Source organism: Streptococcus timonensis (assembly GCF_900095845.1).
In the GTDB taxonomy this organism is placed as follows: Bacteria; Bacillota; Bacilli; order Lactobacillales; family Streptococcaceae; genus Streptococcus; species Streptococcus timonensis.
The window spans coordinates 173,015-403,700 of record NZ_FMIX01000003.1; the positions used below are offsets into that span (position 1 = coordinate 173,015).

229 protein-coding genes, 1 tRNA gene and 11 pseudogenes (2 of these 241 cut by a window edge) are annotated in these 230,686 nt (G+C 37.1%); 175 read left to right on the plus strand and 66 right to left on the minus strand.

Annotated features, from left to right (window positions below; genetic code table 11):
• On the plus strand, positions 1-329 hold the 3' portion of the coding sequence (locus BQ2679_RS01880) for a MarR family winged helix-turn-helix transcriptional regulator (RefSeq protein ID WP_075565629.1). It extends 97 nt beyond the left edge of the window; the window shows 329 of its 426 coding nt (coding positions 98-426); the start codon falls outside the window, past its left edge; its stop codon occupies positions 327-329.
• Positions 330-339: 10 nt separating this feature from the next.
• Positions 340-702 (plus strand): DUF1304 domain-containing protein, encoded by a 363-nt coding sequence (locus BQ2679_RS01885; protein WP_075565631.1) that lies wholly within the window; start codon positions 340-342, stop codon positions 700-702.
• Between the two features lie 47 nt (positions 703-749).
• Here the strand turns inward: BQ2679_RS01885 and BQ2679_RS01890 are convergent, their stop codons facing one another.
• Positions 750-1,607 carry a DUF975 family protein gene (locus BQ2679_RS01890; RefSeq protein WP_075565633.1) on the minus strand — a complete coding sequence of 286 codons (858 nt, stop codon included), beginning with the start codon at positions 1,605-1,607 and terminating at the stop codon, positions 750-752.
• Between the two features lie 116 nt (positions 1,608-1,723).
• Here BQ2679_RS01890 and tgt point away from each other — a divergent pair, with 116 nt between their 5' ends.
• From tgt to BQ2679_RS01920, 6 genes are all read left to right on the plus strand, one after another.
• The gene (gene tgt, locus BQ2679_RS01895; protein ID WP_075565635.1) at positions 1,724-2,866 is read left to right on the plus strand and encodes a tRNA guanosine(34) transglycosylase Tgt; all 1,143 of its coding nucleotides are present in this window, start codon (positions 1,724-1,726) and stop codon (positions 2,864-2,866) included.
• A 132-nt stretch (positions 2,867-2,998) separates the two neighbouring features.
• Positions 2,999-4,816, plus strand: coding sequence for an acyltransferase family protein (locus BQ2679_RS01900; protein ID WP_075565637.1), 1,818 nt, complete (start codon positions 2,999-3,001; stop codon positions 4,814-4,816).
• Between the two features lie 142 nt (positions 4,817-4,958).
• Positions 4,959-5,300, plus strand: coding sequence for a metal-sulfur cluster assembly factor (locus tag BQ2679_RS01905; RefSeq protein ID WP_075565639.1), 342 nt, complete (start codon positions 4,959-4,961; stop codon positions 5,298-5,300).
• Between the two features lie 181 nt (positions 5,301-5,481).
• Positions 5,482-6,432 carry a glycosyltransferase PgfS gene (pgfS, locus tag BQ2679_RS01910; RefSeq protein WP_075565641.1) on the plus strand — a complete coding sequence of 317 codons (951 nt, stop codon included), beginning with the start codon at positions 5,482-5,484 and terminating at the stop codon, positions 6,430-6,432.
• A complete protein-coding gene (locus tag BQ2679_RS01915; protein WP_075565644.1) occupies positions 6,422-9,049 on the plus strand; it encodes a YfhO family protein in 2,628 nt (875 codons plus the stop codon). Before pgfS ends, BQ2679_RS01915 begins: the two co-directional genes overlap by 11 nt.
• Before the next feature lie 20 nt (positions 9,050-9,069).
• Positions 9,070-11,667 (plus strand): YfhO family protein, encoded by a 2,598-nt coding sequence (locus tag BQ2679_RS01920; protein ID WP_075565648.1) that lies wholly within the window; start codon positions 9,070-9,072, stop codon positions 11,665-11,667.
• A 121-nt stretch (positions 11,668-11,788) separates the two neighbouring features.
• Here BQ2679_RS01920 and ilvD read toward each other — a convergent pair whose 3' ends face one another.
• Positions 11,789-13,492 carry a dihydroxy-acid dehydratase gene (gene ilvD / locus BQ2679_RS01925; RefSeq protein ID WP_075565650.1) on the minus strand — a complete coding sequence of 568 codons (1,704 nt, stop codon included), beginning with the start codon at positions 13,490-13,492 and terminating at the stop codon, positions 11,789-11,791.
• Between the two features lie 220 nt (positions 13,493-13,712).
• Here ilvD and rpmF point away from each other — a divergent pair, with 220 nt between their 5' ends.
• Complete coding sequence (gene rpmF, locus BQ2679_RS01930) at positions 13,713-13,895, plus strand: 50S ribosomal protein L32 (RefSeq protein ID WP_000290417.1); 183 nt, start codon at positions 13,713-13,715, stop codon at positions 13,893-13,895.
• 15 nt (positions 13,896-13,910) lie between these two features.
• Positions 13,911-14,060 (plus strand): 50S ribosomal protein L33, encoded by a 150-nt coding sequence (rpmG, locus tag BQ2679_RS01935; RefSeq protein WP_001265622.1) that lies wholly within the window; start codon positions 13,911-13,913, stop codon positions 14,058-14,060.
• A 430-nt stretch (positions 14,061-14,490) separates the two neighbouring features.
• On the opposite strand, the gene BQ2679_RS01940 is transcribed toward rpmG, so the two are convergent.
• Complete coding sequence (locus BQ2679_RS01940; protein WP_244491692.1) at positions 14,491-15,933, minus strand: serine/threonine-protein kinase; 1,443 nt, start codon at positions 15,931-15,933, stop codon at positions 14,491-14,493.
• 413 nt (positions 15,934-16,346) lie between these two features.
• On the opposite strand from BQ2679_RS01940, the gene BQ2679_RS01945 reads away from it, so the two are divergent.
• The 4 genes from BQ2679_RS01945 (at position 16,347) to BQ2679_RS01960 (ending at position 18,472) form a co-directional block, all read left to right on the plus strand.
• Positions 16,347-16,712, plus strand: a complete 366-nt coding sequence (locus BQ2679_RS01945) for a type II toxin-antitoxin system RelE/ParE family toxin (protein WP_061597416.1) — start codon at positions 16,347-16,349, stop codon at positions 16,710-16,712.
• The gene (locus BQ2679_RS01950) at positions 16,699-16,974 is read left to right on the plus strand and encodes a helix-turn-helix domain-containing protein (RefSeq protein WP_075565654.1); all 276 of its coding nucleotides are present in this window, start codon (positions 16,699-16,701) and stop codon (positions 16,972-16,974) included. Before BQ2679_RS01945 ends, BQ2679_RS01950 begins: the two co-directional genes overlap by 14 nt.
• 221 nt (positions 16,975-17,195) lie before the next feature.
• Positions 17,196-17,750 carry a histidine phosphatase family protein gene (locus tag BQ2679_RS01955; protein ID WP_075565656.1) on the plus strand — a complete coding sequence of 185 codons (555 nt, stop codon included), beginning with the start codon at positions 17,196-17,198 and terminating at the stop codon, positions 17,748-17,750.
• A gap of 359 nt (positions 17,751-18,109) precedes the next feature.
• Positions 18,110-18,472, plus strand: a complete 363-nt coding sequence (locus tag BQ2679_RS01960; protein ID WP_075565658.1) for a hypothetical protein — start codon at positions 18,110-18,112, stop codon at positions 18,470-18,472.
• A 346-nt stretch (positions 18,473-18,818) separates the two neighbouring features.
• Here BQ2679_RS01960 and BQ2679_RS01965 read toward each other — a convergent pair whose 3' ends face one another.
• A complete protein-coding gene (locus BQ2679_RS01965; protein ID WP_075565660.1) occupies positions 18,819-19,124 on the minus strand; it encodes a YciI family protein in 306 nt (101 codons plus the stop codon).
• A gap of 89 nt (positions 19,125-19,213) precedes the next feature.
• Here BQ2679_RS01965 and BQ2679_RS01970 point away from each other — a divergent pair, with 89 nt between their 5' ends.
• Complete coding sequence (locus BQ2679_RS01970; protein WP_083237571.1) at positions 19,214-19,528, plus strand: winged helix-turn-helix transcriptional regulator; 315 nt, start codon at positions 19,214-19,216, stop codon at positions 19,526-19,528.
• 357 nt (positions 19,529-19,885) lie between these two features.
• Here BQ2679_RS01970 and BQ2679_RS01975 read toward each other — a convergent pair whose 3' ends face one another.
• The 3 genes from BQ2679_RS01975 to BQ2679_RS01985 form a co-directional block, all read right to left on the minus strand.
• A complete protein-coding gene (locus BQ2679_RS01975) occupies positions 19,886-20,419 on the minus strand; it encodes a hypothetical protein (protein WP_262362236.1) in 534 nt (177 codons plus the stop codon).
• A 204-nt stretch (positions 20,420-20,623) separates the two neighbouring features.
• The gene (locus BQ2679_RS01980; protein ID WP_075565662.1) at positions 20,624-21,310 is read right to left on the minus strand and encodes a helix-turn-helix domain-containing protein; all 687 of its coding nucleotides are present in this window, start codon (positions 21,308-21,310) and stop codon (positions 20,624-20,626) included.
• 8 nt (positions 21,311-21,318) lie between these two features.
• Positions 21,319-22,179 (minus strand): ImmA/IrrE family metallo-endopeptidase, encoded by an 861-nt coding sequence (locus BQ2679_RS01985; protein WP_075565664.1) that lies wholly within the window; start codon positions 22,177-22,179, stop codon positions 21,319-21,321.
• A gap of 381 nt (positions 22,180-22,560) precedes the next feature.
• Between BQ2679_RS01985 and BQ2679_RS01990 the strand changes: the two genes are divergently transcribed.
• On the plus strand, positions 22,561-23,592 hold the full coding sequence (locus BQ2679_RS01990; RefSeq protein ID WP_075565667.1) for a S66 family peptidase: 1,032 nt from the start codon (positions 22,561-22,563) through the stop codon (positions 23,590-23,592).
• A 227-nt stretch (positions 23,593-23,819) separates the two neighbouring features.
• Here the strand turns inward: BQ2679_RS01990 and BQ2679_RS01995 are convergent, their stop codons facing one another.
• Positions 23,820-24,155 (minus strand): helix-turn-helix domain-containing protein, encoded by a 336-nt coding sequence (locus BQ2679_RS01995; RefSeq protein ID WP_049526020.1) that lies wholly within the window; start codon positions 24,153-24,155, stop codon positions 23,820-23,822.
• 658 nt (positions 24,156-24,813) lie between these two features.
• Between BQ2679_RS01995 and BQ2679_RS02000 the strand changes: the two genes are divergently transcribed.
• The 4 genes from BQ2679_RS02000 to BQ2679_RS02015 are packed head-to-tail and all read left to right on the plus strand — an operon-like array spanning position 24,814 to position 27,512.
• Positions 24,814-24,996 carry a hypothetical protein gene (locus BQ2679_RS02000; protein WP_075565669.1) on the plus strand — a complete coding sequence of 61 codons (183 nt, stop codon included), beginning with the start codon at positions 24,814-24,816 and terminating at the stop codon, positions 24,994-24,996.
• A gap of 34 nt (positions 24,997-25,030) precedes the next feature.
• A complete protein-coding gene (locus BQ2679_RS02005) occupies positions 25,031-25,327 on the plus strand; it encodes a hypothetical protein (protein ID WP_000622652.1) in 297 nt (98 codons plus the stop codon).
• A gap of 21 nt (positions 25,328-25,348) precedes the next feature.
• On the plus strand, positions 25,349-25,810 hold the full coding sequence (locus BQ2679_RS02010) for a conjugal transfer protein (protein ID WP_075565671.1): 462 nt from the start codon (positions 25,349-25,351) through the stop codon (positions 25,808-25,810).
• Positions 25,811-25,823: 13 nt separating this feature from the next.
• Positions 25,824-27,512 (plus strand): FtsK/SpoIIIE domain-containing protein, encoded by a 1,689-nt coding sequence (locus BQ2679_RS02015; protein ID WP_075565674.1) that lies wholly within the window; start codon positions 25,824-25,826, stop codon positions 27,510-27,512.
• Positions 27,513-27,700: 188 nt separating this feature from the next.
• Here BQ2679_RS02015 and BQ2679_RS10565 read toward each other — a convergent pair.
• The 3 genes and pseudogenes from BQ2679_RS10565 to BQ2679_RS02030 form a co-directional block, all read right to left on the minus strand.
• Positions 27,701-27,799: pseudogene (locus BQ2679_RS10565) on the minus strand (ClbS/DfsB family four-helix bundle protein); the annotation flags it as partial.
• Positions 27,800-27,863: 64 nt separating this feature from the next.
• Positions 27,864-28,376: a GNAT family N-acetyltransferase gene (locus BQ2679_RS02025; protein WP_075565676.1), complete on the minus strand. Its 513-nt coding sequence runs from the start codon at positions 28,374-28,376 to the stop codon at positions 27,864-27,866.
• Between the two features lie 61 nt (positions 28,377-28,437).
• On the minus strand, positions 28,438-28,779 hold the full coding sequence (locus tag BQ2679_RS02030; RefSeq protein WP_075565679.1) for a helix-turn-helix transcriptional regulator: 342 nt from the start codon (positions 28,777-28,779) through the stop codon (positions 28,438-28,440).
• Between the two features lie 248 nt (positions 28,780-29,027).
• Between BQ2679_RS02030 and BQ2679_RS02035 the strand changes: the two genes are divergently transcribed.
• The 16 genes from BQ2679_RS02035 to BQ2679_RS02110 all read left to right on the plus strand — a co-directional run bounded on the left by BQ2679_RS02035 (position 29,028) and on the right by BQ2679_RS02110 (position 43,098).
• Positions 29,028-29,210 (plus strand): hypothetical protein, encoded by a 183-nt coding sequence (locus BQ2679_RS02035; protein WP_000204837.1) that lies wholly within the window; start codon positions 29,028-29,030, stop codon positions 29,208-29,210.
• A 225-nt stretch (positions 29,211-29,435) separates the two neighbouring features.
• Positions 29,436-30,428 carry a replication initiation protein gene (locus BQ2679_RS02040; protein ID WP_075565682.1) on the plus strand — a complete coding sequence of 331 codons (993 nt, stop codon included), beginning with the start codon at positions 29,436-29,438 and terminating at the stop codon, positions 30,426-30,428.
• The gene (locus tag BQ2679_RS02045; protein ID WP_000998327.1) at positions 30,425-30,628 is read left to right on the plus strand and encodes a DUF3173 family protein; all 204 of its coding nucleotides are present in this window, start codon (positions 30,425-30,427) and stop codon (positions 30,626-30,628) included. Before BQ2679_RS02040 ends, BQ2679_RS02045 begins: the two co-directional genes overlap by 4 nt.
• Positions 30,615-31,754, plus strand: coding sequence for a tyrosine-type recombinase/integrase (locus BQ2679_RS02050; RefSeq protein ID WP_045593954.1), 1,140 nt, complete (start codon positions 30,615-30,617; stop codon positions 31,752-31,754). Before BQ2679_RS02045 ends, BQ2679_RS02050 begins: the two co-directional genes overlap by 14 nt.
• 234 nt (positions 31,755-31,988) lie before the next feature.
• Complete coding sequence (locus BQ2679_RS02055) at positions 31,989-33,221, plus strand: replication initiation factor domain-containing protein (RefSeq protein ID WP_075565684.1); 1,233 nt, start codon at positions 31,989-31,991, stop codon at positions 33,219-33,221.
• A 14-nt stretch (positions 33,222-33,235) separates the two neighbouring features.
• Complete coding sequence (locus tag BQ2679_RS02060; RefSeq protein ID WP_000456042.1) at positions 33,236-33,469, plus strand: hypothetical protein; 234 nt, start codon at positions 33,236-33,238, stop codon at positions 33,467-33,469.
• A 1-nt stretch (position 33,470) separates the two neighbouring features.
• A complete protein-coding gene (locus tag BQ2679_RS02065; RefSeq protein WP_049522778.1) occupies positions 33,471-34,028 on the plus strand; it encodes a conjugal transfer protein in 558 nt (185 codons plus the stop codon).
• An 11-nt stretch (positions 34,029-34,039) separates the two neighbouring features.
• Entirely contained in the window at positions 34,040-35,035 is a 996-nt protein-coding gene (locus BQ2679_RS02070; RefSeq protein ID WP_049522777.1) for a conjugal transfer protein, read from the plus strand.
• A 9-nt stretch (positions 35,036-35,044) separates the two neighbouring features.
• Entirely contained in the window at positions 35,045-35,269 is a 225-nt protein-coding gene (locus tag BQ2679_RS02075; protein WP_003005585.1) for a TcpD family membrane protein, read from the plus strand.
• 2 nt (positions 35,270-35,271) lie between these two features.
• Entirely contained in the window at positions 35,272-35,682 is a 411-nt protein-coding gene (locus BQ2679_RS02080) for a conjugal transfer protein (RefSeq protein WP_049503699.1), read from the plus strand.
• Positions 35,683-35,695: 13 nt separating this feature from the next.
• Positions 35,696-38,200, plus strand: coding sequence for an ATP-binding protein (locus BQ2679_RS02085; protein WP_075565686.1), 2,505 nt, complete (start codon positions 35,696-35,698; stop codon positions 38,198-38,200).
• Positions 38,201-38,211: 11 nt separating this feature from the next.
• Positions 38,212-40,095, plus strand: a complete 1,884-nt coding sequence (locus BQ2679_RS02090) for a conjugal transfer protein (RefSeq protein WP_075565688.1) — start codon at positions 38,212-38,214, stop codon at positions 40,093-40,095.
• 1 nt (position 40,096) lies between these two features.
• Entirely contained in the window at positions 40,097-40,321 is a 225-nt protein-coding gene (locus BQ2679_RS02095) for a hypothetical protein (RefSeq protein WP_003005653.1), read from the plus strand.
• A gap of 16 nt (positions 40,322-40,337) precedes the next feature.
• On the plus strand, positions 40,338-41,450 hold the full coding sequence (locus BQ2679_RS02100; RefSeq protein WP_075565691.1) for a CHAP domain-containing protein: 1,113 nt from the start codon (positions 40,338-40,340) through the stop codon (positions 41,448-41,450).
• Positions 41,451-41,463: 13 nt separating this feature from the next.
• Entirely contained in the window at positions 41,464-41,721 is a 258-nt protein-coding gene (locus tag BQ2679_RS02105) for a MerR family transcriptional regulator (RefSeq protein ID WP_049503689.1), read from the plus strand.
• A 111-nt stretch (positions 41,722-41,832) separates the two neighbouring features.
• Entirely contained in the window at positions 41,833-43,098 is a 1,266-nt protein-coding gene (locus BQ2679_RS02110; protein ID WP_075565693.1) for a tyrosine-type recombinase/integrase, read from the plus strand.
• A gap of 181 nt (positions 43,099-43,279) precedes the next feature.
• On the opposite strand, the gene BQ2679_RS11025 is transcribed toward BQ2679_RS02110, so the two are convergent.
• Positions 43,280-43,465, minus strand: coding sequence for a FanG protein (locus BQ2679_RS11025; RefSeq protein WP_075565695.1), 186 nt, complete (start codon positions 43,463-43,465; stop codon positions 43,280-43,282).
• A gap of 28 nt (positions 43,466-43,493) precedes the next feature.
• Here BQ2679_RS11025 and BQ2679_RS02120 point away from each other — a divergent pair, with 28 nt between their 5' ends.
• The 7 genes from BQ2679_RS02120 (at position 43,494) to BQ2679_RS02150 (ending at position 46,803) form a co-directional block, all read left to right on the plus strand.
• Entirely contained in the window at positions 43,494-44,108 is a 615-nt protein-coding gene (locus tag BQ2679_RS02120) for a CadD family cadmium resistance transporter (protein ID WP_021002064.1), read from the plus strand.
• Positions 44,109-44,119: 11 nt separating this feature from the next.
• Positions 44,120-44,458, plus strand: a complete 339-nt coding sequence (gene cadX, locus BQ2679_RS02125) for a Cd(II)/Zn(II)-sensing metalloregulatory transcriptional regulator CadX (RefSeq protein WP_075565697.1) — start codon at positions 44,120-44,122, stop codon at positions 44,456-44,458.
• Between the two features lie 400 nt (positions 44,459-44,858).
• Entirely contained in the window at positions 44,859-45,098 is a 240-nt protein-coding gene (locus BQ2679_RS02130) for a GlsB/YeaQ/YmgE family stress response membrane protein (protein WP_075565699.1), read from the plus strand.
• 86 nt (positions 45,099-45,184) lie between these two features.
• Positions 45,185-45,748, plus strand: coding sequence for an alkaline shock response membrane anchor protein AmaP (gene amaP / locus BQ2679_RS02135; RefSeq protein WP_075565701.1), 564 nt, complete (start codon positions 45,185-45,187; stop codon positions 45,746-45,748).
• 11 nt (positions 45,749-45,759) lie between these two features.
• Positions 45,760-45,930, plus strand: coding sequence for a DUF2273 domain-containing protein (locus BQ2679_RS02140; protein ID WP_075565703.1), 171 nt, complete (start codon positions 45,760-45,762; stop codon positions 45,928-45,930).
• Positions 45,931-45,941: 11 nt separating this feature from the next.
• Entirely contained in the window at positions 45,942-46,559 is a 618-nt protein-coding gene (locus BQ2679_RS02145; RefSeq protein ID WP_075565705.1) for an Asp23/Gls24 family envelope stress response protein, read from the plus strand.
• A gap of 37 nt (positions 46,560-46,596) precedes the next feature.
• Complete coding sequence (locus BQ2679_RS02150; RefSeq protein ID WP_075565707.1) at positions 46,597-46,803, plus strand: CsbD family protein; 207 nt, start codon at positions 46,597-46,599, stop codon at positions 46,801-46,803.
• A 210-nt stretch (positions 46,804-47,013) separates the two neighbouring features.
• On the opposite strand, the gene BQ2679_RS02155 is transcribed toward BQ2679_RS02150, so the two are convergent.
• From BQ2679_RS02155 to BQ2679_RS02165, 3 genes are read right to left on the minus strand one after another with little or no spacing between them, the layout of a single operon-like run.
• Positions 47,014-47,826, minus strand: coding sequence for an ABC transporter permease (locus BQ2679_RS02155; RefSeq protein ID WP_075565709.1), 813 nt, complete (start codon positions 47,824-47,826; stop codon positions 47,014-47,016).
• Position 47,827: 1 nt separating this feature from the next.
• Positions 47,828-49,420, minus strand: coding sequence for an ATP-binding cassette domain-containing protein (locus BQ2679_RS02160; protein ID WP_075565711.1), 1,593 nt, complete (start codon positions 49,418-49,420; stop codon positions 47,828-47,830).
• A gap of 7 nt (positions 49,421-49,427) precedes the next feature.
• Positions 49,428-49,799, minus strand: coding sequence for a zinc ribbon domain-containing protein (locus tag BQ2679_RS02165; RefSeq protein ID WP_075565713.1), 372 nt, complete (start codon positions 49,797-49,799; stop codon positions 49,428-49,430).
• A 203-nt stretch (positions 49,800-50,002) separates the two neighbouring features.
• On the opposite strand from BQ2679_RS02165, the gene BQ2679_RS02170 reads away from it, so the two are divergent.
• The 6 genes from BQ2679_RS02170 (at position 50,003) to BQ2679_RS02195 (ending at position 54,965) form a co-directional block, all read left to right on the plus strand.
• Positions 50,003-50,617 (plus strand): YesL family protein, encoded by a 615-nt coding sequence (locus BQ2679_RS02170; protein WP_075565715.1) that lies wholly within the window; start codon positions 50,003-50,005, stop codon positions 50,615-50,617.
• Positions 50,595-52,268, plus strand: coding sequence for a sensor histidine kinase (locus tag BQ2679_RS02175; RefSeq protein WP_075566084.1), 1,674 nt, complete (start codon positions 50,595-50,597; stop codon positions 52,266-52,268). The genes BQ2679_RS02170 and BQ2679_RS02175 overlap by 23 nt, the downstream gene beginning before the upstream one ends.
• Positions 52,269-52,270: 2 nt before the next feature.
• The gene (locus BQ2679_RS02180) at positions 52,271-53,557 is read left to right on the plus strand and encodes a response regulator transcription factor (RefSeq protein WP_075565717.1); all 1,287 of its coding nucleotides are present in this window, start codon (positions 52,271-52,273) and stop codon (positions 53,555-53,557) included.
• Positions 53,558-53,618: 61 nt separating this feature from the next.
• Entirely contained in the window at positions 53,619-54,143 is a 525-nt protein-coding gene (locus BQ2679_RS02185; RefSeq protein ID WP_075565719.1) for an ABC transporter permease, read from the plus strand.
• Positions 54,144-54,217: 74 nt separating this feature from the next.
• Positions 54,218-54,685 (plus strand): class Ib ribonucleoside-diphosphate reductase assembly flavoprotein NrdI, encoded by a 468-nt coding sequence (gene nrdI / locus BQ2679_RS02190; RefSeq protein WP_075565721.1) that lies wholly within the window; start codon positions 54,218-54,220, stop codon positions 54,683-54,685.
• 70 nt (positions 54,686-54,755) lie between these two features.
• Positions 54,756-54,965: a hypothetical protein gene (locus BQ2679_RS02195; RefSeq protein WP_075565723.1), complete on the plus strand. Its 210-nt coding sequence runs from the start codon at positions 54,756-54,758 to the stop codon at positions 54,963-54,965.
• 34 nt (positions 54,966-54,999) lie between these two features.
• On the opposite strand, the gene BQ2679_RS02200 is transcribed toward BQ2679_RS02195, so the two are convergent.
• Complete coding sequence (locus BQ2679_RS02200) at positions 55,000-55,248, minus strand: MarR family transcriptional regulator (protein WP_075565725.1); 249 nt, start codon at positions 55,246-55,248, stop codon at positions 55,000-55,002.
• Between the two features lie 261 nt (positions 55,249-55,509).
• On the minus strand, positions 55,510-57,201 hold the full coding sequence (argS, locus tag BQ2679_RS02205) for an arginine--tRNA ligase (protein ID WP_075565727.1): 1,692 nt from the start codon (positions 57,199-57,201) through the stop codon (positions 55,510-55,512).
• A 144-nt stretch (positions 57,202-57,345) separates the two neighbouring features.
• Between argS and argR the strand changes: the two genes are divergently transcribed.
• On the plus strand, positions 57,346-57,792 hold the full coding sequence (gene argR / locus BQ2679_RS02210) for an arginine repressor (RefSeq protein WP_075565729.1): 447 nt from the start codon (positions 57,346-57,348) through the stop codon (positions 57,790-57,792).
• Between the two features lie 46 nt (positions 57,793-57,838).
• The gene (gene mutS, locus BQ2679_RS02215; protein WP_075565732.1) at positions 57,839-60,373 is read left to right on the plus strand and encodes a DNA mismatch repair protein MutS; all 2,535 of its coding nucleotides are present in this window, start codon (positions 57,839-57,841) and stop codon (positions 60,371-60,373) included.
• Positions 60,374-60,412: 39 nt separating this feature from the next.
• Here mutS and BQ2679_RS02220 read toward each other — a convergent pair whose 3' ends face one another.
• On the minus strand, positions 60,413-60,871 hold the full coding sequence (locus BQ2679_RS02220; RefSeq protein WP_075565734.1) for a DUF3021 domain-containing protein: 459 nt from the start codon (positions 60,869-60,871) through the stop codon (positions 60,413-60,415).
• Positions 60,868-61,308 carry a LytTR family DNA-binding domain-containing protein gene (locus tag BQ2679_RS02225; protein WP_075565736.1) on the minus strand — a complete coding sequence of 147 codons (441 nt, stop codon included), beginning with the start codon at positions 61,306-61,308 and terminating at the stop codon, positions 60,868-60,870. Before BQ2679_RS02225 ends, BQ2679_RS02220 begins: the two co-directional genes overlap by 4 nt.
• 342 nt (positions 61,309-61,650) lie before the next feature.
• On the opposite strand from BQ2679_RS02225, the gene rpsL reads away from it, so the two are divergent.
• The 15 genes and pseudogenes from rpsL (at position 61,651) to BQ2679_RS02295 (ending at position 77,079) form a co-directional block, all read left to right on the plus strand.
• Complete coding sequence (rpsL, locus tag BQ2679_RS02235) at positions 61,651-62,067, plus strand: 30S ribosomal protein S12 (RefSeq protein WP_001142333.1); 417 nt, start codon at positions 61,651-61,653, stop codon at positions 62,065-62,067.
• Positions 62,068-62,086: 19 nt separating this feature from the next.
• Positions 62,087-62,557: a 30S ribosomal protein S7 gene (rpsG, locus tag BQ2679_RS02240; protein ID WP_075565738.1), complete on the plus strand. Its 471-nt coding sequence runs from the start codon at positions 62,087-62,089 to the stop codon at positions 62,555-62,557.
• A 278-nt stretch (positions 62,558-62,835) separates the two neighbouring features.
• Complete coding sequence (fusA, locus tag BQ2679_RS02245; RefSeq protein ID WP_075565740.1) at positions 62,836-64,917, plus strand: elongation factor G; 2,082 nt, start codon at positions 62,836-62,838, stop codon at positions 64,915-64,917.
• A 113-nt stretch (positions 64,918-65,030) separates the two neighbouring features.
• Complete coding sequence (locus BQ2679_RS02250) at positions 65,031-69,425, plus strand: PolC-type DNA polymerase III (RefSeq protein WP_075565742.1); 4,395 nt, start codon at positions 65,031-65,033, stop codon at positions 69,423-69,425.
• Positions 69,426-69,447: 22 nt separating this feature from the next.
• Positions 69,448-69,600, plus strand: a complete 153-nt coding sequence (locus BQ2679_RS10570) for a hypothetical protein (RefSeq protein ID WP_033687279.1) — start codon at positions 69,448-69,450, stop codon at positions 69,598-69,600.
• 20 nt (positions 69,601-69,620) lie between these two features.
• On the plus strand, positions 69,621-70,862 hold the full coding sequence (locus BQ2679_RS02255) for an aminopeptidase (RefSeq protein WP_075565744.1): 1,242 nt from the start codon (positions 69,621-69,623) through the stop codon (positions 70,860-70,862).
• A 9-nt stretch (positions 70,863-70,871) separates the two neighbouring features.
• On the plus strand, positions 70,872-71,102 hold the full coding sequence (locus BQ2679_RS02260) for a GlsB/YeaQ/YmgE family stress response membrane protein (protein ID WP_006154630.1): 231 nt from the start codon (positions 70,872-70,874) through the stop codon (positions 71,100-71,102).
• 140 nt (positions 71,103-71,242) lie between these two features.
• Positions 71,243-72,151: a LysR family transcriptional regulator gene (locus BQ2679_RS02265; protein WP_004250738.1), complete on the plus strand. Its 909-nt coding sequence runs from the start codon at positions 71,243-71,245 to the stop codon at positions 72,149-72,151.
• Between the two features lie 28 nt (positions 72,152-72,179).
• The gene (gene queA / locus BQ2679_RS02270; RefSeq protein ID WP_075565746.1) at positions 72,180-73,217 is read left to right on the plus strand and encodes a tRNA preQ1(34) S-adenosylmethionine ribosyltransferase-isomerase QueA; all 1,038 of its coding nucleotides are present in this window, start codon (positions 72,180-72,182) and stop codon (positions 73,215-73,217) included.
• A gap of 184 nt (positions 73,218-73,401) precedes the next feature.
• Positions 73,402-73,965 (plus strand): ABC transporter substrate-binding protein, encoded by a 564-nt coding sequence (locus BQ2679_RS02275; RefSeq protein WP_075565748.1) that lies wholly within the window; start codon positions 73,402-73,404, stop codon positions 73,963-73,965.
• 71 nt (positions 73,966-74,036) lie between these two features.
• Positions 74,037-74,591 carry a hypothetical protein gene (locus tag BQ2679_RS02280; protein WP_075566088.1) on the plus strand — a complete coding sequence of 185 codons (555 nt, stop codon included), beginning with the start codon at positions 74,037-74,039 and terminating at the stop codon, positions 74,589-74,591.
• A 133-nt stretch (positions 74,592-74,724) separates the two neighbouring features.
• Complete coding sequence (locus BQ2679_RS02285) at positions 74,725-75,378, plus strand: hypothetical protein (RefSeq protein WP_075565754.1); 654 nt, start codon at positions 74,725-74,727, stop codon at positions 75,376-75,378.
• 54 nt (positions 75,379-75,432) lie between these two features.
• A pseudogene (locus BQ2679_RS10575) lies at positions 75,433-75,528 on the plus strand (beta-carotene 15,15'-monooxygenase); the annotation flags it as partial.
• A 6-nt stretch (positions 75,529-75,534) separates the two neighbouring features.
• Positions 75,535-76,488 carry a hypothetical protein gene (locus tag BQ2679_RS02290; RefSeq protein WP_075565757.1) on the plus strand — a complete coding sequence of 318 codons (954 nt, stop codon included), beginning with the start codon at positions 75,535-75,537 and terminating at the stop codon, positions 76,486-76,488.
• Between the two features lie 57 nt (positions 76,489-76,545).
• Positions 76,546-77,079: a thiol-disulfide isomerase gene (locus BQ2679_RS02295; RefSeq protein WP_075565760.1), complete on the plus strand. Its 534-nt coding sequence runs from the start codon at positions 76,546-76,548 to the stop codon at positions 77,077-77,079.
• Between the two features lie 272 nt (positions 77,080-77,351).
• Here BQ2679_RS02295 and BQ2679_RS02300 read toward each other — a convergent pair whose 3' ends face one another.
• From BQ2679_RS02300 to BQ2679_RS02310, 3 genes are all read right to left on the minus strand, one after another.
• Entirely contained in the window at positions 77,352-78,188 is an 837-nt protein-coding gene (locus BQ2679_RS02300) for an alpha/beta fold hydrolase (protein WP_060955223.1), read from the minus strand.
• 13 nt (positions 78,189-78,201) lie between these two features.
• On the minus strand, positions 78,202-79,206 hold the full coding sequence (locus BQ2679_RS02305) for an NADP-dependent oxidoreductase (RefSeq protein WP_060955224.1): 1,005 nt from the start codon (positions 79,204-79,206) through the stop codon (positions 78,202-78,204).
• 77 nt (positions 79,207-79,283) lie between these two features.
• On the minus strand, positions 79,284-79,715 hold the full coding sequence (locus BQ2679_RS02310; protein ID WP_060955225.1) for an Rrf2 family transcriptional regulator: 432 nt from the start codon (positions 79,713-79,715) through the stop codon (positions 79,284-79,286).
• Between the two features lie 649 nt (positions 79,716-80,364).
• Between BQ2679_RS02310 and BQ2679_RS02315 the strand changes: the two genes are divergently transcribed.
• The gene (locus BQ2679_RS02315) at positions 80,365-81,654 is read left to right on the plus strand and encodes a hypothetical protein (RefSeq protein ID WP_075565762.1); all 1,290 of its coding nucleotides are present in this window, start codon (positions 80,365-80,367) and stop codon (positions 81,652-81,654) included.
• 9 nt (positions 81,655-81,663) lie between these two features.
• The gene (locus BQ2679_RS02320) at positions 81,664-82,752 is read left to right on the plus strand and encodes an AI-2E family transporter (RefSeq protein ID WP_075565764.1); all 1,089 of its coding nucleotides are present in this window, start codon (positions 81,664-81,666) and stop codon (positions 82,750-82,752) included.
• A gap of 271 nt (positions 82,753-83,023) precedes the next feature.
• On the opposite strand, the gene BQ2679_RS02325 is transcribed toward BQ2679_RS02320, so the two are convergent.
• From BQ2679_RS02325 to BQ2679_RS02335, 3 genes are all read right to left on the minus strand, one after another.
• On the minus strand, positions 83,024-83,539 hold the full coding sequence (locus BQ2679_RS02325) for a DUF308 domain-containing protein (RefSeq protein WP_075565766.1): 516 nt from the start codon (positions 83,537-83,539) through the stop codon (positions 83,024-83,026).
• Between the two features lie 350 nt (positions 83,540-83,889).
• Positions 83,890-83,962: transfer RNA gene (locus BQ2679_RS02330), tRNA-Lys, on the minus strand.
• A 262-nt stretch (positions 83,963-84,224) separates the two neighbouring features.
• Positions 84,225-85,496, minus strand: coding sequence for a replication-associated recombination protein A (locus BQ2679_RS02335; protein ID WP_075565769.1), 1,272 nt, complete (start codon positions 85,494-85,496; stop codon positions 84,225-84,227).
• Between the two features lie 115 nt (positions 85,497-85,611).
• Here BQ2679_RS02335 and BQ2679_RS02340 point away from each other — a divergent pair, with 115 nt between their 5' ends.
• The 10 genes and pseudogenes from BQ2679_RS02340 to BQ2679_RS02390 all read left to right on the plus strand — a co-directional run bounded on the left by BQ2679_RS02340 (position 85,612) and on the right by BQ2679_RS02390 (position 94,262).
• Entirely contained in the window at positions 85,612-86,082 is a 471-nt protein-coding gene (locus BQ2679_RS02340; protein WP_075565771.1) for a DUF3013 family protein, read from the plus strand.
• Positions 86,083-86,091: 9 nt separating this feature from the next.
• On the plus strand, positions 86,092-86,535 hold the full coding sequence (locus BQ2679_RS02345; protein ID WP_075565773.1) for an NUDIX hydrolase: 444 nt from the start codon (positions 86,092-86,094) through the stop codon (positions 86,533-86,535).
• Entirely contained in the window at positions 86,522-87,421 is a 900-nt protein-coding gene (locus BQ2679_RS02350; protein WP_075565775.1) for a GIY-YIG nuclease family protein, read from the plus strand. Before BQ2679_RS02345 ends, BQ2679_RS02350 begins: the two co-directional genes overlap by 14 nt.
• Before the next feature lie 10 nt (positions 87,422-87,431).
• Positions 87,432-88,382: a 50S ribosomal protein L11 methyltransferase gene (gene prmA / locus BQ2679_RS02355; RefSeq protein WP_075565778.1), complete on the plus strand. Its 951-nt coding sequence runs from the start codon at positions 87,432-87,434 to the stop codon at positions 88,380-88,382.
• Between the two features lies 1 nt (position 88,383).
• The gene (locus tag BQ2679_RS02360) at positions 88,384-89,127 is read left to right on the plus strand and encodes a 16S rRNA (uracil(1498)-N(3))-methyltransferase (RefSeq protein ID WP_075565780.1); all 744 of its coding nucleotides are present in this window, start codon (positions 88,384-88,386) and stop codon (positions 89,125-89,127) included.
• A gap of 10 nt (positions 89,128-89,137) precedes the next feature.
• Positions 89,138-90,934, plus strand: a complete 1,797-nt coding sequence (pepF, locus tag BQ2679_RS02365; RefSeq protein WP_075565782.1) for an oligoendopeptidase F — start codon at positions 89,138-89,140, stop codon at positions 90,932-90,934.
• Between the two features lie 28 nt (positions 90,935-90,962).
• Positions 90,963-91,817, plus strand: a complete 855-nt coding sequence (locus BQ2679_RS02370; RefSeq protein WP_083237572.1) for an excalibur calcium-binding domain-containing protein — start codon at positions 90,963-90,965, stop codon at positions 91,815-91,817.
• A complete protein-coding gene (locus BQ2679_RS02380) occupies positions 91,810-92,253 on the plus strand; it encodes a DUF6568 family protein (RefSeq protein WP_244491694.1) in 444 nt (147 codons plus the stop codon). Before BQ2679_RS02370 ends, BQ2679_RS02380 begins: the two co-directional genes overlap by 8 nt.
• A gap of 438 nt (positions 92,254-92,691) precedes the next feature.
• Positions 92,692-93,483 (plus strand): annotated as a pseudogene (locus BQ2679_RS02385) (DUF2785 domain-containing protein).
• A gap of 110 nt (positions 93,484-93,593) precedes the next feature.
• The gene (locus BQ2679_RS02390) at positions 93,594-94,262 is read left to right on the plus strand and encodes an MIP/aquaporin family protein (RefSeq protein WP_075565787.1); all 669 of its coding nucleotides are present in this window, start codon (positions 93,594-93,596) and stop codon (positions 94,260-94,262) included.
• 97 nt (positions 94,263-94,359) lie between these two features.
• Here BQ2679_RS02390 and trxA read toward each other — a convergent pair whose 3' ends face one another.
• From trxA to BQ2679_RS02405, 3 genes are all read right to left on the minus strand, one after another.
• Positions 94,360-94,674: a thioredoxin gene (gene trxA / locus BQ2679_RS02395; RefSeq protein WP_001029581.1), complete on the minus strand. Its 315-nt coding sequence runs from the start codon at positions 94,672-94,674 to the stop codon at positions 94,360-94,362.
• A 14-nt stretch (positions 94,675-94,688) separates the two neighbouring features.
• A complete protein-coding gene (locus BQ2679_RS02400) occupies positions 94,689-94,910 on the minus strand; it encodes a DUF4649 family protein (RefSeq protein ID WP_075565789.1) in 222 nt (73 codons plus the stop codon).
• Positions 94,911-95,005: 95 nt separating this feature from the next.
• Entirely contained in the window at positions 95,006-95,386 is a 381-nt protein-coding gene (locus tag BQ2679_RS02405) for a MarR family winged helix-turn-helix transcriptional regulator (RefSeq protein ID WP_075565791.1), read from the minus strand.
• A gap of 180 nt (positions 95,387-95,566) precedes the next feature.
• Here BQ2679_RS02405 and BQ2679_RS02410 point away from each other — a divergent pair, with 180 nt between their 5' ends.
• Positions 95,567-95,941, plus strand: a complete 375-nt coding sequence (locus tag BQ2679_RS02410) for a CidA/LrgA family protein (protein ID WP_004250774.1) — start codon at positions 95,567-95,569, stop codon at positions 95,939-95,941.
• Positions 95,938-96,633 carry an LrgB family protein gene (locus tag BQ2679_RS02415; RefSeq protein WP_075565793.1) on the plus strand — a complete coding sequence of 232 codons (696 nt, stop codon included), beginning with the start codon at positions 95,938-95,940 and terminating at the stop codon, positions 96,631-96,633. The genes BQ2679_RS02410 and BQ2679_RS02415 overlap by 4 nt, the downstream gene beginning before the upstream one ends.
• Before the next feature lie 220 nt (positions 96,634-96,853).
• Here the strand turns inward: BQ2679_RS02415 and BQ2679_RS02420 are convergent.
• The 3 genes and pseudogenes from BQ2679_RS02420 to BQ2679_RS02430 form a co-directional block, all read right to left on the minus strand.
• Positions 96,854-97,433: pseudogene (locus BQ2679_RS02420) on the minus strand (hypothetical protein); the annotation flags it as partial.
• 15 nt (positions 97,434-97,448) lie between these two features.
• A complete protein-coding gene (locus BQ2679_RS02425) occupies positions 97,449-98,144 on the minus strand; it encodes an ABC transporter ATP-binding protein (protein WP_075565798.1) in 696 nt (231 codons plus the stop codon).
• Between the two features lie 3 nt (positions 98,145-98,147).
• Complete coding sequence (locus tag BQ2679_RS02430) at positions 98,148-98,513, minus strand: GntR family transcriptional regulator (RefSeq protein WP_075565800.1); 366 nt, start codon at positions 98,511-98,513, stop codon at positions 98,148-98,150.
• A gap of 139 nt (positions 98,514-98,652) precedes the next feature.
• On the opposite strand from BQ2679_RS02430, the gene nrdR reads away from it, so the two are divergent.
• The 24 genes and pseudogenes from nrdR to BQ2679_RS02550 form a co-directional block, all read left to right on the plus strand.
• The gene (gene nrdR, locus BQ2679_RS02435) at positions 98,653-99,126 is read left to right on the plus strand and encodes a transcriptional regulator NrdR (RefSeq protein WP_004250782.1); all 474 of its coding nucleotides are present in this window, start codon (positions 98,653-98,655) and stop codon (positions 99,124-99,126) included.
• Positions 99,127-100,296 (plus strand): replication initiation and membrane attachment family protein, encoded by a 1,170-nt coding sequence (locus BQ2679_RS02440; RefSeq protein ID WP_075565802.1) that lies wholly within the window; start codon positions 99,127-99,129, stop codon positions 100,294-100,296.
• Entirely contained in the window at positions 100,297-101,193 is an 897-nt protein-coding gene (gene dnaI, locus BQ2679_RS02445; protein ID WP_075565804.1) for a primosomal protein DnaI, read from the plus strand. It begins immediately after the preceding gene.
• The gene (locus BQ2679_RS02450) at positions 101,190-101,903 is read left to right on the plus strand and encodes an NADPH-dependent oxidoreductase (RefSeq protein ID WP_075565807.1); all 714 of its coding nucleotides are present in this window, start codon (positions 101,190-101,192) and stop codon (positions 101,901-101,903) included. The genes dnaI and BQ2679_RS02450 overlap by 4 nt, the downstream gene beginning before the upstream one ends.
• A 13-nt stretch (positions 101,904-101,916) precedes the next feature.
• A complete protein-coding gene (gene der, locus BQ2679_RS02455; RefSeq protein ID WP_075565809.1) occupies positions 101,917-103,227 on the plus strand; it encodes a ribosome biogenesis GTPase Der in 1,311 nt (436 codons plus the stop codon).
• 193 nt (positions 103,228-103,420) lie between these two features.
• A complete protein-coding gene (locus tag BQ2679_RS02460) occupies positions 103,421-104,257 on the plus strand; it encodes a TPM domain-containing protein (RefSeq protein WP_075565811.1) in 837 nt (278 codons plus the stop codon).
• Between the two features lie 47 nt (positions 104,258-104,304).
• Positions 104,305-104,895, plus strand: a complete 591-nt coding sequence (locus BQ2679_RS02465; RefSeq protein WP_075565818.1) for a LemA family protein — start codon at positions 104,305-104,307, stop codon at positions 104,893-104,895.
• 275 nt (positions 104,896-105,170) lie between these two features.
• Complete coding sequence (gene secA, locus BQ2679_RS02470) at positions 105,171-107,681, plus strand: preprotein translocase subunit SecA (RefSeq protein ID WP_075565821.1); 2,511 nt, start codon at positions 105,171-105,173, stop codon at positions 107,679-107,681.
• A gap of 83 nt (positions 107,682-107,764) precedes the next feature.
• On the plus strand, positions 107,765-108,796 hold the full coding sequence (locus BQ2679_RS02475) for a 3-deoxy-7-phosphoheptulonate synthase (RefSeq protein WP_075565829.1): 1,032 nt from the start codon (positions 107,765-107,767) through the stop codon (positions 108,794-108,796).
• Between the two features lies 1 nt (position 108,797).
• A complete protein-coding gene (locus BQ2679_RS02480; protein ID WP_075565831.1) occupies positions 108,798-109,829 on the plus strand; it encodes a 3-deoxy-7-phosphoheptulonate synthase in 1,032 nt (343 codons plus the stop codon).
• A 45-nt stretch (positions 109,830-109,874) separates the two neighbouring features.
• Positions 109,875-110,237 carry a holo-ACP synthase gene (acpS, locus tag BQ2679_RS02485; RefSeq protein WP_142324039.1) on the plus strand — a complete coding sequence of 121 codons (363 nt, stop codon included), beginning with the start codon at positions 109,875-109,877 and terminating at the stop codon, positions 110,235-110,237.
• A complete protein-coding gene (alr, locus tag BQ2679_RS02490) occupies positions 110,227-111,330 on the plus strand; it encodes an alanine racemase (RefSeq protein ID WP_075565835.1) in 1,104 nt (367 codons plus the stop codon). Before acpS ends, alr begins: the two co-directional genes overlap by 11 nt.
• A gap of 23 nt (positions 111,331-111,353) precedes the next feature.
• Complete coding sequence (gene recG, locus BQ2679_RS02495) at positions 111,354-113,369, plus strand: ATP-dependent DNA helicase RecG (RefSeq protein WP_075565837.1); 2,016 nt, start codon at positions 111,354-111,356, stop codon at positions 113,367-113,369.
• Between the two features lie 289 nt (positions 113,370-113,658).
• Positions 113,659-114,144: an acyl-CoA thioesterase gene (locus tag BQ2679_RS02500; protein WP_006154562.1), complete on the plus strand. Its 486-nt coding sequence runs from the start codon at positions 113,659-113,661 to the stop codon at positions 114,142-114,144.
• Positions 114,145-114,373: 229 nt separating this feature from the next.
• The gene (locus BQ2679_RS02505; RefSeq protein ID WP_075565839.1) at positions 114,374-115,357 is read left to right on the plus strand and encodes an acetylxylan esterase; all 984 of its coding nucleotides are present in this window, start codon (positions 114,374-114,376) and stop codon (positions 115,355-115,357) included.
• Positions 115,358-115,613: 256 nt separating this feature from the next.
• The gene (locus tag BQ2679_RS02510; protein ID WP_075565841.1) at positions 115,614-116,312 is read left to right on the plus strand and encodes an N-acetylmannosamine-6-phosphate 2-epimerase; all 699 of its coding nucleotides are present in this window, start codon (positions 115,614-115,616) and stop codon (positions 116,310-116,312) included.
• A 125-nt stretch (positions 116,313-116,437) separates the two neighbouring features.
• Positions 116,438-117,772 carry an ABC transporter substrate-binding protein gene (locus BQ2679_RS02515; RefSeq protein ID WP_075565847.1) on the plus strand — a complete coding sequence of 445 codons (1,335 nt, stop codon included), beginning with the start codon at positions 116,438-116,440 and terminating at the stop codon, positions 117,770-117,772.
• A 231-nt stretch (positions 117,773-118,003) separates the two neighbouring features.
• Positions 118,004-118,870 (plus strand): carbohydrate ABC transporter permease, encoded by an 867-nt coding sequence (locus BQ2679_RS02520; protein ID WP_075566090.1) that lies wholly within the window; start codon positions 118,004-118,006, stop codon positions 118,868-118,870.
• A 16-nt stretch (positions 118,871-118,886) separates the two neighbouring features.
• Positions 118,887-119,726, plus strand: coding sequence for a carbohydrate ABC transporter permease (locus BQ2679_RS02525; RefSeq protein WP_075565849.1), 840 nt, complete (start codon positions 118,887-118,889; stop codon positions 119,724-119,726).
• Between the two features lie 68 nt (positions 119,727-119,794).
• Positions 119,795-120,247 (plus strand): NanQ anomerase/TabA/YiaL family protein, encoded by a 453-nt coding sequence (locus BQ2679_RS02530; protein WP_075565851.1) that lies wholly within the window; start codon positions 119,795-119,797, stop codon positions 120,245-120,247.
• A 20-nt stretch (positions 120,248-120,267) separates the two neighbouring features.
• The gene (locus BQ2679_RS02535) at positions 120,268-120,918 is read left to right on the plus strand and encodes a YesL family protein (RefSeq protein ID WP_075565853.1); all 651 of its coding nucleotides are present in this window, start codon (positions 120,268-120,270) and stop codon (positions 120,916-120,918) included.
• A 164-nt stretch (positions 120,919-121,082) separates the two neighbouring features.
• Positions 121,083-122,000 carry a dihydrodipicolinate synthase family protein gene (locus BQ2679_RS02540; RefSeq protein ID WP_006149428.1) on the plus strand — a complete coding sequence of 306 codons (918 nt, stop codon included), beginning with the start codon at positions 121,083-121,085 and terminating at the stop codon, positions 121,998-122,000.
• 15 nt (positions 122,001-122,015) lie between these two features.
• Entirely contained in the window at positions 122,016-122,900 is an 885-nt protein-coding gene (locus BQ2679_RS02545; protein ID WP_075565855.1) for an ROK family protein, read from the plus strand.
• A gap of 209 nt (positions 122,901-123,109) precedes the next feature.
• Positions 123,110-125,227: pseudogene (locus tag BQ2679_RS02550) on the plus strand (alpha-L-fucosidase); the annotation flags it as partial.
• 64 nt (positions 125,228-125,291) lie between these two features.
• Here the strand turns inward: BQ2679_RS02550 and BQ2679_RS02555 are convergent.
• Complete coding sequence (locus tag BQ2679_RS02555) at positions 125,292-126,143, minus strand: MurR/RpiR family transcriptional regulator (protein ID WP_075565861.1); 852 nt, start codon at positions 126,141-126,143, stop codon at positions 125,292-125,294.
• Positions 126,144-126,334: 191 nt separating this feature from the next.
• Here BQ2679_RS02555 and pbp2b point away from each other — a divergent pair, with 191 nt between their 5' ends.
• The 12 genes from pbp2b (at position 126,335) to BQ2679_RS02615 (ending at position 136,370) form a co-directional block, all read left to right on the plus strand.
• Positions 126,335-128,377, plus strand: coding sequence for a penicillin-binding protein PBP2B (pbp2b, locus tag BQ2679_RS02560; RefSeq protein ID WP_075565863.1), 2,043 nt, complete (start codon positions 126,335-126,337; stop codon positions 128,375-128,377).
• A gap of 10 nt (positions 128,378-128,387) precedes the next feature.
• Positions 128,388-128,984, plus strand: coding sequence for a recombination mediator RecR (gene recR, locus BQ2679_RS02565; protein WP_075565869.1), 597 nt, complete (start codon positions 128,388-128,390; stop codon positions 128,982-128,984).
• A 165-nt stretch (positions 128,985-129,149) separates the two neighbouring features.
• Positions 129,150-130,193, plus strand: a complete 1,044-nt coding sequence (locus BQ2679_RS02570) for a D-alanine--D-alanine ligase (protein WP_075565871.1) — start codon at positions 129,150-129,152, stop codon at positions 130,191-130,193.
• Positions 130,194-130,246: 53 nt separating this feature from the next.
• A complete protein-coding gene (locus BQ2679_RS02575) occupies positions 130,247-131,620 on the plus strand; it encodes a UDP-N-acetylmuramoyl-tripeptide--D-alanyl-D-alanine ligase (protein WP_075565874.1) in 1,374 nt (457 codons plus the stop codon).
• Positions 131,607-132,218, plus strand: coding sequence for an NUDIX hydrolase (locus BQ2679_RS02580; RefSeq protein WP_075565877.1), 612 nt, complete (start codon positions 131,607-131,609; stop codon positions 132,216-132,218). Before BQ2679_RS02575 ends, BQ2679_RS02580 begins: the two co-directional genes overlap by 14 nt.
• Before the next feature lie 122 nt (positions 132,219-132,340).
• A complete protein-coding gene (locus tag BQ2679_RS02585; RefSeq protein ID WP_075565879.1) occupies positions 132,341-133,048 on the plus strand; it encodes a YwaF family protein in 708 nt (235 codons plus the stop codon).
• A gap of 158 nt (positions 133,049-133,206) precedes the next feature.
• Positions 133,207-133,653 carry a 50S ribosomal protein L13 gene (gene rplM, locus BQ2679_RS02590; RefSeq protein ID WP_001044624.1) on the plus strand — a complete coding sequence of 149 codons (447 nt, stop codon included), beginning with the start codon at positions 133,207-133,209 and terminating at the stop codon, positions 133,651-133,653.
• An 18-nt stretch (positions 133,654-133,671) separates the two neighbouring features.
• Positions 133,672-134,064 carry a 30S ribosomal protein S9 gene (rpsI, locus tag BQ2679_RS02595; RefSeq protein WP_002893764.1) on the plus strand — a complete coding sequence of 131 codons (393 nt, stop codon included), beginning with the start codon at positions 133,672-133,674 and terminating at the stop codon, positions 134,062-134,064.
• A 353-nt stretch (positions 134,065-134,417) separates the two neighbouring features.
• Positions 134,418-134,720: a TMEM175 family protein gene (locus tag BQ2679_RS02600; RefSeq protein ID WP_006151097.1), complete on the plus strand. Its 303-nt coding sequence runs from the start codon at positions 134,418-134,420 to the stop codon at positions 134,718-134,720.
• Positions 134,645-135,004 (plus strand): hypothetical protein, encoded by a 360-nt coding sequence (locus BQ2679_RS02605; protein ID WP_000397555.1) that lies wholly within the window; start codon positions 134,645-134,647, stop codon positions 135,002-135,004. The genes BQ2679_RS02600 and BQ2679_RS02605 overlap by 76 nt, the downstream gene beginning before the upstream one ends.
• Positions 135,001-135,324 (plus strand): potassium channel family protein, encoded by a 324-nt coding sequence (locus tag BQ2679_RS02610; RefSeq protein ID WP_000825751.1) that lies wholly within the window; start codon positions 135,001-135,003, stop codon positions 135,322-135,324. Before BQ2679_RS02605 ends, BQ2679_RS02610 begins: the two co-directional genes overlap by 4 nt.
• On the plus strand, positions 135,321-136,370 hold the full coding sequence (locus BQ2679_RS02615; RefSeq protein WP_000126416.1) for a DUF389 domain-containing protein: 1,050 nt from the start codon (positions 135,321-135,323) through the stop codon (positions 136,368-136,370). Before BQ2679_RS02610 ends, BQ2679_RS02615 begins: the two co-directional genes overlap by 4 nt.
• Positions 136,371-136,941: 571 nt before the next feature.
• Here BQ2679_RS02615 and BQ2679_RS02625 read toward each other — a convergent pair.
• Positions 136,942-137,553 (minus strand): Fic/DOC family protein, encoded by a 612-nt coding sequence (locus BQ2679_RS02625; protein ID WP_000240415.1) that lies wholly within the window; start codon positions 137,551-137,553, stop codon positions 136,942-136,944.
• Positions 137,546-137,734 (minus strand): hypothetical protein, encoded by a 189-nt coding sequence (locus BQ2679_RS02630; protein ID WP_000171300.1) that lies wholly within the window; start codon positions 137,732-137,734, stop codon positions 137,546-137,548. The genes BQ2679_RS02625 and BQ2679_RS02630 overlap by 8 nt, the downstream gene beginning before the upstream one ends.
• A 147-nt stretch (positions 137,735-137,881) precedes the next feature.
• Here BQ2679_RS02630 and BQ2679_RS02635 point away from each other — a divergent pair, with 147 nt between their 5' ends.
• Both BQ2679_RS02635 and rpsI (BQ2679_RS11190) read left to right on the plus strand, forming a co-directional pair.
• The gene (locus BQ2679_RS02635) at positions 137,882-138,382 is read left to right on the plus strand and encodes a hypothetical protein (protein ID WP_048775675.1); all 501 of its coding nucleotides are present in this window, start codon (positions 137,882-137,884) and stop codon (positions 138,380-138,382) included.
• Between the two features lie 141 nt (positions 138,383-138,523).
• Positions 138,524-138,610 (plus strand): annotated as a pseudogene (gene rpsI, locus BQ2679_RS11190) (30S ribosomal protein S9); the annotation flags it as partial.
• A gap of 98 nt (positions 138,611-138,708) precedes the next feature.
• Here rpsI (BQ2679_RS11190) and BQ2679_RS02640 read toward each other — a convergent pair.
• Positions 138,709-138,999, minus strand: a pseudogene (locus BQ2679_RS02640) (tyrosine-type recombinase/integrase); the annotation flags it as partial.
• Between the two features lie 185 nt (positions 139,000-139,184).
• Here BQ2679_RS02640 and BQ2679_RS02645 point away from each other — a divergent pair.
• The gene (locus BQ2679_RS02645; protein WP_075565884.1) at positions 139,185-139,874 is read left to right on the plus strand and encodes a DUF3800 domain-containing protein; all 690 of its coding nucleotides are present in this window, start codon (positions 139,185-139,187) and stop codon (positions 139,872-139,874) included.
• A gap of 9 nt (positions 139,875-139,883) precedes the next feature.
• Positions 139,884-140,324 carry a hypothetical protein gene (locus BQ2679_RS02650; protein ID WP_075565889.1) on the plus strand — a complete coding sequence of 147 codons (441 nt, stop codon included), beginning with the start codon at positions 139,884-139,886 and terminating at the stop codon, positions 140,322-140,324.
• A gap of 575 nt (positions 140,325-140,899) precedes the next feature.
• Here BQ2679_RS02650 and BQ2679_RS10845 read toward each other — a convergent pair.
• The 18 genes from BQ2679_RS10845 to BQ2679_RS02735 form a co-directional block, all read right to left on the minus strand.
• The gene (locus tag BQ2679_RS10845) at positions 140,900-142,117 is read right to left on the minus strand and encodes a tyrosine-type recombinase/integrase (protein ID WP_075565890.1); all 1,218 of its coding nucleotides are present in this window, start codon (positions 142,115-142,117) and stop codon (positions 140,900-140,902) included.
• Between the two features lie 11 nt (positions 142,118-142,128).
• Positions 142,129-142,401, minus strand: coding sequence for a helix-turn-helix domain-containing protein (locus BQ2679_RS02660; protein ID WP_075565893.1), 273 nt, complete (start codon positions 142,399-142,401; stop codon positions 142,129-142,131).
• 66 nt (positions 142,402-142,467) lie between these two features.
• Positions 142,468-142,644 (minus strand): hypothetical protein, encoded by a 177-nt coding sequence (locus tag BQ2679_RS10815; RefSeq protein ID WP_159427230.1) that lies wholly within the window; start codon positions 142,642-142,644, stop codon positions 142,468-142,470.
• Positions 142,634-143,800: a hypothetical protein gene (locus BQ2679_RS02665; RefSeq protein ID WP_244491695.1), complete on the minus strand. Its 1,167-nt coding sequence runs from the start codon at positions 143,798-143,800 to the stop codon at positions 142,634-142,636. Before BQ2679_RS02665 ends, BQ2679_RS10815 begins: the two co-directional genes overlap by 11 nt.
• Before the next feature lie 94 nt (positions 143,801-143,894).
• A complete protein-coding gene (locus tag BQ2679_RS02670; RefSeq protein WP_075565895.1) occupies positions 143,895-144,995 on the minus strand; it encodes a CHAP domain-containing protein in 1,101 nt (366 codons plus the stop codon).
• Positions 144,996-145,013: 18 nt separating this feature from the next.
• The gene (locus BQ2679_RS02675; RefSeq protein WP_075565897.1) at positions 145,014-145,238 is read right to left on the minus strand and encodes a hypothetical protein; all 225 of its coding nucleotides are present in this window, start codon (positions 145,236-145,238) and stop codon (positions 145,014-145,016) included.
• Between the two features lies 1 nt (position 145,239).
• Positions 145,240-147,099: a conjugal transfer protein gene (locus tag BQ2679_RS02680; RefSeq protein WP_075565899.1), complete on the minus strand. Its 1,860-nt coding sequence runs from the start codon at positions 147,097-147,099 to the stop codon at positions 145,240-145,242.
• 11 nt (positions 147,100-147,110) lie between these two features.
• A complete protein-coding gene (locus tag BQ2679_RS02685; protein WP_075565901.1) occupies positions 147,111-149,615 on the minus strand; it encodes an ATP-binding protein in 2,505 nt (834 codons plus the stop codon).
• Positions 149,616-149,628: 13 nt separating this feature from the next.
• Positions 149,629-150,039 carry a conjugal transfer protein gene (locus tag BQ2679_RS02690; RefSeq protein ID WP_049496147.1) on the minus strand — a complete coding sequence of 137 codons (411 nt, stop codon included), beginning with the start codon at positions 150,037-150,039 and terminating at the stop codon, positions 149,629-149,631.
• Positions 150,040-150,041: 2 nt separating this feature from the next.
• Positions 150,042-150,266 (minus strand): TcpD family membrane protein, encoded by a 225-nt coding sequence (locus tag BQ2679_RS02695; RefSeq protein WP_001091687.1) that lies wholly within the window; start codon positions 150,264-150,266, stop codon positions 150,042-150,044.
• A 9-nt stretch (positions 150,267-150,275) separates the two neighbouring features.
• Positions 150,276-151,262 (minus strand): conjugal transfer protein, encoded by a 987-nt coding sequence (locus tag BQ2679_RS02700; protein WP_075565903.1) that lies wholly within the window; start codon positions 151,260-151,262, stop codon positions 150,276-150,278.
• 11 nt (positions 151,263-151,273) lie between these two features.
• Positions 151,274-151,831 (minus strand): conjugal transfer protein, encoded by a 558-nt coding sequence (locus BQ2679_RS02705; RefSeq protein WP_075565909.1) that lies wholly within the window; start codon positions 151,829-151,831, stop codon positions 151,274-151,276.
• Positions 151,831-152,061, minus strand: coding sequence for a hypothetical protein (locus BQ2679_RS02710; protein ID WP_075565912.1), 231 nt, complete (start codon positions 152,059-152,061; stop codon positions 151,831-151,833). Before BQ2679_RS02710 ends, BQ2679_RS02705 begins: the two co-directional genes overlap by 1 nt.
• Before the next feature lie 13 nt (positions 152,062-152,074).
• Positions 152,075-153,307: a replication initiation factor domain-containing protein gene (locus tag BQ2679_RS02715; RefSeq protein WP_075565914.1), complete on the minus strand. Its 1,233-nt coding sequence runs from the start codon at positions 153,305-153,307 to the stop codon at positions 152,075-152,077.
• A gap of 233 nt (positions 153,308-153,540) precedes the next feature.
• Positions 153,541-154,680 carry a tyrosine-type recombinase/integrase gene (locus BQ2679_RS02720; protein ID WP_045593954.1) on the minus strand — a complete coding sequence of 380 codons (1,140 nt, stop codon included), beginning with the start codon at positions 154,678-154,680 and terminating at the stop codon, positions 153,541-153,543.
• Positions 154,667-154,870 (minus strand): DUF3173 family protein, encoded by a 204-nt coding sequence (locus BQ2679_RS02725; RefSeq protein WP_000998327.1) that lies wholly within the window; start codon positions 154,868-154,870, stop codon positions 154,667-154,669. The genes BQ2679_RS02720 and BQ2679_RS02725 overlap by 14 nt, the downstream gene beginning before the upstream one ends.
• Positions 154,867-155,859, minus strand: coding sequence for a replication initiation protein (locus tag BQ2679_RS02730; protein ID WP_075565682.1), 993 nt, complete (start codon positions 155,857-155,859; stop codon positions 154,867-154,869). The genes BQ2679_RS02725 and BQ2679_RS02730 overlap by 4 nt, the downstream gene beginning before the upstream one ends.
• Before the next feature lie 225 nt (positions 155,860-156,084).
• Positions 156,085-156,267 carry a hypothetical protein gene (locus BQ2679_RS02735; protein ID WP_000204837.1) on the minus strand — a complete coding sequence of 61 codons (183 nt, stop codon included), beginning with the start codon at positions 156,265-156,267 and terminating at the stop codon, positions 156,085-156,087.
• Positions 156,268-156,515: 248 nt separating this feature from the next.
• Here BQ2679_RS02735 and BQ2679_RS02740 point away from each other — a divergent pair, with 248 nt between their 5' ends.
• The 3 genes and pseudogenes from BQ2679_RS02740 to BQ2679_RS10585 form a co-directional block, all read left to right on the plus strand.
• Complete coding sequence (locus BQ2679_RS02740; RefSeq protein ID WP_075565679.1) at positions 156,516-156,857, plus strand: helix-turn-helix transcriptional regulator; 342 nt, start codon at positions 156,516-156,518, stop codon at positions 156,855-156,857.
• Positions 156,858-156,918: 61 nt separating this feature from the next.
• A complete protein-coding gene (locus tag BQ2679_RS02745; RefSeq protein WP_075565676.1) occupies positions 156,919-157,431 on the plus strand; it encodes a GNAT family N-acetyltransferase in 513 nt (170 codons plus the stop codon).
• Between the two features lie 64 nt (positions 157,432-157,495).
• Positions 157,496-157,594 (plus strand): annotated as a pseudogene (locus BQ2679_RS10585) (ClbS/DfsB family four-helix bundle protein); the annotation flags it as partial.
• Between the two features lie 188 nt (positions 157,595-157,782).
• Here BQ2679_RS10585 and BQ2679_RS02755 read toward each other — a convergent pair.
• From BQ2679_RS02755 to BQ2679_RS02765, 3 genes are read right to left on the minus strand one after another with little or no spacing between them, the layout of a single operon-like run.
• Positions 157,783-159,468, minus strand: a complete 1,686-nt coding sequence (locus tag BQ2679_RS02755; protein WP_075565915.1) for an FtsK/SpoIIIE domain-containing protein — start codon at positions 159,466-159,468, stop codon at positions 157,783-157,785.
• A 13-nt stretch (positions 159,469-159,481) separates the two neighbouring features.
• Positions 159,482-159,943, minus strand: coding sequence for a conjugal transfer protein (locus tag BQ2679_RS02760; protein ID WP_075565922.1), 462 nt, complete (start codon positions 159,941-159,943; stop codon positions 159,482-159,484).
• A gap of 21 nt (positions 159,944-159,964) precedes the next feature.
• Positions 159,965-160,261 (minus strand): cytoplasmic protein, encoded by a 297-nt coding sequence (locus BQ2679_RS02765; protein WP_075565924.1) that lies wholly within the window; start codon positions 160,259-160,261, stop codon positions 159,965-159,967.
• A gap of 861 nt (positions 160,262-161,122) precedes the next feature.
• Here BQ2679_RS02765 and BQ2679_RS02775 point away from each other — a divergent pair.
• The 6 genes from BQ2679_RS02775 (at position 161,123) to BQ2679_RS02800 (ending at position 171,309) form a co-directional block, all read left to right on the plus strand.
• Complete coding sequence (locus BQ2679_RS02775) at positions 161,123-161,458, plus strand: helix-turn-helix domain-containing protein (RefSeq protein ID WP_075565928.1); 336 nt, start codon at positions 161,123-161,125, stop codon at positions 161,456-161,458.
• Positions 161,459-161,530: 72 nt separating this feature from the next.
• Complete coding sequence (locus BQ2679_RS02780) at positions 161,531-163,873, plus strand: hypothetical protein (RefSeq protein WP_244491696.1); 2,343 nt, start codon at positions 161,531-161,533, stop codon at positions 163,871-163,873.
• Between the two features lie 96 nt (positions 163,874-163,969).
• On the plus strand, positions 163,970-164,830 hold the full coding sequence (locus BQ2679_RS02785; RefSeq protein WP_075565930.1) for an ImmA/IrrE family metallo-endopeptidase: 861 nt from the start codon (positions 163,970-163,972) through the stop codon (positions 164,828-164,830).
• A gap of 190 nt (positions 164,831-165,020) precedes the next feature.
• A complete protein-coding gene (locus BQ2679_RS02790; protein ID WP_075565932.1) occupies positions 165,021-167,552 on the plus strand; it encodes a sigma factor-like helix-turn-helix DNA-binding protein in 2,532 nt (843 codons plus the stop codon).
• Positions 167,549-168,748: a ParB/RepB/Spo0J family partition protein gene (locus BQ2679_RS02795; RefSeq protein ID WP_075565934.1), complete on the plus strand. Its 1,200-nt coding sequence runs from the start codon at positions 167,549-167,551 to the stop codon at positions 168,746-168,748. Before BQ2679_RS02790 ends, BQ2679_RS02795 begins: the two co-directional genes overlap by 4 nt.
• Positions 168,748-171,309: an SNF2-related protein gene (locus BQ2679_RS02800; protein WP_075565937.1), complete on the plus strand. Its 2,562-nt coding sequence runs from the start codon at positions 168,748-168,750 to the stop codon at positions 171,307-171,309. The genes BQ2679_RS02795 and BQ2679_RS02800 overlap by 1 nt, the downstream gene beginning before the upstream one ends.
• Positions 171,310-171,328: 19 nt before the next feature.
• On the opposite strand, the gene dcm is transcribed toward BQ2679_RS02800, so the two are convergent.
• The gene (dcm, locus tag BQ2679_RS02805) at positions 171,329-172,597 is read right to left on the minus strand and encodes a DNA (cytosine-5-)-methyltransferase (protein WP_075565944.1); all 1,269 of its coding nucleotides are present in this window, start codon (positions 172,595-172,597) and stop codon (positions 171,329-171,331) included.
• 109 nt (positions 172,598-172,706) lie between these two features.
• Between dcm and BQ2679_RS02810 the strand changes: the two genes are divergently transcribed.
• Positions 172,707-174,185 carry a MutH/Sau3AI family endonuclease gene (locus BQ2679_RS02810; protein WP_075565946.1) on the plus strand — a complete coding sequence of 493 codons (1,479 nt, stop codon included), beginning with the start codon at positions 172,707-172,709 and terminating at the stop codon, positions 174,183-174,185.
• Positions 174,186-174,272: 87 nt separating this feature from the next.
• Here BQ2679_RS02810 and BQ2679_RS02815 read toward each other — a convergent pair whose 3' ends face one another.
• Both BQ2679_RS02815 and BQ2679_RS02820 read right to left on the minus strand, forming a co-directional pair.
• Positions 174,273-174,470, minus strand: coding sequence for a hypothetical protein (locus BQ2679_RS02815; RefSeq protein ID WP_075565948.1), 198 nt, complete (start codon positions 174,468-174,470; stop codon positions 174,273-174,275).
• Positions 174,471-174,654: 184 nt separating this feature from the next.
• On the minus strand, positions 174,655-175,017 hold the full coding sequence (locus BQ2679_RS02820) for a hypothetical protein (RefSeq protein ID WP_075565950.1): 363 nt from the start codon (positions 175,015-175,017) through the stop codon (positions 174,655-174,657).
• Between the two features lie 264 nt (positions 175,018-175,281).
• Between BQ2679_RS02820 and BQ2679_RS02825 the strand changes: the two genes are divergently transcribed.
• From BQ2679_RS02825 to BQ2679_RS02840, 4 genes are all read left to right on the plus strand, one after another.
• Entirely contained in the window at positions 175,282-176,598 is a 1,317-nt protein-coding gene (locus BQ2679_RS02825) for an ISL3 family transposase (protein ID WP_001059646.1), read from the plus strand.
• Positions 176,599-176,859: 261 nt separating this feature from the next.
• Positions 176,860-177,438 carry a DUF4230 domain-containing protein gene (locus BQ2679_RS02830; RefSeq protein WP_000493216.1) on the plus strand — a complete coding sequence of 193 codons (579 nt, stop codon included), beginning with the start codon at positions 176,860-176,862 and terminating at the stop codon, positions 177,436-177,438.
• Between the two features lie 257 nt (positions 177,439-177,695).
• Positions 177,696-177,851: a hypothetical protein gene (locus tag BQ2679_RS02835; protein WP_244491697.1), complete on the plus strand. Its 156-nt coding sequence runs from the start codon at positions 177,696-177,698 to the stop codon at positions 177,849-177,851.
• Between the two features lie 362 nt (positions 177,852-178,213).
• The gene (locus BQ2679_RS02840; RefSeq protein WP_075230488.1) at positions 178,214-178,609 is read left to right on the plus strand and encodes a leucine-rich repeat domain-containing protein; all 396 of its coding nucleotides are present in this window, start codon (positions 178,214-178,216) and stop codon (positions 178,607-178,609) included.
• A gap of 261 nt (positions 178,610-178,870) precedes the next feature.
• Here the strand turns inward: BQ2679_RS02840 and BQ2679_RS02845 are convergent, their stop codons facing one another.
• From BQ2679_RS02845 to BQ2679_RS02870, 4 genes and pseudogenes are all read right to left on the minus strand, one after another.
• Complete coding sequence (locus tag BQ2679_RS02845; RefSeq protein WP_075565954.1) at positions 178,871-179,278, minus strand: DUF6680 family protein; 408 nt, start codon at positions 179,276-179,278, stop codon at positions 178,871-178,873.
• 44 nt (positions 179,279-179,322) lie between these two features.
• Positions 179,323-180,360: a hypothetical protein gene (locus BQ2679_RS02850; protein ID WP_075565958.1), complete on the minus strand. Its 1,038-nt coding sequence runs from the start codon at positions 180,358-180,360 to the stop codon at positions 179,323-179,325.
• A 649-nt stretch (positions 180,361-181,009) separates the two neighbouring features.
• Positions 181,010-181,906, minus strand: coding sequence for a hypothetical protein (locus tag BQ2679_RS02855; RefSeq protein WP_075565960.1), 897 nt, complete (start codon positions 181,904-181,906; stop codon positions 181,010-181,012).
• Between the two features lie 790 nt (positions 181,907-182,696).
• A pseudogene (locus BQ2679_RS02870) lies at positions 182,697-183,350 on the minus strand (LysR substrate-binding domain-containing protein); the annotation flags it as partial.
• Here BQ2679_RS02870 and BQ2679_RS02875 point away from each other — a divergent pair.
• The 3 genes and pseudogenes from BQ2679_RS02875 to BQ2679_RS02885 form a co-directional block, all read left to right on the plus strand.
• Positions 183,347-184,873: pseudogene (locus BQ2679_RS02875) on the plus strand (malolactic enzyme); the annotation flags it as partial. The pseudogenes BQ2679_RS02870 and BQ2679_RS02875 overlap by 4 nt on opposite strands.
• Before the next feature lie 77 nt (positions 184,874-184,950).
• Positions 184,951-185,898 carry an AEC family transporter gene (locus BQ2679_RS02880; RefSeq protein ID WP_075565964.1) on the plus strand — a complete coding sequence of 316 codons (948 nt, stop codon included), beginning with the start codon at positions 184,951-184,953 and terminating at the stop codon, positions 185,896-185,898.
• Between the two features lie 570 nt (positions 185,899-186,468).
• Positions 186,469-187,041, plus strand: coding sequence for a DUF6287 domain-containing protein (locus BQ2679_RS02885; protein ID WP_075565966.1), 573 nt, complete (start codon positions 186,469-186,471; stop codon positions 187,039-187,041).
• A 41-nt stretch (positions 187,042-187,082) separates the two neighbouring features.
• Here the strand turns inward: BQ2679_RS02885 and BQ2679_RS11135 are convergent, their stop codons facing one another.
• Positions 187,083-187,214, minus strand: coding sequence for a hypothetical protein (locus tag BQ2679_RS11135; RefSeq protein WP_262362239.1), 132 nt, complete (start codon positions 187,212-187,214; stop codon positions 187,083-187,085).
• A gap of 125 nt (positions 187,215-187,339) precedes the next feature.
• On the opposite strand from BQ2679_RS11135, the gene BQ2679_RS02895 reads away from it, so the two are divergent.
• The 7 genes from BQ2679_RS02895 (at position 187,340) to BQ2679_RS02925 (ending at position 193,435) form a co-directional block, all read left to right on the plus strand.
• Positions 187,340-187,852, plus strand: a complete 513-nt coding sequence (locus tag BQ2679_RS02895) for a GNAT family N-acetyltransferase (protein WP_075565971.1) — start codon at positions 187,340-187,342, stop codon at positions 187,850-187,852.
• Between the two features lie 146 nt (positions 187,853-187,998).
• The gene (locus tag BQ2679_RS02900) at positions 187,999-188,685 is read left to right on the plus strand and encodes an XRE family transcriptional regulator (RefSeq protein WP_075565973.1); all 687 of its coding nucleotides are present in this window, start codon (positions 187,999-188,001) and stop codon (positions 188,683-188,685) included.
• A 3-nt stretch (positions 188,686-188,688) separates the two neighbouring features.
• The gene (locus BQ2679_RS02905) at positions 188,689-190,104 is read left to right on the plus strand and encodes a Y-family DNA polymerase (RefSeq protein ID WP_075565975.1); all 1,416 of its coding nucleotides are present in this window, start codon (positions 188,689-188,691) and stop codon (positions 190,102-190,104) included.
• Positions 190,101-190,463, plus strand: a complete 363-nt coding sequence (locus tag BQ2679_RS02910; RefSeq protein WP_075565982.1) for a hypothetical protein — start codon at positions 190,101-190,103, stop codon at positions 190,461-190,463. The genes BQ2679_RS02905 and BQ2679_RS02910 overlap by 4 nt, the downstream gene beginning before the upstream one ends.
• Positions 190,456-190,746 (plus strand): DUF5960 family protein, encoded by a 291-nt coding sequence (locus tag BQ2679_RS02915; protein ID WP_075565986.1) that lies wholly within the window; start codon positions 190,456-190,458, stop codon positions 190,744-190,746. The genes BQ2679_RS02910 and BQ2679_RS02915 overlap by 8 nt, the downstream gene beginning before the upstream one ends.
• A gap of 248 nt (positions 190,747-190,994) precedes the next feature.
• Positions 190,995-192,803: a glutamine--fructose-6-phosphate transaminase (isomerizing) gene (gene glmS, locus BQ2679_RS02920; RefSeq protein ID WP_075565987.1), complete on the plus strand. Its 1,809-nt coding sequence runs from the start codon at positions 190,995-190,997 to the stop codon at positions 192,801-192,803.
• A gap of 104 nt (positions 192,804-192,907) precedes the next feature.
• Complete coding sequence (locus tag BQ2679_RS02925; protein WP_075565989.1) at positions 192,908-193,435, plus strand: hypothetical protein; 528 nt, start codon at positions 192,908-192,910, stop codon at positions 193,433-193,435.
• A 75-nt stretch (positions 193,436-193,510) separates the two neighbouring features.
• On the opposite strand, the gene BQ2679_RS02930 is transcribed toward BQ2679_RS02925, so the two are convergent.
• Together BQ2679_RS02930 and BQ2679_RS02935 are read right to left on the minus strand one after the other, a co-directional pair.
• Entirely contained in the window at positions 193,511-194,983 is a 1,473-nt protein-coding gene (locus BQ2679_RS02930; RefSeq protein ID WP_075565991.1) for an AcpB/EbpR/MafR family transcriptional regulator, read from the minus strand.
• A gap of 347 nt (positions 194,984-195,330) precedes the next feature.
• The gene (locus BQ2679_RS02935) at positions 195,331-196,815 is read right to left on the minus strand and encodes a DUF1846 domain-containing protein (RefSeq protein WP_075565993.1); all 1,485 of its coding nucleotides are present in this window, start codon (positions 196,813-196,815) and stop codon (positions 195,331-195,333) included.
• A 150-nt stretch (positions 196,816-196,965) separates the two neighbouring features.
• Between BQ2679_RS02935 and BQ2679_RS02940 the strand changes: the two genes are divergently transcribed.
• From BQ2679_RS02940 to ileS, 31 genes and pseudogenes are all read left to right on the plus strand, one after another.
• Complete coding sequence (locus BQ2679_RS02940) at positions 196,966-198,576, plus strand: glycoside hydrolase family 13 protein (RefSeq protein ID WP_075565995.1); 1,611 nt, start codon at positions 196,966-196,968, stop codon at positions 198,574-198,576.
• Positions 198,577-198,740: 164 nt separating this feature from the next.
• On the plus strand, positions 198,741-200,708 hold the full coding sequence (locus tag BQ2679_RS02945) for a peptide ABC transporter substrate-binding protein (protein WP_075565997.1): 1,968 nt from the start codon (positions 198,741-198,743) through the stop codon (positions 200,706-200,708).
• A gap of 172 nt (positions 200,709-200,880) precedes the next feature.
• Entirely contained in the window at positions 200,881-202,839 is a 1,959-nt protein-coding gene (locus BQ2679_RS02950; RefSeq protein WP_075565999.1) for a peptide ABC transporter substrate-binding protein, read from the plus strand.
• Between the two features lie 152 nt (positions 202,840-202,991).
• Positions 202,992-204,437, plus strand: coding sequence for an LCP family glycopolymer transferase CpsA (cpsA, locus tag BQ2679_RS02955; RefSeq protein WP_075566001.1), 1,446 nt, complete (start codon positions 202,992-202,994; stop codon positions 204,435-204,437).
• A 1-nt stretch (position 204,438) separates the two neighbouring features.
• Positions 204,439-205,170: a capsular polysaccharide biosynthesis protein Cps4B gene (gene cps4B, locus BQ2679_RS02960; protein ID WP_075566004.1), complete on the plus strand. Its 732-nt coding sequence runs from the start codon at positions 204,439-204,441 to the stop codon at positions 205,168-205,170.
• An 8-nt stretch (positions 205,171-205,178) separates the two neighbouring features.
• Positions 205,179-205,871 (plus strand): CspC family polysaccharide chain length determinant protein, encoded by a 693-nt coding sequence (locus BQ2679_RS02965; RefSeq protein WP_075566007.1) that lies wholly within the window; start codon positions 205,179-205,181, stop codon positions 205,869-205,871.
• 10 nt (positions 205,872-205,881) lie between these two features.
• Complete coding sequence (locus BQ2679_RS02970) at positions 205,882-206,583, plus strand: tyrosine-protein kinase (protein ID WP_075566009.1); 702 nt, start codon at positions 205,882-205,884, stop codon at positions 206,581-206,583.
• Between the two features lie 15 nt (positions 206,584-206,598).
• On the plus strand, positions 206,599-207,969 hold the full coding sequence (locus tag BQ2679_RS02975) for a sugar transferase (RefSeq protein ID WP_075566011.1): 1,371 nt from the start codon (positions 206,599-206,601) through the stop codon (positions 207,967-207,969).
• Between the two features lie 30 nt (positions 207,970-207,999).
• Positions 208,000-209,172, plus strand: a complete 1,173-nt coding sequence (gene cps2T / locus BQ2679_RS02980) for a beta 1-4 rhamnosyltransferase Cps2T (protein WP_075566013.1) — start codon at positions 208,000-208,002, stop codon at positions 209,170-209,172.
• Positions 209,173-209,174: 2 nt separating this feature from the next.
• A complete protein-coding gene (locus BQ2679_RS02985) occupies positions 209,175-210,320 on the plus strand; it encodes a glycosyltransferase family 4 protein (RefSeq protein WP_075566015.1) in 1,146 nt (381 codons plus the stop codon).
• A 12-nt stretch (positions 210,321-210,332) separates the two neighbouring features.
• Positions 210,333-211,331: a Stealth CR1 domain-containing protein gene (locus BQ2679_RS02990; RefSeq protein ID WP_075566017.1), complete on the plus strand. Its 999-nt coding sequence runs from the start codon at positions 210,333-210,335 to the stop codon at positions 211,329-211,331.
• Positions 211,332-211,364: 33 nt separating this feature from the next.
• A complete protein-coding gene (locus tag BQ2679_RS02995) occupies positions 211,365-212,339 on the plus strand; it encodes a glycosyltransferase family 2 protein (RefSeq protein ID WP_075566019.1) in 975 nt (324 codons plus the stop codon).
• 352 nt (positions 212,340-212,691) lie between these two features.
• Positions 212,692-213,168: a hypothetical protein gene (locus BQ2679_RS10820; RefSeq protein ID WP_159427231.1), complete on the plus strand. Its 477-nt coding sequence runs from the start codon at positions 212,692-212,694 to the stop codon at positions 213,166-213,168.
• A gap of 381 nt (positions 213,169-213,549) precedes the next feature.
• Positions 213,550-214,725 (plus strand): polymerase, encoded by a 1,176-nt coding sequence (locus tag BQ2679_RS03005; RefSeq protein ID WP_187364746.1) that lies wholly within the window; start codon positions 213,550-213,552, stop codon positions 214,723-214,725.
• 47 nt (positions 214,726-214,772) lie between these two features.
• On the plus strand, positions 214,773-216,185 hold the full coding sequence (locus BQ2679_RS03010) for a flippase (RefSeq protein WP_075566021.1): 1,413 nt from the start codon (positions 214,773-214,775) through the stop codon (positions 216,183-216,185).
• Between the two features lie 9 nt (positions 216,186-216,194).
• The gene (gene glf, locus BQ2679_RS03015; protein WP_075566023.1) at positions 216,195-217,298 is read left to right on the plus strand and encodes a UDP-galactopyranose mutase; all 1,104 of its coding nucleotides are present in this window, start codon (positions 216,195-216,197) and stop codon (positions 217,296-217,298) included.
• A 26-nt stretch (positions 217,299-217,324) separates the two neighbouring features.
• Positions 217,325-218,377, plus strand: a complete 1,053-nt coding sequence (locus BQ2679_RS03020) for a glycosyltransferase (RefSeq protein ID WP_075566025.1) — start codon at positions 217,325-217,327, stop codon at positions 218,375-218,377.
• A gap of 239 nt (positions 218,378-218,616) precedes the next feature.
• Positions 218,617-219,486: a glucose-1-phosphate thymidylyltransferase RfbA gene (rfbA, locus tag BQ2679_RS03025; RefSeq protein WP_075566027.1), complete on the plus strand. Its 870-nt coding sequence runs from the start codon at positions 218,617-218,619 to the stop codon at positions 219,484-219,486.
• On the plus strand, positions 219,487-220,080 hold the full coding sequence (locus tag BQ2679_RS03030; protein ID WP_075566029.1) for a dTDP-4-dehydrorhamnose 3,5-epimerase family protein: 594 nt from the start codon (positions 219,487-219,489) through the stop codon (positions 220,078-220,080).
• Between the two features lie 12 nt (positions 220,081-220,092).
• Positions 220,093-221,142 carry a dTDP-glucose 4,6-dehydratase gene (rfbB, locus tag BQ2679_RS03035; RefSeq protein ID WP_075566031.1) on the plus strand — a complete coding sequence of 350 codons (1,050 nt, stop codon included), beginning with the start codon at positions 220,093-220,095 and terminating at the stop codon, positions 221,140-221,142.
• A 76-nt stretch (positions 221,143-221,218) separates the two neighbouring features.
• Positions 221,219-222,073: a dTDP-4-dehydrorhamnose reductase gene (gene rfbD, locus BQ2679_RS03040; RefSeq protein ID WP_075566107.1), complete on the plus strand. Its 855-nt coding sequence runs from the start codon at positions 221,219-221,221 to the stop codon at positions 222,071-222,073.
• A gap of 399 nt (positions 222,074-222,472) precedes the next feature.
• Positions 222,473-223,664 (plus strand): annotated as a pseudogene (ftsA, locus tag BQ2679_RS03045) (cell division protein FtsA); the annotation flags it as partial.
• Positions 223,655-223,837, plus strand: coding sequence for a cell division protein FtsA C-terminal domain-containing protein (locus BQ2679_RS11200; protein ID WP_392392733.1), 183 nt, complete (start codon positions 223,655-223,657; stop codon positions 223,835-223,837). The pseudogene ftsA and the gene BQ2679_RS11200, both read left to right, overlap by 10 nt.
• Before the next feature lie 17 nt (positions 223,838-223,854).
• Complete coding sequence (ftsZ, locus tag BQ2679_RS03050) at positions 223,855-225,108, plus strand: cell division protein FtsZ (RefSeq protein ID WP_075566036.1); 1,254 nt, start codon at positions 223,855-223,857, stop codon at positions 225,106-225,108.
• A 5-nt stretch (positions 225,109-225,113) separates the two neighbouring features.
• On the plus strand, positions 225,114-225,785 hold the full coding sequence (locus tag BQ2679_RS03055; RefSeq protein ID WP_075566038.1) for a YggS family pyridoxal phosphate-dependent enzyme: 672 nt from the start codon (positions 225,114-225,116) through the stop codon (positions 225,783-225,785).
• A gap of 9 nt (positions 225,786-225,794) precedes the next feature.
• A complete protein-coding gene (locus BQ2679_RS03060; RefSeq protein WP_075566040.1) occupies positions 225,795-226,337 on the plus strand; it encodes a cell division protein SepF in 543 nt (180 codons plus the stop codon).
• Positions 226,337-226,597: a YggT family protein gene (locus BQ2679_RS03065; protein ID WP_075566043.1), complete on the plus strand. Its 261-nt coding sequence runs from the start codon at positions 226,337-226,339 to the stop codon at positions 226,595-226,597. Before BQ2679_RS03060 ends, BQ2679_RS03065 begins: the two co-directional genes overlap by 1 nt.
• Positions 226,594-227,379 carry a YlmH family RNA-binding protein gene (locus BQ2679_RS03070; protein WP_075566046.1) on the plus strand — a complete coding sequence of 262 codons (786 nt, stop codon included), beginning with the start codon at positions 226,594-226,596 and terminating at the stop codon, positions 227,377-227,379. Before BQ2679_RS03065 ends, BQ2679_RS03070 begins: the two co-directional genes overlap by 4 nt.
• Before the next feature lie 7 nt (positions 227,380-227,386).
• The gene (locus tag BQ2679_RS03075; protein ID WP_075566048.1) at positions 227,387-227,641 is read left to right on the plus strand and encodes a DivIVA domain-containing protein; all 255 of its coding nucleotides are present in this window, start codon (positions 227,387-227,389) and stop codon (positions 227,639-227,641) included.
• A gap of 16 nt (positions 227,642-227,657) precedes the next feature.
• Positions 227,658-228,434 carry a DivIVA domain-containing protein gene (locus tag BQ2679_RS03080; RefSeq protein ID WP_075566049.1) on the plus strand — a complete coding sequence of 259 codons (777 nt, stop codon included), beginning with the start codon at positions 227,658-227,660 and terminating at the stop codon, positions 228,432-228,434.
• Between the two features lie 252 nt (positions 228,435-228,686).
• Positions 228,687-230,686, plus strand: partial view of an isoleucine--tRNA ligase gene (ileS, locus tag BQ2679_RS03085; protein ID WP_075566051.1) — the 5' portion only. It continues 793 nt past the right edge of the window; 2,000 of the gene's 2,793 nt are visible here — the first part of the coding sequence; its start codon is at positions 228,687-228,689; its stop codon lies off the right edge, out of view.

A 230,686-nucleotide genomic window follows, 5' to 3' on the forward strand; every position in this document is an offset into this window, starting at 1 on the left:
ATCAAATTTTGCGGTTTTTATTGCAAAAATCACCGAGTAACCAAACTGCCGTTCAAGAGAAGTTACAGATTGACCAGGCAGCTTTGACCCGACATTTTAAGGTATTAGAGTCAGAGGGCTATGTCAGTCGTAAGCGTAATCCAGTCAATCAGCGGGAAGTCCTAGTTGAATTAACCCAAGAGGCTAAGAATCAACTCTTGATCAATCCACCTAAATATCACTTGAAAGTTAAGGAACAGATGGAAAACATCTTATCGACTGGTGAGCAGAAAGAGCTGATAACTCTACTGACCAAACTAGTGTCAGGTCTAGAAAAAATAGAATTTTAAGGAGAAATCAATGTCACTCATTACTACTATACTAGCAACTATTGTTGCCTTGGAACATTTTTATATTTTTTATTTGGAGAGTATCGCAACCCAATCAGATGCAACCAGCCGAGTCTTTAATATGGATAAGGAAGAGTTGACTCGAACATCTGTTACCTCACTGTTTAAAAACCAAGGAATTTATAATGCCTTGATTGGAGTGTTTCTTATCTATGGGATTTATTTCTCGCATAGCTTAGAAATCGTAACAATTTTTGTCTTATTTATCATAGGAGCAGCGACTTATGGTGCTTTAACAGCAGATAAAAAAATCATTCTAAAGCAGGGAGGTCCGGCAATTTTAACCTTGCTAAGTATCCTTTTCCTAAAATAAAAACAACCAGCACTTTCTATGAAGATGCTGGTTTTTAATAACTGATATTAAACTTTTTTTCGCTTGATTTCGAGTAATCTTTGATAGAAGAAAATTTGATTGCTATAAATATAGGGGTATATAGAAATACTTGCAATGCCAAAGCTAATCCAGATGAGGAAATACCATGGTAAGAGCTTTAAATCAAGGACAAAGCGTTGGAACTTGTAGCCTTTCATAAGGAAGCGGCTGGTTTGAAGTGTACGACTTGGTTTTGCAATCCCTATTGCTAGAGTGTCGCAAAGTAGTAATTCTACTTGGGAGTATGCATAATATTGGGGAAGATAAATAGCAGTTCCTATAACGATCAGAAAAACACTGCCAAAGAAGTAAAGTGCAAAAGTGAGTAGGAACTGTTCAATATCTGGATTCGTAAGATCGACAGATGGAAATTCAGGATGAAGTTCCACAAATTTTCGAGCCATTAGATTGCTGTAAAAAAGATAGTAAACTCCAAGTAGATTAGGTAGGCTCCATAAAAAGAGGTAGAAACGTTTCAGTAGAAGAGTCAGGAAAGTTTGAGTAAAGAAACGGTTATCAAACAGTGCCAAACTATCCTTGAAAGAAAGTTCTGTCTCAGGAACTCTGAATAGACTGAGAGTTGTAAAAAGAGCACCAATTAAGATAATGGAGCTTGCAAAGCCAAAGACTAGAGGAAAGAGGGAGGATTGAATTACCGTTATCAAAAAACTGAAAAAGGATTGTTCCAGAATTTCTTCATTAAGTAATGATAAAGGGCTTATAAAGCTAGAGATAATCAAAAGGATGCTTGGCAATAAATAGACGAGCATCAGTCTAGGATGTTCTGCTGGAAACTGTCGTGCTTGTTGACGGACTTCTTTTAAATCAATCTTTGGGTATTTCATGCTTTCATTATACCATAGTTCGTGACAGTTCCTGTTTTTTTTGATAGAATCATACAGTATGCCCTTGGGTGCAGAGTAAGGACTGGGACTGTTTTTCCCGGTTTCGGAGGTAAAAAATGTCAGAATCACCAATCAAATATCGATTAATTAAGAAAGAGAAACATACAGGAGCTCGTCTGGGAGAAATTATCACACCACATGGAACTTTCCCAACGCCCATGTTTATGCCAGTTGGTACACAAGCAACTGTCAAAACTCAGTCTCCAGAAGAGTTGAAAGAGATGGGTTCAGGAATTATCCTTTCTAACACTTATCATTTGTGGCTTCGCCCTGGGGATGAATTGATTGCTAGAGCTGGTGGTCTTCACAAGTTCATGAATTGGGATCAACCGATTTTAACGGATAGTGGTGGCTTCCAAGTATATTCATTGGCTGATAGCCGAAATATTACTGAAGAGGGTGTTACCTTTAAGAACCACCTCAACGGTTCTAAAATGTTTCTATCACCTGAAAAAGCTATTTCTATCCAGAACAATCTAGGGTCAGACATTATGATGTCTTTCGATGAATGTCCGCAGTTCTATCAACCTTATGACTATGTTAAAAAGTCCATTGAACGGACGAGTCGTTGGGCAGAGCGTGGCTTAAAAGCTCATCGTCGTCCGCATGACCAAGGTTTATTTGGGATTGTACAGGGAGCGGGTTTTGAAGACCTTCGTCGTCAATCAGCTCAAGATCTTGTAAGTATGGATTTTTCTGGTTACTCTATTGGTGGCTTAGCAGTGGGTGAAACTCACGAAGAGATGAATGCAGTATTGGACTTCACCACTCAACTTCTTCCTGAAGACAAGCCTCGTTACTTGATGGGAGTGGGAGCGCCGGATAGCTTGATTGATGGGGTCATTCGTGGTGTAGATATGTTCGACTGTGTCTTGCCGACTCGTATTGCACGTAATGGTACTTGTATGACCAGCCAAGGTCGTTTGGTAATCAAGAATGCCCAGTTTGCGGAAGATTTCACACCACTTGATCACGAGTGTGATTGTTACACTTGTAAGAACTATACTCGTGCTTATCTTCGCCACTTGCTTAAGGCAGATGAGACCTTTGGTATCCGTTTGACAAGCTACCATAACCTATACTTCTTGCTCAATCTGATGAAACAGGTTCGTCAAGCTATTATGGATGATAATCTTTTGGAATTCCGTGAACATTTTGTTGAAAAATATGGCTATAATAAATCTGGACGCAATTTCTAACATTTATTGATAATAAAGCTAAAATCCTAAGTTTTCTCTTAGGATTTTTCTCGTTTTTTTGATAAAATAAGTGTATTATGGAATGAAAATTAGAAGACTTTTAAGCTTCTAATAAATGGAGAATAAACTCGTATGCGTATTAAATGGTTTTCCTTGATTAGGATTACAGGTCTGCTCTTGGTGCTCTTGTACCATTTCTTTCAGACGATTTTCCCAGGGGGATTCTTTGGTGTGGATGTCTTTTTCACTTTCTCAGGTTTCCTTATCACCTCACTATTGTTAGAGGAGTTTAGCCAAAAAGGGGAAATTGATATCATAGGTTTTTTCAGGAGACGCTTTTATCGAATATTTCCTCCTGTTGTGATGATGGTACTTGTCATCATGCCTTTTACCTTGATGGTTCGACAAGATTATGTAGCTGGAATTGGTGCTCAAATTGCAGGAGTTCTTGGCTTCATGACCAACTTCTACGAAATGTTAACAGGAGGGAGTTACGAATCACAGTTTATCCCTCATCTCTTTGTTCACAACTGGAGTTTGGCAGTTGAAGTTCACTATTATATTTTGTGGGGATTAGCAGTTTGGATCCTGTCCAAACGCTATAAGACAAGCGGTCAGTTACGAGGTACAGTCTTTATCCTCTCATCTGCTGCCTTTCTGATCAGTTTTCTTTCCATGTTCATTGGTAGTTTTATCGTAAGTTCATACTCTACTGTTTACTTTTCTAGTTTTACGCATGTCTATCCTTTCTTTTTAGGTAGTGTGTTGGCAACTATAGTAGGAGTTTGTCAAACGACACCGATTTTAAAACGATTAAATAAGGTTCTAGATTTGAAGCAAACCTTGCTAGTTTTTGCGGGAGGTCTAGGAGTATTGCTCTTACTAACTTTCTTTGTCAAGTTTACTTCCCTATTTACTTATTTGCTAGGTTTCTTGCTAGCAAGTCTAGCAACACTTGTTATGATAGTAGCAACTCGCCTCTTGCATGAGAAAACAGAGTCTATCGAAGAACCTAAAATCGTCAGCTTTTTAGCAGACACTAGCTATGCTGTCTATCTATTTCATTGGCCCTTCTATATTATTTTCTCTCAATTAATGGGAAATATACTAGCGGTTATCCTAACGACGATCTTCTCTTACCTTTTTGCGACATTATCTTTCTATGTTGTCGAGCCTTTAATTGCAGGGAAGTCGACTTGGCTCTTGGAAAAAACAAAAGAAATCCCGCATATTAAACCTATTTTTTCTGGTAGCATTGGAGTACTTGGGCTAGTCATGCTGATTATAATGATATTAGCTCCACAAGTTGGTGCCTTTGAAACGGACTTAACTGTTAATGGGCTTAAACAAGCTCAATCAAGTCTCGTTCGAACAAAGACAATGGCAGACAAAGAAGAAGCAAGTCGATACAATATTGCTGAAGGTGTTTCCATCATTGGGGACTCTGTAACCTTGAGAGCCACTCCTGGTTTACAAGAAGTTTTGCCTGATGCTCAGACTGATGCGCAAGTTAGTCGAAACACTAAACAAGCAAGTGCGATCATGCTATATAATAGCCAAAATAAAGCTTTGCCTAAAGTTGTGGTAGTTGCTACGGGAGTCAACAATCCCGAGGATTATAAAGCAGATCTTGATTTCTTGATTTCGAATTTACCAAAAGGACATCAACTTGTGCTTGTGACTCCGTATGAGGGTGACACAAGTCAGGCAACTCAACCATATGTTGAAAAGTATGCAAGCTATGCTCGTGAAGTAGCTCAACAATACCCATATGTTGAGATTGCTGACTGGAACCAAGTGTCTAAAGACAATCCAGACATTTGGAAAGGGACTGACCAGGTTCATTTTGGGAAAGACAATACCAAATTAGAAGAAGGAGCCAAGCTATATGCAGAAACAATTGCTTCTGCTATCAAAGCTCTTGAAGATAAGCCGGTTAAATCAAAATAATTACTTGTAAGCAGAGATAAGCATCTCTGCTTTTTAGAGTCAATAAAAGAGACAATAGGCTAGTTTATCATTTGTGAAAAAACTTGCCAACTTTTTGGAATTATGAGAAAATAGAGGATATTTATCAGGTGGAGGAACTGCTATGAGAGATGATATCAAGATTAATGACCGTGCTCTAGCCTTGGAAAATCAGATTATTGAAAAACTAGAAAAAGTATATGATACTGATGTAGAGCTAGATGTATACAATCTTGGATTGATTTACGAGATTTACTTGGACGAAAACGGACTTTGTACAATAGTCATGACATTTACAGATACTGCCTGTGACTGTGCAGAAAGTCTGCCTATTGAAATCGTAGCTGGATTAAAACAAATTGATGGTATTGAGGATGTCAAGGTGGAGGTTACTTGGTCACCTGCTTGGAAGATTACACGCATTAGTCGTTATGGACGTATTGCCTTAGGGTTGCCTCCACGTTAAGGATTATAGAAAGATAAAGAAAGAACAATAAATCGTGTTGAAAATACTAATTAGTATTTTCCTTTTTTGTTTATTTGTTTTAAACAATAAACAAAAATTTTTGTTAAGAGTAGCCACTTTCTTCAAAAAAATGTTATTATAGTAGAAGTGATTATAATAAAAAGAATAAGGTAGGATAGATATGAAATTATCTGTAGTAATTCCGTTTTATAACGAAGAGAATATGATTCAGAAAATGTATGATGAATTGGTTAAAGAAATCAATCAAATTACAAAAGCGGAATTTGAAATTATTTTTATTAATGACGGAAGTAAGGACCGTACTTTTGAACGTATGTTAGCTATCGCAGCTGGCGATTCACGTGTTAAATATATCAGCTTCAGTCGAAATTTCGGGAAAGAAGCTGGAACTATTGCAGGACTTGAATACGCAACAGGAGAAGCAGTTATTCTAATGGATGGAGATTTGCAGCATCCACCAGCCATGCTTCCACAAATGATTGAAGCTTATGAGCAAGGGTACGATGTCGTAAGTGCTCGTCGTACACGTACAGGCGAAAAACCTCACCGTACGTTTTTAGCCAAACATTTTTATAAACTTGCTAATAAAATGATGGATATCGAGCTGATGGACGGAGTCTCTGAATTCCGATTGTTTAGCCGTAAAGTTGTAAACGCCATTATTTCTATGCAAGAATACAATCGTTTTTCTAAAGGAATTTTTGCTTGGATCGGTTTTAACGAAAAAGTTATCGAATATGAAAACCAAGTACGTACAGTCGGTGAAACCAAATACTCATTGAAGTTCTCATTAAACTATGCGATTCAAGGGATTTTATCATTCAACGATAAACCTCTTCGTATGTGTATTAATTTTGGTTTATTCTGCTTAGTAATTTCATTAGTTTATGTTCTTTGGACCTTTATCCAATACCTTGTAGTGCCGGATTCACTCGTGAGTGGATACTTTACTACAATCTTCTCAGTAGTTCTCTTTGGTGGAATTCAATTGATTTCCATCGGGGTATTAGGAGAGTACATTGGAAAAATTTATTACGAAGTGAAGAAACGTCCACATTATCTTGTCGACCAAACGAACATAACTGTGAAAGGAGAGCAAAATGACGACTAAGAAAAAAGTCTATCTAGCAAGTTTTATTGCGCCTATGGCCATCATGTTTGTGGCTTGGGCTATTGATGGCTTCTTTCCTTTCGGAACAAAGTCACTCATGGCGGTTGACTTTAATGCTCAGTATATTGGCTTATATGCCTATTTCAAACATTTGTTTTTAAATGGAGATTGGAGTAGTTTCTTTTACTCTTTCTCTAAATCCATTGGAGGCGGGATGTTAGGGATTTGGGGCTTCAATTTGTTGAGTCCATTTAACTTCCTGTTCCTACTATTCCCTGAAGAGAATTTCCAATGGGTGGTTCCAATCGTTATTGCCTTGCGTTATGGAGCGATGGGATTAACCATGGCACATTTCTTGGTAAAACGTTATGATGGATTAAAGAACAAAGCCTACTTGGTTCCAATCGTCGCTACCATTTATGCATTAAATGGATTTAATGTTAGCTATCAAATGAACCCAATTTTCTATGATGGAATGGTGATGCTTCCATTGGTTTTAATTGGGGTTGAACAAGTGTTGGATAATAAGTCTCCTAAAGGCTACATTGGCATGCTTGCCTTATCTCTCTTTGTACAATTTTACATGGGTTATATGACCTGCATTTTTGTAGTCATTTATGCTTTGTTCTATATTATACGTTCAGAGAACTTCCGAAATAAAAAAGTTATTCTAACTAGACTGGGGAAATTAGCTGCTGCATCTATACTAGCTGTTGGAATAGTATCAGCTGTATTACTCCCAATTCTGATTAGTTTAGTATCAACAAAAGGGGGCTTGCAAAGTTCCTTGAGATTTGACTGGAAGTTACAAATCAATCCGTTTGAGATTTTAGCTAAACTTTTTTTAGGAGCTTTTGATAATACTTCTTGGCCAGCTGGACCTAACTTGCCGAATATATATGTGGCCAGCTTTGGTTTACTAGGAACACTTTATTACTTTATTTCGAGTAAGATTTCTAAATGGAGTAAAATTGCAGCGAGCTTTGTTCTCGTAGTATTTTTGATTTCTTGTGCCCATGAATTCACAAGTAAGTTGTGGCATATGGGACAAAATCCTGCTGGATTTTTCTATCGATTCTCATGGATTATTGCTTTCTTTCTAATATATCTGGCTTATCTAAGTCTACGAGAAGTGGAGAAATTTACTAAGAGAGAAGCTAGCTTCCTACTGATTAGCGGTGCAGTTATCTTTTCTATTGTACAGTTACAACAACATTCTTTCTTAACAGTTTGGCAACGTCTTGCTACGATTTTGATTTTTGTGGCTTTGCTTGCAGCTTTATTCTACCCTAAAGTGAAACACTCTTGTATGATTATAGCTGCTTTGAGTGTGGTTGAATTAACAGCTAATGCAGCGCTTGTTCAATCAAGAGTTGGGTATACAGACGCCTATAAATATCACGATGCAGTTTTACAATTAAAGGAAGCGATTAATCCAATTAGACCTGACCACAGTGATTTTTACAGAATTAATAAATCATTTAATTTAAGTAAGAATGATCCATTTATGGTGGACTATCCAGGGTTATCGGTCTTCAGTTCCAACTTGGAAAATAGTACACGTGACTTGTTTGACCGTCTAGGAAATAACGGAATTAACGCAACGACCTACTATCAAGGCACTCCGTTCCAAGATGCTCTCTTCTCAGTAAAATACCTAGTGACTCCAAAACCGGTGACTAAAGAGGACTATCCTGATACGTCCAAACTGTATGTATTCGGAAACATGGTAACGCGTAAAGATATTACGACAAAAGCCCCTGTTTATGAAGCTGCTAGAACAAAGACATTTGAGACAGGTTTGATTTTGCCAATTGCTTACGGTGTTAATGATGAAACGGTGAATCTAAAATTAGAGAACCATCAACCGATTCAAAATCAAAATAAGATTGTACAAGCTATGGGGGCAACGAGTGAAAATTATTTAGCTGTACTCGGAGCAAATGAGATGAAATTGGATAATATGGAAGTTGTAGATTCATCTAAACCAGAAACCTACAAACGAATTGATTCATCTAAACCAGGAACAATTACCTATCATTTATTACCTCAATCTGCTGAAGATTATTGGGTAGCAATTCCGCAAAAATTATCTCATACAGATAAAAATAAAGTTCGTGTCAAGTTAAATGGTAAAAATTATGAATTCCAAGATAAATTCCAACAAACGCAATTTATTCAAATTGCACATAATTCAGTTGGTCAACCTACAGATTTAGTGATTGAAATTGATTCGGATAACGAATATAATTTATCTGGATTGCGCTTAGCTCGTTCTAATAGTGCTCTAGCAAATCGTATCATTCAAGAACGTCAGATGCAAGGAATAAAATTAACTCATTGGGATAATCGTAGTTTTAAAGGAACGGTTAATATAACTGATGATAGTACTTGGATGATGACAAGTATTCCATATGAAAAAGGTTGGACTGTTAAAGTAGATGGAAAAGTAGTTGAAACTGCTAAAGTTTGGGATAGCCTGTTGGCATATAAAATTACGCCAGGTGAACATACAATTGAAATGAGTTATTTGCCAGATGGCTTTGTTGCAGGTTTTATAATTTCAATCTTATCAACCTCTCTTTATGGATTTGCAATTTATAAAAAATGGATTTAATTTAGTAGGAGTAGACTATAATGAAAATTTCAAAAATGAAATTAAAATTTAGTTCGCTATTCTGTGTTCCATTTATGGGTATGTTAGGAGTCTTCCTTTGTTTAGGGTTGACTCCCTTTTCACAAAATTCGGTGCATAGTGGGGATTTTCTTTCACAATATTTTCCGCTTTATATCGGATTACATAAACTATTTTGGAGCGGCGATTTTAGCGGCCTATTTTGGTCCTTCTCTAAATCTCTGGGAGGAGCAATGCCAAGTGTATGGGGCTTTAATAGTTTAAGTCCTTTCACGTTTTTATACGCAATTTTCCCAATTTCGACATTTCATATTTTGAGTTATGTGATTCCACTTATTCGTTTTGGAGTAATGGGAGTGGCGTTTGGATATTTTCTTGAGAAGAAATATCAGGGTATCAGCAAAAATTATTGGCTTTCATTAGCCTTATCAACCTCTTATGCACTTAGTGGATTTATCGTTTCTCAGCATTTCAATCCCAACTTTTTAGATAATCTAGTTTATGTCCCTTTCATTCTTCTTGGTATTGAAGAAATCGTAGAAGGAAAACGATCGTTTAAATTACCGATTTTCCTTGCAGTCAGCCTGATTACTAATTTCTATACAGGCTATATGATGTGCCTTTTTGTAGCCCTCTATACATTCTATGCTGTGTTTTCAAAGAAAGCTTCCTTGAAAGACTATCTATTGAAAATTGGCAGAGTTGCTTTGTTTGCAATGATTGGAATAGGACTAGCAATGTTTTGGTTACTACCAGTGTTTGGTGCGTTAGTAGAAAGTAAGGCAAGTGCAGGAAGTACATTTGAATGGTCTTCTAAAATCGTAAATGATCTTATAACTTTTCCTCAAAAATTTATTTTAGGCTCTTTTAGTGAAAAAGAGTGGGGGGACCCAAAAGCCTTACCGCACCTTTTCATTGGAAGTTTAGGCCTCTTTGGCCTGTTTGTTTTCTACGTAAAAAAAGAAATTTCTCTTCGTAGTAAATTATCTGCAACATTTGTTTTATTAATCTTACTACTTTCCTTCAATATTCAAGGCTTTGATCAGATTTGGCATATGGGGCAACGTCCGGTCGGTTTCTATTTTAGAAATTCTTGGGTTGCAAATGCCTTTATGTTGGTCTTAGCTTCCGAAAGTTTGATGAAGTGGAAAAATAGCTTCCGCTTTAATGAGTTCTTAGTAGCTCTTATAGGTTTTGGGTCAATTTTATTGTTCTCAATGCTTGCTACACTTTCTTATGTAGAAACATCACAGAAAATTCTTGCATTTATTATTTATAGTATCGTTTTGTGTGCATTCTTTTTAACAAAGGTGGATTTATCTCGAAGACTACAACTAGTAACAGGAGTTGTTATTGTGGAATTAATATTGGGTGCGTTTATTGGACTGAAGAGGGCACCATTTTTCGTTGGTAATTCTAGCTTGAAGACTCAAATGGAGTATGCAGTTGCTTTTGATGAAGAAGGTTATAGTAAATTAGATCAATTTACACGTATGGAGATGCATAAGGGATTGTCGCATGCCAACTATCCGATTTCTTATAATTATAATGGAGCCTCTCACTTTACATCGAGTTTAGAGCATACTTTGATTGAAGAATTTAGTCACTTAGGACTTCCTGCCTCTCAATCAGTTGTAAACTATACAGGACGAAATATCATTTTAGATTCTATGTTTGGTTTTTCTCGGTTTATGATGGGTGGAGATGAGAATAAGGTCTTTGCGGATGTTCGTGGTTTATATACTAAAGAAAGGACGTTCAAGAATCTTTTTGTGTATCAAAATCCATATGCTCTTTCATTAGGCTATCTGACAAATAAGGATCTTGCAACGAATGTAAGTTTTGAAAAGCATAAACCTGTTAATAATTTAAATCAATTATTACAAGTTGTGGGAATTTCGGAGAAAGAAGGTCTTAAAGAAGTAAGTGTATCAGAAGTCCATGTTGAAAATTTAACGAAAAATGGTGACAAATATACAATTACTCAAGAGGGTACTCCGGTCAAAATTGAATGGCAATTATCTCTTGAGCCAAATAAGTTGTACTTTGTTGAAATTCCAGAAAGACAAGCCGGTTCAGTCATTAAGTCAAAAGTATTGGTAGACGGATTAAGCTATCCTTATGAAAATCGATTCCGAGAAAATCAACTCTGGGTGGTTGGAAATGGAAACATAAACAAAACGCTCAAATTTACAATTGATGAAGGAAAAGCAAAAGAATGGGATCTTCGAGGTTTTAAATTCTATTCAATCGATATACCAACGCTAACAAATGCATTGGAACAGTTTAAAAAAGCACATGACATCACCATTGATTCCTATTCAAATTCAACGGTGAAAGCACACGTCAATGTTACAAATAGTGAACAATCCTTTGCAACCTTCACTATTCCATACCACTCAGGTTGGAGTGTAACAGTAGATGGTCAAAATCAAGAAGTTCAAAAATCTCTTGGTTTCTTTATGGGTGTTTCACTAACTGAAGGAGAACACGAGATTGTTTGGACTTATATCCCTCCAGGGTTAAACTTTGGAATAGTGCTTTCAATAACTTCTCTTATCGTACTCATTTACTTGTGGAAAAAGCAAAAAACGGAGTAGATGACATACTTTGTTAGCTATTCCAATAAAAAAGGATGAAGTTCTTATGAACTTCATCCTTTTTGTGTGCCTATTATATTAGACTGTAATAAGGTAATTCTTTATAGAATAATATAAGTGGTTATTTTTTACCCGATTGTTCCATATTCCAGAAATCTGTAACGGCACCACGTGATGCAGAAGATACGGTATGGGCATACTTACCAAGGACACCACGGCTATAAAGTGGTGGCAAGGTTGTTTCTGCCTTACGTTTTGCAAGTTCTTCATCGGAAATGTCCATGGAAATTTCTTTAGTATCTTGGTCAACCGTAACAATATCGCCTGTACGAAGGTAAGCAATTGGTCCACCATCCTGAGCTTCAGGAGCAATATGTCCGACAACGAGACCATAAGTACCACCAGAGAAACGGCCATCTGTCAAGAGGGCAACCTTGTCTCCTTGGCCTTTACCAACGATCATTGATGAAAGTGATAGCATTTCAGGCATACCAGGACCACCCTTAGGACCAACGAAACGAACAACGACAACATCGCCATCAACGATTTCATCTGACAAGACAGCTTGGATAGCATCTTCTTCAGAGTCGAAGACCTTAGCTGGACCAACGTGACGGCGAACCTTAACACCTGATACTTTGGCAACCGCACCGTCGGGAGCAAGATTACCGTTCAAGATGATCAGTGGACCGTCTGCACGTTTAGGATTTTCAAGGGGCATGATGACTTTTTGACCTGGTGTAAGATCTGCAAAGTCAGCCAAGTTTTCAGCGACGGTCTTACCAGTACATGTGATACGGTCTCCGTGAAGGAATCCATTTGCCAACAAGTACTTCATAACCGCAGGCACACCACCAACTTCGTAGAGATCTTGGAAGACATACTGACCAGAAGGTTTCAAATCAGCCAAGTGAGGCACACGCTCTTGGATCGTATTAAAGTCCTCAAGTGACAAGTCAACATTAGCTGCGTGGGCAATGGCAAGCAAGTGAAGAGTGGCGTTGGTAGAACCACCTAGAGCCATAGTTACTGTAATGGCATCTTCAAAGGCTTCACGAGTTAAGATATCTGAAGGCTTGATACCAAGTTCAAGCATTTTGACAACAGCACGTCCTGCTGCTTCGATATCTTCTTTCTTATCAGCTGATTCAGCTGGGTGAGAAGAAGAACCTGGCAAACTCAACCCCAAAACTTCGATAGCAGTAGCCATGGTATTAGCTGTATACATACCACCACAACCACCAGGGCCAGGGCAGGCATTACATTCCAGACGTTTCACGTCCTCAGCAGTCATATCGCCGTGATTCCACTTACCGATTCCTTCAAATACAGAAACCAAGTCGATGTCTTTGCCATCCAGTTTTCCAGGGGCGATAGTACCACCGTAAGCGAAAATAGCTGGGATATCCATATTGGCAATGGCAATCATGGAACCAGGCATGTTCTTGTCACAACCACCGATAGCGACGAAGGCATCGACGTTATGGCCACCCATAGCTGCTTCGATAGAGTCCGCGATGATATCACGAGACGTTAGGGAGAAGCGCATACCCGGTGTTCCCATGGCAATACCGTCGGCTACGGTAATGGTTCCAAACTGCACAGGCCAAGCACCAGCAGATTTAACCCCTTCTTTAGCCAATTTCCCAAAGTCATGCAAGTGAATATTACACGGTGTGTTTTCTGCCCAAGTCGAAATGACCCCAACAATCGGTGTTTCAAAGTCCTTATCTGTCATACCAGTCGCACGAAGCATGGCACGGTTAGGTGATTTTACCATGCTGTCATAGACACTACTACGGTGACGTTTATCTAATTCTGTCATTTAAGTCCCTCCCATTTCAGTTTTTACCATTATAGCACAAATTTGACCTGAATAACAGAAGAAAATTTTTAAATTTTCAGACAATTCGGTGGTAAACTATAAAAAAATTCATCTTTTTTTGTCAAGTAACTTTACTTTACAAAAAAAATGTGTTATTCTAATATGGTTGATGAAAATCATAAGATTGAATCGAATATACATACTAAAAGGAGAAATCAAAATGGCAGTACCTGCACGTCGCACTTCAAAAGCGAAGAAAAACAAACGTCGTACACACTACAAAGTAACAGCTCCATCTGTAAACTTTGACGAAACTACTGGAGATTACTCACGTTCTCACCGTGTATCACTTAAAGGATACTACAAAGGACGTAAGATCGCTAAAGCTGCATCAGCTGAATAATAGAAGGGAGATACCATGCGCGTAAATATTACACTTGAACACAAAGAATCTGGTGAACGCTTGTACCTTACTTCTAAAAACAAACGTAACACCCCAGACCGTCTTCAATTGAAGAAATACTCACCAAAACTTCGCAAACACGTTGTGTTTACTGAGGTGAAATAGGGGTTCACTACACGTCAATAGATGTGAGAAACCTTGATTTTAAGCGATTCTTGAAATTCTAAATTTCACTACATTGCAATATAAATCAACCGAATCACTACCTTTTTCACTACCTTTTTTGAAATAAGAATAATGATTCGGATATTTAAAAGAAGAGGAACTTTATTGTGAAGCTCCTCTTTTTGTTATGTGTTCTTTTTCTCACAAACCGTATGACCTGGTTTGAACAACTTTTGTTTAAATAAATCTCAAAAGCCTTTAATATCAGGCACTTTTAGATTTATCTGAAAGCGTTATTTCATTCAATTTCAACTAATTTCATTTGAATGGTGTGAATTTTAATCCTAAAATACACTAACTGAGCTAGAATTTTACCAAAAGTTCACACCATCTGAAAATATCATTCCCAACTTAAGCCAAATCTACATAATTACTCACCATCTAAAATATTTTCTAACATTGGTTCGATAGAACTATGTTTCAAGTCCTCTATAAGCCTCTGGGCATAGAAACGATTTACTTCCCGAGCTACATAATATAACATCCTTGCAGCCATTTCTTTACTCAAGTAATCAAAATGCTCATCTTTTAATACATCAAATGCAAGAGATGCAAAGATATCATTTGAAGAAAAAGAGGTTGCAACTTCTTTTAATGATGGAAAAAGTTTTTGAATCAAGAATAGTGCATTTTCTGGGCTTATTTTCATAAATTTAATGCAAGCCAATTTGTAATTCTCTCCTATGTCAATAAGTTCCCGACACAAATCCACATTCGAAATATTATTAAGATATATCGTTATTGTTTCATCATATTCTCTCTGCTGAATTTTTTTAAATATTTTCTGCTTTGAATCCTTTTGATGAAAAATTCGCAGGTGATAACTTAGTTGTTCAAGCATTTCCCCTGCATCTCTAAATCTTAATTCTGGTTGATAAGAGGTGGCTTTTTGAACAAAAGTTCGTAGAACATGTTTTTCGTTAGTTGGGTTTCCAGTTAAACAAAAATTAACCACCTTTCCTAATGAATAGACATCACTCATTTTAGTTGCATTTTTTAGACCAGTTATCTGTTCTGGCGCACAATAATAAAACTGCCCATAATTATTTGTGTTCATAGTCAAATGAGAATGATTGACAGTAGAATCTTTAGCTAATCCAAAATCAGATATCTTTATAAGCCCATCACATAGAAAAATATTGCTTGGACTCAAATCTCTATGATAGATACCTCGAGAATGAACATCAGCCATTATTGTCAATATTTGAAACAACAGATTAAATATTTGGTTTAATTTTAATTCATTATTTACAATATAATCATTTAAAGTAAAATCAGCTTTCTCCATCGTATAGCTAAACTCTGACTCATCGAATTCATAAACTTTAATAATCCCATTTACTTGCGATAGAGACTGCATAATTTCAAACTCTCTTTTAAAGCGACTTTTTAGAGCAGAGTTCTGTTTATATTCATTTTTCAACTTTTTCACAATCCGTTGAGAATGTTTTTGTAAATAAATTTCAGCAAAGCCACCTTTAGTGAGAAAGGACTCGTCAGTTTTTATTATTTCTTTCCCCATATGGGAATAGGAATTTAGCTTTTCTTTTAACTTCTCTGCTTGTTTATTTTTAATATCAGTCTTTTCAGAACTACTATCTGGAAGGTCATCATAATAAGTTAGTAAATCCCTTACCAACTTAATAATATCGTTATCAAGAGCTTCATCTATATATGCTTCAAATGACTTTCCTTTTGACAAACCGTACTTTTCCTGAATTTTTACACCAATGGAGTGATAAGTAAATTTATCAAAAGTACGATTTGAAAAATCTAGAACATATCCACCCTCATTAAAAAATTTTTTTATCATGTTTTTATCATGAAATGTGATTTTCGACATTATGATCCCATTCTAACTTATAAAACAATTCTCAAGTTAAACAAAAATTACTGCACATCAATTTCAATTACTATTATACCAAATCGAATCTATGATATTTATCTTTTCAATTTTTTAACAACATGATACAACACTATCCTAATATAGAAATTAATCTAAAATTACAAGAAATACCCAAAGTGTTCCTTTGGCATACATAAATGTCACTTAGAGTTTATCTCAACCGTCAACAGATGGAATAAATTTACTACTATTTTCACAACCAAAACTAAGATTAAGAATAAAAAATACATAATTACTATATGATTGTAGCATAGAATTTGGATAAAGTTCACACCATTATTCTTGAAGAAAAGAACAATATATGCTATCATGGAGGTACAATGAAAAAGCCAAAATTTGAGTTTTATACTCGGTTAAATGGACACACCGAGTTCCTAGAATTTTTACAAACTATACCAATTAAAGACAAACAAAAATTACTGGCAACTATCGCCACTATACAAGAGCATGGTCTTTTAGTTGCTCAACGTATGGAATGGGTGAAAAAGCTAGATGACGACATCTTTGAAATCCGCTCAAAGGTTGCTTCTAACATTCAAAGGGCACTTTATTTTCATGTTATCAATGAACGCTATATCATCACCCATGGCTTTACCAAAAAAACACAAAAAACACCCCAGAGTGAGATAAAACACGCTAAGGATTTAAAGAAAGAATTTGAGGACAACAACCATGACCACAATTAAATTTGATGATTTTTTAGAAAACGAACTAGCAGACAATAATTTTAAAGAAGGCTTTTTAACTGAAAAAGCTATTTTGGAAAGTGCTATTGCAGTTTATGACGCACGACAAACAGCAGGTCTCACCCAAAGAGAGCTAGCTTCCCTATCTCATGTCCCACAGTCTACCATTGCTCGCATTGAACGTGGAAATAACACAAGCATTGAAACAATGAGCAAAATTGCACTTGCTCTGAATAAAAATCTAACTATCAACATAAGCTAATAGTCAAATTAAGATCTCAAAAAAGCTGATGAAATATAAATTCATCAGCTTTTTTGAAAGCTTAATTTAGCTGAATAAAACAGATAAAACCTGCCCATTGGGTGGGGTTTTTGTGTGAGTAAAATGAATGAATCTACTTGACAATTAATAGTTAAGTAAGATAATATGAGCTTATAAAACAACTTTCCTCCTTATATGTATTTTCAGCGTAATTATAATTCATGAACAATTCTTATATTTTACTTAGACATGCTCATTCGAGATTTTCAAGTGATGATTTTAATAGAACTTTATCGGAAGAAGGATTTGTATCTCTAAAGCAATTGGAGTTTTTGAATTCTTTTAATATTGATTACTATTTTTCTAGTCCTTATAAGCGAGCTTTTGAGACAGTAAATAGTTCTCCTGTACAATTTGACAAGATAGTGCTTGATGATCGTTTGCGTGAAAGAAAATTATCTTCAAGATTTATTGAAGATTCTGAGTTTGAAGAAACAATTCAATATTTATGGCAAAATCCAGATAAATCACTTATTGGAGGTGAGTCTAATCAAGAAGCATTAATGAGAATCTTAGATTTATTGCAGGATTTAGAAGAAAGGTATTCAGATAAAACCATTTTACTGAGTTCTCATGGAAATTTGCTAGGAATCTTAATCAATCATTTTGATCCAAATTTTGATTATAAAAAATGGAAGCAGATGACTTTTCCAGATTGCTTTCTAGTTGACAAAGATGATAGTGTGAAAAGAATTATGAAAGTTACTTCTGGGTAATCATTTAGTTCAATCTATCTGATTTTATTTGATACTGTCAATAATTTTGTGTAAACACCCTAGTAGAGTTATGGAGTTTTAATCAAATAAGCTTTCAAGTGTGTCAGAACATTGGCCAAACCCATTATGGATTCGTTGACTTTGCTTGAAATTATAATCTTCAAACAGGGTAACTAAATAACGTTCCAGGGTAGTACCGTGATTAGTTTTTTCTTAATTATATTCAGTAAAAAATTATATTCTGAATAGTTATTTGAGGTTATAATAGACATTTTTTCATTTTTTCGTTATAACAGACACTGACACACTCTTGTAATATTATTTTGGTATAGTTAAAATTATAGAAGGAGGCACAGATTATGAGAAAATTAATAGGTATACTACTACTTTCATTATCAATAATTACGTTAATTGCTTGCTCTAAAAACAACTACCAATCTTTAGATGGTGAGTATTATTGGATCTCAAGTGAAAGAAACGAGTTAGCGTTTACTATTAAAGGAGATAATGCTTCCATAGAGCATGGAGAAGCCGACGGCTTTACCATTAACAAACAAAAGAATACGATCGAATTAACTGGACAAAACATTGCTAGTCGAACAGAAGAATATTCATTTAAAGATGGGGTCTTTTCTGTTGATATTAGTGGAATTAAGCATGACTACTATCTTAAAGATAGCGAAGCATATAAAAAGGCTCTAAAACAATATGGATATAAATAACATCATTCACACCTATTTTTTCCGAATAGGTGTTTTTTTGTGCTGAATAGATTACTTCAAAAAACTTTTAAGCTTATTCTTAACCGATAGTTTATATTTCATGCAAATTAGTTTAATCAAAGAGATTGGATTATATTTTACTATACAATGTATTCATGAATAATTTAAAAGAAGAAAATATTAGAAGAGCGATCTGGCATATAAAGCGACATCTAGAAGGACTATGGAATTCTCGAAATGAAGTAGATAGAAAATATGAAATGTTTCATCTGCAATCTAGTGTTGAATGTTTAGAGCGTGTAATGAACAATGAAAAACCCTATCCACCTATGGATAGGGAAGAAACCTACTTGTCGTCAAAAGGTTTACTGATGATAGTTTCAAATTCCGGACAATACTTACTTGCCTCAAATTCAATGATGTCATATTGAGCAATTTCATTTTGGTAGAATGGATCTTGTGTAATGATTTTTTGGATTAATTTTTTATGGTTTGCTTTTGCGAGAATAATACCACCGGTTCTTGGATTTTTTCTACCAGACGCGATAAAATAGCCTTTTTTATAGTGTTGTTCTAAAAAGATGATATGCTGTTGTAGGTGCTTTTCAACTTCCTCTAGTGGCTTGATATAGGTGAGGTTTACAATAAACATAAATATAACTCCTTTAAAATGAATGATAAATAGATTATAATACTTAGGAAACCGCTTGAACAGTAGGCACATTTTTGTAAGGAGAAATAATGCTGACAAATAAAAATTGGAATTGTAGTATGTCACAAGTTTTGGATGTAGTTGGTGGCAAGTGGAGGATGAATATCTTATGGGTGATCAACAAGCACCAAACGATTCGTTTTAACAAGTTAAGAAGAGAAGTCGAAGGAATCACAACGATTAGTTTGACACGCGGACTGGATGTCTTACTGGAACATCAATTGGTTAAGAAAGTTGATTTTGAATCCATGCCTCTTCATACCGAATACCAGCTTACAGAAAAAGGCAAATCGCTTATGCCGATTTTAAGAGACTTGAATCAGTGGGGAAAAGAATGGCTGTAGTCTATTTTGAATTTTGTTTAATGTCTACTATCGCACCACTTAACCTGGCATTTTAACCACTCATCTTCGAAAGCCGTTTTTCCGACGGCTTTTTTGTTAGACTATAATAAAGCACTTCAACAATATAAGTAGAAATAGAGCTATGAAGTTTTAATTTCATACTTAATTAGGATATAAAAACACACCCTGAAAGATAGATGGAAAATCTAACTTTCAGGGTGTTGTTAATTTTAAGAGCATTGAATATGTTTTTATTTTGTAAGGGAAACACGGAAATCAGTGTATTTGCTATAATCAAAATCTTCATTAAGCCCTGTTACAAATAAAATTGGTGTGTAATGGCCCTCTCTTTTTCTATCAATAGCCTACATCTGAATAAGCAATGTAATATCGAACTTCTTGGTCACGATTTTTTTGAACAAAGCTGTACCACCACTCACCGTTTTCGTACATGTAATTGTCCCACTCAATGTTTGCTTGAGGTTGTACATAAGCAACACCGCTGCTTTTATCAGGTGAAGCATAGACAGGGGTATCTTTTAACAACTCCAAAGTACCAGAAGTGGCTTCCCAACCGCCATAACCTGTTTTCGGATCAGATTTAGAAGTTGTGGTTCCAGCTTGATTAGCACTGTTACCTTGACTTGGTTGCGTTGGTGTTTGAGCTTGCGCTTGTGTTGGTGCAGTAGTTGTTGTACTAGAAGCGGCACTAGCTTCAGCAGTTTTTGTCTCTTTCTTTCCAGAAGATGCTTTTGCTTTTTTCTGACTAGACTTCACCGTTGTTTGTGCTTCTTTGGCAGAAGATTTGCTCTCCTCTTTTTTTGAACCACAAGCTACGAGTAGGCTTGCAGAAGCTAATCCTAGAAGTGCTAAACTTGTCCATTTTTTCATCATCATGATACCTCACTTCATTTGATACACACTATTATATTACGAAATTACATATTGTCAAGTGTTTTTTGAAATATTTCTGTAATATTTGTAATTTGTCTAAATATTTAAAGGGTTGGCGTATAGAGTTTTCATGTAAATGATTTCTACATTCCTCTATTACATAATCATCAGAAATAGAAAATAAACGTAAATAAAATGTTGTTAGAGTTTTATTGGTACAAAATTACCAACAATAATTCCTACTATTCGTGGATCTTCATCATATGAAAGAAAAATATCTTGATATTTTGGATTGATAGAAACTAATCTTAATCCATGTTCCTCACGATAAACTCGTTTAATATAAGTCTGGCTATTGCAGACTACGGCATAAACTGCTCCATCATAATCAAACCCTGTCTCACGAATGAGAGCCACAGAGCCATTTTTATATTTGGGCTCCATCGAGTCTCCAGATACCCATGAAGCGAAGTCATGAGCTAGTTCTTCATCAAAATAAACAGTATCATAGTCCTGATCATTATAAACTGATGAACCGATACCAGCCGACATTTTTTCGTAAACATGGTATTCGTATAGTTTTGCTGATATTGAAACAACGTTCTTACATGTTTCTTTTTCAACTAGGTTTCTGACATAGCTAAGTGCTTGACCTTTTCCTTCATCCGATAGAGCATTATATAGCCGAACGAATTCAAGCTCTGTAAAATAACCTATTGGGACATCTAGAATATGCTCTAACTGCTTTACTTTTTCTTTGGATGGTTGTTTTACTCCACGCTCCCATGCGGAATAAGCTTGATAACTAATACCTAATCGATCCGCAATATCTTTTTGAGTCATTTTTAGCTCTTTTCTACGAGCCTTTAGTTTTTCTGGTTGATACATCACTTACCTCACATTAACAGTAGTTTCAATTCAGCTTTTTGTCTTGCCTCTTTGTCCGTTAGCCTATTTTTATCCCAAACATAAGCTATAGATTTTCCTTTGTTATAAACGAGCCACACTCTTAAATTGTCACAGTAAGTCTTTATTGTTTTCCAATTGTGTTGATCTAGAAGCTCTGGATATTCTTGGCTAGTCACAAAGCCTTTTTTGATTACTGATTGCTCAATCTTATTGATTAGAGAAGTCTGATAGTTGTTGAACTCCTTTATAATCTGTTCTTTGATACCGTGAAACAAAAGGAGTAGAGAAGCATTTTGTCCATCAATATAAGCATCGATAGCTTGTTTAATGGTACTTTCTTGTTCGGGATAATACTCTCTAAGAAGATCTAAAAGGCGAAAGAACAATGCCTGCTTTGAAACATCCAGACTATTTTGAATGTGTTGAAAGGTGTCGCAACTATAATAAATCTTTGACAACAAAACAATGTCAGGCATTAATACTATAGCAGAGAAAATATTTGCCTCTCGCTCTAGTAGGTTCTCCTGATTATCAATAGATTCTGCAAAATAAGTGCCTTCGTGCTTAAGTATAAAATGCCCCAGTTCATGACACAGAGTAAAATTCTGTTTTACAATTGGATTATCTTTCTCATAAGAAAAACTAATACCTAATTCATCAATAACAGTTAATCCCTCAATCTTGTGATTCGAGAAGTGGTGACTAATCACTTGAATCTGATATTTCTGAATACAATGTTGAAAAAAGTAATTGAAATTATAATTTAGTAATGAAATATCATTATCTTTCATGTACTGGTATAACACATGCTTTGTAGCCTTACTTATTCTTGTATACAATTCATCCAAAGAATGATACCTCCTTTAAGTACAAATTACAAAACTAAACCGATTTGGTTGAGTTAATTATATAAAAAAAGTAGACGATTGTCCACTTTTCAGAGTGAAGAAAAAGTCCATTTTAGGTAACTTTCTTCAATCTGTTTCTTTTAGAGTATTAAGTAAAAAACTTTTATAAATACCGTTACATCAAAATTCCTAAGAGATTTAACTATTTGGTAACCAACTTCTAAAAGGTCTATTTTCTATTGTCGATAGAGCTTGTCTATATTTCGAGAGTTTTTTTCTATTGCTTTATTGACATAAAATCGTACCTCTACTCTATTCCTTATATTTTTCTATCATTTTTTGTGATACAATAGTATCAATTTATTTCTAGGAGGATAATATATGACTTCTACTATTGGTATTATAAGTTTATCTAGTGGGATTATCGGAGAAGACTTTGTCAAACACGAAATGGACTTGGGTGTCCAACGTCTCAAGGGCCTCGGACTCAATCCTATCTTTTTACCCCATTCGCTAAAAGGCTTAGACTTTATCAAAGAACATCCTGAAGCTCGTGCGGAGGATTTGATGCAGGCATTTTCTGATGAAAGCATCGACATGATCTTATGCGCCATCGGTGGAGACGATACCTATCGTTTATTGCCTTATCTTTTTGAAAATGACCAACTACAAAAGGTTATCAAACAAAAAATTTTTCTTGGCTTCTCGGATACAACTATGAACCACCTCATGTTGCATAAACTAGGAATCAAGACTTTTTATGGTCAATCCTTTTTAGCAGACATTTGTGAGTTAGACAAAGAAATGTTGCCATACAGCCTCCACTACTTCAAAGAATTGATTGAGACGGGAAGAATCTCGGAAATTCGACCTAGTGACGTTTGGTATGAGGAAAGAACTGACTTCAGTCCCAAAGCTTTGGGAATACCTCGTGTCAGCCATGCAAATACAGGTTTTGACTTGTTACAAGGAACTGCCCAGTTCGAGGGAAAAATCCTCGGTGGTTGCCTCGAATCCCTCTACGATATCTTTGACAACTCTCGATATGTAGACAGTACAGAGCTCTGCCAAAAGTACAGACTCTTCCCTGACTTATCCGACTGGAAAGGAAAGATTCTATTGCTAGAAACAAGTGAAGAAAAGCCTGAACCTGATGATTTCAAAAAAATGTTGCAGGCTTTAAAAGAAACTGGGATATTTGAAGTCATCAGTGGACTCTTGGTCGGAAAACCTATGGATGAAACTTTCTATAACGACTATAAAGAGGCACTATTGGATATCATTGACAGCAATACCCCGATTGTCTATAATCTAAACGTTGGTCATGCCACACCAAGAGCAATTGTTCCCTTTGGAGTCCACGCGTATGTAGACGCAACGGAGCAAGTCATTCGCTTTGACTATAACAAATAAGAGAGCGGGACACAAATTGGTAATTCGTTAGAATTCGATTTCTTCGTCCTACCTCCGCAAAGTTGAGTAGGGCTGTAAAAGCTGATGAAATCAGTGTGGTAGAGTCCACTCAACCACTGCGTCTTGCTCGACAATCCAAAAACAATTAAGAGGCTAGGACTTTTGTCCCAGCCTCTTCAGATTGAAGAAAAAGTCCTTAGATCAAAACTTTCCATATTGCATTTTCTTTATTGATCTATATCTTTCCCAAACGCCTTCTTGCGTTCTTCCATAAACTCAATCAACTCTTTTTTGAAGATTTCTTTTTCTTCCTCAGTTAAACCTTTTGAATTCATACGAAAAAGCAGTTCAACATTATCTAACTCTTCATCATTTCCCGCAAGGTAGTCCATCGTAACTCCAAAGAAATTCGCAAATTTCTCTAAAGTTTTAGACGATGGTTTTCTTTTTCCACTTTCCCATTGCTGATAATTAGGTTGCTTGATACCAAATTCTTCCGCAATTTCCTTTTGTGTCAATCCTTTTTTCAAACGGAGTTCTTTTAATCGTTCTGGAAATCCCATTTCTAATTCCTCAAAAAATTTTAAAATATTTTGCAATAATCTCTTGACAATATACTCAAACGAGTATATAATATAAATATATTCGAAAGAGTATATATCTTCTAAAAATAATAACCTTATTTTAGAAGGTTTAGATCATTGACAATTAAATAAAAAGTGCGTCTGACAACCAGAGGACTGATCATCAGAACTACACATAAACTTCGTACCTTTATTGTAAATGTTTTGATAAGAAAAGTCAAGTCCGTTTTATGGTTGAAGTGAAGATAAAAAACAAGAATCAATTCTTGTGGGCTTCCACGCATTTCGGACTTTCGCACTTTTCCGAATAGTAAAGTGAACTGGCTTCGCCAAAGGGCGTAAGAGAATCCCTTGGGTATGATCATGACTACCTGAAGAGATTGGCTGGGAAAGCGATGGTAATTGACGCAAAGCACCTTGCTAAACGTTGCCACCGTGGAAAGAGGGATCTTTCCAACCAAATAACTTTTCTTTACTGCTGTCTATCTAATAAGATAGACCTACTCTCAAGCTACTAAGTTCTTTCCTTTTTTCACTTAGTAGCTTTTTACTTTTACAATAAAGGAGAATGATATGACAAACTTTTTTCGCATTACAATGTAAGCGACTCTATGAAAACTATCTCTTTACTTATGAGATGTTTGATAGTTCAGAAAGTCTACTAGCTAAACTATATAGTCAAGCCCTGGTAGATATAGATCATTTGGTTTCTAAGGCAAAAGAAACAGGATTTGCTTATGGAGATATTGATCTCTATAGTCGCATGTATAAACGCAAAATTTTTAATCACTATTACTCAAGAGTGAAGCAACTAGCTTAACTCTTTTTATTTTACTCTCAGAAAGGAAAATCTTATGATCTCAGAAACACTTAAAATGAAACCAGAATTTATTGGCCCTGCTTACTACGAACGTTTGGGAAATGCTCCTAAATTTATTTTTGGAAAAGAAGGCAAATACCAACGTCACATTCTAAACAGCGCAGAGCACGGTGCCTTTCATGTCATCACACCAGCTTCTACAACAGTCTTTCCAGAAGATTCTCTAGTAGAAGCAGTTAACCCAATCTTTTTCCCAGACACTGCTTTAAATGGCAATACTGTTGCACCTTATCTCAATGTCTTTGCGGAAAAATTGGTAATTAAAAAATAAGAAATAAAAGGAGAAAATCACATGGCTAAAATTGGATTAAACTACGGAGAAAAACTACAAATTGCTGACAAGACTTATCGTGTCATTACAGATGGACTAGATGTCCCAGCTGTCCTTGGAAAACTGTCTTTCCGAGGCATTGAAGGTCCTGATATCATCTTTGAAGTGGATCGTTCACAACGAAATCCTGATGGATCATTTGTACAAGTTAATACAGGTGAGATTCGTGGAATTGTTGTAGGAATTCATTCTTCTGTCCAGCATGAAACCCTCTTTTTCACTATCGCAGATATGTCTGAGTCTGAAATTGAAGACCTAGGTATTAAATACCGAGAAGAGGTTGAATTGGAAGATATTGTTATCACTCATACCCACGTCAATCGTAATGATATCTATAAGCTCTTTGCTTCTAAAATCAAGAAAAAAGCTGGAGGCGCACCGTCTAAAGAAAACAAACCGGTAGAAAATAAGAAAGAAAACTAGGAGGTGATGCAGGATGAAACTCTTTACCTATCGTGGAAAAAGAGTTCGAGTTTTTCATCGTAAACTAAAGGGAATCACATGGTTTATCTGGTGGTTTCCTTTTTTGTTGGCTATTAGTTACTACAGCTACTTACATTTAGAAGAATTAAAATCTCATCCCTTACCCCAAGGCTATTTTCTAGGAGCTGGGCTTCTCTTTTCTTTGCTTCTCTCTTGGTTTATTAATCGGGTTTGCTACAGAAAGATGCTCTTTTTTCAAAAGCTCAATAGCCTTCGAATACTTTCTCGCTTTTTGCTAGAGAATAACCTCTATCTCGTTAAAAAGGTTAGACGTGAAAACAAGATCATTGAAAAAATCACCTTGCCTCAAGTGTATATCAAGCAGTCTCGCTACAAGATTGAAGTGAGTTTCATTCTAGAGGGTAATAAGTTCCAAGATCGCTTTTTAAATTTAGGAGCTACGCTTGAAGTCATGTTTAACGGGGACTTTCGTAATAAAACCTTTGATAATCGCTTTATCAAGTATGAAATTGCTATTAACCGAATTGATAGCCGAATCACCATCGATGAAGTAAAAGTCAAGGGCTCAAAACTCCAGCTCATGAAAGATGTATCTTGGGATTATATTGAAGAACCTCATCTTCTCATCGGTGGTGGAACTGGTGGAGGGAAAACCGTTGTTCTCATGACCATAATCTATGCACTAGCTAAAGTCGGCTTTGTCGATATCTGTGATCCAAAGAATTCGGATCTAGCTGGATTAAGAAAAATTCCAGTCTTTCATGGTCGAGTCTACACCAGTAAGGAAGATATCATCAACTGTTTTAAAGAGAATGTAGAGTTCATGGAAAAACGCTATGAACGTATGTCTACTTCGCCAAAATTTCAAGCTGGGAAGAACTTCACTCACTATGATATGAAACCAAAATTCATTCTTGTGGACGAGTGGGCAGCTCTCATGGCCAAGATTGACCGTGACTATAGCCAACAGTCAGAACTCATGGAATATCTCTCACAATTAGTTCTTGAAGGGCGTCAAGCTGGAGTCTTTATCATCTTTGCTATGCAACGGCCCGATGGTGAATTTATTAAAACAGCTCTTCGGGATAACTTTATGAAGCGTCTCTCCGTCGGTCATTTAGAATCAACAGGATATGACATGATGTTTGGAGATGCTAATAAAACCAAAGAGTTTAAAAAGCTAGATGAAATTAATGGAGTCAAGGTCAAAGGACGGGGCTATATCGCAAATAATGGGGAGCTGGCTGGTGAGTTTTTCTCTCCTTATGTACCGCTTGATCAAGGCTTTTCCTTCTACGATGCCTACTCTAACATTCCGATTATGGAGTTTGAAGGAGAAGAATTCTCAGTATTTGAAAAATATAAACCACCGCTTGAAACAATTGATCCTATAGAGGAAGAGGAGACCATAGAAAACGAATCAAACAAACGACCACTCAAGGAATTTGCGGACGAACAAAATCTTAAAATGCCAACATTGCGCAAGATTATCTATCTCTTAACAGAACAAGGGATCATCTTTGAACGGACTGTATCCGCTATTCTAGTGGATCCTTTTCAAGAAAAACTTCTTCTTGAAATCCTCGCTCAATTTGAAGAGGGAGGACGCAGGTCTTATCCAAAAGCAGTTGAAGCGACGATTGTTCATCATGGGCTAGGACAAGGGCAAGGGCAAGCCTGACCGCAGGTCAGGCGCAGACCGTAGCCCGAAGTCTCTAGGCCATGATGAAACTTCAACCCCCGTTTTCTAATTCCGAGAATCGATTTGAAACGAAAAAGAATGCTGATAAATCAACATTCTTTTTAAGTATTATTTGCAAAAAACAAGATATTTTGTCTGTTTAGCTACCAAAAAGATACCATATCTGCTTATTTTTTCTTACAATTTTTTTGATGTGCTTTTAATTTCTTCATCGCCCAATCATAATGACTTGAAGTAGTGCTTACAAAATACGAACCAAGTACACTTAAAAAAGTAGACGAATGTCTACTAGAAATGTTGAGGTTTGGCAAACGTCTGGTAATGATGATGCTATAGATTCCTTATCTCAAATACTGCCGTATTAATCCACTCGTTATTCATTTGAAAGTCATTTTCTATGATTTTACTAAAGGTAAAACCATTTTTTAAAAGCACTCTCTGAGAAGCCAGATTGTACGTTGCCGTCCCCGCGATAATCTTATGTAAACCATAAGTAGTAAAGGCCTTTTCTAAAACGAGTTTAACCGCTTCGCTGGCATATCCTAAATTAGTAACATTTTCTCCAATCCTATATCCAAGTTCTGCTGTTTTTCTATCCTTCCCTAAAACACTTAAATTGATTCTTCCAACCATAATACCTTGTGCATCTCTAATAAGATGCATGTAGACGTCATGATTCTCTTGTTCCCTTAACAATTCCCTTGTAATTTCTTTAAAACTTTCTGAATCAAAATAGTGAGCTGGTCTAGGAGGTAAACTTCGCTCAAAATACTCTCTATTTTCTTTTTCAAAAGAATAAACATCTATGCTATTTTCTTCAGACATCAACTCTAAACTTATCATTGTAAACAATCTCCTATCATTCTCTAAACTCAAATTCACTCATGTTCACACAAAGTGACATTTACAAAATATCTCTTAAATTTTGGTCTCTTTTCCAATGAGCCTCTTTCTTATTAGCAAGAAAGTTTTCTAAAAAAGTAATAATTTCTTTTTTGTCTTCTTCGGTTAGTTCATACTCTCTCAATAAACTAACAATTTCTTCTAGTCCGTCATCACGTCCTTTTAAAATCTCAAAAGATGTACCAAAGATTTCAGCTAATTTTTCTACTGTTTCATCTTTCGGATTTCTCCCTCCGTTTTCCCACCTAGCGTACTGGGCTTGAGCTACACCTAACTTTTCAGCAACTTCTAATTGAGTAAGTCCTGCATCTAGTCGGGCTTTTTTTATATTGTCTTTTAACATTTTAAAATTCCTTTCGTTTTTCTATTGACTTATAACCAAAATGGTTGTATTATACTTATATAACCAAAACGGTTATATAAAAACAAAGCATACAAAATAAGTGATACTAGTTAAATTTATGAGTATGCAAAAACACCCCAGAAAGCTCTGCAAAGCGTTCTGAGGCTTTCGTTTAAAACCAATACAATTATACCAAAATGGTAATAAAAAGTCCATAAAAAGTGAGATATGGCTAGATTGAGGATATTATGACATCAACACAATTGGCATTTCAAAACAACAAAATTAACAATACTCATTCTTTTTATTCGCCTAGTTTAGAAGAATATATTCAAGTAAATGATGATGTATTTAACGATATTCGAGACGAAGAAATTGAACTTCGAGCACTTGAACTGCTCTCGAGTTTTCTAGACAAGTATTTTGGGTAGTTTAAAAACTAATAAATTAGAGATTGGGAGACAAGTGCAAGGGCGCAAGCCGAAGGCAGAGCGCCCGAAGCTCGAAGTTCTCCCAATCTCTAACATAAAAGCTGGCGTTTCTAACAGCCAGCAATCCGATACACTTAAGGCAACGTCCTAAGTAACGAGCCATTGGCAAAAATCAATAGTAGCAACGAATTACGCAGATTTTAAGCATAGAAAGGAGGCGTTACATTGAAAAATACCATTCAATCTCTACGAGAATATCAAAATAAAGTAGATTTATCAGAACTAGAAAAATCTATTTATATCAGTATTGACAGATTAACAGTAATCTTTGATAGTGAGAACCAATCACTTAGACGAATATTTCGTGAATTACGAAAATCACTCGATAATATAATTCAAGAATTTAGTATTCAAGAAAATCTAAGAGAAGACTATTTTACTCTTTATAAAACGATAAACGAAGATAGTATAAATCTAATTTTCTTTCAACTATCGGATTATGGTGGTTATCAAGTCATACGCCTAGACTTCAACCCAAACTCACTAAAAGAATTTGAGGGGTTACAAGTGTGGAGGCAGATTATGAATTACGCTCGATTAAATCGATTAGAAATTAGACTGTCACGATTAGATCTTGCTTTTGATATCTTCAATAGGCCAGAAATAGTTTTTTTACAACATATCAAAGGAGGGGTTAGTCATAAAATATTCTACGGTAGAGGGGGAAATATAGAAAGTAAATACTGGGGTGCAAGTGGTAGCAACGTTCAAGTACGTTTGTACGATAAGAATATAGAGGTATTAAGTCATAAAAGAGCTGATAAATTAAATATAGAGAGTAAGCCTTTTTGGTGGCGATTAGAGTTCCAACTTCGGACAAAGGCTATAAATGAAGAAACCATTTCAGAGATTTCTAAACGATTGGAGAATTTTAGCTTCTTTAGTCTTTCGAGTGTTCCAGATGATAGCAAAGCATTTGCCTATATTTTTCTTCATGAACCAGCACTCTTACCCGAATTATTCCCCTACCTCAAACCTAATACTATTAGAGTGAAAAAGACCAGACTTAGAAAACACCTAAAAGCATTTGATAGTAGCTCATTTTCTTTAGAACTACAAGATGCACTTAAAGAACAAACCCCACGATTAAATAATGAACTCAAACAATTAATAGGAGAATTCCTAGAACTTACTAGTAAAGGAGAAATTGACTTATGAACGATAAACTAACTATGACAGTACAAGAAATTATGGACTTAGGGTTTTCAAAATGGACTGCTTATAATATTTTACGGCAAGCAAAACATATTATGGTTGAACGTGGATTCGATTTTTATAATAATAAAGGACTTGGAACAGTTCCAGTATCAGTTGTAGCAGAGATACTTGGATTGGAGGAACTACATGTCAAAAACTAGATATACCGGTGTTACGAAAGATGATAAGACTGGCAAATATACTTATTATTTTAAAGCTGGAGTTGACCTAGCTACTGGTAAACCTTATCAAGAACGTAGACGTGGTTTTCAAACCGCAAAAGAAGCCTTTGAAGCACGTACAAGAGCCTTGAATAAGATACAACAAAAAGGAGGAATTAAGCATACTCAATGGACTTTTAAGCAGTTTATGGAAGAAGTTTTTATGCCAAATTATTACGCTACAACAAGTCCGGATCTCGAACACAGACGTCAAGTTATATTCGATGAATTTATTCAATACTTTGGTAAGAAAAAACCTAGAGAAATTACTACTTATGATGTGATTAATTATAGAAACGGTTTATTAGAGAGATATTCAAATTCATATGCAAGAAACAAGATGACATTGCTTAATCAAGTTTTGAAAACTGCGAAAAAATATGGGTTGATTTTTCATGAAATTCCCACAAGTAATATCAGTCCAATTCCAATCATAAAAAAACATATAGATTTTTGGACAAAAGACGAGTTCCAAAAAGTAATACAATCACTTGATAAAAAGAGTTATTTTGAGCACTTTGTTTATACACTTTTTTGGTTATATTATTTTACGGGAATGCGTGTAAATGAGGCGACTGCTCTTTATTGGGAAGATGTAGATTTTGAAAAGAAAACTCTAGCAATCAATCACAACTTACAGTACATAAACCGTGAAAATTGGGTTCGGCGTAACAAACTAAAAACGGAAAGCTCCAGACGAACCATTGGGCTTGATGATAACACTCTAAACGTACTTAAGGAATGGAAAGAACGACAAGCAAAAGTTGACAAGATACCATTCATTCTATCACTTGATGGAAATCCATATCGTAAGCGTAGTATTAGAGACCAGATTATAAAATACTCTAAACGTGCAGGTGTTAAATACATTCAACCCAAAGGTTTGAGACACTCTCACGCATCATTACTCATTAATGAATATAACGTAAATGCTCTATATATTCAAAGACGATTGGGTCATTCTGATGTCAAAACTACACTTAGTATTTATAGTCATTTATACCCAAACGCTGATTCCGAATTAACAGATAAACTCAATCTCATATCAAGTGATTTTATCGACTAAATCTATTTGGCTACCAAATTAGCTACCAAAAAAAAGAAATACACCTCAAAAGCCTCATTTTAAAGGGCTTTTTTTCATATTTTCCCACTATTTCTAATAGGGGGGTTACATTTGGCAAAAACGCCAAGTCCACCCCTCCTCATTCCTTATGGGAGTTGGGTTTTCAATTTTTATGAAGTGTGTCACTTTCGTCAAAAAAGTGTGTCACTTTGTTAGAAAGAGGTGTTGCGATGAATGGACAAAATTAGTCCTTTTCATATTAAGAATTTCAGAAAACAAACAGGACTTAGTCAAAAAGCATTTGCACAAGCTGTTGATCTACCTACAAGAACCTACCGCTCTTATGAAACAGGCGAAAGAGGACTGACGATTGATAAGTTTAGAGAACTTAAAGAAAAACTTGGTTACTATCAAGACTGCGATAAAAACAGTCTTCGGGCTCAGATCGACTATCTTCGATTGACCTTTCCTAGATTAAAGGATTTAGACGCTTTCTGTGAAAACTTCCTTCACTGTCACTTAAGCGAATTTACAGATCAAGAAACCCGTCTCATGAACTATACCCACTTATGGCAACGAGGAAATATCTGGATTTTTGATTTCTTTGATAAGTCTGTGACCAATGACTACCAAACTTGTGTCCAACTATCTGGTCAAGGATGCCGTGAGTTGGAATTGCTTCTAGAAGACAAGGGAATCACTTGGCAGATCTTTCTTCAAAACATTCTTTATTCCTATGAAGATGTTCGTGTAAAGCGTCTCGATATTGCTCTTGATGAACTCTATAAAGGGTATGGTCACGAGGACGAACAAATTCAGATTCCAAAATTGATTGATAAACTCTATTCCAAAGAGATTGTTCTAGACACGATCAAGAAATGGAATATCACGGGTGGTGGATCTTTCACAGATAATGAAGACATGGAAGCTAATCACGGCTTGTCCATTTACTTTGGGAGCCGTCAAAGTCAACTCTATTTCAACTTTTATGAAAAGCGCTATGAAATAGCTAGAATGGAAAACATCTCCTTGGACGAATCCTTGGAGATTTTTGGTATCTGGAATCGCTATGAATTGCGTTTTTCAGATCAGAAAGCGCAAGGTATTGTGGAGGAATACATCAACGGTGTAGACCTCGGAGAAATCGCTAGAGGAATCGTCAATAAAGAAATCCAAGTCTATGATGGAGTTACTCGTTTCGGAGCCTATAAACCTGATGAAAAATGGCAACGGCTATTTGGAGGAGTCGAACCCTTGAAACTCTCAACCAATCCACAGCCTTACAGTATTGAGAGAACGATTCGCTGGCTGACCTATCAAGTTGCTAACTCCCTTGCACTAGTCACCGAAGCAGATAAAATCCTGCAAACAGAATACATGAAAATGATTCAGAACAGCGGAGAAATAACAGATCGAGGAAAAGCCATGTTACGACTTCTCAAAGCTAATAAACACTATGAACACTAGAAAGGAAAAGCTACATGGAATACAAAGTTCAAATCAATTCACTAGAAAACTTTAAAGCCTGGTCCGGTGGACTAACGACCTTAAACACCGTCCGTGAACGTGGTGGAGTAGATACCCTAACTGTCATTTGTGAAGATATCTTCTCTGGTGATACGCCAACAGAAGGACAAATCAATGACTGGCTCTGGTTTGATTCAGATTTTATCTACCAAGCTCTAGGATACGATGATCTGCTTGAGGCTTCTTGAGATGTTAAAGAAGATTTATCAAGCAGACTTTCTGCTTCTTCCAGAACACGAATTCTGGAATATGTATATCCTCTTACGAAAAGGCAAGGACTTCTACTACGAATGTGCTGGCAGGTGCACAGAAGATCTTCCAGATAGTAGAGGGTTCTATAACTATGAACATGCCTGTTTCACACTAGATGGTCAAGTGTTGAGCGTAAATAAGAAAATGCGCCCCTCACTGATTGCTTATATTCAAAAGACCATCAAAGAAAACCAAGAAACATTTAGAAAGGAAATTGAAATGGCCACTAAAACTATTTTTGAAAAGAAAGTCTCTCAAGTCACGAATGAACTGGGAGAATTACTTAAAAAGAAAGATCACAGAGAGGCTTGGACCAAAGCTGGAGAATTAAATAGTCTCCTAAAAAAAGAAGAAGCCAAAGACCTAAAGCCTGACTTGATCGAACAACTCCAAACTGAGTTGCGAGGCTACTATTACATTAACGGCGAGATCGAAAAAGCCAATAAGCGACTCTATGCAAAGGGCTCAAAGCTCATTGAACTTGCTGCTCTCTAAAAGGAGGATCTATGGATAAAGCCAAACGATACTTGCTTCAAGCAAAAGAATACCTCTCACACTTTAAAAAGGTGGAGAAAAAAGGAGGTCCACCAAAACTAAAAGTCACCAATAAAAAGACCGTCAATATTGCAGTCATAGGAGGAATTGCTTTCCTCCTTTTTGTTGGTCTCTTGGGTTCTATTCGTGCTATCACACTATCAAATAAAGTAGGAGCACTACAAGCTCAAGTGGAGGCTACTAAAAAACAAAAGGCACAGCCAATGGAGTCTAGTAGAAAATATGACTACAAACTCCAGTACTACTTGAATGACTACGTCTATGCCTATTTCACTCTTCCACAAGAAGGGGATAAACAACAAGCTCAAGTGGAATACTTAAATAGCTTTTACAACTTCATTCCTGATGTGAAAGCTCAAGGTCAAGTTCGAAATCCTAGTGAACTTCTCTATTCTCAGTTAGTGACTGTAGAAGGAAAAGTTGCGACTTATAAGATCAAATATAAGGAAACCATCCGTCGGGACAATAACACGGAAGAAAAGGAAATTGTGACAGGCTTCAATATTCCATTTGATGAAAAAGATGGGAAATATTATATTTCTGGCCTTCCTTGGTTTTCTGCCATTGAATCCTCACAAGCTGGACACTTTAGCGAAGACGATCAGCTTCAATTAACCGCTAACGACCACTTTTCAGATGGTCAGCGTAAAAAAGTTGAAAAATTCCTCAAAGTCTTCTTTACCAACTATACTACTAACCAAGACAACCTCAATCTGATTGCTAAGGATGTGGATATTATAGCCAATACCACCTTCAAAACGATTGATTATACCTATCTTAAAAAAGATGGAAAAAACATCATCGCATATGTCCAAGCAACCTTTGAGGTCGGAGGAACCACTCACTCGGAAAACTTCACCTTTACCCTCTCAGAAAAAGAAAAGACCTACTATGTCACAAAACTAGAACACACCATTCCACTGAACTATGCAAATGATAAAGAATAGGAGAACTCTATGAATACAGACAATCTACGAACCTTCCTCCAGGGCGATGGAATTTGGATCCTGACAGCCATTGCCGTGCTCTTAGCGATCAAGGCTTGGCGAAACAGCTCTTGGCTTCAACTCTTCTCTGTCGTTGGTTTCTATGCCGTTATTGTTTCCATTGCGAAAGGACAAGATATCCTAAAAGCAGTCGGCTGGTTCCTACGACTCTTCGGTATTGAATCAGGACTTTAAGTATGAATGAAGAAAGACTTTATGATTACAGTAAGGGCCTAAATGCTCCTTATTGGATCCAAGAAATCAAGACAAAAAAGGGCACTCGACTATGGTACTTTGCGACACCCATGCAGTTGTCCTTTTTCATTGTCTTTATCATCGTTTTTGTGGCCATGTTACTCTTTGGAGGGTTTATCTTTGTGCCACTCGCAAAAATCACTCACTCAATTTCATTGCTACTCTATTGGTATCTCCCTTACAAATTGGCCAAGTTCTATACTGAATATGAACCACACGGTAAAAAGATGCACGTCTTTATTGGAGATTACCTGATTTACTTCTGGGACTTTAAAATCAATAAAAAAGCTATCTACCATGAAGATCGGATAGAGCCTGTAGAAGAAATTGTCTTTGAAAAAACAAATCTATAGAAAAGGAGGACCTATGAGTATTACTTTAACCTATCCTATTAGGGAAACACATGAAAATCTAGCTCTCAAAAAAGATCAAACAGTCGTTGCTTATTATCGTATTCCTAACACTCCCATCACCATTACAGATGATGAAAAAAAGGGCAAACATAAAATCACTGTTGCTCAAATGATGAAAAAGCTCCAGAAAAACAAGTTCTTTGAAATATCTCTGATCCCTAAAGACTATCTCTTAGAAGAGAAAATGCGAGACTTTTCAGATGCTCTAGCAGATGACAGTCGTGAACTAGGAGAAGAACTACTTCTTTACACGGTGGATCGTCTAACGGATGAAATGGAGATCCCTTATCAATTTGACTGGGTTGTTGGAGTGACCTTACGCAAACAAAATCACGGAGCTACCGTCAAAGACTTGGCCTATGAGAGCTTTAATGAGTTCACTGAAAAAATAGCCAAGGGTCTGGGCTATGAATATGAATTAAGTCCCACCTGGTATGAAGACTATAAAAGTGATGAATTTACTATTTTTCAAGCCTTCTCCGTCCTTCGGGCAAAGCGTTTATCTAATGAAGAACTCTTTTATTACCAGCGGATGCAATACCTCCGCTATATTCCTCACTACAAGAAGGAGGTACTCGCCAATCGTGCTCAATTCAATATCACGGACACCTTGATCAAAGTCTTAAAAGGTGGCTTCCTCAAACTAGAAAGCCCCTATGGATCTTCTTTTGTGACAATTCTTCCTGTAGGTAAATTTCCTGTTCAATTCAACGGTTTTCATCTGGGCGAATTTATCCAACGTTTAAACTTTCCCGTAGAGCTACGAATCAAAGCAGAATTCATTGATACTGGTAAAATCAAGGGTCGAATGGGACGTTCGAATACACGTTATCGAAACATTATGGAAGAGGCAGAAAATACCGATACTGTCCAACAAGACGAGATCATCATGGGATCTATCTCCCTAAAAGACTTAATGAAGAAAGTCGGAAACAAGGAAGACATCATCGAATATGGAGCCTATCTTATCGTATCTGCTTCTAGTGTGAACCAACTCCGTCAAAGACGACAAGTGGTATTGAATTACTTTGATGATATGGGAGTTGAAATTAGTGAAGCCTCTCAAGACGGTCCTTATCTCTTTCAAGCTCTGCTCTATGGAGAAAACCTCCAAAAGAAAACTCGCACTTGGACACATATGGTCACAGCTCGTGGATTTTCAGAACTCATGCCTTTCACAAATACTTCTTCTGGAAACCGTATCGGTTGGTATATTGGCCGAGTAGATAACTGGACAGGTCGTTGGGACAATATTGCGAAAGCCATCGATTCCTCAAAGAACATTGTCCTCTATAATGCGACAGTCGGAAATAAAGAAGATATCGCTGGAAAGATTACCAAGAACCCACACATCATTATTACGGGGGCAACAGGTCAAGGGAAATCTTTTCTTGCTCAAATCATTTTTTTAAGTGTAGCTTTGCAGAATGTCAAAACCCTTTATATTGATCCTAAACGTGAACTTAGAAATCACTATCAAGAAGTGATCAACTCACCTGAATTTGCACGTCTCTATCCTGAACGCAAGAAACAGATTGAGAACTTTAACTTTGTGACACTAGATAGCTCGCTTCCATCAAACCACGGAGTTTTAGATCCTATTGTCGTTCTAGATAAAGAACAAGCTGTAGAGGTCGCAAAAAACATGCTTGAGTTTCTACTACAAGCCGTAGATGATGTTACGATGGATCAGAAAACAGCTATCACAGAAGCTATTAATGCGATTGTGGAGAAACGAGTCGCTGGTGAGAAGGTCGGATTTAAACACGTCCTAAAAGTTCTGAGAGACTCTACTTCCTCTGAAATTGCTTCAGTTGGTCGTTATCTGACATCAATTGTGACGAACTCTATCTTGGAACTAGCCTTTTCAGATGGGACCACTCAAGGACTTAACTATGAATCACGAGTAACTATCCTAGAGGTCAATAACCTCAAACTTCCAAAGGACGATTCCACAAAAATTTCAGATCATGAACGCAACTCTATTGCCCTCATGTTTGCGCTTGGTGCCTTCTGTACCCACTTTGGAGAACGAAATGAAAATGAAGATACCATTGAATTCTTTGACGAAGCGTGGATTCTTATGAAGTCCGCAGAAGGAAAAGCCGTTATCAAAAATATGCGTCGGATTGGACGCTCCAAAAATAATACTCTGGCACTGATTACTCAATCTGTACATGATGCAGAAAATGACGATGATACAACTGGATTTGGGACCATCTTTGCCTTTTATGAAAAGTCAGAACGAGAAGATATCCTAAAACACGTCAATCTAGAAGTCACTGAAAGCAATCTCGAATGGATTGATAATATGATCTCTGGTCAATGCCTGTACTATGACGTGTATGGCAATCTCAATATGATTTCCGTACACAATATCTTTGAAGATATTGATATGCTTCTAAAACCAATGAAAGCTACGGTATCATCAAGTCTTGAAAATAAATACGCTAGTTAGGAGGTGAACCCATGCAAGAAGCTTTTGACAAACTAAGGGGAGTCGATATCTTCTCTCTCAAGTCCTACATGGAGCCGACTGGGTTCGCTTCCTTTAACGGGGCTTGGGTTCTGATTAATGAGCTTTTCGTCAACTTCTTCTTTTTCATTCTAAACGCAGTGGTGGGCTTCTTTTCTTTGTTAATTCGAATTCTTGAAAAGATTGATCTCTACTCTAACTACAAGAACTATGTGTTTAATGGAGCAATGAGTATCTGGAAAGGATTCATCGGTTCAAGCTCTGGTGGAGTCGCAAAACAATCACTCGTTTCGATGTTGCTTCTGATTCTGGCGTTTTATCTCTTTTACCAGTTTTTCTTTTCTAAGGGAGCTTTTTCAAGAACTCTCCTTCATGTCTTTCTAGTTCTCATCCTTGGTTTTGGATATTTTGGAACAATTGCTGGAACATCAGGGGGTCTATATCTACTTGATACTATCAACCATGTCTCTCAAGATGTTACCAAAAATATCACGAATATCAAGGTTGAGTATGGCAATAATAAATCCATTAAAATTGGCGACTCCATGGCAGATAGCTATATTGCAGAAACCTCTTATAAAGCTTATGTCTTTGTCAATACAGGGCAAGAAAACGGGAAATACAAGAATAGCCAAGATGGGAAACAAGAGACTTTTGACGATAGTAAGGTATTAGGAGCAGGCGATAAGAATGGAAACTTTAAAGCGGTTAAATCGAAAGATCGTAATAAATATCTGGATGAACTAGGAAATGGAGCCAATGATGATGGTGAAAAGAACCGTTGGGTTTCAGCTATGCCAGATTTCATCTTTACTCGTATGTTTTATGTCATCTTCAAAATCTGTGAAGCCTTCGTATTAGCGATACCGGTTATTTTGATTCAGATGTTAAACGTCATTGCTCAGACACTCGTCCTGATGATGATCCTGCTTTTCCCAATTGTGCTATTGATGTCCTTTGTACCAAGAATGCAGGATTTGATTTTTGGAGTTCTGAAAGTCATGTTTGGTGGGCTGCTTTTCCCAGCTATCACAAGTCTATTAACTCTTTTGGTCTTCTACATTGAAAAAATGATAGAAAACATTGTCATTACAGGTTTTGATGGCATCCTTAAAACACTTCCATCCTTGATTATCTTCGGTCTTGTCTTTAAACTACTCATTTCAGTTGTCTCAAAAGGACTTGTATACTTCCTTCTATGGAAATACAAAGCTGAGCTGATCCAATTCATTCTTGGATCTAAAGCACGAATGGTTGCGAATGATATTGGAAACAAAGTTGAAAAAGGGGTCACAAAGACTAGAGAAGTGGCTTCACAAGTACCATCTAGAAGCCTTTCATCTGCTCAACACCTTGGGAACTTTGCCCTAGCAGGTGCTGGTTTTGGAGCTGGGATGATGATGAATGCCAAGAGTCACTTCCAAAATGTTGGTTCTTTCTTTACTAATAAGGAATCAGAGTACCAACCCGATGAAGTGCTCCCAACAGAAACACTTGAGACGCCAACAAGTCCGGATGCTCCTGAACCAAACATTCTGAAAACAAAGCAAGCGCTAGAAGGGATTAAACCAGTTGAAGAAAAAACACCAACTCCTTCAATGGAATCCCCAATCACAGCGGAGCCAACACCAAGTTCAAGCGAGGAATTCCAAACTCTTAAAGAAGAATGGATTTCTCCATTTAAACAACTCCGCATTAATAGTATTGAGCGCAAATTAGAGGAATATAAAGATCCTCAAGCCATGTACAAAGCTCAAGGATCGAATGCTTTCACTCGTGCTTATAGAAAGACTATGACACGAGACGATAAATTGAGAGCCAATATTGAACGAAGAGACCGATTAACAGATCGCTTAAAACAACTCAGAGGAGAATAACATGAATACCAAAATACGCTCAAGAACTTCTTTTCCAAGAGTTCTTGAAGAAACTCTTTATCAGGCCTACCAAGAAGGAAAACGCTCAGTCGATTTCCTTCTTTTATTTCCAGTCACAGAACAAGAGCAAGACCAAATTATCTTACAGGCTAAGTCCTATTCAGTCGTTCTAGATGCTAAATGGCGTTTTGGGACTGTCCTGTTCACTGCTTATATAAGACATTAACTAGAAAGGAGATTCGATGAAAAAACTAAAATGGTTTCTATTAGCTGGTCTCATTCCTCTCTTTCTACCAGTCCTCATTATCATTATCCTTATGGGGGCTGTCGGAGGTGGCGGAACAAATGGCTCACCACAATCTCAAAATGGAGTGACTTATGCGGATCACTGGTCAGATGGAGACCCTTATACTCATAACCTACTTGTCCATCGCTTCGGTATCACAGCAGAGCAATTAGACGGCTTTTTAGATACGTTAGGAATCTCCTATGATAAGAACCGAATTAATGGGAAAAAGCTCCTCGAATGGGAAGCTAAATCTAATCTTGATGTCCGTGGAATCGTTGCAATCGCACTGAATGAAAGTTCCCTTGGAACTGCTGGGGTAGCCACTAATCCTGGAGCCAATATGTTTGGTTTTGGAGCCTATGACTCCAATCCAGAATATGCCAATAACTTTAATGATGAGGTTGCTGTTGTTGGATTAACCCAGCAAACTATCATTGGGAATAAAAACCAAACTTTTAAAATCCAAGATGATAAGGCTAAAAAGTTTGCGAATGGAACACTCAATCCAGTAACCGATGGCGGTGTCTATTTCACAGATACTACTGGATCAGGAAAAAGACGTGCAGAAACGATGCAAAAACTGGATGCCTTCATTGATGAACATGGAGGAACACCAAAAGCTCCTGAACAAACGACAGGAAAAACTAGAGATGGTGGTGGGATCACTTCAAATGATATACCTGTAGGCTATAGTTTGACAACAGCTATTGATACCACAGGATATATCACTAGTACCTATCCTTGGGGACAATGTACCTGGTATGTCTTCAACCGTGGAAAACAAGTCGGAGTCAACTTTGATCCATTTATGGGAAATGGTGGTCAATGGATGAATAAGCCAGGATTCACAATAACCCATACGCCAACAGAACACTCTGCTCTATCATTTAGCCCTGGACAAGCTGGAGCTGATCCAATATACGGACACATTTCATTTGTGGAACAGGTCAAATCAGATGGTTCAATTCTCGTATCAGAATGTAATGTGAAAGGATTGGGGATTATTAGTTACCGTACATTTGACGCAGAAACTGCCAAACAATTTACATATGTTTTAGGACATTAGGAAGGATAATTATATGGATACACTACAACAAGTAAAACTAGATAAAATTGAAAATCTTCTTCAAGTATTGGTGAACCTTCTTGACAAAAAAAGCAACTCCAATCACTTGGAAATTATAACGCAAAAAGAAGTTCTAAAAGAATTAAATATATCACCTAACACACTGAAAAGTTGGGAAAGAAAAGGACTAGCTCGTCTGGAGCCACCTATTGAAGGAACGAGAACAGTCTACTATAAAAGGCAAGACATCATTAAATTTCTATCAACTTAATAGTAAAGCAGAATTGCAACAAACAATTTATGAATATGCTAAAATAATATCATCATAAAGGAAGGTGAGGGTCTTATTTTAGCCTTTTAAATATCCGAATCAAGAGGCGATATGAATAAAGAAATTATACGACACAATAATAAAAGGGTAACTAAGGTCACCAAAAAGAACGGAGATGTCAGTTATTCAATAAAAGGTGTTTACATTGGGACTGATGTCAAAACTGGAAAAAGAATCACAAAAACAATTACTGCTAAAACATTGAAAAGCCTCGATAGGAAAATTATTGAGACTAAAATTCAATTTGAAAAATCTGGCTCAACAATAAAAGAAACAATCTCAATTGACAACTTTGAAAATCTAGCTGAGGTATGGTTTTCAAATTTCAAAACTTGGGTATCATCACAAAATACTATTAATAGAGTACGTGGCTATCTTGATACCTACATTATTCCTCAGTTTGGAGATTACAAACCTGATCAAATTGAGCCTGCTGATGTTCAACTTTGGGTAAACAAGCTAGCTAGAAAAGCAAAAAAATCAGTTGATTCTGGTGTGAAACGAGCAAAGAAGGGCAGTGCAAAGGACTTTGGAGCCATGGCTCATAAGGTTAGTGATATTTTTGATTTTGGAATTACAAATTGTGGATTAGCTAACAATCCTGCTAAAGCAATCAAAATCCCACCCAAACCTAAGGCTAATAAACAGCGTGTTATGGTACTTCACGATGACGATTTAAAACAATGGTTGTCCTATCTTGAAACCTTACCAAATACAAGAGCAAATAGGCGATTCAAAGTTATTTGCACTGCACTTTTAGCATCTGCACTACGCATTAATGAACTGCTTGCATTAGAAATCACTGATTTAGATTTTGAAACAAATGAAATAATTGTAAATAAAACTCTTATGTGGAAAAGCGCAAATCGGAAGCTCGGTATAAAAGGACAAATGATATGCAAACCAACACCTAAAACGGATGCTGGAAATCGCAAAGTTGCAGTTCCATCTTCTATTATTGAGGAACTGAAAAATTTCCACGAAGAAATGGAAAACTATTTTAAAAAACATGATCTACCTAGTTCTACACTCATCTTCCCAACAATTTATGGAAATTATATGTGTGATAGGAATGAAAGAGCAACTCTTAAAAAACGTTTATCAGCTTTAGGATTACCAGACTATGGTTTTCATCTCTTCCGACATACACATGCTTCAATGATGTTAAATTCAGGTACTAATTGGAAAGAGTTACAACACAGGATGGGGCATAAGTCAATTACTACTACGATGGATACTTACGCAGAGTTAGCGCCTAAGAAAAAATTTGAAGCTGTTGAAATTTTCCAAAATAAAATGGATGAACTTAAAACTTAATTTTATCACTACCTTTTTCACTACCTTTTTCTTAGGAATAATCTTAAAGCCTGGTATAATAAGCTTTATAGGCGTATTATTTCATTTTTACAGAAGTGAAGTAAGCATTCAATACGAATCAATACATAATAAAAACGCTGATTTCAAGCGTTTTTTCTTTTTTCAATTTCAATACATTTCACTATATTTCAGTCCAAACTCTACCTTTTTCTCTACCTTTTTTAGATAAATATGTCATCTGGATATTGAAGTTAAGCCCTGCTATCATTTCGATGGCAGGGCTTTTTAATGTTTGGTACACTACCTTCTTAACTATATTTTGATGGAGCTGAAGTTGACATCTACAAAGTTTAATGTTAAAATACATTCAAAAATATATTTGAATGAGGTGTTTTATGGTTCAAAATGTTGTTACTTCAATAATACTGTATTCTGGGACAGCCGTAGACTTACTTATTATCCTAATGTTATTTTTTGCCAAAAGAAAAAGCAGAAAAGACATCATTAACATCTATTTAGGGCAATTTCTAGGCTCTGTTAGTCTAATATTGCTAAGTTTACTTTTTGCATTTGTCTTAAATTATATTCCTAGTAAAGAGATTTTAGGTTTGCTCGGTTTGATTCCAATTTTCCTAGGACTCAAAGTTTTGCTTTTAGGAGATTCTGATGGAGAAGCTATTGCAAAAGATGGTTTGCGCAAAGATGATAAAAACCTGATTTTTCTAGTAGCTATGATTACTTTTGCTAGTTGTGGTGCTGACAATATTGGTGTTTTTGTCCCATATTTTATTACCTTAAATTTAGCGAATTTGATAGTGGCTTTACTTACTTTTCTAGTCATGATTTATCTCTTGGTTTTTTCTGCCCAAAAATTGGCACAAGTCCCTTCTGTTGGAGAAACTTTGGAAAAATATAGCAGATGGTTTATTGCCGTTGTTTATTTAGGATTGGGGATGTATATCCTGATTGAAAACAACAGCTTTAACATACTAAGGACTGTGTTCGGCTAGGAGAAAAAATTATGAAAAAAGATAGTATATGCCAAGTGAATATTATAAATCAACAAAATGTTACAACCGCAACGAACTACCTTGAAAAGGAAAAAGTCCAAAAATCACTTCGTATTTTATCAAAGTTGACCGATAATAAACAGATAAATATCATCTTTTATCTCCTTGCTGTTGAAGAACTCTGTGTCTGTGATATAGCCTGTTTACTAAATCTCAGTATGGCATCTGCCTCCCACCATCTTCGTAAACTAGCCAATCAAAACATCTTGGATACTAGAAGAGAGGGGAAAATTATATATTATTTTATAAAAGATGAGGAAATCAGAGATTTTTTTAATCAACTAGGATAACAACTATTTTTACTACTCTACCATTCACTCTACCTTTTATTATGTGGCATTCTAATAACATTGATGTACCAACGTTTCTAACAGCTAAAATAGAAATTATTTAATTTTTTTATAGAAGTGAAGTAAGCATTCAATACGAATCAATACATAAGAAAAACGCTTATTCTAAGCGTTTTTTCTTTTTTCCAATTTCAAAGTATTTCAAAGAAAATCAACTGAATAACTACATTTTTTGTGTTGTTTTAAAAAATAGACATTTAATTAAAGCATATATTCGTGGGCATAAAATTTGTGTACGCTCTCATATTATGATATACTGAATGTAATCAAAAGATATTTTGTGAACACAGAATAACAGAATACAGTTTTTGATTAAAAGAAAGGAGGCACATATCATATTATGTTGTGGTCCATTATTGTAGGAGGCTTTATCGGCCTTGCAGCAGGCTCAATCACAAAAAAAGGTGGCTCAATGGGAGTAATTGCTAATATTTTTGCCGGTTTAATTGGGTCATCTGTCGGTCAATCGCTTTTTGGGACATGGGGACCTTCTCTAGCAGGAATGTCACTTATTCCATCGATTGCTGGTGCGGTGATTGTTGTCGCTGTAGTATCATTCTTTTTGGGTAAAAAAGGTTAACTTTTTACTCAATCATAAACTATAGATTTAAATTTAGTATTGACGGGTAAACCTATAGTTTAGTGCTTTAATTGAAAGGATTTTATATGTCAAAATCAAAGAAAATAGTATTACTTATTTTCTGTATTCTAGTCTTGACAATTTTCCTTCCTATTTTGATAGATTACCAACAAGTTAGTGATTTAGGAATTCAATTAACTAGCTGGAGACAGACTGCTATTGAATATTATCTTGCTAGATATATCTTTTGGGGGCTTCTAGTCCTATCTATCTTCGTTTTATTATGGATGTTAGTAATCCTGTTTTATCCTAGACAATATCTAGAAATAAAACTTGGAACTAAAGACGATAAATTGAAGTTAAAAAATTCAGCTATCGAAGGTTTTGTTCGATGCTTACTGAATGAACATCGAATAATTAAAGAACCAAAAATCAAAGTACATACTCGAAAAAAGAAATGTTTCGTTTATGTAGAAGGTACAGCTGTTCTTTCAGATAACATTGCTAACAAATTTGAAGTAGTCCAAAATGAAATAACTCGAGGCTTAAAAGAGTTCTTTGGTATGGATCGAGAGGTTAAACTGGAAGTTTCAGTAAAAGAATATGACCCTCAAAAAGCAACCAAGAAGATTGTTAGTCGTGTAAAGTAAGGAAGTAAAAAATGGAATTGTTTAAAAAATACCAATATCCAATTCTATGTGGTATAACAGGTATTCTTCTAGCTTGCTTCATCCTGTCCTTTGGATTTTTTAAAACACTATTTGTTTTAATTTGTGGGACATTAGGGATTGGATTCGGATACTATGTTCAGAAAAATTATTTAAATAAATAAAGGAGTTTTATATGTCAAACGTAGAAAAAAATGTAAATGTAGATACTGAAAAGAAAGATGTAGTCGTTTCTAAAGATGTTCGAGGAGAATTAACTTACGAAGATAAAGTGATTCAAAAAATTATCGGTCTTTCACTAGAAAAAGTCCCAGGACTATTACATGTTGACGGTGGATTCTTCTCAAATCTTACAGAAAAACTTGTTAATACTAACGATGTAACACACGGTGTTAAAGTTGAAGTTGGTAAAGAACAAGTAGCAGTTGACTTGAACGTTATCGTAGAGTACAGAAAAAACGTTCCAACTCTATACAATCAAATTAAAGAAGTTATCGTTTCAGAAGTTGCGAAAATGACTGATCTAGAAGTAGTTGAGGTTAACGTTAATGTTGTTGACATCAAAACTAAAGAACAATATGAGGCAGACTCAGTTAGCCTTCAAGATCGTGTAACTGACGTGGCAGAATCAACAGGCGAGTTCGCGTCAGAACAATTCTCTAGAGTAAAAGCTGGAATCGGTTCAGGTGTTGAAAAACTTGGCGAAGGTGCTGAATTCGTTCAAGAAAAAGTTGGCCAAGGTGTTGAAACTGTTAAAGACGCTGCAGCCAAAGCAGAACCACGTGTACACTAATTTATAATTTAGAAAAAAATAAAAGGAGAACATACTTATGTCTACAGAAGAAAAATTAAACCAAGCAGCAGGATCTATCAAAGAAGGTGTTGGAAAATTGGTAGGCGATAAAGAACTTGAAAGCGAAGGGGCAACAGAAAAAGTTATTTCTAAAGTTAAAGAAGTTGCTGAAGATGCAAAAGATGCTGTAGAAGGTGTCGTTGAAGGTGTTAAAAACATGCTTCATAAAGACGATGCTAAATAATAAAATTTAGCTAATCTTGCTATTTTTCTCGAAAACACTCCCAGCTAGGGGGTGTTTTTGTCAATGTACATTTGTCAGAGACAATATCGCAGCTAACATGGATTGCAATTTTACTAATTTAAACATCTTATAATATAAAAGGTAGTAAGAGAAAATCTTACTACCTTTTTTGAACTATAAACCTAGTTTACTAAACTAATTCAAGCAATGTTAACCTCTGGTATCTTTTTCAACTGATTTTAATAGTTTACTTGCGAGATAGGCTAAAAGAATAGAGAAAGCAACTAATAGAATCCAAGCAACTAATAAATTTACTTGTACTTTTGTTGAGGTGCTGAAAAATGATCCTCCCTCTTTAAAGCCAGCTAAGTCTAAAAGCCCATCGAAACTATAACGACTAAGTGTAAAATAAGATAAGAACTGTAAAAAGCCATTTAAGGGGATATTTCCGGCAAAGAGAAATTGAAGGAGAATGACAAAGGGCATTACAGTCATTGCCTTTTCGACATTTTTAACGATTGAAGAGACAAATAGACCTAAAGCATCTGCCGAATAAATGGTTAAAAATATAGTTAGGAAATAAGAGATGAATCGTAAACTATCATTATCAAAGATAGTCTTAAATTCTGAAATCGAGTGGTGATAGAAGAGGAATAAAATACTGGAGAAGATAAGGGCTTGAATTAGAGAAACAAGGGCTTGGAATAACATGTGGGCGAACATATAAGATGACAGGTTCATTCCCCCTCGGTATTCGTGCTTGATAATATCTCTTTCTTTACAAATCAATGTAATAGAATTAAAAACTCCTATCCAAATACAAGCACAAACAATAATGAATGAAGTGGATTTCACTTCTGAACTTAAGCCAGTTGAGAAGCCGTTTTCTCCAGCAACAATACATGTAACCAGGGCAATGATGGCAGTACTTATAAAAGAATACCATCCGTTAGAATTTAAAAAATTTCGTTTAAATTTACCCAAATAAATCAAAATTTGTTCTTTGTTCGATGCATAATTCATCTTAATCTCCTTTATATTTTCTATATTTTTCGATGTAGTAATCTGGAGTTTGCTCTACTTCCGATACAACAAGTTCAAGTTGGTTGACATCAAAGAATTCTAGGGTATCTTCTACGGAGCCATAAAAGGCCAGTTTACCACAAGCTTCTTCCTCACTTTTAGCGAGAACTAATACTTTATCAAATAATTCTGGGGTTCGATCTGGACTATGTGAGATAACAAAGACAATCTTATTGTCATCTGCGATACTCCTTAAGCTAGCCATAATTGAACGAGCATTACTACCGTCTACTCCAGAATCTGGCTCATCTAAAACAAATACAACGGGATCTGCAATATACTCAGTCGCAATGCTCAATCTTTTTTTCTCTCCGCCGCTTAATGCAGATACCAAGGCATCTTTTTTCTTTGTTAGTTTGACTGTTTCTAGTACTTTTGAGATTTTTTCTTCTAATAAAGCGGGGTCCTTGGTAAAGTCTCGCACGAGTTTCATCTCTGCTGCATTTTTCAGAGTCATATAAACACTATCTTTTTCACGATGAAGACTAAATTGAGGAACATTGGCAATCATTCTTCGAACTTTGTCAAATTGATTATAGATGTTTATATTTCCTAATAAGATATCAGCATCCGCTTTTTCTATGCCCATGATTGCATTGATTAGTGTGGTTTTACCTGCTCCTGAACCACCTAAAATGAGTACGATTTCCCCAGAGGAAACTTGAAAGTCAATCTCTGATAATAAAAGCTTATCTCCTGCGAGACGTTTTCGAATTAGAACAGATAGCTGAGTATCTTGTGCAATCCTGTTGATATTGTCTGCGAGACTCTTTTCTTGAGCTTCAGTTAATTCTGGTTGAAAAACTAAGCAATTATTATAAAGGATGAAGAGTCGATGATTTATGGATACTAAATCATAATTATTTAGGTATGCTTTATCCTTAAGTAGACTATTATTCAAATAAACCGTGTCCCCGAGGGGGTGGACATATATATTACCGTTGTCTAGAACTTCGAAATGACTGCTGCTTTTTTCCCCTAGACTTGAGTTGATTTCCTCATGTTTCCATTCGATATCCTTCTGATTCATGAGACTAAAAATATAAATAGTATCATCAACTCGGAGAGTATCTCGGTTATTTAGGTAGTGTTTTTTACCAATATCAATTTTTCTATTGTTTACAGAGATGACTTCTGTATCACTCTGTAAATAGTAACCAATATGATCTTTTTCTAATAAAATATTCTCATCATCATTCAAAATTTCAGTTATTTCCTTGGTCACAACACTAGCTTCTTTGAGAACGAAGGTAAAAAAGGAAATTGTATGATCTTGAACTTCCTCTCCTTTGTCTAATTTTTCAGAGATCGTTTCTTTTATCCTATCACCCATATGTTTGAGGGTTGATGGCATTTTGAAAGGAATGTTTTTGTTTTCTTGATCATTGTCTCTATAAATTTTATCGACATACTTTAAGTCCACCTTGGGTTTTGTATTATCTATATATTCTCCACAAAAAGGACAGAACTTCCAACCGATTCCAATATTTTTGAAACAGCTAGGACATTTTGATTTTACAATATAATCCTTCATTTCGACTCTACTTTACTACTTTTCCACAATTTATACAAAATTCAAAGGTTTTTGATAGACTTGTTCCGCAATGGGGGCAAGAAACTAAATCTTGACTAGATGAATCAATAGATTTTTGAAGAGAAATCTGCTCCTGAAAGAGCTTAGTGATTTCAGCAATTTCAGTTGAATAGAGAGGATTTTTCTTTATTTCTTCTAAATGTTCTTCAACAAATTTGATACCAATTAACCGATACAAGTCATTAATTTGATTTTGTAGTACTTGAATTTCCTTTTTCTTACGAAGGTTTTCTGCATTTTGTTTTCCTTCTGAAATGACAGTATTAGTTGTCTCTTTGACAAGTCTAGCTCCATCTTTCAATTGATCTAAAAAAGCCATCTTTTCTCCTCATCAATACTTGTTTTTGGTATATATTTCATTTGATTCCAGTATAACACATATGATAATATTATCAAAATTTCTCTATGTTCTACTAATGTAATTTACAGACTCTTATTTCCCAAACTTAGAATCTTGTTCTTATTTTTGAGAGCGCTTGAAATATGGTATAATAGGACTAGATTATTTTTAGGAGGCAAACTGTGGGAAATTTTCTTGAGCTAGTCTTTCATCGTTTCTTTTTAGGAATGATTGTATCTGTTTATTTCTGGCTACTAACCTTGGCAGGAGGTGTGATTTTTGGTATGGCACCAGCTAGTGCAACTATCATGAGTTTATACGCAGAACATGGCTACTCTTATCGTTCTTATCGTTTTAAAGAAACCTGGTCTCTTTATAAGAACAATTTTATAAAAAGCAATCTGACTTTCTATACATTTTTAATTTTTGGATTAGTTCTAGTTTATGGTCTTTATCTTATGGTTCAATTGCCTAATCAAACCATCTTACATTTAGCAGCAACTTTTCTGAATTTATTTATCTTAGCAATGGTGTTTTTGGCTTATACAGTGTCCTTGAAATTACAGGTTTATTTTGATCTGTCCTACCAAAACACTCTAAAGTTAGCTTTTATTGGAATTTTTATGAGTCTATCTGCCGTGATAAAGGTGCTATTGGGCAGTGTTTTGCTCGGAGTTATTACCTATTACATGCCGGCCCTGTTCTTCTTTGTAGGGATTGGAATGTGGCATTTCTTTATTAGTGATATATTGGAGCCGGTTTATGAAAGCATTCATGAAAAAATGGCAAGCAAATAAGACAAAACAGTTTCGTCTTCACTCGCTTCTTAGAATCTATAGTTTAGTTATGATTGCCATCATTTCCAGTTTTGCTCTATTGCTAGCCTATGCAGACTGGGATGCTCGTGAGAAGGAAGCTGATCGAGTCGGGCAGCGAGTTCTAGCAAGGACCATTAGCGAGGTTGAGTACTACTATCGAGAGTCGGCACGCCTTGCCCAGGCTTTGGTAGAGAATCAAGCTAGGATTGAGGGGATTTATAAATACTTTAGTCTTAGTACACCAGATTATTTCTACTGGCAGTTGGAACGTAAGGCATCGCCATATATTTCAGTGTCTATTTATGAAAATATCGATGATCTCTATGTACGTAATGATTTTGTGACAGGTGTTTCGATTGTCTTACAAGATTCGACGGAAGTCTTTGTATCGAAAAGAGATAACAGGGGTGGCTACAAAGTTTTAGCAGAAGATTTCAAACCGAATGCAGATAGCTTCGCCATTCCTGTATCCGACCCTGTATCCGACCAAGCTTTAGGTGTTATTTATATTTCCATTCAGTCTGAAGTTCTATATAAAGCTGTTGATAATACAAGAGGCACAGTTCCCATAGCTGTAACAATCACCTCACCTTTCGAAACTGATATGTTTCATCTGGGTGAAAAGGGCCCTAATGAAGACTGGTTAGTGGGGGTCACCTCCCATGGCTATCAAGTCCAAGTGGCAGTGCCCCAAAGTTATGTCTTAAAGGGAAGTCTAGCAAGTTCAGCTCTTATATTGGGATTAAGCGCGCTTTTTATCGTTATTTTACACATAACTTTGAAAAGAACTTTTTCAAATTATCAAGATCAGGTAGTTGATTTAGTGGATTCGATTCAGGCCATTGCCAAAGGTGAGCAGACCAAGAGAATTGATACGTCCAAAAAGGACCAAGAATTGCTTTTGATTGCAGAGACAACAAATGATATGTTGGATCGTCTGGAAAAAAATATCCACGATATTTATCAATTGGAACTGAGTCAGAAGGATGCAAACATGCGAGCTCTCCAAGCTCAGATAAATCCGCATTTTATGTATAACACTCTTGAATTTTTAAGGATGTATGCGGTCATGGAGAGTCAAAATGAACTGGCAGATATTATTTATGAATTTAGTAGTTTACTTCGGAATAATATTTCTGATGAGCGTGAGACCACACTTGAAAAGGAAGTAGAATTTTGTCGGAAATACAGTTATCTCTGTATGGTTCGCTATCCTAAATCAATTGCCTATGGATTTAAAATTGATTCAGGTATTGAGGAAATGAGAATTCCAAAATTTACCTTACAACCATTGGTGGAAAATTATTTCGCTCATGGAGTGGACCATCGAAGATCCGACAATGTCATTAGTATTAAAGCTTTGAGAAAAGACGGTCATGTTGAAATTCTAGTGGTGGATAATGGACGTGGGATGTCTGCTGAGAAGTTAGCTGAAATCCAAGCTAAATTAGCCAAACGAACGTTCGAACCTACTGAGGATTATAGTAACGGACGGAAGTCTATAGGTATTGTCAATGTACATGAGCGTTTTATGCTTTACTTTGGGGAACGATACCAGATTAGTGTAGAATCTGGTGAACAAGAAGGTGTACAATATCGAATCACCATTCAAGATGAGGAGAAAGGTTAAACATGTATAAAGTACTATTAGTAGACGATGAGTACATGATAACAGAAGGGCTTAAGCGTTTAATTCCTTTTGAGAAGTGGGACATGGAAGTCGTTGCAACTGCTAACCATGCTGACGAAGCTTTAGACTATGTTAGAGAACACCCTGTGGATATTGTTATTTCTGACGTCAATATGCCTGACAAAACAGGACTCGAAATGATACAGGAGATGAAGAATATTCTACCAGATAGCTATTATATCCTTCTATCTGGGTATCAGGAATTTGACTACGTAAAAAAAGCGATGAACCTCAGCGTGGTCGATTATCTGGTTAAACCAGTGGATAAAGTCGAATTAGGTAATATACTTGAAAAAATTGCCAATCAACTAGGTGAAAAAATCGAAGAACCCTTAATTTTAAGTCAGAAACTAGATGAGGAGGCTCTTCTTGCTCACTTATCTCATAAAGAAAACTGGTGGATTGGACTATCAAAAGATAAGCAGGGTGATTTCCTTATTCCATATTATGTGCTCGGACAGGATTGGCAAATTGTATTTGCTGATAGAGAGTTTGAGGGCTTGCTTGTTATACCTTTTGAGAAACCGTATCAAGAGAACTTTGAAAAATGGAAGTTGGATGTAGAGAAGGCTCTCTTCTATGGTTCAGTTAACCTGAATCAATCTGAAAGTCTATTTTCTTATTATGAACCAATCTACCGAGTTATTATCCAAGGAAATCTCCAACAGATTATTGATGAATTGACCTTGCTTGAACAGATTGTTTTAGAGAATACGCCAAGAGTTTCGATTACTAAGCAGCTGTTTACCCAATTTATTATGGATGTTTTCCATCTTTTTGAACATCTGAAAGCAGATGATATGACGGATATTGTCAAGAGAATACATGCCATTGTTGATTTTGAGGAATTAGTTGCTTTTACCAAGGAAATCTTGACTTCCTTCTTTGGACAATATCGAATGAATGAAAATGTAGTTAGTGTCTTAGAAGTAATTGGTAGAGATTATCAAAAAGAGCTATCTCTAAAGGATATTAGTAAGGATCTCTTTATCAATCCAGTTTATCTAGGACAGTTGATTAAAAAGGAAACTAATTCTACATTTGCAGAGCTTCTCAATAAACAACGGATTAAAGCAGCTCAGCAACTCTTGCTATCAACCAATGATAGTATTGAGGATATTTGCTATACAGTTGGTTATAGTAACGTAGGTTATTTTTATAAAGTGTTTCGAAAACTTTGTGGCAAGTCTCCAAAGGCCTATCGAAAACAGATTGAGGTAACTGTATAAGAATTGTCTTGCATCTGTAAAAATGCTATAATACTAATAATCATTTTAGGAGGTTATCCTTATGCAAAAGAAACCAATTTATCTTTGGGTTTTACTAATTTTATCAGCCGTGCTTTCGGCTTTATCCCTATTTGGAGTTTTGTCACCAGTTCCTACTGCAGATAGTATGGCTGGACTTGAAACATCAGGAGTAGACGCAACTTATGCTCAGGAATTAGTTGCATATACGATTAAAGTGACGGAACATTCCCACTCTATTTTCAACATTATCTTGGTTATTTTGTCAGCTATCTTGGTTACTGTAGCCTTGGTTTTCTTAGTTCGTCAAAATATCCAATTAGCAAATTATACTTATGTGGCCTATGTTTTGGTTGCTATTGTAGGTTCTATTTATAATTTTATGGGAGTACAGGATGCGGTTTTACTGTTTACTGAACCAAACGTCCGCTTCGGCGCAGAACTTGGTGCCAAAGGGGCTACAATTTTGGGAATTGTCATTAATGTTATTTTTCTAGGCCTTGTATTTTATAAGATATGGCAGCAACAAAAAGAATTAACAGAATCTCAAGAAGAAGAACTCGTCTAAGAGTTGACAAAGGATGACTATCAAGATACAATCTTGGTAGTTATTTTTATGATTCAAGAAAGAGGGTGGGAAAGATGAAAAAAATTTCCTTAGTTTATATCAGTTTGAGTGGGAATACTGAAAGTTTCGTAACACGTTTAAAAACTTATTTGATGGAGCAGTATAAGAGTATTGATGTTGAGAAGATTGACATCAAAGAGTTGGTCAAGGAAGAACGTGGATTCTATGAAATGTCAAATCCTTTTGTTACTTTTTTACCAACTTATTTAGAAGGTGGGAATGGTGTTGACAATGGAGATGTAGAAATCCTAACGACTCCTGTAGGTGATTTTATCGCCTATGGCGACAATGCTAGAAAGTGTTTTGGTGTTGTAGGGTCAGGGAATCGAAACTTCAATAACCAATACTGTCTAACTGCAAAGCAATACAGTCAACGCTTTGGGTTTCCTGTACTAGCTGATTTTGAAATGCGTGGTATGTTGGGAGATATCAAGAAGGTTGCAGGCATTATTGCAGAGCTTTATGAACTTGAATCCTTGTAAGAGGATAGAGATGCTGGGCTAGATTTTTATCCCATGGATTATAGAATTATTTCAAAAGAGAACAGTTCAAATGAGTAAATTACAGAGATCATTTTTAAAGTATATAAAACGCAAACCAAGCTTCAAGGATATTATCCTATGCAGTGCTTTGCTACTATTAGCGATTGCTCTGCTACTGTTCTCTGAGAAAATTTTTGATGAAAATGTAGCATCAGTTGGAACCATGGTATCCTTAGGGATTATTATCCTGGTAGGAATCTTAGCTGTCATAAATAAATAAAAAGACTCGAGATGTAAATTCTCGAGTCTTTTTGTTATTTGCGAATTTCGTCAACGATTTCTTTTGAAATGGGAATCCCTAAACGGTAGCCTTTGTTGATGTAGTCAATGACATCATTGATATTTTCTATCGTTTGGATTTTTTCTTTGATAGTTGCACGAAAATCTTGATCTTTCAATAGTTGGTCCTGAAGCAGTCTTTGAAGCTTCTCTTTTTCATATTTGTTGACAAGAAATAGAAAAAGAAGACTGATAACAACTAGAATATAAGCGTATTGGCTCATAAAAATTCTCCCTAAGTGATAAAGAAGTAGGTGGTAAGAGAAAGGCGAAGCATCTTCGCCTTTCGAGTGATAATACTAGTAAAGCAGTTAGCGCCTAACAATTATTAGGAACATTAGTTCCAATGACTGTAAGATTACGACATGCATTCAAATAAATCGATATTATTTATTTGAATGCATTAGTAAGGCGTTTAGGGAAATCGCCTGATAGCGATTACCGTCAAGAGACTAGGAACTTTAGTTCCAGTCTCTTGTAACGAGTTACATCTTATCTGGCGCCTCTACACCCAACAGACGAAGCGCTTCTTTGAGGACGACTGCTGTTGCATAGCTAAGGGCTAGACGACTGTCACGTTCTGGACTTTCATCTAAGATACGAGTGTGGGCATAGTATTTGTTAAAGGCTTGAGCTAAGCTGATTGCAAATTTAGCGATGATAGAAGGTTCGTAATTATCAGCTGCACGTTTAATAATACGTGGGAAGTCTTGAATTAGCTTAATGATTTCCCAGCTTTCAGCATCGTTCAAGCTATAGTTAGCACCTGCTTCAGGTTTGAAATCGGCTTTACGCAAGATCGATTGGATACGAGCGTAGGCGTATTGAACATAAGGACCAGTCTCCCCTTCGAAGGATACCATAGCTTCAAGGTCGAAGTCATATCCATTTGTACGGTCAGTTTTAAGGTCATAGAATTTAATGGCCCCAACTCCAACAGCATGAGCGACCTGGTCTTTGTTTTCAAGTTCTGGATTTTTGGCTTCAATCTGCGCTTTAGCACGGCTGATGGCTTCTGCAACAGTTGGCTCTAGTAAGATAACATTCCCTTTACGAGTAGAAAGTTTTTTCCCTTCTTTTGTAACCAAGCCAAACGGAACATGGACAATATCTTGGCTCCAATCGTAACCCATCTCTTGAAGAACTGCCTTGAGTTGTTTAAAGTGAGCAGATTGTTCTTGACCAACGACATAGATAGATTTTGCAAATTGGTACTCGTTTTTACGGTAGAGGGCCGCAGCTAAGTCACGCGTGATGTATAGAGTTGCACCGTCAGATTTCTTGATAAGAGCTGGGTGTTCAATTCCATATTTTTCAAGATTAACAACTTGAGCACCTTCTGATTCGACTAATAGTCCTTTTTCAGAAAGGATGTCTACAACTGCATCCATTTTATCATTGTAGAAAGCTTCTCCGTTATAGCTGTCGAATTCAACTTGTAGCTCGTCGTAAAGGCGGTTAAATTCTACCAAGCTTTCATCACGGAACCATTGCCAAAGAGCAAGAGCTTCCTCATCCCCGTTTTCAAGCTTGCGGAACCATTCGCGTGCTTCTTCATCCAAACTTGGATCATTCTCAGCTTCAGCATTGATGCGGACATAGAGCTTGAGGAGTTCATCGATTGGATGAGCTTTGACAGCTTCTTCGTTACCCCATTTCTTGTAGGCAACAATCAACATCCCAAACTGTTTACCCCAGTCTCCCAAATGGTTGACCTTGACAGTTTTATAGCCGATTTTTTGGAAGATATGTGACAAGCTGTCTCCGATAACTGTTGAACGAAGGTGACCGATTGAAAATGGTTTAGCGATATTAGGGCTAGACATGTCAATGACAACATTTTCTTGATTGCCAATCTCTTGGTCAGCGTAGTGCTCTTTTTCAGTGATAACGTCTTGTAGTACTTGACCAGAAATAGCAGCCTTATCAAGGAAGAAGTTGACGTAAGGACCTGTTGCTACCACTTTTTCAAAGGCTTGACTATTGATCTTTTCAGCGATGTCAGCAGCAATCATTTGAGGGGCTTTACGCTCAACCTTTGCCAATGAGAAGGCAGGGAAGGCGATATCTCCCATATCTGAATTTTTAGGTGTTTCTAGTAAATTTAAAATAGCCTCTTGATCTAGGCTATCGATGACGCCAGCTAATTCACTAGCAATCAATTCTTTTGTATTCATTTTAGGCTCCTTTTGGGCTTTTCTACTATTCTATCACAAATTTAAGGAAAGACGAAAATTTTTTTGAAATATGCAGTTTTTTTGGTATAATGTTCTTGCTAAACAAATGCAAAATGTAAATAAATATTCATTTGAGAGGATGTTATGAGAAAAAAAGATCGTCATTCGCTGATTAAGCAGATGATTACGGAAGAAAAACTAGGGACTCAAAAGGAAATTCAAGATCGTTTAGAGGCTCGGAATGTCTTTGTAACCCAAACAACCTTATCACGAGATTTACGAGAAATCGGCTTGACCAAAGTTAAGAAAAATGACATGATCTACTATGTCTTGGCCAATGAGACAGACAAAATTGACTTGGTTGAATTCCTTTCACATCATCTTGAAGGTGTAGCGAGAGCGGAATTTACTTTAGTTCTCCATACAAAACTTGGAGAAGCTGCGGTATTAGCAAATGTAGTAGATTCAAATAAAGATGGTAGGATCTTAGGTACAGTTGCTGGAGCGAATACCTTGTTGGTTATCTGTAAAGATCAACATGCAGCTAAAGTCATGGAAGAACGCTTGCTAGAGTTAATGGAAGATAGATAAGGTCTTGAGAGCTTCTCTCAGGACTGTTTTTACAAGGAGAGAGTAAATGACTACTGAAAAATTATCACCTGGTATGCAACAGTATGTGGATATCAAAAAACAATATCCAGATGCTTTTTTACTTTTTCGCATGGGTGATTTTTATGAGTTGTTTTATGAAGATGCCATCAATGCCGCTCAGATTCTAGAGATTTCGTTGACCAGTCGCAATAAAAATGCTGAAAATCCGATTCCCATGGCTGGAGTCCCTTATCATTCTGCCCAACAGTATATCGATGTCCTCGTTGAGCGTGGCTACAAGGTTGCCATTGCTGAACAGATGGAAGACCCTAAGCAAGCTGTTGGTGTTGTTAAGCGTGAGGTTGTTCAAGTCATTACACCAGGTACAGTGGTTGATAGTAGTAAGCCAGATAGCCAAAATAACTTTTTGGTAGCTATTGACCGTGATGAGTCTCGATATGGTCTAGCCTACATGGATTTGGTGACAGGTGATTTTTATGTGACAGGCTTATCTGATTTTACGCTAGTCTGTGGTGAAATTCGAAATCTAAAGGCCAGAGAAGTGGTGATTTGCTACGAATTGTCTGAAGCAGAAGAACAGATTCTCAGTCGTCAAATGAATCTAGTGCTTTCCTATGAACAAGAAACATATGAAGACGTTCATCTGTTGGATTCAAGATTGGCAACTGTTGAAGGAGCAGCTAGTGGCAAACTTCTCCAGTATGTCCATCGGACGCAGATGCGAGAGCTCAGCCACTTGAAGCCTGTTATCCGTTATGAAATCAAAGATTTCTTGCAGATGGATTTTGCGACCAAGGCTAGTCTTGATTTGGTTGAAAATGCTCGCCCAGGTAAGAAACAAGGTAGCCTATTCTGGTTGCTAGATGAGACTAAAACTGCAATGGGTATGCGTCTTCTGCGTTCTTGGATTCAACGTCCTTTGATTGATAAGGACCGTATTCTTGAACGTCAGGAGGTTGTGCAAGTCTTTCTGGATTGTTTCTTTGAGCGCAGTGATTTAACGGATAGTCTCAAGGGAGTCTACGATATCGAGCGTCTGGCCAGTCGAGTGTCTTTTGGGAAAAGTAACCCTAAAGACCTCTTGCAATTAGCAACTACCTTAGGAAGTGTTCCACGAATTCGAGCAATTTTAGAAGGAATGGAGCAACCAGCTCTAGCTTATCTAATTGAACAACTAGATGCTATTCCTGAGTTGGAAAGTCTGATAAGTGCTGCTATTGCCCCTGAGGCTCCTCATGTGATTACAGAGGGCGGGATTATTCGAACTGGCTTTGATGAGACCTTGGATAAATATCGTCGTGTTCTGAGAGAAGGAACCAGCTGGATAGCTGAGATTGAGGCCAAGGAAAGAGAAAACTCGGGCATCAATACTCTCAAGATTGATTACAATAAAAAAGACGGTTACTATTTCCATGTGACCAACTCGCAGCTCGGCAATGTTCCAGCCCATTTTTTCCGAAAGGCTACGCTAAAAAACTCTGAACGTTTTGGAACAGAGGAGTTGGCGCGTATCGAAGGAGAAATGTTAGAGGCACGTGAAAAATCAGCAAACCTAGAATACGAAATCTTTATGCGTATTCGTGAGGAGGTTGGCAAGTATATCCAACGCCTCCAAGCCCTAGCCCAAGGAATCGCCACTGTCGATGTCTTGCAAGGCTTGGCAGTGGTTGCAGAAAAACAGCACCTGATTCGACCAGAGTTTGGGCAAGAGTCGCGGATTGATATCCAGAATGGTCGTCACGCAGTTGTTGAAAAGGTCATGGGAGCTCAGACCTATATTCCCAATAGTATCCAGATGGATGAAGATACTAGCATTCAACTAATTACAGGTCCGAACATGAGCGGGAAGTCAACCTACATGCGTCAACTAGCCATTACAGCGGTTATGGCTCAGATGGGTTCTTATGTCCCTGCAGAAAGTGCTCGTTTGCCAATTTTTGATGCAATTTTTACCCGTATCGGAGCGGCAGATGACTTGGTTTCAGGTCAGTCCACCTTTATGGTAGAGATGATGGAAGCTAATAATGCCATTAGTCATGCGACCAAGGATTCATTAATTCTTTTTGATGAGCTTGGTCGAGGAACCGCAACTTATGATGGTATGGCTCTAGCCCAGTCTATCATCGAGTATATCCATGAGCATATTGGTGCCAAGACTCTCTTTGCAACGCACTACCATGAATTGACTAGCCTTGAGACTAGTCTGGGACATCTGGTTAACGTTCACGTAGCTACGCTGGAACAAAATGGTCAGGTTACTTTCCTTCACAAGATAGAACCAGGACCAGCTGACAAATCATACGGTATCCATGTAGCTAAGATTGCAGGATTGCCAGCAGACTTGCTAAAAAGAGCGGATGCGATTCTAACTCAACTAGAGAGCCAAGGTCAGGAAAATCCAATTTCTATCAATCAAAGGAATGTTGTCAATGAGCAAATGTCTCTCTTTGATGAAAAAGAAGAAAATCCTATCCTAGCAGAGTTGGCCGAAGTAGATGTTTTCAATATGACACCGATGCAAGCCATGAACCTCTTGTTAGAATGGAAGCAAAAATTATAAGCAAAAACCCACTCGCAAAAAGGAGTGGGTTTTTAAATATTATTTTTTCTGAGCTAATAGTTGATTGATGTGGGCAACCTTCTTTGATTCTCTTTTGTAGAGAATCGTCCAAATGATGAGGTAGACGATTGCAAATTCTGGAATGAGTTGAAGGATGAAAGTCCAGTGAAGAGGGAACCAGCCTGCTAGGATTGCTAGAGGTACAAAACCTAGCAACATAAGGAAGAAGTGAGTGACAGTGGCGCGAAGAAGGCTCCAATCTTGGGCGAATAGACGGCTACCAAAACTAAAGAGTACTCCAATAGCTGACCAGATAAGTGTACAATAGAGTAAAACTAGAGCACCGTGAACCTGATGACTGCTCATGAATTGACCAATAGCTGACTCTGGACTAAGTGGCGCGTAGTTGTTTGGAGCATAAATGAGTGAAAAGATAATAGATAGGATGAGACCGATAAGGATACCGGTTGTGGCATCATGGAATACTTGTTTTTTCATAGTTCTAATTTCTCCTTAATAGTTTTGAGGTAACGACGAGATGAGTAGGTGAAACTTTCGTTTTTTAAATAGATTTCAATCAAGCCGTTAGAGGTTAGTTTTAGATGACTAATTGCATCAATGTTGACAATTTCCGATTGGGAAATTTGGATAAAGGAAGCAGGTAGAATTTCACTTGCTTGGTAGAGACGTATGTCAAGTGCATAGGTTTGGCTATCCGTTTCGGCCAGAACCTTACGATTTTCAATGTATACACGCTGAATCTTGCTAATCTGAATCAAGTAGACCTGGTCTTGGAATTTTCCTTTAAGAGTTTCTTTTTGTTCAAGATTTTGTACAAAGTCCTGAACCTTTTGAACTCTAGGGGACAAGGTCGGTGCCTCTATGATGATTTGCTCTTCGGTGTATTGCTGATCAATATCAAGTCTGACTTTCATAATTTCTCCTTTATAAAGTTGTAATAGAGATCTCTTACTTACAAATCTATTAAACACCATTTTGTCAACAAATACAAGAAGCTATGTCTATGTGGTCGGTTGAAGAGACTATCTGGCAGGCGAGCGTTTTCAAAGAGATTTTAGAGCAAAGAAGTCAAAAAATAAGAAGAAATATATTGACAAAAATAGAAAAAACGTGGTACAATGTTAGACGGTACTTTTTACTTTTGGTCTCTCAAGAGTGTACAGGGACGTGCTGACAAATGTTGCAAAAGTACACACAGATGATAGCTGTCACCAAGTGTATCATCACCAAAAATAAAAAAACATAGGAGAATGTAGATGCCTACAATTAACCAATTGGTTCGCAAACCGCGTAAATCAAAAGTAGAAAAATCTAAATCACCAGCTTTGAACGTTGGTTACAACAGTCATAAAAAAGTTCAAACAAACGTTTCTTCACCACAAAAACGTGGTGTTGCAACTCGTGTTGGAACTATGACACCTAAAAAACCTAACTCTGCCCTTCGTAAATTTGCTCGTGTACGTTTGAGCAACCTTATCGAAGTTACTGCCTACATCCCAGGTATCGGACACAACTTGCAAGAGCACAGCGTGGTGCTTCTTCGTGGTGGACGTGTAAAAGACCTTCCAGGGGTACGTTACCATATCGTCCGTGGTGCACTTGATACTGCAGGTGTTAACGATCGTAAACAAGGCCGTTCTAAATACGGTACTAAACGTCCGAAAAAAGCATAAGGAAAGGGGATAAAGAGAAATGAGTCGTAAAAATAGAGCTCCAAAACGTGAAGTATTGCCAGATCCGCTTTACAATTCACAACTAGTTACTCGTCTTATCAACCGCGTTATGCTTGATGGTAAACGTGGTACAGCTGCTTCAATCGTTTACGGTGCTTTTGAGCAAATCAAAGAAGCTACTGGTAACGATGCACTTGAAGTATTTGAAACAGCTATGGAAAACATCATGCCTGTACTTGAAGTACGTGCACGTCGTGTTGGTGGATCTAATTACCAAGTCCCAGTTGAAGTTCGTCCAGAACGTCGTACAACACTTGGACTTCGTTGGTTGGTAACTATTGCACGTCTTCGTGGTGAGCACACAATGGTTGACCGCCTTGCTAAAGAAATCATGGATGCTGCTAACAACACTGGTGCAGCAGTTAAGAAACGTGAAGACACTCACCGTATGGCTGAAGCTAACCGTGCCTTCGCACACTTCTGTTGGTAAGAAAATGATGCTAGGAACGGTAAGGATGCAAGGTGAAAATAGGAAACTGACGCAGTATTCGACGAATACAAGGAAGTTTATCTTTTTCACACAGCATCCCGTTCCGGCTCAAATCGGCTAACTAACTTTAGCCTGAGTTCAATTCAACTTAACATCTCACAAGTTGAAACCAACTATAACATGAAAACATTGAGAACGGGTGGGTCCTGCCTATCCGTTTTTATTGAAAGAGTGTTAGAAACAGATTAGAAATTAAAAAAATAGGAGAAAAAAACCTCATGGCACGCGAATTTTCACTTGAAAAAACTCGTAATATCGGTATCATGGCTCACGTCGACGCCGGTAAAACAACTACAACTGAGCGTATCCTTTACTACACTGGTAAAATCCACAAAATCGGTGAAACTCATGAAGGTGCGTCACAAATGGACTGGATGGAGCAAGAGCAAGAACGTGGTATCACTATCACATCTGCTGCGACAACAGCTCAATGGAACAACCACCGCGTAAACATCATCGACACACCAGGACACGTGGACTTCACAATCGAAGTACAACGTTCTCTTCGTGTATTGGACGGTGCGGTTACAGTTCTTGACTCACAATCAGGTGTTGAGCCTCAAACTGAAACTGTTTGGCGTCAAGCAACTGAATACGGAGTTCCACGTATCGTATTTGCCAACAAAATGGACAAAATCGGTGCTGACTTCCTTTACTCAGTAAGCACACTTCATGACCGTCTTCAAGCAAATGCACACCCAATTCAATTGCCAATCGGTGCTGAAGATGACTTCCGTGGAATCATCGACTTGATCAAGATGAAAGCTGAAATCTATACTAACGACCTTGGTACAGATATCCTTGAAGAAGATATTCCAGCTGAATACCTTGACCAAGCACAAGAATACCGTGAAAAATTGGTTGAAGCAGTTGCTGAAACTGACGAAGAATTGATGATGAAATACCTCGAAGGTGAAGAAATCACTAACGAAGAATTGAAAGCTGGTATCCGTAAAGCGACTATCAACGTTGAATTCTTCCCAGTATTGTGTGGTTCAGCCTTCAAGAACAAAGGTGTTCAATTGATGCTTGATGCGGTTATCGACTACCTTCCAAGCCCACTTGATATCCCAGCGATCAAAGGTATCAACCCAGATACTGAAGAAGAAGAAACTCGTCCAGCATCTGATGAAGAGCCATTTTCAGCTCTTGCCTTCAAGATCATGACTGACCCATTCGTAGGTCGTTTGACATTCTTCCGTGTTTACTCAGGTGTTCTTCAATCAGGTTCATACGTATTGAACACATCTAAAGGTAAACGTGAACGTATCGGACGTATCCTTCAAATGCACGCTAACAGCCGTCAAGAAATCGACACTGTTTACTCAGGTGATATCGCTGCTGCCGTTGGTTTGAAAGATACTACAACTGGTGACTCATTGACAGATGAAAAAGCCAAAATCATTCTTGAGTCAATCAACGTTCCAGAACCAGTTATCCAATTGATGGTTGAACCAAAATCTAAAGCAGACCAAGACAAGATGGGTATCGCCCTTCAAAAATTGGCTGAAGAAGATCCAACATTCCGCGTTGAAACTAACGTTGAAACTGGTGAAACAGTTATCTCTGGTATGGGTGAGCTTCACCTTGACGTCCTTGTTGACCGTATGCGTCGTGAGTTCAAAGTTGAAGCGAACGTAGGTGCTCCTCAAGTATCTTACCGTGAAACATTCCGCGCTTCTACTCAAGCACGTGGATTCTTCAAACGTCAGTCTGGTGGTAAAGGTCAATTCGGTGATGTATGGATTGAATTTACTCCAAATGAAGAAGGTAAAGGATTCGAATTCGAAAACGCAATCGTCGGTGGTGTGGTTCCTCGTGAATTTATCCCAGCGGTTGAAAAAGGTTTGGTAGAATCTATGGCTAACGGTGTTCTTGCTGGTTACCCAATGGTTGACGTTAAAGCTAAGCTTTACGATGGTTCATACCACGATGTCGACTCATCTGAAACTGCCTTCAAGATCGCTGCATCTCTTGCACTTAAAGAAGCTGCTAAGACTGCACAACCAGCTATCCTTGAGCCAATGATGCTTGTAACAATCACTGTTCCTGAAGAAAACCTTGGTGATGTTATGGGTCACGTAACTGCTCGTCGTGGACGTGTAGATGGTATGGAAGCACACGGTAACAGCCAAATCGTTCGTGCTTACGTTCCACTTGCTGAAATGTTTGGTTACGCAACAGTTCTTCGTTCTGCATCACAAGGACGTGGTACATTCATGATGGTATTCGACCACTACGAAGATGTACCTAAGTCAGTACAAGAAGAAATCATTAAGAAAAACAAAGGTGAAGACTAATTTGTCTTCACTGTAAAAGAAGTCACTTTGTGGCTTCTTTTTCTATTTAGTAGAAATAGGAAAAAGTACCTCAAATATGGTAAAATAAAAGGAGTATATTGTGAGGAAAATGGATGTCAACCACTTTTGAAATTTTAATGAATCAGTTGGGAATCCCCGCTGAGATAAGAAAACATGAGGCCTTCTCTCAGGCTGAAATAGAACAAGTTCTTGTGCATAAGCGCAGTAAAATCTGGGAGTTTCATTTTGTATTTGAGAATATTCTACCATTTGAGGTTTTTCTGGAACTGAAGAAGGGTCTGAAAGAAGAATTTTCAAAGACTGGAAATCAGGCTAGTTTTGAGATTAAAACTCGAAGTCAAGCTTTTTCAAGAGAGCTTTTACAGGCCTACTATAGGGAGGCTTTTTCAGATGGACCTTGTTCTAGTCAAGGATTTCGGACCATGTATCAGGATTTTCAGGTTCGATTTGAAAATGATCAGTTGATTATTGAGGCTTCTGAAGCAGCAGACACAGAGCATTTCAGGAAAAATCACCTGCCTAATCTTGTCAAACAGTTGGAAGAATTTGGTTTTCCTAAATTAACCTTCCGATTGGAAAAAAATGAGGACCTGACCAAGGAAGAACAAGAAATCTTCCATACAGAGAATCAAATGATTGTTCAGGCTGCTAATGACGAAACCCTTCGAGCTATGGAGCAACTGGAACAGATGACACCGCCCCCTCCAGTTGAGGACAAATCTGTCTTTGATTTCCAAGCCAAGAAGGCGGCTGCTAAGCCTAAACTTGACAAGGCAGAGATTACTCCAATGATTGAGGTCAATACCGAAGAAAATCGATTGGTTTTTGAAGGGGTTGTATTTGATGTGGAGCATAAGGTGACTAGAACAGGTCGTGTCTTGATTAATTTCAAGATGACTGACTATACGTCTAGTTTCTCTATGCAAAAATGGGTCAAAAATGAAGAGGAAGCTCAGAAGTTTGATATCATTAAGAAAAATTCATGGCTCCGTGTTCGTGGAAATGTCGAGGTCAATAATTTCACACGAGATTTGACCATGAATGTACAAGATGTGCAGGAAGTAGTTCACTATGAACGTAAGGACTTGATGCCAGAAGGTGAGCGTCGCGTTGAGTTTCATGCCCATACCAATATGTCGACTATGGATGCTCTTCCTGAGGTCGAAGAAATCGTTGGAACAGCAGCAAAATGGGGCCACAAAGCAGTGGCAATCACAGACCACGGTAATGTTCAGTCTTTCCCTCACGGTTATAAGGCAGCCAAGAAAGCTGGGATTCAGCTCATTTATGGAATGGAAGCAAATATCGTTGAGGATCGTGTTCCTATCGTCTATAACGAAGTGGAGATGGATCTTTCTGAAGCTACCTATGTAGTCTTTGACGTGGAAACGACTGGTCTATCTGCTATCTATAACGATTTGATTCAGGTGGCAGCTTCCAAGATGTATAAGGGTAATATCATTGCTGAGTTTGATGAGTTTATCAATCCAGGGCATCCTTTGTCAGCTTTTACAACTGAATTGACTGGGATTACTGATGACCATGTAAAAAATGCTAAACCCTTGGTTCAAGTTCTGAAAGAATTCCAAGAATTCTGTAAAGATACAGTTCTTGTAGCCCATAATGCAAGCTTTGACGTAGGTTTTATGAATGCCAACTATGAGCGTCACGGTCTTCCAAAAATTACTCAACCTGTCATCGATACGCTAGAGTTCGCTAGAAATCTCTATCCAGAGTACAAGCGACATGGTTTGGGACCCTTGACCAAACGTTTTGGTGTAGCTCTAGAACATCACCATATGGCCAACTATGATGCGGAAGCAACTGGCCGTCTGCTCTTTATCTTTATCAAAGAAGTAGCAGAAAAACACGGTGTGACGGACTTAGCACGATTAAACCTTGATTTAATCAGTCCAGACTCATATAAAAAAGCTCGAGTCAAGCATGCGACCATCTATGTAAAAAATCAGGTGGGCTTGAAAAATATCTTTAAGTTGGTGTCTCTCTCAAATACCCAGTACTTTGAAGGAGTTCCACGGATTCCACGTACGGTGCTAGATGCCCATCGAGAGGGTTTGATCTTAGGTTCAGCCTGTACAGAAGGGGAAGTCTTTGATGCAGTTGTGTCACAAGGGGTAGATGCGGCAGTCGAAGTAGCTAAATACTATGACTTTATCGAGGTGATGCCTCCGGCTATCTATGCCCCTCTGATTGCCAAAGAGCAGGTCAAGGACATGGAGGAACTTCAGACCATCATCAAGAGCTTGATTGAGGTCGGAGACCGTCTCGATAAGCCTGTTCTTGCGACAGGAAATGTCCACTATCTCGAACCTGAGGATGAGATTTATCGCGAAATCATCGTGCGAAGTCTGGGTCAGGGTGCTATGATTAACCGTACGATCGGTCACGGAGAAGCTGCCCAACCAGCTCCGCTACCCAAGGCACACTTTAGAACAACCAATGAAATGTTGGACGAATTTGCCTTTCTAGGAGAAGATTTGGCTCGTAAGATTGTCATTGAAAATACCAATGCCTTGGCAGAAATCTTTGAGCCTGTTGAGGTCGTTAAAGGCGACTTGTATACACCTTTCATTGAACAAGCCGAGGAAACGGTCGCCGAGTTAACCTATAAAAAAGCTTTTGAAATCTATGGAAATCCACTCCCAGATATCGTTGATTTACGGATTGAAAAGGAACTAACCTCTATTCTGGGGAATGGATTTGCTGTGATTTATCTGGCTTCACAGATGCTAGTACAGCGCTCCAATGAACGGGGTTACTTGGTTGGTTCTCGTGGGTCTGTTGGATCTAGTTTTGTTGCGACCATGATTGGAATTACCGAGGTCAATCCTCTCTCTCCTCACTATGTCTGTGGTCAGTGTCAGTACAGTGAATTTATCACGGATGGTTCCTACGGTTCAGGCTTTGATATGCCAAATAAAGACTGTCCAAACTGTGGCCACAAACTAAGCAAGAATGGCCAGGACATTCCTTTCGAGACCTTCCTTGGTTTTGATGGGGATAAGGTACCTGATATCGATTTGAACTTCTCAGGTGAAGACCAGCCAAGCGCCCACTTGGATGTTCGTGATATCTTTGGGGAAGAATATGCCTTCCGTGCAGGAACGGTTGGTACGGTGGCTGCTAAAACAGCCTATGGATTTGTCAAAGGTTACGAGCGTGACTATGGCAAATTCTACCGAGAAGCCGAAGTTGAGCGCTTAGCCCAAGGAGCTGCTGGTGTTAAACGTACGACCGGTCAGCACCCAGGAGGAATCGTTGTTATCCCTAACTATATGGATGTCTATGACTTTACTCCAGTACAGTATCCTGCAGATGATGTAACTGCTGAATGGCAGACCACTCACTTTAACTTCCACGATATCGATGAGAACGTCCTCAAGCTCGATGTCCTTGGTCATGATGATCCGACCATGATTCGCAAGCTCCAGGACTTGTCAGGCATTGATCCAAATGATATTCCTATGGATGATCCTGGTGTCATGGCTCTCTTTTCAGGCACAGATATCCTTGGAGTGACACCTGAGCAAATCGGTACCTCAACTGGTATGCTTGGTATTCCAGAGTTTGGAACTAACTTTGTTCGAGGGATGGTTGATGAAACCCATCCGACGACCTTTGCTGAGTTGCTTCAGCTTTCTGGTTTGTCTCACGGTACCGACGTATGGTTGGGAAATGCCCAAGACTTGATTAAGGCTGGAATTGCGGACCTATCAACCGTTATCGGATGTCGGGATGACATCATGGTTTACCTCATGCACGCAGGTCTAGATCCAAAGATGGCCTTTACCATCATGGAACGAGTGCGTAAGGGATTGTGGCTCAAAATATCAGAAGAAGAACGCAATGGTTATATCGAAGCCATGAAGGCCAATAATGTGCCTGAGTGGTATATCGAATCTTGTGGAAAAATCAAGTACATGTTTCCTAAAGCCCATGCGGCAGCTTACGTTATGATGGCCCTTCGAGTAGCCTACTTCAAGGTTCACCATCCGATTTATTATTACTGTGCTTACTTCTCAATCCGTGCCAAGGCCTTTGATATCAAGACCATGGGTGCAGGCTTGGATGCCATCAAGCGCAAGATGCAAGAAATTGCTGAAAAGCGGAAGAACAATGAAGCTTCCAACGTAGAAATTGACCTTTACACCACACTTGAAATCGTCAATGAGATGTGGGAACGTGGCTTCAAGTTTGGTAAGCTTGACCTCTATCGCAGTGATGCGACTGAATTCCTCATCGATGGGGACACCCTCATCCCGCCGTTTGTCGCTATGGATGGTCTGGGAGAGAACGTTGCCAAGCAATTGGTTCGTGCCCGCCAAGAGGGAGAATTCCTCTCTAAAACAGAACTCCGCAAGCGTGGAGGACTCTCATCAACCTTGGTTGAAAAGATGGATGAAATGGGAATTCTCGGCAATATGCCAGAGGACAATCAGTTGAGTTTGTTTGATGATTTGTTTTAAGAGGTAGAACGGAGGATATTTCATGAAACTAAGAATTTTTGCGGAAGACAAGCCGGCTGAGAAGGTGTTTGAGTATCAATTGGAACTTGCTGATCAGACAATTCTTCTATCGACAGCACTCTTGTCTAGTGCTATTGCTTTAGCAGGATTATTTTCTGCTTTGAAAGAAAAATAAAAATAGAAAAGAGAAACAAGATGGTTTTACCAAATTTTAAAGAAAATCTAGAAAAATACGCTAAGCTTTTGGTTGCAAACGGAGTGAACGTGCAACCTGGTCATACCTTGGCTCTCTCTATCGATGTGGAGCAACGCGAGTTGGCTCACTTAATCGTCAAAGAAGCCTATGCACTTGGAGTCCATGAAGTTATCGTTCAATGGGCAGATGATTTTGTAAACCGTGAAAAATTCCTTCACGCGCCGATGGAGCGTTTGGACAATGTGCCAGAATACAAGATTGCTGAGATGAACTACCTTCTTGAAAACAAAGCAAGTCGTCTCGGTGTTCGTTCTTCTGACCCAGGTGCCTTGAACGGAGTAGATGCTGAAAAACTCTCAGCTTCTGCTAAAGCTATGGGAATTGCCATGAAGCCAATGCGTATCGCAACTCAATCTAACAAGGTTAGCTGGACTGTAGCAGCAGCAGCTGGACTTGAGTGGGCTAAAAAAGTCTTTCCAAATGCTGCAAGCGACGAAGAAGCAGTGGATCTCCTTTGGGACCAAATTTTTAAGACTTGCCGTATCTACGAAGAAGATCCAGTTAAGGCTTGGGAAGAACATGCAGCAATCTTGAAGAGCAAGGCGCAAATGCTCAACAAAGAGCAATTCTCAGCTCTTCACTACACTGCTCCTGGAACAGACTTGACACTTGGCTTGCCGAAGAACCACGTTTGGGAATCTGCCGGAGCAATCAACGCTCAAGGCGAAGGTTTCTTGCCAAATATGCCAACAGAAGAGGTCTTTACAGCCCCTGATTTCCGTCGCGCAGATGGTTATGTAACATCTACAAAACCTCTTAGCTACAACGGAAATATCATCGAAGGCATCAAGGTGACCTTTGAAAATGGTCAAATCGTTGATATCACAGCTGAAAAGGGTGATCAGGTTATGAAGGATCTTGTCTTTAAGAATGCTGGTGCGCGTGCCTTGGGTGAATGTGCCTTGGTACCAGATCCAAGCCCAATTTCACAATCAGGAATTACTTTCTTTAACACCCTTTTTGATGAAAATGCTTCTAACCACTTGGCTATTGGTGCAGCCTATGCAACGAGCGTTGTTGGTGGAGCTGAGATGAGCGAAGAAGAGCTGGAAGCTGCAGGACTTAATCGTTCAGACGTTCACGTTGACTTTATGATTGGTTCGAACCAAATGGATATCGATGGTATCCGTGAGGATGGAACACGTGTACCACTCTTCCGTAATGGAGATTGGGCAATTTAAGGAGAAACTATGATTGGAAGTATGTTTGTCGGTCTTTTGATCGGACTATTAGCAGGAGCTATCACCAATCGTGGAGAACGGATGGGATGCTTCGGGAAAATGTTCCTGGGTTGGATTGGTGCTTTCCTGGGTCAAATGCTTTTTGGAACTTGGGGCCCTATCTTAGCTGATACGGCTATTATCCCATCAGTTTTAGGAGCCATGATTTTATTAGCCATCTTTTGGAAAAAAGACAGCTAGTTTTAACTTGCTAGAACAGATAAAGAGGTTGGAAATCTTCTAACCTCTTTTTTATGAGCTGAAAAAGACTGATATGCGACTAGCTTGGCTTTCAGTGACTGGTCCTTTTTATATTGCCTCAAGTATGGTACAATAAAAACATGAGAATTCAACAATTACACTATATTATCAAAATCGTAGAGACTGGTTCGATGAATGAGGCTGCCAAGCAACTCTTTATTACACAACCGAGTCTATCAAATGCCGTTCGTGACCTAGAAAATGAGATGGGAATTGAGATTTTTATCCGAAATCCTAAGGGAATTACCCTCACACGTGATGGGATGGAGTTTCTATCCTATGCCCGTCAGGTTGTCGAGCAAACGCAACTTCTAGAAGAACGCTATAAGAACCCAATCGCTCATCGCGAGCTTTTTAGTGTGTCTTCGCAACACTATGCCTTTGTAGTTAATGCCTTTGTTTCCTTGCTCAAGAAAAGCGATATGGAAAAGTACGAGCTTTTTTTGCGTGAAACCAGAACTTGGGAGATCATCGATGACGTCAAAAACTTCCGAAGTGAAGTGGGAGTTCTCTTTTTAAATAGCTATAACCGGGACGTTCTTTCGAAGATGTTGGATGACAACCATCTGGTTGCCCACCATCTCTTTACAGCCCAACCCCATATCTTTGTCAGCAAAACCAACCCTCTTGCTAAAAGAGACAAGGTGCAGTTGGCAGATCTAGAAGACTTCCCATACTTGAGCTATGACCAAGGTACCCATAATTCCTTCTACTTCTCAGAAGAGATTTTGTCACAAGAACACCACAAGAAATCCATCGTTGTTAGTGACCGTGCGACCTTGTTCAATCTCTTGATTGGTTTGGATGGCTATACCATCGCGACTGGTATCCTTAATAGTAACCTCAATGGAGACAATATCGTTTCGATTCCACTTGATATTGATGATCCCATTGAATTGGTTTATATCCAGCATGAGAAAACTAGCTTGTCTAAGATGGGTGAACGCTTCATCGAGTACCTACTTGAAGAAGTTCGCTTTGATAAGTAATTTGAATAAATGAGAAGAGAAAAGAAGAATGACGACATTAAATACAAATGATTTTGATTTTCACTTGCCTGAGGAGTTGATTGCACAAACACCTTTGGAAAAGCGCGATGCCTCTAAACTCTTGATGGTCAATCGCCAGACTGGAGAATTTCAAGATCGCCACTTTCACTCCATTATCGAAATGCTAGAGCCAGGTGATGCCCTGGTTATGAATGATACCCGCGTACTGCCAGCTCGACTTCATGGTCAAAAAGAAGAAACAGGGGGCCATGTTGAACTCTTGCTTTTGAAAAATACAGCAGGAGACGAATGGGAAGTACTGGCGAAGCCAGCCAAACGTCTCAAGGTCGGCACCCGCGTTATCTTTGGTGATGGTCGACTTAGCGCAGTCGTGACTGAGGAATTACCCCATGGCGGCCGTATTGTCCGTTTTGAATATGAGGGGATTTTCTTAGAAGTACTTGAAAGTCTTGGAGAAATGCCTTTGCCTCCGTATATCCACGAAAAATTGGATGACCGTGAACGTTACCAGACAGTCTATGCCAAGGAGAGTGGATCAGCCGCTGCCCCAACTGCAGGTTTGCATTTTACCAAAGAATTACTAGAAGAAATCCAGCAAAAAGGCGTTCATCTAGTCTACCTGACCTTGCACGTTGGACTTGGGACCTTTAGACCTGTTTCAGTAGATAATCTGGATGAGCACGAGATGCACTCAGAGTTTTATCAATTGTCTGAGGAAGCTGCAGCGACCTTGCGTCAGGTCAAAGAAAATGGTGGCCGTGTCATTGCTGTGGGGACAACCTCTATCCGTACGCTAGAGACTATCGGAAGCAAGTTTGACGGCCAAATCCAGGCCAATTCTGGCTGGACCAATATCTTTATCAAGCCAGGCTATGACTGGAAGGTGGTGGATGCTTTTTCTACTAACTTCCATTTGCCAAAGTCTACCTTGGTCATGCTTGTCTCAGCTTTTGCAGGCCGTGAATTGGTCCTCAAAGCCTACCAACATGCTATCGATGGGAAATACCGTTTCTTTAGCTTTGGCGATGCCATGTTTATCTACTAAAAAGCAATGAAATAAAGACTAGAGAAAGAAGGGCTATTCCTACTTGGATTAGCCTTTTTTCAATTTAACTAGCTATTGAATAAAAACGAAATAAATGATACACTGAAAGCAATGAGTTAGCCATCAAAATTATATGTAAAACTAGGCTAGCCACTTTAAACGACATATGTCAAAGGAGATTTTTATGACTAACAAAACATTGCGCTATACAAGCCTATCAGTACTGACCTTGTTAGCTGCTATTACATTAGCTGCTTGTGGTGGAAAGGCTGACAAGAATACTTCAGCTTCAAATCAAAAGGAAACAACAACTCAAGTAACGACGGCTTCAGCAAGTAAAACAGAAGCAGGCCAAAAAGAGGGGCAGAAGTCTGAGGCAAGTAGTGGGTCAGATGCTAAAACGACGCAAGCAGAACAAAAGGAAGATAAGCAAAAGTCACAAGAAGCTTACGCTAAATTTGTGGGAACTTGGGAAAATTATGCAGGAACAACTGCAACAGTTACATCTGATGGAATTGTAACAATCCAAAGTTCAAAAGGAACCTTTAATTATGAGATGGGACGAGTAGAGGAAAAAAATGGTTATTACTCAGCAGGCATCCAACTCGTTGATGGTGGAGAAGGTGCTCGCCTTATCTACACTCCAGCGGGAGTCCAAAATGAATTGACAGGTACAGATGGTAGCCAAGAAGTCTTGTCTATCGGCCAATCACCAAGTGACAAGGATAGTCATTTTTACCGTAACTAAGAATACCAGTAAGAAGTAAGGGTGTAGAAACGCCCTTGCTTTTTAAACAGTTTTAAAAGGAGTATAAAATGATAATGCCTTTTGTTTTTTTCTTTATCATCTTTATGTTATTCATCTTTGTTATAGCAGGGATTGTTTATTGGGCCATTAGCTACGCCAATAAACACAACAATGAATATCTAGCCTTTGCAACTGCGCACGGATATCAATTTGACCAAGCTCAAGGTAGAGACAACTATAGGGATTACTCAAGTAGAACGATATCTAGTACGCTTACTATAACTCCTACCCAAAGTCCCTATGTAGAAAAATATGCCAATTTCAGCTATTATCCTTTTGGGTGTGGTCATGAGAGAAAAGTTGCCTATGTCATCTCTGGTAACTACAAGGGTAAACAATTCCGGGCTTTCACTTATCATTTTAGAGGCAATACAATTGAGGGGACAGAAATAGGTGGTGTCTTTAATGTTGTCATGATTGAATGCCCAGATACACCAAAAGGTCAGCTTTCAGAGCAAGTTTTCTACGAAAATGGCTTTCTTTGTGGATATCAACATGGAAACCTAAACGTGGAAACCATTCATGATCGAGTGAACCAACTAGGAAATATTGCTCAAGGTTTATAATTCTCTCACTTTTTATCTTTCTTGGGAGAAAGTTCTGTCAATTGTGCCATAAAATTGGAGGAGTAAATGAAGAAAAAATCTCTTTTTCAGGGAAGTTTTAAGAAAAACAGTTGGTTAGAGGAGAAAGACAAGCATGCTTTTTAGGAAAGTGATTTATATAGGGGAGAGCGAAGGTCAGGCTATTTATGTTCATATCGACGAGCCACGAAATCCTCTAGCAGCTCCTAAAAGTAAATTTTTAGATACTGAGGCATCCCGTGGGAATCGAAAACACATTATCTGGTTGATTTGTGCTCTTTTGACGTTTAGTGGGATCATGCAGCTTTTTCCAGCAACGTGCTTTTTTACGGGTATCTATAGCTATGGAACCCTGATTTATTTTCTACTAACTTGGTTGCTGGAAGCCATTTTACTATTGGTGATCCTGGAGCGAGCACTCTACAAAAATGTTGCGTTAGCGCAACCTACCAGCAAGGAAAACTTCAGAAGAGCCGTCGATAGCAATCTCTTTTGGAATAATTTTTCAGATAAGAAGGTTACCCTTGGCAAGAAGCTAATTGCTTGGGTTTTCACAGTCTTTATGGCTGTCATGGGCTTAGCTGGTCCGATTTCTATCCTCTCCATGCTCGTTTTAAAGATGATGGGAACACCAATCGGCAGTGAGCTATTCCCTTTAAGCCTGATGGGGATTTTGCCGGCTGTCGCAGCTCTATTGCTGTGGCAAAATAATATGATTCGATGGCTGAAGGCAGTTGAACGGTACAGAAATAGTCGAGTTAAGAAGTAAATATAACAAAGGAAATAGAAAGAGGTCAATATGTTTTTTCTTAGACGCCGTCTGGAATACAAAGAATATCTGGGAATTAGCGACCGCGAATGGTACAGCAAACGCTATTATAAGAAGTTAATCAAAAACGGTCAGCTAGAAGAGGAGTAGTGGGATATGAACCGTCAGTCAGAAGCATTAAATAAGGAATATTTTCAAGCGCTGGGTTCCACGCGAGCCTCTGTTAGAATGTTGAGTTTGACCTGGGCTGGTTTGTTTGTATTGAGTATCGACCTGACTCATGTATACTTTTTTATCAAGGAGCAGTTCACAGTAGATCCCTTTTCTAATGTCCCTTTTCTTTTTCTGTGTTTCCTTCTATTGCTCATGCTGGTCTGTCAGATTATGTCATTCAGCAAGACATTCATCTATAAACATCAACTCTTTAGTACTGCGATGCTCTTTGTACTAATCAATGGGATTCATCTTTCATTGGTTTTAATGGATTATATCCTCACTATTTTAACGAATGAGGTTCTAAAAAATTCGCTGATCTACTCGCTGATTTATTGGTTAAGTTCCATTGGTTTATTCATGGGGTTAATTGTTTATAATGCCAGTTGGTTAAAAAAGCAACTAAGAAAAGGATTTTCAGAAAAACGAACAACTGCTAACTATATAGCCTTTTCAAGTGTTTACAGTAAACCATCCCTTTGGATTATTATAGGAGTTACTTTGTTAGGCGGAGGATTGGCTAGTTTATCCGGTTATTATTTGCAAACATTTGGGATTGTGAGCAATATAGTGTTTATTTCAGCTTTTTCAAGATTAATCGTCGAAGTTGGCTATCTCTTTTATCTAAGAAGTAAGGATAAGACCTATTGGGAAGAAGGACCGAAGGAAACCAAGAGTCAGTCCTTTTTGAAAACCATAGATTTCAAAAAGGCCAAGCACCGCTTAACTACAGAAATTGTCTTATTTTTGACTCTTGCAGTATGTTTGAAGATACTTAAGATAAATGTTGAAAATAGCCCGATTTGGCTTATATGGACAATAAGAACTTTTGGTTATTCAATTCTTTTGGATACCACTATTAGTTTTATTTATTATCAGATTAAAAAGAAGAGATAGAGAGAAAGAAGAATCAGAAAGCCTTCTTTGACTATTTAGAAAGAGGTGGTAAGAGTAATGTTAGATAAAATGAAACAGTTTAAGTGGTTGATAATAGTATCTTTTATCTTATTAGTCATTCCTTTGTATCTCGCTTATAAGAATTCTCAAGAATCCAGTACTCTAAAAACAGCTTTTGAAAAACAGGATAGAATCGCAGTTCTTCATTATTTAATGACGTCGGAAAAGTATGCATCTCAAATACGTGAAGCGGGGTACATCATTCCATCTGATGGTGCTATTCGTCTAGATGGAGTTATTTATCCGCTTGAAATAGAAGGAGAAGTACATTTGAAAATCAGCCCTCCTCAGAAAGATGCAAAAGATTTTCAGTTATTTTTTATTACACAAGTTAATGAAAAACAAACATATGTAGCTTTCGTGTTAGATAAAGACCTTAATTTAATTTATTCTAACTATTCTCAGGATAACGACAGTGGAAAAAGAGAAGGAGTCTCTATCTCGCAATCCGAAGAAGATCGTCTGTTGAAAACTGTTCGAGGAGAGATTGATGGCTTCATGGAAAATATGTATCGGATCTTATATGCCTAAGTATAGATATAGGTGCTACTACAGACATTCGTGATTATTCGAGCCCGTTCTTTACTTTTTGTTTTATTTAAAAAGGAATCGTAAAGTGTGAGTCCCCATTCAAGTTGCAAGAAAGGAAGACGAAATGGATGCTGAGTAACTAAAGAGACTGTCTAACATTTTATACTCTGAAAGCAAGGCTGAAGCTGTGAAACTAGTTCAGTCTATCAACAGTGAAGATGAACTCTTTATCTTGCTTGATAATTATAACTGGGGCAATGGTTTTGACCATATTAGTCCTCCAAGAAAGCAATGAGCTCTTTTGAAAACTCCTCTGCATATTGGAAGATCGAACCGTGACCAGCATTTGGATAGATGATGAGCTTACTATCTTTTATTTTCTCATGCATATCATAAGAATTTTCTGTTGGAACCTGCATATCCTTGTCCCCGTTGACGATTAAGGTTGGTTGGGTGATAAATCTTAGGTCGTCTTGAGAATCTTTCCCCCAACGTTTAATGGCTTTGAGTTGAGTCAAGAAACCAGGCACACTCATGTCTTTGTCCGCAAATTCCTTGGTTCGCATTCCCATTCGTCCGAGAACTTTCAAAGCTTCGATTTTTCCTTGTTCATCATGGTTATAGAAGATATAGCGTTTAGGATCGATGCGCTCGAGTCCAGCTTTAAACATATAGTTAAATGTTTTCCCTGTGACCTTATCAATCTCTTTTCCACCTCGAGGTCCTGTTCCTGCTATAATGAGACGATTGACCAAATCAGGCTTGATTCGGACCATTTCTTGGGCAATCATCCCTCCCATAGAAAGACCTAGGAGATTGATTTTATCGTAACCAAGGGATTGAATAAAGGCAATCGTCTGCTCAGCCATTCCAGAAATGGTTGGGGCCACTTTTCCTTGACTGGCTCCCACACCAGGAAGGTCGACCACAATCACATGGTGCTTTTCAGCAATCAAGTCCAAAAGTTTTGGATCCCAGTTGTCGAGGGTTGCTGCCAAGTGGACCAGCATCAGAAGAGGTAGTTTTGATTTGCCTTTGCTGAGTTCGCGATAGGCAATTTTGTTCCCTTCAACAGTGATGTATTGATTTTTAGTTGTAAGATATGACATTGTCTTTTCCTTTTTATTTCTTAAAGCTGAGGACAGTTTTTCCACGTGAGCGACCATTAGCGACCTTGTCTAAGGCGCTATTCACTTCTTCAAATGGATAGACTGTATCGATAGATGGCTTGATTTCTAATTTGCTAAAGAGGTCAGCTACCTCTTGTAATTGAGCACCATTGCTTTCCACAAAGATAAAATGGTAGTGAACGCCGTATTTGTCAGCCATCTTATCAAATTTGCGACCAGCTAAGCCAAGAATCATCTGTTTCCATTTTGGCAGGTTCATGCGTTTGGCAAAGTCACCATTTGGCATAGCACGGAGGGAAACAAGCTGACCACCTTTTTTCATGATAGACATTTGTTTTTCAGTCTCAGCGCCACCAAGGGTATCGAGGACATAATCAACCTGGCTAACAGTTTTTGTATAATCCTCTGTTTTATAATCGATAAAGCGGTCTGCTCCTAGGTTCAATACACGCTCAGCGCTATCTCCAGCCCCATTGGTAATGACCTTCAAACCTTTAGCCTTAGCAATCGGAATGGCCATACCGCCGACACCGCCTGTACCACCAGAGATAAAGATGGTTTTGCCAGCTTGAGCCCCCATGAGTTCTAAGGCTTGCATAATGGTTAAGGCAGTCAAAGGAACAGCAGCGGCTTCCTCGTCAGACAGATAGTCTGGAACCTTGGCTAGAGCCTGACTATCGACAGCTACGTATTCTGCAAAGGCACCAATATGATTAAGTGGTAAACGCCCAAAAACTCGGTCTCCGACTTTGAGATTTTTGACTTGTCTACCTGTCTCTTCAATGATACCGACCACTTCATTTCCAGCAGTTTGTGGAAGTTTGTAAGGGACGATCACCTTTACTTCACCACGGGAAATCATGTTATCCAGAGGATTAACACCAGCTGCGGTGACTTTGACCAAAACTTCTTTGTCTGTGATGCTTGGTTTTGCGATTTCTGTGATGTTTAGTGTGATATTGTTTTTGTTATAAGTAGTATGTTGTGCGACTTTCATTGTCTACCCTTTTCTATTTTTTGTTGTATCCGATAGAGATACAAGCATAGTCTTTTTAAAACTGATCTGCATGCAAATCAGTTTCGTTTTTGTTTGGCATCTTTATAAAGATTGTTAATGACATCTTCTAAGGTTTGCTGGGCTAGTTCCTTATCAAGTTGAGCTTCAGCGCTAGCAAATAGTGGCGAAATGGCAGCTTGAATATGTTTCCCTACTGGGCAATCCGGATTGCTATTTTGGTGAACGGGAAATAAGCTGATGTGGTTGACTTCTTGTGTGGAAAAATAAATCTCAAGTAAGGTCACTTCCTTTGGGGACTTACTGAGTTGATAGCCTGTTTTTCCTTGATGGGAAGTAATTAAGCCAGCGTTTTTCAATAAGGCAATCACCTTACGAATATAACTAGCGTTGGTTCCGACGCTCTCAGCCAGAGCTTGTGAACTTAAGGTATCCTTGCTCTCGCTAATCATGGTTAGGATATGTAAGGCTACTGAAAATTTTGTATCCATATAAACTCCTTTGGATAACTTGTATCTAATACGAGAACAAGTATATCACAAATAAAATGAAAAGCAAGACTTTTGTTTTAAATTTTTAAAATATTTTTGAAGAGTGTCATCAGATTAGAGATGTCTGGAAAGGCAGTTCATAAAAAATAGTGAGATAAACTTGTTTTAAAGAAACAGCATCTCCCCTCTCTGCTTGATCAAACATATCTTAGTTTGTGCCTAGTAAACTTTGTTTAATAATCTAATTATATGTTATTTCATTCCGTTTTTTTGTTCTTTTCAAAGCGTTATGAGGACTTGAAACTTCTTTTATGATTTTTAATTAGTAAAATGTTGAACTATAGGGAATATTGTGTCATAATAGGTAATAGATGAATAATTAATAGATTGGAAATAATGCTTTCTTACCTTAACAAGTTGAATTGGTTATACATTTTTTCGTCGCAATTGTGTCTATCTCTCGAGTTTAGCTAGTTTTTATAAGCTCTGGTTTCTAATCAATATAACAAATTTTAGAAGTGCATAAGACAAGATGGTGACATTGCTACAGTCAGTCGCCATGTCTTGCTGGCACAGGCTGTTTGTGCCGTCAGCTATTTACCAGTCAATTTGATCAAAGGGCTTAATTATTATTTTTGAAAGGTCTTTTATGGAAAAAATTCTTTCTTTAGGTCTGACAGGTAAGAAATTACTTGCTCAGGGGTTCTTGTTTGTTCTGCTAGGTCTCATCTTGATGGTCACGGGGACTTGGTTGCCAGTAAAGGTTATTCGACTGGTTCTGTTTTTAGCTTGGATTGCAACGGTCTTAGATTTAGTATTACGTATTTTCAAAAAAAGTCAGTCAACGGACACCTTGGGAGTTGCACTGGTTAAATTGTTAGTGCTGGGATATTTGCTTGGCTCCAATCTTGCGACGGATGTGCCGATTTATATTTTGGCTCTTGTGATTGGAATTTCTCAGATTTTTCATGCTAGTATCAACCTTGTCACCTATGTTCTCTACCGCAAAAACAAAATTCGACCTCGTTTTCGTCTCTTACTAGATGGACTCGTACTAGTTTTTCTTGGTGGGACTAGTCTTTTGTCCTCTACAGGAAATTCTGTCTTTCAACTCTTTGTATTAGGGGCTTATTTTTTCCTTTATGGTGTGTCCAATATCCGTGATGGTTTCTTGTTTGAGGAGGAAATTGGGAAAAACCATCTCAAACGTCGTGTAAGAATGAGCTTACCTATTGTCCTAGCCGCTCTCATCCCTGCAAGTACTTTAGCAAAAATCAACAAATTCATGCAGGAAAATGCTGATGAGAGAGAGGATATCCATCTTGGAATGGTGAAGTCTGGTAAGACAGCGGAGCTTGAAATTTTTGTTCATACAGCTGAGACCTCTCTGTTTTCGGCAATTGGTCATGTGGATATCTGCTATCAAGGCCGTGTTATTTCTTATGGAAACTATGATCCGTCATCTGAGACCTTATTTGGTATGGTTGGAGATGGTGTTTTATATTTTTGCGACCGTGATAAGTACATTGACTTATGTAAACGGGAGAGTCAAAAAACGCTATTTGGTTACGGAATAGATTTGACACCGGAAATGGAAGAAGCGGTTCAGGAAAAATTAGCTGAATTAAAACAACTGACGATTCCATGGGAGCCAAGTGCAGATAAAATCATGACAGGTGATGGTAAGGAAGACTACACCTACGCTTATAAAATCAGACATGAGACAGATGGGGAACTTTATAAATTTATCAAATCTAAGTTTAAATCCTACTTTGTCTTATCTACAAACTGTGTGCTCTTGGCTGATACCATAGTCGGTCAGGCTGGCACCGATATCCTCTCACCCAAAGGATTTATCGCTCCAGGAACTTACCAAGCCTACCTTAATCGAGAGTTTGAAAAACCAAATAGCATAGTCGTATCTAAACATGTTTATTAAGGAGAATTTATGAACTTAGTAAAAAAATACACCCCGTTAATACTTTTTATAGGGCTGGTTGCTCTTGTAATTCTGAATGCATCGAGCTTTATATCAGGAGCAATCTCTCTCTTTGATGTAATATCAACCTTGATTTATGGTGCTGTTATTGCTTTTGTGCTTAATGTTCCTATGAAAAAAATTGAACAGTACTTAGTTAAATTGAAGGTAAAGGCAGGGTTGCGTCGTCCGATTGCTATGGCGCTTGTTTTCCTATCTCTTATCTTAATCGTGATCTGTCTTTTGGTTTTGGTGCTTCCAACCCTTGCTCAGACTATTAGTCAGCTGGGAACAGTCCTTTCAACAGTCCTGACTCAACTTGGTAAACTACTAGATAGCTCGGAATTTGTAACCAAAGACATGTTGTCAACTATCGTATCAGGCATACAGGGACAATCTAGTTCTATTAGCCAAGCTTTGATAGGTTTTTTATCAGGTCTGACTAGTAATATCGGCAATATTTTTTCAAGTTTGATGAATGCCTTTTTGATTATAGTCTTCACCTTTTTATTTTTATCCAGTAAGGAACATCTGGCAGCGATGACGAGTCGACTTCTAAAAGTTTTTCTTCCAGAGAAGGTGGTGATAAAGTTGACTTACATTGGACAAGTAGCACTAGAGACTTATGACCAATTTTTGATGAGTCAGCTGATTGAAGCAGTTATCATAGGAGTTATGATAGCGGTTGGTTACAGCGTGTTTGGGATACCCTATGGAGTAATGACAGGTATCTTTGCAGGAGTGCTATCGTTCATTCCTTATGTAGGGCCTATGATTGCTTGTGTTGTGGGAGCGATTTTTATCTTCACAGTGAGTCCTACTCAAGCCTTACTTTCTCTTCTTCTATATCAAGTTATACAGCTGATTGAAGGAAACCTTATTTATCCTAGAGTTGTAGGTCAGTCTATTGGTTTGCCAGCTATTTTCACGCTTGCGGCTGCTAGTATCGGAGGGAATCTTTTCGGACTACTTGGAATGATATTCTTTACCCCCGTATTTGCTGTTATCTATCGACTGGTTAAAGAATTTGTCGTCGCAAAGGAAAATCAGGTAGATTAAGAAAAACTAAATTTAATAAGATATACTGAGAAGAGAGTGAGAGATTCTCTTCTCTTTTATTTTTAAATACTTTGCTACAAAAAGCTATTGGACGTAAAAAAGCCTTGATTTCAAGGCTTTTTCCTGTTGATTTAGATGCCCCTACAAGGGCTCGAACCTGCGCCCCATAGATTAAGAGTCTACTGCTCTACCAACTTAGCTAAAGAGGCAACAGAAAAAGCTGAGAATGTAACTTCCCAGCTATTTTAATATGCCCAAAATGGCAGCTAGATTATTTACGAAAGGCATCAAGGATATAGGTGAAACCAACAATTAAAAATGCAAAGGCAACGACATAAACGACAAAGACACTTGTAGCTACTGGATTGAACAAAATCACTAGACCTAGTAAAAATGCAAGCAACGCTATCCACATGATATGGTTGCCAATAATAGGGAAAATCAATCCCAGACGATTGCCTTTAAAGAAAACTATAATGGCTTCTACAATTAACCAAATCCCTAAAATAATTGGAATGACAACTGGCAGCGTCACAAAGCCATAGGCAACGAGGTAAAGAGCTAAGAGAAGATTAACAATCCCTTGGAAAAGATGAGCTGGTGAGCGAAGCTCTTTTGGTACAGAGAAATAGCCTAAAATAGCTGCTATGGAAGCAACCAGTAAACCAAATGAAATCCACCAGCTGTAAGCAACAAGATTAGCTACTGGGTCTGTAAATAGAAAGAGTGCTAAAAGGACAAAAATAACTCCTGCAAGGAATAGCGATAAACGATTAGAAAATTTCATTTCAAGACCATCCTGTTATATAGTATAGTTTAATAGTAAAAATATTATACACCTTTTTAGAGGAAATATCAATAAACTAAATGGAAAATTTGGAAGTTTCAGTCTGATTCATGAAAAGAAAATCAGTTTTTATTATTTTGAAAATAAAAAGAGAAGATAAAATTTGTCTTCTCTACATGAAAATATTGTATGGCATCAAAGCAAAAGTAACTGGCTTTACACTATTTGTTAAGATGTAATTTGATTCAAAAAGAAAAGATAGATTTAAAAGTGGGGCAAATGATGGGGCAAATCAGTTACAGACAAGCAAAAAAGCCTTGTAAATCAAGGCTTCTTCCTGTTGATTTAGATGCCCCCTGCAGGACTCGAACCTGCGACCCATAGATTAAGAGTCTACTGCTCTACCAACTGAGCTAAGGAGGCAAATAAAAAGCTGTATTGGTGCCGAAACTTCACGGTTTGTATTGAACCCGCGCAATTAAGCAGGTGGGCAACTCGCTCTAACTGAAGCTGTTTCCGTGTGAGACGGCCTACATGCTGTTAGAAGACTTTTGTTTCCCTAATAATACAAAAAATAGTCGGTCAACACTTAAATGTGAAGTCGTACACCACAGCGTTTCTATGATTATATGATACCACTTTTTCAAAAAAAATCAAGGGAAAATTAAAAATTTTGAAAAGGATTTCATAAGTTTCGTAATTTATCAATGGTTTCCTTGCGTTGAGCCAGGGCCCGTTCGTATTTTCCACTATCTTCTGGAGAAAAGTAGTGGTGGTCACGGATTTTTTCTGGTAGGTATTCTTGCTTGACCCAGTGACCAGGATAATTATGTGGATAGAGATAATTTTGGGCGTTACCTAATTCCTTGCTGCCGCTATAATGTCCATCTCTCAAGTGACGTGGAATCGGCAGATGCCCCGATGTTTTTAGGTCAGACAAGGCCTTATCTATAGCCACGTAGGCTGAGTTGGATTTTGGAGAAAGGGCCAAATCAATCACAACATTGGCAATGAGGATGCGGGCTTCGGGGAATCCAATCCTCTGTGCTGCATCCAAAGCAGTTACGGTATGAATCTGAGCTTCGGGATTGGCTAAGCCGATATCTTCATAAGCAATCACAGTCAAACGACGAGCTAGGCTAGGAAGGTCACCCGCCTCTATCAAGCGAGCAGCATAGTGGAGACTAGCATCGACATCGGATCCACGGATGGATTTTTGCAGGGCAGATAGAACATCATAGTGTCCGTCTCCATCCTTGTCCATAGTGATGTAGTTTCTCTGAAGACTATTTTCCATGATGTCGAGCGTAATGTGACGGACACCATCATCATTTTCTGGAGTGGAGAGAACTGCCAAATCAAGCGAATTGAAGGCAGAACGGAGATCTCCATTGGTAGATGTTGCGATAAAATCAAGGGCATCATCATCTAACTCAACAGGGAAATCAAAGCCTCGTTCAGGGTCAGTCAGGGCGATTTGAATGGCTCCTTTAACATCTTGGTTAGATAAGGGATCCAACTCAAAAATCTGAACACGACTGCGGATGGCTGGAGTGACAGAAAAGAAAGGATTTTCAGTTGTCGCCCCGATCATGATGACTAGACCACTTTCTAAGAGAGGAAGGAGGAAGTCTTGTTTCGTCTTGTCAAGACGATGAATCTCATCTAGTAGCAGTACAAGGCCACCTGAGAATTTAGCTTCCTCAGCGATTTCTTGGAGACGTTTTTTACTATCAACAGTGGCATTGAAGGTCCGAAAAGCATACTTGGTCGTTCCAGCGATGGCCGAGGCAATACTGGTTTTACCAATTCCTGGAGGTCCGTAGAGGATCATAGAGGATAGGCGATTGGCTTCCACCATACGGCGGATAATCTTGCCAGGTCCAACTAGATGCTCCTGACCGATGACCTGGTCGATGGTTTTGGGGCGCATACGAAGCGCGAGATTGTCTGGCATAGCAGTCCTTTCTAACATGGATTTTCTGATACGAATGTGGTAAGATGGTAGTATCTATTTTAGCATATTTCCGAGTATTCGGGGCGATTGAAGAGTCGTATAGAAAGAGGACAAAATGGCAGCATATGGATTTTTAGATGTTTTACAAGAAGAGTTGGATAAGAACTTTCCTTTTGATTATGAGATTAGCTGGGACAAGCGCAATCATGCGGTTGAAGTGAGTTTTCTATTAGAGGCACAAAATGCTGCAGGGGTGGAGATGTTAGATAAAGACGGAGAGGTTTCGTCAGATGATATCCTTTTTGAAGAAGCGGTACTTTTTTACAACCCTGCCAAGTCAACTGTTAATGAAGAAGACTATCTCACGGTCATCCCTTACCTGCCGAAGAAAGGTTTTTCTCGTGAATTTTTAGCTTATTTTGCGCTATTCCTTAAAGATACTGCAGAGGTTGGACTAGATGCCCTCATGGACTTTTTGGAAGACCCAGAAGCAGAAGAATTCGTCATGGAATGGAACCAAGAAGTCTTTGAAGAAGGGAAAGTCGGTTTGGAAGAAGGAGAATTTTACCCTTATCCGAGATATTAGGAGTCCAGCATGGAAATAGAAGTTACTGATTTCCAAGGTTGTAAGATTGCCCTCTTTTGTGGAGATAAGCTATTGACCATCTTGCGTGATGACAAGGAAAATATCCATTGGCCCAATATGTGGGAGTTGCCAGGTGGTGGTCGTGAAGGGAGCGAAAGTCCTTTAGAGTGCGCAGCGCGTGAAGTTTATGAGGAACTGGGAATTCATTTAAATGAAAACTGCCTGCTCTGGAGCAAGGTTTATCCCAGCATGCTCTTTGAAGGTCGGCAGTCTGTCTTTATGGTCGGGCAACTAAGTCAAGAACTGTTTGACAGTATCATCTTTGGAGATGAAGGGCAAGCCTATAAACTGATGAACATTGAGGAATTTTTGACATCCAGTCAAGTAGTTCCGCAGTTGCAGGGTAGATTGAGGGATTATTTGGAGGGAAGTAAGGTAGATGCCAAATCGTAGTAAGAATATCAATATGTTTCTCATGGATGGAGAAGTTACTGGGATAATTAAATGTACCTTGTCGAATTGGACAGGGGTGATTTATAAAATTCCTCGAATTCAATTGGCAGATTTAAAATCACGTGATGAAATGAAGCAAAGCGGCATTTATTTCCTATTTGGTCGTAATGAGGATAAGCAAAAGGATGTTACCTACATCGGGCAGGCGACGAATCGCAAAAATGGTGAAGGTGTCCTTTTACGTGTTCAGGAACATACTCGTGACAACCATGCAGATTATTTTAATGATGCCATTATTTTGACGACGCAGAATAACTCCTTTGGACCCACGGAAATTAGTTATTTGGAAAATAAATTTACACAACTAGCAAAGGACGCGGGGCGCTTCATTGTAAAAAATGGGAATGAGCCCAATTCTGGGAATGTAACAGAAGAAAAGCAATCTGAGTTGGATGAGGTTGTAGAAAATACTTTGATGATTGTAGGAACCTTAGGGTACCGACTGTTTGTTCCTATGACTAAGAAAACAGGTCAGAATATTTCTGATGATAATTTAGCTTATCTTTATCTAAAGCGAAAAACCAAGAAATCAAATAGAACGATCGAAGCAATCTGTGAACATACTTCAGAAGGGTTTGTTGTTTTAGAAGGAAGTCAAGTGGATGTGGTTGATTCATCCGCGATACCAGCAAGCCTAAAAGAATTGCGTAAAGAGTTAATCAAAACAAATATGATTAAAGATGGTGTTTTACAAGAAAAACAACTGTTCTCCAGTCCATCTTATGCAGCTGCTTTTGTGCTAGGAATGAATACGAATGGACGAACGGATTGGAAAAATAAGGACGGCAAGACTTTAAAAGAATTAGAAGAAACAATGGATTGTTAAGGAGAATCAGATGGAAACATGGCAAGAGTTAAAAGTTACAGTGAAGCGTGAGGGTGAGGAACTAGTCTCCAACCTCTTGATCGAGTTAGGTGCCCAAGGTGTTGCGATTGAAGACAGTATGGACTATGTGGGAAATGTCGATCGATTCGGTGAGATTTTCCCAGAGGTCGAGCAACAAGAAGAAATCGTGGTGACCGCCTACTACCCTGATACGATTGATGTATCGGCAGTTGAAGTGGATTTGCAGAATCGTTTATCGGAATTGACAGACTTTATGGATTTGGGAGAGGTCAAGATGGGGACGAGTGCCTTGGCTGAGGAAGACTGGGCTGACAACTGGAAGAAATACTATGAACCAGCTCGCATCACTCATGACTTGACCATCGTGCCATCATGGACGGACTACGAGGCTACTGCTGGAGAAAAGATTATCAAGTTGGATCCTGGTATGGCATTTGGAACTGGAACTCACCCTACGACCAAGATGAGTCTTTTTGCCTTGGAGCAGGTTCTTCGTGGTGGTGAGACAGTGCTAGATGTGGGGACAGGCTCAGGTGTCCTTTCTATTGCCAGCTCGCTTCTAGGTGCCAAGGAAATCTTCGCCTATGACCTCGATGATGTAGCAGTTCGTGTGGCTCAGGAAAATATTGAACTCAATCCTGGCATGGAAAACATCCATGTAGCCCCAGGTGATTTGCTCAAGGGCGTGGAGATTGAGGCAGATGTCATCGTGGCCAATATTTTGGCGGATATCCTCATTCATCTGACGGATGATGCTTATCACTTGGTTAAAGACGAAGGTTATCTCATCATGAGTGGGATTATCAAGGACAAGTGGGATATGGTACGTGAATCAGCAGAAACAGCTGGATTTTTCCTTGAAATCCACATGATTCAAGGGGAGTGGAATGCCTGTGTCTTCAAGAAAACCAAGGATATCTCTGGAGTGATTGGAGGCTAGAATGCAACAGTATTTTGTAAAAGGTTTGGCTAGCTCACCTGTGACTATTGAGGACAAGGAAACCAGCAAGCACATGTTTCAGGTTATGCGCTTGAAAGAAGAAGATGAAGTGACATTGGTCTTTGATGATGGCATTAAGCGTTTGGCGCGTGTGGTAAATGTAGAGGCTCGTCAGTTTGAGGTAATTGAGGAATTAGCTGACAATGTAGAACTGCCAGTCCAAGTAACCATCGCATCAGGCTTTCCCAAGGGAGACAAGCTAGAATTCATCACTCAAAAAGTGACGGAGTTGGGTGCTAGTCAGATTTGGGGCTTCCCCGCGGACTGGTCCGTTGCCAAATGGGATGGCAAGAAATTGGGCAAAAAGGTTGAGAAGTTAGAAAAAATTACCCTTGGTGCAGCTGAGCAAAGCAAGCGCAATCTGGTACCAGGTATCAAGTTGTTTGAGAAAAAGGCAGACTTTCTCGCACAACTTGACCAGTTTGACCGCATCGTAGTGGCCTATGAAGAGTCGGCCAAAGAAGGTGAATCAGCTGCACTTATTCAAGCTGTCGCTGATCTTGAAAAAGGAGCCAAACTGCTCTTTATCTTTGGACCAGAAGGTGGTCTTTCGCCTGCGGAAATCGAAAGTTTTACAGCCAAAGGCGCAATTCTTGCAGGCCTTGGACCTCGCATTTTGCGAGCAGAAACAGCGCCACTTTATGCTCTATCAGCCATTAGTGTTTTGCTAGAATTAAAGAAATAAGAGGAAAAACATGGAACAAAAACACCGTTCAGAATTTCCTGAAAAGGAACTTTGGGACTTGACAGCCTTATATCAAGACCGTGAGGACTTCTTGCGTGCGATTGAAAAGGCGCGTGAAGACATCAATCAATTTAGCCGTGACTACAAGGATAATCTTCACACTTTTGAAGATTTTGAAAAGGCCTTTGCAGAATTGGAACAAATCTACATTCAGATGAGTCATATTGGCAACTACGCCTTTATGCCTCAGACGACGGACTATAGTAACGAGGATTTTGCCAATATCGCCCAAGCTGGGATGGACTTCGAGACAGATGCCAGTGTAGCCTTGACCTTCTTTGACGACGCCTTGGTGGCAGCAGACGAGGAAGTCTTGGACCGTTTGGGTGAATTGCCTCACTTGACAGCAGCTATTCGTCAGGCCAAAATCAAAAAAGCCCATTATCTAGGGGCTGATGTAGAGAAGGCCTTGACTAATCTTGGCGAAGTTTTCTACAGTCCACAGGATATTTACACCAAGATGCGAGCTGGGGATTTCGAAATGGCTGACTTTGAAGTCCATGGAAAAACCTACAAAAACAGTTTTGTGACCTATGAAAATTTCTACCAAAATCACGAAGACGCTGAAGTCCGTGAAAAATCTTTCCGTTCTTTCTCAGAAGGACTACGTAAGCACCAAAATACAGCTGCGGCAGCCTACCTTGCTCAGGTCAAGTCTGAAAAATTGTTGGCAGATATGAAAGGTTATGACTCAGTATTTGACTATCTTTTAGCTGAGCAGGAAGTAGACCGTGCCATGTTTGACCGCCAGATTGACCTCATCATGAAGGACTTTGCGCCAGTTGCCCAGAGATACCTCAAGCATGTTGCCAAGGTCAATGGTCTTGAAAAGATGACATTTGCAGACTGGAAATTGGACTTGGATAGCGCTCTTAACCCAGAGGTTAGCATTGATGATGCTTACGATTTGGTCATGAAATCAGTCGCACCATTGGGTCAAGAATACAGTCAAGAAATTGCTCGTTACCAAGAAGAGCGCTGGGTTGACTTTGCCGCTAATAGTGGCAAGGATTCTGGTGGGTATGCAGCTGATCCCTACCGTGTGCATCCATATGTCCTCATGAGCTGGACAGGTCGTTTGAGTGATGTTTATACCTTGATTCATGAAATCGGGCATTCCGGTCAATTTATCTTTTCGGATAACCATCAGAGTTACTTCAACGCCCACATGTCGACCTACTATGTCGAAGCACCATCAACCTTCAATGAATTGCTTTTAAGTGATTACCTAGAAAACCAGTCTGATAATCCACGCCAGAAACGCTTTGCCCTTGCTCATCGGTTGACAGATACCTATTTCCATAACTTCATCACTCACCTCTTGGAAGCAGCCTTCCAGCGTAAGGTCTATACACTCATCGAAGAAGGAGAAACCTTTGGAGCAAGCAAACTTAATAGTATTATGAAGGAAGTCTTGACTGACTTCTGGGGAGATGCTATTGAGATTGACGACGATGCGGCCTTGACTTGGATGCGCCAAGCTCACTACTACATGGGCTTATATAGCTACACCTACTCAGCTGGCCTAGTCATCTCGACAGCTGGATACCTCCATCTTAAAAACTCTGAGAATGGAGCTAGAGACTGGCTCAATCTCCTCAAATCTGGAGGTAGCAAGACACCGCTTGAGTCAGCAATGATCATCGGAGCAGATATTTCAACGGATAAACCACTTCGTGATACCATTCAGTTCTTGTCTGATACAGTTGATCAGATTATAGCCTATAGCACTGAATTGGGCGAGTAAAGGAATAGGTAGATTTTAGGAGACTAATATGAATAGAATCAAAAAATGGCTGGAACAAAATCCCCAAAGAATACTTTTTATCAAAATTGGTTTAATCTTGTTGGGCATTATTTTATTAATTGCTTTCCCTACTCTCTATCTTGTTTTGAGCGGAATTGGTATTTGGTATTTTGTAAAGAAAGTACCAGATATTCGAAAAAGAAATCTAATGATAGGACTTTTCGTTGTTAGTATTTTTGTAGTTTCTTTCCAAACTCCAACAGTTACAAAGAAAAGTTCATCTTCTCAATCTAAAACTAAGCAGACTGCGGCATCTACTTCTTCGATAGCTTCAACAAATTCAACAAGAGATACCTCATCTAGTATAGAAGAGGCAAAACGAGTTGAAGAAGAGAGAAAAGCTAAAGAAAAAGCAGAAGAAGAGAGAAAAGCAAAAGAAAAAGCAGAAGAAGAGAGAAAAGCTAGGGAAAAAGCAGAAGAAGAGAAAAGAGCTAAGGAAAAGGCAGCAAATGAGTTGCAAAAAAAAGGTGAAGCTTTAGTGAAACAATTGGAAGAAAGTCAAGATATGAGTCAAGTGAAGTCTGCTAAAGAGATCGTTAATCAGATTGAAAATACTGACAAAAAGACAGAATTGCTTGATAGAATAGCTTCAGTTGAGTCATTCATTTCTCAAAAAGAAGAAGAGGGAAGAATAGCACGTGAAGCTGAAACCAGAGCCAAAGAACAAGCAGAACAGGCACAAAAGCAACAGCAGGCTCCAACTCAATCTTTCTATAAAAATTGCAAAGAGGCTCGCGCCGCGGGTGTTACTCCAATTTATCGTGGACAACCAGGTTATGCAAGACATTTAGATAGAGATGGAGATGGTATTGCTTGTGAATAAAAAGTATAGATTGCTTCTCATTCTTTGTTTGTCGTTATTACTGTTTTTATCTTTAATTTGGAAATCTATAACGCCATCTGTTCCTACCTCTTATCAGGATGCTATTGAATATACGAAAGTGGTAAATATAAGAGAAATTCGCTCCAAGATAACAAATAATGAAAGCTTTATTTTATATATCGGAAGAGAGTCTTGTCCAGATTGTCAACGATTTGCACCAAACTTAGCTGTTGCGATCCAGAAGAGCAATAAAATCGTGTATTATCTTGATAATGACTCTAATGAAAAGAGAGAAATTACTGACTTTGCTCACGAAATGAATATTAAAACTGTTCCCAATCTTACATTTTATAAAGATGGGAACAACTATAACTATTTAGAAAAAGGCAGTAAAGCAAGTGTTGAGGAAATACTTTCTTTTATTGAAAGTAAATAAAACGATAGTATTATTGTTCATAAATCAGAAATGAAAATACAACTATGACTGTTTATAAGTCACAAAAAGCACCCTGTAGGATCCCCTACACATTTCCTCTGCTTTCGATATACCATTCAGTTCTTGTCTGGTACGGTTGATCAGATTATAGCTTACAGTGCAGAGTTGGGCGAGTAGGACAATGGCAAGTGATGAGGTTCTATGATGTTATTGATAGGATTATTGGAAGTTGTTATTTTTGCTTTATTTGTAGTAATTGTTAAAAAAAGTGTTGAAGGTCGTAATTGCAAAGAGGAGCTTATAGCTGAGTCGGTATTGCTATTCATCTTCTTCATATTATATTTGATTGTATTTAATTAAAAATTCTAGGTTTAAAGAATAGAAAGTCATCTGTGGATGACTTTTTGATAAGTTACTAGAAATGTAGAGGTGCTTGAGATGCGTCGAAAATTACAAAGAAAAGTGATAGAAGAAAAACCAAGCTATAGCCGAGAAGAAATTCAGTGGTTACTCGAGCATTTAGGAGATCCCTCTCCAGAAATTCGAGACGAACTTGTTTTTACGAGTTTGGCTAGAGGGATTCAAGAAGAGTTGTTTTCCCTTGACCAGTTTCAGTTTATCTCAGAAGAGGTCTCCTCTGATGAAGGTCTATACAAAGAGATTGATAGTAGAGGAGTTTCGGCTCTTAAACGTTCTTTTAGGGCACTTATTTATGCCAATCTTTTGTCTGCAGATGGTAATGAGCACTCTCTTTTCTATAAAGGATTAAAAGCTGATATAAGGAATGCTATGCTGTCTCAAGGTTTGTATTATCTTAAAAAAGAAAAGGATACGACAGGTTTTTCAAGTCAGTATGGTTGAGTTCACGCTTTTGCGCATGGAGCGGATCTCTTGACTGAAGTCGTTTGTCATCAAGATTTTCCTAAAAATAGAGATTATGAAGTATTTGATGTACTTGGTCAATTATTTAAAAGAGTTACCATTCGTTTTACAAATGATGAGGATTGGCGGTTAGCGAGAGTACTTTATGAACCTATTTTGCAAGGGAAATTAGAGCAGGAACAAGTAGCTTCTTGGATAAAAACTGTTGACTTTCCGATAGAAGAGACCGAAGATTTTTATAAATTTTCCAACTTCAGATCCTGTCTGTTGGAAGTCTATATCCAACTTGACAAGAGACATATTTTACAAGATGACTTGAAAGAAGCCATTCAATCCTTTCAGTACTAAGGATAAGCGAGTCGTTTCCTGATTTTTAAAGAACTTTCCAATCAATTTTCTTGAAACCCTTTCCTTATTTTGATAGACTAATAGATAGTTTAAAAAAAAGGAGACTTAACATGAAAAAATTTGTTGCTGAATTAATCGGTACATTTATGCTTGTGTTCATCGGAACAGGAGCTGTTGTTTTTGGAAATGGTACAGAAGGTCTTGGACACCTTGGAATTGCTTTTGCCTTTGGTTTGGCAATCGTAGTCGCAGCTTTCTCAATCGGAACTGTTTCAGGTGCTCACTTGAACCCAGCTGTTTCTATCGCTATGTTTGTTAACAAACGTTTGTCATCTTCAGAACTTGTAAACTACATCCTTGGTCAAGTAGTTGGTGCTTTCTTAGCATCTGTTTCCGTATTCTTCCTCTTGGCAAATTCAGGTATGTCAACTGCAAGTCTTGGTGAAAATGCCTTGGCAAACGGTGTAACTGTATTTGGTGGTTTCTTGTTTGAAGTCATCGCAACATTCTTGTTTGTTTTGGTGATCATGACTGTAACATCAGCAAGCAAAGGGAATGGTGCTATTGCTGGTTTGGTGATCGGTTTGTCATTGATGGCTATGATTCTTGTTGGATTGAACATCACTGGACTTTCAGTAAACCCAGCTCGTAGCTTGGCTCCTGCTGTATTGGTAGGTGGCGCAGCTCTTCAACAAGTTTGGATTTTCATCCTTGCACCAATCGTTGGTGGAGTTCTTGCAGCTCTTGTTGCTAAAAACTTCCTTGGAACTGAAGAATAATTCAACTATATCGTAAAAAATCCTACTCTCCATCTTGGAGGGTAGTTTTTTTATAGAAAAAAACACTCCCATAATCAAATGTGGGAGTGTTTTGTGATTAACTCAATTCAGCAACGATGGCCTTGATTTGTTCAGCTGTGTGGACACCAGCCACTTGTTTAACAACTTGTCCATCTTTCTTGAAGAGAAGAGTAGGGATAGACATGATACCAAATGCACGAGCTGTATTCGGATTTTCGTCAACGTCCATTTTAACGATCTTCAAGACATCTTCTGAAAGTTCTTCAGACAATTTGTCCAAGATTGGACCTTGCATACGACATGGACCACACCAAGTTGCCCAGAAGTCTACCAAGACCAATCCGTCTTTAGTTTCTTGTTCGAATGTTGCATCTGTAATTGCTTTTGCCATAGTATTTCTCCTTTTTAATTATATTGGCTTAAATCTTGTTTCATGAGATAGAAGAAAACATCTCCATAAGTCCCATGGTAGTCCAAATCATGTCCCTTGTAGGTTACTTTTTGGACAGGGTAGTAGTCTGCGACACCAATCAGGCAGGCATGTTGAGAACGTTCAAATTCTTCGTATGACTCGAAGGTTATGGTTCTCTCTTGCTTGCTGGCATCAAGATAAGTGATTTCAATCATAGGATTCTCCTTTGCTAAATCATATCTTCATTTTACTCCTTGGAAAAAGGAATGTCAAGAAAATTGCTTGCGCACGCAAGTTTTTTGTAAAAATTTTAGAAAAGCCAACTTGCTTTTGTTTCAAGGCTTTCTTCAACAGCTTTTTGCAGAGAGGCAAGAGTCTTTTGGCCATCGCTGGTAAGGCAGATAAAACTAGCTCGTTTGTCCTGATCGCAACATCTCCGACTAAGCAAACCGCAGTTCTTGGCTTCTAATCGTGCCACCATCCGTGATACTGCACTTGGGCTTAGATGGAGTTTGTCCGGCAGGTCAATTTGTCTCAAAGATTTCTCTTGGGCCTGATTTAAAAAGTGCAAGAGATAGAATTCCTTGAGTGTCAGACTCTGTTGACTCTGCTCAGCAATCGTTTGCTCTAAAAGAGCTTCTAGCTCTACTTGTCGTCGGTTGAAGTCAAACCATTTTTCTAAGTAAGTCATATCAATCTCCTTTCCATATAGTAGTTATAAACAGATTTGCCTATCTGAGATGCTTGCGCACGCAATTAGTATACAACTTTTTAGATGAGATGGCAAGAAGGAAGTTTCTTGTGTATTTCCTTGAAATTTTCTGAAAAAAGAGTAAACTGGTATGCAGAAAATCTATTTTTGGAGTATTCGATGAAGTTATATGTTCAGTTAATGATTCTCTTTGTCATTTCACTGATTGGTGAGGGAATCTCTAGTTTTTTCCATTTGCCTATTCCTGGAAGCATTATCGGTTTGATTATTTTATTTTTAGCCTTGCAGTTCAAGTGGTTGCGGGTACGTCATGTCAACATGGTTGGGAATTTTCTCCTAGCTAATATGACTATCCTCTTTCTACCTCCTGCAGTTGGGATTATGGAGAAATTTGATGTGATTGCTCCCTATTTATTGCCCATTGTCTTGATTGTCTTTTTTGCAGCAGTTATCAATATTATCTTGATTGCGCTGGTCGTTCAGTTTATCAAAAAGCGTTATGAAGGTGATTACGAAGAAAGAGGTGCCAAATGAGCGAATTTGTATCCAATCCACTGTTTGGGATAGCCTTATCTATTTTGGCTTATCTTGGAGGCATGATTATCTTTAGACGGTACCCTCATCCTCTGACCACTCCCTTGCTGCTAGCAACTTTATTTATCATTGTTTTTCTAAAACTAACTGGTATTTCTTATGTTGCCTATTATCAAGGTGGGGTTTATCTTAATAACTTGATAGTTCCTTCAACAGTAGCCCTAGGGATTCCTCTTTATAAGAGCTTTCACCTCATGAAGCACCATGTTAGAAGTATTCTACTCAGTAGTTTCCTTGCTGTTGTTGTAAATACAGTTTTTACAGCTTTAGTTGCCAAATTCTTCGGTATGGATTTCTTCTTGGCGATTTCGCTTTTCCCAAAGTCTGTAACGACGGCCATGGCAGTTGGAATTACGGATAAGCTACAAGGAATAGCGACGATCACCTTGGTAGTTGTGGTAGTAACTGGGATTTTGACTAGCGTTATTGGACCAACACTTTTAAAATGGCTAAAAATTGACGATCCAGTAGCTGCTGGTCTTGCTCTTGGAGGAACTGGTCACGCAGTTGGGACTGGAACAGCTTTTCGCTATGGAGCTGTTGCGGGGGCTATGGGTGGCCTGGCTATCGGTGTCACCGGTATTCTCTATGTATTTGTAAGTCCCATCGTAGCAGACTTGATATTGAGTTAAAAGTAAGAATTTTATATTTCTTTGTGTAAAAAGAAGCCCCTAGCTTTATTTGCTAGGGGCTTCATTCATTATTGTAAGTTTACTTTGTTCTTTAAGATATAGTAGGTTCCAAGATAGAAGACAAGGCTAAGGATTATGTCCTTGATAATTTCAAAGGATATCATCCAATTGTAGTCAAAATCGATGCGAAGATTGAGGGTGATAAATCCAAGTATAGTCTGGATGACGATGTAGGCTACAACTGCAAGAGCTGTACGGTATTCATTAAAGAGTTGACCGATAGAGATAGACAAGTAGATGCAGAGAATTCCTGCTACTGTACTAAATATGTATGAAATCAGAGATAAACCGATACTATCTAAATAATGGCCAAAAAAGTATCTGATCATATAGACATCAATAATTTGTGGGTCTACTGTCACTAAAAAGATATAAATGCTTAGAATGAAAACTGCTGTACTAAGCAAAGACCAGAGGAAGGCCCCCAAGAGTTTTGCTAGGATGATTTGGTGTTCAGACACAGGTAGGGTTAAAGTTAGGTATCCTTGACGTTCATAAACACTACCCTTGAAACGACGGATGATCAATATCAAGGTTGAAATACTCATGGTAATGATTAGTCCTCCGAAAATAAAGGCCTGAAATACTAGCATGATTGATTCTTGATCTTGAGAAGATAGCATTTTGATGGCACTAGCCTGTAATCCAATGATGACAGAAAGTGCCAATACAGCACCATAAAGGGCTAAATACCACTTGTTAACATTTTTAAATTCATAACGAACTAAATTCCAAAACATAATAATCTCCTTTATCTAGGCTTTGAATTCATGACGGAAGAGTTGGTCGATTGACTCACCTGACTCATAACGAATATCATCAACATTTCCTTGACGAACGACTTTTCCATCCTTGAGGAAGATAATTTCGTCTAAGATAGGCTCGATATCTGAAATCAAGTGTGTTGAAATTAAGACAGTCGAAGTTGGGGAGTAGTTGTTGATGATAGTATTTAGGATATAGTCGCGTGCAGCAGGATCGACACCACCGATTGGTTCATCAAGGATATACAAACGAGCATCCCGACTCATGACTAGGATCAACTGAACCTTTTCTTTGTTCCCTTTTGAGAGTTTTTTGAAACGACTATTTTGGTCAATTCCAAGGTCATTTAGTAGTTGCTGCGCACGTTCCAAGTTGAAATCTTGGTAGAAAGTCTTGAAATAGGTGAGAGCCTCTTTGACTTTCATTTGATCGTTAAGGTAGGTCGTATCAGGTAGGTAAGAAACAATTGCTTTAGTTGCTGGACTTGGCTCCATACCATTAATCAGAATACGCCCTTGTTCAGGTTGAAGTAAACCGTTGATGAGTTTAATCAAGGTTGTCTTACCAGAGCCGTTAGGCCCAAGCAAGCCAACGATTTTTCCAGCTGGAATTTCAAGGGAAACATTTGTGAGAGCAGGGCTTGCTCCATAGGATTTTGTTACATTTTCAAAAGTTAACAAGGTCATAGTTTAAACTCCTTCAATATAATCTCTTAAAACAGTCGGTAGTTCTTCTTTTTTATAGCCAAATTCTACCATGCCTGTTACAAACTGTTGCAACTGTTCTTCAGAAAGTTGCTTTCGGGATTGGAGAATTAAGTCCAAATCCTCCGTGACAAAGCGGCCGGAAGTTCGTTTGGAATAAACGAAGCCTTCCCTCTCCAATTCAGATAGAGCACGCTGGATAGTGTTAGGATTGACTCCTGCTTCGCTAGCTAGTTCTCTAACAGTCGGGAGTTGTTGGTTGGGTTCGAGTTTATGGGAAACAATTTGTAATTTGATTTTCTCCATAATCTGCATATAGATGGGTTTGTTGTTATCAAATGTCCAAGACATCGCGGTCTCCTTTCTACCTCCTCTTGTGTTAATTCAATAATACAACAAAACAAAAAACTTGTCAAGCCAAAAGGAGAATTATTTTGGGAATTGTTCAAAAAATGGTATAATGAGAAGAAAACGACAAGGAGGGGAAAGCATGCGTTGTCCAAAATGTGGCGCTACAAAATCAAGTGTAATTGACAGTCGTCAAGCTGAAGAAGGAAATACTATCAGAAGAAGACGTGAGTGCGAAGAGTGTCAACATCGTTTCACAACCTATGAACGAGTTGAAGAGAGAACACTGGTAGTTGTCAAAAAAGATGGAACTCGAGAACAATTTTCAAGAGATAAAATCTTTAACGGAATTATTCGCTCCGCCCAAAAACGTCCAGTCTCTAGTGATGAAATTGGGATGGTCGTCAATCGTATCGAGCAAAAACTCCTCAGTCGAAATGATAATGAAATTCAAAGTGAAGATATTGGTTCTCTCGTTATGGAAGAGTTGGCTGAACTAGACGAAATCACCTACGTACGTTTTGCTAGTGTCTATCGTAGTTTTAAAGATGTGAGCGAGCTAGAAAATCTTCTCAAACAAATTACACAATCTTCAAAGAAGAAAAAGGAAAAATAAATGAAGCCTAATGATCGTTTTTCTTTTCTAAAGAATAATCGGGTGTCGCAAGATCCCATATCTCTGGTGCAGTGCTACCTCCCGATTATCGGTCAGGATGCGCTCAGTCTTTACCTTTATACCTTAGCTTTTTGGGATGATGGACAAAAAGAACACCTTTTTGCATCAATCCTCAACCACCTCAATTTTGGGATGGACAGACTCTTAAAGGCTTTTAAAATCTTAGCAGCTTTTAACTTAGTCACACTCTACCAAAATGGAGATGGATATAAACTTGTTATTCATCCAACACTTTCTCAATCTGACTTCTTGCGTCATACAGTGTATCGTACTTTGTTGGAGAAAAGGATTGGCGATACAGCAGTTTCTGATTTACGTCAAGAGGCTGCAGACGGAGAAGCTTTGACGGTTTCTTTGAGTCAGGCCTTTCCAGAGATAGAAGAATTGGCTAGTCATGATGAGACACCAGTAAAAGCTGATTTTAAAAATGATTTTGATTTGGAGCATTTTCGTCAGCTCATGGCTCGAGATGGTCTCCGTTTTCAAGATGAACAGTCAGATGTTTTAGAGTTATTTAAAATCGCTGATGAGAAAAAATGGACCTGGTTTGAAACCTATCAGTTAGCTAAAGGAACAGCTGTTTCACAAGTTATTTCTGTCAAGCGCATGCGTGAAAAATTAGCGCAAAAATCTGTTTCGTCGGATTTTAGTCCTCAAGAAGCAACCATTATCCGAGAAGCTAAAAGCAAAACGGCCCTAGAATTTTTAGCGGGAATCAAACAAACCCGAAATGCTGGAATTATCCAGGCTGAACGTGATTTGCTAAAACAGATGGCAGACCTAGGCTTGCTTGATGAAGTTATTAATGTAGTCTTGCTCTTGACATTCAATAAAGTTGATTCTGCTAATCTTAATGAAAAGTATGCCATGAAGGTAGCAAATGATTACGCCTATAACAAGATTCGTTCTGCTGAGGAAGCTGTGCTTCGAATCAGAGAGAAAAATCAAAAAGGACAGGCGCAGAAATCAGCTAAGACTGCTCCAGTGAAAACCAATGTCCCTAAATGGAGCAATCCAGAATATAAGAATGAGACAAGCGAAGAAACTCGTTTGGAATTAGAGCGTAAGAAAAAAGAAATGTTAGCCCGATTAGAAAAAGGAGGAGACTAGATGGAAAGTGTAGGAGACGTGCTAAAAGGTCAGCCAAGCCGTTTTCAGTATCAGGATTTAGTCCAGCAAATCGTGAAAGATCCTGACGTTGCGACTTTTATCCAGAAGAAATCCCTCAGTCAAGAGGAATTGAATCGTAGTATCTCTAAGTTCAACCAATATATCACCGAGCGTGATAAGTTCCTTCGCGGAGATACAGACTATGTGGCGCGAGGTTATAAGCCAGTCCTTGTCATGAATCATGGATATGCAGATGTCGCTTATGAAGAGACTCCAGAACTAATCGCTGCAGAAAAAGAAGCTGCTATTAAAAACCGCCTAAGACTGATCAATCTACCAGCTAGTCTTAAAAAAGCTAGTTTAGCCCAAGTTGATTTGGATGATTTAGGACGTCTACCAGTCTTTGAAAAACTATTAGGTTTTGTTGAAGATTTTCCTAGCATACGAAAAGGTCTTTATCTTTATGGAGACTTTGGTGTAGGAAAGAGCTTTATGGTCGCTGCCCTAGCACATGACTTGTCAGAAAAACGTGGTGTTTCATCAACTCTTCTTCATTATCCGAGCTTTGTTATTGATGTCAAAAATGCTATTGGTGATGGAAATGTTAAGACTTTGGTGGATGAGATTAAGCAAGCTGAAGTTTTGATTTTGGATGATATTGGTGCTGAACAATCAACACCGTGGGTCCGTGATGAAATCTTGCAAGTGATTCTTCAGTATCGTATGCAGGAAGATTTACCGACCTTTTTCACTTCCAACTTCAATTTTGAAGATTTGGAAAAACATTTTGCAAAAGGCAAGAACGGAAATGATGAAACTTGGGAAGCTAGACGTGTCATGGAGCGTATCCGTTATTTAGCAGAGGAAACAAGATTAGAAGGAGAAAATCGTCGATGACAGAAACGATTAAATTAATGCAAAGCCACTCATCAGTGCGCAGATTTAAGGAGCAAGAGATTCCTCAAGAGGACTTGAATGAGATTTTGAAGGCTGCCCAAATGGCTTCAACTTGGAAAAATTTCCAATCTTATTCAGTGATTTTAGTAAGAAGTCAAGAGAAGAAAGATGCTCTGTATGAACTAGTTCCTCAGGAAGCTATTCGTCAATCAGCAGCATTCTTGCTCTTTGTTGGTGATCTAAACCGTGCAGAAAAAGGAGCTCGTCTCCATACAGATACTTTTCAACCACAAGGTGTGGAAGGTCTCTTGATTACATCTGTGGATGCTGCACTTGCTGGGCAAAATACTTTGCTGGCTGCAGAGAGTCTAGGTTACGGTGGGGTAATTATTGGATTGGTGCGTTACAAATCTGCTGAGTTAGCAGAATTGTTCAAGCTTCCTGACTATACTTATCCTGTTTTTGGGATTGCACTGGGTGTACCTAATCAAAAACATGACGTGAAACCAAGATTGCCACTTGACCAGCTTGTTTTTGAAGAAGAGTATCAAGAATTGTCAGTGGAAGCAATTGAAGCTTATGATCGTGTACAAGCTGAGTATGCTGGTGCGCGTGCGACTACCACTTGGAGTCAACGTCTTGCAGAGCAATTCGGTAATCCAGAACCAAGTTCGACTAGAGAAAATCTTGAACAGAAGAAGTTATTGTAGAAAGTGAGAAAACATGGCCTTACCAACTGTTGCCATCGTAGGACGTCCCAATGTTGGGAAATCAACCCTGTTTAACCGTATTGCAGGGGAACGCATCTCAATCGTAGAAGATGTCGAAGGAGTAACACGGGACCGTATCTATGCTACTGGTGAATGGCTCAACCGTTCTTTCAGTATGATTGATACAGGAGGGATTGATGACGTTGATGCTCCATTTATGGAACAAATCAAGCACCAGGCAGAAATTGCCATGGAAGAGGCTGATGTCATCGTCTTTGTAGTTTCCGGTAAAGAAGGAATCACGGATGCAGACGAATACGTAGCCCGTAAACTTTACAAAACTCATAAACCAGTCATCCTTGCAGTCAACAAGGTAGACAATCCTGAGATGCGAAATGATATCTATGATTTCTACGCTCTTGGCTTGGGAGAACCTCTACCAATCTCGTCTGTACACGGTATTGGGACAGGGGATGTACTGGATGCTATCGTGGAAAATCTCCCACATGAAGTCGAAGAAGAAAATCCGGATGTCATTAAATTCAGCTTAATTGGACGTCCAAATGTCGGAAAATCTAGCTTGATCAATGCCATTTTAGGAGAAGATCGTGTGATTGCTAGTCCTGTAGCTGGTACAACTCGTGACGCTATCGACACGCATTTTACAGATGAAGATGGTCAAGAGTTTACCATGATAGATACGGCAGGTATGCGTAAGTCTGGTAAAGTCTATGAAAACACAGAGAAATACTCAGTCATGCGTGCTATGCGAGCTATTGACCGTTCAGATGTAGTCTTGATGGTCCTCAATGCCGAAGAAGGCATCCGTGAGTATGATAAGCGTATCGCTGGATTTGCCCACGAAGCTGGTAAAGGGATGATTATTGTAGTCAATAAGTGGGATACTCTTGAAAAAGATAACCACACCATGAAAAACTGGGAAGAGGATATTCGCGAGCAGTTCCAATACTTGCCTTACGCGCCGATTATCTTTGTTTCGGCTTTGACCAAGCAACGTCTCCACAAACTACCTCAGATGATCAAGCAAATTAGTGAGAGTCAAAACACTCGTATCCCATCAGCAGTCTTGAATGATGTCATTATGGATGCTATTGCCATCAATCCAACACCGACTGATAAAGGGAAACGCCTCAAGATTTTCTATGCTACCCAAGTGGCAACCAAACCACCGACCTTTGTGATCTTTGTCAACGAAGAAGAACTTATGCACTTCTCTTACTTGCGTTTCTTGGAAAATCAAATCCGCAAGGCCTTCGTCTTTGAAGGGACACCGATCCATCTGATCGCAAGAAAACGAAAATAAAATGATAAAAAGAAGAAGGTTCTTGGACCTTCTTTTTTGGAAATGACATCAGGAGACTAGAGTTGAATTTGTCATCAAAATAACATCATTTTCCTAGTCTTTGTCACGGATTTGTAATGGAAACGTACTTTCTTTGTAAAATTTAAAGTGCTATAATTCTCTAAATCAATTTTCCTAATATAGGGAGGTTATTATGAAAGCATACAGATTATTAAAAAATAGTTTGTTCATACGCTTGCTAGGTTTGCTGATGGCATTTCTTTTCCTATCAGCATTTACTGCACCTGAAAAACCAGATTATGGTATTTACGACCCAAATCATTATTTGACAGAGGAAGTAGTTACTCAGATTCGTGATTTGAATGAAGCCAATAGTCAAAAGGCAGAAAAGTTTCAAATAGGCGTCTATATTGTAGATAGTCTAGAAGGAGAAAGCATTGAAACAGTGGCTAATGAAACTGCCAGGGCTTGGAAGGTTGGCTATTCAGGAGATAATTTTGGAAGTCTCATTGTAGTAGCCGTTCAAGACCGTAAATCAAGAATTGAAACCAGTAATAACACCGCCATTAGAATAACGGACTATCAAACCAAGCAGCTCTTGGCAGCCAGCCGTACAGATTTTAAAGCTGGGGACTATAGTAAGGGAATTTTAGCGATTGCCAAAGGTTTGGACAATCAGTTTTATAGAGGAAGTGGAAGCATTTCATCTGATGAAGATTCCTCTAAAATCAAACGTTATTCTGAAAGCATCAGTGGTAAAAAATCTAATCGAGACAGAAACAGTGCATCAAGTCGCCATCAAAGAAAAGATCCCTTGAAAGATTTCTTTCTGTTTTTGACGGGGATATATTTCATAGGAGTCATTATTGCCATTATCAGAGGTGGAGGCGGTAGCGACGGTGACTCATCTGGTGGAGGCTGGTGGTATAGTGACTCATCCGATTCAGGATCTTCCTGGTCAAGCTCAGACTCGTCTAGCAGCTGGGATGGTGGAGGTTTTGATGGTGGAGGCTCATCTGATAGTTGGTAATTCTTTTCCGTTGTATTAAAATTTTATAGAAATGAGTAGGTTTAGATATGAAAAATAAAGGAATTATTTATGTATTGAGTATTTTACTGGCTATTATCTTGCTAGGAGGATGCTCAATAGTAGGCACTTATAATGGCCTTGTTTCCGAACAAAGCAAGGTGGAACAAGCACAAGCAGATGTGGCTACTGCCCTTCAACGACGGTCAGATCTTATTGGAAATCTTGTGGAGTCTGTCAAAGGACAAATGAACCATGAAACAGAAGTTTTTACCAAGATTGCAGAAGCAAGAGCTAAGATTGGGAATGGCTCCGTAACTTCAAAAGAAAATCAAGAGGCTCAAGGAGAGTTGAGTTCAGCTATTTCACGTTTAATATCGCTAACAGAAAATTATCCAGAACTCAAGAGCAATCAAAATGTGGAACAACTCATGACAGAACTGGCTGGAAGTGAAAATCGTATCTTTGTAGCCCGCAAGGATTACAACAAAGTGGCAACAGAATACAATCAAAACTTAAGAAGCTTCCCAACAGTTCTTTTCGCTAATATGATGAACTTTAAAGAGGCAGAAACCTTTAAAGAAAGTGAAGAAGCTAAGACAGCTCCTAAGGTTGATTTTAGCAATTCTTCATCGCGATAGATCGTATGTCAATAAATAAATCAAAAACCTAGAATATTTGTTCTAGGTTTTTTTGCAAAAAAAGTAATTGAGGTGAGGAAAAATTAGAAAGATTTTTATATGAAAGCTAGGTTTAAATAAAAGTGGGGCTAAAAGACAAAAAAATGCTAAAAAAGGCAATAAAATCAACCTTTTTTTCTGCTTATAAAGATATATTCATTGTTGAAAAAGATTGGTGAATATGTTACAATGAAAAGAACGTTTTAAAATATTAATAATTCGAAGTAAGGAAAAAAATGGCAAATTTACTAAAAACAATCATTGAAAATGATAAAGGTGAACTTCGTCGTCTTGAAAAGATGGCTGACAAGGTTTTGAAATACGAAGACGAGATGGCTGCAATGACAGATGAGCAGCTTCAAGCGAAAACGGAGGAGTTTAAGCAACGTTATCAAAATGGTGAAACGTTAGATCAGCTCTTGTATGAAGCATTTGCGGTTGTTCGTGAAGGTGCTAAGCGTGTCCTTGGTCTCTTCCCATATAAGGTTCAGGTTATGGGTGGTATCGTTCTTCACCATGGTGACGTTCCAGAAATGCGTACTGGTGAGGGTAAAACCTTGACAGCGACTATGCCTGTTTATCTTAATGCCTTAGCTGGCCAGGGAGTACACGTAGTTACAGTCAACGAGTACCTAACAGAACGTGACGCTACTGAAATGGGTGAACTATACTCTTGGCTTGGTCTTTCAGTAGGTATCAACTTGGCAGCTAAATCTCCGATGGAGAAAAAAGAAGCTTACCTTTGTGATATCACTTATTCGACAAACTCTGAAATTGGTTTTGACTATCTTCGTGACAACATGGTTGTTCGTGCGGAAAACATGGTTCAACGTCCGCTCAACTATGCCTTGGTCGATGAGGTTGACTCAATCTTGATTGACGAAGCTAGAACACCATTGATTGTTTCAGGTGCGAATGCAGTTGAGACAAGCCAACTATATCATATGGCAGACTACTTTGTTAAGTCATTGGATAAAGAAGATTATATTATTGATATCCAATCTAAAACAATCGGTTTGTCTGATTCAGGGATTGATAAGGCTGAAGACTACTTTAAGCTAGAAAACCTCTACGATATTGAAAACGTAGCTCTTACTCACTTTATCGACAACGCTCTTCGTGCCAACTACATTATGACATTAGATATTGACTATGTGGTTAGTGAAGAACAAGAAATCTTGATTGTCGATCAATTTACAGGACGTACCATGGAAGGTCGTCGTTATTCAGATGGATTACACCAAGCGATTGAAGCGAAGGAAGGTGTGCCAATCCAAGATGAAACGAAGACTTCTGCATCTATTACATACCAAAACTTATTCCGTATGTATAAGAAATTGGCTGGTATGACTGGTACTGGTAAGACAGAAGAAGAAGAATTCCGTGAAATCTATAACATTCGCGTTATTCCAATTCCAACTAACCGTCCTATCCAACGTATTGACCACTCTGACCTTCTTTATGCTAGCCTCGATGCGAAATTTAAGGCTGTAGTTGAAGACGTTAAGGCTCGTTACCAAAAAGGTCAACCAGTCTTGGTAGGTACTGTTTCGGTTGAAACCAGTGATTTCCTTTCTAAGAAATTAGTAGCTGCAGGTATTCCTCACGAAGTTTTGAATGCTAAGAATCACTACAAAGAAGCGCAAATCATTATGAACGCTGGTCAACGTGGTGCAGTTACGATTGCAACCAACATGGCTGGACGTGGTACCGACATTAAGCTTGGCGAAGGAGTTCGTGAGCTTGGTGGACTTTGTGTTATCGGTACAGAGCGACATGAGAGTCGCCGTATTGATAACCAGCTTCGTGGTCGTTCAGGACGTCAAGGAGATCCAGGTGAATCTCAATTCTACTTATCTCTTGAAGATGATTTGATGAAACGCTTTGGTTCAGAACGTTTGAAAGGTGTATTTGAACGTCTTAACATGTCTGACGAAGCTATCGAATCACGTATGTTGACTCGTCAAGTGGAAGCAGCCCAAAAACGAGTTGAAGGAAATAACTACGATACTCGTAAACAAGTCCTTCAATATGATGATGTTATGCGTGAGCAACGTGAGATTATCTACGCTCAACGTCATGATGTTATCACTGCTGATCGAGATCTTGCTCCAGAAATTCACGCTATGATTAAGCGTACAATCAACCGTATTGTCGACAATCATGCTCGTGCTAAGCAAGAAGAAAAATTGGAAGCAATTCTTAATTTTGCTAAGTATAACTTGCTCCCAGAGAACTCGATTTCCCTTGAAGACCTTACTGGTTTATCTGATCAAGCTATTAAGGATGAGCTATACAAACGTGCCTTGGAAGTATATGATAGCCAAGTAGCTAAATTACGTGACGAGGAAGCTGTTAAGGAATTCCAAAAAGTATTGATTCTGCGTGTTGTGGACAGTAAATGGACAGACCATATCGATGCGCTTGACCAGTTACGTAATGCTGTTGGGCTTCGTGGTTATGCTCAGAATAACCCAGTTGTAGAATACCAAGCGGAAGGTTTCCGTATGTTTAATGATATGATTGGATCAATTGAATTTGATGTTACTCGATTGATGATGAAAGCTCAAATTCATGAACAAGAACGTCCTCAAGCGGAACGTCATATCAGTACTACAGCTACCCGAAACATTGCAGCTAAGCAGACAAATCTTCCAGATGATTTGGACTTAAGTCAAGTGAAACGCAACGACTTATGCCCATGTGGTTCAGGTAAGAAGTTTAAAAACTGTCACGGGAAAAAATAATTAGACTGAATAATTTTTAGGCGGATGCATAGTGAAAAGTAAATTTTTGCTCGGCGTCCGTTTGCTTTATAAGGAGACGAGTTATGGTATTTACAGCTAGAAGTCCTAAAATAAATATAGAAGAAGTTCGTAGTGTATCTAAATTAGAAGGCAAAGCACTGACTAAAAAAATGCAACGAGATCAAGAGTTAGAAGCTATTATTCGTGGAGAAGATCAACGTGTTTTGTTAGTAATTGGACCATGTTCATCTGATAATGAAGATGCCGTAATTGAATACGCTAAACGCTTGTCAGCCTTACAAGAAGAAGTCAAAGATCGTGTCTTTATGGTTATGCGTGTCTATACAGCTAAGCCTCGTACTAACGGTGACGGCTATAAGGGCTTGATCCATCAGCCAAATGCTAAGGAAGCTCCAAGTCTTATTAATGGGATTAAGGCAGTTCGTCAACTTCATTATCGTGTTATCACAGAAACAGGGATGACAACAGCAGATGAAATGCTTTATCCAGAAAATCTTCCTCTGGTGGATGACTTGATTTCTTATATGGCAGTTGGTGCACGATCGGTAGAGGATCAACAGCACCGTTTTGTAGCCAGTGGAGCTGATTTCTCGACAGGATTTAAAAATCCAACTTCAGGAAATTTAAATGTTATGTTCAATGGTATTTATGCTGCTCAGAATAAGCAGAGCTTCCTTTTCTTAGGAAAGGAAGTAGAGACTACGGGTAATCCTCTGTCTCACGCTATCCTTCGTGGAGCCCTTAATGAATACGGGAAAAACATCCCTAACTACTACTATGATAATTTACTAGATACTATTGCTCAGTATGAAGAAATGGGCTTGGAAAATCCGTTTATTGTTATTGATACCAACCATGATAACTCAGGTAAGAAATATCTAGAACAGATTCGTATTGTTCGCCAAACCTTAATCAACCGAGCTTGGAATGAAAAGATTAAAAAATATGTACGTGGTTTCATGATTGAATCCTATTTAGAAGATGGACGTCAAAATGAGCCAGAGGTCTTTGGGAAATCTATCACAGATCCTTGCCTTGGTTGGGAGAAAACAGAAACTCTAGTTCGAGAAATCTACCAAACACTAGGAGAATAAGATGGTATTTATCGAAAAAGGTCAAGAAATCGATATTCAATCGTTAAAGGCTGATACACAGCTATCTGCTGAAGCCTTGCATCATAAGAATAAGCGTGATCAGGAATTGGCAAATATTATTGCTGGTAAGGATGACCGTCTTTTATTGATATTAGGACCATGCTCGTCGGATAATGAAGAAGCTGTTTTAGAGTATGCTCGTCGCTTATCTCGATTGCAGCAAAAAGTAGCCGATAAAATCTTTATGGTCATGCGTGTATACACAGCCAAACCTCGGACTAATGGGGATGGCTATAAGGGATTGGTTCATCAGCCAGATACATCAAAAGCACCAAGTTTAATCAATGGATTACAGGCAGTTCGTCACCTTCATTATCGGGTTATTACAGAGACAGGATTGACAACGGCAGATGAAATGCTCTATCCATCAAATTTAGTGATGGTTGATGATTTGGTAAGCTATCATGCGGTGGGAGCTCGGTCGGTTGAGGATCAGGAACATCGTTTTGTAGCATCAGGTATTGATGCTCCAGTCGGCATGAAAAATCCAACATCTGGTAATCTAGCTGTTATGTTTAATGCTATCTATGCAGCGCAAAATAAGCAAACTTTCCTCTACCACGGACAAGAAGTAGAGACTTCAGGAAATCCTTTGTCACATGTCATTCTTAGAGGTGGCCTAAATGAGTATGGGGACAACAAACCCAACTTTTATTATGAGACCTTACTAGACTCTATTGAAGGCTATGAGGAGATGGGTTTAGAAAATCCATTTATTATTATTGATACTAATCATGATAATTCAGGTAAAAAATACCTAGAACAAATTCGTATTGTTCGACAAAGTCTTTTGAATCGTGAATGGAATGAAAAAATCAAGAAAACAGTTCGTGGTTTCATGATTGAGTCTTACCTCGAAGATGGACGTCAAAATCAGCCTGAAATTTTTGGATGTTCCATTACAGACCCTTGCTTGGGCTGGGAAAAAACAGAAGCCTTAATCGAAGAAATTTATGCTACTTTAATAAAATAAGAGAAAAGGATGGAGTTGGGGGGATCTCAACTCTTTTTGATAAAAATGATACTTGGATATGGAATCGATATTGAAGAATTAGCTTCTATACAAAATGCAGTTGAAAAAAGAGAAGGTTTTGCGCAGCGTGTCTTGACAGACAAGGAAATGTTGCACTTTGCCAGTCTCAAAGGTCGCAGACAAGTCGAATATTTGGCTGGTCGTTGGTCAGCTAAAGAGGCTTTCTCAAAGGCTATGGGAACGGGAATTGGGAAGCTAGGCTTTCAGGATTTGGAAGTTTTGAACAATGAGAAGGGAGCTCCTTACTTCAGCAAATCCCCATTTTCAGGAAATGTTTGGTTATCGATTAGCCATACAGAACAGTTTGTGACAGCTAGTGTTATTTTGGAGGAAAATCATGAAAACTAGTCCACATAGACCGACAAAGGCATTGATCAATCTAGGAGCAATCCGCTACAATATTCAACAAATGGGAGCACACATTCCTAAAGGCACCCTCAAATGGGCGGTTGTGAAAGCCAATGCCTATGGACATGGAGCGATAGCTGTTGCAAGAGCTATCCAGGATGGTGTAGATGGCTTTTGTGTGTCAAATATTGATGAAGCCATCGAACTCCGTCAGGCAGGTATCGCTAAGAAAATTCTTATTTTGGGAGTATCTGAGGTTGAATCTTTTTCATTGGCTAAGGATTTTGATATTACCTTGACAGTAGCTGGTTTGGAGTGGGTTCGTACTTTGTTAGCTAGTCAATCAGATTTATCTGGTTTAAAAATCCACTTAAAAGTCGATTCAGGGATGGGACGAATTGGTTTTAGAGATGCAAGTGAAGCTCGAGAAGCCCAATTTTTACTTCAAGAACATGGAGCTTATGTTGAAGGGATTTTTACTCACTTTGCGACAGCAGATGAGCAGTCTGAGGCCTACTTTGACCAACAATTGAAGTGTTTCAAAGCTATTTTAGCTGAATTTAAAAACTTACCAGAACTAATTCATGCTAGCAACTCGGCAACGACTCTTTGGCATGCAGAAACAATTTTCAATGCAGTCCGTATGGGAGACGCCATGTATGGGCTCAATCCTAGTGGAAAAGTTTTGTCTTTACCCTATGATTTAATCCCAGCTTTAAGTTTGGAGTCTGCTATTGTACATGTAAAAACTCTTCCAGCGGGTGCTTGTGTAGGCTATGGGGCTACGTATGAAGCTGATAGTGAACAAGTGATTGCTACTTTGCCAATTGGCTATGCTGATGGATGGACAAGGGATATGCAGAATTCTTCAGTTTTGGTGGATGGACAATTGTGCCCTATTGTTGGCCGAGTATCTATGGATCAAATAACCATTCGTCTACCTTATATTTATCCATTGGGAACGAAGGTGACTTTAATTGGTTCAAATGGTGATAAGGAAATTACGACAACAGATGTAGCGACCTATCGAGGAACTATCAATTATGAAGTTGTTTGTCTCCTAAGTGATCGTATCCCGAGAGAATATTATTAAGAACAGAAGGAAAGGAGAGTAGGATGAATTTACACCAACCCTTGCATGTCTTGCCTGGAGTGGGACCAAAATCAGCAGAGAAGTATGCCAAATTAGGTATTGAAAATCTGCAGGACCTTTTGCTCTACTTTCCTTTTCGTTATGAAGATTTCAAGAGCAAGCAGGTTTTAGAACTAGAGGATGGAGAAAAGGCAGTTCTTTCTGGTCAAGTTGTAACTCCAGCTAGTGTTCAATATTACGGATTTAAACGAAATCGACTACGTTTTAGTATGAAACAGGGAGAAGTCGTTTTTGCGGTCAATTTTTTCAATCAACCCTATCTAGCAGATAAGATAGAGCTTGGTGCGACACTAGCGGTTTTTGGGAAATGGGATCGTGCCAAGGCTAGTCTCACCGGTATGAAGGTTTTGGCTCAGGTGGAGGATGATCTGCAACCAGTCTATCGTTTGGCTCAAGGAGTTAGTCAGACGGGATTGGTTAAAGTGATTAAGACAGCCTTTGATCAGGGATTGGATCTCTTGCTTGAGGAGAATCTTCCTCAAACATTGCTTGATAAATACAAGCTTATGCCACGTGGACAAGCTGTGCGTGCCATGCATTTTCCAAAGGATTTGGCGGATTATCGTCAAGCCCTTCGTCGGATTAAGTTTGAGGAACTTTTCTATTTCCAAATGCAATTGCAAACCCTAAAATCAGAAAATATGGTTCATGGAAGTGGTCTAGTCATAAACTGGTCTCGTGAAAAATTAGAAAAAGCAAGGGGAGATCTGCCTTTTGCCTTAACCCCAGCTCAGGAAAAAAGTTTGCAAGAAATTTTGACTGATATGAATTCTGACCGTCATATGAATCGCCTTCTACAAGGGGATGTCGGCAGTGGTAAGACAGTTGTTGCAGGGTTAGCTATGTATGCTGCTGTGACAGCAGGCTACCAGGCTGCTCTAATGGTTCCAACAGAGATTTTGGCTGAACAGCACTTTGAGAGTTTACAGGAACTATTTCCGGATTTAAGACTAGCTCTTTTGACAGGCTCTTTAAAAGTTGGAGAAAAGCGCCAAGTTTTGGAAAAGATTGGCAAAGGTGAAATTGATTTTATTATCGGAACCCATGCCCTGATTCAAGATGGTGTAGATTACGCTAGGCTGGGTTTGATTATTATTGATGAGCAACACCGCTTTGGTGTAGGTCAAAGGCGCATCCTGCGAGAAAAAGGAGACAATCCTGATGTCCTCATGATGACGGCGACCCCTATACCACGTACTCTGGCTATCACAGCTTTTGGAGATATGGATGTGTCCCTTATTGACCAGATGCCAGAAGGTCGAAAACCGATTATCACGCGTTGGATTAAACATGAGCAACTGCCTCAGGTTTTGACTTGGCTAGAGGGAGAAATTCAGACAGGTTCTCAAGCTTATGTTATTTCTCCATTGATTGAGGAGTCTGAAGCTCTTGATTTGAAAAACGCTATTGCTTTATCGGAAGAATTGACGGTTCATTTTTCTGGTAAGGCAAGAGTAGCCCTCTTACATGGTAAGATGAAAAGTGATGAAAAAGACCAGATTATGCAAGAATTTAAAGAGAAGAAAACTGATACTCTTGTTTCGACAACGGTTATCGAAGTTGGTGTCAATGTCCCAAATGCGACAGTCATGATTATCATGGATGCCGACCGTTTTGGGCTTAGTCAACTCCATCAGCTCAGAGGTCGAGTTGGTCGGGGGCATAAACAGTCATATGCTGTTCTTGTAGCTAATCCCAAGACAGATTCAGGTAAGGATCGCATGAGAATTATGACAGAGACTACTAATGGCTTTGTCCTTGCTGAGGAAGATTTGAAAATACGAGGTTCTGGTGAAATATTTGGAACTAGACAATCAGGTTTACCAGAGTTTCAAGTTGCAGATATTATCGAAGACTTCCCAATTCTTGAGGAAGCTCGTAAGGTTGCTAGCTATATCAGCTCCCTCCCTAACTGGCAAGAGGATCCAGAGTGGTATATAATAGCTCTGAATCTACAAAAGAAAGAACATTTAGATTAAGCATTTTCTAAGAAAACTATAAGGTATGTTTTAGATAAAGCGCCTATACTAGAATCATCAAAAAGAAATGAGGACTCTCATATGATGATTAAGGTAAATGATTAAAAAACATTTCAAGTGAAACAAGTACCTTCTCCTAAATACTAAGAAAAAGAGCGGAAACGCTTTTTTTCTATAAAGTGAGCTTAGACTAGGAATTAAAATAATTATCGGACTAGTCTATTTACTATTGTGGTAAAGGTTGCTATAATGAAGAAAACGAATCAATACACTTCTGAAAGGAGTTCGCATGACATTAGAGACAAGAAATGTTGCAATTCAGGATACATATGGGGAAAGATTTCAACACTGTTGGGGTTGTGGACCTAAGAATGATTTAGGATTGCATTTGAAAACTTATCCAAGTGTAGAGGGCACAAGCTGCATTAGTCGTATCAAGGTAGACCAGCAGTATACAGGAGGTGTCCCTGCAAATCTATTTGGTGGCATGATTGCTGTGATTTTTGACTGTCATGGAACAGCGTCTGCTGCATGGTTTGCTCATCATCAAAAGGGTTTGGAATTGACAGCCGAAACAGTTATCGGACGCTTCATCACAGCTCATTTAGAAGTTGATTATCTCAGCCCAACCCCAATTGACGATGAGATTGTCGTTACTTCAACATTGGAGGAACTAGGGGAAAGAAAAGCCATCGTTTCTATGGAAATGTCAGTGGCAGGTAAAGTGCGTGCAAAAGCTAAAATGGTTGCCGTAGCAGTTAAGGACAACATGTAAACGTATAGATAAGCTAGTGAGAGCAAGGATTTGCTCTCACTTTTAGTTGTGCGATATAAACTGAAAATTAATCACAGATTTTTAAGAAAGAGTCTACTTGAAACTACTTTTAGTCTAACTTGAAATGAAAAAATAACCTAAAAAAACTTTCTGATTTAGGGTCATTCTTGCATTGCATTTCTAGATGTGATACAGTTATGATAACGGTTGCAAAAACAAGGAGAATTTTATGAAAAATCCAGCATTTATAGAAGAAATGAAAACGTATAGAGGGCGAGATGAAGTGCCACTTGATTTTGACGCTTTTTGGGATGGTGAAATTAAAAAGTTGTCGGCTTTGCAAGACTATCAATTAGAGGAACGTGATTTTCATATTCCAAATGTTAAGTGTTATGAACTAACTTTTAAAGGGACTGGTAATGGAATCGTCTATGCACGAGTCGTTTTACCTAAGTTAGATAAGAAGGTTCCTGTTATTTTCCATTTCCATGGTTATATGGGTCGTGGTTGGGATTGGACAGATATGCTGGCTTTTACAGTCGCTGGTTATGGTGTTGCATCTATGGATGTCAGAGGGCAGTCTGGTTACTCTCAAGATGGTATGTGTTCTCCTCTAGGGAATACCGTTAAAGGACAAATTATTCGAGGAGCTGTAGCAGGAAAGGACCAGTTGTTCTTCAAGGATGTTTATCTAGATATTTATCAGTTGGTTGAAATTATTGCAAGTCTTCCTCAAGTTGATGAAGAACAACTATCTAGCTATGGAGCATCTCAAGGTGGGGCTTTAGCTATAGTTGCAGCAGCTCTAAACCCTAAAATCAAGCGTACAGTTTCCATCTATCCATTCTTGTCTGACTTTAGACGAGTGTTAGAGATTGGAAATACTAGTGAAGCTTATGATGAGATCTTTAGATATTTCAAATTTCATGATCCTTTCCATGAAACGGAAGAGAAGATTATGGCAACCTTGGGTTATATCGATGTGAAAAACTTTGCCCATCGTATTAAGGGTGAGGTTCGCATGATTACGGGGCTAGATGATGACGTCTGCTACCCAATCACTCAATTTGCTATATACAATCGTCTAACTTGTGAGAAGAGTTATCGCCTTATGCCTGAATATGCGCATGAAGCTATGAATGTTCATGTCAATGATCAAGTTTATAATTGGTTGTGTGGTAGTGAGATACTTTTTACCTATGTAGGGCAATAGAATAGTTTTGAATATCCCTATAGCTTCGATTGAAGTGGAATCTATAGTACAACAGAATTGAGTTTAAATATAGATGTGCTAGTTGATAAATCTGCTTTTTATAAATAAAAAAACAGTAGCAACTGAAACTACTTTCAGAACAAATTGTTACACAACATTATTTTGAAACTTCAATCTATTGTAGAACAAAATATTGAAAGCGTTTTTAAAATGGTATATAATGAGAACATAAGAAAAGAGAAAAGGAGGAAAGTGGATGCCAAAGATTACTAAAGAAGCTTTGATTGAGCAGATTAAAAATGGAATCATCGTTTCTTGTCAGGCACTTCCTCACGAACCGCTTTATACAGAAGCGGGAGGGGTAATTCCCTTGCTGGTCAAAGCGGCTGAGCAAGGTGGAGCAGTAGGTATCCGAGCTAATAGTGTTCGAGATATTAAAGAAATTAAGGAAGTAACCAAACTTCCAATTATTGGGATTATCAAACGTGATTATCCTCCGCAAGAACCATTCATCACTGCTACTATGAAAGAAGTTGATGAATTAGCAGAACTTGACATCGAAGTTATTGCTCTTGATTGTACCAAACGAGAACGTTATGATGGTTTGGAAATTCAAGACTTTATCCGACAAGTCAAAGAAAAGTACCCAGATCAACTCTTGATGGCTGATATCAGTACCTTCGATGAGGGATTGACAGCAGTAGAAGCAGGAATTGATTTTGTTGGTACGACCTTATCAGGCTACACATCTTACAGTCCAAAAGTAGATGGCCCAGATTTTGAATTGATTAAAAAACTCTGTGATGCAGGGGTGGACGTCATCGCAGAAGGAAAAATTCATACGCCAGAACAAGCCAAGCAAATCCTAGGTTATGGAGTGCGAGGAATCGTTGTTGGCGGTGCCATTACTAGACCAAAAGAAATCACGGAACGTTTTGTTTCGGGTCTTAAGTAACACAATCTTTAAAAAGCTGAGGAGAGTGGTTGATGAGTAGACAAAAATGAAAACGTATACAATAACGCTATTTCCCATTATCCAAATTGGATATCGTCATTATAAATAAATTTAGGAGAATACAAATGAAATTCAGAAAATTAGCTTGTACAGTACTTGCGGGTGCTGCGGTTCTTTCTCTTGCTGCTTGTGGTAAAACAGACGCTAACAAAGATGCGGCTAAATCAGGTGGCGACTCTGCTGCTGCAACTACAGAAATTACTTGGTGGGCATTCCCTGTCTTCACACAAGAAAAAACAGGTGACGGTGTTGGAACTTATGAAAAATCTATCATCGAAGCTTTTGAAAAAGCAAATCCAGATATTAAAGTTAAGCTAGAAACAATCGACTTCAAATCTGGACCTGAAAAAATCACTACAGCAATCGAAGCTGGAACTGCTCCAGACGTACTCTTTGACGCACCAGGACGTATCATCAATTACGGTAAAAATGGTAAATTGGCTGAGTTGAATGACCTCTTCACAGACGAATTTGTTAAAGATGTAAACAATGATAATATCATCCAAGCAAGTAAAGCTGGTGATAAAGCTTACATGTATCCAATTAGTTCTGCACCATTCTACATGGCTATGAACAAGAAGATGTTGGAAGATGCTGGTGTAGCTGACCTTGTTAAAGAAGGTTGGACTACAGATGACTTTGAAAAAGTTTTGAAAGCTCTTAAAGACAAAGGATACACTCCAGGTTCATTGTTCAGTTCTGGTCAAGGGGGAGACCAAGGAACACGTGCCTTCATCTCTAACCTTTACGGTGGTTCTGTAACAGATAAAGAAGTAACTAAATACACAACTGACGATCCTAAATTCGTTAAAGGTCTTGAAAAAGCAACTAGCTGGATTAAAGATGGTTTGTTGAACAACGGTTCACAATTTGACGGTGGTGCAGACATCCAAAACTTTGCAAATGGTCAAACATCATACACAATCCTTTGGGCACCAGCTCAAAACGGTATCCAAGCTAAATTATTGGAAGCAAGTAAAGTTGAAGTGGTAGAAGTTCCATTCCCATCTGATTCTGGTAAACCAGCTCTTGAATACCTTGTAAACGGATTTGCAGTATTCAACAACAAGGATGAAAAGAAAGTTGCTGCAGCTAAGAAATTCATCCAATTCATCGCTGATGATAAAGAGTGGGGTCCTAAAGACGTAGTTCGTACAGGAGCATTCCCAGTTCGTACTTCATTTGGTAAACTTTACGATGACAAACGTATGGAAACAATCAGTGGTTGGACTAAATACTACTCTCCATACTACAACACAATCGATGGATTCGCTGAAATGAGAACTCTATGGTTCCCAATGTTGCAATCCGTGTCTAATGGTGACGAAGAACCTGCTGCAGCTTTGAAGACATTCACTGAAAAAGCAAACGAAACTATTAAAAAAGCAGCAAAAAAATAAGTCCTAAATAAACCTTACAGTCCCCCCTTTTCCCTGTGAACATTCGTACACGAAAAGGGGGACTTTTGTTTGAAAATGTAAGCAACTGACAAATCAAAATTAAAATGAAGTTCTTACATAGGCTTATCGTGGAAAAAATTTCATTTTGATTTTACATCAATGTCAGGTGACAAACAAAATAATAAAATAATTGAAAGTGAGGTACCGACAGTGAAAGTCAATAAAATTCGTATGCGGGAAACAGTGATTTCCTATGCTTTCTTAGCACCAGTGCTAATCTTCTTTACTGTCTTCGTTTTAGCTCCAATGATTATGGGGTTCATCACTAGTTTCTTTAACTATTCGATGACAAGCTTTGAATTTATAGGATTGGACAACTATATCCGTATGTTTAAAGACCCAGTCTTTGTAAAGTCTTTAATCAATACCGTTATCTTGGTTATTGGTTCTGTACCTGTAGTTGTACTCTTCTCGCTCTTTGTAGCATCGCAAACTTACCAACAAAATGCTGTTGCTAGATCTTTCTATCGTTTCGTCTTCTTCCTCCCTGTTGTAACAGGTAGTGTTGCCGTAACGGTTGTATGGAAATGGATTTATGATCCTCTATCAGGTATTTTGAACTTCGTGCTTAAGTCAAGCCATATCATTAGCCAAAACATTTCTTGGTTAGGAGATAAAAACTGGGCTTTGATGGCGATTATGATTATTCTTTTGACAACATCAGTTGGTCAACCAATCATTCTTTACATCGCAGCAATGGGAAACATTGATAACTCTCTTGTTGAAGCAGCGCGTGTCGATGGAGCAACTGAATTACAAGTTTTCTGGAAGATCAAATGGCCAAGCCTTCTTCCAACAACTCTATATATCGCAATCATCACAACCATCAACTCATTCCAGTGTTTCGCTTTGATTCAGCTTTTGACTTCTGGTGGTCCAAACTACTCAACAAGTACACTTATGTACTACCTGTATGAAAAAGCTTTCCAATTGACTGAGTATGGCTATGCCAATACTATTGGTGTATTCTTGGCAGTTATGATCGCTATCGTCAGCTTTGTTCAATTTAAAGTACTTGGAAACGACGTAGAATACTAATAGAAAGGAGACAGCTATGCAATCTACACAAAAGAAACCTTTAACAGCCTTCACTGTTATTTCAACCATCTTCTTGCTCTTATTGACTGTACTGTTTATCTTTCCATTCTACTGGATCTTGACAGGTGCATTCAAATCACAACCGGATACCATTATGATTCCACCACAATGGTTCCCTAAAGCTCCAACAATGGAGAACTTCCAACAATTGATGGTACAAAACCCAGCAATCCAATGGATGTGGAACTCAGTATTCATTTCATTGGTAACAATGTTCTTGGTTTGTGCCACTTCATCCCTAGCTGGTTATGTATTGGCTAAGAAACGTTTCTATGGTCAACGTATCCTCTTTGCTACCTTTATTGCTGCCATGGCTCTTCCAAAACAAGTTGTCCTTGTGCCATTGGTACGTATCGTTAACTTCATGGGAATTCACGATACTCTTTGGGCAGTTATTTTGCCGCTTATCGGATGGCCGTTCGGGGTCTTCCTTATGAAACAGTTTAGTGAAAATATTCCAACAGAATTGCTTGAATCTGCTAAAATCGATGGTTGCGGTGAGATTCGTACATTCTGGAGCGTAGCCTTCCCAATCGTGAAACCTGGATTTGCAGCTCTTGCAATCTTCACCTTCATCAATACATGGAATGACTACTTTATGCAGTTGGTAATGTTGACTTCTCGTAACAACTTGACGATCTCACTAGGGGTTGCAACCATGCAGGCTGAAATGGCAACCAACTATGGATTAATCATGGCAGGTGCTGCCCTTGCAGCTGTGCCAATCGTAACAGTCTTCTTAGTATTCCAAAAATCATTTACTCAAGGTATTACTATGGGAGCGGTTAAGGGTTAATCGAGAGTATTTGATTATTTTGATACATTCTACAATTAGAAATAGTATCATAGAGAAGAGAGTAGAATATGATTTTTGATGATTTAAAAAATATAACCTTTTACAAAGGACTTCATCCGAATTTAGATAAGGCTATTGATTATCTTTATGAACACCGCAAAGATGCTTTCGAATTTGGAAAGTACGATATTGACGGAGACAAGGTCTTTCTAGTAGTTCAAGAAAATGTTCTCAATCAAGAAAAAAATGATCGCTTTGAATACCATAAAAACTATGCAGACTTGCATTTGTTGGTTGAAGGGCATGAATACTCAAGTTACGGTTCTCGTGTTAAGGACGAGGCAGTAGCATTTGATGAAGCAAGTGACATTGGCTTTGTTCACTGTCACGAACAATACCCATTATTGTTGGGTTATCACAATTTTGCAGTCTTCTTCCCAGGGGAGCCTCATCAACCGAACGGTTATGCAGGCATGGAAGATAAGGTTCGCAAGTATTTGTTTAAAATTTTAATTGATTAGTAAGTTAGGAGGAGCAAGCAATGGCACAAAAAGGGTCAGGCCTAATTAAAGCAGCATTTGATACTGATAATTTTCTCATGCGTTTTAGTGAGAAAGTCTTAGATATTGTGACAGTTAATCTACTCTTTGTTGTGTCTTGTTTGCCAATTGTGACTATTGGGATAGCCAAGATTAGTCTTTACCAAACAATTTTTGAAATTAAGAAAAGTAGACGAGTTCCAGTATTTAAAAGCTATATTAGAGCCTTTAAACAAAATTTGAAATTAGGTCTGCAATTGGGTCTATTGGAGTTTGGAATTGTTCTGATTAGTGTTCTTGATCTATATCTGTTTTGGGGACAAGAAGGTCTTGTATTTCAGTTGCTGAAAGTGATCTGTCTAGGGATTTTAATCTTCCTGACCTTAGTGATGTTAGCAAGTTATCCTATCGCAGCTCGTTATGAATTAGCATGGAAAGAGGTTCTTCAGAAAGGTTTGCTTCTAGTAAGCTTTAACTTTCCTTGGTTCTTCCTCATGCTTGCAATCCTCTTCTTAATTGCTATGGTTCTATATCTATCAGCATTTACTCTTCTACTTGGGGGTTCAGCATTTTTACTATTTGCTTTTGGTCTTCTCGCTTTTTGGCAGGCTGGATTAATGGAAAAATTGTTCGCAAAGTATCAAGCTGAATGAAATAGGTATGAAACTACTTTCAATTGAAAAAATTTTCAAACACTAAGAAGAAATTAAAATCTAAGTGACCGGGAGATATTGAAAGCCATTTTTACAAAGTGTATACTAATACAGTGAAAATTAATCTGCCCAGTGCAGAAAATAAGAAATCTTAGGAGAAATCTATGTCAGATTTGAAAAAATATGAAGGTGTCATTCCAGCCTTCTATGCATGTTATGATGATGCGGGAGAAGTTAGCCCAGAACGTACACGTGCTTTGGTTCAATACTTTATTGATAAAGGTGTTCAAGGACTTTACGTTAATGGTTCTTCAGGTGAGTGTATCTACCAAAGTGTAGAAGACCGTAAATTGATCTTAGAAGAAGTTATGGCAGTTGCCAAAGGTAAATTGACGATCATTGCTCACGTAGCTTGTAACAATACCAAAGATAGTATTGAACTGGCTCGTCATGCAGAAAGTTTGGGAGTAGATGCTATCGCAACAATCCCACCAATTTACTTCCGTTTGCCTGAGTACTCAGTTGCTAAATACTGGAACGATATCAGTGCTGCTGCACCAAACACAGACTATGTTATCTACAACATTCCTCAATTGGCAGGTGTTGCTTTGACTCCAAGTCTTTACACAGAAATGTTGAAAAACCCACGTGTCATTGGTGTTAAAAATTCTTCAATGCCAGTTCAAGATATCCAAACATTCGTTAGCCTTGGTGGCGATGACCATATCGTCTTTAACGGTCCAGACGAACAATTCCTAGGCGGACGTCTCATGGGAGCAAAAGCTGGTATCGGTGGTACTTATGGTGCTATGCCAGAACTCTTCTTGAAACTCAACCAATTGATTGCGGATAAAGACCTAGAAACAGCGCGTGAATTGCAATACGCTATCAACGCTATCATCGGTAAATTGACTGCAGCCCATGGGAATATGTACTGTGTGATTAAAGAAGTCTTGAAAATCAATGAAGGACTTAACATCGGATCAGTTCGTTCTCCACTTACACCAGTGACCGAAGAAGATCGTCCAGTTGTAGAAGCAGCTGCTCAATTGATTCGTGAAACTAAGGAGCGTTTCCTCTAATCAATAGGAGGCTTTATGACTAATTACGTTGCAATTGATATTGGTGGAACTAATATCAAATATGGTTTAATTGACCAAGAGGGACAACTTGTAGAGACTAACGAAGTAGCGACTGAGGCTCACAAAGGTGGTCCACACATCTTACAGAAAACAAAAGATATCGTAGCTAGCTATCTAGAAAAAGGGCCAGTATCAGGTGTAGCCATTTCCTCGGCGGGAATGGTCGATCCTGATAAGGGTGAGATTTTCTACGCTGGTCCACAGATTCCAAATTATGCCGGAACCCAATTTAAAAAGGAAATTGAAGAAAGCTTTAACATTCCTTGTGAAATTGAAAATGATGTTAACTGTGCAGGGCTTGCTGAAGCTGTCTCTGGTTCAGGAAAGGGTGCAAATATTACCCTTTGCTTGACGGTTGGGACTGGTATCGGTGGTTGCTTGATCATAGATGGACAAGTTTTCCATGGCTTTAGTAATTCTGCCTGTGAGGTTGGTTATCTGCATATGCAGGATGGAGCTTTCCAGGATTTAGCGTCTACGACTGCTCTTGTTAAGTATGTAGCAGATGCGCATGGAGATGAAGTGGAACAGTGGAACGGTCGCAGAATTTTCAAAGAAGCTACCGAAGGCAATAAACTCTGTATGGAGGGAATTGACCGCATGGTAGAATACCTTGGTAAGGGTCTCGCTAATATTTGTTATGTTGCCAATCCAGAAGTTGTCATCCTTGGTGGTGGTATCATGGGACAGGAAGCTATTCTGAAACCTAAAATTCGTAAGGCTTTGAAAGATTCACTTGTTCCAAGTTTGGCAGACAAGACTCGACTTGAGTTTGCACATCATCAGAATACTGCTGGGATGCTAGGTGCATATTATCATTTTAAAACAAAACAATCCTAAATTGGCAAGGCCAATTTAGGATTTTTAAATAAAGGCAAATACTAACTTGCTTACTGATGGCAAGGTATCTTGCATTTTTGACTTCGATATAGTATATTTAAGTTAATTCAAATATATATCAGTAATACCAATAGATATGGACTAAAGGAGAGCAATCATTGACCTATAATCAACAAGAAAAATATAACAGTAAAGTAAGCTCCCCTGAGAATCAAGAAACAGAAATTATGGCCTTTGAACCACTTCCGAGCAAGGCTCAATTGGATTATCACAAGGAGGAATTGGCTGCCTTCATCCACTATGGTATGAACACCTATACTGATTCTGAGTGGGGGGATGGTCAAGAAAATCCTCAAAACTTCAATCCTACTAACCTTGATACAGATCAGTGGATTAAGACTTTGAAGGATGCTGGATTCAAACGAACCATTATGGTTGTAAAACACCATGATGGATTTGTAATCTATCCTTCTCAATATACAGACCATACGGTGGCTGCAAGTCCATGGAAAGATGGTAAGGGAGACCTTCTCGAAGAAATTTCTAAATCAGCGACTAAGTATGACATGAATATGGGTGTTTACCTATCACCATGGGATGCCAACCATCCAAAATACCACGTTGTAACTGAGAAAGAGTACAACGAATACTATCTCAACCAACTCAAGGAAATCCTTGGCAATCCTAAATACGGAAACAATGGTAAATTCATCGAAGTATGGATGGACGGTGCGCGTGGTAGTGGAGCTCAAAAAGTAACTTATACCTTTGATGAGTGGTTCAAGTACATCAAAGAAGCTGAAGGAGATATCGCTATCTTCTCTGCTCAACCGACAAGTGTCCGTTGGATCGGTAATGAACGTGGTATCGCCGGAGATCCAGTTTGGCATAAGGTCAAGAAAGCTAAAATCACTGATGATGTGAAGAATGAATATCTCAACCATGGAGATCCAGAAGGGGATATGTACTCAGTTGGTGAAGCAGACGTTTCTATCCGATCAGGTTGGTTCTACCATGACAATCAAGAACCAAAATCAATCAAAGATTTGATGGATATCTACTTCAAGTCTGTTGGTCGTGGAACGCCACTTCTCCTCAATATTCCACCTAATAAAGAAGGTAAATTCGCAGAAGCAGATGTGGCTCGCTTGCAAGAATTCCGAGCAACCTTGGATCAAATGTATGCAACTGACTTCGCTAAGGGTGCAACTGTAACTGCAAGCTCTACTCGTAAGAATCACTTGTATCAAGCAAGTCATTTGACAGATGATAAGGATGATACGAGCTGGGCACTAGCAAATGATGCTAAGACAGGTGAATTTACTGTCGATCTTGGACAAAAGAGACGTTTTGACGTAGTCGAACTCAAAGAAGATATCGCTAAGGGGCAACGTATCTCTGGCTTCAAGGTTGAAGTTGAACTCAATGGTCGTTGGGTTCCATATGGTGAAGGGTCAACTGTTGGTTATCGTCGTCTTATCCAAGGTCAACCAGTAGAGGCACAAAAGATTCGTGTAACCATTACTGGTGCACAAGCGACTCCAATTTTGACAAACTTCTCTGTTTATAAGACACCAAGCAGTATCGAGAAGACAGATGGTTACCCTCTAGGACTAGATTACCATTCAAATACAAGAGCTGATAAAGAGAATACAACTTGGTATGACGAATCTGAAGGCGTCCGCGGTACATCTATGTGGACTAACCAAAAAGATGCTAGCGTAACCTACCGCTTCACTGGAACAAAAGCATATGTAGTGTCTACAGTTGATCCAAACCACGGTGAAATGTCCGTTTACGTGGATGGTCAAAAGGTTGCAGACGTACAAACCAATAATGCAGCTCGTAAACGTAGCCAGATGGTTTATGAAACTGAAGACTTGGCTCCAGGTGAACATACCATCAAACTCGTTAACAAAACTGGTAAAGCTATTGCAACGGAAGGTATCTACACGCTCAACAATACTGGTAAAGGTATGTTTGAGATGAAAGAAACGACCTATGAAGTTCAAAAAGGTCAACCGGTTACTGTAACCATTAAACGTGTTGGTGGTAGCAAAGGAACAGCAACAGTACATGTCGTGACTGAACCAGGAACAGGAGTTCATGGTAAAGTGTACAAGGACACAACTGCTGACCTGACTTTCCAAGACGGTGAAACTGAGAAAACAATCACGATTCCAACTATCGACTTTACAGAGCAGGCTGATTCAATCTTTGACTTCAAAGTGAAAATGACTAGCGTTTCTGGCAATGCCCTTCTTGGATTTGCTTCAGAAGCTACTATTCGAGTGATGAAAGTAGACTTGCTTTCAAAAGAGAATTGAGTTTTAATACATTTGTTATAACCACATTTGAGTGATAAAAAAAATCCTAAATTGTTAAATCAATTTAGGATTTTCCATTTTTACGATTTCTACGATAACCATTGAGTTTTTTATTTTCCCAATAGCTATTAAAAATCTTTTCTTTGCTTTCACGATCGATTTCTAAGAAATAAGCATAAAGCAAGTCAATGACAAAGAGCATAGGAAGCTGAGCAGAGAGCCGTTGAATATAAGGAGATTGACCTTGATTTGCTACAAGTACAGTCTCAGTAAAATCCTGAGTCTCCTTGCTAAGCATACTGGTAAATAGAACAGTTTTTGCTCCCATGTCCTTAGCATCTAGTAGACTGTCGATGACGGAAGTAGTTGTTCCTGAAAGAGAAAAACCAAATACGAGACAGTTCTTATCCAAAATGCTTGTGGTCCAGGCGAAACCATCTGGATCTGTTAAGGCCTCACAGACTACACCTAGTCTCATGAAACGAAATTTCATCTCTCGAGCGACTAATCCAGAGCTTCCAGTTCCAAAGAAGTAGACGCGCTCAGCTTGTTCAATCATTTGAGCTACGCGTTCTAGTTGTTCTTCATCAATCAGTTCTCGAGACATTTCTCGGAGATTAGTATAGCTTCTCAAAACTCTTTGTGTCAAGGGATTCATATCTGGTTGTAAGAGAGGTAGGGTATCTTTTTGTTGTTGATATTTAAAGATAAACTCACGATAACCTTTGAATCCACATTTTTTTGCAAAACGTGTGAGAGCAGCTTGTGATATATGTAGTTTTTGGGTGACCTCTTGCGAAGACAAGTCGTCATGAATTGTTTCTACTTGTAAGAAATAACGGGCGATCACTTGCTCTAATTCCGTCATTTCCTCAAAATGAAGATTGATAATCGTAGAGATGTCTTGCTTGTTCATGTGACTCCTTAGTTGATAGTATAAGTGTAAAAAATCTAGAATTAGGATGATTATTTTTATTATATCACATCTATTTTTTTATACGTTGATATTTGATTAAAAAGCAAAACTCTTCCCTTTTTCCATAATTTTCTCCTCAAATTATGGTACAATGTAGAGTGAGATTTTGATTAGAAACGAGACTGATTTGTATGAGAAAATTTAATAGCCACTCGATTCCGATTCGGCTGAATTTATTGTTTGCAATCGTCATTCTATTGTTTTTGGCGATTATTGGACGCCTGCTCTATATGCAGGTTTTACACAAAGATTTTTATGAAAACAAACTAGTTTCAGCTAGCCAAACTCGTGTTACAACAGGGTCTGTGCGTGGTGAGATCTACGATGCAACAGGAAAACCACTGGTTGAAAACACTGTCAAACAAGTAGTTGCTTTCACACGTAGCAATAAGATGACAGCGACAGACTTGAAAGATATTTCCAATAAACTATTAAACTATGTATCGGTTACTTCTCCTGAGCTAACTGACCGTCAAATTGCTGACTACTACCTAGCTGATCCAGCTACCTATAAAAAGACGGTAGAAGGTCTTCCAAAGGATAAACGTTTTGATTCAGATGGTAATCTACTTTCAGAATCTGAGCTTTATAACAATGCTGCTGAGAGTGTTGCTTCCGAAAAAATGACCTATTCAGAGGATGAAAAGAAAGCCATTTATATCTTTAATCAGCTTAATGCTGTCGGGAATTTTGCAACTGGCAATATCCAGACAGATCCATTAGACGATACTCAGGTAGCAGTTATCGCTTCTGCCTCTAAGGAATTACCAGGGATTAGTATCTCAACTTCTTGGGATCGTAAGGTTTTAGATACATCACTTTCGTCAATTGTTGGTAGTGTTTCGAGTGAAAAATCTGGTCTTCCAGCTGAAGATGTTGATGAGTATCTTAAAAAAGGTTATTCCCTCAATGACCGTGTAGGAACTTCCTATATAGAAAAACAATACGAAGAAATCCTACAAGGGAAGCGCACTGTTAAAGAAATTCATCTTGACAAACATGGAGACATGGAAAGTGTTGAGAATATTGAGGAAGGTAGTAAGGGTAAAAACATCAAACTAACCATTGATTTGGCCTTCCAAGATAGCGTTGATGAGCTGTTGAAAAGTTATTTCAAATCAGAATTAGCGAACGGTGGAGCTAAATATTCAGAGGGTGTCTACGCAGTAGCACTTAATCCGAAGACGGGTGCTGTGTTAGCCTTATCAGGGATGAAACATAATGTGGATACTGGTGAGTTAACTCCGGATTCTCTTGGAACTGTGACCAATGTATTTGTTCCAGGATCTGTCGTTAAGGCAGCAACCATTAGTTCGGGTTGGGAAAACGGAGTTTTATCAGGCAACCAAACCCTAACAGACCAACCGATTGTGTTTCAGGGGTCTGCACCGATCAATTCTTGGTATACAGTTTCGACTGGTTCCTTCCCCATTACGGCCGTTGAAGCGTTAGAGTACTCGTCAAATACATATATGGTACAAACGGCACTTGGAATAATGGGGCAAACCTACAAGCCGAATATGTCGGTTGTAACTAATCAGCTAGACTCAGCTATGGGGAAACTACGTTCAACTTTCGGAGAATATGGTCTGGGTGTTTCTACTGGAATTGATTTACCTGATGAATCGATTGGATTTGTTCCTAAAGAATTTGATTTGGCCAATTACCTAAATAATGCTTTTGGTCAGTTTGACAACTATACACCTTTGCAGTTGGCCCAGTATGTTGCTACCATTGCTAATAACGGTGTCCGCCTAGCTCCACACATTGTTGAGGGAATCTATGATAATAACGATACAGGTGGACTTGGAGAATTAATCAAAGAAACAGAGACTAAAGAAATCAATCGAGTTAATATTTCAGAGTCAGACATAGCCCTCTTACAACAAGGGTTCTATCAGGTTTCTCACGGAACTAGCCCTCTTACAACAGGTCGTTCCTTCTCAAATGGGGCAACTGTTTCTATCAGTGGAAAAACAGGTACCGCCGAAAGTAACGTAGCAAATGGTCAAAAAGCTACCAACACCAATGCGGTTGCCTATGCTCCGTCTAATAATCCTCAGATTGCAGTTGCAGTGGTCTTCCCACATAACACCAATCTTACAAATGGTGTCGGACCTTCTATTGCTCGTGATATTATCAATTTATACAATAAACACCATCCAATGAATTAGAAAGGAAGCTATGCTCTATCCAACACCCATTGCTAAGTTAATTGACAGTTATTCTAAGCTTCCCGGTATCGGGATTAAGACAGCGACCCGATTGGCCTTTTACACGATTGGAATGCCTGATGATGACGTTAATGAATTTGCAAAAAATCTTCTTTCAGCTAAACGAGAATTAACTTATTGTTCCATCTGTGGACGTTTGACAGACGAGGATCCTTGTTCTATCTGTACAGACCCTAGTCGTGATCGGACAACTATCTTAGTTTTAGAGGATAGCAGAGATGTGGCAACTATGGAAAATATCCAAGAATACCACGGCCTTTACCATGTTTTGCATGGCTTGATTTCGCCAATGAATGGTATCAGCCCTGACGATATCAATCTTAAGAGCCTCATGACTCGTCTGATGGATAGTGAAGTTTCAGAGGTCATTGTTGCAACCAATGCGACAGCTGACGGCGAAGCGACTTCTATGTATCTATCTCGTTTGCTTAAACCAGCGGGTATTAAAGTTACTCGTCTAGCACGAGGGCTAGCAGTAGGAGCTGATATCGAATATGCAGATGAAGTAACTCTTCTTCGAGCTATTGAAAATCGGACAGAACTATAGACTCTAAGGGTAAAAAAGAAGCAAGTGCTTAGTAAAGTAAAAACAAGAGTGATGCTGGACCTAGTTTTGTTCCAGCCTCTTTTGTTTTTGAATATACAAGTTTAAAAAAATAGACAAATATGATATACTAAAGAGCAAGTATTCTAGTAGAAATAGGACATCCTTATGAAACAAACAATTATTCTATTATACGGCGGACGCAGTGCAGAACGCAAAGTGTCTGTATTGTCAGCGGAAAGTGTTATGCGTGCGGTTAACTATGATCGCTTCATGGTAAAAACTTTCTTCATTAGTCAGTCTGGTGACTTTATTAAAACACAAGAATTTACTCAAACTCCAAGTCAGGATGATCGTCTCATGACGAATGATAGCATTGATTGGGACAAGAAAATTACTCCAAGTGCTATTTACGAAGAAGGAGCAGTAGTCTTTCCAGTCCTTCATGGACCAATGGGAGAGGACGGCTCTGTCCAAGGTTTTCTAGAAGTCTTGAAAATGCCTTATGTTGGGTGTAACATCTTGTCATCAAGTCTGGCTATGGATAAAATCACTACCAAGCGTGTCTTAGAGTCTGCTGGAATCGCTCAAGTACCTTATGTAGCCATTGTTGAAGGGGATGACTTGTCTTCTAAGATTGCAGAAGTTGAAGAAAAATTAAGGTACCCAGTCTTTACTAAGCCATCCAATATGGGTTCTAGTGTAGGTATTTCTAAGTCTGAAAATCAAGAGGAACTTCGCCAAGCTTTAGAGCTTGCCTTCAAGTACGATAGTCGTGTTTTGGTGGAGCAAGGTGTAACTGCGTGTGAAATCGAAGTTGGACTTTTAGGAAACTATGATGTTAAGAGCACGCTACCTGGTGAAGTTGTCAAAGACGTAGCCTTCTATGACTATGATGCCAAATATATCGACAACAAGATTACCATGGATATCCCAGCTAAGATTAGCGATGATGTGGTATCGGTTATGCGCAAGAATGCCGAAACTGCCTTCCGTGCTATCGGTGGACTTGGATTGTCGCGTTGTGACTTCTTCTATACAGATAAAGGTGAGATTTTCCTAAATGAGCTAAATACGATGCCAGGCTTCACTCAATGGTCTATGTATCCTTTGCTTTGGGACAATATGGGAATTTCTTATCCAGAATTAATTGAACGTTTGGTTGATCTTGCTAAGGAAAGTTTTGACAAGCGTGAAGCGCACCTATTGTAAAGACAGACATAAGGGCGGGGAAGGACTCCTTGCCCCTTTTTAAAGGAGTAAATATGAAACTTACAATTCACGAAGTTGCGCGTCTTGTTGGTGCTAAGAATGATGTATCAGTCTATCCGGATAGTTCGCTAGTTAAGGCAGAATTTGATAGTCGATTGATTGCTGAGGGGGATTTGTTTATTCCTCTCAAGGGAGCGCGTGATGGTCATGACTTTATCGAGACGGCTTTTGAAAACGGTGCTGCTGTAACCCTGTCAGAGAAGGAAGTAGCAGATCATCCTTATATTTTAGTAGAGGATGTTTTGACAGCCTTTCAAGCTCTTGCAGCTTATTACCTTCAAAAGACAGGGGTAGATGTCTTTGCTGTTACAGGTTCAAATGGGAAGACAACGACCAAGGATATGTTGGCTCATTTACTTTCTACAAGCTACAAAACCTACAAAACGCAAGGAAATTACAATAACGAGATTGGACTGCCTTATACAGTTCTCCATATGCCGGATGATACTGAAAAGTTGGTCTTGGAAATGGGACAGGATCACTTGGGAGATATTCATCTTTTGTCTGAACTGGCTCATCCGAAAACAGCTATTGTGACTCTGGTCGGAGAGGCTCATTTGGCCTTCTTCAAGGATCGTTCTGAGATTGCCAAAGGTAAATTACAGATTGCTGATGGTATGGAGAAAGGTAGCTTGCTCTTGGCGCCATCTGATCCAATTGTAGAGGATTATCTACCTGCTGACCAAAAAGTAGTTCGTTTTGGTCCGGGTGCAGAACTCGAAATTACAGAATTGATTGAGCGTAAGGATAGCTTAACCTTCAAGGCTAATTTCTTGGAGCAAGCCCTTGATTTGCCAGTGACTGGTAAGTATAATGCGACCAATGCCATGATTGCATCTTATGTAGCTCTTCAAGAAGGAGTGACTGAGGAGCAGATTGGTCAAGCCTTCCAGGATCTAGAATTGACCCGCAATCGTACCGAGTGGAAAAAAGCATCCAACGGTGCAGATATCTTATCAGATGTTTACAATGCTAATCCAACAGCCATGAAATTGATTTTAGAAACTTTCTCTGCTATTCCCGCTAATGAAGGTGGCAAGAAAGTCGCAGTTCTGGCGGATATGAAAGAACTTGGAGACCAGTCTGTTCAACTCCATAATCAAATGATTTTGAGCCTTTCCCCAGATGTCCTTGATACCGTTATTTTCTACGGTGAAGATATCGCTGACTTGGCTCAATTAGCCAGTCAAATGTTCCCAATTGGTCATGTTTATTACTTTAAGAAAACAGCTGATGAAGACCAGTTTGAAGCCATGGTCAAGCAAGTTAAGGAGAGTCTTGGAGCTAAAGACCAGATTCTGCTTAAAGGTTCAAACTCTATGAATCTAGCTAAGCTAGTAGAAAGTTTAGAAAATGAGCGCAACTGATTTTGTCAAGGCTATACAGAGAATGTTGGCCATCACTGATACTGGTTTGACCTATACAAAGGACACTTTTGACCGTGAACGTTATGAGGATTTACGTCAGATTTTATCGAACGTATTGCAGGAGACTACGGATCTTAATCAAGAGGAATTGACTGCGATCTTAAAACCAACAGCTAGCTATGCAACTCCCTTGATGGATGTAAGGGCTTGGATTATTCAAGACCAGAAGATTTGTTTGGTTAGAGGACAAGGAGAGGATACTTGGGCATTACCTGGAGGCTTTGGTGAAGTAGGCTATTCCCCTAAGGAAAATATTCGAAAAGAAGTTCAGGAAGAAACAGGCTTTTTTGCAGAAGTAGGCTCTTTATTGGCTATTTTTGATACCAATCGCTTTCAAATGCAGAGTAAGCAGTATGCCAAGTTTGTATTTGATTGTCGACTATTGGATGGGGACTTTCAAGAAAATCAAGAAGTTGCTGAATTAGGATTTTTCGACATTTCGGCTCTCCCTCCCTTATCTGAAAAAAGAATAACTAAGGAACAAATGGATATTCTATGGCAAGTTTATCAGGGTGAGCGGAAACAATATGTTGATTAGAAGCTTTGTTTTATCTTAAGGCCACTAGCTTCTTTGGAACACAAAAATATTAGAAATAAATGTAAGCTATGATCTATAGAGATAAGTAAGAGAATGGCTTATATGAAAATGAGGAAAATTATATGAATGTTTGGGATGCTTTATTTACCACCCATCCGACGGAACCACCCCAATTTGGATTTACTTGGTACGCAAGCACATTTGCCTTACTGTTTTTGACAATTTATCTTGCTTATCGCTATCGTGATAATAAGGTTTGTCAACGATTATTCCAGATTATACAGGCAATACAGTTAATCTCGCTTTACAGCTGGTATTGGATCAATCAGTTCCCACTGTCAGAAAGCTTGCCTTTTTATCATTGTCGATTAGCCATGTTTGTAGTTCTACTACTGCCAGGTGTTTCAAAAACCAAACAGTATTTTGCTTTGCTTGGAACCTTCGGGACGATTGCAGCCTTTGTTTATCCAATACCAGACGCTTACTCTTTCCCACACATCGTTATTTTGTCCTTTATTTTCGGACATCTAGCCCTTCTTGGAAATTCCTTGATTTATCTTTTAAACAACTACGATGCTCGTCTGTTGGATTTCAAAGGTATTCTTATACTGACCTCTTTACTTAATGGTTTGATTTTTATAGTCAATTTATTGACGGGTGGAGATTACGGTTTTATGACAAAACCACCATTGGTGGGAGACCATGGTCTTGTGGTTAATTATATCATTGTCACTCTATTTTTGACTTGTGCTATTTTCCTCTTCTCTAAAGGTTTTCAAGTCCTCACTCAGGAGAAGGCAGAAAGAAGATTGAAAATCTGGCAGAAATAAAAAATATTTTCCCAACCGCTTGACTTTTATCTGAGAATTTTGATACAATAGTAGGCGGTATTGTTTACCCCATTTGTAAGGCCCCGGAACCTTTCAAATACCCCGCGGACCGGAACATCCGCCCTGTAAACAAAAACGATATTCATATAGGAGAAATCATGAACAAAACTACATTCATGGCTAAACCAGGCCAAGTAGAACGCAAATGGTACGTTGTTGACGCAACTGATGTACCTCTTGGACGCCTTTCAGCAGTTGTTGCTAGCGTACTTCGCGGAAAAAACAAACCAACATTTACACCACACACTGATACAGGTGACTTCGTAATCGTTATCAATGCTGAAAAAGTTAAATTGACTGGTAAAAAAGCAACTGATAAGATCTACTACACTCACTCAAACCACCCAGGTGGATTGAAACAAATCTCTGCTGGTGAACTTCGTTCTAAAAACGCAGTTCGTTTGATCGAGAAATCAGTTAAAGGTATGCTTCCACACAATACTCTTGGACGCGCTCAAGGTATGAAATTGAAAGTATTCGTTGGAGCTGAGCACACTCACGCTGCACAACAACCAGAAGTTCTTGATATTTCAGGACTTATCTAAGGAAAGGAACAATAAAGTATGTCACAAGCACAATATGCAGGTACTGGACGTCGTAAAAACGCTGTTGCACGCGTTCGCCTTGTTCCAGGAACTGGTAAAATCACTGTTAACAAAAAAGATGTTGAAGAGTACATCCCACACGCTGACCTTCGTCTTGTCATCAACCAACCATTTGCAGTTACTTCAACTGCAGGTTCATACGACGTTTTCGTTAACGTTGTAGGTGGTGGATACGCTGGTCAAGCAGGAGCTATCCGTCACGGTATCGCTCGTGCCCTTCTTCAAGTAGACCCAGACTTCCGCGATTCATTGAAACGCGCAGGACTTCTTACACGTGACTCACGTAAAGTTGAGCGTAAGAAACCAGGCTTGAAAAAAGCTCGTAAAGCATCACAATTTAGTAAACGTTAAAACTTATTTAAACTTATTGAAAGCATTTCGTATCAAAAATACGGGATGCTTTTTCTGTTCACCCCAAATTTTTGTAACTAGGTGATACTTGAAATTAATACAAATTTGGTTGTTTTTGATAAATCTAAGCAACACTACATGATGAAGTGAAAGGGGATGAATCTTTGATAGTATTCACTTATTGTGAAATATGATATATTTATTAATTAGATGGATGAATACTTCTAGAGTTAAATATAGTATAATAGGGACATACTTTTTGGTTTATTTTTGTTTGTAGTCGGATTATGAAAGAATATCCAATATTATGCGATAAGATAGAATGTTACAAAAAAGAAAGGGGATGCAATCCGATGAAGAAAGACAGATTAATTGTATTGACAGATGCTGTTCTAGCAATTATTATGACCATCTTGGTTTTAGAGTTAGAAAAACCAACAACACCAAGTCTTGAAGCTTTTTGGGATTTACGGCAAAATTTCTTTGCTTGTTTTCTTTCCTTTTTCTGGTTGGGATCGTTATGGATGGCACTAAACACATTATGGGAAAAGGTTGAGAAAATTTCCTCAGAAATTATTTGGTGGAATTTGTTTCTACTCTTGGAGCGGCAGGAGTTCTCTTTGGAGAATTTCATGCCATCCAAGATACCAGTCTGAATGATGTGGTGGACCGGATCTATATAAATGTCAAGGATTTACCGTTTCAGTCCTTGGGAGCTTTAGCTAATATCCTGTCTGATATTAAGAAGGGACTGATTCAAGACAGTCATATCTGGTCTTTCTTCCAGTCATTTTTCAAACAATATCAGTTGATAATCAGCTTAAATCAGATCTATCAGTTTGTCTATCTTTCTCTGATGGAGATCATGTCCTATCTTCACTTTGATTATTGGAAAAAAACGGCTCGGTCAGGAGCTAGTATGAATAAGGAGAACAAATGAAACGTTTAAAAATGTTATGGCATATTATGCAGGTTACGGGTTTTACTCGGTTTGCTCTGAGTTTTGTGACCTTTGTTTTTGGGTCAGGAGGCGTGCTTTTCCTAGTTGAACCTGCTATCACAAATTACGGAGACGGTCTTTGGTATGCTTTTGTGACTTCGACGACTGTCGGCTACGGGGATCTCCTAGCTGTGACCTTGATTGGAAGGATTACCAGTGTCTTCTTGACGATTTATGGGCTCATATTTTTTGGCTGTTTATCAGCTGTTATTTTTAATTATTATACCAATTTAAATAAGGAAAGAGGAGAGGACAAATGACTGCCAATTATTCAACACGGGAATACCGTGAGAAATTATACGATGACCTTCATGTTCGATTGAGAGATACAGCGATTTTGATGTGTGCAATTTTTATTGCCTCTATCGGACTAAATATGAATTCAACAGCTGTCATTATAGGAGCCATGTTGATTTCACCTCTCATGACACCGATTGTTGGACTGGGATTCGGTTTAGCTATTTTTGATACGCGTTTAATCAAGCAATCTCTAGAGGTTTTATTGACTCAAGTGTTGGTCAGTTTGCTTGTCTCGACTCTGTATTTCTGGATTTCTCCCTTGTCTTATGCAAGTAGCGAGTTGATTGCACGAACCTCTCCAACCATTTGGGATGTCCTCATTGCTATTGCTGGTGGGATTGCTGGTGTGATCGGTTCAAGGAAAAAAGAAGCAAACAATATCGTGCCAGGAGTAGCCATTGCTACAGCTCTGATGCCGCCTATCTGTACTGCTGGCTATGGTTTAGCTAATGGGAATGTACGATTTTTATTGGGGGCTCTCTATCTTTTCTTGATCAACTGTGTCTTTATCATGCTAGCCAACATTGTTGGAACAAGAATTTTGATGAGAAAATCTCCTTTAACTTCATTTAAAGAGCTGAGCATTAAAATGAGAATTGGCTTGATATCTTTGATTGTATTGTTGATTCTTCCAGCTAGCTATTCGGCAGTTACTCTGACAATAGAACAAGCGCGCAAAGAAGGGATCAAACAGTTTGTAGGCAAAGAGTTCGCCAATTATACGGTTATTAATCAAGTCTACAAGTCAAGTAACAATGAATTGGTCTTGACGGTTGTTGGAGATCCGATTTCAGAAGAAGAATTAGAAACACTCCACCAAAAACAAGCCTCTTACGGTATTCAATCTGTTCAATTGAAAGTGAATCAAGTTCAGAACTCGCCAACATTAGATAGTGAAGCGACCAAGGAATTTTATGAAAACATTGACAAGTATATTGATCAAAAACTCTCTGAAAAAGATTCACAAAACGATCTCGTAAAAGAAAATGAAGCAGACAAGGATTGAGGACAATGAACTGAATCGGTTTTTACGCCGTGTTTTTCTTGTATCTTCCTCTTTCTTACTTATAGCAGGTTGTTTTTGCTTGAATAAGAAATAAATTAGAAGTTCTATCATCTAAGAAAAATGATGAACAAAAAATCATTTAACTAATGGTGTGAACGTTTAGTGTTTATCAGCTCCATTCTCTGTAATTTTGGGGGTAAAATCCACACCATTCGGATAAAATTAGTTGAATTTGATTGGAAAAAAGCTTTTATAAAAGCGGAGAAAAGTCTTGATATTACGCTGTTTTTAGTCCAACTGAAATTCATACTTTCCAAACCAGGTCATACGATTTGTAAGTAAAAGAACAAATAAAAAAGAGGAGCTTCATACTAAAGTTCCTCTTCTTTTATATATCCGAATCAATATTCTTATTTCAAAAAAGGTAGTGAAAAAGGTAGTGATTCGGTTGATTTATATTGCAATATAGTGAAATTTAGAATTTTAAGAATCGCTTAAAATCAAGGTTTCTCACGTCTATTGACGTGTAGTGAATCCCTATCTCACCTTTGTAATTATCAAGTATTACAACCTATATTTCTTTTAATATTTTACCAAATAATTCTTCTAACTTCCCTAAGTCTCCATAGACAGTTCCGTCCATATAAAGGTTGTAAACTTCATCATCTTGTTCCACTCGTATTTGTGCAGAATACCCTTTTAATAGTGCTAAGGAACGAATAACTTCTCGTTGAGTTCGCCCATTTCCTTCTCTAAAGGGATGGAAATAATTAAGATTATCAAGAATTTTTGCTAAATGTTTAATGATTTCGTCTTTTGAGTTGGCAGTTTGATGATAGGAATGAATGAGATGATTTATATAAGTTTCTGCAGCATTAAACGACTGTATCGACATAAAAGGATTACCACTTTTAGAGATATTCACCTTGCGATATTGTCCTGACCAGGCATAAACGTCTTGAAACAAATAGTTATGAATGGCTAAAATATTACTCATGGAATAGACTTCAATGGCTTTCAAGCGCAAGTCTGCAAGTCTTTTAGTAACGAATAAGTGTTCATTTCGGTAGGCTTCTTCAATATTTGTAACATTTTGTTTGTTGATTAATACTGTGGAATTTGGATAGGTATATTGATGATTAGGGTCAATGTACTTATAGCCTTCGTATTGATTTTTAACCAATATTCAATTCCTTTCGTCTATTGACAACATAAGTTTTTAAATCAATCACATCTTGAACAGTAGGTTCATAATTTTCAATCATTGATGATCCAATAGCATACCAGACGGTATCGAAATCTGAAAAATTATCAAAGGGAATCCCTAAAATTGTTAATTCTTCTTTATTTACATCAAGAGTCATGGCACACCTCCTTATATAACGTTACCTTTATTATACCATAAAATCGGTATTTTTACCTAAAGGGATAGAGACTAAAAGATATATTATGTTTAATGTAGATTTATGATAAAATAGTTTTATTATAAAAAGAAATAACAGAGGTATAGCATGGAGCCATATATTACAGAAGCTTTAGTAAAAGCAGGGATTGAATTGGGAACTCTAACATTTAAGGGAACAACAACACTAGTGAATAGTAAAATTCAATCATTAAAGGAAGAACGTAACGCCGATAAATTACGAAATACTTATGATGAAATTGTAAATGAGTTACTTTCGGAACGAGAACAGGCAATCAGAATTGCTCAGGCATATAAAGAAGAATATGAAAAAGTACATATTGATGATAAAGATATTGAGTATTTGCACAACACTTTAGAACGGGTTATTTCTCTTCTATCTTCATTTACTAATGTTGAAGATGGGAAAGAAGATTCAATGAAACAATTGGTTGCTCTACTTAATAAGGATACTTTAAAGACTATGCAACTATTAGGATTTAATTACAAGGAGGCAATAGGAGAACCTTTAACAGAGGTTTGTTCAAATGCTATAAGAAATACATTAGGAAGTCTATCATCTAAGAAAAACGTACGTAACAAAAAATAATTGAATCAATGGTGTGAACTTTTTGGTAAAATCTAGCTCAATTCGTGTATTTTTAGTGTAAAATTCACACCATTCAAATGAAAGTTATTCAAATTAGATGAAATTGTTCTTTCTGAAAACGTGAGAAAACATTGATTTTAAGCGCATCTTGAAACGTGTTCAAATAGAAGTGTTTCCAAACCAGGCTTGAAAAAAGCTCGTAAAGCATCACAATTCTCAAAACGTTAATCAACACGATTATATCAACGTTTACAGACATTCAGGAGTTTACTCTTGGATGTCTTTTTTGTTTCAAAAAATTAAAGTTCACCCCAAAATTCACCCCATCAATTTTTTAAACTACGAAATGCAATATCGCCAACAGTCTGATTTACAGTATCCTTTGTGTTTACATAAGTCTTAGTTACTTCTTTATCACTGTGGGTTAAAGCTTCTGAAATAGCTTCGAGTGAAAGTCCTACTTGTTTTGCAAGTGTAGCTCCTGTGTGTCTTAATTTATGAGGGGATGCTGGTGCAAGTTCAGGGTGTCTTTTTCTCACTGATTTCATTCTATAATTTAGATAGTCAGTATGGAGACAACTGTTTACATTCCCTTTTGTATCAATATACGTAATTAATAGAAATTGAAACATATGTTTAATGTATTTGATATAGGAGATAAAAATTATTCAGGTTGAGTCATGGAACTTCAAAGCCAAAGATTTATACTTTATGGTATAATGAAGTAAAATAGTTTTATATAGCTAATTATGCAATATAGGTTTGGAAATGATTGAATGGATTGAGAAGTTGAGAGGATAATATGTTTGAAATTTATTGTGATGAAAGTAGACCAGAAGCCATTTATTCAAGGAAAGTTAAAAGTAACCATGAGAAATATATGGTTATAGGCGGGATTTGGATTGATAAAGAAGAGAGAAAAAAAGTAAAAAATAAGTTAGAGTTTTTGAAGAAAAAAAATAAAATTTCAGCGGAATTTAAGTGGACTAAAGTATCTCCATCAAAAATAGATTTTTATAAAGAAGTCGTCGAATATTTTTTTAGTAATCCTAAAATAAGATTTCGTTGTATTGTGGTTGATTCTGAAAAAATCGATATGGAACTTTTTCACGAATCTGATAGCGAACTAGGTTTTTACAAATTTTATTATCAATTATTGATTAAATGGATTGACGGGAACACTTCGTATCGTATTTATTTAGATGACAAAGCTAATAAACAAAATTCTCGATTATCAGATTTACAGTATTTTTTGAGTAAATCTTCTTTTGGTGATATTGATAGTGTTTTAGCCCTGCCGTCTTCAGATTCTGTTTTTATACAGCTAGCCGATTTATTAATAGGTGCGGTTAGTTCAGTATTCAATCAGTCTATTACTTCACCTGCTAAAAAAGAAATTGTTAGATTGATTGAGAATATTATAGATAACAAGATTGAACCAACAACATCATCGGAAAAGAAGTTTAACATATTTAAGATTATATTGAGATAAGTGGTGTTTATGTATTCGGAATTTTTAAACTTAGGTACAGAAGATAATTATAGACAACATTATTATGCGCATTATTGTTCTCATCCTATAACGACGCATTACGGGGTGAGAGTTTCATTTGATAGGGCTACTTTTGATCATGCTTTTTATGGAAGAACGAATCGTCGTCAGGGATTTAAAGATAGGTTTGATCTGGACAGAGCTAGGCGGATTAACTGGATTAAAAAAGTACTAGAAGATTCACAAATATCAATATTTCAAGGTTGGGATAGTGGGAAGAAATGCTATGATTCTAGGAGACGTGTTTCGTTAGTAACACCTGATGGGTATGTTGTTGTAATTCGTTTCACTAATAGAGAGCGAAATCTAGCTAAATTTGTTACAGCTTATGTGGTGGATGATATTAATGTATTGAATAAAATTAAAAATAGTCCTCGGATAATTTTTTGAGCAAAAAGTCTTGAATTAATTCTTGAGATAGTATATAATTGATATAGAGTGGTAGAAGTTTTCTACATTATTTGTCCTTCACCTAGTGTTTGGGATTTACAAAGGCTGCATACAATGAGCCCTAAATCAGTGTATAGATACCTGATAATTTAGTTATCAGGTTTTTCTTTTTATTATTTTAATAAATAGCGGATATATAAAAACAGGAATCATACTTTATTAACTCCTGTTTTAGTATATTTCATAATGGTGTGAACTTTTCGATAAAATCTAGCTCAATTCGTGTATTTTTAAGGTAAAATTCACACCATTCAATTGAAAGTTATTCAAATTAGATGAAATATTTCTTTCTGAAAACGTGGGGAAACATTGATATTTAGCATATATTGAAATTCATTCAAATACGAGATGTTCAAACCAGGTCTTAAGAAAGCTCGTAAAGCATCACAATTCTCAAAACGTTAATCAATACGATTATATCAACGTTTACAGACATTCAAGAATTATTTCTTGGATGTCTTTTTTTGTTTAAAAATCAAGAATTTCCCTGAAAATTTCCCTGAGATTTCCCTGAATCATTTTTTGAGATTCCTAAAAGCAATTTCACCGACTGTCTGATTAACGGTATCAGCTGTATTTACATATATTTTTGTTACCTGTTTATCGCTATGAGTTAGAGCTTCAGAAATAGTCTCTAGTGAGATACCAGCTCGTTTCGCTAAAGTAGCACCTGTGTGTCTCAATTTATGTGGAGATGCTGGGGCAAGTTCAGGATGTCTATTTCTTACAGATTTCATTCTGTAGTTGAGATAGTCTGTATGGAGAGGTAAATTTATGTTATTAGTCCGGTCATTATATGTAAACACAAATTGTTTCTGTGTTTGTCGTAGTCCAAAAAGTTTGAGTTCTTCTTGTTGTCTAACTTTCCAATTCGCTAGAAGTTCCATCAATTCAGTCGGAGCTTTAAAGAGAGTTTTTTTGTTACCTTTAGTTGATTTTACATTGCCAAAACGGTCTAATGCTTGTTCTATGAGTATTTCTCCAGTTGAAAAGTTGATGTGCTTCCATTGCAAAGCATAACTTTCTGATTTTCGATCAGATAAGAAGAATGTTGTATAAAAGAGAGTGTAGTCTTTTAGCTCAATAAGTCCTTCCTCTAAATCAGTGTCAAAAGCTTGTAACCATAATTTCAACTCCTCTTTATCGAGAGAAAGATCTTCTTCACGTTTACTCTCTTTAAGGAGAATTTTTTTATTTGCTTTAATTCTACTAATTGTCTTTCGGAGTTTATTTGATGGAATATACTCAAGCTCCTCAGCCCAATCGAAAACAGAATTTACATAGCTCCTAATGACCTTGAAATTAGCATAACTATTTGCTTTGGGAGTAAGGAGTGACAGAACTAGTTGTTTATTATTTATTAAATGCTCTAGCGAGTATTTCCCTAATATCGGAAGAATATGTAATCTGAAAATATTCTCTGTTTGAAAAATAGTAGCTTTAGTAGGAGGTTTTATAGTAGTAGTGGTTTGACCTGCTTTGTAAGGTTCCAGCCAAATATCTTTATAAAAATCTTTAAATAAGATATTACCATTAAGTTTTGAATCTATGGGTTGTCTACCTAATCGTGCATTTTCAATATCAATGTTTAATTTTATTTCTGCTTCTTTTGCTTCTCGTTTACTTTTATATCTTTTCTCAAAATATTGTCCTAAACCGAGTTTTCCTTGAACTTCTGCTGGAATATATACTTTTAGATGATATGTTCCATTCTTTGTTTTCTTTATTGCCACTGTTTTCCCCTTTATGCGCTAATTTCTAATCTTGTCATCCACTGATTGATACTTTCTTTATTAAAGCGAATGGATTTTCCAATTCGAATATATGGTAGTCCCATAGCAATCCAAATATCTAAAGTGTTATTGGATACACCCAAATAGTTACAAGTTTGCTTTTTATTGAGAAAAGGACTATCTGCCCCAATTTCCTCTTTAAAGTGATGGATTTCATTTTTTAAAAGTGTTGCAATCATTTGTTGAATTTCTTGAGTTTGCTCTTGTGGTAGTGTTACTTGCATAGTTTCCTCCAATAAAAAAAGCAAAGTATTTAACTTTGCTTAATCAAAAATTATGTTATAGATTATTTATTTTTTAAATTTTTTAGAAATTGTAGGAGTTAGTATAAATGCAGCTGCTCCAGCAATTACTTGACTAATTTTCTTCCCTTTATTCCTACAAGCATTACAAAGAGGAATATGGCGATTACTTGTCAAAGTTTTTTTACAATATATACATTTTTTTATTGAATCTTCAGCTGTCATTATTGTTACCTGTTTCTAATTTTAAGTTCTCGCTATCAGCTAGACGGATACTATCCATTTTTGTTGCTTCATTTAGTTTATTCTGTAAGTTTAAGAATAAATCAGTATTATTCTTTTCATATTGGTAATTATCGTGAATTAACTCTAATAAACTAATTCTATTTGGAATAGATTGATTTTGAGGTGAAATATGTTGAACTAGTTTAATCAAAAGATTTTGATTCTCAAGAATATCCTTTTGTGTAAGTAGTTCCATTGAACCTTGATAAGCAAGGAGTCGGTCGTTTGCCATTGCTTGATTATCCAAAGTTAAATCTATATAAACTTGCATTCCAATTATCTTAGTCATTATCTCTGTGTCATTAAGAATAAAGTTAGCATGCTGTTTTATAGAATTGTTGGAGTAGTTGAACTGACTTGTTCTTTTAATTATTTCTTCTTTGTTGGAGATTAAGTCAGCTTTAATTGCACTCACGCTTTCCTCCATACAACTATTTGCTTGGTTCAAAAGTTTAATTTTTTCATCTAGGTAAATTGAATTTTGAGCCTCTAATACTTTAGTTCTTGCTGAGAAAAAGGGTGGTAAGATACTATTGTTTCTATCCCATTTTATTTGAAAATCTTGATTATCTTTTATATCTAAAAGTAAATCATGAATTTCCTTAAGATAAACCTGAGAAGCAATATCAGTATCGGGCATTCCTTCGGTAGCATTTACTCTTTGCAATGTGACATCTTCAACTCTAACATTATTTTTTGTTGTATCGATTATTACGGCTCTAAAATTTCCGTCTACTTTTCTAGACTCACCGATTTGGTAAATTCCTTTTCTAAGTTTTTCTTTTACATCAGAGGAGAGACTTTCAAAATCGAGCTTGAAGAGATAACCAGTATTTTTATCCAGAATATGTTCAAAACGTTTTTTATTTTCGTTAGCAAAATTAAATAATGGTTTTCCAACGGTATCTAACATTTCTGTATAGTTAATTGATGTTTTTTCTTCAATGAGTCTAGGCAAGGCATATTCGAAAGGACTAGGAATCTTAAAAATATCTGTTTCCTTTTTAGCTTCCTCTGTATTGAAAAGTTCAAAATTAGATAAATTTTTTTTAATTATTTCAAAATTTTGATGATTAGATTTTAAAGTTTCGTTCATAATTTTGTCCAGGCATTTTTTATTAATTATACCATTAAATAAAAAAATTAACAGTATAAATTTATCTATTAAGTAGTACTACTTAATCAGCTTTCTAATGTCCTAAGACATATGTAAATTGTTTAGCTGTTTCTGCATCAAATGTGCGATAGCTGACTATTCCGAGTCCCTTAAAATTCGATTCAGATATAAGTATAGAACCATCAGATTTAACTTGCTCTACAAATGCTACATGCCCGTATACTGGATCTGCACCAGCTTGACTCGATGAGAATGATAGTGCAGAGTGTTCTGTAGGTGTTTTTGTGGTTGAATACCCAGATTTTTCCATCCATTGATTACCGTTCCCCATGTAGGGATCGAATGTAATTCCAAGTTGTTTTGCCCTGTTATAAACAAACCAGGTACATTGGCCCCAGGGGTAGCTACTAGCTATATAATTAGTCGTATCAATAGTTTGTGTGATGCTATATCCTGATGGAATTTCACTTGAGCTGACTCTGTTTCCAGTATCATTTGTTTCTTTTGGAGCTCTTGGAGTTCCTCCGTGTTCATCTATATACTGATCGAGTTTTTGCATGGTTTCTGCTCTCCGTTTTCCAGAACCGCTAGTGTCTGTAAAATATACTCCACCATCTATAGAACTATTAAGAGTTCCGTTCGCATACTTGAGAGCTTTATCATCCTGTATTTTAAAGGTTTCGTTTTTGTTTCCAATAATCGTTTGCTTAGTTAAACTTACAACAGCTATATCATCATTAAAATTATTCGCGTTTTCTGGATTATAGTCAAATGCACCAAAGCCAAACATATTAGCTCCAGGATTTCGTGCTACACCAGCTGTTCCTAGTGAGCTTTCATTTAATGCTATTGCTACAATACCACGAACATCTAGATTAGACTTAGCTTCCCATTCTAAAAGTTTTCTCCCGTTAATACGATCCCGGTCAAAGGAGATTCCTAATGTATCTAAAAAGCCATCTAATTGTTCAGCCTTGATACCATAACGATGAACAAGGAGATTATGTGTATAGGGGTCTCCGTCTGACCAGTGCTCAGCATATTTGAAATCTTTTGATGTTGTGGAAGAACTATTTGCACTTCCTCCAATTGCTCCCATGAAGATTATAATTACAAAGACTGGAATTATTAATGGAATGAGGTGGGACAATAGATACCATTTTAGTTTTTTCATAGAATCTCCTTTCTAATTCTAGTGTCTAATATAAGCAGTAAATAAGACAGTTCCAAATCTCCATTTAGCATCCAAAACTACAGCATGAGATTGAACTTGGTCGATAATTTGTTCTTGTTCTTCCTCTAAAACAGGAAATAAAAGAAGGAAATCGACGGATCGTTTTCCTTCTCTATAAGCTTGGTAAAGTGTTTCTTCAAGGATTTTTGGGAAGGCAATTCTTGAGCGTATTTTAATGTTCATTTCATTCTCCTCTCAGTTGATTTAGTCGTTGAGTCAATCGATTTCGTCGTTCGATATTTGCTTTCAATTTATTATCTCGTGTCATTGTTTTACGATAAGCACGAGTAAAAGCATTTGAACCTTGTGCTTTATACATTGACTGAGAATCTTTATATTTCTCTAGTTGTTGTTCAATCGAATTAATTCTATGTTGTTTGAATGGTGAAATACGTTCTTCCTTTAAAGTTTGAAATTCATCAGTGGTTGTAGGAGTAGTTTCTCGTTGAAGAGTAGTAGTAACAACTGGATTTTGAATAATTTTCTGAACAGTCTCTGTTTGAGGATTAGTTGTTTCAGTTAGTTTTGGTGTAATTGGAGTTTCAGTTGATTCAGGCTGTGATTTCTCTATAGATGGATTTGTATCTCTTTGTGTAAAATAAGAGCCAATATTTTGGAAGTGGCTCTTGCTATTCATCACCATACCACTAGCAAATCCAGCACCTGCTAGTGTAAAGTTCCCAAGATGTTGAGCTGTCTTCAAACTTTGAGTTGGAATTTGAGATGTAATTTCTTTAGTTTTGGTGACACCATTCTCAACCTTATTACCAATATCAGATGTTATTAATCTAGCTTTAGAGCCAAGGATAAATTGAATTAATTCTGCTTTGTACTTCCATATTAAGAAGTAGATGACACCTTTAGCAACTACCGAAACTAATAACTTAAAGACTAGACCGAGTAGAACTAAGGATGGCAGATTCTTCAAAATAGTATCAAAACTAGTGATAATCATATTTTCTACAATTTTTTCAATGTAGAAAATTAACAAGATTAATAAACTAGAGATTACTGGAAAGGCTAAACCTCCTAACATAACTTTAAGAACCCCAAAAATTAAATCTTGCATTCGAGGAATAAAAGAAATAAGAAGAACGATTGGGAATATGAGAATCATTGTTAACACTATAATTTGTGCGATGATATTTAGTAATTGAATAACAATGATTGGTAGTGCTAAGACAAATGCTTCTAATACTTTAAAGATGACATAGAATGTGCGTATAAAGATAAAGTCTGGCATTGCAGAGACCCAACGATTCTTTTCACCATCTTCATTAGCACCATTCCCTAATTCGTCTAGATATTGAGAACGTTCTTTTGTTTTTACAGCAGTGAAATTTCCTTTACTATCACTAGTTCCGAGCACCTTGCTATCATCGAAATCTTCTTCTTTTCCATTTTGGCTGTTTTTGTATTTTCCGTTCTCTTGGCCAGTATTTACAAAAAGATAGGCTTTGTAGGAAGTTTCAGCTATATAGCTATCCGCCATAGATTCACCGACTTTTACAGATTTGCCTTTTGCATAGTCCACCTTAATACTTACAATTTTTTGTTTGACATCTTTCGAGACATTATTGATGGTATCAAGAAGATAAAGTCCGCCAGAAGTTCCAGCAATTGTACCAAAATAACTAAATCCTAGTAGAATGACTAGACAAACGTGAAGAAGAGTTTTAGCAAACGAGCCTTTAGAAAAGAAGTACTGGTAGAAGAGATAAAAACCAAGTATCAAAAGAAGTAATGCAACTAATGACTGATCAGTAACGTTCCCTTTTGTTGAACCAGTAAAACCATTCCATAGACTCTTTGCACCGTTAAAAATATAAGTTTTATATGAGCTATAAAGGTCGATGCTTTCAAGGATTCGGATGAACAAAGAGAAAAAGCCAACAACAGCATTGAGGATGAAAAAGAAGAGATTGACAAAAAGTTCATTGATGAGAACCCAAGCTCCATTAAAAGAAGCATAGCCTGTTGGTTCCATGTAGGATTTAAGAGAGAAGATATCCACTCCCTTGAGCTTGTCAAAAGCCTCTTGCATAGATTCACCTCCTAACTAGCATATTTATTTTCGAGGCTTGAAGATACAGTGGCTTTCATTGGTTTCAAAAGCATATCGATATCTTCAAATAGATTGTGAATTGAAATCATATTAAGATTGCCGTAGACATCATAATAAAGACATTGTCCAGAAATCATATTATCAATCCACTCTAGATTGTTTTCAGTAACTTCTAGATTTACATGTTTTAGAATATCCTCTCGCTCTGATTTTTCATAGAATGCAAAGATTGTACCGAAACCAGTTGTATCATCATCGTTTTCTGCATCATGAACAGATTGTGTAATCAGTGCTAAAGTATTATTTTTAGAGCGTCCAATACGGCGCATATTTTTAATTACAGCTTTTCCTTCTGCGGATTTCATTAGAATCCAAGCTTCATCGAAGAACTCAATTGTATCTTCATTTTCATTTCGTTCTCCAAAATGAGTACAGAAAGCACCAAGCGCAAACATGAGAGCTATGGAGTTACGCTCATGGTCGGAGATTTTTGTGGAGTCGTCTTTAGGGAGTTTGAGATTGTTGACTTCTAAAATAGTCACTCGTGACTCATAGTCAAGGCCTTGGGTAGTTCCGTCAGAAAAAGCTAATTCTAAAATAGAATTAGTCACTATTGACGTTAGATATCTTCCTACTGAAGCAATTTCAGGAGATGAGGAGCTTCTCAGAGATTCTAAAACGTGCTTGAATCCTACTTTTTCACCTGTTGCTTTACGTTCTACGATAGCATTGATTGCTTCTGTGATTGCTGTCTTCTGATCCATTGAGACATCATCAACAGCTTGTAAAAGAAACTCTAGCATATTTTTAGAAACTTCTACGGATTGTTCTTTCTCAAGAACTATAATTGGATCTAACACGCCATGATTTGATGGGAGAGAACTGTCGAGAGTTACAAAATTGAAGTTTTCAATTTGTTTCTTTCGTTCTGGGTATAGTTCGGAAAAATGAGGAGAATTAATTACTTCGTGATAATGATTTCTAAGTTCACGTTTTGGATCGATATAGAGTGTTTTGACATTTTGTAGAGCAACACTCAAAAAAATAATTTGAGCCAGGAAAGATTTTCCTTGTCCTGTTGCCCCTGTAATGATGATGTGTGGGTTTTTAGTGATCTTACCAGCGATATCTTCCTTGTTTCCAACAGTGGCATTATAGAGGACGATATTCTTTGAAGAATCGATAGCTTTTTCGATATTATCCCAGCGTCCAATCCAGTTATCTACACGGCCGATATACCATCCAATACGATTTCCTGAGGAAGTACTTGTAAAGGGCATAAGTTCGGAGAAACCTTTGCATGTGACCATGTGTGTCCATGTCCGAGTTTTTTTCTGAAGAGATTCTCCATAAAGAAGGGCTTGAAAGAGGTAAGGGGCATCCTGAGAAGCTTCGCTAATTTCAACTCCCATATCATCGAAGTAATTTAGAATAACTTGTCTTCTTTGACGGAGTTGATTTACGCTTGAGGCTGATACAACAAGGTAGGCTCCGTATTCGATGATTTCTTCCTTATTTCCCACTTTTTTCATGAGATCCTTTAGGGAAATGGAACCCATAATAATTTCGTCTTGTTGAACAGTATCGGTGTTTTCTGCCTCTTCCATAATATTCCTAAAGCGAGTGTTAGAGCGTCCCATTTTCCCTTTTATTTTGTTGGAATCAATGAATTCTGCCTTTATTCGTAGTTCTACAGGGAAGTTTAATCGTTGGACAAACTCTCCTAAATGAAAACCATTGAATTGCACAGGATATTTCCCAATTGGAAGAATAGTAACAAAGGACGAACCATAAGGACTTTCGAGCTTGAGGAAACCACCTTTTAGGACTTTGATTAGAGTATCTGTAATATTGAATTGAGAACGATTAGCAAGAACTTCTTTCTTATAGTGAGGTATATAGCGAAGGTATTGCATACGTTGGTAATAAAACAGCTCTTCATCGGTAAGACGTTTAGCACGAAGAGTAGATAAAGCTTGAAAGACAGTTTCTTCATCGCTTTTATAATCTTCATACCAAGTCAAATTTGTTTTGAATTCATATCCTAAGCCATTAGCAATTTTCTCAGATAATTCAGTGAAGTTCTCAAGAGCTAATTCTTTTAGAGTTGCTCCATTGTTTTGTTTACGTAATTTGATTCCCACAACCCAATCGTACTGATAGGGGATTTCCATCTCATCAGTTAGTCTATCAACGGTATAGAGAAGAAGTTCCTCTCCAAGTTTCCGACTATCATCTGCTAGAGCTTCAGAAAAGTCTCGCAATTTCTCTTCTAAGAGGTAATCTTTTGGGATTAGTGAAATCTCAAAGTGCTTATTTTTCTTTAGTTTCTTCATGATTTGGGAAACTGTTATCTTGTGTTTCTCTTTTTTATATTCATCCGTAATGGTGATGGGAGTGTTAGGGATACGGTAGTAAGCGACAACTGATTGATCTTTTTTGAGTGCTAAATTTTTATTGGTTGTTTTAAATGGGTAAGTTAAGATAATACTCATAAATCCTCCTTTTCTATAAATTTGTTTTTTCAAAAACTATTTCATCTATTGGGTTTATTCGATCTTCGTGGTAGATTGCTTTTTTGTTTAATTTAAAATCAAAAAGATAAATGATATAGTCTCCAATGAAGACATGCATTTTCTTACCGTGAGGTTCGTATTCGGTATAAAATTTAGCTAATTTATAAGGAATATACCAATATAGTAGTAGTGAAATAGAGTGTGTGAATTGTGCGATTGGAATCAAAATAAATCCTCCAAAAAGCAACATCATCACAAAAATGAAGATGAAGACAATAAAAAAAGATAACTGCATTGGTGTAGCGAAATACCAAATTCGTGTACCTTGCTTTGTTTTTATTTCTTGAATCCAATAAGGGGCGTTTAGCCCCTTGCTGTAGTCATATAGTTTTTCTTCATTCATGGTTAAAGACCTGTTTCAATTCCGAAAAGTCTAAGGAACCAACCAAAAGCTTTCAAGATATCTTGTCCTTTGGTAAGGGAGACGATGACGGCATAAAATCCTAGTACGGAAAGGAGTTGAATCCAAGAACTATTGCGCCAAGCTTTGATGGCTAATAGAACAGCAATAGCACCTAAGATCCAAACGGCATCACCTTGAAGAAATGTTCGTAGATTTCCAGTATTCATATGTTTCTCCTATTCTTTATCGTTTGCATAATTTAATGGAATGGTGTGTTCTAATTTTGTGACATAGTACGTCTGTTCTTTTTCTGAGAGGGTAAAAGTAAAGTTTTCTGAGTGAGTACTTCCTCCAACTTCAAAAGTAGCTTGCACATAAGCAATGAGGGAGTCTCCTTCATTTTTAAGATAAATATAGTCGATAGTTTTAAATTTTGTATTAGACACAACAGTGATATCTGGTGCAATTAAATTTAAATTATCTTGATTGCTAGTATAATTTGTAAAGAAAATCGTAAGAAATTTCTCTACTTTCTTATGTTCTGAGTCAGAGAATTGATCTGTCGCAGATAATTTTAGTTTTTCTTCTTCGTTAAACTGTCTAGCTTGATAAGATGTTAAAGCAGAGAACCAAGGTAGTCCGGATATAAAGAATTTTCCATCTTTTCTTCCAAAAGGTATGTTAAAACCTGTCTGGTATTCTTTGGCATTCTCATTATTAATCTTTTCTTTATATTTAATCTTATACCTAGCAATATTATCTTCTACAGTCAGTAATTGAGCTGAGACAAGTTCACTTGGATTTCGGATTTGACCTTGTGATTTGATATCAGGAACAAAGTTGTAGAAGTTTTCTAATCGTTTAACTTGCTCTTGTTGCTTATCGGTATCTTGTGATAGAGTAAAATAAGCATAAACATAGTCATTCAGATAGTATTGAAGTTGATAGTTGTATTGATCAGGCTCCGTTTTAGTTTGATTTGAAGTGGTATCTATGCTCTTAAGACTTTCTTTTAGAGAAGTGACTTGATTTGAAAGAGTAATAGCTCGGAAAGAACCCATTAGACCAATAAAAAGGAGGAAAAAAATTCCTCCAATCATAGCTATGTTTACAGTCTTTTTATTTACAATTTTTAATTTTGGTGGTTTTCCTTTCTTCTCTTTCTTTTCAAAATTTGAGAGATAATTTCTAAATTTTAGTAGGTAGTTCTTTGATTTATTCATAGACACTCCTTTTAAATATTAGCTAATTCAATAAACTTTGAACCTTTTGCATAGAGTCGTTTATTTGCTTTTTCAATCTCTCCGTTGATAAAGTAGTATCCTCGCAATTCATTTTGTAGTTGCTCTACTAAATCTTGTTTTAGTTCCTTAGTTTCCTCTTTTTTAAGAAGGGCGTTTAACTCTCCAGCTTTTGTCCAAGCCTGGTTGTGATCCTTTTTCTTGAGTAATTCCCCAAACTCATAGGAGAGTTGACAGACTTTCTTTTCAAATTGTGTTTTTGTAGCCATAATTATTTCCTTTCTAAATGTTTCTTGATTTCCCTTAATAGTTTTTTGAATATAGGTTATGAGAGAAGGGCGCATATATAAGTTGAAATTGATTAACTCACCATCTATTGTGAAAAGGGCATGCTCGTATGAATAAAATCCTCTTGAGTTAGGAGATTCTTCTCTAGACTTTGCGCCACATTCTAGGTAATAATCTTTTCCTTTTCGTAAAAGGATATAGAATGTCCAAAATTCTTTATCAGGTAAAAGAAACAAATCTTCCTTGTATATTTTCTTAAACATTAGTTTTCTAATAAATCTTCATAACCTAATGCTTGATAGATAAAGTCAGAGTCAAACCAGAGCCAGTCATTAATTTGTACTTCGGTTGGAATGTCTCCTGAAAAGATGTCCTCACAAATTGTGGTTAAGATATCCATTCCTCCTCGCTCTCGAACGGTGTTTAATGTATCTAGGGCACCAGCCCATGCTTTAAAGCTTTCAAGTGAGCTTAGTTCTACTTTATATTCCATGGATAATTCCTTTCTATATTTCGTATTGTTTATTTGTTTTAATAAGATTTAGCATTGCATTCCCTCTATCTGTAATTTCTCCGCTATTTTGAATCATTTTCATGTATTCCGTCTGCATAATTTTATCCGCTTCATTCACGAGTGCTAAGGAGTTAGACACCTGATGGGTTAGCCAGCGAATGGTACGCTCAAAACTATATGGTTGTGGATTTGTTGATAGATTTAAAGGTTCAACACCTCCAAAAAGTGTTTGCCATTTTTCGTCTGGTTTATAAGCTCCGAATTGATTAGTGCCATTATATACTTGAATTTCTTTATTAACGACACCACGGGCAATTTCTCCAAGATCCACTCCATTGACATATTCCTCAATTGTACCTTGTGCTTTTTGGTCGGAAAAGCGAATTTCATAGCGATTCCAGATACCAAAAATCTCCAAGGATTCTTCCAAGGAGATGTTTTCCTGTTGAGCAAGTTCGTAGCGTTTTTCATAGAAGTTGAAGTAGAGTTGACTTTGACGGGAACCAAAATAAATAGATAGTCCGTGATTTGCTTCCATGTCTTCATTATTTGTAAAAGAACCTCCACCAGTCACATTCCATTTTTTAAGTGACTTTAGGACGATTTCTTTTGCGTATAGGCGTTCTATTAACTCAGGGAGATGTATTTGTTCATCCTCTCTGCCGAACCCCTTGTAGAGTTCATCTAGAGCGATATCTAGTCGTTTAATCCGACAATCCTCATAAGCATAGAGAAGATTTTGAAAGAATGTCTGCCAGGTTACTCCTTTATGTTCTAAAAGAACTTCCATCTCACGGCATCCTTGACCGGATAATTGAAGACAAGCTTGAAAATCTTTTGTTTCTGCTTTATCAAAGAAATCAAAGATCCAAATATTTCCTCGTTGCCAGAGATGAGTGTAATTCATGAGACGTGTTTCTTGTTCTGTGAATTCTGTGAGATGACAATAGAGAAAGTTACTACAAAAGCTTTCTAGATCTCGTAGGGATGGGAATGAGATTCTTACATAGTCAATCCTAACACGCAGGCTATTTTTTTCGTATTCTTTATGAAATCCCAATTTCTCTTTAAGATTTCGGAACTTTTCGATAGTTAAACCTCGTTCTCCAGATTCATATGAACGGTAGGTTCTAATTGAAAGATTAATAGCTTCTGCAAATTGTTTTTGACTCATTCCAGTTTCTTGACGAAATTTTTTAAGATTGAATGGGCTGATTTTATCCATTCATGAGTATACCTCCTTTTTTAGAGTGACACACTTTTTTAATGAAAGTTACACACTTCTTGAAATCTGTAAACTCAACTCCCATAAGGGATAAAGAGGGGTGGATGTGGCATTTTTGCCAAATGTAACCCCCCTGTTAGAAATAGTGGGAAAATATGAAAAAAAGCCCTTTAAAATGAGGCTTTTGAGGTGTATTTCTTTTTTTTGGTAGCTAATTTGGTAGCCAAATAGATTTAGTCGATAAAATCACTTGATATGAGATTGAGTTTATCTGTTAATTCGGAATCAGCGTTTGGGTATAAATGACTATAAATACTAAGTGTAGTTTTGACATCAGAATGACCCAATCGTCTTTGAATATATAGAGCATTTACGTTATATTCATTAATGAGTAATGATGCGTGAGAGTGTCTCAAACCTTTGGGTTGAATGTATTTAACACCTGCACGTTTAGAGTATTTTATAATCTGGTCTCTAATACTACGCTTACGATATGGATTTCCATCAAGTGATAGAATGAATGGTATCTTGTCAACTTTTGCTTGTCGTTCTTTCCATTCCTTAAGTACGTTTAGAGTGTTATCATCAAGCCCAATGGTTCGTCTGGAGCTTTCCGTTTTTAGTTTGTTACGCCGAACCCAATTTTCACGGTTTATGTACTGTAAGTTGTGATTGATTGCTAGAGTTTTCTTTTCAAAATCTACATCTTCCCAATAAAGAGCAGTCGCCTCATTTACACGCATTCCCGTAAAATAATATAACCAAAAAAGTGTATAAACAAAGTGCTCAAAATAACTCTTTTTATCAAGTGATTGTATTACTTTTTGGAACTCGTCTTTTGTCCAAAAATCTATATGTTTTTTTATGATTGGAATTGGACTGATATTACTTGTGGGAATTTCATGAAAAATCAACCCATATTTTTTCGCAGTTTTCAAAACTTGATTAAGCAATGTCATCTTGTTTCTTGCATATGAATTTGAATATCTCTCTAATAAACCGTTTCTATAATTAATCACATCATAAGTAGTAATTTCTCTAGGTTTTTTCTTACCAAAGTATTGAATAAATTCATCGAATATAACTTGACGTCTGTGTTCGAGATCCGGACTTGTTGTAGCGTAATAATTTGGCATAAAAACTTCTTCCATAAACTGCTTAAAAGTCCATTGAGTATGCTTAATTCCTCCTTTTTGTTGTATCTTATTCAAGGCTCTTGTACGTGCTTCAAAGGCTTCTTTTGCGGTTTGAAAACCACGTCTACGTTCTTGATAAGGTTTACCAGTAGCTAGGTCAACTCCAGCTTTAAAATAATAAGTATATTTGCCAGTCTTATCATCTTTCGTAACACCGGTATATCTAGTTTTTGACATGTAGTTCCTCCAATCCAAGTATCTCTGCTACAACTGATACTGGAACTGTTCCAAGTCCTTTATTATTATAAAAATCGAATCCACGTTCAACCATAATATGTTTTGCTTGCCGTAAAATATTATAAGCAGTCCATTTTGAAAACCCTAAGTCCATAATTTCTTGTACTGTCATAGTTAGTTTATCGTTCATAAGTCAATTTCTCCTTTACTAGTAAGTTCTAGGAATTCTCCTATTAATTGTTTGAGTTCATTATTTAATCGTGGGGTTTGTTCTTTAAGTGCATCTTGTAGTTCTAAAGAAAATGAGCTACTATCAAATGCTTTTAGGTGTTTTCTAAGTCTGGTCTTTTTCACTCTAATAGTATTAGGTTTGAGGTAGGGGAATAATTCGGGTAAGAGTGCTGGTTCATGAAGAAAAATATAGGCAAATGCTTTGCTATCATCTGGAACACTCGAAAGACTAAAGAAGCTAAAATTCTCCAATCGTTTAGAAATCTCTGAAATGGTTTCTTCATTTATAGCCTTTGTCCGAAGTTGGAACTCTAATCGCCACCAAAAAGGCTTACTCTCTATATTTAATTTATCAGCTCTTTTATGACTTAATACCTCTATATTCTTATCGTACAAACGTACTTGAACGTTGCTACCACTTGCACCCCAGTATTTACTTTCTATATTTCCCCCTCTACCGTAGAATATTTTATGACTAACCCCTCCTTTGATATGTTGTAAAAAAACTATTTCTGGCCTATTGAAGATATCAAAAGCAAGATCTAATCGTGACAGTCTAATTTCTAATCGATTTAATCGAGCGTAATTCATAATCTGCCTCCACACTTGTAACCCCTCAAATTCTTTTAGTGAGTTTGGGTTGAAGTCTAGGCGTATGACTTGATAACCACCATAATCCGATAGTTGAAAGAAAATTAGATTTATACTATCTTCGTTTATCGTTTTATAAAGAGTAAAATAGTCTTCTCTTAGATTTTCTTGAATACTAAATTCTTGAATTATATTATCGAGTGATTTTCGTAATTCACGAAATATTCGTCTAAGTGATTGGTTCTCACTATCAAAGATTACTGTTAATCTGTCAATACTGATATAAATAGATTTTTCTAGTTCTGATAAATCTACTTTATTTTGATATTCTCGTAGAGATTGAATGGTATTTTTCAATGTAACGCCTCCTTTCTATGCTTAAAATCTGCGTAATTCGTTGCTACTATTGATTTTTGCCAATGGCTCGTTACTTAGGACGTTGCCTTAAGTGTATCGGATTGCTGGCTGTTAGAAACGCCAGCTTTTATGTTAGAGATTGGGAGAACTTCGAGCTTCGGGCGCTCTGCCTTCGGCTTGCGCCCTTGCACTTGTCTCCCAATCTCTAATTTATTAGTTTTTAAACTACCCAAAATACTTGTCTAGAAAACTCGAGAGCAGTTCAAGTGCTCGAAGTTCAATTTCTTCGTCTCGAATATCGTTAAATACATCATCATTTACTTGAATATATTCTTCTAAACTAGGCGAATAAAAAGAATGAGTATTGTTAATTTTGTTGTTTTGAAATGCCAATTGTGTTGATGTCATAATATCCTCAATCTAGCCATATCTCACTTTTTATGGACTTTTTATTACCATTTTGGTATAATTGTATTGGTTTTAAACGAAAGCCTCAGAACGCTTTGCAGAGCTTTCTGGGGTGTTTTTGCATACTCATAAATTTAACTAGTATCACTTATTTTGTATGCTTTGTTTTTATATAACCGTTTTGGTTATATAAGTATAATACAACCATTTTGGTTATAAGTCAATAGAAAAACGAAAGGAATTTTAAAATGTTAAAAGACAATATAAAAAAAGCCCGACTAGATGCAGGACTTACTCAATTAGAAGTTGCTGAAAAGTTAGGTGTAGCTCAAGCCCAGTACGCTAGGTGGGAAAACGGAGGGAGAAATCCGAAAGATGAAACAGTAGAAAAATTAGCTGAAATCTTTGGTACATCTTTTGAGATTTTAAAAGGACGTGATGACGGACTAGAAGAAATTGTTAGTTTATTGAGAGAGTATGAACTAACCGAAGAAGACAAAAAAGAAATTATTACTTTTTTAGAAAACTTTCTTGCTAATAAGAAAGAGGCTCATTGGAAAAGAGACCAAAATTTAAGAGATATTTTGTAAATGTCACTTTGTGTGAACATGAGTGAATTTGAGTTTAGAGAATGATAGGAGATTGTTTACAATGATAAGTTTAGAGTTGATGTCTGAAGAAAATAGCATAGATGTTTATTCTTTTGAAAAAGAAAATAGAGAGTATTTTGAGCGAAGTTTACCTCCTAGACCAGCTCACTATTTTGATTCAGAAAGTTTTAAAGAAATTACAAGGGAATTGTTAAGGGAACAAGAGAATCATGACGTCTACATGCATCTTATTAGAGATGCACAAGGTATTATGGTTGGAAGAATCAATTTAAGTGTTTTAGGGAAGGATAGAAAAACAGCAGAACTTGGATATAGGATTGGAGAAAATGTTACTAATTTAGGATATGCCAGCGAAGCGGTTAAACTCGTTTTAGAAAAGGCCTTTACTACTTATGGTTTACATAAGATTATCGCGGGGACGGCAACGTACAATCTGGCTTCTCAGAGAGTGCTTTTAAAAAATGGTTTTACCTTTAGTAAAATCATAGAAAATGACTTTCAAATGAATAACGAGTGGATTAATACGGCAGTATTTGAGATAAGGAATCTATAGCATCATCATTACCAGACGTTTGCCAAACCTCAACATTTCTAGTAGACATTCGTCTACTTTTTTAAGTGTACTTGGTTCGTATTTTGTAAGCACTACTTCAAGTCATTATGATTGGGCGATGAAGAAATTAAAAGCACATCAAAAAAATTGTAAGAAAAAATAAGCAGATATGGTATCTTTTTGGTAGCTAAACAGACAAAATATCTTGTTTTTTGCAAATAATACTTAAAAAGAATGTTGATTTATCAGCATTCTTTTTCGTTTCAAATCGATTCTCGGAATTAGAAACCGGGGGTTGAAGTTTCATCATGGACTAGGAACGTCGGTCTACGGTCTGCGCCTGACCTGTGGTCAGGCTTGCCCTTGCCCTTGTCCTAGCCCATGATGATTAATAATCGCTTCAACAGCTTTTGGATAAGATTTACGTCCGTCCTCATCAAATTGTGAGAGTATTTCAAGAAGGAGTTTTTCTTGAAAAGGTTCTACTAAAATGGCAGAGTCGGAACGTTCAAAAGGCATTCCTTCTTCCTCTAATAGATAGATTATTTTCCGTAGTGTTGCCATTTTTAGATTGTGCTCATCAGAAAAGTCTTTAAGGGTACGATTAGTAGTTTTAAGTTCCATATCAGACTTCTGTGTCTCTTTTTTACTTTTAGTTTGCGATTGGAATTCTTCAAAGACAGAGAATTCTTCTCCTTCAAATTCTATAACTGGTATTTGTGAGTAAGCTTCATAGAAGGAGAAACCCTGGTCAAGTGGAACGTAAGGTGAGAAAAATTCACCCGCTAAATCACCGTTGTTAGCAATATAGCCTCGTCCTTTAATACGGACACCGTTGATTTCATCGAGCTTTTTAAATTCTTTTGTTTTATTTGCATCTCCAAACATCATGTCATATCCTGTTGATTCTAAATGACCGACGGAGAGACGCTTCATAAAGTTATCTCTAAGAGCTGTTTTGATAAATTCACCATCAGGCCGTTGCATAGCAAAAATGATGAAGACACCAGCTTGACGGCCTTCTAGGACGAGTTGATAAAGATATTCCATGAGTTCAGCTTGTTGGCTATAGTCACGGTCGATTTTTGCCATGAGAGCAGCCCATTCGTCTACTAGAATGAACTTTGGTTTCATATCATAGTGCTTAAAGTTCTTACCAGCTTGGAACTTAGGGGATGAAGACATCAATTTATAGCGTTTTTCCATAAACTCTACATTTTCTTTAAAACAGTTAATGATATCCTCTTTACTAGTAAAGACTCGGTTATGGAAAACAGCTATCTTTTTTAAACCAGCTAGGTCAGAGTTTTTGGGATCACAAATATCAATAAATCCAATTTTAGCGAGTGCATATATGATGGTCATGAGAACAACAGTCTTTCCACCACCAGTTCCACCACCAATGAGAAGGTGAGGCTCTTCAATAAAGTCCCAAGTCACATCTTTCATGAGTTGTAGTTTCGAATCTTTGACTGTGACATTATCAATAGAAATACGACTATCAATACGATTGACGGCAATTTCATATTTGATAAATCGTTTATCAAAAGTTTTATTTCGAAAATCTCCATTAAACATTACTTCAAGAGTGGAACCAAGGTTTAAGAAACGATCCTGAAATTTATTTCCTTCTAAGATGAAGCTAATTTCAATTTTATATGGTGATTGTTTTAGATATACTTGAGGAAGTTCAATCTTTTCACTAATCTTATTTTCTCGTTTGATTTTTTTTGATAGATAGAGATTATTCTCTAATAAAAAACGAGATAAAATACGTAAGCTATTCATTTTTTGAAAGAATAGTAGCTTCTCGTAACAAAGGTGATTAATGAACCAAGCAAGAATAGAAGAACTAAAGAATACAGCGCCTATAAAATAAGCTTGTGGTAAGGGATAAATTTTTAACTCTTCTAGATGAATGTAAGTATAAAGGCTAATAGCAAATAAAAAAGGAAACCACAGAATTAACCATGTGATCTCCTTAATTTTTCGGTGAATGATTCGAACTCTTTGTCCTCGATAGGTAAAGAGCTTCATAGTATCTCACCTCCTAACTTTCTTTTTTATGTTCTACGGTTTTGTTTTCCTTAGACGGAGTACCTCCTGTTTTTTTCTTGATTTTAGAAGCAAAAAGTTTGAAGATGTCATTTCGATTTACGTGAGTATGCGTAATGACAATATCTTCTAATTCAATTTCTTCACGATATTTTAGGCCAAGATCTTCAATTTCAGATTCTGACATATCTGCAATAGTAAAGAAAAGTGTCTGATGTTGTTCAGAAGAATGAATCGCAACAACAATACCACGGACTTCTCCTGTATTAATTTGGGCAAATGAACCGTCAGGGTTTCTTTGTGAGCGATTTTCTTCAAAGATAATATCTGGTCCTTCAATGCCACGGAAAGTCAATTTACCAAGGACTTGAGGGATGTCTAAACCATCAGTGATAACGCGATAAGTTTTGTCAGCAATTTGTAGTTTTTCTCCGTAGTTTAATCCAATTTTAGCCATATAGTTTTCTCCTTTATTTAATTATTTTTTCAGTACAAGTTTTTCAGCAAAAACATTGAGCGCAGGTGCAACAGAATTTCCGTTCAGAGAAGTGTCTGATAGAAAGATAGGATTAACAACTTCTACAAGAGCATCTTCTGGGAAGACTGTGGTAGAAGCAGGTGTGATAACATGGAAGGAACCATGTGTTTCACTGTTTAAAATATGACGTTGATATTTGCCTTCTTTTCCAAAGACGAAGCGGGGAGAATTTCCCAATTTTTCATAGTAAGCTGGGCCGATAAATTCTGGTTTCATTTTCAGTGTTTCTGGGATCATAAGTATTTTCCTTTCTGATTGTAAAATAAAAAGAGCTAAGCTAATTGCTTCACTCTTGAGTAATAATGAATAGAAAGTTTACGTTTAAACATTCTAGTATAAAATTGTACTTCACTTTGAGGAAATCCAGTAGCCAGTGATTTTTTAGCTATGGTATCTAAATCATTTAGAGTTTGAGAGTAAAGTTGAGCTATTAACTTCTCAGATGAACGGAACATTCTATAAGTGAAGAGGTAATTATTGTAAAGTCTTTTACATTGTAATGCGAAAAAAGTTTGTCATAGTTTTCTCCTTTATTGTTAAAGTAAAAAGCTACCAAGAAATTGGGAAGACTTAGTAGCTTGAGAGTTAGTCTATCTGATAAGGATAGACAGTAGTAAAGAAAAGTTATTTGGTTGGAAAGAATACTCTTTCCACGGTGGCAACGTTTAGCAAGGTGCTTTGCGTAAATTACCATCGCTTTCCCAGCCAATCTCAAAAGGTAGTCACTATCATGCCTCAAGGATTCTCTTACGCCTTTGGCGAAGCCAGTTCACTTTACTATCCGGAAAAGTGCGAAAGTCCGAAATGCGTGGAAGCCCACAAAAATGTTTTATATCTTCACTTCAACCATAAATAGACTTGACTTTTCTTTCCAAAACATTTACAATAAAGGTACGAAGTTTAGTGTAGTTTTGGCAATCAGTCCTCTGGTTGTCAGACGCACTTTCTATTAAATTTTCAAGGATCGTGATGCTAAAAGATAAGCATTATTATTTTTATAACTATTATAACCAACAGCTATATTTAAATTATATAACCAATAGTTATATTTGTCAAGAGATTTTTGAAAAATTCTTTAAAAATTTTAAGAGGAACACAATGGAATTTTCGGAACGCTTAAAAAAACTAAGAAAACAAGCACAATTAACCCAGGTTGATGTTGCTGAAAAACTAGGAATTTCGCAACCTGCTTACGCTTCATGGGAGCGTGGGGTTAAAAAACCAACACAGGAAAATCTTGTTAAGATTGCACAAGTTTTAAATGTGTCTGTTGATTATTTAGTTGGGAACTCAGAAGAAAATTCAGATGAATTAGACAATATGGAATTGCTTTTCCGTATGAACTCAAAAGGATTAACTGAAGAAGAAAAGGAAGTATTTAAGAAAGAGTTGATTGAGTTTATGGAAGAACGGAAAAATTTTTTTAAGAGATAATTTTATAAGTTATATTAGTACTTTTTCATATTTTGAAAATTGAATTAAAAAAATACTTAATAGTTTAAATTAATGAAAGATTATTTGAGATCTGGTGCTATGTTTAAAAATATACCATTTGTAGGTTTCTTTATAACTACGAATAAATATGATGTCTCCAATTTTATAGAAAGAGATACATTTTCTTATCGCTTCAATAGAAATATTGCAACACACACTCAATCAAGATATATAATTGCCCATCTTCCTAAAAGTCTGGAAGAGTTATTTGCTCCTTGGCCTCTATCTTCATTTATTGAAAATCCAAAATATATTACGGAATACATAAATATAGAGCTGTTAATTAAGAATACAGAGGGGATTATAGATTCAATTAAGAAAACTCCTTTAGGCTGCGTTTTCATTCCTGAAGAATTAAAAGATCATCCTATTATTGAACAAATACAAGAAACAACACTACCTGTGATTTTTTTAACAGATGGAGTAGAGATTCCTTTCAGCAAACTACAATTGATTGTTGAAAAAAATAGCATTAATGCTAGTCAGATATTAGATAATAAAGTTACAATCTCTAATAAAACAAAAATTGAGCCGATTAGCATACCTCAAAAGCGCTTTTTGCGACCTTTAGAGATTGCAATCAATCGTAATAGAGGTTTGTACCTATCTATATTTGAAAATGGGCAGGAACCAAAACCATTTGATAACCCAACAACAGAAGGAAAACTAGTGACAGAGGAACAAGCGATAAGTGATTTGAAATATTATTTAAAGCTCCTAATTGCAGAAAAGTATATCATATATCTTGCAAAACATGAAAAAGGAATTGATTCTTTGATTGAAATTATAAGGAAATGGGATGATTCAATAGATACTGCAGATTTAGACTTTGATATTCTTGAAAAATATTTTTTGAATCTATCGGATTATTTTTTTAAGAGATTTGATGAAATATCTTATCGAACAGATATGGTTTTTGTTTTGCCGATGGTAAATAAAACAAGTGTTGATTTGGTAAATAGAGAGTTTCAGTTACGACTGTCTAAATCAGTTCTTCGGCAGATATATGATTTTTCAGGATATTATGGAATAGGGGACAGCAAAGATATTGAAAAGATGCTACCAATAATTTCTGATAGAGTTCTAGAAAATTTAATCTTAGACTCTTTATCTCTTAATTTTACTTTGGATACAAAATCTCCGTATGTGCGTTTGCCTAACTTACCTTCTAAAGATATTACTTTGTGGTATTCGCATATGTTTAAAAATATAATGAAGAATTCCAATTTATCAGAAATTGAAAAATTCAATAATAATTTCCATAAAATATCTGAGAAGTTAAAGTTATCATTAGATGATGGCTTTATCGATATAATTGTTAAACATGGGAAGCATATAAAATTCATTACAGATGCACCAATTGAATGGGTTAAATATAAAGATACTCCTCTAGGCTTAATAAAATCAATCAGCAGATTGCCAATTATTCCTGGTAATACATTAGTAAATTCAGCTAAACGTAACTTATCAAGTGAAATTTCGAAAGATTCAGTGTCCTTTCTGATTATCAATACTCTTAACCATAATGACATATTGTATAGTAATGGAAAGAAACTAGGAGAACTATTAAAAAAGTATTTTCCTAAACATAGTGTTAATTACCATGAAGTTACAAACAAAACTGATTTCATTCATATTATGAATGAAAATCTTGCAACATTTTTTATTTATTATGGACATGGTAGTATGCCTGAAGCGAGTAGAAATCAACCAGATCAGATTGGTAAGCTTCATATTGGCGATGATGAAATTGATATGATTGAGTTAGTAAGTAATATAAAGGTGGTACCTGATGTCACTATATTGGGAGCCTGTCAGACTCAGGTATTAGACTCTCACTATTTAAACATTGGAAATATGTTTCTTGGGTTAGGAAGTCAGTCAGTATTAGCAACATATTTCCCAGTTGATGGGTTCTATACATTTAGTTTAATAGAATCAATTTTTAGATATCTTAAAAATTATTTTGAAGGTAAGGTGCCCCCCGAATATGTAAAAAATTGGTCTGATATAATTTTGCAAGCTAGAAGAGTGCATTATATTACTGAACCTACTAATACCATTATTGAATATTTAGCTAAAAAAGGTGTTAAGTGTAATATTGACCCTATTGAATTGGGTAAATTTGTGATAAAATATTGTACTGAATCCAGTTCAAAAGATAATACCAAATGTCTCTCAGTAATGGAAAAAAGTGTCATATATAGAGATAAAGCTTACCAAGAATTTTTTAAAAATTATCCAGAATCAACAAAAATGTTAATTGATTATATTTTTAAACATAATTATGTTTTTTCTGAGAGTATGTTATTTACTTCACTAGGTTCACCAGAACAAATAAAATTTATTGATTAGTAATATAAAGTGGACAATCGACCACTTTTTTTATATAATAAATTCAACCAAATTGGTTTAGTTTTGTATATTGTTACTTGAAGGAGGTACTGTTCGTTGGATGAATTGTATTCAAGAGTAAGTGAAATCACAAAACAAGCTCTATATTCTTTTATAAAAGAAGAAGAAATTTCAACCCTTAATTATCACTTTCGCAACTATTTTGACCATTGTATTGATTTGAATCAGATTCAAGTCATCCCTCATCATTTTTCAAACCACAAGATTGAAGGGTTGACGATTATTGATAGACTTGGCATCAGTTTTTCATATGAAAAAGATAATCCCGTAACCAAACGCAACTTTACCTTGTGTCATGAATTAGGGCATTTCATTCTTAAGCACAACGGTACATGCTTTACAGAGTCTGTTTATAATAAAGGAGATATACTGGAGAGAGAAGCAAATATATTTTCAGCGGTAGTACTGATGCCAGACATTGTTTTACTATCTAAAATTTATTACGGTTGTAGTAGCTTTAAGACTGTACAAGATAGTCTTGAAGTATCAAAACAGGCATTATATTTTCGTTTGTTGGATTTATTAAGAGAATATTTTCCTGATAGAGAAGACAATATTAAGCATGCCATTGAAGCTTATATAGAGAATGAAAATGTACCTATCCATTTTTTGTTTCACGATATTAAAGATCTATTGATTAAAGAATTTAATCAATACAGTCTATCTTTAGAAAAACAGTTTAAAAATAGAATTAGTAAAGAGGGATTTGCTTCTAGTAAAGAATTCCCAGAATTACTTAAGCAAGAGAGTTGGCCAGAACTCAAAAGAAGTATTGATAACTTGAAAATTTGGTTAGTATATAATAAAGGCAAATCAGTAGCATATGCTTGGGATAGTAAGAAAATCTCAGATGAGAGTGCTAAAAAGAAGGCAGAGTTAAAACTATTACTAGAGTAAATAAGATTAGGATTTGCTGTAACAATAAAAAGATGTGTATTAGATTTTGAATAAAAGTAATTTAATTAAAATTATTATTTTATTATAAACTGTTTTTTTATTCCTGAAAAAGAGATATACTAGTATTTAGTAAAGCGGTTTCTTTTATTACTAGCTATAGATAATATTAAATGAAGAGATGGGATGAATTATGAGTGTTTCACTATATTATCTGAGAAAATTTGGCCTGAGCCTTCCACTAGCAATTTCGTTAGCTATAGATGATGTTGAATTTTTGGACTTGTTCTTGGAAGACAATCCTAAATTGACTAATAAATTTTCAAGTGGCAAAATAAAAAAACTAAGAGATTATTTTATAAAATCTTTACCCTGTTTGTCTAAGTCCACTGATATTTTTGATGATGTTTGTATGCTTGAATATGTAGACTGTGAGGGAAAAGATGATTATTATAAAGGGATAAGATTGAAAATTTTTAAAAAAACACAATCCATTTCCGAATTTAATAGACTTTTTGAAACGCTTGATTGGGAAAAAGAAGGTCTTCTAGACTCGTCCAAAAAGTTAAAGAAAAAAATAAGTGAATATTATAAAATTTTGGGAAAAACTGAAAAACAATTAGAAGTGCTTAAATGGAGAAATTTTGCTTATTTTTTAAATAACACCTTTGTTAATAATAGTGAAATCGAGACATTCGGATTAGATAAGCAAATCTTGCAAATTCTTATTGCAGATGGTTTTTTGCAATTAGATAAAAATGGAGATTATACTATGCTTGCAATTGATAGTCTATCTTTTCCTGAAGTACTCATTAATACATTCAATTTAAATAAAAATTTTTACGATTTAAATAAGATTAATAGTCAAGATGACAGTCAAGATAATAATCAAGATAATAATCAAGATGATAATCAAATTGATATGGAATCGGTCACATTGGAAGATTTTCTCAAAAACGATTTTAAATATAAAGATTATTTAATTTTAAAATTGCAAGGAAAAACACTACAAGAAATTGGAGATGTTTTTGGAGTAAGCAGACAGCGTGTTAGTCAGATATTACAGAAATTAGCTAGAGAGATGCCTCATATTAATGAAATCGAGAGATATCGTGATTTCTTTACCAATTATAGGGTTTCTAAGGACTTATTTATTAACGTTTTATGCTCAAATGAATATGTTTATGAATTATTATCACTCTTGTATAAAAAGGGTACTAAAAGTCTAGAGTCCGATATTTTGGAAGGGAAGTTCGATGAAAATGCAAAACAATTTTTGTTGGATTCATCTGGAACTTATTTATTGAATAATAATAGAAAACAACTGTCGAGGGAATATATTGTTATTGATATATTACAGAGGAATAGAAATTTACAAAATTATTTTTCTTTGGATGATATTTTTTATTTGTATACTGAGGAGATAGGGAATAACGAAAAGTTAAAGATAAAGAGTACAAGGAGTTTAAGTGCTTTACTTGATCGATACTCAAATATTATTTTTTCCTTCAGGGAAGGATACAGATTTCACGGCGTAGATTATAATCCTGAAATTAAGCAAAAATTAGTTGAAGTATTTGATTTAATTGCTGATGGAGCATATGATATGAATTGGATTTACGAAAAAAATCCAGTTCTAATGAAAGAATTAGACATATTGAATGGGTATGAGCTACATTTTTTTTGTAAGAAATATAAAATCTTATCTAATACTGTAACCTTAGGACGGAATCCTGGTTTTGTTAAAGGGAAACTGACTAAGAGGGAATATATATTATTAGAATTAAAAAAATTTAATGGTAGTTCGTTAGATGAATTTATTGATTATATGGTAAGGAACTATGGATTTAATGGTGATACTTTAACAGCTTATGTTTTATCTGAGTTTACAAATCATATTCAAAATAGAGTAGTTTATTTTGAGCAAGATCAGTATTATACACAAGTAAGTGCTTTAAAAGAAAGTTTACGTGATGATATCTATGAAAAGAATGAATTCTATTCTATTGTGAGAAGAGATCTAAATTTAAATGAAATCAATTCTGAACTAGTTTTAAATCTTGGATTTGTTGAAAAAGGTGGAATTATTGTAAAGCAAAAATACAGATCTGGAATGGAAGCTTTTACCACATATATTTTGTCACATAAAATCTTTCATGTTGGGGATAAACCAATTTTTAGAACAAATGAGTACTATAGTTCTATTCAACGATTGGAAAGTGAATTACAAATTTTAAAGATATCAGAGACAAGTTATATCAATGTTGAACACTTAGAAAATAGAGGATTTAATAAGAAAAAATTGTTACAATTTATATCAAGAGTAATTGATTTCACTAGTGATGGAGAGTATTTTTCTATTATTTCATTAATAAATAATGGATTTAGTGATAGCCTTTTAGAAGATGGATTTGAGTTAATTTCTTTAGACAGACTTATCAGTACTTCTGATGAAGTAAAAGCTGTTAGTGTAGGCTTCCCAAATCTATATTGTCGAAGTAAAACAAAGAAGAATTTGAACGAATTTTTGATTGATGAGTTATTAAAATGTGAATCAGCTAATTTAGAAGATTTTACAGATGATATAAACTCCAAATATGGATTAAATTTAGATGAATATAGTGTTCGGGTGAAACTAGTAGAAGAAGGTGCATATTATTCAGATATATTGAATAAGGTATATATTTTAAAAGAAGAATATTTAGATGAGGTTTACGGTAAATGAATTTATTAGAAGATATTAATTTAGGCGCCCCAGTATCCACCAAAAAGTTATCAATTCAAGGACAAACAAAAACATTTGATGTTTATAGAGTACCAATTGAATATTTAATTTATAATAAGAAAAACGGAAGAATTGCTACATATGTTTCTCAATTTATAGATGAAGGTAAAGAATTTCCTGAAGATGATATTAATGCTTTTAATAATATTATTGAAAAATATATTGAACAAAGTAATCCAGATGCCCTTAAGAAAACTAAGGCTAATATAAAAATAATGTCACAGACAGAACCTGCAGTGATAATGGCAAATGGTATTGTACTAGATGGAAATAGAAGATTTACTTCTTTGAGACAATTATCAAGAGAAGGAGCTGGTGCAGAATTTTCTTATTTAGAAGCTGTCATTTTAGAGAGTGATGCATATACTGAAAAAGATATTAAAAGATTGGAATTGAATTTACAGCATGCAATTGAATCCAAAGTAGATTATAATCCAATTGATCGTCTTGTAGATATTTATCGAGATTTGATTGAAGAAAAAGTGTTTACACCTCAGGAGTACTCTAGAGAAACACAGCTATCATTAACGAAAGTTAATGAAGAGATTGAAATTGCTAAATTAATGATAGAGTACCTGGAATATATTAAACAGCCTAAAAAGTTTTACATCGCCAGACAACAGAAAATAGATGGGCCAATCCGAGAGATTTACAAAATTATCAAAAGTAAAAAAGTAGATGACTCTCAAATTGATGAGATTAAAGAAGTTCTGTTTTTAAATGTATTATCTTTAGATGGGGATGTATCTAGAAAAATACGAGAATTAAAACTTGTTTTTGAAGATAAAAAACTGAGTGGTGCACTGATTGACGAAGTAGATGAAAAAGAAGTATTTGATGATGCAAATGATTTCTTTGAAAGTGAAACAACTCAGAAAGATGTATCAGAAACCAGCATTCTTAATTTGACAGAAGACATCAAAAATCAAGTTACAAACATTACGGAGCGATATGTAGAAACCAAGAAATTGTCTACAGCAAAGAATAAGCCTATCGTAATACTAAATAAAGTTGATTCGTTAATAAAAGATATAGATAAAGATTCTGTACTTAGATTAAATGACGAATTAAGAGCAGAGTTTGACCAAATTTTAAACAGTATTGAAGAACAGTTGAAAGAATTAGGAAGTAATTGATGTTATCAGATCATAATTTTAAAACATTTTACTCCACATCTTCAGATGATATACCTGAACAATTTTATAATATTGCAATGCAGGAATCATGTGCGTATGATAGGGTAAGTGGATACTTCAGTTCTAAAGCTTTGGCATACTATTCAAAAGGAATAGAAGGATTATTGGATAATAGAGGTAAATACCGATTAATTATCTCTCACGAGATATCTGAAAGTGATTATCGCCAAATAGTCCAAGGATATGATAATAGAAAAGATGGTATAGAAAAAGAATTATATAATAGTCTCACTCTTGAAAAATTAAATAGTGAACAAAAGCGTTATCTATCAAATTTAGGATATTTAATCGAAATTGGTTTGGTTGATATAAAAATTGGTTTTACGCACTCGGGTTTATTTCATGCTAAGTTTGGATTATTTAGAGATTCTTCTGACAATATACTTTATTTTTCTGGTTCATTAAATGAAACGGAAGCAGGTTTTGTAAAAAATTATGAAGAAATCTCTGTTATTAAAAGTTGGGAAACAAATGATTCAGAGCTAAAAGAAAAAGTAACTTTTTTTGATAAGCTATGGAATAATAAAGCAAATAATGGAATGGTATTTGTAAAAACAATTGATGAGGTTGTAAAATCAAAAATCATTTCATTTAGTCAAGGGAAAATAGTTATAGATAGTATTGTTTTTGAAGAAAATGCTCTGATACTCTATTATGATAATGGTTTGCATTTAAAAAATAATTTGGGAATCCCACTCGATTTGACGCAACGATCATTAAAGAAAATTATAAAAAAACAATATTCTGATGACAAAGTTAGATGTTTTAATTCGGAATTGTCATATATAGATGTTCAAGAGATTGTAAAATTATTTAATAGATATTCAGAGAGGACAAACTGTCGTTTGATAGTATCAGACTCTGTTGAAAAGTTTATTAAAGAATCAGAATTTAAAATTCAAGAAATTGCAAAAAGAGGAATTGCAATTAAAAATAAAGATGAAATATTCCTGAATGATTTTGAAAAATTTAATAGTATTGTAGAATCTGAAGTAAACCGTCAATTATATGAAATTCAAAGTTGGGTTAGTTTTTACCAAGCAACTATGAAACGTGTCGCAAATTTTTCTGTTCCAGGAGCAGGGAAAACTTCTATGATTTTGGGGACGTTCGCATTTTTGTCTAGCAAACAAATAGATAAAATTGATAGGATTATTGTTATTGGGCCAAAAAATTCGTTTATTTCTTGGAAGGAAGAATTCAAAACGGTTTTTAAAGATAAAAAGATGTTGAAACTGTTAGATGTTCATGATCCGAATTTTTATCCCGAGATGTTTTATAAAAATGTTCATTCTTATAATTTAATTTTGATAAATTATGAATCACTTATAAAATATAGAAATGAACTTCTCAATATAGTTGATTCAAGAACAATGTTAGTATTTGACGAGGTTCATAAAATTAAGAATTTAGAATCTCAAAAAGCTCAATTTGCGATAGAATTATCAAGAAAAGCAAATTATCGCTATGTTCTTACAGGAACACCTATTCCAAATTCTTACCAAGATATTTGGAACTTTTTACATATATTGTATGATTTTGAATTTAATGAATATTTTGGTTTGAACTTAGCATCCCTCTATCAACCAGATCCAGTTACTATACAAGATGTTAACACTAAACTAAATCCATTTTTTTGGAGGGTGACGAAAAAAGAACTAAATGTCCCTAAAGAAAATGAGGATAATATTATTAATGCTACTGCTAATGATTCAGAACAAGAATTAATTAATATTCTTTGGAAGAAATTTAGTCACAATCCATTTAAACTTTATATTCGTTTGATACAGCTTTCATCGAATCCACAACTATTAAAAGATGAAATTTCTATAGATATGTATGGTGATTACAGTCAGGATGACGATTTACCTGATATAGAGATAATTGATGAAAAGCCAAAATTTGTTAATAACGAATTAGCATTGATTAATTCCATTTCTACATCATCTAAGTATGCAAAATGTTTGAAGACAGCTCAAAAACTAATTAATGAGGGGAAAATAATTGTTGTGTGGTGTATCTTTGTTGATACAATAAATAAGATGAAAAATGACTTAATAAAGAAAGGATTTAGGGTTGCTGTCATATATGGTGGGATAGAGTCAAGTGAACGAGAAAGGATCATCCTAGATTTTCAAAAAGGAAGATATGATGTTTTAGTAACCAATCCACATACGTTGGCAGAGTCTGTTTCATTACATATGGTAGCCCATGATGCACTTTATTTAGAGTATTCATTTAATCTAACTCATATGTTACAATCACGAGATAGAATTCATAGATTAGGATTGAAAAGTAATCAAGAAACTAACTACTATTACTTTATGTTAGATGGTCAATTTGATAGAAGAAGTACAATTGATAAAAAAATATATGAAAGATTAAATGATAAGAAATCAATAATGTATGATGCAATTGAATCACCATTAATTACCCCAGAATTTACAATCGATGAGAAAAATGAAATTTTACAGATGATGAACGAAGAAATAGAAAAATAAGAGAGCTGTTATAGCTCTCTTATTCTTCTATCTCACGAATGAAATCTCCAATTTTTCTTACAATCTCAGTAACTAATGCATTTCCCATAAAGAACATTCTCATTTTGTCAGAGACTTCTACAATAGAGCCGTCTGATAATCTCTTTCTAGCTGTCCAATTATCTGGAAAATCTTGAAGACGTTCGGCTTCAACTGGAGTAATCAGACGGTATCTTCCATTTACTTTAAGAAAATGAGTAGAACGATTCACTGTGCCTTCTGAAGTTAGCATTGTACGTCCAGGAAGATTCAGGTCGTCATAGGGAGCCATACCACCTTCAGAATAGATATAAGTATGCCCGTCGGCAGAAGTACGTTTTATTCGTTTAGGCCCCCTAAGATATTTAAATTTTTCCAATTTTTCCGGATCAGTGATGAAATATTTTTCAGGCACTTCATTTTCATCTTGAAGTATTTCACCTAATGTTATTGCCTTTCCTGAAAAGTCAGGTTTAGTGTCGACAGAGTAGTATTTTCCATGTCTCATGACACCAGTATTCCAAAAAGTTCCTGTAAAATTATCAGAAATATTAACGATGTCACTTTCTAATTCGTAAAAAGCATACCTATTTTTAACAGGAGTTTTTTGTACTGGAAATTCAGTTGCAAACAAACCGGTATGAAATAAATACTCATTATATTTGATTTCATCAAAAATGAAGTCGTTGTGCTCAAATCTTTCATCAACTAATCTAGCGAATTCTGTATCATTACGATAAACGAAGAAGAAAACGCGACGACGTCTTTGACTGCGTCCGTAATCAGCTGCGTTGATAACTCTCCATTCAACTGAGTATCCTAAATTATTGAAGGCTGTCAACATGATTGCGAAGTCTCTTCCTCGTTGTTTAGAAGGGGCTTTTAGTAATCTGTCAACATTTTCGAGGATAAGATATTTAGGTCTAATATTTTTAGTAGCTCGGATGATTTCCCAAAAGAGAACCCCTTTTTTCCCTTCAATACCCTTTTCATCCTTCTTACTTCTGGCAACAGAATAATCTTGGCAAGGAAAACCTCCTACAATCATATCTGCATCCATTTTTGAAAACTGTTCGTCTGTAATATCAGAAATACTAATATTGATATTCTCACTGTCGGGGAAGTGATAGTCATATACTTCAAACGCATCTTGAGATTTACGAGATGGTTCCCACTGATTTGCCCATTTAGTTTCGAAATATTCTCTATCTGAGTTCTCGAGTCCGACTCGGAAACCTCCAACTCCGGCAAATAATTCTAGTACTTTCATTTTTTCTCCTATCTTTATTTTCTAATTATATAATATTTTTGTGAATCGATCAAGTATTTATTACTGGATCTTGATATAATAGTTAATAGAATAATATTTGAGGTGAATTATGGCAGACCATTTATTTTCTATGGAGGAAGTCTTAGGGATATTAAATCCTATTGTAGGAAAGACTCTTGGTGAAGTAGATAGAAATAATGTTTTTAACAAAACAGAGAATAACCCTAAAATTACAGGAATAGCTGGAGATGTGATTGAACAGTCTGTTTTTGGCTATCCTGCTGATGTGAAACAAGAAGCCGACTTGTTAATTGATGATAGACCAGTAGAGTTAAAAACTACAGGGGTGAAAAGAGTTTCTTCACGAAATAAAAGTGGATATGCCATAGAGGCGAAGGAACCAATGAGTATCACAGCAGTGTCGTTAGATAAAATTGCTCAACAAGATGACTTTTATGATTCAACTTTATGGCATAAACTAGAAGAATTGTTATTAGTTTATTATTTATACGATTCAGACAAAACTGTACCTGCTTCAGAATATTTTCATTTTCCAATACAAGGCTTTCAATTTTTTAAATTTAGTAAAGAGGATCAAATAGTTTTAGAAAACGATTGGAAAATCGTAAGAGATTTTGTTAGGAATGTTGAGAAAAGAAATTTAAATAAGCAAGAAGAATTTCCTAAAATTTCTAAGCTAAGAACAGAAATGTCATTTATGGATACTGCTCCGAAATTTCCAAATTCACCAAGATTTAGACTAACTAAAAATTTTGTTACCACGATTGTTCAAGAACATTTCGGAAAGGAATTTCAACCTCTTTTACCAGACAAAAAGTTTTCAAATTTATCTGAGCTGAAAAGGATTCTTTCCAATTTATCTAAAGAGTTTATCGGTAAAACAATTAAAGAAATAGCGGAGATTTTGGATGTTCAGTTAGAATTATCTAAAAATGGCAAAGTATCAAAAAGTATCTCTTCAAGAATATTAGCCAAAATGTTTAGTAATCAAGCGAATAAAATTGAAGATATTTTGCTATTTCATAAATTTGGATTTAAGTCCAAAACAATTGTACTGACAGAGAAAAATAAACGTACTGAAGATACGAAGCTCTTAATGGTTGATTTTGATGAGTGGTTGGACAATGATATAGACTTTGAATATACTTCTATAAGAGATTTTTTTGCAGAGCAGAGATTTCTATTTAGTGTTTTTAAAGAAGGAAGTACAGGTCTTTATGAAGATAATATTTTTTTAGGTTTCAAGATAATTAGTTTTGATGATGATTTTATTGAAAGAAAAGTAAAACCAGTCTGGGAACAAGTTAGATATTTAATTAAGAGTAACAAGTTGGAGCTGGTTATTGAAAAAGATAAAAATGGAATGCCTAAAGTAAATAATAACGGGATTATTATTGAGGCTCCGAATTTCCCAAAATCAAGAGATTACGTTGTATTTCTTAGAGGATCTGGGAAAGATTCCACAGCTAAGCCATTAGAAATCAATGGACTAAAAATGTATTATCAATTTGTTTGGATAAAAGGTAGTTATCTTGCAGAGATGTTAAATGCTGCAGAATTTTTATAATTAAAAAGTAAATGTTGAGGAATGAAACGATATGATACCAAAATTTATAAAAGGTAGATTCTGAGCTAAAATTTAGTAATACATGTTTCAAAACACATTCTCCCTGTCCAAATTTGGATAGGGTTTTTCATCATTCCAAATTCGAATTAAAATTTCAACACTTGCTTTTAAATGGAGTAGTTCAGCTGTTATATCGCTGTTAGAGTGGTTGTTTTCTATATGGTAACAATGGCGTTTGATATGCCATAATGCTTTTTGAATGTTATTTTCTTTTATATTTTTCATGGTTATATCATATCAAAAGAAATTATATGATTACTCTAATAATTCTCAAATGATTAAAAATAACTCTGAACTGTATATACAGATTGTAAACAAGTATTTTAAAATATTTTACGGATACAAAAAAGAACACTCGAGTGTAGTGTTCTTTTAAGTTAAGCATAGCTTTCTCTGATTTTCGAGTATATTATTGATAGCCATACTTTTTTAAAGCTTCTTGATAAGCCTTGCTATCTTTTTTATAGTAGTCGTGTGTCATACCTGAAATATCTACAGTAAATACATCATCTTTAAAAGTATAACTTTTTGTAAGTTTAATAATATTTTCTCCCAATAATTTAATGGTTGATTTTTCTTTGTCTATAGTAAACCCTTCGGCCTCTCCATGCTTAATAGTTCCTGTATCTCCAGATATAACAAAAGCTACTTCATTTCTATTTTCGTTTATCCAGTAATATTCTCCATCTAAGGAGTTATCTGATTGCTTAGAGCAGGCCATTAGCAAAAATGCAGACATAGATACCAATATTAAAGTGATTAATTTTTTCATCTTACTTCCTCCTTTCAACATTATACCAAATAAATATCACAAGTATAATATAGATGCTGTCATCTACTATTAAGCATCTTTCGAGAAAATACTTATTTTTCGGAAAGTTGAGTAATGTAAAAAAATGTGTATAAGAACTTTATTGGTTCTATAATTTTTAGGGTTGATGGAAATTTTCCACCAACCCTATTTTAGTGTATACAAAAAGGCCAACATCCATTATATTAAAAGCGCTGAAACCTAAAACAAAAGGATGATGACCATATGAACAATATACTAGAAGCTACACTACAAATCAAAGATAAAAACATTATTTGGGATAATAAAGTTCAAGAGAAGATATTTAAAAAGAGAAAATCTTTATTTTATGCAGCTACTTATACGCATAAACCAGAATTTTGTACCGTTTGTGGGTGTGTTAGCCGAAATAATAATATCGTTAAAAACGGCACGAAAACATCTCGTATCACTCTCTGTTCTGTTTCAGGCCTAGCGGCCTACTTAAATCTACGCAAGCAGAGATTTCTCTGTAGAGAATGCGGCTCTTCATTTACCGCAGACACTAGTCGAATCGTAGAAAAACACTGTCATATCTCTAAACGCTTAAAAAACGAAATTAAATCAAAAATAAGTGAAACAGTATCTGAAACCTATATCGCAAAAGAAACAAATGTTTCAGTTCATACGGTAAGACGTATCATAGATGATACAACACGTTTACTAAAGATTAAACCATTACACGATTTACCTGAGCATTTGTGTTTTGATGAATTTAAATCCGTCAAATCTTCCGATAGTAATATGAGCTTCATTATTTGTGATAGCACTACACACAAGCTGGTCGATGTTGTACGAGATAGAAAATCTTACAGCTTGAAAAAGTATTTTCATCGTTTTGAGCCTAAGACTAGATTAAAGGTAAAAACTATCTCCATCGACATGTACTTACCGTACATTCAATTAATAAAAGAAATGTTTCCTAACGCTAAAATTATCATTGATCCTTTTCATATCGTACAAGCCTTAAATAGAGAATTAAATCGAACTCGGGTACGTGTCATGAATAAGCATCGCTATAAAGACTCTAAATTATATCGAAAGTTAAAACATTATTGGAAGTTAATTTTAAAGAACTCTAATGAACTTCAGAACTATAAATATAATCGTTATAAGCTTTTTGAAAGCTTCATAACAAGTAAAGGAATCGTAGATTATATCTTAGAAAAAAATCCATCTCTTAAAAATGATTATGAGGTTGTACATTCACTTCGTGAATGTATACAGGATAGAGATTATATAGAATTCAAGGAAACGATTGAAGCAGCTACGCAATTAGACCTATCTCCTGGTTTAAAAAGAGTATTAAAGACTCTTATGACTTACTTGCCATATATTCAAAATACTTGTGAGTATCCAACTAGAACAAATGGCCCTATTGAAGGAATAAACAATAAAATAAAAGTGCTTAAAAGAAATGCCTACGGCTTTAGAAACTATTACCATTTTAGAAATAGGATTATTTTAATAACAAAAATGTTTGGCCCAAAACAAAAAGGAATTAAGCAACAATTAGTTGCTTAATCCCTTCCTAAATTTCTTCATCAACACTATTTGACAAAGAGCCCTTTTTTAGTGCTCAAAATAGCACTCAATTTTAAATGGATTTGGTGTTCAAAAAATATAATCAAATGCAACAAACTAATTTCATTTTTAATAGGCACAATTAATTTTAGAAGATAGTACGAAAAAATATTGACTATTTTCTTTAGAATGTGTAAAATTTAGATAGATTATTTAAAGTGAGGTTTTTTTATCTTGTCTATATTAAAGAAGAAAGTTAATATGTTTAGTGTACTATTGAATGTGGTATTAATAGCTATTATAGCTATTGGAGTGCTATTTTTCTTACCTAAGGAACATAAATCAGAAGTCAAATCGTCAATTAATATCGAAAGTATTGAAAAAGTGAATGAAGTTGTATTTTTGAATGCGGGAATTAATGAAATTATTTCTGAAACAAAAACAACTCAAGTTTTTGGGTTTGATGTGCCGTTCTCTAAAAAAGCAGCATTAGTAATTTTAAATTATAAAGCTAAATTTGGAATTAAAAGTAGTGTAAAGGTTGAACAAATAAGCGAAAAAGAATATAAGGTTATTGTTCCAAAATTGGAAGTAATTGGTGTTGAACTTTCAAAAGATAATCCTTATGATTTATATGATAGTCATGGAGAGTTATTAAGTGGAACTACAGAAGATATTGATACTGGGAAATTGGTCGCTAACCAACTTTCTAGTGATAAACAAGCAGAGTATTTAGATAAATTTAAGAGTGAAATTAAAGAATCTGCAATCAATTATTATAAAACAATATTTTCTTCAATGGATTCTGAAGTAAAAGTAACTATAGAATTTACAGAATAATTTTTGAAATACAAAACCCTGGCCATCTCTGGTCAGGGTTTTGTGTGGTTCTATAATTTTTAGGGTTGATGGAAATTTTCCACCAACCCTATTTTAGTGTATACAAAAAGGCCAACATCCATTATATTAAAAGCGCTGAAACCTAAAACAAAAGAATGATGACCATATGAACCAATATACTAGAAGCTACACTACAAATCAAAGATGCACACAATGAAGGTGTTACATTCCATTTCTTAGAGAATATTAAAGAAGTATTGCGTGATGAGAGTGGGAAAGTAACTGGTGTAAAGGTTATTACAATGGAACTTGGTGAATCAGATGAAAGTGGAAGAAGATCAACGCATGAAGTGGCAGGTAGTGAACATATTATTCCATGTGACCTTGTCGTTGCAGCAATTGAACAAAAGTAGACTTTAGTGTTCTAGATGAAAGGTAAAAATTTGACTTTCGGTCAACATCAGAATACAATAGAAATGAACTAATAACAGGGGATGCATATTTAGGTCCTCAATCTATCGCAACCGCAATTAAAGGCGGGTGAGAAGTTGCGACAGAAGTACATGAATCGTTTAAAGAAAACACATAAATAACTTGTGGTGCCTTTCGTTTTTTTACTGGGAAAATTAAGGAACTATAGTTATAAATCCTTAAATATATTAATATATTAACATGCGTATATTTATGGGAAGAAGGTTATGTCATCTATAGTTGTACTTCTGACGATAAGGTTGTTCGTGTACCAAAGGAAATTAAAGGTAAACCTGTTATCGCAATTGGAGAACGTGGTCTTGCGAACTTGAAACATTGTGAGGCAATCGTTTTACCAGATACAGTACGATATATTGGAAAAGGTGCGTTTACGATTGACAATAAGTTAAAGTATGTCCACTTTGGTAAGTCAATAGAAACAGTAGAAGATGATGTTTTCAACTCTGATAGTTCATTAGAATCAGTTGTATTCCCAGAAGGAACAAAGAGTATTGGAACATTAGTATTTTGGGGGACATCATCAATTAAATCTATTACAATTCCAGCAAGTGTAACAGAAATTACAGAATACTTCTATTTTGTGGATAACTGTAACCCAGATGTAGAAATCCATACACCTAAGGGATCAAAGGCAGAAGAAGTAGCTAAAGCAATGCAACTTAAAGTAGTAAATGACTAAAGGGGAATAGTATGAACAAAAAATTACTATCAGGCTTAGGGACTGACCCCAAAAAGTGAGAATTTAATAAAAACACCCTAGGGCTACCGTCTTCGGTATTCAACCGGAGACAGGTAGTCCAATTTTTGTTGGATTCTTTTTTCATTAGGTTCTTCATCAACACTATTTGACAAAGAGCCACTTTATTAGTTATAACTAAAAATTTTTTTTTGAGAAAAAATCGCCAAAAATGTATATTATTCCCAAAAATTGAAACTATATTTATGAATTATCATTCTTTATCGAAAGTGTCTTAATAATCATTTTGTTATCCCAATTAGAAATATCAATATTCACAGTTTTATCCTGACAAACTGATTTTATTAATCTTAAAAGATTTTTTTCATTTATTTCAGAAAGGAATTTATCATAACAGTTAATTACCTCCTCATTGTCAGAAAAAATAATTGGTATTTTACCAAGGCACTTATTTAATTCATTTGCATCACCAGAATAGTCGGCTTGCAACATAAATCTATTAGCAAAGAGTTCTATCACAAAATCTCTTTTCATTATTTTTACTAAAGTTTTTCTTTGATAGTATTCTGATATAAACACTCCGATAATCCCTGACGTAATTATAGAAGTGATGACAGTATTAATAAAATCCGTATTAACAATAATATCCATTTTCAAACCCCTTTCTTTATTTAACAAATAGCGTTAATTCACTGTTATTTTAACAAATCGCCCTGAAAAAACTCAAAGTTGCTTAGAATACACAAAAGCACATTAAATAACTTTAAAAAATCTTTTTCAAAGAGTGGATGTTCCCACCGCCCATGACTAATCATATTTCTATTAGGTTCTTCTAGTGTAAAGTTGTCAGTATCATCAAAAAATCTGAATAACCAATGAAATAGACTGATATCAGAAAACGTTTTATTAACAATTTGACTATTTAATAAGTCGACAGATCTGTATCCCACAGGTATTCTTTTTTTATTTGAAAATTGTTCTGAAAATCTGTTTAATGCTCCGTCAATTGCTATCGTAGCAAGCGTATAAGCAGCGTAATAATTTTGGCTTCTATAACTTTCAATCATAGAATCTATCAAATGTTCTGAGTAATACGTTGAGTCTTTTAACTCTTGTATAAGTTCCTTATCTTCAAGATCTTCTTTTAATAGAGTTTGCCACTCTTTTATCAATTCTTCAAAATCTATAGTGCAGATTGTTCGATAGTCATCACTATAGCTATGGTAGATTACCCAACCTTCTTCAGCAAGTTTTTCAATATTTAAAGTGATTGCTTCTGCTTCTGTTTCAGAATAAGGTTCATGGTATTCCTTTAAAAATTCTTTTAAACTTTCAGTAAAATTCAAAGTGGATTTAACAAAAATATTGTGAATAGGTTCAAGTATCCGTCCAATATTATCTATTTGAGTTTTTAAAAGAATTGAACTAACTGCTGCTTCTGTATCAGATAGAATTTTAAGATATGCTTGGTTATTTAAAATAGACGTGGCTGAGTTTATTTCTGTTAGAAACGGTTTAGTGGTTTCAGCTATTTGCTTAGAAAAATTAAAACTTGATAACGCAGCTTCAGCAGCTTTATTTGCTTGTAGCATACTATTTTGAACCTCAATCAACCTTGAATGATTAAGTGTCTCATGAAAAACTCTAAGGGCTTCTGTAAGCTTTTTGTTTTGAACTGGGACTTTATCAATTGTCAATTTGTTTTTTTGAACTTCGCTATGATTGTTTTCCATAGGGCTATTTCTTTCTATATGTCATGTTTTAATTATACCACTAAGTATTCAACATTCACGAGTTTTGTAATGGTTAGAAAAGAAATATTTTCATTAAAAAAAATGTACAATTGAAAGTATTAATACTTTTTACCAAAATGTACTTTATAAATGATACTTATTGAACGCTTCTAAATCAAAAAATGTACTTTATCTTGCCTTAAAATAAAGTACATTTCGATTATAAAGTACAATTTTTAGAGAGTGTATATTACGCCTTAAACTTAGTCGTATCAAGGGTTTATCCACTGTCTCGGGAAAAGTACAAAAATTTCCAGTTTTATTTAAGATTTTTAAAAATAGAGATATCGATTTTCTTTATCCTATTAATTGTATAATAATTAATAGATCGAGATATGTGATGAGGTAGAATTTTGGTCAGAAATAAAAACAATCGAAACAATAGGAATTTCTTATCTTGCTACATTCCTAAATAAAAATAATCGTCTTCAAATCTACCTTGATCAAAATAATAAAACTCCATTTTGATATAAAACGACTTTCAAAAATTCAAGACTTAAAATCGATATAATAAATACAAAAATTATGACGTAGGTATTTTTGTAAGAAATTATTAGTTTTATGTAAGGTTAATTCTTGCTTATTTTCCTTAGTAACTATATTTTTTGTTATATGGCAAGGAGTCATTTATTATTTCATCGATAAATTTATAGTAGTAGGTTATTGTTATATCTTTGTCGTTCCAAAATTTATCATAGTTATTTTTATTATAATATACTGCATAATCTTCTGAGTTGTCATACTTGTCAAAGTATTTCTTTGAATCTACCAATTTTGTACCAGACTTACCAACACTATAGTCTGTCGCATATACTTGAATCTTATTATAATCTCTGTTAAACGAATTAGTATTTTCATCAAAAATTGTAAAAATGACAATATTCATCTTGTCAAAGGCTGTATTATAATCCTTAGCATAGTCACTTAAATTCTTATCATGTATTCTGGATATAATATCCGTTCCTAAGTTTGGTCCAAATTCAGCGTAATTATTATTAACGAAATAGTTACTAAAGGGATTACTCTCTTTATCCATCGTAATATTACCAATTTTTCCTCTTGATTTCCCAGTTAGCTGAAATCTCATATCTAGACCCTCCATAGGGATATACTTACTATCACTAGAAAGATAATCATCAAAACGATCCCAATTCGAATCATCAGACAAAACCATGTAAGATCGTATATACACGGTAGTATTTTTCATATCAGCGTCACTGTAGTTATAGATTGAAAATATATCGTCGTTTTTGGACCAACCTACAGGGTTATTTAACACAAAAGAATATTTCGGTTTATTTGTAAAATGCTTATAAGTAGGTATTATTACCGTTGTTAAAATAGAAAGCACAGATGTAATTATTAACAAAATTCTTTCAAATAATTTAAAACTAACATCATCAACTAATGTTAATTTATGTTTCCGTGGTGATTTCTTAGCATTTCTCATATTAGAATACTGAAATGGGCTCTTAGTCTGTTTCATATTAGAATTCTCCGAGGATTTTTAGAATGAAGTAAAAAAATTTATTTCTTTTTGCTAAATTGTATAATTTAGATTAACTATTTGCAAGTAATACAATCCATTTAACTAAGAAGATAACTATATTTATGTCTTAATTTTAACCTCTACCTTTTTTCGCAGACAGTTATAAAGTCTATCAGAATAAGCTTTGTAAGAGGATAAGTTAATTTTTACAGAACTAAACTATTCCCCCATTTAAAAATATTGATTCATATTTTATGAAATAAATCAGTAGATATCGTTCCGAAAATTCTTGATATTACGCTGTTTTTAATTCAACTGAAATCCATACTTTCCAAACCAGGTCTTAAGAAAGCTCGTAAAGCTAGCCAGTTCTCTAAACGTTAATTCGTTGCTGGACAGCAGAATACAAACGAAAACACTTTGTATATTGCAAGGTGTTTTTTTCTATGAGAACTGGCGGTGCGCAATTAGGATAGCTCTAGCGACTTTAGTCGCATAGAGATATGTTATGCACAGTTGCCCCAAGAAAACAAGTGAAGCGATGTTTGATTGGATGGCAACCACTGCACTCAAAACGTTCTTCGAAAGAATTACAATATTTACAAAGAGCACCTTTCGGGGTGTTCTTTTTTTATTGACACCTTGTGGATTTATAATTAGGAATTTGGTTGAAGGGTATCGGGTAAATGAAAAATTCGGCGATCATATCCTATTTCTTCGTACTTTAGCCTAATACCTATAATGTAAAAAACTCTAGCTATCAGGTAGTTGATAGTTAGAGTTTTTTCTATTCATATGATTTAATGAGATTAAATAAGGCTTCTACTTCTGATGAAAGTGTAGTTGATTTGAGATAAGTGTAATAAACTGTAAATGTTATCTGGTCCTCCGGTATTAGAGGGATTTTTATTAAATCATCATCTTCATCAGAAAGTGCGATATCAGCCAGTAAACTAAGGCCAATCCCTTTCTTTAAAAGTTCTTTAATGATGACAATGTCGTCACTCTTAAAGAATATTTCTGCCTTGTTTTGATACTTTTGATTAAGTAGTTCAAAAGCTTTCAGGTGAACAAAGTGTTCGTCTAAAAGTATAAAGGATTGATTTACTAAATCTTCAAAAGTGAGGGAAGGAGCAGTAGCAAGAGGATGGTTCTTAGATAAAACGACATACAGTTCTTTATGAAAGAGTTCATGTGTCTTTATTGAAGGATGATTGAGTGGTTCAATCAAGCCGAGTAGGCTTGCATCGAGGTCTCCTTTGAGGAGAAGATTTAATAACTCTACGGAGCCACCGCGGATAGGGCGTACCTTTTTTAAAAAATCGAATTTATCTTTTTCGTTTAAGGCAGCAAAGAGATACTGAATGATAATAGGAGGGAATCCTACAGTAGAGTATTGTGCCAAGGAACGATTAATTTCTTTGCGAGTAGAAATAACCTCATGTTCAAACGATTGAAGAACAAGCGGCGCAAACTTATGCGCAAATGCAAACAAAAGCCAATGATTTGGAAAAGCGTCTTTTCCTAATGGAAATTTTTAATACCAACCGGACTCTTTTCTATTACCTCTTTTCTCAACATTTGGAGGAATTTAATCCAATTGTATACGATCCAACCATTGCAGATACCATTGAAGGCTATAGTGACCTCTTTGTAGATCCCCAATATGCGGGATATCTTGACATCAATCATCCTGAAAATATTGAAGCCACTTTGAAAAATGCTGCTGGGGATCGCGAGATTCGTCTCATTGTTGTAACAGATGCAGAAGGAATCCTTGGAATCGGTGACTGGGGAACAAATGGTGTCGATATTTCTGTCGGGAAATTGATGGTCTATACAGGTGCTGCTGGAATCGATCCTTCTATGGTCCTTCCTTTAGTTATTGATGCAGGGACTAACCGTGAAGAACTTCGTAACAATCCTAATTATTTAGGGAATCGTCACGAACGGGTTCGCGGAGATCGTTACTACGACTTCATTGACCAATTTGTTCAAACAGCAGAACGTCTCTTTCCTAAGCTCTACCTTCACTGGGAAGACTTCGGCCGCTTGAATGCTGCCAATATTCTTGAAAAATACCGGAAACAAATTCCAACTTTTAATGATGATATTCAAGGTACAGGAATCGTTACCTTAGGTGGTATCTTTGGTTCGTTGGATATTAGTGGTGAAAAATTAACAGATCAAGTTTATCTCTGCTATGGTGGTGGGACTGCGGGTGCAGGAATTGCCTCTCGTGTTCTTCGTGAAATGGTGAGTGAAGGTCTTTCTGAAGAAGAAGCCTATAAACGTTTCTTTATGGTTGATAAACAAGGTCTTCTCTTTGATGACATGGATGACCTAACTCCTGAACAAAAACCGTTTGCTAAGAAACGTACTGACTTTAGTAACGCAGACAAGTTGACTGACCTGCTTGAAGTAGTGAAGACTGTGAAGCCAACTATTCTTGTAGGAACTTCGACTCAACCTAATACCTTCACTAAAGAAATAGTAGAAGCTATGTGTGAAAATACAGAACGTCCGATGATCTTCCCTTTGTCAAATCCAACCAAACTAGCAGAAGCTAGTGCCAAAGATTTGATTGAATGGTCAGATGGCAAAGCTTTTGTCGCAACAGGAATTCCTGCTGATACAGTTTCTTATAAAGGTGTCGACTATGTGATTGGTCAAGCCAATAATGCCTTGATTTACCCAGGTCTTGGTCTAGGTATGCTGGCTTCTGAATCAAGTCTTTTGACTGATGAAATGATTGGAGCAGCGGCTCATTCATTGAGTGGTATTGTCAATCCAGGCCAACCAGGAGCTCCTGTCTTGCCACCATTCAAGTATGTAGCAGATGTTTCTATTAAAGTAGCAGAAGCAGTCGCTAAAAAAGCACAAGAGCAAGGTCTTGCGCGTGCTAAGGAAACAGATATGGCCAAAGCAGTTCGTGATTTGAAGTGGTATCCAGAGTATAAATAATTCATTGCTGCTGTCTATCCTTCACTAGCGACAGATTTGTATGGGCTGTGGACTTAAGTAATTTAGAAAGGATACCTATGTCACTCTTTTTAACCTCGATTACGAGTATCATTCCGATTATCACTATCATTGTTTTGGGGTATATTCTTCAGGTGAAGGGATGGTTTGGAGATGCCTTTGGACCTAACCTATCTCGTTTAATCATGAATGTAGCCTTGCCAGCGTCAATCTTTGTGTCGGTAATGAAATACCTAACACTAGATAAACTAATCAGTCTTTCTGGAGGTCTCCTTTATACATTTGTGGCCTTTATCTTGGGCTATATCGTAGCTTATATTGCAGTTATGATTTTCAAGGTTCGTCCAGGACGACGAGGCACCATGATTAATACCTTTGTGAATGCTAATACTATTTTTATTGGTTTACCTTTAAACGTTGCTCTTTTTGGGGATCAGGCTCTTCCTTATTTCTTAATTTACTATATTACCAACACGATTTCCACCTGGACATTGGGCGTGTATTTGATGACGAGTGACAGTAAATCGGGTCAAAGCAAGAAGACAAGTAAATTTGATTGGAAGAAATTGCTACCAGCTCCGCTTGTAGGTTTTCTTGTGGCTCTACTATGTTTGATTCTTCGAATCTCTATTCCAGATTTTGCAACGAATACCTTGACTTATGTTGGAAATATCGTCACACCCCTATCTCTGATTTATATTGGTATCGTTCTTGCAAAGGCAGGCTTGAATACTATTACTTTTGATAAAGATACAATTGTTACTTTAGTTGGACGCTTTATCCTAGCTCCTCTGATTATGCTTCTTGTATTGAAGTTCTTTGCACCAAATATGGCGACAGTAGAATTTAAGACCTTTATGATTCAGTCCGCTACACCAGCTTTAGCTGTTCTTCCGATCCTTGCTAATCAGGGAAAAGGAGATGTGGAATTCTCTACGAATGTGGTGACTTTAAGTACGGTTCTATTTATCGTTGTTATTCCAATATTACAAACTTTGTTAGGATAAGAAGGAAGAGGATAGGATTGAAGGTTTTGCGTTAAGAAATTTCCCTATTTTAGATACATCTATTCCTATTTCTTGAAATCAAAATCGGCAGAAACTCTTCGGATGTTTCCTATCAAGCGCTTTTGAGCTGTCCTAAAAGCCAGACTTTTCAAACTAGGATTGAAAAAAGCTCGTAAAGCTAGCCAGTTCTCTAAACGTTAATTCGTTGCTGGGCAGCAGAATACAAACGAAAACACTTTGCATCTTGCAAGGTGTTTTTTTCTATGAGAACTGGCGGTGCGCAATTAGGATAGCTCTAGCGACTTTAGTCGCTTAGAGATATGCTATGCACAGTTGCCCCAAGAAAATAAGCGAAGCGATGTTTGATTGGATGGCAGCCACTGCACTCAAAACGTTCTTCGAAAGAACTACAATACTTACAAAGAACACCTTTCGGGGTGTTCTTTTTTAATCCTCAATAAGAGAGTTCACCCCCAAAATTCTCACCACTAGTCATTGTCTTATATAATTTGTTCTTAGTATCAGTTTAGTATGATATAATTAAATACGAATAATATAAAGGAGTTATAAATGAAAATAGGAAAAGGCATCAATTGGGTTTTGATTCTGTTAAGTTGCTTAATTGCTATAGTACTGATAAGTTTTATGTTCTTCTTTAATCATAAGAAGCAAGATGTAGAAGCAGTAAATGCTACAACAGAACAGGTTTCTACTACTAGTACGACAGCGACTAGTACAACAACCACTAGTTCAACGACTACTCAAGATAGTGTTACGACTACGGAGGAAAAACCTTCGACACAAGAAGAGCAAACGAATGCTGAATCACAAAAAATAGATGAGCAAGCTATTCTCAATGGAGATTTCTCTACTCTAGTTGGAACTTGGAGAAATGGACTTGGGAAAGAGTTTACATTCGATAAAAATGGGCTAGTAGACAGTGGAAATATTGAAAAAGTGAGTATAGGTAACAATGGAAGTATTAATTTCAGTATTAGAGCTGGTTTCTCAGGGTATGGAATGAGTATTTATCCTGCTGGAACTACTATTACTTGGGTAGATTCTGACTTAAGTAAAAACAGGCTTATTGCTGGTCAAGCTGCTCCAACTAGCTCAGAACAAGTTTTTTATAAAGTAGACTAAATAATCAACCATCTCATCAAAATTTGAGATGGTTTTCTTCTTTATTTGTGAGTTGTGATCATTTTATGAAGGTTAATCAAGTATGCTTCAAAAATAGCTTTCATAGGCGTTCCAGCCTGTTTAGCAAGATGTTGGAATTTATGAGGACCTTGACGGGTATTATTTTTCTTCATAGTATGTTGTGTTATAATGTAGATACGATATGAATAAATTAAGATATCTCTGTAAATTCTGTAAATATAACTTTGTGTGAACATGAGTACATTTGAATTTATAGAATGATAGGAGGTGGTTTACAATGATAAGTTTAGAGCTGATGTCTGAAGAAAATAGCATAGATGTTTATTCTTTTGAAAAAGAAAATCGGGAGTATTTTGAGCGGAATTTACCTCCTAGACCAGCTACCTATTTTGATTCAGAAGGTTTTAAAGAAATTACAAGGGAATTGTTAAGGGAACAAGAGAATCATGATGTCTACACGCATCTTATTAGAGATGCACAAGGTACTATGGTCGGAAGAATCAATTTAAGTGTCTTAGAGGATGATCGAAAAACAGCAGAACTTGGATATAGGATCGGAGAAAATGTTACTAATTTAGGTTATGCAAGTGAAGCGGTTAAACTCGTTTTAGAAAAGGCCTTTACTACTTATGGTTTACATAAGATTATCGCAGGGACGGCAACGGACAATCTGATCTCTCAGAGAGTGCTTTTAAAAAATGGTTTCACCTTTAGTAGAATCATAGAGAATGACTTTCAAATGCATAACGAGTGGATTCATACGGCAGTATTTGAGATAAGGAATCTATAGCATCATCATTACCAATCGTTTGCCAAAACTCAACATTTCTAGTAGACATTCGTCTACTTTTTTTATATAATAAAACTAAACCGAAATGGTTGAATTTTAAAAATAAAGTCAACTTACGATGAAAACACCACACTAGGAGGTAAATCATGTACCAACCAGAAAAACTTAAGGCTCGGAGAAAAGAGCTAAAACTAACACAAAAAGAGATTGCAGAACGACTTGGGATCAGTTTTCAGGCTTATTCAGCCTGGGAACGTGGGGTTAAAGAGCCTTCTGAAGAAAAGGTTCGTCAACTAGAGAAAATCTTAAAAGTACCAAAAGGCTATTTCACCCAAATCGAAATTGTCCGTCTCTATAATAGCCTCTCTAACCAAGGGAAAGAAAAGGTGGTAGTCTATGCTCGCAATCTGGCTCAAGAAGAACAAGCTAAGAAGGTGACTGCTATTTCAGAAAAACTCTACGAGTATCATGTCTATGAAGGCATGTCGGCTGGTATCGGTGCTTCAGTTTATGATGATCGAAATTTTGATACGGTTTATTTCAATGAAGAACTGGCTCATGATTTTGCTTCCTGGGTATCTGGGGATTCTATGGAACCCAAGTATCAAAATGGTTCAGTGGCTCTGATTCGAGAGACCGGATTTGATTATGACGGGGCAGTCTATGCAGTGGTTTGCAATAACCAGACCTATATCAAACGGGTCTACCGAGAAGAAGATGGCTTACGTTTGGTTTCCATCAATCCTAAATACAAGGATATTCACATTTCTTACGAAGAAGATCCGCGGATTGTGGGTATTATCGTGGGGAATTTCGTACCCATGGAGGGATAGTCTATGGGCTACTTTGATTATTCCAGAGAGCCCAAAAGTGATATTGCCTTTGTCGATATGAAGTCCTTTTATGCTAGCGTTGAGTGTGTAGAAAGAGGACTCCATCCTCTCAAAACCTCCCTTTGTGTCATGAGTCGGGCGGATAATTCAGTTGGGCTTATTCTTGCCTCCTCACCTATGTTTAAAAAGGTCTTTGGAAAAGCAAATGTTGGCCGTGCCTATGACCTCCCCTTTGATATCAAGACGCGTAAATTTTCCTACTATAATGCCAAAAAACAAGGCTTACGGACAGATCCAGCCTATGTGAGATTTATCGAAGACTGGGCTCGGGTGACCGTGATTGTCCCTCCTCGGATGGATAAGTATATCGCAGTTAATATGGAAATCCAAGGAATCTTTCAGAACTATGGCAGTCCAGATGATATTTATCCTTACTCTATTGATGAAGGCTTTATTGATCTAACCAGTTCGCTCAATTATTTTGTCCCGGACCAGCAGATTTCTCGTAAAGATAAGCTGGACATGCTTTCGGCTCGTATTCAGAGGGATATTTGGCGACAGACAGGGATTTACTCGACGGTCGGTATGTCGAATGCCAATCCCCTGCTTGCTAAGTTGGCCTTGGATAATGAAGCCAAGCACACACCGACTATGCGAGCCAATTGGTCTTACCAGGACGTGGAAAATAAGGTCTGGTCCATTCCAAAGATGACCGACTTTTGGGGGATTGGGCATCGGATGGAGAAGCGCTTGAATAGCTTGGAAATCTATTCGATTAAGGAATTAGCCAATAGCAATCCTGATGTCCTGAAGAAAGAACTTGGTCAAGCTGGACTTCGCTTGTGGTTTCATGCCAATGGAATAGACGAGAGTAATGTTCATAAACCCTATAAAGCCAAATCTCACGGCTTGGGCAATTCGCAAATTTTACCGAGAGATTATGTCAAGCAGCGAGACATCGAAATTATCCTTCGAGAGATGGCTGAGCAGGTGGCTATCAGGCTTCGACGGGCCAGAAAGAAGACGACAGTTGTGTCTATTCATCTTGGTTTTTCTAAGCAGGAAAAAAAACGCTCCATCCATACCCAGATGAAGGTGGAGCCGACCAACAATACCGGTCTTTTAGTCAGTTATGTACTGAAATTATTCCATAGCAAATATACTTCTGGAGCCGTTAGAAGTGTTGCCGTTAGTTATTCAGGGTTTGTGGATGAATCCTTTGGTTTGATTTCCCTTTTTGATGATGTTGATAAAGTAGAAAAAGAAGAAAGGCTCCAGACAGCCATTGATTCCATTCGAGAACAATTCGGCTTTACTTCCCTTTTGAAGGCGACTGCCTTAGAGGATGCATCGAGAAGTATTGCAAGAAGTAAGCTGATCGGAGGGCACTCTGCTGGAGGATTAGATGGATTGAAATGATTGATCGTTCATATTTGCCCTTTCAATCCACGAGGGATTATCAAGATCCAGGCATGCAGAAGTGGATGGGTTTTTTTCTATCGGAGCATACGAGTTCACTCAGTGCAGAAAAAAATCGTGTGGATTTATCGACAGATTTGAATTCAGTCGAGAAGTTGTTGCTACTTCCCCAGCTCTACGTTGGACGACTAAAAGGCTCTTTTATGGTCAAGGAGAAAAATCATAAAAGCACGATATTGGGCGAAGTAAGAGAATTATCTCCTCAAGAAATCTCGGTTAGAACGGATGAAGGCTATCGATTAATCAGGCTAGATGATATTCTCGCCATCCAACTTTGTCAGGAGGAAGTTGATGACTAGAAAAGAGTTATATGAAAACAGATTGCAGATGGATTACTTCTCAGATGATTACATCCGCTTTGAAGAAGATTTCCAAAAATACTCTGCCATGAATGTACCCTTGACTTTCTTGATTGATGATATTCTACGAACCATGGCTATCAACCAAAAGGACTACTTTGTCTTAAACAAGGAAAATGCCAAGGACGGAAGGGAACATCGGTTTTATTTTAGAGTGAGGATGGAAAAAGACTGTCCACGTACTCGAACCTATACCTATCTTGGGCTGGGGCGAAATCATTAGTAAAAATTCTTATCTTAGATATATTTGTTGCAATAATAACACTGCAAACAACTATAATTTCCAGCCATTCAAGAGCTATTTCTTGAATGGTTTTTTGTTTGCTTTTTAATAGTAATTAAGTTATACCAATTTTTATTCTTGACAAGTTAAATAAACAAGTATATAATGTTTTTGCTGATTCTACAAATCGGGAATTAGACTATACCAATTTTAAGGAGAAAGCACAGTTTGTCTGTGTCGTATATACTATGTGTGGAATTGTTGGTGTTGTTGGAAACACAAATGCAACTGATATTTTAATTCAAGGACTTGAAAAACTCGAATACCGTGGTTATGATTCGGCTGGAATTTTTGTTCTAGGTGGTGCTGAAAGCCATTTGGTAAAAGCAGTTGGTCGTATTGCAGAATTGTCTGCTAAGACAGCTGGCGATGAGGGGACAACTGGTATTGGACATACTCGTTGGGCGACTCACGGAAAACCAACAGAAGATAACGCTCACCCACATCGCTCTGAGACAGGACGTTTTGTCTTGGTCCATAATGGGGTGATTGAAAACTATCTTGAAATCAAGGAAGAATACCTTGCAGGTCACCATTTCAAAGGACAAACGGATACAGAAATCGCCGTACATTTGATTGGGAAATTTGCCGAAGAAGACGGTTTATCAGTTCTTGAAGCCTTCAAAAAAGCCCTTCATATCATCCGTGGTTCTTATGCCTTTGCCTTGATCGACTCTGAAAATCCAGATGTCATCTATGTAGCCAAGAACAAATCACCACTCTTGATTGGTCTTGGAGAAGGCTATAACATGGTCTGCTCAGACGCCATGGCCATGATTCGTGAGACTAACCAATACATGGAAATCCATGACCAAGAGTTGGTAATCGTGAAAGCTGATAGCGTTGAAGTTCAAGACTATGATGGCAATCGTCGTGAGCATGCTAGCTACACTGCTGAACTTGATTTGTCTGATATCGGTAAGGGAACTTACCCTTACTACATGCTCAAGGAAATCGATGAGCAACCAACGGTGATGCGTAAGTTGATCCAAGCCTATACTGATGAGGCTGGTCAAGTAGTCGTAGACCCAGCTATCATCAAGGCTGTTCAAGAGGCAGACCGTATCTACATCCTTGCAGCTGGAACTTCTTACCACGCAGGATTTGCTTCTAAGAAGATGTTGGAAGAATTGACAGATACGCCAGTTGAACTCGGTATTTCATCTGAGTGGGGTTACGGTATGCCACTTCTCAGCAAGAAACCACTCTTCATCTTTATCAGTCAGTCTGGTGAAACAGCGGATAGCCGTCAGGTTTTGGTTAGGGCTAATGAAATGGGAATCCCAAGCTTGACAGTGACAAATGTTCCAGGATCCACTCTTTCTCGTGAAGCCAACCATACTATGCTTCTTCATGCAGGTCCTGAAATTGCCGTAGCATCAACTAAGGCTTATACAGCGCAAATCGCTGCTCTTGCCTTCCTTGCAAAAGCGGTTGGTGAAGCAAATGGCAATGAAAATGCCAAAGCTTTTGATCTGGTTCACGAATTGTCAATCGTAGCTCAGTCTATCGAATCAACCCTTTCAGAAAAAGAATTAATTGATAGTAAGGTTCGTGAACTTCTTGAAACAACACGCAATGCCTTTTACATCGGACGTGGTCAAGATTACTATGTAGCCATGGAAGCCAGTCTCAAACTCAAAGAGATTTCTTACATTCAATGTGAAGGTTTTGCGGCAGGAGAACTCAAACACGGAACCATTGCCTTGATTGAAGATGGAACACCAGTTTTAGCTCTCTTGTCAGACCCAGTCCTTGCCAACCACACTCGTGGAAATATCCAAGAAGTAGCTGCCCGTGGCGCTAAGGTCCTTACCATTGCAGAAGAAAATGTTGCTAAAGATACAGACGATATCGTCCTTACAACGGTCCACCCTTACCTCTCGCCAATCTCAATGGTGGTACCAACGCAACTAGTCGCTTACTTTGCAACCCTTCACCGTGGACTCGACGTGGATAAACCACGTAATCTTGCTAAGTCTGTAACGGTAGAATAAGGAAATCCTCTTACTAAATTCCAACTTTTCTTGTCAATCTATAAAAATCTTGTTATACTATAGAAAAGTAGTTAGCAGTGAAGTATAAGGAGATTGGAGCGGAAATGAAAAAAGGGAAAATTTCATCTATCTTAGGACTCTTGTTTGCAAGTTCGTTTTTGATTCGAACTGTCATCATTCATCAAATGAGAGCTTCAAAGAAACAAGAGAGTGAAAAGATTGCTGCAGTTCAGAAATTTATCAAATCTCAAGAACAGGCAGAATCAGAAAAACAAAAAGGTTTTTATACGGATATCCTTAGAAATGGATCAGAAACTTCTGAACCAGGACCTAGCTATGACAAAACCATATTTGTGAATCAACAATACAATATTGGTGTTCGAGACGGTGCCTACTATCTAGTAACAATCAGTAGCAAAAAAGAACTCCTGCTAGAAGGGGTCGATAATGCCTATGCCCTAGCAGTTAGGAATGAAGATAAAAACAAACAAGAAGTTGCTATGGTTGTTCATAAAGATGGAGCTTGGCATGTTATAAATGAGGAAGGGGAAATTACGAAAACCCTTGACCGACAATATATAACAGCTCATACCAAGCTTGTGGTTAAGAATCAAACACTTGATTTTGAATAATGTGACTACTGCGTGATTTTATAGAAATACATAGATTTCAAAAACCTCCTAGATTTTTCTAGGAGGTTTTTATAACTATAAATCTTGGATTGAGATTTTATTTAGTTCATTTACAACTTGCAAAATAGACATTCTGCTGATATTCATAATATTTGGGTGGACTAAGCCCTTGAGATCAAAATTAGTGATGATGGCATCATAGTTCATCTCTTTTATTTCGTTGAGATTTAAGGAAGGCTTGTCCCAAGTTTCATATTGAATGTTATTAGAAGTATGGAACTGGTAAAGAGAAATCAGGAAGTGAGGGTGAGCGAAGTCGTATTCACTTAAAACTAAAACCCTAACCTTCTTTTTTGCCTCAAATAACTGGTCGATAATGCCTTCAGCGTGAGTGAAGAAAGTGTATACTAGGTGTACAACGTTTCGAGATTTTTCCTTCTGACCAATGCTGGTCTTATATCTCATCATTTCTATCACTGTTGCTTCGTAGAATTTAGGGAAAATCTTTTTAATTTTGCTCAGGGTATAAGATTTATTACGGCTGATAATCGATTCGGAATTGATTTCTTTGCGTTCTAAAAGAGCAGTGTTATGCAAATTCCAGATAAGCGCATCTGTATTTGAGAATTGAACTCCAAATTTGCGGGTGAGATTATCTAGTATATCCCGAGCGGCGTGGTAGGAATGGTCCACTTGTTCGCAGAGGGGACGAGCTGCCAAAAAGTCATCGATTGTGAAGAAAAGAGAAAGCTCAGCAAAAGGACTAAAAATCTGGTCAAGATTTTCAGGTGTTAATTCAACTCCTATCTTTTGTGAGAAAGCTTGTAACTGGTGCTCAAACTTAGGTAACTGATCATAGAGAGGGAACTTGCAAGAGCATTCAGTGGATAACTGAACGTAGTTTCCTGTATTAATTCGATGAATGTTAATAGCTGCTTGAGTTTTAATTTGGTATAGATTTTGATATTTTGCAGGGAATTTTGCCAACTTAAGAAAGAAAGAAACAAAATTTTCCACATCTTCTTCTTGGACATGGGAAAAAGGCCAGTCTAAAAAACCATAAGCTTCATGAAAGTATTGGGAGAAGAAGAAGCGAATATCCTTTTCATCTCCAATGATAGAAATTGGTGTAACTTTTAACTTGAAATTGTAATTTCCATTAAGGATCTTGTTAATTTCAGCAACTTTTTTCCGAAGTGCGGGAAGAGATACATCTAAAGATTCAGCAAGATGTTCATAAGTGAACGGAGCATCTAATAGGAAGAAAGCTTTTAAGACTTTAAAAAAATCAGAGGTCTGCAAAAAATATTGGTAGATTTTCTCAATACCAATATTTTGTACATTTACCATCATAATTCCAGCGGTTGAGTGTTTGATGCTAAAATCAGGAAGTATATCCCGTAATTCCTTAATGTCACTTTTAATAATTCTGGGATTATTGCCAATGATTTTAGATAAATCATCAAGATAGATCCAATCTGAATTTTCAAACAAATACTCTAAAATCTTTAATTGTCTTTGTTCTTTTTGAGTGAGTAATTCTCTCATGAATAATAAACTCCTGCGATAAATTAATATCTACTTATAAAGAAATTGCAATTTCTTACAATTATATCACTAGAATATTAAAAAACAATGAAATTTAATATAAATTTTGTAAAAATTGTCAAAATAAATACCGATTTATAAAAATAAAGTCTTTATAAGACGGAAAATCTCTAAATAATAAAGAGAATAGATAAAATAATCCGCTTTCTTTTTCAGTTTTTGATAATACATGTTTGTAAAAAACATAGAGAATGATTTCTATCCCTTGAATAAGAAATAACCCCTCAAGAAGTTATAGAGAAGAAGCCTCTTGGGGGGTAATTGCATATAAGTATGATATTTAAAGCTTATTTTCGATACAAGCGATCATATTGATAGTAGGGGTCAAAGGTTACGTTGATTCCTAGTTTGCGAAGGACGTTTTTATCTTCATCTGTCAAGATAATGGTGGAGTGAGCTTCGCTTCCTTTGAGATTTCCTAATTCTTTCATGGCGCGATCTGCATCTGGGTTTTCCATAGCTGTAATGGCAAGAGCGATAAGAATTTCATTTGAATGCAGACGAGGATTTCGACTGCCTAAGTGGTTGATTTTTAAGCCTTGAATTGGTTTGACCACTTCTGGTTCAATCAATTTAGTTTCCTTATCGATATTGGCTAATTTCTTGATAGCATTAATCAAGACAGCAGCGGTTGGGCCAAAGAGTTCGGAGTTTTTACCTGTAACAATCTCTCCTGATGGTAGTTCAAGTGCCAGAGCTGAACCACCTGTTTCCTCTGCCTTTTGGCGAGCAACAACGGCAACTGTACGATCAGCTGGTGTAATTCCCAGGTCATTCATAAGAAGTTGAATCTTCTTAACTGCAGTTTCTCCGACCTTTTCAGCCTTGAAGTCAAGGACTGTCTGGTAGTATCGACGGATAATCTCTTGTTTTGATGCTTCAATTGCAGCGTCGTTATCAGTGATTGCAAAACCAACCATATTTACACCCATGTCAGTTGGAGATGCATAAGGAGATTTACCCAAGATACGTTCGAGCATACGCTTGAGAACAGGGAAAATTTCGATATCACGATTGTAGTTGACGGTAGTTTCTCCGTAAGTTTGGAGATGGAATGGATCAATCATATTGACATCGTCAAGGTCTGCAGTAGCAGCCTCATAAGCCAAGTTAACTGGATGATGGAGAGGAAGGTTCCATACGGGGAAGGTTTCAAACTTAGCATAACCAGACTTGATGCCATTAAGTTGGTCATGATACATGTTAGACATACAAGTAGCTAACTTCCCTGAACCAGGTCCAGGAGCAGTCACAACGATTAAATTGCGGCTAGTTTTGATATAGTCATTTTTCCCCATTCCCTCAGGAGAAATGATATGATCCATATCTGTTGGATATCCCTTGATTGGATAGTGTAGATAGGAATCAATACCATGCTTCTCTAATTGATTACGGAAGGCATCTGCTGCGGGTTGGCCTGCATATTGAGTGATAACCACCGAACCTACAAAGATACCAAGTTCATTGAATTTATCAATCAAACGAAAGACCTCTTGGTCATAAGAAATTCCTAAATCTCCACGAGCCTTTGAGTGTTCAATATTGCTAGCATTGATAGCAATAACAACCTCTACTTGCTCCTTTAATTCTTGTAAGAGTTTGATTTTATTATCTGGTTCATAACCAGGGAGGACGCGGGCAGCGTGGAAATCTTCCAACATCTTACCACCAAACTCTAGATAGAGCTTCCCATCAAATTGATTGATACGCTCCAAAATATGGTCACGTTGTAAGTTTAAATATTGTTCAGAACTAAAAGCTTGTTTTTTCATTTTTTTACCTCTGAACTCTATTATATAAAAAAAAGAGAAGATAAGAAACCGAGGAGTGACGAAATAAGAAAAAAGATTGGGTAAACGTTTGCATGAAATGAGAAAAAAGTCTATTATGGAGTATAGAATATTATAAAAAGAGGTAGAAATATGCAAGAAAAATGGTGGCATAATGCAGTCGTTTATCAAGTCTATCCAAAAAGTTTCAAGGACAGTAATGGGGATGGAATCGGAGATTTAAAAGGGATTACCAGTAAGCTAGACTATCTTGCTAAGCTTGGAATCACAGCTATCTGGCTTTCACCTGTCTATGATAGTCCTATGGATGATAATGGTTACGATATTTCAAATTATCAAGATATTGCTGCTATATTTGGCACTATGGAAGACATGGATGAGCTGATTGCTGAAGCCAAAAAACGAGATATCCGAATCATCATGGATTTGGTGGTCAACCATACCTCAGACGAGCATGCTTGGTTTATCGAAGCTTGTGAAAATCCTGATAGTCCTGAGCGAGACTACTATATCTGGCGTGATGAACCCAATGATTTAACCTCTACTTTTAGTGGTTCTGCCTGGGAATATGATGAAAAATCTTGTCAATACTATCTACACTTTTTCAGTAAGAAACAACCAGACCTCAACTGGGAAAACGAAGAGCTCCGCCATAAAATCTATGAGATGATGAATTTCTGGATTGATAAAGGGATTGGTGGATTCCGTATGGATGTTATTGACATGATTGGGAAGGTACCTGACCAGAAGGTTGTCAACAATGGTCCCATGCTTCATCCCTACCTTAAGGAAATGAATCAGGCTACTTTCGGCGGCAAAGACCTTTTGACAGTAGGGGAGACTTGGGGAGCAAATCCAGAAGAGGCCAAGAAATATTCGAATCCAGAAGGTCAAGAGTTGTCTATGGTCTTCCAGTTTGAACATATCTGTCTTCAGTATCAGGAAGGACAACCTAAGTGGCACTACCAAAAAGAGCTAAATGTAGGGAAATTAAAAGAAATTTTCAACAAGTGGCAGACAGAATTAGGAGTTGAGGATGGCTGGAATTCCCTTTTCTGGAATAACCATGACCTTCCACGAATCGTCTCTATCTGGGGAAATGACCAAGAATACCGTGAGAAATCTGCCAAAGCCTTTGCAATCCTACTTCATCTTATGAGAGGGACTCCTTATATCTACCAAGGTGAGGAGATTGGGATGACCAACTATCCTTTTGAAACACTGGATCAAGTAGAAGACATTGAATCTATCAATTACGCTAAAGAAGCGCTAGAACAAGGTGTACCGCTAGAGCAAATTATGGATAGCATTCGTGTGATTGGACGCGATAATGCGCGTACCCCAATGCAGTGGGACACGACAGATTATGCTGGATTTTCAAGCGCGAAACCATGGTTAGGAGTCAATCCAAACTATGCGAAGATTAATGTAGAAGAGGCTTTAGCAAATCCAGATTCCATCTTCTATACTTATCAAAAATTAGTTCAGATTCGCAAAGAAAATAGCTGGCTAGTTCAAGCTGACTTTGAATTATTAGAAACTGCTGAGAAAGTCTTTGCCTATATTCGCAAGGACGGGGAACGTTGTTTCCTAGTAGTAGCTAACCTTTCAAGTCAAGAGCAAGAGTTTCACTTGGATGCAGTCCTTAAGTCAGTCTTAATCGCTAATACCGATGTTCGAGATAAACTCGAACAACTAACACTAGCTCCTTGGGATGCATTCTGTGTCGAATTGATTGATTAAATAGATAATCTCAAGTATCTATAGGTACTTGAGATTTTTTTGTATCAAAGGGAATGAGCACAAAGAAGATTTGTTTGAATTTTCTAAAAAATTGCATGAAAACCCTTGCTTTTATAAAAAAATAGGGTATAATGGTGAAAATAACTATTTAAAGGAGAATACCAATGAAATCGAAAAAGTTGCTCGCAGTAGCAGGGATAACGATGAGTGCAGCTCTTCTTTTGGCGGCTTGTGGAAAGACAGAGAAAAAAGCAGATGCTCCTACAACATTTTCATACGTATATGCCATCGATCCATCAACATTGGACTATAGCGTTACTAGTAAAAGTTCAACATCGGACGTCATTGCTAACTTGGTCGATGGACTTTTGGAAAATGACAAATACGGAAACTTGATTCCATCTCTTGCTGAAGACTGGTCGGTTTCACAAGACGGTTTGACCTATACTTACAAACTACGTAAAGGTGTCAAATGGTATACTTCTGAAGGTGAGGAGTACGCCGAGGTCAAGGCTCAAGACTTTGTGACTGGTTTGAAACATGCTGCTGATGGTAAGTCAGATGGCTTAACTCTGATCCAAGATTCTATCAAAGGTTTGGCAGAATACGTCAGTGGTGAAAGCAATGACTTTTCAACAGTTGGAGTTAAAGCAATTGACGACTACACTGTTCAATACACCTTGAACCAACCAGAAAGCTTCTGGAATTCCAAGGTGACAACGGCGACTATGCTTCCAGTTAATGAGGAATTCTTAAACTCTCAAGGTAAAGATTATGGTGCAGCAGCACCTTCAGGGATTCTCTATAATGGACCATATATTTTGAAGAACTTTACTTCAAAATCAGTGATCGAGTACGAAAAAAATCCAAATTATTGGGATAAAGATAATGTTAAGATTGACCACATCAAACTTACTTTCTACGATGGATCTGACCAAGAATCATTGATTCGTAGTTTCTCATCAGGAGCCTATACAACAGCTCGTCTCTTCCCAACAAGTTCAAACTTTGATTCAACTAAGCAAGAATACGGGGATAAGATTGTCTATAGTCCGCAAGAAGCGACCAGCTATTACTTTACTTTCAACGTGAATCGTCAGTCTTACAATAAAACAGCAAAGACAGATGAAGCACAAAAGACTTCTACAAAAGAAGCGCTTCTCAACAAAAACTTCCGCCAGGCAATCAACTTTGCTCTTGACCGTCATTCTTACTCTGCTCAGATGAATGGTGAAGAAGGAGCGGACAAGATTATCCGTACCAGCCTTGTACCTTATGACTATGTTCAGGTCGGTGAAAAGACCTTCGGTGAATTGGCTCAAGAACAATTGGTAACATACGGAGATCAGTGGAAAGATGTAGCTTTGACAGATGGTAAAGATACCCTTTACAATCCAACAAAAGCAAAAGCTGCCTTTGAAAAAGCAAAATCAGAATTGCAAGCCAAGGGCGTAACCTTCCCAATCCATTTGGATATTCCAGTTGAACAGACAGATGTCATTGCTGTTCAACAAACCAACTCCCTCAAACAATCTGTCGAAGCAGCGCTTGGAACTGAAAATGTTGTCATCGATGTGCTTCAAATGACAGATAATGAGAAAATGAGTATTACTTCTCAAGCTAAGGTTCCTTCTCAAAAAGACTATGACTTGAACGGAACTGGTTGGGGACCAGACTATCAAGATCCAGCTACCTATCTAAATATCTTGGATGCTAAGAAGGGTTCTGCCCTTAAACACTTGGGTATCACAAAAGGTAAAGATCCAGAAGTCATGGCTCAAGTTGGACTTGATGAGTACAAGAAACTTTTGGATGATGCGGCATCAGAAATAACCGACCTTAACAAACGCTATGAAAAATATGCTAAAGCACAAGCTTGGGTATCTGATAGCTCACTCCTCATTCCTGTTGCTTCTTCAGGTGGTTCTCCGACTGTGAGTCGTACAGTGCCATTTACAAAAGCCTACTCTCAAGTCGGAATTAAGGGTGATCCATTTGTATTCAAAGGTTTGGAATTGCAAAATGATATTGTAACCACTAAAGAATACGAAGAAGCCTTCAAGAAATGGCAAAAAGAGAAAATCGAAACAAATGCTAAATACCAAAAAGAGTTAGCGAACCACATTAAATAGCCTTCATAAAATATATCTTGACAAAGAATTCCTAATACAATTAGGAGTTCTTTGTTTTTATATAAGAATAACTGCTCGTAATGTCAAAAAATTATATAACTTTACTTTTTAGCCAAAATTTGATAAAATGACTACATGTTATAAAATCTAACATAAAAGGAGAAGATGAATCATGAGACTTAAAAAACGCTTATTGGGAGCGGGTTTAACTCTTGCTACTACTGTATTGCTGGCAGCTTGTGGTCAGTCTGCATCGGACGATAAGACCTACTCATCGACATTTGGTGCTGATCCAACTACTTTTAACTATCTTTTGGATTATTCTGGTGACAATACCAATGTCATCACCAACTTAGTAGATGGTCTTTTGGAAAATGACAGCTATGGGAATCTGGTTCCTGCTCTTGCAGAGGATTGGAGTGTCTCAAAGGATGGTCTGACCTATACTTATAAACTTCGCCAAGATGCTAAGTGGTTCACTGCTGATGGGGAGGAATATGCGCCTATCAAAGCTCAGGATTTTGTGACTGGTATCAAATACGCTGCTGATAATAAGAGTCAAGCGCTAGATTTGATTCAAAACTCAATCAAAGGTTTGGATGATTATGTGACAGGGGCAAACTCAGACTTTTCAAATGTTGGTGTCAAAGCCGTAGACGACTATACTGTCCAATACACCTTGACACGTCCAGAGAGTTTCTGGAATTCTAAGACAACTAATAGCATCTTGTTCCCGGTTAATGAAGAATTCTTGACTTCTAAAGACAAAGAATTTGGAGAATTAAAACCAGACAGTATCCTCTACAGTGGTCCTTATTTGTTAAAAGAATTTACATCTAAATCATCACTTGAGTATACGAAAAACCCTCATTACTATGATCAAGAAAAAGTGACGATTGAAAGAGTTAAGTTGGCTTATGTTGATGGTTCTGACCAAGATATGACGATTCGTAACTTTGAGAGTGGAGCCTACTCGTCTGCAGGTGTCTACCCAAATAGTTCAAATTTCGCCAAGACCAAAGAAAAATACAAGGACAATATCGTCTATAGCTTACAAGGTGCGACTTCTTGGTACTATAACTTTAACGTAAATCGTCAAGCCTATAACCATACAGCTAAGACAAGCGATGAGCAGAAACAAGCTACAAAAACTGCGATTTTAAATAAAAATTTCCGTCAAGCTATTAACTTCGCCCTTGATCGTACAGCTTACTCAGCTCAGTCTAATGGGGAAGAGGCTGCTAAAAATACTCTTCGTAACACACTTGTGCCACCTACTTTTGTACAAGTAGGAGATAAAACTTTCGGTGAGACAGTTTCCTCTAAGTTGGTGAATTACGGCACAGAATGGACTAATATGAATCTTGAAGATGCCCAAGATGGTTACTTCAACAAAGAAAAAGCACAAGCTCAATTTGCAGAAGCTAAAAAAGAACTTGAGGCTCAAGGTGTAACTTTCCCGATTCATTTAGATTTGCCAGTGGATCAGGTCAACAAAAGCTTGCTTCCTAAGCTTTATTCACTTAAACAATCTGTGGAATCTACTCTTGGAGAGGAAAATGTAGTGATTGATGTAGTTTTAGTTTCAACTGAAGACTATGCCAATGCGACTTTCCAAGCACCGACGCCAGCTGATCATGACTATGATTTGAACTTGGATGGATGGTCACCAGACTACCAAGATCCATCGACTTACCTCAATCCTTTCAACGCAGAAGATGGTTTCTATCTTAAGATTTTGGGACTTGATCCAAGTAAGGATGCTGACAAGATTACAAGTCTTGGAATGGATCAATATACTCAGAAATTGAAAGCGGCAGATGCAGAAAGCTCAGATGTAGCAAAACGTTATGAAAATTATGCAGATGCACAAGCTTGGTTGATTGACAGTTCACTTCTTATTCCTGTGAATTCAGATGGTGGCGTAGCTTCAGTGACCCGCGTGACGCCATTTACACGAGCCTACTCACTTGTTGGAATCAAAGGAACTGGAAGCAACTACAAATACATGAGACTGCAGAAAGATGTGGTTACCATTGCACAATTTGACGAAGCTAAAGCCAAATGGGAACAAGAACGCAAAAAATCAGTCGAAAAGAATCAAAAAGAGCTTGAAAATCACGTCAAATAAATATAAAAGAGTTTCTCTTGGAGAAGCTCTTTTATTTGTGATAAGGCGATAAAATATTTATTATAAATTTAAACGTTATCAAGTTATATGTTAATAGCCTTGAGGACTAGTTTATGATATAATGAAGTTAAAAAGTTATTTAGAGGTGAAACGTGAGTAAACGTTCAAAATTAAGTAAATCTGGTAAAGTTCAGCAGAGCTTCAACATTGGTTTCTTTGTAATCTATGTAGTTCTTGCTTGTTTTTTATTGTTTTTAGTATATCGTTATCATATTCTGGCTGTCAGTAACTTGAATATTATTCTGACAGCTGTTATTGTGTTGATTGCATTGGTGTTTTTAACTTTAATCATTAAGAAAAAAGCTAAGATTTTCACCATGATAAGTCTCATCATTTCAATTGCTTTAAGTTTAGCTGCTTTAGTTGGAGTCCAACAGTTTGTCAGCTTAGCAAATCAATTTAATGCTTCGTCTAATTATTCAAGTTATTCGATGAGTATAGCTGTTTTAGCAGATAGTGAGATAGATGACATTTCTCAATTGACAAGCCTTGCGGCTCCTATGGCGACTGATGGTGAGAATATTCATAAACTTATAGATGATATCAAAGCAAGTCATAGTAAAGAACTGACTATTGAGGAGGTTAGTTCTTATCAAGCGGCATATAAGAGCTTGCTTGCTGGCCAAACAAAAGCAATTGTCTTAAATGGTGCATTTGAAAATCTGATTGAACAAGAAGATCCAAATTATGCTAAAAAAATTAAAAAGATTTATACCAAGGATCTAACAAAGACAGTTGAAGCTCCTAAAGTGGCAACAAATAATACCTTTAATGTCTATATTAGCGGGATTGATACCTATGGTCCAATAAGTTCCGTATCACGTTCAGATGTCAATATCATTATGACCGTCAATCAGGATACTAAGAAAATTCTATTGACGACAACGCCTCGAGATGCCTATGTGTCGATTGCTGATGGTGGGAATAATCAAAAAGATAAACTGACACATGCGGGGATTTATGGGGTGGATGCTTCTATTCATACCTTGGAAAATCTCTATGACATTGAATTGAATTATTATGCTCGTCTCAATTTTACTTCTTTCTTGAAATTGATAGACCTTCTGGGAGGTGTAGATGTATACAACGACCAAGAATTCACGTCACGTCATGGCAATTATCATTTCCCAGTTGGAAATGTGCATCTAGACTCTGAGCAAGCTTTAGGTTTTGTTAGAGAACGTTATTCATTAGCAAATGGTGATGGCGATCGTGGTCGTAATCATCAAAAAGTGATTGCTGCTATTATTCAAAAATTGACCTCTGCAGAAGCCTTGAAAAATTATGATGCCATTATCCAAGGTCTACAGTCTTCGGTTCAAACCAATATGCCACCAGAAACTATGGTTGGGCTAGTCAATTCTCAACTAGCAAATGGCGGCAAATATACTGTTACAACTCAAGATTTAAAGGGAACTGGTCGTATGGATCTTCCTTCATATGCAATGCCAGATAGTGCCTTGTATATGTTAGAAGTGGATCAGAATAGTTTGGAAGCAAGCAAGACAGCTATTAAAGATATCATGGAAGGGAAATAAAATGATTGACATCCATTCACACATAGTTTTTGATGTCGATGATGGGCCTAAAACTATAGAAGATAGTCGAGCATTGCTTGAAGAGGCATATGCACAAGGGGTTCGGACTATTGTTTCAACTTCTCATCGACGAAAGGGAATGTTTGAGACGCCAGAAGATAAGATTGCTGCTAATTTTAAAATCGTTCAGGAACTGTCTAAGGAGATAGCTCCTGACCTAACAATCTTATACGGTGCTGAAATCTATTTTACTAGCGACATCCTAGATAAATTAGAAAATCACATCATCCCTAAACTCAATGATACACGTTATGCCTTGATTGAATTTAGTATGAATACACCTTATCGTGAGATTCACAGCGCCTTGTCTAAGGTTCTCATGTTAGGAATAACGCCTGTGATTGCTCATATCGAACGCTACCACGCCTTGGAAAATGATGAAAAAAGAGTGAGAGAGCTTATCAATATGGGATGTTACACGCAAATTAATAGTTCGAGTATTCTAAAGCCAAAACTATTTGGCGATACCTATAAGTTTATGAAAAAACGAGCTCGCTATTTTTTAGATAGAGATCTAGTTCATATCGTGGCAAGTGACATGCATAACCTAGTTGATCGACAACCTTATATGAAGGAAGCCTACGAATTGGTTAGCAAAAAGTATGGCCAAGAAAAAGCCCATGAGCTTTTTACAACCAATCCTGCAAAAGTGATTAAAAATCAAATATTATAGGAGTTACAATGAAAGACAAAGATAGAATCGAAATTGATGTAGTACAAATGTTAAAAGTATTGTGGAAGCGTAAATTATATATCGCTCTAGCAGCTATTGTTACAGGAGCTATTGCTTTTGCCTATAGTTCGTTTGTTGTTAAGCCTGAATATACAAGTACTACACGTATCTACGTTGTTAATAGAAATCAAGGGGATAAACCTGGATTGACTAACCAAGATTTGCAAGCAGGTTCTTACTTGGTAAAAGACTACCGTGAGATTATCCTTTCTCAGGATGTATTAGAAAAAGTAGTGGCTGAGCAAGGATTAAATTTTGATGCGAAAGCTCTTGCTAGAAAAATTCAAGTAACAGTTCCGGCAGATACACGTATTGTGTCAATTTCTGTACGTGACAGTAAACCTGAAGAAGCAAGCCGTATTGCAAATGCTCTTCGAGAAGTAGCTGCTCAAAAAATTATTTCTGTTACGAAAGTATCAGATGTGACGACCTTGGAAGAAGCTCGTCCTGCTATATCACCATCTTCTCCAAACATTCGTCGCAACACAATCTTGGGTGTAGGTGCAGGAGCAAGTGTTGTGATTCTATTGGCTCTATTAGTTGAACTAATGGATGATCGAGTGAAACGTCCAGAAGATATTGAAGAAGTAATGCATCTCTCTCTTTTGGGAGTTATTCCAAATCTAGAGAAATTAAAGTAAGGGAGTAAACATGGCAAAGTTAGAATTATCAGAAAAACGCCAAGCGTTTGTAAAAAAAGCAGAAGAATACTACAACGCTCTACGTACAAATATTCAATTGAGTGGAGATAAGTTAAAGGTTATTGCAGTATCTTCAGTTAGACCTGGAGAAGGAAAATCTACGACATCAACCAACATTGCCTGGGCTTTTGCGCGTGCTGGCTACAAAACGCTCCTTATTGATGCAGATATTCGAAATTCTGTTATGTCTGGGGTCTTCATGTCAACCGAAAAAATCACTGGTTTGACAGACTACTTGTCGGGTACAAAAGATTTGTCGCATGGTTTATGTGAGACAAATGTGGAGAATTTATTTGTTATCCAGTCTGGAGCTATTTCTCCTAACCCGACCGCTCTTCTTCAAAGTGAAAAATTTGAAGTCATGATAGAAACACTTCGCAAGTATTTTGATTACATTATTGTAGATACAGCTCCAATTGGAGTAGTTATTGATGCTGCGATTATTGCTCAAAAATGTGATGCCTCTATTTTAGTAACGGAGGCTTCTGTTACAAAGCGTAGAGAAGTTCAAAAAGCTAAGACACAATTAGAACAGACAGGCGTACCGTTCTTGGGAGTTATTTTGAATAAATTCAATATCCATCTTGAAAAGTATGGTACTTACGGTACATATGGCGGATATGGGAATTACGGTGCCTACGGTAAAAAATAAGTTTAGGGAGGAAATATGGAAGGAAGGGGTTTCTATAACGTAACTCTAGCGTTTTTGCAGAGTATACTCGTTAGTGTATTAGCTTATATACTGATTTCTGTTACAGAGACAGAGATTGTTGCAAAAACTGTGTTTGTCCTTTACTTTCTTCACTTTGCTGCCTTCTACATTAGTGGCTATGGTAAGGATTTTTTCAAGCGAAGTCAGTCGGTTGAATTGATAGAGACAGTAAAATACATCATCTTTTTTGCCTTGTTAATTAGTTTCTCTAGTTTTTTCCTGAAAGACCAATTTGTTATTTCTAGAAGGGGAATGATTTATTTCCTTTCTTTATTCGGGATTCTAAATTATATTCTTAGTTTTGTTATTAAAAAATATTGGGTTCAATTTAATCATAATTTAAAAGGGAGCCGAAAGATTCTTTTGATAACAGCTACATCTCGCATTGAGAAGGTGATAGAGCGTCTTTTAACAGCCAGTGACGTCACGGGTAAGTTAGTAGCTGTAAGTGTACTAGATAAACCTGATTTTAAACATGATAAGGTTACTGTTGTTTCACCCAAAAATCTCATTAATTATGCAACTCATGAGGTAGTAGACGAAGTCTTTGTGAACCTACCTAGTGAGGATTATGATATTGGTAGCATTATTTCACAATTTGAAACGATGGGAATTGATGTTACTGTTAATTTAAATGCCTTTGATAAGAATTTAGGTAGAAATAAACAGATCCATGAGATGGCTGGATTGAATGTAGTAACTTTTTCTACAAACTTATATAAACCAAGCCACATAGTTGCCAAACGAATTATTGATATTTTAGGGGCAATTGTTGGGCTCATCATTTGTGGACTGGTAAGTATTGTCCTTGTCCCAATGATTCGAAAAGATGGTGGACCGGCAATCTTTTCTCAAACCCGAGTCGGTAAAAATGGTCGCTATTTCACTTTCTATAAATTCCGATCTATGAGGATAGATGCAGAAGAAATCAAGCAGCAATTGATGGATCAAAATACCATGCAAGGTGGTATGTTTAAAATGGATAATGATCCTCGTGTTACAAAAATTGGTCGCTTTATACGTAAAACTAGTATTGACGAATTGCCACAGTTTTGGAATGTACTGATTGGGGACATGAGCCTAGTAGGGACTCGCCCTCCAACAGTGGATGAATATGAAAAGTATACGCCTGAGCAGAAACGTCGATTGAGTTTTAAACCAGGCATTACTGGGCTATGGCAAATTAGTGGTCGAAGTGGGATAACCAACTTTGACGATGTTGTCAAACTAGATGTAGCTTATATCGATGATTGGACAATTTGGAAAGACTTCGAGATATTATTAAAGACGATAAAAGTTGTGTTGGTAAGAGATGGAGCTAAGTGATTCTATGAACTCCACGCTACTAGGAGAAAAATGAAACAGTCAGTTTATATCATTGGTTCAAAAGGAATTCCTGCAAATTATGGGGGATTCGAAACCTTTGTTGAAAAATTAACAGAATATCAAAAAGACAACAATATACAATATTATGTTGCTTGCATGCGGGAGAATTCAGCTAAGTCAGGGATTACAGCTGATCAATTTGAGCACAATGGGGCGGTTTGTTTTAATATTGATGTACCAAACATTGGGCCTGCTCGGGCAATCGCCTATGACATTGCCGCAGTCAATAAGGCTATCGAATTAGCCAAGTTTAACAAGGATGAGGCTCCAATTTTTTACATTCTAGCTTGCCGTATAGGTCCCTTTATTTCAGGAATTAAAAAGAAAATAGAAGCTATCGGTGGCACCCTTATGGTCAATCCGGATGGGCATGAGTGGTTGCGTGCGAAGTGGAGCCTTCCAGTTCGCAAGTATTGGAAGTTCTCTGAGCAGCTCATGGTTAAACAAGCCGATCTTTTGATTTGTGATAGTAAGAATATAGAATCATATATCCAAAAAGACTATGCTAAGTATCAGCCTCAAACTACCTATATAGCCTATGGGACAGATACAAGTAAGTCTGTCTTGAATAAAGAGGATGAGAAAGTACGGACTTGGTTTGGTGAAAAACAAGTTTCGGAAGGCAACTACTATCTTGTGGTAGGTCGTTTTGTACCAGAAAATAACTATGAAGCCATGATTCGTGGTTTTATGCAATCAAATTCTAAAAAAGATTTTATTCTTATTACAAATGTAGAACAAAACAAGTTTTATGAGCAGTTGCGCTCGGATACAGGGTTTGATCAAGATCCTCGTGTGAAGTTTGTAGGGACTGTTTATGATCAAGAATTGCTCAAATATATTCGTGAGAATGCTTTTGCATACTTCCATGGTCACGAGGTAGGGGGGACCAATCCGTCATTACTTGAGGCTCTTGAGTCCACTAAACTTAACCTCTTATTGGATGTTGGTTTTAACCGTGAAGTGGGTGAAGAGGGAGCTCTCTATTGGAAGAAAGACCAATTGGCAAATGTCATTAATCAAGCTGAACAATTAGATAATCAAGCTATCGAGGTTCTCAATCAAAAGTCAAGTGGTCGTATCGAAGAAGCCTTTACATGGGATAAGATTGTTACAAACTACGAGAAAGTATTTAAAGGATAAAAATGCAGAAAATTTTATACCTACACGCAGGTGCTGAAATGTACGGTGCTGACAAAGTATTGTTAGAGCTTATTAAAGGGTTGGATAAAGGAGAATTCGAAGCACATGTTATTTTACCCAATGATGGTGTATTAGTCAGTGCATTAGAAGAGGTTGGTGCTAAAGTTAAAGTAATTAACTATCCAATCTTGCGCCGTAAATATTTTAATCCAAGAGGGATTCTTGAGTACTTCAGTTCTTATAACCGCTATTCAAAACAAATCGCTGACTATGCTAAGGGAAATGGAATTACTCTCATTCACAATAATACGACTGCAGTTCTTGAGGGAATTCACCTCAAACGGAAGTTGAAAATTCCGTTGATTTGGCATGTTCATGAAATTATCGTCAAACCAAAAGCGATTTCTGATTTTATCAACTTTTTGATGGGGAGCTATGCTGATAAGATTGTGACAGTTTCAAATGCTGTAGCAAATCATGTCAAGCAATCTCGCTGTGTTAAAGATGACCAAGTTCAAGTCATCTATAATGGTGTTGACAATGCTGTTTATCAGGTGATGGATGCTAGCGGTGTCCGAAACCAGTTTGGAATTGCTCAAGATGCTCTGGTAATCGGAATGGTTGGTCGTGTTAATGCTTGGAAGGGGCAAGGTGACTTTCTGGAAGCCGTGACTCCAATCTTGAAGGACAATCCAAAAGCAGTTGCCTTTTTAGCAGGTAGTGCATTTGAGGGTGAAGAATGGCGTGTGGTTGAGTTGGAAAAAGCCATTTCAGACTCTCCAGTAGCGAGACAAATCAAACGAATTGACTATTATAACAAGACGACAGAGCTTTATAATATGTTTGATATCTTTGTCTTACCAAGTACCAATCCAGATCCACTACCAACAGTGGTCCTAGAAGCCATGGCTTGTGGCAAACCAGTCGTGGGCTACCATCATGGCGGTGTCTGTGAAATGGTCAAGGAAGGTGAAAATGGCCTTCTCGTCACACCAAATCAACCTGTAGAACTGTCTAAGGCTATTCAAGAGTTGGCTGAAAATACCGAGAAAAGAGCGCAATTTGGTGAGGCTTCTATCAAACGTCAAACAGAGCTATTTTCGTTGGAGAGTTATATCAAGAATTTCTCAGATTTGTATAAAAGATAGAAAATTAAGATTATGAATAAAATAGATTTTGTTGTTATGTGGGTAGACGGTGGAGATCCTGTTTGGCAAGCTAAGAAAGTCAAATATTCCGAGTCTGTGGATACTTCTAAAAACAGTATGAACTCGGTGAAAGCCTATCGTGATTGGGGAACTTTCAAGTATTGGTTTAGAGGGGTGGAAAAATTTGCTCCTTGGGTCAATAAGGTATACCTCGTCACTGACCAACAAAAACCGTCTTGGTTAAATATTGCAAGCGAAAAATTGGTTTTAGTGGATCATTCAGATATCCTTCGTAAGGACTACCTGCCTGTCTTTTCTGCGAATCCTATCGAGAGCAACATCCATCGCATTACTGGGCTCTCTGAACACTTTGTATTTTTTAATGATGATGTCTATCTTACAGCTCCGGTTGAACCAACGGATTTCTTCTCGGAAGAAGGTCTGCCAAAGTATAATACAGCTTTATCGCCTATTGTCCCAGAACGTTACGGAACAGGGCATTTCCAAGTGAACGATATGGAAATTGTAACCAGTTATTTTAGTCGGGACGAGATTCTTAAAAATGGAAAATTTTTATCTTTCAAGCAAGGTTGGAAAAATATTCTCAAGACTTTGCTCTATAGAAATAGTAAATTTATTTGCGGTTTTTGGGAAAATCATTTGGCTCATCCCCTCTTAAAGTCAACTATGGAATTGGTATGGGAGAAAGAAACTGCTATCTTGGAAAAAACATCTGCTAGTCGCTTTAGAAATCCAGCTGATACCAATGTTTGGCTTTTTAAATACTGGCAGATTGCTAGTGGGAAATATGAGGTAGCTGACCCTAAATTAGGTGACTTGTTCTCTCTAGACAATGTAGATTCTGACTTTTGGGAACTATTGAATTCTGGGAAATACAAAATTATGTGTATCAATGATGGTTTTAATGTTCAAGATGAAGAGCAGGTCATGACTGACTTTATCAAAGCTATGGGTCAACTTTTCCCAGAAAAAAGTTCATTTGAACTTTAAACATCTAATTGAGTAAGAGAAAGAAAAGAAAATATGATTTCGGTAATTGTACCTATTTATAATGTGGAGGAATATCTTCGGTATGCTATGGAAAGTTTGGTCAATCAAACCTATAAAGATTTTGAAGTCATTTTGGTTGACGATGGTTCCATTGATAATTCCGGGCAACTATGCGATCAATACGCAAGTGACTATGAATGGGTATCGGCCTATCATAAAGTAAATGGTGGATTGTCTGATGCTAGAAACTATGGTGTGACTAAAGCTAAAGGGGACTGGATTGTTTTTCTAGACCCAGATGACTATTTTGAGCCTTGTGCCCTTGAGCTTTTAATGGAACTCCAAAAACGTACAGGTGCTCGAATTGTTGCAGGAAAAGGCAAGGACACCTACGATCACGATTCTTATCAAAACTACCAAATAAATGAAGAAATGCTAGCGAAAGCTACCCTTCTTTCTTCTGAAGAAACTTTGGTAGAGATGCTTTATGGTACAATTGCTACGGTCTCTGCCTGGGCTAAACTCTTTCCAAAAGATATCGTAGAAAAACACCCCTATCCAAAAGGGAAAATCTATGAAGACTTATATGTTATTAGTGATTACTTGAAAGAAGTGGAATCAGTTTGTGTGATTGATTTAGGTATCTATCATTATTATCGTAGACCAAACAGTATTACCTTATCAAACTTCAATAGTAAGCACTATGATTTTTATGATTCTATGGATCATTTGGCAGAAGTTGTCCAGAAGGACTATGCTGCCAATACAGAACTTGACGATGCTGTCATCGCCCGTTTGTTCATCGGTAGTCTCCACATTTTCATCTTAATCTCAGATTCTTCCAAAGAGGAAATTCTTCGTATTCAAAGAAAGATTAGACCTCATCTAGGAAGAGTATTGAAAAATAAGCGGATTAACTTGAAAAATAAGGCGATCTATGTGATGTTATCATTGGCTCCAGGTCTGTATTATCGTTTTAAAAAATTAAAAAAAGCCTCAATGAAATAAAAGAGGTTAGAGATTAGAAAAAGAAAATGTTAAAGATATAACGCGATAAACTGTTGGTGGCAGTGGTTCTAACATTGGTGATTTCGATTGATATGATTCGGACTTAAATGTTAGCGTCTTTCTTGCCTCATATCCCCAATATCGTTCCATTTTTCGGAGTGGTCTTGTTAGGGTTACGTTTTCTTTATATTAAGCAATATTCTTTTACGTTTTTCTTGTTTGCACCGTTTTTATTGATAACAGGTTGTCTCATTTACTATAAGACGGGTAATCTAAATGCCTTAATGTACCTTCTTCTGATTAGAATAAAGTGGAGTTAGAGAGTATTCTAAAACTTTATGTAAGGATCAGCTTGTTCTTTGTTGTTTTGATTATTCTACTTTCGATGATGGGAGTCATTCCAAACTTACAGTTTGTTCAATCTCGAGCAGCGGGTGCCGTTGTCCAAAACTCTTTTGGATTTATCTACTCAACTGACTTTGCCTCTCATTGTTTCTATCTCTATATGGTTATTTCTTATCTTTTTAGAAAAAAGTATATTTTTCTAAGAATTTTATCAGGATTAGCCTTGGCAGGATTTGTTATCTATTTTTGTGATGCCCGTTTAAATGCTGACTCCATCTTAGCAGCAACAGGAATTGTTCTATACTTTTATTATCATAAACACATCAAATTGTTTTTGAAACCTATGAATTGGGAGAAGATGTTCGTTTCAATCGAACTGTATACGAATGTCTCAATAAAATCGCATTCTCACAAATTTGTTAATATGCCTATATTTCGGGCGGGGACTCTTCTACTATGGGACAGTATAATCCCAATCGAATGAAATATCAACTGGAAAAATTAGAGAAAGTTGACTAGCTGATGTCAATATGGGGCATTCATGATGGACAATTTGTTGATCAAATAAATCTCGTATTCTAATGAGTAATATTCAAAATATTTCAGCTCAAAAAACACCTCTTCTTTTGAAACGGCAATATTTTGAAGAATTGTGTGTAAACAAAGAGATGGTTATTTTGACAAAAAAACACTCCTTTTATCAATCTTTTCGTTAGATTCTTACTTATTTATAGAATACATCGTACGGTGGATTTTCTAAAGAAATACAGATTTTAATCAAATGGGTAAGTTCAATTCTTTGATATTTGATAAAAGAGAGTTGTAAAGTTTTAAATATTTTTAATTAAATGATTGAAAGGGTTGGATGGCTATTGTGATAAACAATCGTACTATATCAGAAAAAATTTATTTAATCACCTTATTTATATGGGTTGTTGTCACGTCATTAGTCACAACTACTTATTTTATTAGATTAGAGGGCTTTTTATCATTGTATAGGATCGTCCTCTATTTCACAATTGCTATGATTTTGATAAAAGAGTTGGTGAATCTTCCAAGAAGCTTGTATCACTTTAGATTTCATTGGGAACAACTGTTAATAGCAGTATTGTTCATTATTTCTATGTTTATAGTTGCAAAAAATCGAGAGGGGTTACTTGATTTAAATGTTCTTTTACTTGTTTTTTCAGCTAGAGATATAGATTTCAGAAAGTTATTAGGAACTTTCTCTTTTGCCACATTTCTAGTCCTTGTTTTGACGATTTTTGCTAGCAACAAGGGCGTGATTTCGAATATGATTATGCGTGCAGATAGCGGATATCGTTTTAGTCTAGGGTTTAATTATGTTTCGTTTGCCTCACAAAGATTATTTTTTGCATTATGTACTTATCTAATGTTTCGAGGGAAAAAAATTTCTTACATGGAATTACTGGTCCTACTGTCGGCTACGATTTATATGTACCAACAAACTTCGACAACCAGTCCATTTTATTTAAGTATTTTAATACTTACATATGCGTTATTTAGTCTGAAAATCATAAAAAAAGGCTTTATTATTGAACACTTCTGGATGAAAACAATCGCAAAATATGGTTTTATTTTGGCTTTAATCATTACCTTATATTTCTGTTTATATTCATCTGGGAATTTATTCCATTTTGTAGATCAATTTACACATAATCGGCTACGGTTAAGTGTAGAGGGGTTCCGCAATTTTGGAGTATCTTGGTTAGGACAACATATTAAATTTACACTCTTAGACATTTTCGGGAATTTTACTAGTAATTATAATTTCATAGATAGCTCGTTTGTGCAGTTGTTGGTTATTGATGGCTTAATCGTCAGTGCCTTCATGTTGTTAACTCTTACTAAAGTTATGAAATATTTCGTAACCATTCGAGAAGATATCGTACTTGCCTGTTTAGGAGTCATGATTATCCATGGCATGTTTGACCCTCAAATGTTAGTTCTTCGATATTCTCCATTGATCTTATTTATCAGTCGTTTGTTTATCATGAATTCAGATAATGAAATTGAATAAAGAAGATTAAACGATAATTTAACAGGAAGGCAAAATTCTCTATATTTATGAAAGTGCTTAAAAACTACGCCTACAATCTTTCTTATCAATTGTTGGTGATTATACTTCCGATTATTACGACTCCCTATGTAACACGGGTCTTTTCTTCGGATGATTTAGGGACGTATGGATACTTTAATTCCATTGTCACCTACTTTATTCTCTTAGCGACACTAGGAGTTGCTAACTATGGTACTAAGGAAATTTCCAGCCATCGTAAGGAAGTCGAAAAGACTTTCTGGGGGATCTATAGTTTGCAGATACTAGCTACTTGCTTAGCAATTAGTCTCTATATCATAGTATGTCTCTTGGTTCCTTCCATGAACAATCCTATTGCTTATATTTTAGGCTTTAGTTTGTTATCTCGTGGTTTAGATATTTCTTGGCTTTTTCAAGGGCTTGAAGACTTCAAAAAGATAACGGCTCGAAACACCATGGTCAAGCTTCTAGGGGTTGTTTCAATCTTTCTTTTTGTAAAGAAACCATCTGATTTATATTTGTATATCATTCTCATAGTTGCTTATGATTTATTAGGTCAACTGAGTATGTGGTTACCAGCTCGTGAACACATTCGCAAACCCCATCTTGATTTGGCCTATGCTAGGAAGCATATCAAGCCGGTAATTCTCTTGTTTTTACCTCAAATTGCAATTTCACTTTATATCACGCTAGATCGTACAATGCTAGGGGCCCTGTCTTCTACCAAGGATGTAGGGATTTACGATCAAGCTCTTAAGTTGATAAATATTTTGTTGACCTTGGTAACTTCACTGGGAAGCGTCATGCTTCCACGGGTTTCCAATCTTCTTTCATCTGGAAATCAAAAAGCAGTTAACAAATTACATGAAATGTCCTTCTTGGTTTATAATCTTGTTATTTTTCCAATGATTGCAGGGATTTTGATTGTCAACAACGACTTTGTTCAATTTTTCTTGGGGCAAGACTTCCAGGATGCACGTTATGCAATCGCGATTATGGTCTTCCGGATGTTCTTTATCGGCTGGACCAACATCATGGGGATTCAAATCTTAATTCCACATAATCACAATCGTGAATTTATGTTATCGACAACCATTCCTGCTATTTTTAGTGTAGGACTCAACCTCCTCTTGATTCCGCCTTTAGGTTATATAGGGGCTTCAATTGTATCCGTTGCGACCGAAGGTCTAGTTTGGCTCATCCAACTCTATTTCACACGGTCTTACTTGAAAGAAGTCAAGATTCTTCCTTCTATGCTAAAAATATTCCTAGCTGCTCTCTTAATGTACGGAAGCCTGCACTTTATGCAAGCCTTTATCAACTTCTCAGCTGTTGTGAATGTTTTGATTTTTGCTGTGTTTGGTTTCGTCGTTTATGGAGGATTGATACTAGTCTTACGTGTCTTGGATTTCCAAGAACTAAAAAGTGTTTTAAAGAAATGAGGAGATGATATGTACGATTATTTGATTGTCGGCGCGGGTCTGTCAGGTGCAATTTTCGCTCATGAGGCAACCAAGCGTGGAAAAAAAGTAAAAGTAATTGACAAGCGTGGTCACATCGGTGGAAATATCTACTGTGAAAATATTGAAGGAATTAATGTTCACAAGTACGGTGCCCATATTTTCCATACTTCCAACAAAAAGGTTTGGGACTATGTCAACCAGTTCGCTGAATTCAACAACTATATCAACTCACCAGTGGCTAACTATAAGGGGAGTCTTTACAATCTTCCTTTCAACATGAATACCTTCTATGCCATGTGGGGGACCAAGACTCCTCAGGAAGTCAAGGACAAGATTGCGGAGCAAACGGCGGATATGAAGGATGTTGAGCCGAAAAACTTGGAAGAACAAGCGATCAAGTTGATTGGTCCGGATATCTATGAAAAGTTGATCAAGGGCTATACAGAAAAGCAATGGGGGCGTTCTGCAACAGACCTTCCTCCATTTATCATCAAACGTCTTCCAGTTCGTTTGACTTTTGATAACAACTATTTTAACGATCGTTATCAGGGAATTCCAATCGGCGGCTACAACGTCATCGTTGAAAACATGTTGGGTGATGTAGAAGTAGAACTTGGAGTTGACTTCTTTGCTAACCGTGAAGAGTTAGAAGCATCAGCAGAAAAAGTTGTCTTTACAGGAATGATTGACCAGTACTTTGACTACAAGCATGGAGAGTTGGAATACCGTAGTCTTCGATTCGAGCACGAAGCCTTGGATGAAGAAAATTATCAAGGAAATGCCGTGGTTAACTATACGGAACGTGAGATTCCATACACTCGTATCATTGAGCACAAGCACTTCGAGTATGGCACTCAACCAAAGACGGTTATCACTCGTGAGTACCCAGCTGATTGGAAACGTGGAGATGAGCCATACTATCCAATCAATGATGAAAAAAACAATACTATATTTGCTAAGTATCAAGAAGAAGCATCCAAAAATGACAAAGTCATCTTCTGTGGGCGCCTAGCTGATTATAAATACTACGACATGCACGTGGTTATTGAGCGTGCTCTTGAAGTCGTCGAGGAAAAATTGGGAAGTATCTAAGGATATCACAGATAAAGGGGAGAAAAGTGAGATATTATCTGAAAGATTCATTTCTGCATAACCAACATGAAAAGAATGCAGGAAGTAAGGCGCGAAATGATGTGGAAGCCATTCTAATTTCAGAAGGGTATAAGGGATTAGAGATTAAGGTTGACGACTGGTATCAGATGAATTTCTTTAAGGCCCAACAACACAAATATAGTGCAACTAAATCTGTGTTTGATCAACTAGGTTCAGGGGATGAATTGGTCATTCAGTTTCCAATTATCCATCATACATTTTTCATTGCACAGCTCATCAAGCAGGCACAAAAAAGAGGAGCGAAATTCTACCTCTTGATTCACGATATTGAAACCTTACGTCATGCTGCAGGCTCTGAAGTGAAATTGAGACATAAATTGAGAAACTATTTCCAAGAGAAGAAAGCTTTGATGTCTGTGGATGGGATTATTGTTCATAATGACATCATGAAGAGTGTTTTAGCTAATCAAGGATTTCCAGCTGATAAAATGGTTAGTTTAGAGATTTTTGATTATTTGATTCCAAATTTTCAAGAAAAGTCTCTTCCTCAAAAAGAACAAGCAATCATTGTTGCTGGGAATTTAAACCCAACAAAATCAGGCTATCTATATAGTTTGCCAGAGAATCCTACCTATAATCTCTATGGAGTTGGGTACGATGAAAGCCGTGCTTTGAATAACATCACTTACTTTGGTGCCTTTATGCCTGATGATTTACCAGCAGCTCTTGAAGGTAGTTTTGGCTTAGTGTGGGATGGGGATAGTTCGGAAACTTGTCAGGGTACTTACGGCAACTATCTGCGTTTTAACAATTCTCATAAAGCTTCTCTTTACTTGGCATCTGGCTTTCCTCTCGTGGTTTGGAAGGAATCCGCCCTTGCTCATTTTGTATTGGATAAACAGTGTGGTATAGTAGTTGATTCTCTTCACGACCTCCAAAAGATATTAGACGAGTTGACGCTACAAGATTATAATGAGCTTTTAGACAATGCTAGACACGTTGGAGTCGCTCTTCGAGAAGGGGCTTATCTTAAAGCAGCTTTAATGAAATTAAAATGACTTTATAAAACTGATTTGTAACTGTTATTTGTAGAGTGTTATAAGAGTAGCAGTCGGTTTTCGTATTTTATATTTTAAAAGTATAGAGGTTTTTTGATAAAGACATTATAGTTATCATTTATTAATAGTAATTTACTGTACTTTACAAAAAATTAATAATAAAATAAAAAATTCGTTAGATTCCTTCTTAAGCTATCAACTTGAAAGTGAAAAAGGATAAAAGAGAAAGGTTGCCTAAAATGAAAGGTATTATTTTAGCAGGTGGTTCGGGAACACGTTTATATCCCCTTACTCGCGTTGCATCAAAACAACTGATGCCGATTTATGATAAACCTATGATTTACTATCCGCTTTCAACTCTGATGTTAGCTGGAATAAAGGATATTTTAATTATTTCTACTCCTCAAGATTTGCCTAGATTTAAAGAACTGCTTCAAGATGGATCTGAGTTTGGCATTAAACTTTCTTATGCGGAGCAACCGAGCCCAGATGGTCTAGCCCAAGCATTTATTATCGGAGAAGAGTTTATTGGAACTGATAATGTTGCTTTGATTTTGGGAGACAACATCTATCATGGGTCAGGTCTTTCAAAAATGCTTCAAAAAGCAGCAAGCAAGGAGTCGGGCGCGACTGTTTTTGGATACCATGTAAAGGACCCTGAACGATTCGGTGTTGTGGAGTTTGACAAGGACATGAACGCTATTTCTATTGAAGAAAAGCCAGAACATCCTCGTTCAAACTATGCAGTTACAGGCCTCTATTTCTACGATAACGATGTAGTAGCAATTTCTAAAAGCATCAAACCAAGCCCTCGTGGCGAATTGGAGATTACAGACGTTAATAAGGCTTATCTAGAACGTGGAGATTTGTCAGTTGAGGTTATGGGGCGTGGTTTTGCTTGGTTAGATACAGGAACTCACGAGAGTTTGCTAGAAGCTTCGCAGTACATTGAAACTGTTCAACGTATACAAAATGTTCAGGTTGCAAATTTAGAAGAAATTGCCTATCGTATGGGCTATATCAGTCGAGAAGATGTGTTGGAGTTGGCTCAACCGCTGAAGAAAAATGAATACGGGCAGTATCTGCTCCGTTTGATAGGAGAGGGATAGATGACAGATAATTTTTTCGACAAGACTCTTACAGTACGCAATATTGAAGAGATTCCAGGCCTGTTAGAGTTTGACATTCCAGTTCATGGTGATAATCGTGGCTGGTTTAAAGAAAATTTTCAAAAAGAAAAAATGCTGCCACTTGGATTTCCTGAGTCTTTCTTTGCAGAAGGGAAATTGCAAAACAATGTATCTTTCTCACGCAAAAATGTCCTCCGTGGTTTGCATGCGGAACCCTGGGATAAGTATATCTCTGTAGCAGATGGGGGGAAAGTTCTAGGCTCTTGGGTCGATTTACGTGAGGGAGAAACCTTCGGAAATACCTATCAAACAGTAATAGATGCGAGCAAAGGAATTTTTGTTCCTCGAGGCGTGGCCAATGGCTTTCAAGTTCTATCAGATACAGTTTCTTATAGTTATCTAGTCAATGACTACTGGGCTCTTGAACTCAAACCCAAGTATGCCTTTGTGAACTACGCTGATCCAAGCCTTGGCATCGAATGGGAAAATCTTGCAGAAGCAGAGGTTTCAGAAGCAGATAAAAATCATCCACTACTTAAGGACGTAAAACCTTTGAGAAAAGAGAATTTGTAAAAGGGAAAGAAAATGACTGAATACAAAAAAATTATCGTGACAGGTGGAGCTGGTTTTATCGGTTCTAACTTTGTCCACTATGTTTACAATAATTTTCCGGATATTCACGTGACAGTATTGGATAAGTTGACTTATGCTGGGAATCGCGCTAATATTGAGGAAATTTTAGGTGATCGTGTTGAGTTAGTTGTTGGTGACATTGCTGATGCTGAGTTAGTAGACAAGTTGGCAGCTCAAGCAGATGCTATCATTCATTATGCGGCGGAGAGTCACAATGATAATTCACTAAATGATCCATCACCATTCATCCATACTAACTTCATTGGAACCTATACTCTTTTGGAGTCGGCTCGCAAATATGATATTCGCTTCCATCATGTGTCTACAGACGAAGTTTATGGTGATCTTCCTTTGCGCGAAGATTTACCAGACCATGGTGAAGGTCCGGGTGAGAAATTTACTGCTGAAACCAAATACAATCCTAGCTCTCCTTATTCTTCAACTAAGGCAGCTTCAGATTTGATTGTGAAAGCTTGGGTAAGATCATTTGGTGTCAAGGCGACGATTTCCAACTGTTCCAATAACTACGGTCCTTATCAACACATTGAAAAATTTATCCCACGTCAGATTACCAACATCCTAAGCGGCATTAAGCCAAAACTGTATGGTGAAGGCAAGAACGTTCGTGACTGGATTCACACCAATGACCATTCTTCAGGTGTATGGACAATCTTGACAAAAGGTCAAATTGGTGAAACCTACTTGATTGGTGCTGATGGTGAAAAGAACAACAAGGAAGTTTTGGAACTAATCCTTAAGGAAATGGGACAACCTGCCGATGCCTATGATCATGTGACTGACCGTGCAGGACATGACCTTCGTTATGCGATTGACGCAAGTAAGCTCCGTGATGAGTTGGGTTGGAAACCAGAATTTACAAACTTCGAACAAGGTCTCAAAGAAACCATCCAATGGTATAAAGATAACCAAGAATGGTGGCAAGGAGAAAAAGAATCTGTTGAAGCAAACTACGCTAAGACACAAAAAGTTCTTGAAAAATAAAAACTGAAATCGGGATCTTTTGTCCCTACCTCTATTGCTGTATGGAAGAATTATGATTCAGTTGAAAGGAAGAAAAATGATTTTAATTACAGGAGCAAATGGTCAATTAGGAACTGAACTTCGTCATTTGTTGGATGAGTATAATCAGGAATATATTGCAGTTGATGTCGCTGAGATGGACATTACCAATGCAGAGATGGTTGGGAAAGTTTTTGCTCAAGTAAAACCAAGTATAGTATACCACTGTGCGGCCTACACAGCAGTTGATGCGGCAGAGGATGAAGGGAAAGAATTGGACTTTGCCATCAATGTTATAGGGACAGAAAATGTTGCTAAAGCATCCGAAAAGCATAGTGCAACTCTAGTCTACATCTCTACCGATTATGTATTTGACGGTGAGAAACCAGTCGGACAAGAGTGGGAAGTTGATGATCGACCAGACCCTCAAACTGAATATGGGCGTACTAAGCGTATGGGAGAGGAACTGGTAGAGAAACACGTTTCAAACTTCTATATTATACGTACCGCTTGGGTTTTTGGGAATTACGGTAAAAACTTCGTCTTCACGATGAAAAATTTAGCTAAAACTCACAAGACTTTGACGGTTGTAAATGATCAACATGGTCGTCCAACTTGGACGCGTACCTTGGCTGAATTCATGACCTACCTCGTTGAAAATCGCAAGGACTTTGGTTATTATCATTTGTCGAATGATTCGACAGAAGACACAACTTGGTATGACTTTGCAGTTGAAATATTGAAAGATACAGATGTTGAAGTCAAGCCTGTTGACTCAAGTCAATTTCCTGCAAAAGCAAAACGTCCACTAAACTCAACGATGAGTCTTGCTAAAGCCAAAGCTACTGGATTTGTCATTCCAACTTGGCAAGAAGCTTTGAAAGAATTTTATAAACAAAAAGTTAAAAATTGAATGACTTATCGCTAAGAAGCTATAACCTAGCTTCTTTTTTCGTTCTGTAATTAGCTACTTTAGGACACATTTCTAAAAAAAGAATAATTTCGAAAATAAGAGCTGAAAGTTACGTAAAAACAAGATCAAAAAAGAGGATCTTAGTAGCTAGAAAAACCGAACTTTAATCCAATTGATAATAATTTGACACATTTTAGTATTATTTTTAAATTTAGTTTGATAATAAAGTTTTATTTTAAGAAATTTTTACCTCTTTTTCTTCAAAAACATGCTATAAAATCATAAAAAATTAAGCACGAATATATTTTTTATGATATAATATTCTGTGAATAGCTATGCCTTCTTGTAGCTGTTAAAAAACAAAGTGTGAAACTTGGAAGATAGAGAGGACGCAGTGTAATGACTAGAAATGGTTTCTTTACAGGCTTAGATATTGGAACGAGCTCTATTAAAGTGTTAGTTGCAGAGCTTGTAGATGGTGAAGTAAATGTAATCGGCGTTAGTAACGCAAAAAGTAAAGGTGTTAAGGATGGAATCATCGTTGATATCGAGGCTGCAGCGACAGCTATTAAATCTGCTATTTCTCAAGCAGAAGAAAAAGCAGGGATTTCTATCAAATCTGTAAATGTTGGCCTTCCAGCAAACTTGTTGCAAGTTGAACCAACGCAAGGGATGATTCCTGTAACATCAGATACAAAAGAAATTACAGATCAAGATGTTGAGAATGTTGTCAAATCAGCTTTGACTAAGAGCATGACACCTGATCGTGAAGTGATTACGTTTGTGCCAGAAGAATTTGTAGTAGACGGTTTCCAAGGTATTCGTGACCCTCGTGGTATGATGGGTGTTCGTTTGGAAATGCGTGGACTTCTCTATACAGGACCAAGAACTATTCTTCACAATCTCCGTAAAACTGTAGAACGTGTTGGAGTTCAAGTTGAGAACGTGATTATTTCACCACTTGCAATCGTTAACTCAGTTCTTAACGAAGGGGAGCGTGAGTTTGGAGCTACTGTTATTGACATGGGTGGCGGACAAACAAGTGTAGCAACTATTCGAAATCAAGAATTGCAGTACACTAATGTTTACCAAGAAGGTGGCGAGTACGTCACAAAAGACATTTCAAAAGTTCTAAAAACTTCTAAGAAAATTGCTGAAAGCTTGAAACTGAACTATGGCGAGGCTTACCCGCAATTGGCAAGTAAAGAAACTTTCCAAGTTGAAGTTATCGGTGAAGTTGAACCAGTAGAGGTGAGTGAAGTCTACCTAGCGCAAATTATTTCAGCTAGATTGAAACATGTCTTTGAACAAATCAAGCAAGATTTGGAAAGAAGACATTTGCTTGACTTACCAGGTGGCATTGCCTTGATTGGTGGAAACGCTATTCTTCCAGGAGTTGTTGAGTTAGCACAAGAAGTATTTGGAGTACGTGTTAAACTTTACGTTCCAAACCAAGTTGGTATCCGTAACCCTGCGTTTGCGCATGTAATCAGCTTGTCAGAATTCGCTGGTAGTCTTACTGAAGTAAATGTACTAGCTCAACGTGCTATTAGAGGTGATGAAACATTACGTCATCAACCAATTGACTTTAGATCAAATCAACCAAAAGCAACTGCTTCTCAACGCTCAGTATTTGGATCAAGTACTAATGCTGATGAACCTGTCTACACGACAGATGCATCACTCAACCAATCGGAAGAAAAACCGAAAGAGAAATTAACTGATCGTTTCCGTAGCTTAATTGGAAGCATGTTTGACGAATAAAGTAGAGGAAAAATAATATGACATTTTCATTTGATACAGCAGCAGCACAAGGTGCAGTAATTAAAGTTATCGGTGTTGGAGGCGGAGGCGGAAATGCCATCAACCGTATGGTTGAAGAAGGTGTTTCTGGTGTTGAATTTATTGCAGCTAACACAGATGTACAAGCTTTAAGCAGTACAAAAGCTGAAACTGTAATTCAACTTGGCCCTAAATTAACTCGTGGACTTGGTGCAGGAGGTCAACCTGAGGTTGGTCGTAAAGCTGCTGAAGAAAGCGAAGAAGTTCTAACCGAAGCAATCAGTGGAGCTGATATGGTCTTCATCACTGCTGGTATGGGTGGTGGTTCTGGTACAGGTGCTGCACCAGTTATTGCTCGTATTGCTAAAGGTCTTGGTGCCTTGACTGTCGGTGTTGTGACACGTCCATTTGGTTTTGAAGGAAGCAAACGTGGCCAATTTGCAGTGGAAGGTATTAACGAACTTCGTGAGCATGTTGATACACTGTTGATTATTTCAAATAACAACCTATTGGAAATCGTTGATAAGAAGACACCTCTTCTTGAAGCTTTGAGTGAAGCCGACAACGTTCTTCGTCAAGGTGTACAAGGGATTACAGACTTAATTACTCGCCCAGGGTTGATTAACTTGGACTTTGCAGACGTTAAGACTGTAATGGCAAACAAAGGTAATGCCCTTATGGGAATTGGTATTGGTAGTGGTGAAGAGCGTGTTATCGAAGCAGCTCGTAAAGCTATCTACTCTCCACTCCTTGAAACTACAATCGATGGTGCAGAGGATGTTATCGTAAACGTGACTGGTGGTCTGGACTTGACCTTGACAGAAGCAGAAGAAGCTTCAGAAATTGTCAACCAAGCTGCAGGACACGGTGTTAATATCTGGCTTGGAACATCTATTGATGAAACAATGAAAGATGAAATTCGAGTAACTGTTGTAGCAACTGGTGTTCGTCAGGATACTGTTGAAAAAGTTGTAGCTTCTAAGCCTAGACAAAGTGCTTACCGTGAACCAGTTAAAACTGGACGTACTCATACCTACGATCGTCACTTCGATTTAACTGAAACTCCAGAAGTTCCAGTTGGTACTTCTCGTACTCCAGAAGCACCTAAAGCATCTGCATTTGGTGACTGGGATTTAAGACGTGACACTATTGTTCGTCAGGGAGATTCTTTGGTATCACCAGTAGAGCGATTTGAAGCTCCTTCTTCTGATGAAGATGAGTTGGAAACTCCACCATTCTTTAAAAACAGATAATTCAAATGAATTTAAAAGAGAATACAAACCTTGTTTTTCAGCAAGTTACAAAAGCAGTTCAAGAAGCCGGTCGTGAAGTCGACTCGGTTTCTGTCATTGCTGTAACTAAATATGTCGACGCATCAACTGCTTCACAATTGGTTGATCAAGGGGTGAGACATTTAGGAGAAAATCGTGTTGATAAATTTCTTGAAAAATATCAGGCCTTAAGCGATAGGGATATAACCTGGCATTTAATAGGAAGTTTACAACGGCGAAAAGTCAAGGATGTGATTGCCTACGTTGATTATTTCCATGCTTTAGACTCTTTAAAACTAGCAGAGGAAATACAAAAACGTGCAAATCGCAAGATAAAGTGTTTTTTACAAGTAAATATCTCTGGTGAAGAAACTAAGCATGGTTTTTCAAAAGAGGAGTTAATGAATCTGTTGCCAGATTTAGCAAAGTTAGATAAGATTGAATATGTTGGTCTTATGACAATGGCTCCTTTTGAAGCTGAAACTGAAGAGTTACAATCAATTTTTAGAGAAACACAAGAGTTACAAAAAGAAATTCAACAAAAACTAATTCCCAATATGCCAATGTCAGAACTAAGTATGGGAATGAGTCGTGATTATAAAGAAGCGATTCAATTTGGTTCAACTTTTGTTCGTATAGGCACATCATTTTTTAAGTAGGAAAAAACCATGTCACTAAAAGAAAAATTTGATAGATTTCTAGATTATTTTACAGAAGATGGAGAAAATTTTTCTGATGAAGTAGTAACGTCGTCATCAGAGCGATCGTTGTCAACAGTTCCACCAAGAAAGGAATTGCCACAACAAACTCAAGTTTCTTCAGAGTCTGAAACTAAGGAAAAAAATATTAGACGTCTTCATGCACGTCAACAAGAATTAGCAATTGAAAGTCATCGTAGTACTGAAAAAGTAACAATCGATGTCCGTTATCCTCGTCGATATGAAGATGCAACAGACATTGTTGACTTGTTGGCAGGAAATGAAAGTATTTTAATCGATTTCCAATATATGACTGAAGTTCAAGCTCGTCGTTGTTTAGATTATTTGGACGGAGCCCGTCATGTTCTAGCTGGCGAACTAAGAAAAGTTGCAAATACAATGTATCTTTTAACTCCAGTAGGTGTCGTGGTTAATATTGAAGATATTCGCTTACCAGAGGATTCTCAAACTGAAGAATATGACTTTGATATGAAGAGAAATAGAGTACGATAATGTTTCTAATTGCTCGATTTATACAAAATGCTACAGATATCTATTCATTGATACTTGTAGCTTTTGCTCTATTATCATGGTTTCCCAATGCCTACAACACACAGTTAGGGCGCTTTTTGGAAACTTTAACGAAACCAATTCTTCAACCATTAAGACGTCTTCCCCTACAATTTGCTGGACTTGATTTTACTGTATGGATTGCAGTTATTTTGCTCCGTTACATCAGTCGTTACCTAATTAATTTTCTATTGATGATATGAGCAAGGATATTTACCAACATTTTGCAGTTGAAGACATTCCCTTCATTGATAAAGGATTGGAATGGATAAACCAGGTAGAAGAGCATTATGCTCCTGTTTTAACTTATTTTTTAAATCCGCATCAAGTTTTCATTCTTAAGACGTTAGGTGGCAATACAGGTATTCAGGTCTATAGTAGTGAGGATTTTGTTCCTTCTGAATATGCAAGGGTTATTCTTGCTCCAGATTATTTTATCCCCACTCTTTCAGATTTTGAAATGAGTTTGTTAGAGATTGTTTATCCAAATAAATTTTCACAATTAACACATGCTAAAATTTTAGGAACAGTACTTAATCGTTTAGGCATTGAGCGTAAATTATTCGGTGATATTTTAGTTACTGATCAAAGAGCGCAAATCGTTGTGAATCAAAATTTTAAAAATCTGTTTGAGGATGGTATACAAAAAGTTTCAAAAATCCCAGTTTCCTTAGAAGAGCGTTCTTTTTCAGAGAAGGTTGTTCCAAGAGAAAACTACCAGGAAAAGGATGTCTTGGTTCCGAGCATGCGCCTGGATGCCTTTTTATCCAATGTTTTGAAACTTTCTCGTTCTCAAGCCACTGCTCTCATTGATAAGAAGCTTGTTCAAGTAAATTATCATGAAGTTGAAAAAACGGATTTCCAACTTAAACTTGGTGATTTAGTAAGTGTCAGACGTTTTGGTAGAATCACTATTCTTCGCGAAAATGGTCAGACAAAAAAAGATAAGATAAAATTAACAGTGCAGTTACTATTAAGTAAGTGAGAAAAATATGTCGATTAGACCACAAGAAATTATTGATAAAGCTTTCTCGATTAAGTTCAGAGGTTATAATAAGGAAGAAGTGGACGAATTTTTAGATAAGATTTATTTTGACTATGAAGAATTAATCTGCCACAAGGAAGAAACTGAAATCTATGTCAAAAAACTAGAAGAACGTCTTTCCAATTATACGAATGATATTCCTAAGAGAACAGTAACAAACGACCAAGAACCAGAAGCAATTAATGATTCTATTTTTTATTAAATAAGTGAGGAAAATTATGCCAATTACATCATTAGAAATTAAGGATAAAACCTTCGGATTGCAGTTTAGAGGATTTAATCGCGATGAAGTTGATGAATTCTTAGATATTGTTGTTCGTGACTATGAAGCACTTGTACGAAGCAATCATGAGAAAGATCAACACATTAAAAACTTAGAAGAACGTTTGTCGTATTTTGATGAGATTAAAGATTCATTGAGCCAATCTGTTCTGATTGCTCAAGATACAGCTGAGCGTGTAAAACAGGCCGCAAATGAGCGATCAAACAATATTGTTCGTCAAGCAGAGCAAGATGCACAACGTCTGTTAGATGAAGCTAAATACAAAGCCAATGAAATCTTGCGTCAGGCTACAGATAATGCTAAGAAGGTTGCTGTTGAAACAGAAGAGTTGAAAAACAAGAGTCGTGTCTTCCACCAACGCTTGAAATCAACAATCGAAAGTCAATTAGCTATTGTTGATTCATCAGATTGGGAAGAAATTTTGCGTCCGACTGCAACATATTTGCAAACTAGTGACGAAGCCTTCAAGGAAGTAGTCGAAGAGGTTCTAGGTGAAGATGTATCTTCTTACCAGGAAGAAGAGCCGATTGACATGACTCGTCAATTCTCCCCAGAAGAGGTGGCGGAACTTCAAGCACGTATTGAAGCTGCAAATAAAGAATTACTAGAATCAGAAGCAAAAGAATCTGTTGAAGGAGAGCTTGATCCTGCTGTTGAATCTCATTCTGATTCAGATCATGAAGCTCAAAAAGAGTCTGTTCAAATTTTATAAGAATCTCATTAGAGAACAAGAATTTATCGATCACATTTTAAGCGAGTAGGAGATGGTGTGAGTCCTATAATCCCTGTTGGTAAATTTATCCTCTCTTAGGATCAAATCTGAAATGAGTAGGATTTGACGTTGCCCACGTTACGGGAAAAGAGGGAAAAGGACTGAGTCTTTTTCCGAATAAAGGTGGTACCACGATTTTCGTCCTTTTTGCGAATCGTGGTTTTTAATTTGTCTATATATAAAGGAGATACAATGAAACTCAAAGAAACTTTAAATCTTGGGAAAACAGAATTCCCAATGCGTGCTGGCCTTCCAACCAAAGAACCTCTTTGGCAAAAAGAGTGGGACGAAGCTAAACTCTACCAACGTCGTCAGGAATTAAATGAAGGGAAACCTCATTTCACTCTGCATGATGGACCTCCGTATGCTAACGGGAATATTCACGTTGGACATGCCATGAACAAGATTTCTAAAGATATCATTGTTCGTTCAAAATCGATGTCAGGATTCTACGCACCATACATTCCAGGTTGGGATACTCATGGTCTTCCAATCGAGCAAGTTTTGGCAAAACAAGGTGTTAAACGCAAAGAGATGGACTTGGTTGAGTACTTGAAACTTTGCCGTGACTATGCCCTTTCTCAAGTAGATAAACAACGCGAAGATTTCAAGCGCTTGGGTGTTTCAGGTGACTGGGAAAATCCATATGTAACCTTGACTCCTGACTATGAAGCAGCGCAAATCCGTGTCTTCGGAGAGATGGCTAACAAGGGCTATATCTACCGTGGGGCTAAACCAGTTTACTGGTCTTGGTCATCTGAGTCTGCACTTGCCGAAGCGGAAATTGAATACCATGACTTGGTTTCAACATCACTTTACTATGCCAACAAGGTCAAAGATGGCAAAAGTGTTCTTGATACAGATACTTACATCATCGTTTGGACAACAACTCCATTCACCATCACAGCTTCTCGTGGTTTAACTGTTGGAGCTGATATTGACTATGTTGTAGTTCAACCTGCGGGTGAAACTCGTAAGTTTGTTGTAGCTTCAGAATTGTTAAATAGCTTATCAGAAAAATTTGGTTGGGCGGATGTTCAAGTTTTGGCTACTTACCGTGGTTTAGAATTGAACCAAATTGTGACGGAGCACCCATGGGATACAGCAGTAGATGAACTGGTTATCCTTGGAGACCACGTTACAACAGATTCCGGTACTGGTATCGTCCATACAGCTCCTGGTTTTGGTGAGGATGACTACAATGTCGGTGTTGCCAATGGGCTTGAAGTTGCTGTGACTGTTAACGAACGCGGGATCATGATGGCCAATGCAGGTGCAGAGTTCGAAGGTCAATTCTATGACAAGGTTGTGCCAACAGTTATTGAAAAACTTGGAAACCTTCTTCTTGCTCAAGAAGAAATCTCTCACTCCTACCCATTTGACTGGCGTACGAAAAAACCAATCATCTGGCGTGCCGTGCCACAATGGTTTGCCTCTGTATCTAAATTCCGCCAAGAAATCTTGGACGAAATTGAAAAAGTCAAGTTTCATTCAGAATGGGGTAAAGTCCGTCTTTACAACATGATTCGTGACCGTGGTGACTGGGTCATCTCTCGTCAACGTGCTTGGGGTGTGCCACTTCCAATCTTCTATGCAGAAGACGGAACACCAATCATGACAGCTGAAACCATCGAGCATGTAGCCCAACTCTTTGAAGAACATGGTTCCATCATCTGGTGGGAACGTGATGCCAAAGACCTCTTGCCAGAAGGATTTACCCATCCAGGTTCACCAAATGGTGAGTTCAAGAAAGAAACAGACATCATGGATGTATGGTTCGACTCTGGTTCATCATGGAATGGAGTTGTGGTAAATCGTCCTGAGCTTAAATATCCAGCCGACCTCTATCTAGAAGGTTCAGACCAGTATCGTGGTTGGTTCAACTCATCTCTTATCACTTCTGTGGCTAACCACGGTGTAGCACCATACAAACAAATCTTGTCACAAGGTTTTGCCCTTGATGGTAAAGGTGAGAAGATGTCTAAATCTCTTGGAAATACGATTGCTCCAAGCGACGTTGAAAAACAATTTGGTGCAGAAATCTTGCGTCTCTGGGTAACCAGTGTAGACTCAAGTAACGACGTACGTATCTCTATGGATATCTTGAGCCAAGTCTCTGAAACATACCGTAAGATCCGTAACACCCTTCGTTTCTTGATTGCTAACACATCTGACTTTAACCCAGCTGAGGA

What these genes read in the sequence shown, in the direction of transcription:
- BQ2679_RS01885 (WP_075565631.1), top strand. Translation starts at nt 340, where the DNA reads ATGTCACTCATTACTACTATACTAGCAACTATTGTTGCCTTGGAACAT.
- BQ2679_RS01890 (WP_075565633.1), bottom strand. Translation starts at nt 1,607, where the DNA reads ATGAAATACCCAAAGATTGATTTAAAAGAAGTCCGTCAACAAGCACGA.
- tgt (WP_075565635.1), top strand. Translation starts at nt 1,724, where the DNA reads ATGTCAGAATCACCAATCAAATATCGATTAATTAAGAAAGAGAAACAT.
- BQ2679_RS01900 (WP_075565637.1), top strand. Translation starts at nt 2,999, where the DNA reads ATGCGTATTAAATGGTTTTCCTTGATTAGGATTACAGGTCTGCTCTTG.
- BQ2679_RS01905 (WP_075565639.1), top strand. Translation starts at nt 4,959, where the DNA reads ATGAGAGATGATATCAAGATTAATGACCGTGCTCTAGCCTTGGAAAAT.
- pgfS (WP_075565641.1), top strand. Translation starts at nt 5,482, where the DNA reads ATGAAATTATCTGTAGTAATTCCGTTTTATAACGAAGAGAATATGATT.
- BQ2679_RS01915 (WP_075565644.1), top strand. Translation starts at nt 6,422, where the DNA reads ATGACGACTAAGAAAAAAGTCTATCTAGCAAGTTTTATTGCGCCTATG.
- BQ2679_RS01920 (WP_075565648.1), top strand. Translation starts at nt 9,070, where the DNA reads ATGAAAATTTCAAAAATGAAATTAAAATTTAGTTCGCTATTCTGTGTT.
- ilvD (WP_075565650.1), bottom strand. Translation starts at nt 13,492, where the DNA reads ATGACAGAATTAGATAAACGTCACCGTAGTAGTGTCTATGACAGCATG.
- rpmF (WP_000290417.1), top strand. Translation starts at nt 13,713, where the DNA reads ATGGCAGTACCTGCACGTCGCACTTCAAAAGCGAAGAAAAACAAACGT.
- rpmG (WP_001265622.1), top strand. Translation starts at nt 13,911, where the DNA reads ATGCGCGTAAATATTACACTTGAACACAAAGAATCTGGTGAACGCTTG.
- BQ2679_RS01940 (WP_244491692.1), bottom strand. Translation starts at nt 15,933, where the DNA reads ATGATAAAAAAATTTTTTAATGAGGGTGGATATGTTCTAGATTTTTCA.
- BQ2679_RS01945 (WP_061597416.1), top strand. Translation starts at nt 16,347, where the DNA reads ATGAAAAAGCCAAAATTTGAGTTTTATACTCGGTTAAATGGACACACC.
- BQ2679_RS01950 (WP_075565654.1), top strand. Translation starts at nt 16,699, where the DNA reads ATGACCACAATTAAATTTGATGATTTTTTAGAAAACGAACTAGCAGAC.
- BQ2679_RS01955 (WP_075565656.1), top strand. Translation starts at nt 17,196, where the DNA reads ATGAACAATTCTTATATTTTACTTAGACATGCTCATTCGAGATTTTCA.
- BQ2679_RS01960 (WP_075565658.1), top strand. Translation starts at nt 18,110, where the DNA reads ATGAGAAAATTAATAGGTATACTACTACTTTCATTATCAATAATTACG.
- BQ2679_RS01965 (WP_075565660.1), bottom strand. Translation starts at nt 19,124, where the DNA reads ATGTTTATTGTAAACCTCACCTATATCAAGCCACTAGAGGAAGTTGAA.
- BQ2679_RS01970 (WP_083237571.1), top strand. Translation starts at nt 19,214, where the DNA reads ATGCTGACAAATAAAAATTGGAATTGTAGTATGTCACAAGTTTTGGAT.
- BQ2679_RS01975 (WP_262362236.1), bottom strand. Translation starts at nt 20,419, where the DNA reads ATGAAAAAATGGACAAGTTTAGCACTTCTAGGATTAGCTTCTGCAAGC.
- BQ2679_RS01980 (WP_075565662.1), bottom strand. Translation starts at nt 21,310, where the DNA reads ATGTATCAACCAGAAAAACTAAAGGCTCGTAGAAAAGAGCTAAAAATG.
- BQ2679_RS01990 (WP_075565667.1), top strand. Translation starts at nt 22,561, where the DNA reads ATGACTTCTACTATTGGTATTATAAGTTTATCTAGTGGGATTATCGGA.
- BQ2679_RS01995 (WP_049526020.1), bottom strand. Translation starts at nt 24,155, where the DNA reads ATGGGATTTCCAGAACGATTAAAAGAACTCCGTTTGAAAAAAGGATTG.
- BQ2679_RS02000 (WP_075565669.1), top strand. Translation starts at nt 24,814, where the DNA reads ATGTTTGATAGTTCAGAAAGTCTACTAGCTAAACTATATAGTCAAGCC.
- BQ2679_RS02005 (WP_000622652.1), top strand. Translation starts at nt 25,031, where the DNA reads ATGATCTCAGAAACACTTAAAATGAAACCAGAATTTATTGGCCCTGCT.
- BQ2679_RS02010 (WP_075565671.1), top strand. Translation starts at nt 25,349, where the DNA reads ATGGCTAAAATTGGATTAAACTACGGAGAAAAACTACAAATTGCTGAC.
- BQ2679_RS02015 (WP_075565674.1), top strand. Translation starts at nt 25,824, where the DNA reads ATGAAACTCTTTACCTATCGTGGAAAAAGAGTTCGAGTTTTTCATCGT.
- BQ2679_RS02025 (WP_075565676.1), bottom strand. Translation starts at nt 28,376, where the DNA reads ATGATAAGTTTAGAGTTGATGTCTGAAGAAAATAGCATAGATGTTTAT.
- BQ2679_RS02030 (WP_075565679.1), bottom strand. Translation starts at nt 28,779, where the DNA reads ATGTTAAAAGACAATATAAAAAAAGCCCGACTAGATGCAGGACTTACT.
- BQ2679_RS02035 (WP_000204837.1), top strand. Translation starts at nt 29,028, where the DNA reads ATGACATCAACACAATTGGCATTTCAAAACAACAAAATTAACAATACT.
- BQ2679_RS02045 (WP_000998327.1), top strand. Translation starts at nt 30,425, where the DNA reads ATGAACGATAAACTAACTATGACAGTACAAGAAATTATGGACTTAGGG.
- BQ2679_RS02050 (WP_045593954.1), top strand. Translation starts at nt 30,615, where the DNA reads ATGTCAAAAACTAGATATACCGGTGTTACGAAAGATGATAAGACTGGC.
- BQ2679_RS02055 (WP_075565684.1), top strand. Translation starts at nt 31,989, where the DNA reads ATGGACAAAATTAGTCCTTTTCATATTAAGAATTTCAGAAAACAAACA.
- BQ2679_RS02060 (WP_000456042.1), top strand. Translation starts at nt 33,236, where the DNA reads ATGGAATACAAAGTTCAAATCAATTCACTAGAAAACTTTAAAGCCTGG.
- BQ2679_RS02065 (WP_049522778.1), top strand. Translation starts at nt 33,471, where the DNA reads ATGTTAAAGAAGATTTATCAAGCAGACTTTCTGCTTCTTCCAGAACAC.
- BQ2679_RS02070 (WP_049522777.1), top strand. Translation starts at nt 34,040, where the DNA reads ATGGATAAAGCCAAACGATACTTGCTTCAAGCAAAAGAATACCTCTCA.
- BQ2679_RS02075 (WP_003005585.1), top strand. Translation starts at nt 35,045, where the DNA reads ATGAATACAGACAATCTACGAACCTTCCTCCAGGGCGATGGAATTTGG.
- BQ2679_RS02080 (WP_049503699.1), top strand. Translation starts at nt 35,272, where the DNA reads ATGAATGAAGAAAGACTTTATGATTACAGTAAGGGCCTAAATGCTCCT.
- BQ2679_RS02085 (WP_075565686.1), top strand. Translation starts at nt 35,696, where the DNA reads ATGAGTATTACTTTAACCTATCCTATTAGGGAAACACATGAAAATCTA.
- BQ2679_RS02090 (WP_075565688.1), top strand. Translation starts at nt 38,212, where the DNA reads ATGCAAGAAGCTTTTGACAAACTAAGGGGAGTCGATATCTTCTCTCTC.
- BQ2679_RS02095 (WP_003005653.1), top strand. Translation starts at nt 40,097, where the DNA reads ATGAATACCAAAATACGCTCAAGAACTTCTTTTCCAAGAGTTCTTGAA.
- BQ2679_RS02100 (WP_075565691.1), top strand. Translation starts at nt 40,338, where the DNA reads ATGAAAAAACTAAAATGGTTTCTATTAGCTGGTCTCATTCCTCTCTTT.
- BQ2679_RS02105 (WP_049503689.1), top strand. Translation starts at nt 41,464, where the DNA reads ATGGATACACTACAACAAGTAAAACTAGATAAAATTGAAAATCTTCTT.
- BQ2679_RS02110 (WP_075565693.1), top strand. Translation starts at nt 41,833, where the DNA reads ATGAATAAAGAAATTATACGACACAATAATAAAAGGGTAACTAAGGTC.
- BQ2679_RS11025 (WP_075565695.1), bottom strand. Translation starts at nt 43,465, where the DNA reads ATGTATTTTAACATTAAACTTTGTAGATGTCAACTTCAGCTCCATCAA.
- BQ2679_RS02120 (WP_021002064.1), top strand. Translation starts at nt 43,494, where the DNA reads ATGGTTCAAAATGTTGTTACTTCAATAATACTGTATTCTGGGACAGCC.
- cadX (WP_075565697.1), top strand. Translation starts at nt 44,120, where the DNA reads ATGAAAAAAGATAGTATATGCCAAGTGAATATTATAAATCAACAAAAT.
- BQ2679_RS02130 (WP_075565699.1), top strand. Translation starts at nt 44,859, where the DNA reads ATGTTGTGGTCCATTATTGTAGGAGGCTTTATCGGCCTTGCAGCAGGC.
- amaP (WP_075565701.1), top strand. Translation starts at nt 45,185, where the DNA reads ATGTCAAAATCAAAGAAAATAGTATTACTTATTTTCTGTATTCTAGTC.
- BQ2679_RS02140 (WP_075565703.1), top strand. Translation starts at nt 45,760, where the DNA reads ATGGAATTGTTTAAAAAATACCAATATCCAATTCTATGTGGTATAACA.
- BQ2679_RS02145 (WP_075565705.1), top strand. Translation starts at nt 45,942, where the DNA reads ATGTCAAACGTAGAAAAAAATGTAAATGTAGATACTGAAAAGAAAGAT.
- BQ2679_RS02150 (WP_075565707.1), top strand. Translation starts at nt 46,597, where the DNA reads ATGTCTACAGAAGAAAAATTAAACCAAGCAGCAGGATCTATCAAAGAA.
- BQ2679_RS02155 (WP_075565709.1), bottom strand. Translation starts at nt 47,826, where the DNA reads ATGAATTATGCATCGAACAAAGAACAAATTTTGATTTATTTGGGTAAA.
- BQ2679_RS02160 (WP_075565711.1), bottom strand. Translation starts at nt 49,420, where the DNA reads ATGAAGGATTATATTGTAAAATCAAAATGTCCTAGCTGTTTCAAAAAT.
- BQ2679_RS02165 (WP_075565713.1), bottom strand. Translation starts at nt 49,799, where the DNA reads ATGGCTTTTTTAGATCAATTGAAAGATGGAGCTAGACTTGTCAAAGAG.
- BQ2679_RS02175 (WP_075566084.1), top strand. Translation starts at nt 50,595, where the DNA reads ATGAAAAAATGGCAAGCAAATAAGACAAAACAGTTTCGTCTTCACTCG.
- BQ2679_RS02180 (WP_075565717.1), top strand. Translation starts at nt 52,271, where the DNA reads ATGTATAAAGTACTATTAGTAGACGATGAGTACATGATAACAGAAGGG.
- BQ2679_RS02185 (WP_075565719.1), top strand. Translation starts at nt 53,619, where the DNA reads ATGCAAAAGAAACCAATTTATCTTTGGGTTTTACTAATTTTATCAGCC.
- nrdI (WP_075565721.1), top strand. Translation starts at nt 54,218, where the DNA reads ATGAAAAAAATTTCCTTAGTTTATATCAGTTTGAGTGGGAATACTGAA.
- BQ2679_RS02195 (WP_075565723.1), top strand. Translation starts at nt 54,756, where the DNA reads ATGAGTAAATTACAGAGATCATTTTTAAAGTATATAAAACGCAAACCA.
- BQ2679_RS02200 (WP_075565725.1), bottom strand. Translation starts at nt 55,248, where the DNA reads ATGAGCCAATACGCTTATATTCTAGTTGTTATCAGTCTTCTTTTTCTA.
- argS (WP_075565727.1), bottom strand. Translation starts at nt 57,201, where the DNA reads ATGAATACAAAAGAATTGATTGCTAGTGAATTAGCTGGCGTCATCGAT.
- argR (WP_075565729.1), top strand. Translation starts at nt 57,346, where the DNA reads ATGAGAAAAAAAGATCGTCATTCGCTGATTAAGCAGATGATTACGGAA.
- mutS (WP_075565732.1), top strand. Translation starts at nt 57,839, where the DNA reads ATGACTACTGAAAAATTATCACCTGGTATGCAACAGTATGTGGATATC.
- BQ2679_RS02220 (WP_075565734.1), bottom strand. Translation starts at nt 60,871, where the DNA reads ATGAAAAAACAAGTATTCCATGATGCCACAACCGGTATCCTTATCGGT.
- BQ2679_RS02225 (WP_075565736.1), bottom strand. Translation starts at nt 61,308, where the DNA reads ATGAAAGTCAGACTTGATATTGATCAGCAATACACCGAAGAGCAAATC.
- rpsL (WP_001142333.1), top strand. Translation starts at nt 61,651, where the DNA reads ATGCCTACAATTAACCAATTGGTTCGCAAACCGCGTAAATCAAAAGTA.
- rpsG (WP_075565738.1), top strand. Translation starts at nt 62,087, where the DNA reads ATGAGTCGTAAAAATAGAGCTCCAAAACGTGAAGTATTGCCAGATCCG.
- fusA (WP_075565740.1), top strand. Translation starts at nt 62,836, where the DNA reads ATGGCACGCGAATTTTCACTTGAAAAAACTCGTAATATCGGTATCATG.
- BQ2679_RS02250 (WP_075565742.1), top strand. Translation starts at nt 65,031, where the DNA reads ATGTCAACCACTTTTGAAATTTTAATGAATCAGTTGGGAATCCCCGCT.
- BQ2679_RS10570 (WP_033687279.1), top strand. Translation starts at nt 69,448, where the DNA reads ATGAAACTAAGAATTTTTGCGGAAGACAAGCCGGCTGAGAAGGTGTTT.
- BQ2679_RS02255 (WP_075565744.1), top strand. Translation starts at nt 69,621, where the DNA reads ATGGTTTTACCAAATTTTAAAGAAAATCTAGAAAAATACGCTAAGCTT.
- BQ2679_RS02260 (WP_006154630.1), top strand. Translation starts at nt 70,872, where the DNA reads ATGATTGGAAGTATGTTTGTCGGTCTTTTGATCGGACTATTAGCAGGA.
- BQ2679_RS02265 (WP_004250738.1), top strand. Translation starts at nt 71,243, where the DNA reads ATGAGAATTCAACAATTACACTATATTATCAAAATCGTAGAGACTGGT.
- queA (WP_075565746.1), top strand. Translation starts at nt 72,180, where the DNA reads ATGACGACATTAAATACAAATGATTTTGATTTTCACTTGCCTGAGGAG.
- BQ2679_RS02275 (WP_075565748.1), top strand. Translation starts at nt 73,402, where the DNA reads ATGACTAACAAAACATTGCGCTATACAAGCCTATCAGTACTGACCTTG.
- BQ2679_RS02285 (WP_075565754.1), top strand. Translation starts at nt 74,725, where the DNA reads ATGCTTTTTAGGAAAGTGATTTATATAGGGGAGAGCGAAGGTCAGGCT.
- BQ2679_RS02290 (WP_075565757.1), top strand. Translation starts at nt 75,535, where the DNA reads ATGAACCGTCAGTCAGAAGCATTAAATAAGGAATATTTTCAAGCGCTG.
- BQ2679_RS02295 (WP_075565760.1), top strand. Translation starts at nt 76,546, where the DNA reads ATGTTAGATAAAATGAAACAGTTTAAGTGGTTGATAATAGTATCTTTT.
- BQ2679_RS02300 (WP_060955223.1), bottom strand. Translation starts at nt 78,188, where the DNA reads ATGTCATATCTTACAACTAAAAATCAATACATCACTGTTGAAGGGAAC.
- BQ2679_RS02305 (WP_060955224.1), bottom strand. Translation starts at nt 79,206, where the DNA reads ATGAAAGTCGCACAACATACTACTTATAACAAAAACAATATCACACTA.
- BQ2679_RS02310 (WP_060955225.1), bottom strand. Translation starts at nt 79,715, where the DNA reads ATGGATACAAAATTTTCAGTAGCCTTACATATCCTAACCATGATTAGC.
- BQ2679_RS02315 (WP_075565762.1), top strand. Translation starts at nt 80,365, where the DNA reads ATGGAAAAAATTCTTTCTTTAGGTCTGACAGGTAAGAAATTACTTGCT.
- BQ2679_RS02320 (WP_075565764.1), top strand. Translation starts at nt 81,664, where the DNA reads ATGAACTTAGTAAAAAAATACACCCCGTTAATACTTTTTATAGGGCTG.
- BQ2679_RS02325 (WP_075565766.1), bottom strand. Translation starts at nt 83,539, where the DNA reads ATGAAATTTTCTAATCGTTTATCGCTATTCCTTGCAGGAGTTATTTTT.
- BQ2679_RS02335 (WP_075565769.1), bottom strand. Translation starts at nt 85,496, where the DNA reads ATGCCAGACAATCTCGCGCTTCGTATGCGCCCCAAAACCATCGACCAG.
- BQ2679_RS02340 (WP_075565771.1), top strand. Translation starts at nt 85,612, where the DNA reads ATGGCAGCATATGGATTTTTAGATGTTTTACAAGAAGAGTTGGATAAG.
- BQ2679_RS02345 (WP_075565773.1), top strand. Translation starts at nt 86,092, where the DNA reads ATGGAAATAGAAGTTACTGATTTCCAAGGTTGTAAGATTGCCCTCTTT.
- BQ2679_RS02350 (WP_075565775.1), top strand. Translation starts at nt 86,522, where the DNA reads ATGCCAAATCGTAGTAAGAATATCAATATGTTTCTCATGGATGGAGAA.
- prmA (WP_075565778.1), top strand. Translation starts at nt 87,432, where the DNA reads ATGGAAACATGGCAAGAGTTAAAAGTTACAGTGAAGCGTGAGGGTGAG.
- BQ2679_RS02360 (WP_075565780.1), top strand. Translation starts at nt 88,384, where the DNA reads ATGCAACAGTATTTTGTAAAAGGTTTGGCTAGCTCACCTGTGACTATT.
- pepF (WP_075565782.1), top strand. Translation starts at nt 89,138, where the DNA reads ATGGAACAAAAACACCGTTCAGAATTTCCTGAAAAGGAACTTTGGGAC.
- BQ2679_RS02370 (WP_083237572.1), top strand. Translation starts at nt 90,963, where the DNA reads ATGAATAGAATCAAAAAATGGCTGGAACAAAATCCCCAAAGAATACTT.
- BQ2679_RS02390 (WP_075565787.1), top strand. Translation starts at nt 93,594, where the DNA reads ATGAAAAAATTTGTTGCTGAATTAATCGGTACATTTATGCTTGTGTTC.
- trxA (WP_001029581.1), bottom strand. Translation starts at nt 94,674, where the DNA reads ATGGCAAAAGCAATTACAGATGCAACATTCGAACAAGAAACTAAAGAC.
- BQ2679_RS02400 (WP_075565789.1), bottom strand. Translation starts at nt 94,910, where the DNA reads ATGATTGAAATCACTTATCTTGATGCCAGCAAGCAAGAGAGAACCATA.
- BQ2679_RS02405 (WP_075565791.1), bottom strand. Translation starts at nt 95,386, where the DNA reads ATGACTTACTTAGAAAAATGGTTTGACTTCAACCGACGACAAGTAGAG.
- BQ2679_RS02410 (WP_004250774.1), top strand. Translation starts at nt 95,567, where the DNA reads ATGAAGTTATATGTTCAGTTAATGATTCTCTTTGTCATTTCACTGATT.
- BQ2679_RS02415 (WP_075565793.1), top strand. Translation starts at nt 95,938, where the DNA reads ATGAGCGAATTTGTATCCAATCCACTGTTTGGGATAGCCTTATCTATT.
- BQ2679_RS02425 (WP_075565798.1), bottom strand. Translation starts at nt 98,144, where the DNA reads ATGACCTTGTTAACTTTTGAAAATGTAACAAAATCCTATGGAGCAAGC.
- BQ2679_RS02430 (WP_075565800.1), bottom strand. Translation starts at nt 98,513, where the DNA reads ATGTCTTGGACATTTGATAACAACAAACCCATCTATATGCAGATTATG.
- nrdR (WP_004250782.1), top strand. Translation starts at nt 98,653, where the DNA reads ATGCGTTGTCCAAAATGTGGCGCTACAAAATCAAGTGTAATTGACAGT.
- BQ2679_RS02440 (WP_075565802.1), top strand. Translation starts at nt 99,127, where the DNA reads ATGAAGCCTAATGATCGTTTTTCTTTTCTAAAGAATAATCGGGTGTCG.
- dnaI (WP_075565804.1), top strand. Translation starts at nt 100,297, where the DNA reads ATGGAAAGTGTAGGAGACGTGCTAAAAGGTCAGCCAAGCCGTTTTCAG.
- BQ2679_RS02450 (WP_075565807.1), top strand. Translation starts at nt 101,190, where the DNA reads ATGACAGAAACGATTAAATTAATGCAAAGCCACTCATCAGTGCGCAGA.
- der (WP_075565809.1), top strand. Translation starts at nt 101,917, where the DNA reads ATGGCCTTACCAACTGTTGCCATCGTAGGACGTCCCAATGTTGGGAAA.
- BQ2679_RS02460 (WP_075565811.1), top strand. Translation starts at nt 103,421, where the DNA reads ATGAAAGCATACAGATTATTAAAAAATAGTTTGTTCATACGCTTGCTA.
- BQ2679_RS02465 (WP_075565818.1), top strand. Translation starts at nt 104,305, where the DNA reads ATGAAAAATAAAGGAATTATTTATGTATTGAGTATTTTACTGGCTATT.
- secA (WP_075565821.1), top strand. Translation starts at nt 105,171, where the DNA reads ATGGCAAATTTACTAAAAACAATCATTGAAAATGATAAAGGTGAACTT.
- BQ2679_RS02475 (WP_075565829.1), top strand. Translation starts at nt 107,765, where the DNA reads ATGGTATTTACAGCTAGAAGTCCTAAAATAAATATAGAAGAAGTTCGT.
- BQ2679_RS02480 (WP_075565831.1), top strand. Translation starts at nt 108,798, where the DNA reads ATGGTATTTATCGAAAAAGGTCAAGAAATCGATATTCAATCGTTAAAG.
- acpS (WP_142324039.1), top strand. Translation starts at nt 109,875, where the DNA reads ATGATACTTGGATATGGAATCGATATTGAAGAATTAGCTTCTATACAA.
- alr (WP_075565835.1), top strand. Translation starts at nt 110,227, where the DNA reads ATGAAAACTAGTCCACATAGACCGACAAAGGCATTGATCAATCTAGGA.
- recG (WP_075565837.1), top strand. Translation starts at nt 111,354, where the DNA reads ATGAATTTACACCAACCCTTGCATGTCTTGCCTGGAGTGGGACCAAAA.
- BQ2679_RS02500 (WP_006154562.1), top strand. Translation starts at nt 113,659, where the DNA reads ATGACATTAGAGACAAGAAATGTTGCAATTCAGGATACATATGGGGAA.
- BQ2679_RS02505 (WP_075565839.1), top strand. Translation starts at nt 114,374, where the DNA reads ATGAAAAATCCAGCATTTATAGAAGAAATGAAAACGTATAGAGGGCGA.
- BQ2679_RS02510 (WP_075565841.1), top strand. Translation starts at nt 115,614, where the DNA reads ATGCCAAAGATTACTAAAGAAGCTTTGATTGAGCAGATTAAAAATGGA.
- BQ2679_RS02515 (WP_075565847.1), top strand. Translation starts at nt 116,438, where the DNA reads ATGAAATTCAGAAAATTAGCTTGTACAGTACTTGCGGGTGCTGCGGTT.
- BQ2679_RS02520 (WP_075566090.1), top strand. Translation starts at nt 118,004, where the DNA reads ATGCGGGAAACAGTGATTTCCTATGCTTTCTTAGCACCAGTGCTAATC.
- BQ2679_RS02525 (WP_075565849.1), top strand. Translation starts at nt 118,887, where the DNA reads ATGCAATCTACACAAAAGAAACCTTTAACAGCCTTCACTGTTATTTCA.
- BQ2679_RS02530 (WP_075565851.1), top strand. Translation starts at nt 119,795, where the DNA reads ATGATTTTTGATGATTTAAAAAATATAACCTTTTACAAAGGACTTCAT.
- BQ2679_RS02535 (WP_075565853.1), top strand. Translation starts at nt 120,268, where the DNA reads ATGGCACAAAAAGGGTCAGGCCTAATTAAAGCAGCATTTGATACTGAT.
- BQ2679_RS02540 (WP_006149428.1), top strand. Translation starts at nt 121,083, where the DNA reads ATGTCAGATTTGAAAAAATATGAAGGTGTCATTCCAGCCTTCTATGCA.
- BQ2679_RS02545 (WP_075565855.1), top strand. Translation starts at nt 122,016, where the DNA reads ATGACTAATTACGTTGCAATTGATATTGGTGGAACTAATATCAAATAT.
- BQ2679_RS02555 (WP_075565861.1), bottom strand. Translation starts at nt 126,143, where the DNA reads ATGAACAAGCAAGACATCTCTACGATTATCAATCTTCATTTTGAGGAA.
- pbp2b (WP_075565863.1), top strand. Translation starts at nt 126,335, where the DNA reads ATGAGAAAATTTAATAGCCACTCGATTCCGATTCGGCTGAATTTATTG.
- recR (WP_075565869.1), top strand. Translation starts at nt 128,388, where the DNA reads ATGCTCTATCCAACACCCATTGCTAAGTTAATTGACAGTTATTCTAAG.
- BQ2679_RS02570 (WP_075565871.1), top strand. Translation starts at nt 129,150, where the DNA reads ATGAAACAAACAATTATTCTATTATACGGCGGACGCAGTGCAGAACGC.
- BQ2679_RS02575 (WP_075565874.1), top strand. Translation starts at nt 130,247, where the DNA reads ATGAAACTTACAATTCACGAAGTTGCGCGTCTTGTTGGTGCTAAGAAT.
- BQ2679_RS02580 (WP_075565877.1), top strand. Translation starts at nt 131,607, where the DNA reads ATGAGCGCAACTGATTTTGTCAAGGCTATACAGAGAATGTTGGCCATC.
- BQ2679_RS02585 (WP_075565879.1), top strand. Translation starts at nt 132,341, where the DNA reads ATGAATGTTTGGGATGCTTTATTTACCACCCATCCGACGGAACCACCC.
- rplM (WP_001044624.1), top strand. Translation starts at nt 133,207, where the DNA reads ATGAACAAAACTACATTCATGGCTAAACCAGGCCAAGTAGAACGCAAA.
- rpsI (WP_002893764.1), top strand. Translation starts at nt 133,672, where the DNA reads ATGTCACAAGCACAATATGCAGGTACTGGACGTCGTAAAAACGCTGTT.
- BQ2679_RS02600 (WP_006151097.1), top strand. Translation starts at nt 134,418, where the DNA reads ATGAAGAAAGACAGATTAATTGTATTGACAGATGCTGTTCTAGCAATT.
- BQ2679_RS02610 (WP_000825751.1), top strand. Translation starts at nt 135,001, where the DNA reads ATGAAACGTTTAAAAATGTTATGGCATATTATGCAGGTTACGGGTTTT.
- BQ2679_RS02615 (WP_000126416.1), top strand. Translation starts at nt 135,321, where the DNA reads ATGACTGCCAATTATTCAACACGGGAATACCGTGAGAAATTATACGAT.
- BQ2679_RS02630 (WP_000171300.1), bottom strand. Translation starts at nt 137,734, where the DNA reads ATGACTCTTGATGTAAATAAAGAAGAATTAACAATTTTAGGGATTCCC.
- BQ2679_RS02635 (WP_048775675.1), top strand. Translation starts at nt 137,882, where the DNA reads ATGGAGCCATATATTACAGAAGCTTTAGTAAAAGCAGGGATTGAATTG.
- BQ2679_RS02645 (WP_075565884.1), top strand. Translation starts at nt 139,185, where the DNA reads ATGTTTGAAATTTATTGTGATGAAAGTAGACCAGAAGCCATTTATTCA.
- BQ2679_RS02650 (WP_075565889.1), top strand. Translation starts at nt 139,884, where the DNA reads ATGTATTCGGAATTTTTAAACTTAGGTACAGAAGATAATTATAGACAA.
- BQ2679_RS02660 (WP_075565893.1), bottom strand. Translation starts at nt 142,401, where the DNA reads ATGCAAGTAACACTACCACAAGAGCAAACTCAAGAAATTCAACAAATG.
- BQ2679_RS10815 (WP_159427230.1), bottom strand. Translation starts at nt 142,644, where the DNA reads ATGACAGCTGAAGATTCAATAAAAAAATGTATATATTGTAAAAAAACT.
- BQ2679_RS02665 (WP_244491695.1), bottom strand. Translation starts at nt 143,800, where the DNA reads ATGAACGAAACTTTAAAATCTAATCATCAAAATTTTGAAATAATTAAA.
- BQ2679_RS02670 (WP_075565895.1), bottom strand. Translation starts at nt 144,995, where the DNA reads ATGAAAAAACTAAAATGGTATCTATTGTCCCACCTCATTCCATTAATA.
- BQ2679_RS02675 (WP_075565897.1), bottom strand. Translation starts at nt 145,238, where the DNA reads ATGAACATTAAAATACGCTCAAGAATTGCCTTCCCAAAAATCCTTGAA.
- BQ2679_RS02680 (WP_075565899.1), bottom strand. Translation starts at nt 147,099, where the DNA reads ATGCAAGAGGCTTTTGACAAGCTCAAGGGAGTGGATATCTTCTCTCTT.
- BQ2679_RS02685 (WP_075565901.1), bottom strand. Translation starts at nt 149,615, where the DNA reads ATGAGTATTATCTTAACTTACCCATTTAAAACAACCAATAAAAATTTA.
- BQ2679_RS02690 (WP_049496147.1), bottom strand. Translation starts at nt 150,039, where the DNA reads ATGAATGAAGAAAAACTATATGACTACAGCAAGGGGCTAAACGCCCCT.
- BQ2679_RS02695 (WP_001091687.1), bottom strand. Translation starts at nt 150,266, where the DNA reads ATGAATACTGGAAATCTACGAACATTTCTTCAAGGTGATGCCGTTTGG.
- BQ2679_RS02700 (WP_075565903.1), bottom strand. Translation starts at nt 151,262, where the DNA reads ATGAATAAATCAAAGAACTACCTACTAAAATTTAGAAATTATCTCTCA.
- BQ2679_RS02705 (WP_075565909.1), bottom strand. Translation starts at nt 151,831, where the DNA reads ATGTTTAAGAAAATATACAAGGAAGATTTGTTTCTTTTACCTGATAAA.
- BQ2679_RS02710 (WP_075565912.1), bottom strand. Translation starts at nt 152,061, where the DNA reads ATGGAATATAAAGTAGAACTAAGCTCACTTGAAAGCTTTAAAGCATGG.
- BQ2679_RS02715 (WP_075565914.1), bottom strand. Translation starts at nt 153,307, where the DNA reads ATGGATAAAATCAGCCCATTCAATCTTAAAAAATTTCGTCAAGAAACT.
- BQ2679_RS02720 (WP_045593954.1), bottom strand. Translation starts at nt 154,680, where the DNA reads ATGTCAAAAACTAGATATACCGGTGTTACGAAAGATGATAAGACTGGC.
- BQ2679_RS02725 (WP_000998327.1), bottom strand. Translation starts at nt 154,870, where the DNA reads ATGAACGATAAACTAACTATGACAGTACAAGAAATTATGGACTTAGGG.
- BQ2679_RS02735 (WP_000204837.1), bottom strand. Translation starts at nt 156,267, where the DNA reads ATGACATCAACACAATTGGCATTTCAAAACAACAAAATTAACAATACT.
- BQ2679_RS02740 (WP_075565679.1), top strand. Translation starts at nt 156,516, where the DNA reads ATGTTAAAAGACAATATAAAAAAAGCCCGACTAGATGCAGGACTTACT.
- BQ2679_RS02745 (WP_075565676.1), top strand. Translation starts at nt 156,919, where the DNA reads ATGATAAGTTTAGAGTTGATGTCTGAAGAAAATAGCATAGATGTTTAT.
- BQ2679_RS02755 (WP_075565915.1), bottom strand. Translation starts at nt 159,468, where the DNA reads ATGAAGCTCTTTACCTATCGAGGACAAAGAGTTCGAATCATTCACCGA.
- BQ2679_RS02760 (WP_075565922.1), bottom strand. Translation starts at nt 159,943, where the DNA reads ATGGCTAAAATTGGATTAAACTACGGAGAAAAACTACAAATTGCTGAC.
- BQ2679_RS02765 (WP_075565924.1), bottom strand. Translation starts at nt 160,261, where the DNA reads ATGATCCCAGAAACACTGAAAATGAAACCAGAATTTATCGGCCCAGCT.
- BQ2679_RS02775 (WP_075565928.1), top strand. Translation starts at nt 161,123, where the DNA reads ATGGAATTTTCGGAACGCTTAAAAAAACTAAGAAAACAAGCACAATTA.
- BQ2679_RS02780 (WP_244491696.1), top strand. Translation starts at nt 161,531, where the DNA reads ATGAAAGATTATTTGAGATCTGGTGCTATGTTTAAAAATATACCATTT.
- BQ2679_RS02790 (WP_075565932.1), top strand. Translation starts at nt 165,021, where the DNA reads ATGAGTGTTTCACTATATTATCTGAGAAAATTTGGCCTGAGCCTTCCA.
- BQ2679_RS02795 (WP_075565934.1), top strand. Translation starts at nt 167,549, where the DNA reads ATGAATTTATTAGAAGATATTAATTTAGGCGCCCCAGTATCCACCAAA.
- BQ2679_RS02800 (WP_075565937.1), top strand. Translation starts at nt 168,748, where the DNA reads ATGTTATCAGATCATAATTTTAAAACATTTTACTCCACATCTTCAGAT.
- dcm (WP_075565944.1), bottom strand. Translation starts at nt 172,597, where the DNA reads ATGAAAGTACTAGAATTATTTGCCGGAGTTGGAGGTTTCCGAGTCGGA.
- BQ2679_RS02810 (WP_075565946.1), top strand. Translation starts at nt 172,707, where the DNA reads ATGGCAGACCATTTATTTTCTATGGAGGAAGTCTTAGGGATATTAAAT.
- BQ2679_RS02815 (WP_075565948.1), bottom strand. Translation starts at nt 174,470, where the DNA reads ATGAAAAATATAAAAGAAAATAACATTCAAAAAGCATTATGGCATATC.
- BQ2679_RS02820 (WP_075565950.1), bottom strand. Translation starts at nt 175,017, where the DNA reads ATGAAAAAATTAATCACTTTAATATTGGTATCTATGTCTGCATTTTTG.
- BQ2679_RS02825 (WP_001059646.1), top strand. Translation starts at nt 175,282, where the DNA reads ATGAACAATATACTAGAAGCTACACTACAAATCAAAGATAAAAACATT.
- BQ2679_RS02830 (WP_000493216.1), top strand. Translation starts at nt 176,860, where the DNA reads ATGTTTAGTGTACTATTGAATGTGGTATTAATAGCTATTATAGCTATT.
- BQ2679_RS02845 (WP_075565954.1), bottom strand. Translation starts at nt 179,278, where the DNA reads ATGGATATTATTGTTAATACGGATTTTATTAATACTGTCATCACTTCT.
- BQ2679_RS02850 (WP_075565958.1), bottom strand. Translation starts at nt 180,360, where the DNA reads ATGGAAAACAATCATAGCGAAGTTCAAAAAAACAAATTGACAATTGAT.
- BQ2679_RS02855 (WP_075565960.1), bottom strand. Translation starts at nt 181,906, where the DNA reads ATGAAACAGACTAAGAGCCCATTTCAGTATTCTAATATGAGAAATGCT.
- BQ2679_RS02880 (WP_075565964.1), top strand. Translation starts at nt 184,951, where the DNA reads ATGTCACTCTTTTTAACCTCGATTACGAGTATCATTCCGATTATCACT.
- BQ2679_RS02885 (WP_075565966.1), top strand. Translation starts at nt 186,469, where the DNA reads ATGAAAATAGGAAAAGGCATCAATTGGGTTTTGATTCTGTTAAGTTGC.
- BQ2679_RS11135 (WP_262362239.1), bottom strand. Translation starts at nt 187,214, where the DNA reads ATGAAGAAAAATAATACCCGTCAAGGTCCTCATAAATTCCAACATCTT.
- BQ2679_RS02895 (WP_075565971.1), top strand. Translation starts at nt 187,340, where the DNA reads ATGATAAGTTTAGAGCTGATGTCTGAAGAAAATAGCATAGATGTTTAT.
- BQ2679_RS02900 (WP_075565973.1), top strand. Translation starts at nt 187,999, where the DNA reads ATGTACCAACCAGAAAAACTTAAGGCTCGGAGAAAAGAGCTAAAACTA.
- BQ2679_RS02905 (WP_075565975.1), top strand. Translation starts at nt 188,689, where the DNA reads ATGGGCTACTTTGATTATTCCAGAGAGCCCAAAAGTGATATTGCCTTT.
- BQ2679_RS02910 (WP_075565982.1), top strand. Translation starts at nt 190,101, where the DNA reads ATGATTGATCGTTCATATTTGCCCTTTCAATCCACGAGGGATTATCAA.
- BQ2679_RS02915 (WP_075565986.1), top strand. Translation starts at nt 190,456, where the DNA reads ATGACTAGAAAAGAGTTATATGAAAACAGATTGCAGATGGATTACTTC.
- glmS (WP_075565987.1), top strand. Translation starts at nt 190,995, where the DNA reads ATGTGTGGAATTGTTGGTGTTGTTGGAAACACAAATGCAACTGATATT.
- BQ2679_RS02925 (WP_075565989.1), top strand. Translation starts at nt 192,908, where the DNA reads ATGAAAAAAGGGAAAATTTCATCTATCTTAGGACTCTTGTTTGCAAGT.
- BQ2679_RS02930 (WP_075565991.1), bottom strand. Translation starts at nt 194,983, where the DNA reads ATGAGAGAATTACTCACTCAAAAAGAACAAAGACAATTAAAGATTTTA.
- BQ2679_RS02935 (WP_075565993.1), bottom strand. Translation starts at nt 196,815, where the DNA reads ATGAAAAAACAAGCTTTTAGTTCTGAACAATATTTAAACTTACAACGT.
- BQ2679_RS02940 (WP_075565995.1), top strand. Translation starts at nt 196,966, where the DNA reads ATGCAAGAAAAATGGTGGCATAATGCAGTCGTTTATCAAGTCTATCCA.
- BQ2679_RS02945 (WP_075565997.1), top strand. Translation starts at nt 198,741, where the DNA reads ATGAAATCGAAAAAGTTGCTCGCAGTAGCAGGGATAACGATGAGTGCA.
- BQ2679_RS02950 (WP_075565999.1), top strand. Translation starts at nt 200,881, where the DNA reads ATGAGACTTAAAAAACGCTTATTGGGAGCGGGTTTAACTCTTGCTACT.
- cps4B (WP_075566004.1), top strand. Translation starts at nt 204,439, where the DNA reads ATGATTGACATCCATTCACACATAGTTTTTGATGTCGATGATGGGCCT.
- BQ2679_RS02965 (WP_075566007.1), top strand. Translation starts at nt 205,179, where the DNA reads ATGAAAGACAAAGATAGAATCGAAATTGATGTAGTACAAATGTTAAAA.
- BQ2679_RS02970 (WP_075566009.1), top strand. Translation starts at nt 205,882, where the DNA reads ATGGCAAAGTTAGAATTATCAGAAAAACGCCAAGCGTTTGTAAAAAAA.
- BQ2679_RS02975 (WP_075566011.1), top strand. Translation starts at nt 206,599, where the DNA reads ATGGAAGGAAGGGGTTTCTATAACGTAACTCTAGCGTTTTTGCAGAGT.
- cps2T (WP_075566013.1), top strand. Translation starts at nt 208,000, where the DNA reads ATGAAACAGTCAGTTTATATCATTGGTTCAAAAGGAATTCCTGCAAAT.
- BQ2679_RS02985 (WP_075566015.1), top strand. Translation starts at nt 209,175, where the DNA reads ATGCAGAAAATTTTATACCTACACGCAGGTGCTGAAATGTACGGTGCT.
- BQ2679_RS02990 (WP_075566017.1), top strand. Translation starts at nt 210,333, where the DNA reads ATGAATAAAATAGATTTTGTTGTTATGTGGGTAGACGGTGGAGATCCT.
- BQ2679_RS02995 (WP_075566019.1), top strand. Translation starts at nt 211,365, where the DNA reads ATGATTTCGGTAATTGTACCTATTTATAATGTGGAGGAATATCTTCGG.
- BQ2679_RS03005 (WP_187364746.1), top strand. Translation starts at nt 213,550, where the DNA reads ATGGCTATTGTGATAAACAATCGTACTATATCAGAAAAAATTTATTTA.
- BQ2679_RS03010 (WP_075566021.1), top strand. Translation starts at nt 214,773, where the DNA reads ATGAAAGTGCTTAAAAACTACGCCTACAATCTTTCTTATCAATTGTTG.
- glf (WP_075566023.1), top strand. Translation starts at nt 216,195, where the DNA reads ATGTACGATTATTTGATTGTCGGCGCGGGTCTGTCAGGTGCAATTTTC.
- rfbA (WP_075566027.1), top strand. Translation starts at nt 218,617, where the DNA reads ATGAAAGGTATTATTTTAGCAGGTGGTTCGGGAACACGTTTATATCCC.
- BQ2679_RS03030 (WP_075566029.1), top strand. Translation starts at nt 219,487, where the DNA reads ATGACAGATAATTTTTTCGACAAGACTCTTACAGTACGCAATATTGAA.
- rfbB (WP_075566031.1), top strand. Translation starts at nt 220,093, where the DNA reads ATGACTGAATACAAAAAAATTATCGTGACAGGTGGAGCTGGTTTTATC.
- rfbD (WP_075566107.1), top strand. Translation starts at nt 221,219, where the DNA reads ATGATTTTAATTACAGGAGCAAATGGTCAATTAGGAACTGAACTTCGT.
- ftsZ (WP_075566036.1), top strand. Translation starts at nt 223,855, where the DNA reads ATGACATTTTCATTTGATACAGCAGCAGCACAAGGTGCAGTAATTAAA.
- BQ2679_RS03055 (WP_075566038.1), top strand. Translation starts at nt 225,114, where the DNA reads ATGAATTTAAAAGAGAATACAAACCTTGTTTTTCAGCAAGTTACAAAA.
- BQ2679_RS03060 (WP_075566040.1), top strand. Translation starts at nt 225,795, where the DNA reads ATGTCACTAAAAGAAAAATTTGATAGATTTCTAGATTATTTTACAGAA.
- BQ2679_RS03065 (WP_075566043.1), top strand. Translation starts at nt 226,337, where the DNA reads ATGTTTCTAATTGCTCGATTTATACAAAATGCTACAGATATCTATTCA.
- BQ2679_RS03070 (WP_075566046.1), top strand. Translation starts at nt 226,594, where the DNA reads ATGAGCAAGGATATTTACCAACATTTTGCAGTTGAAGACATTCCCTTC.
- BQ2679_RS03075 (WP_075566048.1), top strand. Translation starts at nt 227,387, where the DNA reads ATGTCGATTAGACCACAAGAAATTATTGATAAAGCTTTCTCGATTAAG.
- BQ2679_RS03080 (WP_075566049.1), top strand. Translation starts at nt 227,658, where the DNA reads ATGCCAATTACATCATTAGAAATTAAGGATAAAACCTTCGGATTGCAG.